General features: G+C 64.0%; 212 protein-coding genes and 1 riboswitch (2 of these 213 running past the window's edge). Of the genes, 101 read left to right on the top strand and 111 right to left on the bottom strand.

Annotation, left to right across the window (positions count from 1 at the left end; genetic code table 11):
* Nucleotides 1-1009, bottom strand: the 5' portion of a protein-coding gene (bioB, locus tag BLV47_RS01600; protein WP_092309187.1) for a biotin synthase BioB. The gene continues 47 nt to the left of window position 1, outside the view; only the first 1009 of its 1056 coding nucleotides appear in the window; it begins with the start codon at nt 1007-1009; its stop codon lies off the left edge, out of view.
* Between the two features lie 91 nt (nt 1010-1100).
* Between bioB and BLV47_RS01595 the strand changes: the two genes are divergently transcribed.
* The 5 genes from BLV47_RS01595 (at nt 1101) to rarD (ending at nt 6913) form a co-directional block, all read left to right on the top strand.
* Complete coding sequence (locus BLV47_RS01595; RefSeq protein ID WP_092309184.1) at nt 1101-1841, top strand: ComF family protein; 741 nt, start codon at nt 1101-1103, stop codon at nt 1839-1841.
* A gap of 64 nt (nt 1842-1905) precedes the next feature.
* On the top strand, nt 1906-2670 hold the full coding sequence (locus tag BLV47_RS01590) for a TOBE domain-containing protein (protein WP_092309181.1): 765 nt from the start codon (nt 1906-1908) through the stop codon (nt 2668-2670).
* An 83-nt stretch (nt 2671-2753) separates the two neighbouring features.
* Nucleotides 2754-4658: a PhoX family protein gene (locus tag BLV47_RS01585; RefSeq protein WP_092309178.1), complete on the top strand. Its 1905-nt coding sequence runs from the start codon at nt 2754-2756 to the stop codon at nt 4656-4658.
* Nucleotides 4659-4799: 141 nt separating this feature from the next.
* Nucleotides 4800-5774 carry a serine/threonine protein kinase gene (locus BLV47_RS01580; RefSeq protein WP_092309175.1) on the top strand — a complete coding sequence of 325 codons (975 nt, stop codon included), beginning with the start codon at nt 4800-4802 and terminating at the stop codon, nt 5772-5774.
* Nucleotides 5775-6025: 251 nt separating this feature from the next.
* Entirely contained in the window at nt 6026-6913 is an 888-nt protein-coding gene (gene rarD / locus BLV47_RS01575; RefSeq protein ID WP_092309172.1) for an EamA family transporter RarD, read from the top strand.
* Between the two features lie 226 nt (nt 6914-7139).
* On the opposite strand, the gene BLV47_RS01570 is transcribed toward rarD, so the two are convergent.
* Nucleotides 7140-7658, bottom strand: coding sequence for a glycine cleavage system transcriptional repressor (locus BLV47_RS01570; RefSeq protein WP_092309169.1), 519 nt, complete (start codon nt 7656-7658; stop codon nt 7140-7142).
* 555 nt (nt 7659-8213) lie between these two features.
* On the opposite strand from BLV47_RS01570, the gene BLV47_RS01565 reads away from it, so the two are divergent.
* Nucleotides 8214-10391 carry a malate synthase G gene (locus tag BLV47_RS01565; protein WP_092309166.1) on the top strand — a complete coding sequence of 726 codons (2178 nt, stop codon included), beginning with the start codon at nt 8214-8216 and terminating at the stop codon, nt 10389-10391.
* A gap of 75 nt (nt 10392-10466) precedes the next feature.
* Here the strand turns inward: BLV47_RS01565 and BLV47_RS01560 are convergent, their stop codons facing one another.
* The gene (locus tag BLV47_RS01560; protein ID WP_092309163.1) at nt 10467-10913 is read right to left on the bottom strand and encodes a response regulator; all 447 of its coding nucleotides are present in this window, start codon (nt 10911-10913) and stop codon (nt 10467-10469) included.
* Nucleotides 10914-11172: 259 nt separating this feature from the next.
* On the opposite strand from BLV47_RS01560, the gene BLV47_RS01555 reads away from it, so the two are divergent.
* From BLV47_RS01555 to BLV47_RS01525, 7 genes are all read left to right on the top strand, one after another.
* Nucleotides 11173-13107: a putative nucleotidyltransferase substrate binding domain-containing protein gene (locus BLV47_RS01555; protein ID WP_092309160.1), complete on the top strand. Its 1935-nt coding sequence runs from the start codon at nt 11173-11175 to the stop codon at nt 13105-13107.
* Nucleotides 13104-13811 carry a 3'-5' exonuclease gene (locus BLV47_RS01550; RefSeq protein WP_092309157.1) on the top strand — a complete coding sequence of 236 codons (708 nt, stop codon included), beginning with the start codon at nt 13104-13106 and terminating at the stop codon, nt 13809-13811. The genes BLV47_RS01555 and BLV47_RS01550 overlap by 4 nt, the downstream gene beginning before the upstream one ends.
* 164 nt (nt 13812-13975) lie before the next feature.
* On the top strand, nt 13976-14494 hold the full coding sequence (locus BLV47_RS01545) for an RNA polymerase sigma factor (protein WP_092309154.1): 519 nt from the start codon (nt 13976-13978) through the stop codon (nt 14492-14494).
* Nucleotides 14491-15468, top strand: a complete 978-nt coding sequence (locus BLV47_RS01540) for a FecR domain-containing protein (RefSeq protein ID WP_092309151.1) — start codon at nt 14491-14493, stop codon at nt 15466-15468. Before BLV47_RS01545 ends, BLV47_RS01540 begins: the two co-directional genes overlap by 4 nt.
* Before the next feature lie 180 nt (nt 15469-15648).
* Nucleotides 15649-18078, top strand: a complete 2430-nt coding sequence (locus tag BLV47_RS01535) for a TonB-dependent siderophore receptor (RefSeq protein WP_092309148.1) — start codon at nt 15649-15651, stop codon at nt 18076-18078.
* Between the two features lie 63 nt (nt 18079-18141).
* Nucleotides 18142-19263 (top strand): PepSY-associated TM helix domain-containing protein, encoded by a 1122-nt coding sequence (locus BLV47_RS01530; RefSeq protein ID WP_092309145.1) that lies wholly within the window; start codon nt 18142-18144, stop codon nt 19261-19263.
* Nucleotides 19260-19448, top strand: coding sequence for a hypothetical protein (locus BLV47_RS01525; protein ID WP_092309142.1), 189 nt, complete (start codon nt 19260-19262; stop codon nt 19446-19448). Before BLV47_RS01530 ends, BLV47_RS01525 begins: the two co-directional genes overlap by 4 nt.
* Here BLV47_RS01525 and BLV47_RS01520 read toward each other — a convergent pair.
* A complete protein-coding gene (locus tag BLV47_RS01520) occupies nt 19395-19847 on the bottom strand; it encodes a hypothetical protein (protein ID WP_092309139.1) in 453 nt (150 codons plus the stop codon). The genes BLV47_RS01525 and BLV47_RS01520 overlap by 54 nt on opposite strands.
* A gap of 100 nt (nt 19848-19947) precedes the next feature.
* Here BLV47_RS01520 and BLV47_RS01515 point away from each other — a divergent pair, with 100 nt between their 5' ends.
* A complete protein-coding gene (locus BLV47_RS01515; RefSeq protein WP_092309136.1) occupies nt 19948-20577 on the top strand; it encodes a glutathione S-transferase in 630 nt (209 codons plus the stop codon).
* Here BLV47_RS01515 and BLV47_RS36060 read toward each other — a convergent pair.
* From BLV47_RS36060 to rloA2, 5 genes are all read right to left on the bottom strand, one after another.
* Nucleotides 20574-20744 carry a hypothetical protein gene (locus tag BLV47_RS36060; protein WP_167365612.1) on the bottom strand — a complete coding sequence of 57 codons (171 nt, stop codon included), beginning with the start codon at nt 20742-20744 and terminating at the stop codon, nt 20574-20576. The genes BLV47_RS01515 and BLV47_RS36060 overlap by 4 nt on opposite strands.
* A complete protein-coding gene (creD, locus tag BLV47_RS01510; protein ID WP_244168833.1) occupies nt 20737-22113 on the bottom strand; it encodes a cell envelope integrity protein CreD in 1377 nt (458 codons plus the stop codon). Before creD ends, BLV47_RS36060 begins: the two co-directional genes overlap by 8 nt.
* A gap of 91 nt (nt 22114-22204) precedes the next feature.
* Entirely contained in the window at nt 22205-23623 is a 1419-nt protein-coding gene (creC, locus tag BLV47_RS01505; protein ID WP_092309130.1) for a two-component system sensor histidine kinase CreC, read from the bottom strand.
* Entirely contained in the window at nt 23623-24303 is a 681-nt protein-coding gene (gene creB / locus BLV47_RS01500; protein ID WP_092317019.1) for a two-component system response regulator CreB, read from the bottom strand. The genes creC and creB overlap by 1 nt, the downstream gene beginning before the upstream one ends.
* A 59-nt stretch (nt 24304-24362) precedes the next feature.
* Nucleotides 24363-24863 (bottom strand): retropepsin-like aspartic peptidase RloA2, encoded by a 501-nt coding sequence (gene rloA2 / locus BLV47_RS01495; RefSeq protein ID WP_092309127.1) that lies wholly within the window; start codon nt 24861-24863, stop codon nt 24363-24365.
* A gap of 226 nt (nt 24864-25089) precedes the next feature.
* Between rloA2 and BLV47_RS01490 the strand changes: the two genes are divergently transcribed.
* Nucleotides 25090-25977 (top strand): acyltransferase, encoded by an 888-nt coding sequence (locus BLV47_RS01490; protein WP_092309124.1) that lies wholly within the window; start codon nt 25090-25092, stop codon nt 25975-25977.
* On the opposite strand, the gene BLV47_RS01485 is transcribed toward BLV47_RS01490, so the two are convergent.
* The 4 genes from BLV47_RS01485 to BLV47_RS01470 all read right to left on the bottom strand — a co-directional run bounded on the left by BLV47_RS01485 (nt 25978) and on the right by BLV47_RS01470 (nt 28999).
* Complete coding sequence (locus tag BLV47_RS01485) at nt 25978-27132, bottom strand: glutathionylspermidine synthase family protein (RefSeq protein WP_092309121.1); 1155 nt, start codon at nt 27130-27132, stop codon at nt 25978-25980. It abuts the gene before it with no gap.
* Entirely contained in the window at nt 27129-27851 is a 723-nt protein-coding gene (locus tag BLV47_RS01480; RefSeq protein ID WP_092309118.1) for a DUF1190 domain-containing protein, read from the bottom strand. Before BLV47_RS01480 ends, BLV47_RS01485 begins: the two co-directional genes overlap by 4 nt.
* Before the next feature lie 10 nt (nt 27852-27861).
* Nucleotides 27862-28290, bottom strand: coding sequence for a DUF350 domain-containing protein (locus BLV47_RS01475; RefSeq protein ID WP_092309115.1), 429 nt, complete (start codon nt 28288-28290; stop codon nt 27862-27864).
* Nucleotides 28291-28435: 145 nt separating this feature from the next.
* Entirely contained in the window at nt 28436-28999 is a 564-nt protein-coding gene (locus BLV47_RS01470; protein ID WP_092309112.1) for a DUF2780 domain-containing protein, read from the bottom strand.
* A gap of 185 nt (nt 29000-29184) precedes the next feature.
* On the opposite strand from BLV47_RS01470, the gene BLV47_RS01465 reads away from it, so the two are divergent.
* From BLV47_RS01465 to BLV47_RS01455, 3 genes are all read left to right on the top strand, one after another.
* Nucleotides 29185-29829, top strand: a complete 645-nt coding sequence (locus tag BLV47_RS01465; protein ID WP_425272140.1) for a sigma-70 family RNA polymerase sigma factor — start codon at nt 29185-29187, stop codon at nt 29827-29829.
* Nucleotides 29826-30500: an anti-sigma factor gene (locus tag BLV47_RS01460; protein WP_092309106.1), complete on the top strand. Its 675-nt coding sequence runs from the start codon at nt 29826-29828 to the stop codon at nt 30498-30500. Before BLV47_RS01465 ends, BLV47_RS01460 begins: the two co-directional genes overlap by 4 nt.
* Before the next feature lie 129 nt (nt 30501-30629).
* On the top strand, nt 30630-31208 hold the full coding sequence (locus BLV47_RS01455) for a hypothetical protein (protein ID WP_092309103.1): 579 nt from the start codon (nt 30630-30632) through the stop codon (nt 31206-31208).
* 62 nt (nt 31209-31270) lie between these two features.
* Here BLV47_RS01455 and BLV47_RS01450 read toward each other — a convergent pair whose 3' ends face one another.
* Both BLV47_RS01450 and BLV47_RS01445 read right to left on the bottom strand, forming a co-directional pair.
* Nucleotides 31271-31585 (bottom strand): type II toxin-antitoxin system YafQ family toxin, encoded by a 315-nt coding sequence (locus BLV47_RS01450; protein ID WP_092309100.1) that lies wholly within the window; start codon nt 31583-31585, stop codon nt 31271-31273.
* On the bottom strand, nt 31551-31841 hold the full coding sequence (locus BLV47_RS01445) for a type II toxin-antitoxin system RelB/DinJ family antitoxin (RefSeq protein ID WP_092309097.1): 291 nt from the start codon (nt 31839-31841) through the stop codon (nt 31551-31553). The genes BLV47_RS01450 and BLV47_RS01445 overlap by 35 nt, the downstream gene beginning before the upstream one ends.
* 294 nt (nt 31842-32135) lie before the next feature.
* On the opposite strand from BLV47_RS01445, the gene BLV47_RS01440 reads away from it, so the two are divergent.
* Nucleotides 32136-32408: a hypothetical protein gene (locus BLV47_RS01440; RefSeq protein ID WP_092309094.1), complete on the top strand. Its 273-nt coding sequence runs from the start codon at nt 32136-32138 to the stop codon at nt 32406-32408.
* Between the two features lie 200 nt (nt 32409-32608).
* Here the strand turns inward: BLV47_RS01440 and fdhA are convergent, their stop codons facing one another.
* The 8 genes from fdhA to BLV47_RS01400 all read right to left on the bottom strand — a co-directional run bounded on the left by fdhA (nt 32609) and on the right by BLV47_RS01400 (nt 42921).
* Entirely contained in the window at nt 32609-33808 is a 1200-nt protein-coding gene (fdhA, locus tag BLV47_RS01435; RefSeq protein WP_031320644.1) for a formaldehyde dehydrogenase, glutathione-independent, read from the bottom strand.
* Nucleotides 33809-33928: 120 nt separating this feature from the next.
* The gene (gene purU, locus BLV47_RS01430; RefSeq protein ID WP_092309091.1) at nt 33929-34786 is read right to left on the bottom strand and encodes a formyltetrahydrofolate deformylase; all 858 of its coding nucleotides are present in this window, start codon (nt 34784-34786) and stop codon (nt 33929-33931) included.
* Between the two features lie 155 nt (nt 34787-34941).
* A complete protein-coding gene (locus BLV47_RS01425; RefSeq protein WP_092309088.1) occupies nt 34942-35574 on the bottom strand; it encodes a sarcosine oxidase subunit gamma in 633 nt (210 codons plus the stop codon).
* Nucleotides 35575-35707: 133 nt separating this feature from the next.
* Complete coding sequence (locus BLV47_RS01420; protein WP_092309085.1) at nt 35708-38725, bottom strand: sarcosine oxidase subunit alpha; 3018 nt, start codon at nt 38723-38725, stop codon at nt 35708-35710.
* Nucleotides 38722-39024: a sarcosine oxidase subunit delta gene (locus BLV47_RS01415; protein ID WP_011063902.1), complete on the bottom strand. Its 303-nt coding sequence runs from the start codon at nt 39022-39024 to the stop codon at nt 38722-38724. Before BLV47_RS01415 ends, BLV47_RS01420 begins: the two co-directional genes overlap by 4 nt.
* Nucleotides 39025-39038: 14 nt before the next feature.
* Nucleotides 39039-40289 (bottom strand): sarcosine oxidase subunit beta family protein, encoded by a 1251-nt coding sequence (locus tag BLV47_RS01410; RefSeq protein WP_060841439.1) that lies wholly within the window; start codon nt 40287-40289, stop codon nt 39039-39041.
* 23 nt (nt 40290-40312) lie between these two features.
* Entirely contained in the window at nt 40313-41566 is a 1254-nt protein-coding gene (locus BLV47_RS01405) for a serine hydroxymethyltransferase (protein WP_092309082.1), read from the bottom strand.
* Between the two features lie 614 nt (nt 41567-42180).
* The gene (locus tag BLV47_RS01400; protein ID WP_092309079.1) at nt 42181-42921 is read right to left on the bottom strand and encodes a TraX family protein; all 741 of its coding nucleotides are present in this window, start codon (nt 42919-42921) and stop codon (nt 42181-42183) included.
* A gap of 100 nt (nt 42922-43021) precedes the next feature.
* Here BLV47_RS01400 and BLV47_RS01395 point away from each other — a divergent pair, with 100 nt between their 5' ends.
* From BLV47_RS01395 to BLV47_RS01385, 3 genes are all read left to right on the top strand, one after another.
* Nucleotides 43022-44062: a threonine aldolase family protein gene (locus BLV47_RS01395; protein ID WP_092309076.1), complete on the top strand. Its 1041-nt coding sequence runs from the start codon at nt 43022-43024 to the stop codon at nt 44060-44062.
* Between the two features lie 456 nt (nt 44063-44518).
* Nucleotides 44519-45964, top strand: coding sequence for a purine-cytosine permease family protein (locus tag BLV47_RS01390; protein ID WP_092309073.1), 1446 nt, complete (start codon nt 44519-44521; stop codon nt 45962-45964).
* Entirely contained in the window at nt 45961-46788 is an 828-nt protein-coding gene (locus tag BLV47_RS01385) for a nitrilase-related carbon-nitrogen hydrolase (protein ID WP_092309070.1), read from the top strand. Before BLV47_RS01390 ends, BLV47_RS01385 begins: the two co-directional genes overlap by 4 nt.
* A gap of 70 nt (nt 46789-46858) precedes the next feature.
* On the opposite strand, the gene gbcB is transcribed toward BLV47_RS01385, so the two are convergent.
* Complete coding sequence (gene gbcB / locus BLV47_RS01380) at nt 46859-47959, bottom strand: glycine-betaine demethylase subunit GbcB (RefSeq protein WP_092309067.1); 1101 nt, start codon at nt 47957-47959, stop codon at nt 46859-46861.
* A gap of 291 nt (nt 47960-48250) precedes the next feature.
* Between gbcB and gbcA the strand changes: the two genes are divergently transcribed.
* A complete protein-coding gene (gene gbcA, locus BLV47_RS01375) occupies nt 48251-49546 on the top strand; it encodes a glycine-betaine demethylase subunit GbcA (RefSeq protein WP_060841446.1) in 1296 nt (431 codons plus the stop codon).
* Between the two features lie 170 nt (nt 49547-49716).
* Here the strand turns inward: gbcA and sorB are convergent, their stop codons facing one another.
* The 11 genes from sorB to BLV47_RS01320 form a co-directional block, all read right to left on the bottom strand.
* Nucleotides 49717-50100, bottom strand: a complete 384-nt coding sequence (gene sorB, locus BLV47_RS01370) for a SorB family sulfite dehydrogenase c-type cytochrome subunit (protein WP_143038229.1) — start codon at nt 50098-50100, stop codon at nt 49717-49719.
* 14 nt (nt 50101-50114) lie between these two features.
* The gene (gene sorA, locus BLV47_RS01365) at nt 50115-51350 is read right to left on the bottom strand and encodes a SorA family sulfite dehydrogenase catalytic subunit (protein WP_092309061.1); all 1236 of its coding nucleotides are present in this window, start codon (nt 51348-51350) and stop codon (nt 50115-50117) included.
* Nucleotides 51351-51793: 443 nt separating this feature from the next.
* The gene (locus BLV47_RS01360; RefSeq protein ID WP_092309058.1) at nt 51794-53050 is read right to left on the bottom strand and encodes a metallophosphoesterase family protein; all 1257 of its coding nucleotides are present in this window, start codon (nt 53048-53050) and stop codon (nt 51794-51796) included.
* 47 nt (nt 53051-53097) lie between these two features.
* Nucleotides 53098-54966 (bottom strand): c-type cytochrome, encoded by a 1869-nt coding sequence (locus BLV47_RS01355; protein ID WP_092309055.1) that lies wholly within the window; start codon nt 54964-54966, stop codon nt 53098-53100.
* A 123-nt stretch (nt 54967-55089) separates the two neighbouring features.
* Nucleotides 55090-58542 carry a GMC oxidoreductase gene (locus BLV47_RS01350; protein WP_092309053.1) on the bottom strand — a complete coding sequence of 1151 codons (3453 nt, stop codon included), beginning with the start codon at nt 58540-58542 and terminating at the stop codon, nt 55090-55092.
* A gap of 1456 nt (nt 58543-59998) precedes the next feature.
* Nucleotides 59999-60769, bottom strand: a complete 771-nt coding sequence (gene etfB / locus BLV47_RS01345; protein WP_092309051.1) for an electron transfer flavoprotein subunit beta — start codon at nt 60767-60769, stop codon at nt 59999-60001.
* Nucleotides 60770-60778: 9 nt separating this feature from the next.
* Complete coding sequence (gene etfA / locus BLV47_RS01340) at nt 60779-61999, bottom strand: electron transfer flavoprotein subunit alpha (protein WP_092309049.1); 1221 nt, start codon at nt 61997-61999, stop codon at nt 60779-60781.
* Nucleotides 61999-63948, bottom strand: coding sequence for a dimethylglycine demethylation protein DgcB (gene dgcB / locus BLV47_RS01335; RefSeq protein ID WP_092309047.1), 1950 nt, complete (start codon nt 63946-63948; stop codon nt 61999-62001). Before dgcB ends, etfA begins: the two co-directional genes overlap by 1 nt.
* Nucleotides 63949-64062: 114 nt before the next feature.
* On the bottom strand, nt 64063-66123 hold the full coding sequence (gene dgcA, locus BLV47_RS01330; protein ID WP_092309045.1) for a dimethylglycine demethylation protein DgcA: 2061 nt from the start codon (nt 66121-66123) through the stop codon (nt 64063-64065).
* A 15-nt stretch (nt 66124-66138) separates the two neighbouring features.
* Nucleotides 66139-66669, bottom strand: coding sequence for a 4-vinyl reductase (locus BLV47_RS01325; RefSeq protein WP_016962810.1), 531 nt, complete (start codon nt 66667-66669; stop codon nt 66139-66141).
* Between the two features lie 79 nt (nt 66670-66748).
* Complete coding sequence (locus BLV47_RS01320) at nt 66749-67726, bottom strand: dipeptidase (RefSeq protein ID WP_092317016.1); 978 nt, start codon at nt 67724-67726, stop codon at nt 66749-66751.
* A 235-nt stretch (nt 67727-67961) separates the two neighbouring features.
* Between BLV47_RS01320 and BLV47_RS01315 the strand changes: the two genes are divergently transcribed.
* Nucleotides 67962-68363, top strand: coding sequence for a lysozyme inhibitor LprI family protein (locus BLV47_RS01315; protein WP_092309043.1), 402 nt, complete (start codon nt 67962-67964; stop codon nt 68361-68363).
* Between the two features lie 40 nt (nt 68364-68403).
* Here the strand turns inward: BLV47_RS01315 and BLV47_RS01310 are convergent, their stop codons facing one another.
* Genes BLV47_RS01310 through BLV47_RS01300 form a run of 3 tightly spaced genes read right to left on the bottom strand, consistent with a single transcriptional unit; the run spans nt 68404 to nt 70656 of the window.
* Complete coding sequence (locus BLV47_RS01310) at nt 68404-68754, bottom strand: hydroxyisourate hydrolase (protein WP_092309041.1); 351 nt, start codon at nt 68752-68754, stop codon at nt 68404-68406.
* Nucleotides 68751-69260 (bottom strand): nucleoside deaminase, encoded by a 510-nt coding sequence (locus tag BLV47_RS01305; protein WP_092309039.1) that lies wholly within the window; start codon nt 69258-69260, stop codon nt 68751-68753. The genes BLV47_RS01310 and BLV47_RS01305 overlap by 4 nt, the downstream gene beginning before the upstream one ends.
* Nucleotides 69261-69318: 58 nt before the next feature.
* Complete coding sequence (locus tag BLV47_RS01300) at nt 69319-70656, bottom strand: nucleobase:cation symporter-2 family protein (protein WP_092309037.1); 1338 nt, start codon at nt 70654-70656, stop codon at nt 69319-69321.
* 181 nt (nt 70657-70837) lie between these two features.
* Here BLV47_RS01300 and BLV47_RS01295 point away from each other — a divergent pair, with 181 nt between their 5' ends.
* From BLV47_RS01295 to BLV47_RS01280, 4 genes are all read left to right on the top strand, one after another.
* Nucleotides 70838-71752: a LysR family transcriptional regulator gene (locus BLV47_RS01295; RefSeq protein WP_092309035.1), complete on the top strand. Its 915-nt coding sequence runs from the start codon at nt 70838-70840 to the stop codon at nt 71750-71752.
* Nucleotides 71753-71851: 99 nt separating this feature from the next.
* Nucleotides 71852-72106 (top strand): type II toxin-antitoxin system RelE family toxin, encoded by a 255-nt coding sequence (locus BLV47_RS01290; RefSeq protein WP_092309033.1) that lies wholly within the window; start codon nt 71852-71854, stop codon nt 72104-72106.
* Complete coding sequence (locus BLV47_RS01285; RefSeq protein ID WP_092309031.1) at nt 72090-72413, top strand: helix-turn-helix domain-containing protein; 324 nt, start codon at nt 72090-72092, stop codon at nt 72411-72413. The genes BLV47_RS01290 and BLV47_RS01285 overlap by 17 nt, the downstream gene beginning before the upstream one ends.
* A gap of 34 nt (nt 72414-72447) precedes the next feature.
* Nucleotides 72448-72864 carry a DUF3010 family protein gene (locus tag BLV47_RS01280; protein ID WP_092309029.1) on the top strand — a complete coding sequence of 139 codons (417 nt, stop codon included), beginning with the start codon at nt 72448-72450 and terminating at the stop codon, nt 72862-72864.
* Between the two features lie 53 nt (nt 72865-72917).
* Here BLV47_RS01280 and BLV47_RS01275 read toward each other — a convergent pair whose 3' ends face one another.
* Entirely contained in the window at nt 72918-73877 is a 960-nt protein-coding gene (locus tag BLV47_RS01275) for a GlxA family transcriptional regulator (protein WP_092309027.1), read from the bottom strand.
* Between the two features lie 194 nt (nt 73878-74071).
* On the opposite strand from BLV47_RS01275, the gene BLV47_RS01270 reads away from it, so the two are divergent.
* The 5 genes from BLV47_RS01270 (at nt 74072) to BLV47_RS01250 (ending at nt 78902) form a co-directional block, all read left to right on the top strand.
* Complete coding sequence (locus BLV47_RS01270) at nt 74072-75016, top strand: choline ABC transporter substrate-binding protein (RefSeq protein ID WP_092309025.1); 945 nt, start codon at nt 74072-74074, stop codon at nt 75014-75016.
* A gap of 88 nt (nt 75017-75104) precedes the next feature.
* On the top strand, nt 75105-75992 hold the full coding sequence (gene cdhC, locus BLV47_RS01265) for a 3-dehydrocarnitine:acetyl-CoA trimethylamine transferase CdhC (RefSeq protein WP_092309023.1): 888 nt from the start codon (nt 75105-75107) through the stop codon (nt 75990-75992).
* Nucleotides 75993-76163: 171 nt separating this feature from the next.
* Nucleotides 76164-77129 (top strand): L-carnitine dehydrogenase, encoded by a 966-nt coding sequence (locus BLV47_RS01260; RefSeq protein ID WP_092309021.1) that lies wholly within the window; start codon nt 76164-76166, stop codon nt 77127-77129.
* Nucleotides 77130-77239: 110 nt separating this feature from the next.
* Nucleotides 77240-77716 (top strand): thioesterase family protein, encoded by a 477-nt coding sequence (locus BLV47_RS01255; protein WP_092309019.1) that lies wholly within the window; start codon nt 77240-77242, stop codon nt 77714-77716.
* A gap of 25 nt (nt 77717-77741) precedes the next feature.
* The gene (locus BLV47_RS01250; protein WP_092309017.1) at nt 77742-78902 is read left to right on the top strand and encodes a gamma-butyrobetaine dioxygenase; all 1161 of its coding nucleotides are present in this window, start codon (nt 77742-77744) and stop codon (nt 78900-78902) included.
* Nucleotides 78903-79152: 250 nt separating this feature from the next.
* Here BLV47_RS01250 and BLV47_RS01245 read toward each other — a convergent pair whose 3' ends face one another.
* The 4 genes from BLV47_RS01245 to BLV47_RS01235 all read right to left on the bottom strand — a co-directional run bounded on the left by BLV47_RS01245 (nt 79153) and on the right by BLV47_RS01235 (nt 81449).
* On the bottom strand, nt 79153-79581 hold the full coding sequence (locus BLV47_RS01245; protein WP_092309015.1) for a DUF4952 domain-containing protein: 429 nt from the start codon (nt 79579-79581) through the stop codon (nt 79153-79155).
* 145 nt (nt 79582-79726) lie between these two features.
* Complete coding sequence (locus BLV47_RS01240; RefSeq protein ID WP_244168832.1) at nt 79727-80158, bottom strand: DUF4952 domain-containing protein; 432 nt, start codon at nt 80156-80158, stop codon at nt 79727-79729.
* 3 nt (nt 80159-80161) lie between these two features.
* Nucleotides 80162-80932 carry a hypothetical protein gene (locus BLV47_RS35210; RefSeq protein WP_143038228.1) on the bottom strand — a complete coding sequence of 257 codons (771 nt, stop codon included), beginning with the start codon at nt 80930-80932 and terminating at the stop codon, nt 80162-80164.
* A 10-nt stretch (nt 80933-80942) separates the two neighbouring features.
* Nucleotides 80943-81449 (bottom strand): PAAR domain-containing protein, encoded by a 507-nt coding sequence (locus BLV47_RS01235; RefSeq protein ID WP_092309014.1) that lies wholly within the window; start codon nt 81447-81449, stop codon nt 80943-80945.
* A gap of 270 nt (nt 81450-81719) precedes the next feature.
* Here BLV47_RS01235 and BLV47_RS01230 point away from each other — a divergent pair, with 270 nt between their 5' ends.
* Together BLV47_RS01230 and aac(6') are read left to right on the top strand one after the other, a co-directional pair.
* Nucleotides 81720-81983: a hypothetical protein gene (locus BLV47_RS01230; protein WP_016962894.1), complete on the top strand. Its 264-nt coding sequence runs from the start codon at nt 81720-81722 to the stop codon at nt 81981-81983.
* 66 nt (nt 81984-82049) lie between these two features.
* Entirely contained in the window at nt 82050-82496 is a 447-nt protein-coding gene (gene aac(6') / locus BLV47_RS01225) for an aminoglycoside 6'-N-acetyltransferase (protein WP_092309012.1), read from the top strand.
* Here the strand turns inward: aac(6') and gbdR are convergent, their stop codons facing one another.
* The gene (gene gbdR / locus BLV47_RS01220; protein ID WP_060841469.1) at nt 82497-83600 is read right to left on the bottom strand and encodes a choline metabolism transcriptional regulator GbdR; all 1104 of its coding nucleotides are present in this window, start codon (nt 83598-83600) and stop codon (nt 82497-82499) included.
* Nucleotides 83601-84046: 446 nt separating this feature from the next.
* Complete coding sequence (locus tag BLV47_RS01215) at nt 84047-85423, bottom strand: L-serine ammonia-lyase (protein WP_092309010.1); 1377 nt, start codon at nt 85421-85423, stop codon at nt 84047-84049.
* 427 nt (nt 85424-85850) lie between these two features.
* On the opposite strand from BLV47_RS01215, the gene BLV47_RS01210 reads away from it, so the two are divergent.
* The 3 genes from BLV47_RS01210 to choV all read left to right on the top strand — a co-directional run bounded on the left by BLV47_RS01210 (nt 85851) and on the right by choV (nt 88881).
* Nucleotides 85851-86795, top strand: coding sequence for a choline ABC transporter substrate-binding protein (locus BLV47_RS01210; RefSeq protein WP_092309007.1), 945 nt, complete (start codon nt 85851-85853; stop codon nt 86793-86795).
* 65 nt (nt 86796-86860) lie between these two features.
* Nucleotides 86861-87706 carry a choline ABC transporter permease subunit gene (gene choW / locus BLV47_RS01205; protein ID WP_060841472.1) on the top strand — a complete coding sequence of 282 codons (846 nt, stop codon included), beginning with the start codon at nt 86861-86863 and terminating at the stop codon, nt 87704-87706.
* Nucleotides 87703-88881 (top strand): choline ABC transporter ATP-binding protein, encoded by a 1179-nt coding sequence (gene choV, locus BLV47_RS01200; RefSeq protein ID WP_092309004.1) that lies wholly within the window; start codon nt 87703-87705, stop codon nt 88879-88881. Before choW ends, choV begins: the two co-directional genes overlap by 4 nt.
* A 187-nt stretch (nt 88882-89068) precedes the next feature.
* On the opposite strand, the gene BLV47_RS01195 is transcribed toward choV, so the two are convergent.
* The gene (locus BLV47_RS01195) at nt 89069-91021 is read right to left on the bottom strand and encodes a BCCT family transporter (protein WP_235437045.1); all 1953 of its coding nucleotides are present in this window, start codon (nt 91019-91021) and stop codon (nt 89069-89071) included.
* A gap of 486 nt (nt 91022-91507) precedes the next feature.
* On the opposite strand from BLV47_RS01195, the gene betI reads away from it, so the two are divergent.
* The 9 genes from betI to yccS all read left to right on the top strand — a co-directional run bounded on the left by betI (nt 91508) and on the right by yccS (nt 105257).
* Nucleotides 91508-92128, top strand: a complete 621-nt coding sequence (gene betI / locus BLV47_RS01190) for a transcriptional regulator BetI (protein WP_092309001.1) — start codon at nt 91508-91510, stop codon at nt 92126-92128.
* An 81-nt stretch (nt 92129-92209) separates the two neighbouring features.
* The gene (gene betB / locus BLV47_RS01185; RefSeq protein WP_092308998.1) at nt 92210-93682 is read left to right on the top strand and encodes a betaine-aldehyde dehydrogenase; all 1473 of its coding nucleotides are present in this window, start codon (nt 92210-92212) and stop codon (nt 93680-93682) included.
* Between the two features lie 142 nt (nt 93683-93824).
* Nucleotides 93825-95528: a choline dehydrogenase gene (gene betA, locus BLV47_RS01180; protein WP_092308995.1), complete on the top strand. Its 1704-nt coding sequence runs from the start codon at nt 93825-93827 to the stop codon at nt 95526-95528.
* 212 nt (nt 95529-95740) lie between these two features.
* On the top strand, nt 95741-97183 hold the full coding sequence (locus BLV47_RS01175; RefSeq protein ID WP_092308992.1) for a TldD/PmbA family protein: 1443 nt from the start codon (nt 95741-95743) through the stop codon (nt 97181-97183).
* The gene (locus BLV47_RS01170) at nt 97183-98520 is read left to right on the top strand and encodes a TldD/PmbA family protein (protein ID WP_092308989.1); all 1338 of its coding nucleotides are present in this window, start codon (nt 97183-97185) and stop codon (nt 98518-98520) included. Before BLV47_RS01175 ends, BLV47_RS01170 begins: the two co-directional genes overlap by 1 nt.
* Before the next feature lie 118 nt (nt 98521-98638).
* On the top strand, nt 98639-100069 hold the full coding sequence (gene mdtD, locus BLV47_RS01165) for a multidrug transporter subunit MdtD (RefSeq protein WP_092308986.1): 1431 nt from the start codon (nt 98639-98641) through the stop codon (nt 100067-100069).
* A 247-nt stretch (nt 100070-100316) separates the two neighbouring features.
* Nucleotides 100317-101654 carry an ATP-dependent RNA helicase DbpA gene (gene dbpA, locus BLV47_RS01160; RefSeq protein ID WP_244168923.1) on the top strand — a complete coding sequence of 446 codons (1338 nt, stop codon included), beginning with the start codon at nt 100317-100319 and terminating at the stop codon, nt 101652-101654.
* A gap of 39 nt (nt 101655-101693) precedes the next feature.
* Nucleotides 101694-102872 (top strand): BaiN/RdsA family NAD(P)/FAD-dependent oxidoreductase, encoded by a 1179-nt coding sequence (locus BLV47_RS01155; protein WP_092308983.1) that lies wholly within the window; start codon nt 101694-101696, stop codon nt 102870-102872.
* A gap of 198 nt (nt 102873-103070) precedes the next feature.
* Complete coding sequence (yccS, locus tag BLV47_RS01150) at nt 103071-105257, top strand: YccS family putative transporter (protein WP_092308980.1); 2187 nt, start codon at nt 103071-103073, stop codon at nt 105255-105257.
* A 98-nt stretch (nt 105258-105355) separates the two neighbouring features.
* Here the strand turns inward: yccS and BLV47_RS01145 are convergent, their stop codons facing one another.
* The gene (locus BLV47_RS01145) at nt 105356-106093 is read right to left on the bottom strand and encodes a substrate-binding periplasmic protein (protein WP_092308977.1); all 738 of its coding nucleotides are present in this window, start codon (nt 106091-106093) and stop codon (nt 105356-105358) included.
* 277 nt (nt 106094-106370) lie between these two features.
* Between BLV47_RS01145 and BLV47_RS01140 the strand changes: the two genes are divergently transcribed.
* Nucleotides 106371-106823, top strand: coding sequence for a GNAT family N-acetyltransferase (locus BLV47_RS01140; RefSeq protein ID WP_092308974.1), 453 nt, complete (start codon nt 106371-106373; stop codon nt 106821-106823).
* A 3-nt stretch (nt 106824-106826) separates the two neighbouring features.
* Here BLV47_RS01140 and BLV47_RS01135 read toward each other — a convergent pair whose 3' ends face one another.
* From BLV47_RS01135 to BLV47_RS01125, 3 genes are read right to left on the bottom strand one after another with little or no spacing between them, the layout of a single operon-like run.
* A complete protein-coding gene (locus tag BLV47_RS01135; RefSeq protein ID WP_011063952.1) occupies nt 106827-107123 on the bottom strand; it encodes a winged helix-turn-helix domain-containing protein in 297 nt (98 codons plus the stop codon).
* Nucleotides 107124-107146: 23 nt separating this feature from the next.
* The gene (locus BLV47_RS01130; protein WP_092308971.1) at nt 107147-107659 is read right to left on the bottom strand and encodes a M48 metallopeptidase family protein; all 513 of its coding nucleotides are present in this window, start codon (nt 107657-107659) and stop codon (nt 107147-107149) included.
* Nucleotides 107660-107701: 42 nt separating this feature from the next.
* Entirely contained in the window at nt 107702-109825 is a 2124-nt protein-coding gene (locus BLV47_RS01125; protein WP_092308968.1) for a putative bifunctional diguanylate cyclase/phosphodiesterase, read from the bottom strand.
* 317 nt (nt 109826-110142) lie between these two features.
* Here BLV47_RS01125 and BLV47_RS01120 point away from each other — a divergent pair, with 317 nt between their 5' ends.
* Nucleotides 110143-110814, top strand: coding sequence for a polysaccharide lyase family 7 protein (locus BLV47_RS01120; protein WP_092308965.1), 672 nt, complete (start codon nt 110143-110145; stop codon nt 110812-110814).
* Between the two features lie 236 nt (nt 110815-111050).
* Here BLV47_RS01120 and fba read toward each other — a convergent pair whose 3' ends face one another.
* From fba to tkt, 6 genes are all read right to left on the bottom strand, one after another.
* Entirely contained in the window at nt 111051-112115 is a 1065-nt protein-coding gene (gene fba, locus BLV47_RS01115; protein WP_003229012.1) for a class II fructose-bisphosphate aldolase, read from the bottom strand.
* Nucleotides 112116-112326: 211 nt separating this feature from the next.
* The gene (locus BLV47_RS01110; protein ID WP_092308962.1) at nt 112327-112656 is read right to left on the bottom strand and encodes an MliC family protein; all 330 of its coding nucleotides are present in this window, start codon (nt 112654-112656) and stop codon (nt 112327-112329) included.
* A 60-nt stretch (nt 112657-112716) separates the two neighbouring features.
* Nucleotides 112717-112938, bottom strand: a complete 222-nt coding sequence (locus BLV47_RS01105) for a hypothetical protein (RefSeq protein WP_092308959.1) — start codon at nt 112936-112938, stop codon at nt 112717-112719.
* 32 nt (nt 112939-112970) lie between these two features.
* Nucleotides 112971-114134: a phosphoglycerate kinase gene (locus BLV47_RS01100; RefSeq protein WP_092308956.1), complete on the bottom strand. Its 1164-nt coding sequence runs from the start codon at nt 114132-114134 to the stop codon at nt 112971-112973.
* A 17-nt stretch (nt 114135-114151) separates the two neighbouring features.
* The gene (gene epd / locus BLV47_RS01095; protein WP_092308953.1) at nt 114152-115231 is read right to left on the bottom strand and encodes an erythrose-4-phosphate dehydrogenase; all 1080 of its coding nucleotides are present in this window, start codon (nt 115229-115231) and stop codon (nt 114152-114154) included.
* A 153-nt stretch (nt 115232-115384) separates the two neighbouring features.
* Nucleotides 115385-117382, bottom strand: a complete 1998-nt coding sequence (gene tkt, locus BLV47_RS01090; RefSeq protein ID WP_092308950.1) for a transketolase — start codon at nt 117380-117382, stop codon at nt 115385-115387.
* Nucleotides 117383-117641: 259 nt separating this feature from the next.
* Here tkt and BLV47_RS01085 point away from each other — a divergent pair, with 259 nt between their 5' ends.
* The 4 genes from BLV47_RS01085 to BLV47_RS01070 all read left to right on the top strand — a co-directional run bounded on the left by BLV47_RS01085 (nt 117642) and on the right by BLV47_RS01070 (nt 122255).
* Nucleotides 117642-118637 (top strand): ArsR/SmtB family transcription factor, encoded by a 996-nt coding sequence (locus BLV47_RS01085; RefSeq protein WP_092308947.1) that lies wholly within the window; start codon nt 117642-117644, stop codon nt 118635-118637.
* A gap of 19 nt (nt 118638-118656) precedes the next feature.
* Nucleotides 118657-119847, top strand: a complete 1191-nt coding sequence (gene metK / locus BLV47_RS01080) for a methionine adenosyltransferase (protein ID WP_092308944.1) — start codon at nt 118657-118659, stop codon at nt 119845-119847.
* Between the two features lie 213 nt (nt 119848-120060).
* Entirely contained in the window at nt 120061-121734 is a 1674-nt protein-coding gene (gene ligB, locus BLV47_RS01075) for an NAD-dependent DNA ligase LigB (RefSeq protein ID WP_092308941.1), read from the top strand.
* Between the two features lie 125 nt (nt 121735-121859).
* Entirely contained in the window at nt 121860-122255 is a 396-nt protein-coding gene (locus BLV47_RS01070) for a DUF1090 domain-containing protein (RefSeq protein ID WP_092308937.1), read from the top strand.
* Nucleotides 122256-122283: 28 nt separating this feature from the next.
* Here the strand turns inward: BLV47_RS01070 and BLV47_RS01065 are convergent, their stop codons facing one another.
* On the bottom strand, nt 122284-122733 hold the full coding sequence (locus BLV47_RS01065; RefSeq protein WP_092308933.1) for a c-type cytochrome: 450 nt from the start codon (nt 122731-122733) through the stop codon (nt 122284-122286).
* A 131-nt stretch (nt 122734-122864) separates the two neighbouring features.
* On the opposite strand from BLV47_RS01065, the gene mltA reads away from it, so the two are divergent.
* Complete coding sequence (mltA, locus tag BLV47_RS01060) at nt 122865-124040, top strand: murein transglycosylase A (RefSeq protein WP_092308930.1); 1176 nt, start codon at nt 122865-122867, stop codon at nt 124038-124040.
* An 80-nt stretch (nt 124041-124120) separates the two neighbouring features.
* Here the strand turns inward: mltA and BLV47_RS01055 are convergent, their stop codons facing one another.
* Nucleotides 124121-124504 carry an MAPEG family protein gene (locus BLV47_RS01055; protein WP_060841497.1) on the bottom strand — a complete coding sequence of 128 codons (384 nt, stop codon included), beginning with the start codon at nt 124502-124504 and terminating at the stop codon, nt 124121-124123.
* 38 nt (nt 124505-124542) lie between these two features.
* Nucleotides 124543-125376, bottom strand: a complete 834-nt coding sequence (locus BLV47_RS01050; RefSeq protein ID WP_092308927.1) for an EamA family transporter — start codon at nt 125374-125376, stop codon at nt 124543-124545.
* A gap of 364 nt (nt 125377-125740) precedes the next feature.
* Between BLV47_RS01050 and BLV47_RS01045 the strand changes: the two genes are divergently transcribed.
* On the top strand, nt 125741-127000 hold the full coding sequence (locus tag BLV47_RS01045) for a cation:proton antiporter (RefSeq protein WP_092308924.1): 1260 nt from the start codon (nt 125741-125743) through the stop codon (nt 126998-127000).
* 65 nt (nt 127001-127065) lie between these two features.
* On the opposite strand, the gene BLV47_RS01040 is transcribed toward BLV47_RS01045, so the two are convergent.
* On the bottom strand, nt 127066-127470 hold the full coding sequence (locus BLV47_RS01040) for an acyl-CoA thioesterase (RefSeq protein WP_092308921.1): 405 nt from the start codon (nt 127468-127470) through the stop codon (nt 127066-127068).
* Nucleotides 127471-127658: 188 nt separating this feature from the next.
* Nucleotides 127659-127765, top strand: a riboswitch (S-adenosyl-L-homocysteine riboswitch).
* 21 nt (nt 127766-127786) lie between these two features.
* On the opposite strand from BLV47_RS01040, the gene ahcY reads away from it, so the two are divergent.
* The 5 genes from ahcY to rhlE2 all read left to right on the top strand — a co-directional run bounded on the left by ahcY (nt 127787) and on the right by rhlE2 (nt 134355).
* The gene (gene ahcY, locus BLV47_RS01035; RefSeq protein WP_060841502.1) at nt 127787-129196 is read left to right on the top strand and encodes an adenosylhomocysteinase; all 1410 of its coding nucleotides are present in this window, start codon (nt 127787-127789) and stop codon (nt 129194-129196) included.
* Between the two features lie 187 nt (nt 129197-129383).
* Entirely contained in the window at nt 129384-130229 is an 846-nt protein-coding gene (metF, locus tag BLV47_RS01030) for a methylenetetrahydrofolate reductase [NAD(P)H] (RefSeq protein ID WP_092308918.1), read from the top strand.
* Nucleotides 130230-130317: 88 nt separating this feature from the next.
* Nucleotides 130318-131400, top strand: a complete 1083-nt coding sequence (locus tag BLV47_RS01025; protein ID WP_092308915.1) for a hypothetical protein — start codon at nt 130318-130320, stop codon at nt 131398-131400.
* A 56-nt stretch (nt 131401-131456) separates the two neighbouring features.
* Entirely contained in the window at nt 131457-132254 is a 798-nt protein-coding gene (locus tag BLV47_RS01020) for a substrate-binding periplasmic protein (RefSeq protein WP_092308912.1), read from the top strand.
* 241 nt (nt 132255-132495) lie between these two features.
* Nucleotides 132496-134355, top strand: a complete 1860-nt coding sequence (rhlE2, locus tag BLV47_RS01015) for an RNA helicase RhlE2 (protein ID WP_092308909.1) — start codon at nt 132496-132498, stop codon at nt 134353-134355.
* Between the two features lie 159 nt (nt 134356-134514).
* Here rhlE2 and BLV47_RS01010 read toward each other — a convergent pair whose 3' ends face one another.
* Both BLV47_RS01010 and BLV47_RS01005 read right to left on the bottom strand, forming a co-directional pair.
* Nucleotides 134515-135111: a YceI family protein gene (locus BLV47_RS01010; RefSeq protein WP_060841506.1), complete on the bottom strand. Its 597-nt coding sequence runs from the start codon at nt 135109-135111 to the stop codon at nt 134515-134517.
* Nucleotides 135112-135143: 32 nt separating this feature from the next.
* A complete protein-coding gene (locus tag BLV47_RS01005; RefSeq protein WP_092308906.1) occupies nt 135144-135695 on the bottom strand; it encodes a cytochrome b in 552 nt (183 codons plus the stop codon).
* Between the two features lie 319 nt (nt 135696-136014).
* Here BLV47_RS01005 and BLV47_RS01000 point away from each other — a divergent pair, with 319 nt between their 5' ends.
* Both BLV47_RS01000 and BLV47_RS00995 read left to right on the top strand, forming a co-directional pair.
* Entirely contained in the window at nt 136015-137421 is a 1407-nt protein-coding gene (locus tag BLV47_RS01000; protein WP_092308903.1) for an adenosylmethionine--8-amino-7-oxononanoate transaminase, read from the top strand.
* A 172-nt stretch (nt 137422-137593) separates the two neighbouring features.
* Nucleotides 137594-138313 carry a 16S rRNA (uracil(1498)-N(3))-methyltransferase gene (locus tag BLV47_RS00995; protein ID WP_092308900.1) on the top strand — a complete coding sequence of 240 codons (720 nt, stop codon included), beginning with the start codon at nt 137594-137596 and terminating at the stop codon, nt 138311-138313.
* A 128-nt stretch (nt 138314-138441) separates the two neighbouring features.
* On the opposite strand, the gene BLV47_RS00990 is transcribed toward BLV47_RS00995, so the two are convergent.
* The 3 genes from BLV47_RS00990 to BLV47_RS00980 are packed head-to-tail and all read right to left on the bottom strand — an operon-like array spanning nt 138442 to nt 140986.
* Nucleotides 138442-139344 carry a transporter substrate-binding domain-containing protein gene (locus tag BLV47_RS00990; RefSeq protein WP_092308897.1) on the bottom strand — a complete coding sequence of 301 codons (903 nt, stop codon included), beginning with the start codon at nt 139342-139344 and terminating at the stop codon, nt 138442-138444.
* Between the two features lie 29 nt (nt 139345-139373).
* Nucleotides 139374-139724, bottom strand: coding sequence for a RidA family protein (locus BLV47_RS00985; RefSeq protein WP_092308894.1), 351 nt, complete (start codon nt 139722-139724; stop codon nt 139374-139376).
* A gap of 20 nt (nt 139725-139744) precedes the next feature.
* Nucleotides 139745-140986 (bottom strand): D-amino acid dehydrogenase, encoded by a 1242-nt coding sequence (locus BLV47_RS00980; protein ID WP_092308892.1) that lies wholly within the window; start codon nt 140984-140986, stop codon nt 139745-139747.
* 107 nt (nt 140987-141093) lie between these two features.
* Here BLV47_RS00980 and BLV47_RS00975 point away from each other — a divergent pair, with 107 nt between their 5' ends.
* Nucleotides 141094-141999 (top strand): LysR family transcriptional regulator, encoded by a 906-nt coding sequence (locus tag BLV47_RS00975; protein WP_092308890.1) that lies wholly within the window; start codon nt 141094-141096, stop codon nt 141997-141999.
* A 153-nt stretch (nt 142000-142152) separates the two neighbouring features.
* Here the strand turns inward: BLV47_RS00975 and BLV47_RS00970 are convergent, their stop codons facing one another.
* The 3 genes from BLV47_RS00970 to trhA all read right to left on the bottom strand — a co-directional run bounded on the left by BLV47_RS00970 (nt 142153) and on the right by trhA (nt 144232).
* Nucleotides 142153-142986: an IS3 family transposase gene (locus BLV47_RS00970; RefSeq protein ID WP_092308887.1), complete on the bottom strand. Its 834-nt coding sequence runs from the start codon at nt 142984-142986 to the stop codon at nt 142153-142155.
* Nucleotides 142983-143279, bottom strand: coding sequence for a transposase (locus BLV47_RS00965; RefSeq protein ID WP_092308884.1), 297 nt, complete (start codon nt 143277-143279; stop codon nt 142983-142985). Before BLV47_RS00965 ends, BLV47_RS00970 begins: the two co-directional genes overlap by 4 nt.
* Nucleotides 143280-143614: 335 nt before the next feature.
* Nucleotides 143615-144232 carry a PAQR family membrane homeostasis protein TrhA gene (gene trhA / locus BLV47_RS00960; RefSeq protein WP_092308877.1) on the bottom strand — a complete coding sequence of 206 codons (618 nt, stop codon included), beginning with the start codon at nt 144230-144232 and terminating at the stop codon, nt 143615-143617.
* 154 nt (nt 144233-144386) lie between these two features.
* Here trhA and BLV47_RS00955 point away from each other — a divergent pair, with 154 nt between their 5' ends.
* A complete protein-coding gene (locus BLV47_RS00955) occupies nt 144387-145304 on the top strand; it encodes a LysR family transcriptional regulator (RefSeq protein WP_092308873.1) in 918 nt (305 codons plus the stop codon).
* Between the two features lie 402 nt (nt 145305-145706).
* On the opposite strand, the gene madM is transcribed toward BLV47_RS00955, so the two are convergent.
* From madM to mdcA, 9 genes are all read right to left on the bottom strand, one after another.
* A complete protein-coding gene (madM, locus tag BLV47_RS00950; protein WP_092308870.1) occupies nt 145707-146474 on the bottom strand; it encodes a malonate transporter subunit MadM in 768 nt (255 codons plus the stop codon).
* Nucleotides 146475-146479: 5 nt separating this feature from the next.
* Nucleotides 146480-146872 (bottom strand): malonate transporter subunit MadL, encoded by a 393-nt coding sequence (gene madL, locus BLV47_RS00945; protein ID WP_092308867.1) that lies wholly within the window; start codon nt 146870-146872, stop codon nt 146480-146482.
* Nucleotides 146873-146939: 67 nt separating this feature from the next.
* Complete coding sequence (gene mdcH, locus BLV47_RS00940) at nt 146940-147875, bottom strand: malonate decarboxylase subunit epsilon (RefSeq protein WP_092308864.1); 936 nt, start codon at nt 147873-147875, stop codon at nt 146940-146942.
* Nucleotides 147872-148498, bottom strand: coding sequence for a malonate decarboxylase holo-ACP synthase (locus BLV47_RS00935; protein ID WP_092317007.1), 627 nt, complete (start codon nt 148496-148498; stop codon nt 147872-147874). The genes mdcH and BLV47_RS00935 overlap by 4 nt, the downstream gene beginning before the upstream one ends.
* Nucleotides 148495-149298 (bottom strand): biotin-independent malonate decarboxylase subunit gamma, encoded by an 804-nt coding sequence (mdcE, locus tag BLV47_RS00930; protein ID WP_092308861.1) that lies wholly within the window; start codon nt 149296-149298, stop codon nt 148495-148497. Before mdcE ends, BLV47_RS00935 begins: the two co-directional genes overlap by 4 nt.
* Nucleotides 149295-150146: a biotin-independent malonate decarboxylase subunit beta gene (locus tag BLV47_RS00925; protein WP_092308858.1), complete on the bottom strand. Its 852-nt coding sequence runs from the start codon at nt 150144-150146 to the stop codon at nt 149295-149297. The genes mdcE and BLV47_RS00925 overlap by 4 nt, the downstream gene beginning before the upstream one ends.
* Nucleotides 150139-150438, bottom strand: a complete 300-nt coding sequence (locus BLV47_RS00920) for a malonate decarboxylase subunit delta (protein WP_016968739.1) — start codon at nt 150436-150438, stop codon at nt 150139-150141. The genes BLV47_RS00925 and BLV47_RS00920 overlap by 8 nt, the downstream gene beginning before the upstream one ends.
* On the bottom strand, nt 150438-151313 hold the full coding sequence (locus BLV47_RS00915) for a triphosphoribosyl-dephospho-CoA synthase (protein ID WP_092308855.1): 876 nt from the start codon (nt 151311-151313) through the stop codon (nt 150438-150440). The genes BLV47_RS00920 and BLV47_RS00915 overlap by 1 nt, the downstream gene beginning before the upstream one ends.
* Nucleotides 151313-152989 (bottom strand): malonate decarboxylase subunit alpha, encoded by a 1677-nt coding sequence (mdcA, locus tag BLV47_RS00910; RefSeq protein WP_092308852.1) that lies wholly within the window; start codon nt 152987-152989, stop codon nt 151313-151315. The genes BLV47_RS00915 and mdcA overlap by 1 nt, the downstream gene beginning before the upstream one ends.
* A 419-nt stretch (nt 152990-153408) precedes the next feature.
* Here mdcA and BLV47_RS00905 point away from each other — a divergent pair, with 419 nt between their 5' ends.
* Nucleotides 153409-153669 carry a hypothetical protein gene (locus tag BLV47_RS00905; RefSeq protein ID WP_092308849.1) on the top strand — a complete coding sequence of 87 codons (261 nt, stop codon included), beginning with the start codon at nt 153409-153411 and terminating at the stop codon, nt 153667-153669.
* Between the two features lie 619 nt (nt 153670-154288).
* Here the strand turns inward: BLV47_RS00905 and BLV47_RS00900 are convergent.
* From BLV47_RS00900 to BLV47_RS35175, 8 genes are all read right to left on the bottom strand, one after another.
* Complete coding sequence (locus tag BLV47_RS00900; protein WP_244168831.1) at nt 154289-155134, bottom strand: tetratricopeptide repeat protein; 846 nt, start codon at nt 155132-155134, stop codon at nt 154289-154291.
* Nucleotides 155127-158063, bottom strand: a complete 2937-nt coding sequence (locus BLV47_RS00895) for a hypothetical protein (protein ID WP_092308846.1) — start codon at nt 158061-158063, stop codon at nt 155127-155129. Before BLV47_RS00895 ends, BLV47_RS00900 begins: the two co-directional genes overlap by 8 nt.
* Nucleotides 158064-158157: 94 nt before the next feature.
* Nucleotides 158158-158991, bottom strand: a complete 834-nt coding sequence (locus tag BLV47_RS00890; RefSeq protein WP_092308843.1) for a DUF4123 domain-containing protein — start codon at nt 158989-158991, stop codon at nt 158158-158160.
* 171 nt (nt 158992-159162) lie between these two features.
* On the bottom strand, nt 159163-159912 hold the full coding sequence (istB, locus tag BLV47_RS00885) for an IS21-like element IS1474 family helper ATPase IstB (protein ID WP_062838242.1): 750 nt from the start codon (nt 159910-159912) through the stop codon (nt 159163-159165).
* The gene (gene istA / locus BLV47_RS00880) at nt 159800-161485 is read right to left on the bottom strand and encodes an IS21 family transposase (protein ID WP_062838241.1); all 1686 of its coding nucleotides are present in this window, start codon (nt 161483-161485) and stop codon (nt 159800-159802) included. The genes istB and istA overlap by 113 nt, the downstream gene beginning before the upstream one ends.
* A gap of 186 nt (nt 161486-161671) precedes the next feature.
* The gene (locus BLV47_RS00875) at nt 161672-163708 is read right to left on the bottom strand and encodes a type VI secretion system Vgr family protein (RefSeq protein WP_092308840.1); all 2037 of its coding nucleotides are present in this window, start codon (nt 163706-163708) and stop codon (nt 161672-161674) included.
* A 96-nt stretch (nt 163709-163804) separates the two neighbouring features.
* The gene (locus tag BLV47_RS00870; protein ID WP_047305413.1) at nt 163805-164323 is read right to left on the bottom strand and encodes an Hcp family type VI secretion system effector; all 519 of its coding nucleotides are present in this window, start codon (nt 164321-164323) and stop codon (nt 163805-163807) included.
* Between the two features lie 88 nt (nt 164324-164411).
* The gene (locus tag BLV47_RS35175) at nt 164412-164717 is read right to left on the bottom strand and encodes a hypothetical protein (RefSeq protein WP_143038225.1); all 306 of its coding nucleotides are present in this window, start codon (nt 164715-164717) and stop codon (nt 164412-164414) included.
* Here BLV47_RS35175 and BLV47_RS00865 point away from each other — a divergent pair.
* Nucleotides 164716-165276 carry an NADAR family protein gene (locus tag BLV47_RS00865; RefSeq protein WP_092308837.1) on the top strand — a complete coding sequence of 187 codons (561 nt, stop codon included), beginning with the start codon at nt 164716-164718 and terminating at the stop codon, nt 165274-165276. The genes BLV47_RS35175 and BLV47_RS00865 overlap by 2 nt on opposite strands.
* A gap of 78 nt (nt 165277-165354) precedes the next feature.
* On the opposite strand, the gene BLV47_RS00860 is transcribed toward BLV47_RS00865, so the two are convergent.
* The 6 genes from BLV47_RS00860 to pilG form a co-directional block, all read right to left on the bottom strand.
* Nucleotides 165355-165813: a chemotaxis protein CheW gene (locus BLV47_RS00860; protein ID WP_092308834.1), complete on the bottom strand. Its 459-nt coding sequence runs from the start codon at nt 165811-165813 to the stop codon at nt 165355-165357.
* Nucleotides 165806-171694 carry an Hpt domain-containing protein gene (locus BLV47_RS00855; RefSeq protein WP_092308831.1) on the bottom strand — a complete coding sequence of 1963 codons (5889 nt, stop codon included), beginning with the start codon at nt 171692-171694 and terminating at the stop codon, nt 165806-165808. Before BLV47_RS00855 ends, BLV47_RS00860 begins: the two co-directional genes overlap by 8 nt.
* A gap of 24 nt (nt 171695-171718) precedes the next feature.
* The gene (locus BLV47_RS00850; protein ID WP_092308827.1) at nt 171719-173782 is read right to left on the bottom strand and encodes a methyl-accepting chemotaxis protein; all 2064 of its coding nucleotides are present in this window, start codon (nt 173780-173782) and stop codon (nt 171719-171721) included.
* Nucleotides 173783-173921: 139 nt separating this feature from the next.
* Nucleotides 173922-174461, bottom strand: coding sequence for a chemotaxis protein CheW (locus tag BLV47_RS00845; RefSeq protein WP_092308824.1), 540 nt, complete (start codon nt 174459-174461; stop codon nt 173922-173924).
* A 10-nt stretch (nt 174462-174471) separates the two neighbouring features.
* Entirely contained in the window at nt 174472-174837 is a 366-nt protein-coding gene (gene pilH, locus BLV47_RS00840; RefSeq protein WP_042941009.1) for a twitching motility response regulator PilH, read from the bottom strand.
* A 57-nt stretch (nt 174838-174894) separates the two neighbouring features.
* The gene (gene pilG / locus BLV47_RS00835; protein WP_016964938.1) at nt 174895-175299 is read right to left on the bottom strand and encodes a twitching motility response regulator PilG; all 405 of its coding nucleotides are present in this window, start codon (nt 175297-175299) and stop codon (nt 174895-174897) included.
* Between the two features lie 236 nt (nt 175300-175535).
* On the opposite strand from pilG, the gene gshB reads away from it, so the two are divergent.
* The 7 genes from gshB to BLV47_RS00800 all read left to right on the top strand — a co-directional run bounded on the left by gshB (nt 175536) and on the right by BLV47_RS00800 (nt 181612).
* Nucleotides 175536-176507, top strand: a complete 972-nt coding sequence (gene gshB, locus BLV47_RS00830) for a glutathione synthase (RefSeq protein WP_092308821.1) — start codon at nt 175536-175538, stop codon at nt 176505-176507.
* A 129-nt stretch (nt 176508-176636) separates the two neighbouring features.
* Nucleotides 176637-177536, top strand: a complete 900-nt coding sequence (locus tag BLV47_RS00825) for an energy transducer TonB (protein ID WP_092308818.1) — start codon at nt 176637-176639, stop codon at nt 177534-177536.
* Nucleotides 177537-177697: 161 nt separating this feature from the next.
* On the top strand, nt 177698-178267 hold the full coding sequence (locus BLV47_RS00820; RefSeq protein ID WP_092308815.1) for a YqgE/AlgH family protein: 570 nt from the start codon (nt 177698-177700) through the stop codon (nt 178265-178267).
* Nucleotides 178267-178704 carry a Holliday junction resolvase RuvX gene (gene ruvX / locus BLV47_RS00815; RefSeq protein ID WP_092308812.1) on the top strand — a complete coding sequence of 146 codons (438 nt, stop codon included), beginning with the start codon at nt 178267-178269 and terminating at the stop codon, nt 178702-178704. Before BLV47_RS00820 ends, ruvX begins: the two co-directional genes overlap by 1 nt.
* A 103-nt stretch (nt 178705-178807) precedes the next feature.
* On the top strand, nt 178808-179314 hold the full coding sequence (gene pyrR / locus BLV47_RS00810; RefSeq protein WP_092308809.1) for a bifunctional pyr operon transcriptional regulator/uracil phosphoribosyltransferase PyrR: 507 nt from the start codon (nt 178808-178810) through the stop codon (nt 179312-179314).
* Between the two features lie 25 nt (nt 179315-179339).
* The gene (locus tag BLV47_RS00805; RefSeq protein WP_092308806.1) at nt 179340-180344 is read left to right on the top strand and encodes an aspartate carbamoyltransferase catalytic subunit; all 1005 of its coding nucleotides are present in this window, start codon (nt 179340-179342) and stop codon (nt 180342-180344) included.
* The gene (locus BLV47_RS00800; RefSeq protein ID WP_092308803.1) at nt 180341-181612 is read left to right on the top strand and encodes a dihydroorotase; all 1272 of its coding nucleotides are present in this window, start codon (nt 180341-180343) and stop codon (nt 181610-181612) included. The genes BLV47_RS00805 and BLV47_RS00800 overlap by 4 nt, the downstream gene beginning before the upstream one ends.
* 59 nt (nt 181613-181671) lie before the next feature.
* Here BLV47_RS00800 and BLV47_RS00795 read toward each other — a convergent pair whose 3' ends face one another.
* A complete protein-coding gene (locus tag BLV47_RS00795; protein ID WP_092308800.1) occupies nt 181672-182091 on the bottom strand; it encodes an NINE protein in 420 nt (139 codons plus the stop codon).
* A gap of 251 nt (nt 182092-182342) precedes the next feature.
* Between BLV47_RS00795 and BLV47_RS00790 the strand changes: the two genes are divergently transcribed.
* On the top strand, nt 182343-182966 hold the full coding sequence (locus BLV47_RS00790) for a C40 family peptidase (protein WP_047289730.1): 624 nt from the start codon (nt 182343-182345) through the stop codon (nt 182964-182966).
* A gap of 78 nt (nt 182967-183044) precedes the next feature.
* On the opposite strand, the gene BLV47_RS00785 is transcribed toward BLV47_RS00790, so the two are convergent.
* On the bottom strand, nt 183045-184079 hold the full coding sequence (locus tag BLV47_RS00785) for a type IV pilus twitching motility protein PilT (protein ID WP_092308797.1): 1035 nt from the start codon (nt 184077-184079) through the stop codon (nt 183045-183047).
* Nucleotides 184080-184269: 190 nt separating this feature from the next.
* On the opposite strand from BLV47_RS00785, the gene BLV47_RS00780 reads away from it, so the two are divergent.
* From BLV47_RS00780 to BLV47_RS00730, 11 genes are all read left to right on the top strand, one after another.
* Entirely contained in the window at nt 184270-184968 is a 699-nt protein-coding gene (locus BLV47_RS00780) for a YggS family pyridoxal phosphate-dependent enzyme (RefSeq protein WP_092308794.1), read from the top strand.
* Nucleotides 184969-185002: 34 nt separating this feature from the next.
* Nucleotides 185003-185821, top strand: a complete 819-nt coding sequence (gene proC / locus BLV47_RS00775; RefSeq protein ID WP_092308791.1) for a pyrroline-5-carboxylate reductase — start codon at nt 185003-185005, stop codon at nt 185819-185821.
* A 10-nt stretch (nt 185822-185831) separates the two neighbouring features.
* Nucleotides 185832-186422: a YggT family protein gene (locus BLV47_RS00770; protein WP_011064014.1), complete on the top strand. Its 591-nt coding sequence runs from the start codon at nt 185832-185834 to the stop codon at nt 186420-186422.
* A gap of 16 nt (nt 186423-186438) precedes the next feature.
* On the top strand, nt 186439-186732 hold the full coding sequence (locus BLV47_RS00765) for a DUF167 domain-containing protein (protein ID WP_092308788.1): 294 nt from the start codon (nt 186439-186441) through the stop codon (nt 186730-186732).
* Between the two features lie 163 nt (nt 186733-186895).
* Complete coding sequence (metX, locus tag BLV47_RS00760; protein ID WP_092308785.1) at nt 186896-188035, top strand: homoserine O-succinyltransferase MetX; 1140 nt, start codon at nt 186896-186898, stop codon at nt 188033-188035.
* Between the two features lie 7 nt (nt 188036-188042).
* The gene (metW, locus tag BLV47_RS00755; RefSeq protein ID WP_092308782.1) at nt 188043-188663 is read left to right on the top strand and encodes a methionine biosynthesis protein MetW; all 621 of its coding nucleotides are present in this window, start codon (nt 188043-188045) and stop codon (nt 188661-188663) included.
* A gap of 26 nt (nt 188664-188689) precedes the next feature.
* The gene (locus BLV47_RS00750) at nt 188690-189124 is read left to right on the top strand and encodes a DUF4426 domain-containing protein (protein ID WP_092308779.1); all 435 of its coding nucleotides are present in this window, start codon (nt 188690-188692) and stop codon (nt 189122-189124) included.
* On the top strand, nt 189121-189717 hold the full coding sequence (gene rdgB / locus BLV47_RS00745; RefSeq protein ID WP_167365682.1) for an RdgB/HAM1 family non-canonical purine NTP pyrophosphatase: 597 nt from the start codon (nt 189121-189123) through the stop codon (nt 189715-189717). The genes BLV47_RS00750 and rdgB overlap by 4 nt, the downstream gene beginning before the upstream one ends.
* Nucleotides 189714-190916, top strand: coding sequence for a radical SAM family heme chaperone HemW (hemW, locus tag BLV47_RS00740; RefSeq protein WP_092308773.1), 1203 nt, complete (start codon nt 189714-189716; stop codon nt 190914-190916). Before rdgB ends, hemW begins: the two co-directional genes overlap by 4 nt.
* 9 nt (nt 190917-190925) lie before the next feature.
* Nucleotides 190926-191249 carry a DUF3392 domain-containing protein gene (locus BLV47_RS00735; protein ID WP_011064021.1) on the top strand — a complete coding sequence of 108 codons (324 nt, stop codon included), beginning with the start codon at nt 190926-190928 and terminating at the stop codon, nt 191247-191249.
* A 104-nt stretch (nt 191250-191353) separates the two neighbouring features.
* Nucleotides 191354-191902 carry an RNA 2'-phosphotransferase gene (locus tag BLV47_RS00730; RefSeq protein WP_092308770.1) on the top strand — a complete coding sequence of 183 codons (549 nt, stop codon included), beginning with the start codon at nt 191354-191356 and terminating at the stop codon, nt 191900-191902.
* A gap of 79 nt (nt 191903-191981) precedes the next feature.
* On the opposite strand, the gene trmB is transcribed toward BLV47_RS00730, so the two are convergent.
* From trmB to BLV47_RS00710, 4 genes are all read right to left on the bottom strand, one after another.
* Entirely contained in the window at nt 191982-192707 is a 726-nt protein-coding gene (gene trmB / locus BLV47_RS00725; RefSeq protein ID WP_092308767.1) for a tRNA (guanosine(46)-N7)-methyltransferase TrmB, read from the bottom strand.
* A gap of 9 nt (nt 192708-192716) precedes the next feature.
* A complete protein-coding gene (locus tag BLV47_RS00720; protein WP_011064024.1) occupies nt 192717-193511 on the bottom strand; it encodes a thiazole synthase in 795 nt (264 codons plus the stop codon).
* A gap of 161 nt (nt 193512-193672) precedes the next feature.
* Entirely contained in the window at nt 193673-193873 is a 201-nt protein-coding gene (gene thiS, locus BLV47_RS00715; protein ID WP_167365616.1) for a sulfur carrier protein ThiS, read from the bottom strand.
* A gap of 71 nt (nt 193874-193944) precedes the next feature.
* Entirely contained in the window at nt 193945-194325 is a 381-nt protein-coding gene (locus BLV47_RS00710; protein ID WP_092308761.1) for a DUF423 domain-containing protein, read from the bottom strand.
* A 74-nt stretch (nt 194326-194399) separates the two neighbouring features.
* Between BLV47_RS00710 and mtgA the strand changes: the two genes are divergently transcribed.
* Nucleotides 194400-195122 (top strand): monofunctional biosynthetic peptidoglycan transglycosylase, encoded by a 723-nt coding sequence (mtgA, locus tag BLV47_RS00705; protein WP_092308758.1) that lies wholly within the window; start codon nt 194400-194402, stop codon nt 195120-195122.
* A gap of 131 nt (nt 195123-195253) precedes the next feature.
* Here mtgA and rpoH read toward each other — a convergent pair whose 3' ends face one another.
* The 4 genes from rpoH to ftsY all read right to left on the bottom strand — a co-directional run bounded on the left by rpoH (nt 195254) and on the right by ftsY (nt 199444).
* Nucleotides 195254-196108, bottom strand: a complete 855-nt coding sequence (gene rpoH, locus BLV47_RS00700; protein ID WP_016967616.1) for an RNA polymerase sigma factor RpoH — start codon at nt 196106-196108, stop codon at nt 195254-195256.
* Between the two features lie 113 nt (nt 196109-196221).
* Nucleotides 196222-197244 (bottom strand): permease-like cell division protein FtsX, encoded by a 1023-nt coding sequence (gene ftsX, locus BLV47_RS00695; protein WP_092308754.1) that lies wholly within the window; start codon nt 197242-197244, stop codon nt 196222-196224.
* Nucleotides 197241-197912 carry a cell division ATP-binding protein FtsE gene (gene ftsE, locus BLV47_RS00690; RefSeq protein ID WP_016967614.1) on the bottom strand — a complete coding sequence of 224 codons (672 nt, stop codon included), beginning with the start codon at nt 197910-197912 and terminating at the stop codon, nt 197241-197243. The genes ftsX and ftsE overlap by 4 nt, the downstream gene beginning before the upstream one ends.
* Nucleotides 197909-199444: a signal recognition particle-docking protein FtsY gene (gene ftsY, locus BLV47_RS00685; protein WP_092308751.1), complete on the bottom strand. Its 1536-nt coding sequence runs from the start codon at nt 199442-199444 to the stop codon at nt 197909-197911. Before ftsY ends, ftsE begins: the two co-directional genes overlap by 4 nt.
* A gap of 355 nt (nt 199445-199799) precedes the next feature.
* On the opposite strand from ftsY, the gene BLV47_RS00680 reads away from it, so the two are divergent.
* From BLV47_RS00680 to BLV47_RS00660, 5 genes are all read left to right on the top strand, one after another.
* Nucleotides 199800-201155: a M16 family metallopeptidase gene (locus BLV47_RS00680; protein WP_092308748.1), complete on the top strand. Its 1356-nt coding sequence runs from the start codon at nt 199800-199802 to the stop codon at nt 201153-201155.
* Nucleotides 201148-202638 (top strand): M16 family metallopeptidase, encoded by a 1491-nt coding sequence (locus tag BLV47_RS00675; protein WP_092308745.1) that lies wholly within the window; start codon nt 201148-201150, stop codon nt 202636-202638. Before BLV47_RS00680 ends, BLV47_RS00675 begins: the two co-directional genes overlap by 8 nt.
* Nucleotides 202638-203258, top strand: a complete 621-nt coding sequence (rsmD, locus tag BLV47_RS00670) for a 16S rRNA (guanine(966)-N(2))-methyltransferase RsmD (protein WP_092308742.1) — start codon at nt 202638-202640, stop codon at nt 203256-203258. Before BLV47_RS00675 ends, rsmD begins: the two co-directional genes overlap by 1 nt.
* A gap of 62 nt (nt 203259-203320) precedes the next feature.
* Nucleotides 203321-204322: a hydrolase gene (locus BLV47_RS00665; protein ID WP_092308739.1), complete on the top strand. Its 1002-nt coding sequence runs from the start codon at nt 203321-203323 to the stop codon at nt 204320-204322.
* A complete protein-coding gene (locus BLV47_RS00660; protein ID WP_092308736.1) occupies nt 204315-205145 on the top strand; it encodes an AraC family transcriptional regulator in 831 nt (276 codons plus the stop codon). Before BLV47_RS00665 ends, BLV47_RS00660 begins: the two co-directional genes overlap by 8 nt.
* Nucleotides 205146-205206: 61 nt before the next feature.
* Here BLV47_RS00660 and BLV47_RS00655 read toward each other — a convergent pair whose 3' ends face one another.
* Nucleotides 205207-206061: a sulfurtransferase gene (locus tag BLV47_RS00655; RefSeq protein ID WP_092308733.1), complete on the bottom strand. Its 855-nt coding sequence runs from the start codon at nt 206059-206061 to the stop codon at nt 205207-205209.
* Between the two features lie 33 nt (nt 206062-206094).
* The gene (locus BLV47_RS00650; protein ID WP_092308730.1) at nt 206095-206766 is read right to left on the bottom strand and encodes a TetR/AcrR family transcriptional regulator; all 672 of its coding nucleotides are present in this window, start codon (nt 206764-206766) and stop codon (nt 206095-206097) included.
* 99 nt (nt 206767-206865) lie between these two features.
* Here BLV47_RS00650 and BLV47_RS00645 point away from each other — a divergent pair, with 99 nt between their 5' ends.
* The 5 genes from BLV47_RS00645 to BLV47_RS00625 all read left to right on the top strand — a co-directional run bounded on the left by BLV47_RS00645 (nt 206866) and on the right by BLV47_RS00625 (nt 211664).
* Entirely contained in the window at nt 206866-208341 is a 1476-nt protein-coding gene (locus tag BLV47_RS00645; protein WP_279626587.1) for a coniferyl aldehyde dehydrogenase, read from the top strand.
* 27 nt (nt 208342-208368) lie between these two features.
* Nucleotides 208369-208914 carry a twin-arginine translocation pathway signal protein gene (locus BLV47_RS00640; RefSeq protein WP_092308724.1) on the top strand — a complete coding sequence of 182 codons (546 nt, stop codon included), beginning with the start codon at nt 208369-208371 and terminating at the stop codon, nt 208912-208914.
* 172 nt (nt 208915-209086) lie between these two features.
* The gene (locus tag BLV47_RS00635; RefSeq protein ID WP_092308721.1) at nt 209087-210682 is read left to right on the top strand and encodes a GMC family oxidoreductase; all 1596 of its coding nucleotides are present in this window, start codon (nt 209087-209089) and stop codon (nt 210680-210682) included.
* Nucleotides 210683-210797: 115 nt separating this feature from the next.
* The gene (gene coaD / locus BLV47_RS00630) at nt 210798-211277 is read left to right on the top strand and encodes a pantetheine-phosphate adenylyltransferase (RefSeq protein ID WP_003176711.1); all 480 of its coding nucleotides are present in this window, start codon (nt 210798-210800) and stop codon (nt 211275-211277) included.
* Between the two features lie 135 nt (nt 211278-211412).
* Complete coding sequence (locus BLV47_RS00625; protein WP_007921257.1) at nt 211413-211664, top strand: YfhL family 4Fe-4S dicluster ferredoxin; 252 nt, start codon at nt 211413-211415, stop codon at nt 211662-211664.
* A 63-nt stretch (nt 211665-211727) separates the two neighbouring features.
* On the opposite strand, the gene mutM is transcribed toward BLV47_RS00625, so the two are convergent.
* Both mutM and BLV47_RS00615 read right to left on the bottom strand, forming a co-directional pair.
* A complete protein-coding gene (gene mutM / locus BLV47_RS00620) occupies nt 211728-212540 on the bottom strand; it encodes a bifunctional DNA-formamidopyrimidine glycosylase/DNA-(apurinic or apyrimidinic site) lyase (RefSeq protein ID WP_092308718.1) in 813 nt (270 codons plus the stop codon).
* A gap of 33 nt (nt 212541-212573) precedes the next feature.
* Nucleotides 212574-213386: an HDOD domain-containing protein gene (locus BLV47_RS00615; RefSeq protein ID WP_167365680.1), complete on the bottom strand. Its 813-nt coding sequence runs from the start codon at nt 213384-213386 to the stop codon at nt 212574-212576.
* A 214-nt stretch (nt 213387-213600) separates the two neighbouring features.
* Here BLV47_RS00615 and BLV47_RS00610 point away from each other — a divergent pair, with 214 nt between their 5' ends.
* Together BLV47_RS00610 and BLV47_RS00605 are read left to right on the top strand one after the other, a co-directional pair.
* A complete protein-coding gene (locus tag BLV47_RS00610; RefSeq protein ID WP_092308713.1) occupies nt 213601-214797 on the top strand; it encodes a class I SAM-dependent rRNA methyltransferase in 1197 nt (398 codons plus the stop codon).
* Nucleotides 214798-214911: 114 nt separating this feature from the next.
* A complete protein-coding gene (locus BLV47_RS00605) occupies nt 214912-216102 on the top strand; it encodes an MFS transporter (RefSeq protein ID WP_092308710.1) in 1191 nt (396 codons plus the stop codon).
* On the opposite strand, the gene BLV47_RS00600 is transcribed toward BLV47_RS00605, so the two are convergent.
* Nucleotides 216084-216638, bottom strand: a complete 555-nt coding sequence (locus BLV47_RS00600; protein ID WP_143038224.1) for a hypothetical protein — start codon at nt 216636-216638, stop codon at nt 216084-216086. The two genes, BLV47_RS00605 and BLV47_RS00600, sit on opposite strands and share 19 nt — an antisense overlap.
* A 324-nt stretch (nt 216639-216962) precedes the next feature.
* Here BLV47_RS00600 and ilvD point away from each other — a divergent pair, with 324 nt between their 5' ends.
* A complete protein-coding gene (gene ilvD / locus BLV47_RS00595) occupies nt 216963-218804 on the top strand; it encodes a dihydroxy-acid dehydratase (protein ID WP_092308704.1) in 1842 nt (613 codons plus the stop codon).
* A gap of 486 nt (nt 218805-219290) precedes the next feature.
* Here the strand turns inward: ilvD and BLV47_RS00590 are convergent, their stop codons facing one another.
* The 4 genes from BLV47_RS00590 to BLV47_RS00575 all read right to left on the bottom strand — a co-directional run bounded on the left by BLV47_RS00590 (nt 219291) and on the right by BLV47_RS00575 (nt 224744).
* Nucleotides 219291-220514, bottom strand: a complete 1224-nt coding sequence (locus BLV47_RS00590; RefSeq protein ID WP_092308701.1) for an SGNH/GDSL hydrolase family protein — start codon at nt 220512-220514, stop codon at nt 219291-219293.
* Between the two features lies 1 nt (nt 220515).
* Nucleotides 220516-221673, bottom strand: coding sequence for an SGNH/GDSL hydrolase family protein (locus BLV47_RS00585; protein ID WP_092308699.1), 1158 nt, complete (start codon nt 221671-221673; stop codon nt 220516-220518).
* Nucleotides 221660-223060 (bottom strand): MBOAT family O-acyltransferase, encoded by a 1401-nt coding sequence (locus BLV47_RS00580; protein WP_244168830.1) that lies wholly within the window; start codon nt 223058-223060, stop codon nt 221660-221662. Before BLV47_RS00580 ends, BLV47_RS00585 begins: the two co-directional genes overlap by 14 nt.
* A gap of 628 nt (nt 223061-223688) precedes the next feature.
* Nucleotides 223689-224744 (bottom strand): HAD family hydrolase, encoded by a 1056-nt coding sequence (locus BLV47_RS00575; protein ID WP_092308693.1) that lies wholly within the window; start codon nt 224742-224744, stop codon nt 223689-223691.
* A gap of 241 nt (nt 224745-224985) precedes the next feature.
* Between BLV47_RS00575 and BLV47_RS00570 the strand changes: the two genes are divergently transcribed.
* On the top strand, nt 224986-226377 hold the full coding sequence (locus BLV47_RS00570; protein WP_092308692.1) for an L-cystine transporter: 1392 nt from the start codon (nt 224986-224988) through the stop codon (nt 226375-226377).
* 85 nt (nt 226378-226462) lie between these two features.
* On the opposite strand, the gene BLV47_RS00565 is transcribed toward BLV47_RS00570, so the two are convergent.
* Nucleotides 226463-226975 (bottom strand): dihydrofolate reductase, encoded by a 513-nt coding sequence (locus BLV47_RS00565; RefSeq protein WP_092308691.1) that lies wholly within the window; start codon nt 226973-226975, stop codon nt 226463-226465.
* Nucleotides 226976-227071: 96 nt separating this feature from the next.
* Between BLV47_RS00565 and BLV47_RS00560 the strand changes: the two genes are divergently transcribed.
* A protein-coding gene (locus BLV47_RS00560) for a DUF2868 domain-containing protein (RefSeq protein WP_092308690.1) crosses the window boundary here: on the top strand, nt 227072-227717 show its start. It continues 734 nt past the right edge of the window; the window shows 646 of its 1380 coding nt (coding positions 1-646); its start codon is at nt 227072-227074; the stop codon falls past the right edge of the window.

The raw sequence follows: 227717 nt of genomic DNA, 5'->3' as shown, positions 1-227717 counted from the left end.
GGGCCTGCTCGATAGCGGCCTGATGCACTTCGTCGGCATGCTCTTCCCGGGCTTCGGGCTGGATGCCCAGACGGGCGAACAACTGCATGTCCTTGTCGGCCTGGGGGTTGGCGGTGGTCAGCAGCTTGTCGCCGTAGAAAATCGAGTTGGCACCGGCGAAGAAGGCCAGGGCCTGCATCTGCTCGTTCATCGCCTCACGACCGGCGGACAGGCGCACATGGGATTGCGGCATGAGGATCCGCGCTACCGCGAGCATGCGGATGAAGTCGAACGGATCCACGTCCTCGGCGTTCTCCAGCGGGGTGCCGGCCACTTTCACCAGCATGTTGATCGGCACCGACTCCGGATGCTCCGGCAGGTTGGCCAGCTGGATCAGCAGACCGGCGCGGTCGTCGAGGGATTCGCCCATGCCGAGGATGCCGCCGGAGCAGATCTTCATCCCCGCGTCGCGCACATAGGCCAGGGTCTGCAGGCGCTCACTGTAGGTGCGGGTGGTGATGATGCTGCCGTAGAACTCCGGCGAGGTATCGAGGTTGTGGTTGTAGTAGTCCAGGCCGGCCTTGGCCAGGGCTTCGGTCTGCTCCTGATCCAGGCGCCCCAGGGTCATGCAGGTTTCCAGGCCCATGGCCTTCACGCCTTTGACCATCTCCAGCACATAGGGCATGTCCTTGGCCGAAGGGTGCTTCCAGGCGGCGCCCATGCAGAAACGCGTGGAACCAATGGCCTTGGCCCGGGCGGCTTCCTCCAGGACCTTCTGCACTTCCAGGAGCTTTTCCTTTTCCAGGCCGGTGTTGTAGTGGCCGGACTGCGGACAATATTTGCAATCTTCCGGGCAGGCGCCGGTCTTGATCGACAGCAACGTGGACACCTGGACCCGATTGGCATCGAAATGCGCGCGGTGCACCGTCTGCGCCTGGAACAGCAAGTCATTGAACGGCTGGACGAACAGGGCTTTGACTTCAGCCAAAGTCCAGTCATGACGCAGGGTAGCGGTGGTGCTGGCGCTCATGGGCGATTCCTTGATTATGCTTGGCAAGCGGCGCTGGACAGGGACGGTCCGCGGCCGCGACACGGATGTCCGGCATATTTAAGGAAGCGCCATGCACTGTCAACCCGAATACAAAGGACCGGTTTACATCTGGTCAAAAAACAAACAGAGCTGTTTGCTGTGCGATGAAGCCAGCGATTCGCTCCTGGCCCTGTGCAGCGCCTGCCAGGATGAGCTGCCCTGGCTCGGCGCCCAATGCTCGGTTTGCGCCCTGCCCCTGCCCGCCGTCGGCCTGACCTGTGGCCAGTGCCTGCAACACCCTCGCGCCTTTCAACGGGTCATCGTGCCCTGGCGCTACGACTTCCCGCTGGACAGCCTGATCAGCCGCTTCAAGCATCAGGAGCAATGGCCTTTTGGCCGCTTGATGGCCGAACTTTTCGCCCAGTTCCTGAACTTTCGCTTTGATGAGGGCCTGCCCAGGCCCGACTGCCTGCTGCCGGTGCCGCTGTCCCGCCGCCGCCTGCGCCAGCGGGGGTTCAATCAGGCTGACATGCTCGCCCGATGGCTGGGACAGCCCCTGCACCTGACAGTGGAGCCTGACCTGCTGCGGCGCGTCCAGGACACTCCGGCACAGCAGGGCCTGAATGCCCAGGCCCGGCGACGCAACCTGAGCCAGGCGTTCGCCCTCACCGCCAGCACCTCCGTGGCCGGCCGGCACCTGGCCCTGGTGGACGACGTCCTCACCACCGGGGCCACCGCCCAGGCCCTGGCACAGTTGCTGATGGGCGCTGGCGCCCGACAGGTGGATGTCTATTGCCTGGCCCGCACCCCAGGGGCCGAACACCGCGACTGACTTGACTCTGATTGCCCAAGTCGCAAACTCCCTGTCCACCGTCAGTGCCCGAAGCCCACCAGCCATGTCCCTGCCCACTCTGTTGACCCAGCACATCGTCCGCCGCCCGCAGCGCATCGCCTTGCTCCAGCACATCGCCGAACAGGGCTCCATCACCCGCGCGGCGAAAAGCGCCGGCCTGAGCTACAAGGCCGCCTGGGACGCCATCGACGAGTTGAACAACCTGGCCGCCAGCCCGCTGGTCGAGCGCAGCATCGGCGGCAAGGGCGGCGGCGGTGCCAGGCTGACGCCCGAAGGCCTGCGCGTGCTGCGCCTCTACCAACGCCTGCAAGCCCTGCAAGCCCAGGTCCTGGAGGCCGCGGAGGAGGCCAGCGACCTCGACCTGCTGGGACGCCTGATGCTGCGCACCAGTGCCCGCAACCAGCTGCACGGCAAGGTCCAGGCCATCGCCCCCCAGGGCTGCAACGACCTGATCAGCCTGAGTCTGGCCGAGGGCCTGATTCTCAAGGCGCAAATCACCCACGACAGCACCCAGCGCCTGGAACTGGCCGCCGGCACCGAAGTGGTGGCGCTGATCAAGGCCGGCTGGCTGGAGCTGCACCCCATCGGCGCCCCGGCAACAACTGGACACAATTGCCTGAGCGGCACCATCGAGCAGATTCTCCAAGCCGAAGCTGGCCCCTGGGAAGTCAGAGTGGTCCTGCCCAATGGCCAGACCCTCTGCGCCCTGGCCGAGCCCCGCCGGCTCAAAGACCTCGGGCTCAGAGAAAACCAGGCCGTCCAGGTGCACTTCTCCCCCGCCCAGGTCCTGCTCGGCACCCCGCTCTAAGCCGGACCCGGCGACTTGCGACTGCAATCTGTTCGTCATGGAGGCTCACTAAGGTGGCTGCAAAAATCTTCAGGGAGCCTGATATGAGCCTGCTATTGGAAGAAGACCAACCCACCGACCTGGAACAGATGGTCGGCCTCAGCCGCCGGGGTTTCATCGGTGCCGGAGCCCTGTGCGGCGCCGCACTGTTTCTCGGCGGCGGACTGCTCGGCCGCAGCGCCCTGGCCGCCGGTGTCAGCGCCGGCAACAGCCAGCTGCTGGGCTTTACCGGCATTGCGGCCGCCACCAGCGACAGCATCACCCTGCCACCGGGCTACAAGTCCTCGGTGCTGATCAGCTGGGGCCAGCCGCTGGCCAAGAACGGACCGGCCTTCGACCCCAGCGGCAACGGCACCGCCCAGGCCCAGGAAGTGCAGTTCGGCGACAACAACGACGGCATGAGCCTGTTCGCCTTCCCGGACGACCGCCACCGCGCGCTCATGGCGATCAACAACGAATACACCAACTACCGCTACCTCTACCCCCACGGCGGCCTGCCGCAGTCCGCCGAAGACGTGCGCAAGGCACAGGCCAGCGAAGGCGTGTCGGTCATCGAGGTGCAGCACAAGAACGGCCAATGGCAGTTCGTCCAGGGCTCGCGCTACAACCGGCGCATCCACGGCAACACGCCGATCCGCCTCAGCGGTCCCGCCGCCGGCCACGACCTGCTCAAGACCGCGGCCGACCCCAAGGGCAAGAAAGTCCTCGGCACCTTCCAGAACTGCGCCAACGGCAAGACGCCCTGGGGCACCTACCTGACCTGCGAAGAAAACTTCACCGACTGTTTCGGCAGCAGCAATGCCGAGCAGAAGTTCGACGCTGCGCAGAAACGCTACGGCGCCGTGGTGGCCAGCAAAGAGATCAACTGGCACCTGCACGACCCGCGCTTCGACCTGGCGAAGAATCCCAACGAACTCAACCGCCACGGCTGGGTAGTGGAGATCGACCCCTTCGATCCGCAATCGACCCCGGTCAAGCGCACCGCCCTGGGCCGCTTCAAGCATGAAAACGCCGCCCTGGCGCAAACCCGCGACGGCCGCGCCGTGGTCTACATGGGCGACGACGAGCGCGGCGAATTCATCTACAAGTTCATCAGCCGCGACCAGATCAACCACCGCAACCCCAAGGCCAACCGCGACCTGCTGGACCACGGCACCTTGTACGTGGCGCGCTTCGATGCCGGTGACGGCAATCCGGACCGGCCCAAGGGCCAGGGCCAGTGGATCGAGTTGACCCACGGCAAGAACGGCATCGACGCCAGCAGCGGCTTCGCCGACCAGGCCCAGGTGCTGATCCAGGCACGCCTGGCCGCCAGCGTGGTCCAGGCCACCCGCATGGACCGCCCGGAATGGATTGTGGTCAGCCCCAAGGACGGCCAGGTCTATTGCACCCTGACCAACAACGTCAAACGCGGCGAAGACGGCCAACCGGTTGGCGGGCCCAACCCGCGGGAGAAGAACGTCTACGGGCAGATCCTGCGCTGGCGCACCGGCAACGACGATCACGACGCCCTGAGTTTCACCTGGGACCTGTTCGTGGTCGCCGGCAACCCCGGCGTACATGCAGGTCAGCCCAAGGGCGGCTCGTCCAACATCACCCCAGAGAACATGTTCAACAGCCCCGACGGCCTGGGCTTCGACCAGGCCGGACGCCTGTGGATCCTCACCGACGGCGACTACAGCAACAGCGGCGATTTCGCCGGCATGGGCAACAACCAAATGCTCTGCGCCGACCCTCAGAGCGGCGAGATCCGCCGTTTCATGGTGGGGCCCGTGGGTTGCGAGGTCACCGGGATCGCCTTCGCCCCGGACCAGAAGACCCTGTTCGTCGGCATCCAGCACCCCGGAGAAAACGGCGGCTCGACCTTCCCCGAGCACCTGCCCAACGGCAAGCCACGCTCCTCGGTAATGGCCATCACCCGGGAAGACGGCGGCATCATCGGCGCCTGATCCTCGCGCTGTGCCCACCGGCTCCTCCCTTCGTAGGAGCCGGCTCGCCGGCGAACCACCGGCAAACCCTCCCCCACTGGCTCCCCGTCTGCGTTACCATGCCTGGCCGGACGCGGCAGCCTGCTGCGAGCAGGAGTAAGCATGTCCCACCCGTTTGAAACACTGACCCCCGACCTGGTCCTGGACGCCGTTGAAAGCATCGGCTTTCTCAGCGACGCCCGCGTATTGGCGCTCAACAGCTACGAAAACCGCGTCTATCAGGTGGGTATCGACGAAAGCGAACCACTGATTGCCAAGTTCTACCGGCCCCAGCGCTGGACCAACCAAGCCATCCTCGAAGAGCACCGTTTCACCTTCGAACTGGCCGAGTGCGAGGTGCCGGTGGTGGCGCCAATCGTCCACGACGGGGCCAGCCTGTTCGAGCACGCGGGCTTTCGCTTCGCCCTGTTTCCCCGCCGCGGCGGCAGGGCCCCGGAACCGGGCAACCTGGACCAGCTCTATCGCCTCGGCCAGTTGCTCGGGCGCCTGCACGCCGTAGGCGCGACCCGCCCCTTCGAGCACCGCGAAGCCCTGGGGGTGCAGAACTTCGGTCAAGACTCCCTGGCCACCCTGCTGCAAGGCGGCTTCATTCCCAAGAGCCTGCTGCCGGCCTACGAGTCCGTAGCCCGGGACCTGCTCAAGCGAGTGGAAGAGGTGTACCAGGCTACCCCGCACCAGACCATCCGCCTGCACGGCGATTGCCACCCGGGCAACATGATGTGCCGCGACGAGATGTTCCATATCGTCGACCTGGATGACTGCCGCATGGGGCCTGCCGTGCAGGACCTGTGGATGATGCTCGCCGGCAATCGCCAGGACTGCCTCGGCCAGCTCTCGGAACTGATGGATGGCTACAGCGAGTTCCACGATTTCGACCCACGGGAGCTAGCCCTTATCGAACCGCTGCGGGCCTTGCGCCTGATGCACTACAGCGCCTGGCTGGCGCGGCGCTGGGACGACCCGGCGTTCCCCCACAGCTTTCCCTGGTTCGGCAGCGAGCGTTACTGGGGCGAACAGGTCCTGGCCCTGCGCGAACAACTGGCGGCCCTCGACGAAGAGCCCCTCAAACTGTTCTGACCTGCCTGTAGGAGCTGGCTTGCCAGCGAAGAGGCCGATGAGGTCGCCTTCGCCGGCAAGCCGGCTCCTACAAGAGTCCACCTCGATACAACGCCAACCGTAGGAGCTGGCTCGCCAGCGAAGAGGCCCGTAAGTTCGCCATTGCCCACAAGCCCTCCCCCCACAGAAACGAGCGGCGCAAAAGTCAGGACATGTCCTAACAATTCTCCTTACAATCGCAGCTTTGTTAGCTGCCTAAGCAAGGACTCTGCATGCAAGCCGCCAACCCGCGTCGCGGGTACATCCTGGGCCTGACCGCCTACATCATCTGGGGTCTGTTTCCGCTCTATTTCAAAGCCATCGCCAGCGTTCCCGCCGTAGAAATCATCATCCACCGGGTGCTCTGGTCGGCGCTGTTCGGCGCTCTGTTGCTGATGGTGTGGAAGCATCCCGGCTGGTGGCGCGAGCTGCGCGACAACCCCAAGCGCCTGGCGATCCTGGCTCTGAGCGGCACCCTGATCGCCGGCAACTGGCTGACCTATGTCTGGGCGGTGAACAACGGACGCATGCTCGAAGCGAGCCTGGGCTACTACATCAACCCCCTGGTCAATGTGCTGCTGGGCATGCTGATTCTCGGCGAACGCCTGCGACGCCTGCAGTGGCTGGCGGTGATCCTGGCGGCGCTGGGAGTGGCCCAGCAAGTCTGGCAGGTGGGCAGCCTGCCCTGGGTGTCGCTGATACTGGCCCTGAGCTTCGGTTTCTATGGGCTGATCCGCAAGCAGGCGCCGGTCAAGGCCCTGCCCGGGCTGGTGGTGGAAACCTGGATGCTGGTACCCATTGCCCTGGGCTGGCTCCTGCTGCACCCCGACGCCAGCAGCGCCCAGGCCGAATTCTGGAGCAGCTCCCAGGCCTGGTGGCTGGTGGCCGCCGGTCCGGTCACGCTGATTCCCCTGGTGTGCTTCAACGCCGCCGCCCGGGACCTGCCCTACACCACCCTGGGCTTCCTCCAGTACCTGGCACCAACCTTGGTATTGCTGCAGGCGGTGCTGCTGTTCGGTGAGCAGTTGTCTGCCAGCACCCTGCTGGCCTTCATGTTTATCTGGGCCGGTCTGGCGGTGTACAGCGTCGATGCCTGGCTCAGCCTGCGCGGCCGCCGCTGATCAAAAAACACCCAACACTCTGCAGGCCATGCCAGTCGTGGCCTGCAGCAGTTCTTCCCAAGGTTATCCACAACCTGATCCCCGCCCTTTGTGCACAAGCCCTTGAAACTGCTGGTTTTTTGATCAGGACACGCAACGCTGCGGCGGTACTGGGCTGGCGCCGGGTTTCTACAGGTTATCCACAGGCGCATGCACGGTTTACTGGGATAACCCCCAAGAGTGGTACTCAGACCTCGCTGCGTAGCACCAACTCCACCATCAGGTCGTCAGCCAGGGTTTCCAGGCGCGACTGCAATACATCCAGAGACAAGGTCAGAGGCACCGCCAGAACTGCCTCCGCGTGAAACAGCGGCTCGCTGCTCATGGGCGCCGGGCGCACCTCGGTCACCAGCCGTTCGAGATTGACCCCCTGTTCCGCCAGCAAGCGCGTGATGTCGCGAACGATCCCCGGGCGATCGTTGCCCACCAGCTCCATGGCGATGGGTTTCCAGGTGCAGGACTGTTCGATGCCACTTTCGGCGATCAACACCCGGATGCCCTGGGCCGACAAGCCCTGCAAGGCATCCACCAGCTCATCGTAGGCCTCGGCCGGCACCCCGACCCGCAAGATGCCGGCAAACTGCCCGGCCATGCGCGACAGGCGACTTTCCAGCCAGTTGCCGCCATGTTCGGCGATGCACTGGGCGATCCGCTCGACCTGTCCGGCCTTGTCCGGGGCGAATACCGTGAGAACGAGATGGTCCATGGCGCAGCCCTCTTTTCATGATGAAAGAGCAATTATAGGCAGCCTCAATCCCCGCGCCTTCCAGCCCATATCGCGGCAGCTTGTGTAGGCGCTGGCTTGCCAGCGAATGCGCCCGCAAGGCCGACGCAAACCCCGAAGGCCCATTCGCCGGCAAGCCGACTCCTACGAGGGCAGCGCAGGGCAAAACACAAATCGTGTACAACTTTTTGTATTTATATGGAACAATCCACCGTCTTTTTGAGAACACCGCGTCCCCCAGCGTGACCGCACTGCATTCTTAAGTCGCGGAACGACGAATTTAGTCTAATTTTCACAACCGCAATTCATCATGTAGTATGCCGCAGCGCGCACTACATAACGTTGGAACGATGTCCGCCAAGGCCTGACTGCAACCCCTGCAACCCCCCATCAGCAAGGCTCTGCCGTTGATTGGAAGCACCCAGCCGCCCGCAATGGCATGTACTGGTGAACAGGGTTGTGCTTTAAATGGCCGCCGGCTTCATTGTTAATTTGAAGAGCTGAAAAGCGAAATAGCTGAGCAGAGTGAGGCAAGCAATGACTGAACACGTTCAAGTCGGTGGCCTGCAGGTCGCCAGAGTCCTGTTCGACTTCGTGAACAACGAAGCCATTCCCGGTACCGGCCTCACCGCCGACGCGTTCTGGGCCGGTGCCGACAAGGTCATTCACGACCTGGCACCGAAGAACAAAGCCCTACTCGCCAAACGCGACGATTTACAGGCGCGGATCGATGCCTGGCACCAGTCCCGTGCCGGCCAGGCCCACGATGCCGTGGCCTACAAAGCCTTCCTGCAAGACATCGGTTACCTGCTGCCAGAAGCGGCGGATTTCCAGGCCACGACGCAAAACGTCGATGAAGAAATCGCCCACATGGCCGGCCCGCAGCTGGTGGTGCCGGTGATGAATGCGCGCTTCGCCCTCAACGCCTCCAACGCCCGCTGGGGCTCGCTGTACGACGCGCTGTACGGCACCGACGCCATCAGCGAAGCCGATGGCGCGGAAAAAGGCAAAGGCTACAACAAGGTTCGCGGCGACAAGGTCATTGCCTTCGCCCGTGCCTTCCTCGATGAGTCGGCGCCGCTGACCGCCGGCTCCCACGTGGATTCGCTGAGCTACAAGATCGTCGGCGGCAAGCTGGTGGTGGGCCTCAAGGGCGGTAGCAACAGCGGCCTGCGCGACGATGCGCAACTGATCGGCTACCAGGGCGATGCCGCAGCCCCTACCGCGATCCTGCTCAAGCACAACGGCCTGCACTTCGAGATCCAGATCGACGCCGCAAGCCCGGTCGGCCAGACCGATGCCGCCGGGGTCAAGGACCTGCTGATGGAAGCGGCCCTGACCACCATCATGGACTGCGAAGACTCGGTCGCCGCCGTCGATGCCGATGACAAGGTGGTGATCTACCGCAACTGGCTCGGCCTGATGAAGGGCGACCTGGCGGAAGAAGTGAGCAAGGGTGGCAAGTCCTTCACCCGCACCATGAACGCCGACCGCGAATACACCGGCGTCAACGGCGAGCCGGTGAAACTGCACGGTCGCTCGCTGCTGTTCGTGCGCAACGTCGGCCACCTGATGACCATCGACGCGATCCTCGACAAGCACGGCAACGAAGTGCCGGAAGGCATCCTCGACGGCCTGGTCACCAGCCTCGCGGCGATCCACAACCTCAACGGCAACACCTCGCGCAAGAACAGCCGCACCGGCTCGGTGTACATCGTCAAGCCGAAGATGCACGGCCCTGAAGAAGCCGCGTTCACCAACGAACTGTTCGGCCGCATCGAAGAGGTGCTGAACCTGCCGCGCAACACCCTGAAAGTCGGAATCATGGACGAGGAGCGCCGCACCACGGTCAACCTCAAGGCCTGCATCAAGGCCGCCAGCGAGCGCGTGGTGTTCATCAACACCGGCTTCCTCGACCGCACCGGCGACGAGATCCACACCTCCATGGAAGCCGGCGCCATGGTGCGCAAGGCCGACATGAAGGCCGAGAAATGGATCGGCGCCTACGAAAACTGGAACGTCGACATCGGCCTGTCCACCGGCCTGCAAGGCCGCGCGCAGATCGGCAAGGGCATGTGGGCCATGCCGGATCTGATGGCCGCCATGCTCGAACAGAAAATCGCCCACCCGCTGGCCGGTGCCAATACCGCCTGGGTGCCGTCGCCAACCGCCGCTGCCCTGCACGTGCTGCACTACCACAAGGTCGACGTGTTCGCCCGTCAGGCCGAACTGGCCAAGCGCCCTCGCGCTTCGGTGGACGACATCCTGACCATCCCCCTGGCCAGCGACACCAACTGGTCGGCCGAGCAGATCAAGAACGAACTGGACAACAACGCCCAGGGCATTCTCGGCTACGTAGTGCGCTGGATCGACCAGGGCGTGGGCTGCTCCAAGGTGCCGGACATCAACGACGTCGGCCTGATGGAAGACCGCGCCACCCTGCGCATCTCCAGCCAGCACATCGCCAACTGGCTGCGCCACGGCGTGGTGACCCAGGAGCAGGTGCTGGAAAGCCTCAAGCGCATGGCCCCGGTGGTTGACCGGCAGAACGCCGGCGACCCGCTGTACCGCCCGCTGGCGCCGGACTTCGACAGCAACATCGCCTTCCAGGCCGCCCTGGAACTGGTGATCGAAGGCACCCAGCAGCCCAACGGCTACACCGAGCCGGTCCTGCACCGTCGCCGTCGCGAGTTCAAGGCCAAGAACGGCCTGTAACAACGCCTGGCAACACCCATTAAAAAGCCCCGGTCCTGTGGACCGGGGCTTTTTTATTGCCAGTGTCAAAGCCTTCTAGCGCACCACTCCCAGCTCATGCTTGACCAGGGCCAGAAGCTTGCCGGTATCGATGGGCTTGAGCAGGAAATCCACCACGCTCAGGTGCATGGCGGCAATCGCATCGCGCACATCGGCGTCACCGGAAATGATGATGATCGGCAGCGCCGCCCGCTCCGATTCACGCACCCGGCGAATCAGATCCAGGCCACTGCAGGGCGCCATGCGCAGATCAGTGATCAGCAGGCCGATGGATTTGTTCGATTCGAGCAGTTCGAGAGCGGCCTTGCCGCTGGCGGCGGTCATGCAGCGAATGCCATCCAGACCCAGAATTTCCGCAAGCAGCTCCCGGGCATCCTTGTCGTCATCGGCAATGAGCACACGCTGAGCGGGCAGGTCCGGCTCAAGCATGGCCTCGCTCAGAGCCTCGCGCTCGGCGTCACTCAAAATATCGTGGTCGGGCATACATTTCTCAACATGAACCAATCAATCCCCTAGCACTGTGGTCAGACATCGCTAAGCAGGCTTCCAATGTGCACTTCGTCGGAAAAATTGCCAAGAGCCCCGATCAGAGCGTTTTCGCATGGATGACCGCAGGCTCAAAGCCAAATGTCCTGGAAAGCGACCGCTACCTAGACTTACGTCCAATGGGCACTCCCGCCCCAGGCGCCGACCATTGCCGTGATCCGACCACAACAACTCCAAAAAGACTGCGGTAATCGTTATGAGTAAAGCGGACGCCTTCACCCAGGCCGGCAAGACCGCGGTGTTGCAGAACATCCAGGGGACCGTGCAGTTCCTGCAACGCTTCCCGCCCTTCAACCAGATGGAAAACCTCCACCTGGCCTACCTGGTAGAGCAATGCCAGCTGCGCTTCTATGGGCCGGGCGACAGCATCATCAAGCCGGCCGACGGTCCGGTCGAGCACTTCTACATCGTCAAGCAGGGCCGGGTCGTGGGCGAACGCACCCACGCCGCCAAGGGCAGCACCGAAACCACTTTCGAAATCACCACCGGCGAGTGCTTTCCCCTCGCCGCCTTGCTCGGCGAACGGGCGACCCGCACCGAACATCGCGCCGCCGAAGACACCTTCTGCCTGCAACTGAACAAGAACGCCTTCATCAAACTGTTCGCCCTGTCCGCGGAGTTCCGCGATTTCGCCCTGCGCGGGGTCAGCAGCCTGCTGGATCAGGTCAACCAGCAGGTCAAGCAGAAGGCCGTGGAAACCCTCGGCACCCAGTATTCGCTGAACACCCGCCTCGGCGAGCTAGCCATGCGTCACCCGGTGGCCTGCAGTCCGCAGACGCCGTTGCGCGAAGCCGTGGCGCTGATGCACGAACAGCAAGTGGGCAGCATCGTGGTGGTGGACGAACACAAGGCGCCCCTGGGGATCTTCACCCTGCGCGACCTGCGCCAGGTGGTGGCCGACGGCAGCCAGGACCTCAACCAGCCCATCGAACACCACATGACCCAGGCGCCGTTCTTTCTCAGCCCGGACCACAGCGCCTTCGACGCCGCCATCGCCATGACCGAGCGCCATATCGCCCACGTCTGCCTGGTCAAGGACCAGCGCCTGTGCGGCGTGGTGTCCGAACGCGACCTGTTCTCCCTGCAACGGGTCGATCTGGTACACCTAGCCCGGACCATCCGCAACGCCCCCCGGGTCGAGCATCTGGTGGCGCTGCGGGGCGAGATCGGCCAGTTGGTGGAACGCATGCTGGCCCACGGCGCCTCCTCGACCCAGATCACCCACATCATCACCCTGCTCAACGATCACACCGTATGCCGGGTAATCGAACTGACCCTGGCCGACAAGGGCGATCCCGGCGTGCCCTTCAGCTGGCTGTGCTTTGGCAGCGAAGGCCGGCGCGAACAGACCCTGCACACCGATCAGGACAACGGCATCCTGTTCGAAGCCCGGGACGCCGCCCACGCCGCGGAAATTCGCGGCAAGCTGCTGCCCATTGCCCAGCAGATCAACCAAAGCCTGGCGCTGTGCGGCTTCACCCTGTGCAAGGGCAACATCATGGCCGGCAACCCCGAGCTGTGCCTGTCCCGCGCCGAATGGTCCCGGCGCTTCGCCGCCTTCATCCGTGAGGCGACCCCGGAAAACCTCCTGGGTTCGAGCATCTATTTCGACCTGCGGGTGGTCTGGGGCGATGAACAGGGCGCCGAACAACTGCGCCGGGGCATCCTCGACCAGGTCGCGGACAACCGCCTGTTCCAGCGCATGATGGCGGAAAACGCCCTGCGCCAGCGCCCGCCCGTGGGGCGTTTTCGCGAGTTCGTGCTGGCCCGCAAGAACGGCGAAAAAGCCACCCTCGACCTCAAGGTCCAGGGCCTCACGCCCTTCGTCGACGGCGCCCGGCTGCTGGCCCTGGCCAACGGCATCGGCGCGATCAATACCCTGGAGCGCCTGCGCCAGCTGGTGTCCAGGCAAGTCATCGAGCCCCTGGACGGCGCGGCCTATGAAGAGGCCTACCACTTCATCCAGCAGACCCGCATGCAACAGCATCAACGCCAGACCCGGGAGAACCAGCCCTATTCCAACCGCGTCGACCCGGACAGCCTGAACCACCTGGACCGGCGCATCCTGCGCGAGTCCCTGCGCCAGGCCCAGCGCCTGCAAAGCAGCCTGGCCCTGCGGTACCAGTTATGAGCCTGTTTGCCTGGTTCCGTCCCGCCGTCAGCGTACTGACCGCCGAGCAGCAACAACGCCGCGACCGCCTGCCCGCCTTCACCGAACTGGGTGAAGGCAGCCTGCGCGAACAGCGCTGGGTAGTGGTGGACCTGGAAACCACCGGCCTCAACCTCAACCGCGACCAGGTGCTGTCGATCGGCGCGGTGGTGATCGAGGACGGTGCCATCGACTTCAGCCAGCAGTTCGAACGCACCCTGCAACGCGAGGGCCACAAACTCAGCCCCAGCGTGCTGATCCATGGCCTGGGCCCCAGCGCCATCGCCGCCGGCTGCGATCCGGTGGAAGCCTTGCTGGATTTCATGGAGTTCGTCGGCGACAGCCCGCTGCTGGCCTTTCATGCGCCCTTCGACCAGCACATGCTTGGCCGGGCCTTGAAGGACAGCCTGGGCTATCGCCTGCAGCACCGCTTCCTCGACGTCGCGGACATGGCGCCCATGCTCTGCCCAGAGGCCCACATCCGCGAAGCCGGGCTGGACGACTGGATCAGTGAGTTCAAGCTGCAAGTGGTGGAGCGCCACCATGCGGCGGCCGACGCCCTGGCCACCGCGGAACTGGCATTGATCCTGTTCAACCGCGCCCGCCAGCAACAGATCCACAGCCCGCTGAACCTGCAACAGCGCCTCAGCCAATGGAAGCGTCGCCAGCAGGCCCCTTCATTCTGATCCACCGCAGCGGCGCAACGGGCTTTCTCTGCAGACCAACCTCTTCAGCAGCAGCCACCTTCAGCAGCAAGGCAACCGACCGACGTCAATTGCGCCACTGTTTCGCCTCTGCGACAATCGCGAATAATTCTCGTTACTTTAACCTTCCCGATTGGTGAGTCCCGTTGTCGTCAGTCCAAAGCCCTCGCAATGAGCTGGTTGGTGCGTTGTATCGCGACCATCGTGGTTGGCTGCTGGCCTGGCTGCGGCGCAACGTGGCCTGCAGCCAGCGGGCCGAGGACCTCAGCCAGGACACCTTCGTGCGCCTGCTGGGCCGTGACGAACTCAAGACGCCCCGGGAGCCCCGGGCATTCCTGGTGGCGATCGCCAAGGGCCTGCTGTTCGATTATTTCCGCCGCGCCGCGCTGGAACAGGCCTACCTCAACGAACTGATGTTGATTCCCGAGGGTGAGCAGCCCTCGCCGGAGCAACAACAGATGATCCTCGAAGACCTCAAGGCCATCGACCGCCTGCTGGGCAAGCTTTCGAGCAAGGCGCGCATGGCCTTCCTCCACAGCCGCCTCGACGGCCTGAGCCACGCCGAGATCGCCGGGCGGCTCGGGGTTTCGGTGCCTCGGGTGCGCCAGTACCTGGCCCAGGGTATTCGCCAGTGCTACATCGCCCTGTACGGGGAGCCGCTATGACCCCCATCAGTTGCAAACCGGTGTCGGCACGGGTGCTGGACGCCGCCATCGCCTGGCAATTGTCGCTGGATGGCGATGCCAGCGCACTGGAGCACGAGGAGTTCGCCAAATGGCACGCCGCCCATGAAGAACATGCCCGGGCCTGGCGCCAACTGGGCATGCTCGACCAACGTGTCAGCGTCGCCTCGGGGCCTGCGCGCAACGCCTTGCTGCAATCGCGCGAAGGCCTGCGGCGGCAGGTGCGCAAGCTGGGGCGTGGAGTCGCCAGCGTGGTGCTGGTGGTCGGGCTGGCGCTGTTTGCCGGGGAGCGTTACCTGCCAGTGGATTACTGGCTGGCCGACCAGCGCACCGCCACCGGTGAGCAGCGCACCCTGCGCCTGACAGACGGTACGGTGATCAACCTCAACACCCACAGTGCGCTGGATGTGCGCTTCGATGACAAGCAGCGCCGGATCGTTCTCCAGGAAGGCGAAATCCTCATCGAAACCGGGCACAACGACAGCCGCCCCTTCATCGTCGAAACCCGCGACGGCCAAATGCGCGCCCTGGGCACGCGGTTCCTGGTCCAGCGTGAAGACCAGGGCACCCGCCTCGGGGTGCTGCAATCGGCGGTGGCGGCGCGACCGCAAGCCGCTCAGGGCGAGCAGGTGTTCAAGCAGGGCCAGCAAGTGCTGATGCGCCGCGCTGGCCTGGAGCCGTTGCCGAGCCTGACCCCGGGGGCCGACGCCTGGACCCGGGGCATGCTGGTGGTGGACAACATCCGCCTCGGCGACCTGATCGCCGAACTGGGTCGTTATCGCCGTGGTCACCTGGGCGTCGCCCCGGAAGTGGCCGACCTGCGCATTACCGGCAGCTTTCCGCTGCAGGACACTGACCTCGCGCTCAATGCCCTGCTGCCGACACTGCCGGTGCAGATCGAGCGGCACACCGACTGGTGGGTAACCGTGACGGCCAAGGCCGACGCCAAACGCTGAGATCGGTGTCGCGACCTTCGCCAGCAAGCTGGCTCCTACACCGATCCCGTAGGAGCTGGCTTGCCAGCGAAGCGCCCACCATCCATCCGAATCGAAATTATTTTCAATCCGCCCTATCACTTTTCCAATCTCGTCCGGCACCTAGGCAATTGCGAAACATTTCCATTCAGGAGCCGCCCCATGTCCCGCTCGCTAGACACCCTGTTACGCCCCAGCCTGCTGGCTGTCGCCATCGCCCTCTGCGCCCCGCTGGCCAGCCAGGGCCTGATGGCCGCCGAGCAAGCGTCCAGCGTGCGCGCCTACGACCTGCCGGCCGCGCCCTTGGCCAGCACCCTGAACCAGATCGCCAGCCAGGCCGGCCTGGCCCTGAGCCTCGATCCGTCCCTGGCGGCGGGCAAGACCTCGGCCCCGGTCAAGGGCCAGTTCGATGCCCCCGGCGCCCTGCGTGAGGCCCTGCGAGGTACCGGTTTGCAGTTGCAACACAGCAGTGCCGGCAGCTACAGCCTGGCGGCAAGCACCGACGGCGTGGTCGCCCTGCCGGAAACCAACATCACCGGCCAGCAGGCTGGCGAAAGTGCCTGGGGCCCGGTCGACGGTTACCTCGCCACGCGTACCGCCGCCGGCACCAAGACCGACACCGCGCTGGTCGAAGCACCGCGCTCGATCTCCGTCGCTACCCGCCAGCAGATGGAAGACCGTAACGTGCAGAATCTCGACGACGCCGTGCGCTACATGCCCGGTATTGTTTCCGCCAGCTACGGCAGCGACACCCGCTATGACTGGATGCGCGTGCGTGGCTTCGAGCCCACCCAGTTCCTCGACGGCCTGCCCCTGCCCCGTGGCGCATATGCCAACCCGAAAGCGGAGACCTGGAACCTCGATCGCCTGGCCCTGCTACGTGGCCCGGCGTCCTCGGTGTATGGCCAGACCCCGCCGGGCGGCCTGCTGGACATGGTCAGCCGCCGCCCCAGCGCGCAAACCAGCCATGCCGTGCAGATTCAGTACGGCAGCGACAACTACCGCCAGATCAACTTCGCCAGCACCGGCAAGATCGACGATCAAGGCCAGTTCCTCTACGGGCTCAGCGGTGTGGTACGCGATGCTGGCACCCAGGTCGATCACATCGACAACAAGCGCTACAACATCGCCCCCAGCCTGACCTGGAACATCGATCCCGACACCAGCCTGACCCTGCTCTCGCAGTTCACCCGCGACGATACCGGCGCCACCAGCCAGTTCATGCCGATCCAGGGCACCAAGATCAAATCGCCCTTGGGCCAAGTCTCCCATCACAAGAACCTGGGCGACCCGGACTACGAGTTCTACGACCGCACCTACTACGCCCTGGGCTACGCCTTCGAGCACCGGTTCAGCGATGTCTGGCAGTTCCGCCAGAACCTGCGCTACACCAAGTCGGAGCTGTCCTTCCAGCAGTTGACCGTGGGCTCCTACGCCTACGCTCCGGCAGATGCGGCGGGCAACATCAGCCGTACCTCGACCAACGTCAACGAGGACATCGGTCAGTTCGCGGTCGACAACAACTTCCAGGCCAACTTCGCCACCGGCGACATCGACCACACGCTGCTCATCGGCCTGGATCACCAGCGCACCAGCACTTCATACCTGTCGATTTACGGCGACGGGGGCAAAACCAATATCTTCAACCCGGTCTATGGCCAGCCGATCGTCCGCCCGGCGCGCGCCAACGCCTATTACGACTACGACCAGAAAACCATCCAGACCGGCCTCTACGTCCAGGACCAAATGGCCCTGAACCAATGGCGCCTGACCCTGGGTGGCCGCGAGGACTGGGTGCACCAGGGCACCACCTACCTCAACAAGAAGGACGTGACCAACACCGATCGCAGCAAGAACTTCAGTGGCAATGCGGCGCTGAGCTATGTGTTCGACTCGGGGGTTGTGCCGTACCTGTCCTACGCCGAATCGTTCCAGCCAGCGAGCAACGCCAGCGCTTCACCGACCGAATCGTATAAACCCACGGAAGGTAAACAGTGGGAGCTGGGCATCAAGTATCAACCGCCGGGTTCGAACACGCTGCTCAGTGCGGCGGTCTACGACCTGACCCAGAAGAATGTCCTGGTAACCAGCATCGGCGCCGGTGGCGAGTCGGTCACCAACCAGACCGGCGAAGTGAAGGTCAAGGGCCTGGAACTGGAAGCGGTGTCCGACGTGACCGACAACCTCAAGGTCATCGCCGCGTACACCCTGGCCAAGTCCGAGGTAAAAAAAGGCATCTACCAAGGCAACCGCCTGCAACTGATGCCCAACCAGCAAGCCTCCCTGTGGACCGACTACACCTGGCACAGCGGGGTGCTCGACGGCTTCGGTATCGGGGCCGGGGCCCGCTACACCGGCAATACCTATGGCGACCAGGCCAACACCTGGCTGGGCAAGGCCAACGCCTACACGGTGTTCGATGCCGCCGTACACTATGACCTCGGCCGCCTGGACAACAGCCTCAAGGGCGCCTCGCTGAAGCTCAACGCCACCAACTTGTTCGACAAGGACTACCTGTCCACCTGCGACGCCTCCTACTGCTATTTCGGCGATCAGCGCAGCGTGGTCGCCAGTGCCACCTATCAATGGTAAGCGGCTGAGTTAACCACCAGGCCGTCCGCCAAGGGCGGCCTTGCTGTGTCTGAAGGCTAAGCAATGAAAAGCACAACCATCCGCCGCTGGTCCTTGATCCACACCTGGTCCAGCCTGATCTGCACCCTGTTCCTGCTGATGCTGGCGCTCACCGGCCTGCCGCTGATCTTCCATCACGAGATCGACCATCTGCTGGGGGATGCCCCCGAGCTGCGGGAGATGCCCGCCGACACCCCCCACCTGGACCTGCAACAGCTGGTCAAGGCTGCCGAGGCCCATCGCCCGGGCGAGGTCATGCAGTATTTCGGCTGGGACGAAGACGAGCCCAATGGCGTGACGGCGATCATGGCCAAGACCGCCGGCACCGAGCCCAACTCGTCCCACACCTTCATGCTCGACGCCCGCACCGGCGAGGCCGTGGCCATGCCCTCGGCCAACGGCGGGTTGATGATGGTCATGCTGCGCCTGCACGTGGACCTGTTTGCCGGGCTGCCGGGCAAACTGCTGCTGGCCTTCATGGGCCTGCTGTTCGTGCTGGCGATCGTCTCCGGCACGGTGCTGTACCTGCCGTTCATGCGCCGCCTGAAGTTCGCCACGGTGCGCCAGGACAAATCCCGCCGCCTGCGCTGGCTCGACCTGCACAACCTGATCGGCGTGGTGACCCTGACCTGGGCCCTGGTGGTGGGCGTCACCGGAGTGATCAGCGCCTGCGCCGACCTGATCATCGCCGCCTGGCGCAACGACAGCCTCAGCGCCATGGTTGCGCCCTACCGCGACGCCCCAGCGCTGACTTCGCTGGCGCCGGCCAGCCGCCTGCTGGAGATCGCCAGGGAAGCGGCCCCGGGCATGCAACCGGATTTCATCGCCTTCCCCGGCACGCGCTTTTCCAGCGAGCATCACTACGCAGTATTCCTCAAGGGCGACAGCCACCTGACCTCGCACCTGCTGACCCCGGTGCTGATCGACGCCAGCAGCCTGCAGGTCACCGCCGTGGGCACGCGCCCCTGGTACATGGACGCCATGGGCATGTCCCAGCCGCTGCATTTCGGTGACTACGGCGGCCTGCCGATGAAGCTGCTGTGGGCGGCGATGGATGTGCTGACCCTCATCGTCCTGGGCAGCGGCCTGTACCTGTGGCTCGTCCGCCGACGGGCCGGCCAGCCGATCCGGGAGGCGCGTCGATGAAGCCGCGGCAAGCGAGTTTCTGGAAGGTCTTCGGCGCGCCGCTGGCGCTTGGCCTGCTCTGCGCCGCCGGGTTGTTCGCCGCGCTGTTGGGCGACGGGCTCTGGGACAGCCTGAGCTGGCTGGGCCTGGGCCTACCGACGCTGATCGCCCTGCACGGCCTGTTGCGGCGCAAGCCGGCGGCCTGAACCCGGCGCCGGGAAGCCGCGCCACAGGTACATCGAAAGCCCGAGACCGATCAGCATCACCGGAATGAACACGCGGTTTTCCTGGAACGCCTCGATGGCCACCAGCACGCTGAACAAGGCCAGCCCCAGCAGCGGCACATAGCAGGCTGCCAGGCTCCAGCGCCACAGCTGGGTCACCGGGTCGGGACCGCGCAGGCGCAACAGGGTGCAGGCCAGTCCCGGCAGGGCCAGCGCCGGCAGCGCCCAGTACCAGGCGATGTAGGCAAACGCCATGATCAGTTCCGGCTCACCCTCGCCCTTGCGGCGAAACTCATACTGCAGGGCCAGATACACCGCCAGCGCGCCCAGCAGGGTCAGGGCCAGGCTGTACAACCCGTGCAAAAGATAGGACCTGCGCATTCATCACTCCTTGTCGCTACTGCCACTCGCCCCTGTGGCCCATGCCACAGGCTGCGCTAAGATCCCCGGGCTGCGAGACTTCCACCCGCGAGGAATATTCATGTCCACCCCAAGCATGACGCTGTTCCACAACCCGGCATCACCTTTCGTACGCAAGGTCATGGTGCTGCTGCATGAAACCGGTCAGTTGAACCGGGTTGCCCTGCACGCCAGCCAGTTGACCCCGGTCAGCCCGGACGCCGCCCTGAACCAGGACAACCCCCTGGGCAAGATTCCCGCCCTGCGCCTGGCCGACGGCCAGGTGCTGTATGACAGCCGGGTGATCCTCGATTACCTGGACCAGCAGCACGTCGGCAACCCGCTGATCCCCCGGGACGGCTCGGCCCGCTGGCGCCGCCTGACCCTCGCGGCCCTGGCCGACGGGATCATGGACGCCTCGGTACTGGTGCGCTACGAACTGGCCCTGCGCGCCCCGGAAAAACACTGGGAACAGTGGCTCGACGGCCAGCGCGACAAGATCCGCCGCGCCCTGGCGTTGCTGGAGGCCGAGGCGATTGCCGAGCTGGCCAGCCACTTCGATGTGGCCGCCATCAGCGTCGCCTGCGCCCTGGGCTACCTGGACTTCCGCCACCCCGATCTGGAATGGCGCCAGGAGCAGCCCAAGCTGGCGGCCTGGTATCTGGAGGTCAGCCAGCGGCCGTCGATGCTGGCGACCCGGCCACCGGTCTAATCGGTCAGGCGCTCCGGCCTGTTCGCCGGCAAGCCGGCTCCTACCGCACGGGGAGCGGCTTGCTGGCGCACCAGCCACCAGGCATCCCGCGGAAACAACTGGCCAATCCGCTGCGTCAGGCGCTCGCGCTGACGCTGGTCCTCACGCAAGCCCAGTGACTTACTCATGGACGGCCTCCAGGTCGAACTGCAGGGGTGCCGGTTGCTTGCGCTGGCCCAGGCCATACCAGTCCAGCTTGCGGGTCAGCACCATGAACACGCCCAGCAGGCCGAACAGCAACAGCGAGCCCATCAGCAGCGCATAGTCCTCGGCGCTAAGCAGGCCATACAGCAAGCCGTACAAGGCCGCCAGCGACAGCGCGAACACCGCGCCATTGCGCCAGCTGTGCAGCACATGGCTGACGTAGAAGCCGATCAAGCCCACGCAAGCCGCCGCCGACACGCCATAGGCCAGCTCGAAACCCAGGTGTTCCGAGAGCGACAGCAGCAACAGGTAGAAGAAGGCCAGCGCCACGCCCACCAGGCCGTACTGGATCGGGTGTACCGACAGGCTCTTGAGCACTTCGAACAGGAAGAAGCCGGCAAAGGTCAGGCCGATGAACAGCAAGGCATATTTGATCGCCCGGTCGCTCTTCAGGTACTGGTCCACCGGGTCGATGAAACTCACGCCAAAGCTGCGACCGTTGAAGTCCTGGCATTGGCTGCTGTAGGCGCAGCGCTCCATGGCCTGTTCCAGGTTGGTGGAGAAGAACGAGGTCTGCCAGATCGCCGAAAAGCCCTGCTCGGTGACTTCACGTTGCACCGGCAGATAGTTGCCGACAAAGCTCGGGTGCGGCCAGTTGGCCGTCAGCAGCACCTTGCTGGTCTTGCCCACCGGCAGCACCTGCAGTTGCCCGGTGCCCTGCAGGCGCAGGTCGAAGGCGAAGTCCAGGCGGGTGCTCTTCTTCAGGTCCAGGGGCGGCAACAATACGTGCACGCCTTCGTCCAGCCAGCTGACAAAGGTGCCCGGCGCAAAGTCCAGGGTCTGGCCGTTGAGCTGCAGTTGCAGGGCGTTCTCGATGCCGCGGATATCGCTGATGCCCACCGCCAGGAACGGCTGGTCGAACTGATAGTCGGCGAAGTCTTCCTTGATGCCGTACTGCTCGGGCACGGCGAAATGGCCGCTGATGTGGTTGTCGGCGTGGAACAGCCGCGCCTCGTAGATCCCCCGGGCGCGCAACTCGGTCTGGGCCTTGCTGTTCAGTTCGAAATGCTCTGGCAGGAAAAACAGCCGCCCCTGTTGCTCGCTGGTTTCCTGGTAGCGCTTCTTGGTCTTGTCGTCGGTTTTCCAGGTGCGCACGGTCTTGCGGTAGTCCACCACCATCACCGGGCCGCTGATCTGCTGCTGGGTGCTGGAGCTGCGGGCGATATCGTCGAGCACGCCGTCGCGCAGGCTCTGGCGCTCGCCTATCAGGCCGCTGATCATCAACAGCGGTATCAGCAACAGCACGATCAACAGGCCAATGGCCCCGAGTTTGAAGGTCAGGTTACGGTTCATGAGGCTCTCCCAGTTGGAATGGGAGAGAGTCTGGGACGCGGGCATGGGGGTTTTATGGGAGCAATGTGGAGACTCTGTGGAGAATCCCCACTCAGGACAGGCGCACGCTCACCTGGACCCCGCCCGGCACGTTCTCGATGTGCATCCGACCGCCATGCAACTGCACCACTTCCTCGACGAAGTTCAGCCCCAGGCCGGTGCTCTTGCGCCCGCTGTCCGGGCGCGGCAGGGAATAGAAGCGCTCGCACAGGCGCGGCAGGGCGTAGTCCGGAATCGGCTCGCCCTGGTTGAACAGCACCAGCTCCACGCCCTCCTCCACCCGCTGCGCCGTGCAACGCAACAGGCCGCCCACGGGGCTGAAATCCAGGGCGTTGGTCAGCAGGTTGCCCAGGGCCTGGCGCAGCAGGAACGGCTCGCCGGACCAGGCCAGTTCCGCCGGCACCCGCAGTTCCACCTGCAGTTGCTTGCCTTCGATACGCCCGTGCTGGCTGTTCAGCAGCTCCTTGCACAAGGGCGCCAAGGGTACGCTGACCCGCTCTTCCAGGCCCTGGCGCTGCTCCACTTGCGCCAGGTTCAGCAGGCGCTCGATCAACTGCTGCATGCGCGCGCTTTCACTGTCGATATTGCCGACGAAGCGCTGGCGCTGCTCCAGGGGCATCTCGCTCTGCAGCAGCTCCGCCGCCCCACGAATCGCCGCCAGCGGGCTCTTCAGTTCGTGGGTCAGGGTGTGTACGTAGCGCTCGACATAGGCCTTGCCTTCGAGCTGGGTACGCATGCGCTCCACCGCCGTCGCCAGTTGTTCCATTTCGCCGCCGCGATAGTGCGGCAGCTCGGCCCGGCGGCCTTCACTGACCGCCAGGGCGTAGGCGGTCATGCGCCGCAACGCCGCGCTCAGCCACCAGGACAGCAAGGCGCCAAACAGCAGGCCCATGGCGATCAGCCCGGCGCCGTACCACAGCAGGCGGCGCTCGGTGCGGTCGACGTAGGGCTGCAGGGAACTGTTGGGCTTGGCCACGGTGACCACACCGATGATCTGGCCGTTGTCGCGGATCGGCGCGCCCACGTGCATCACCGAGGAATTGGGATCGTCGGCCAGCGAGCGCGACGAACGCGCGCCATATTGGCCGCGCAGAGTCAGGTAGACATCGTTCCAGCGCGAATAATCCTGGCCCACCGCCAGGCCGCTGGAGTCCAGGACCACGATGCCCTTGGCGTCGGTGACGTAGATGCGGTGGTTGACCTGATTCTTCGGCAGGCCCCAGATGGTCGCCGCCGGTTGCCGCTCGCCATAGGCCCGCAACAGTTGCGGCCAGCGGTTCTCGCTGAGGGTGCCGGCCTTGAAATCGTCCCGCAGGATTTCCGCCAGCAGGTTGGCGGTGTCCACCAGGGTTTCCTCGGTGGACTGGCGCACGCCGGGGCGGATCTCCTTCATCACCGTGCTCAGCACGAAATAGCCGGTCAGGCTGATGAACAGCAGGTAGACCAGGAAGATGCGGATACCCAGCGTCATCAGGCTTGGCTCGGGCTGTAGCTGTAGCCCAGGCCGCGATGGGTCTGGATCGGCTCGGCCTCGGCCGCCACCAGGCGCAGCTTGGCCCGCAGGCTCTTGATATGACTGTCGATATTGCGCTCGTAGCCGACATCCGCCACCACCCCCAGGGCATCGAGCAACTGCTCGCGACTGAACACCCGCTCGGGCTGCTCCAGCAGGCATTGCAGCAGGCGGAACTCATGTCGGGTCAGGCTCAGGGGTTGGGCCCGATAACTGATCTGCACCCGCTCCGGGTCTATGACAAACAGCGCCGGGGCCGCCTCGGGCGCCGCTCGCGGGGTCATGCGCTTGAGGATCGCCTTGACCCGCGCCGCCACTTCCCGGGGGCTGAAGGGCTTGACCACATAATCGTCGGCGCCGATCTCCAGGCCCACCACCCGATCGATCTCACCGTCTCGGGCGCTGAGGAACATCACCGGCACTTCGCTGAAGCGCCGCAGCTGCTTGCAGGTTTCAAAGCCGCTGATATCCGGCAGGCCGATATCGAGGATGATCAGGTCCGCCGGGGTTACCCGCTGATGCTCCAGGGCCGCATGGCCCAGGCTCAGCCAGGTGGTGGTGAAGCCTTCGCCTTGCAGGGCGAAGATCAGGGTGTCGGCAATGGCCGCTTCGTCTTCGACAATCAGGATATGGGGCATGGCATCCAAGCACGCAAATTCAGTGGGAGAACGGTGCCGGATGCCCGGTATCCCGTCAATCAGCAGTCGGGCTTGTCAGCGGTATAGCGCCGCGCCGGGTTCACCGCCGCGCCGAATTCCCGCAGCGCCTTGGCGCCGATCAGCAACGGATAGTTGAAGCTGCTGCGGTCGGTGAGGTTGACCTCCACCGTGCGCTTGACGTTGCCCAGGCACATCTCCAGCTCCACCACCGGGCGCTTGGCCGACTGCGGTTCTTCGGCCTCGTCGCCCTCCTCGGAACGGCTCTTGATCTTGCTGATGCGCGCCACCTTGTGTTCATAGACCTTGCTCCCGGCATCCTTGGTGGCCAGACGGAAGCGCACCCAGTCCTCGCCATCGCGGGTAAAGGTCTGGATATCCCTGGCCGACAGCGACGCGGTCAGGGCCCCGGTGTCCATCTTGGCCTGCAGGGTTTCACCGATTTCCGGCAGGCGAATGTACTCGTAACGGCCATACAGGGTCGGCTCGGCGGCCATCACCGGCAGCGCCAACAGCGAAACAAGAGCAAGGACAGATTTCACGACAGTGGATTCCTTGAAAAGAGGGGCAGCGGGATTTTAGACCGCGGCCAACCAAATGGTTCGGATGAAGGCAGCTGCAAGCCTCAAGCCTCAAGCCTCAAGCCTCAAGCCTCAAGCTTGGAGCTCGCCGCTTGCAGCTTGCAGCTTGCTACTTGCCGCTTGCCATTTGGCGTACCCGCCGAAGCTGCTTATCATGGCGCGCTCAAAAGATTGCCAAGAGTGCCTTATGCGCCGCCTGCTCACCGGCTGTTTCGTCACCCTGCTCCTGCTGCTCAACACCCTGGTGCTGTTCGGCCCGCTGATGGTGTTTGCCCTGCTCAAGCTGGTCCTGCCCGGGCGCCTGCGCGACTGCGCCTCGGGGGCGGTGATGTGGATCGCCGAAACCTGGGCCGAGATCGACAAGCTGATCTTTGCCTGCTGCATCCCCACCCGCTGGGACATTCGCGGTGGCGATGGCCTGCGGGTCGACACCTCCTACCTGGTGGTGAGCAACCACCAGTCCTGGGTCGACATCCCGGCCCTGATCCAGACCCTCAACCGGCGCACGCCGTTCTTCAAGTTCTTCCTCAAGAAGGAACTGATCTGGGTGCCGTTCCTGGGCCTGGCCTGGTGGGCTCTGGACTACCCCTTCATGAAGCGCTACAGCAAGGCGTTCCTGGCCAAGCACCCGGAGCTGCAAGGCAAGGACCTGGAAATCACCAAAGCCGCCTGCGAGCTGTTCAAGCGCCAGCCGGTGACCGTGGTCAACTACCTGGAAGGCACCCGCTTCACCCCGGCCAAGCGCCAGCAACAAGACTCGCCCTTCCAGCACCTGCTCAAGCCCAAGGCCGGCGGCGTGGCCTTCGTCCTCGCGGCCCTGGGTGAACAGCTGGACGCGATGCTGGACGTGACCGTGGTCTATCCCCAAGAACGCATTCCCGGTTTCTGGGACCTGATCAGCGGCAACGTGCCCAAGGTGATCATCGACATCCGCACCCGCGAACTGGACCCGGCGCTGTGGCAGGGCGATTACGAAAACGACCCGGCGTTCCGCCAAAAGGTGCAGGACTGGGTCAACCAGCTGTGGACCGACAAGGACCAGCGCATCAGCGAACTGCTGAACGAACGCCGCTGATCAATCGCTGATCACGTGGGGCAGGAAGCGGCTGCTGTCCTTGGTGATCGGCGAGTTGTCCTCGCGAATGCCGATCCCCGCCGGCTGGTCGCCAATCACCCAACTGCCAATCACCGTGTGGTTGCCGGCAAATACCGGCAGCGGGTGAAACTGCTGACGGATGCAGGGCCCGCCATAGGGCCCGGCTTCGATCAGGCGCTCACCGCCCGCGGTGCAGATTTCCACATTGGCGCCTTCCCGGGAAAAGAACGGCTTGCGCACCCAACCCGGGCCCAGGCGGGCAGTGGGGTCATCGTCGATAAACGCCGGCAGCAGGTTCGGGTGCCCTGCATGCCGCTCCCATAACAGCGCCATGGCGCCCTTGTTGGAGAGGATCGCCTTCCACGGCGGCTCGACAAATTGCGTGCCGCTGCCGGCAATCGCCGGGCCGTAGGCTTCGTTGAACAGATGCTCCCAGGGATAGAGCTTGAACAGGCTGTCGATGGGCATCTCCAGCAGGTCGACGAAACGCCCACCGGCATTCAGGCCGATGTCCTCGATGGCGATCAGCCGCGTACCCAGGCCAGCCTGACGGGCGATATCGCGCAGGTATTCGACCGTGCCACGATCCTCCAGCGAATCGCGCACCGAGGCAAAGTGCATCGGCGACTTGAAGCCGCCCTGGACGAAGGCCTGCAGCAGCTTGTCCTCGATGCTGTTGAACTGATCGCAGCCGGCCGGCAACTGCCCGCGCTGCAACTGCTGCTCCAGCCAGACGTACTGGAAGAAACTCGCCTCATACAGCGAAGTCGGCGTGTCGTAATTGGTCTCCAGCAACTTGGCCGGGCCTGCGCCGTCGTAGCACAGGTCCATGCGCCCGTAGAGATGGGGCTCGCCCTGCTTCCACGATTGGCGGATCAATTCGTGAAAGGCCGCAGGGATCGCCAGGCGCTGCAGCAGCTCTTCGCTGTCCACCACTTCGGCCACCAGGGCCATGCACAGCTCGTGCAGTTCCTGGGTCGGGTCTTCCAGGTCGTCCTCGATCTGCCGCAGGCTGAAGCGGTAGTAGGCCGACTCGTCCCAGTACGGCTCGCCGTCGAAGGTGTGGAAGGCAAAGCCCAGTTGCTCGGCCGTGGCCTGCCAATCCGCCCGCGGGGTGCTGGGGATGCGCTTCAAGAACCGAAGCCCCAGCTGTGCCCGGAACCGAAACCACCGCGGCTCACCACCTCATGGGCGCCGGCCATGGAGTTGCCGGCTCGGGTGAAGTTCTCCGGGCTGGAAATACCGAAACGGCCACCGTTGTTGGCAAGGCTGAAGGACTTTCCGGCCTCCACCTGCTGGCTGAGGGTACTGAGTTGCGAGCCGCCACGACCGTCGCGCTCCCTGTACAGCGCCTCGCTGAAATAGCGCGGCTCCGGGGTCGAGTCCAGGCCGATCCAGCGCCAGAAGCTGGAACCCGAACCGGAGCTGGAGGCGCCACCACCGCCGGAGCTGAACGAACTGCTACCGCTGGAGCTGCCGGAGCTGCCCTGCTGCTGTTGCTCATCCTCGGGCTTGACCGGCACCGTACGCTCGCTGGTCAGGGCAAAGCCCTCGAACGTCGGTATGTAGGTGCGATTGTAGATGGAGACCTTGCAATTGCCGGGGTAGAAGTCCTCCTCGCAGTCTTGCAGGTCCTGATAACGCGGGGCCACCACGTCACTACGCTCCCAGGCGTCGTCGCGGGCCGACTGGCAGATATCCAGTGGGATCTGCGCCTGCTCGCACTCCTGTGGGCTGGTGAAATGCTGGACCTGACGCACTTCACGCGTCGCCTGAGGCTGGCCATCACAAGCCGCCAAGGCGAACGGCACACTGCCCAGCAGCACCAGGCGCACGCTTTTACTGCGTTTCATGCCGATGCCCTCAGACCGATGGGGTCATGCAGGCCGCATTCAGCAGGCCAACACCGACAGACACCGAAGCCACCAGGATCGCCGCGGAATTTTCCTGGTTGGCAATGCGCTGGGACAGCCCCTTGAGGGTCAGGCTGACGACAAAGAACGCCAGCACCTGCACCACCGAGGCAATGCCGGCCCAAAGCAGGAAATCGATGATCGAAATGGAATGGGAAATCGCGCTGGCCACCGGGATCGCAAAGCCCAGCAAGGCGCCGGACAGGGCGATGGAGGCGGCACTGTTGCCCTGGCGGATCAGGGCGAATTCGTTATAGGGGGTCAGGCGCGTGTAGATGAACGCGTAGAGGGCAAACACCAGGGCTGCGCCCAGCATGTAGAGCATGAAACCGAGCACCGCGTCGGCGGGCAAAGACATCTTCAGTGCATCCATGAACATCGCGTTCAAACTTCCTTGGAAAACGGGGCGCGAGATATAGCACAGGCCGGATTGGGCGAAAACTCCGCAAAGGTAAAGTTTCAGGGCTCGCGGGAAGCTCCGAGAGCGATAGCCCCGACGCCGATCGCGCCGGGGCCGGGAGGCGTTACTGGTTCACGCCCCAGATGCCGCCCAGGCTTTGCAGCAGGGAACCACCAACACCCTGCTGCCCCAGGTACTGCAGGATCAGCGGGGCAAACTGGCCGATCATGCCGCTGTCCATGCCCAGGGCGCCAAAGGCGTTGTTCAGGTCATTGGTGTCCTTGACGTTGCCCAGGGCGCTGCCCAGGCCGGCGCTCTTGCCGGAAGACTGGCCGAGCAGGCCGCTCAAGGCGCCCAGGCTGCCCAGGGCGTTGCCGCCCGAGAGCTGGTCCAGGCCCGGTACGCTCTGGCTCAGTTGCGAATAGTCGGAACCGCTGAGTTGATTCTTCGCCAAGCCGAGCATGGCGCCAGTACCGCCGATGGCCTGCTCAGGGGTGACATTGAGTTGCGCCAGGGTGCCCAGCAGGCCGGCGGTCTGGGAAGTCGGCGCGGCGGCAGCGGCCTTGTCGCCGCCCTGCATGCCGGCAATGGCGTTGGCCGCGTCGCTCAAGCTGAAACCGCCGGCCAACGCCGAGCCGGCTGCCAGGGTCATCAGGGTAGCCAGGGCAAAACCGCGTGGAATATTCATCGAAACAACCTCATGGGGCGGGAAACCGTCCGGACTCGGGCGGCGAGAAAGCACAGATTTGACTGAAACCGACAGCGAATGTTCCGACGCCCGCCCTGCCGTCCGGCGCCTGCATCCAGCTCCGCCGCTGCTGCGTATATCGTCCACAAGCGCCACCCCCGGGCCCCGGCATGAGGCAACAGGACGTGAATGGAACAACCACCCACCCTGGACTAATCTCTGGCTGCGTCAGTCGGCGCCTGTCGCTGGCCCTTGCCCCCGTTCCTGTCAGGAGAATCGCCATTTCGAGCCTCGACACCGATCAGCTGCGGCACCTGCTGGCCCAGTGTTCACTGGGCGACCGCCGAGCCTTCGAAACCCTCTATCACATGGTTGCCCCGCGTCTGCATGGCGTCGCCCTGCGCTTCATGGGCCGTCGCGATCTGGCCGAAGAGGTGCTGCAAGAAAGCTTCGTGCGCATCTGGAACAACGCCGTGCGCTACCAGCCGCACCTGTCCGCGCCCCTGACCTGGATGGTCAACATCACCCGCAACCAGGCCATCGACCAGTTGCGCAAACACCGCGAACGGCCCCTGGGCGAACTCGAGGAACAACAGCTGGAAGATGAAACGCCCTCGGCCCACGACCAGCTGGACAGCGCCCGCGCCGCCCGGGCCCTGAACCGCTGCCTGGAAAGCCTCGACGGCATGCAGCGCCAATCCATCACCGTGGCCTACTTCCAGGGCCTGTCCTGCTCGGAACTGGCCGAACACCTGGCCGCGCCCCTGGGCTCGGTCAAATCCTGGATTCGTCGGGGCATGGAACGCCTGCGCCGGTGCCTTGAATCATGAACTATCGAACCCCTGAACGCCGGCGCGCCCTGGCCGCCGACTACGCCATCGGCCTGATGCAGGGCGCCGCCCGCCGACGCTTCGAAATGCTCTTGCTGGACGACCCGGCGCTGCGCGAAGAACTGGCGCAGTGGCAGGAAAGCCTTACCTGCCTGACCGAAGCCCTGCCTGAAGCGGCGGTGCCGGAACGGGTCTGGGCGAGTATCCAGGCACGCATCGAACCGCAAGTCCTGCACGTACCGCAGAAGAGCCCGCTGTGGATGCGCTGGCGTCTGGCGCTCGCCGCCTGCGCGGTGCTGGCGACCCTGTACATCGGCTTTATCCAGCAGAGCGACCAGGTGCGCTACAGCGCCACCCTGCTCAGCGCCGACCAGCAACCGGCCCTGCGGATCAAGGCCCACGCCCAGTACCTGCAAGTCGAGCCCCTGACCCTGGCCGCCATCGGCCTGGACCGCAGCCTGGAACTCTGGGCGATCCCTGCCGACGGCAAACCGATTTCCCTCGGCGTGGTGCCGGTGGGGGGCAAGGGCAAGATCAACCTGAGCCCGGCCCAGCGTGAACTGCTGGGCACCCCGATCGCCCTGGCGGTAAGCCTTGAGCCCCACGGCGGCTCGCCTACCGGCCAGCCCACCGGCCCCGTGCTGTATCAAGGGCAATTGGCGGCGCTCTGACGGCCGCCTTCGCCGGCAAGCCGGCTCCTACAAGGCCCGAGTTGTGTAGGAGCTGGCTTGTGTAGGAGCTGGCTTGCCAGCGAAGCGGGTCACGCTAAACTCCCTGCCCCACACCTTTCGGCGCCTGCTGTGAAACCATCCCCCATCAGAGTGGCCCTCTACGGCTGCATCGCCCTGGCCCTGAGCATCCCCCTCATCATCTGGACCCTGGGCCGCCCCATCGACAGCAGCCGCTGCTCGGACACGGCCCCAGGCCTCCTGAGCGAGTTCATCAGCCAGTACTTCCAGGAGACAAACGGCGCCCACTGGCAAGAGGAAATCAACTCACTGATCATTCTCGGAATCCCGGAGGCCCAGGCCCTGGCTCGCCAGTCCCCGGCCCACTACTGCGACGCCCTGAACCTGCTGGAAAACCCGCAACGCGCGCCCACGGAAAAATTTCATACCGCGGTGCTGATGCTCTCGCTGCCCATCGACTACTACCTGGACTTCATGGACCGCAGCCACCGGCTGTATCAACGCGGGCTCATTGACCGATCAGTCCTCAGCATGGTGCTGATGCCAAGAGGCACGGCGCTAAACTACTGGTGGCTGCCCCAGTGGCGCTCGCGTTTCCAGCGGGATGCGCCGGGGCTTTTTAGCGATGACCAGATGAGGGAGATCCTGCGGGGAGAACACTGGTTCGACTACCCAGGTAGAGGTTATTGATCGAGTCGGATTCACAGGCAACGAAAAGCCCGCCAATAGGCGGGCTTTTCAGTCGGCATGAACTATCTGAACAATTCGGCATGGCTGCCCAGGTCGACAAAGGTCACAAGACCGGCTCGGGCCACGTCATAAATCAGCAGAAAATCGCCACCGATATGACACTCCCTGAAACCGTCCCACTCCCCCTTCAGCGCATGATCGAGATACTGCGCCGGTAGCGGCTCCCCCAGGAACAGCAGCACCATGACCTTGCGCACTTCGTGCATGTCGCGACGCCCCGCGCGCTGGTAGCGCTCCCAGGACTTTTTAAACTCCGGGGTTTGTGCGCATTGCCTGGGCAGGTCAGCGCGCTTTGGGTTCCTCTCCGGCCTCGCCATCAGCATCCCTCAACATGTCGTCGATCGAATCGTACTGACGGCGAATCTCCCGCGCCTGCGCCATGGCACGAGCGGTTTTCTCCGATGGGACACGCACTTCGAAAGGCAGCCCCTGCACGGCCACAACCTGACGCAGGAAAAGACGCATGGCCTCGCTCAGGCTCAGCCCGCAGGCTTCCAGCACAGCAGTAGCACTCACCTTCAAGTCCTCGTCTATGCGGCAACGCACGTCAGTGGTTTTCAGTAATGCAGCCAAGGTATCACCTCCATTGGTTATTTGTAGCTACATTGTCGCTACGTTTTTTCAATTCTGCGAGCTCGACTCTTTGCGGTCAACCGATTTCAGTGGACCGGACTCATGAACAGGACCTCGTGCACGTTCAGCGACGCCACAGCGGACGAAACCTCCTGCAAGACATCCACCCCCCAGCGCCTTGCTGCCTCACGCACCGGAGGCTTATAGTCCGCCGGTCGCTCAAATAGCGACCGGGTTTGGCGACCCGACGAACTACGGTCAGAAGCATCTCTTACTCATTACGGAGATTTACTTATGGACCGCTACATGCCCATCACCGGGCAAGACTGCAACATCCCCTCCCTACTGATCGACACTCAGGCGCCGCTGGATGTGCTTCATGAAGCCGCCGCCTTCCGTATCCGCGCCGTGACCCAGGTGCTGGAGCAACTGGCCTTGAGCGATGCGCTGGGCAAGGACCCGGTACTGGCCCAGGAGCTGGCCCAGCTCTGCGCCATTCCCCTGCGCGATGGCTGCGACCTGATGGATGTGCTGGGACGGCGCTTGCGCGCCACGCTGATCGCCTGACTGCAACCAGCGACTGTGGCGAGGGAGCTTGCTCCCGCTCGGCCGGCCGGCGCCCCGGCGCGCAGCGGTCGTAAAACCTGAATCCGCGACTCGACTGGCACAGCCGTGTCGCAACCATCGGGAGCAAGCTCCCTCGCTACAGAAGAAAAAACGCCGCCTTCTCGGCTAGAGAAGGCGGCGTTTTTTGTTACTGACGGTCCTCAGGCAGCGCTGAACAGCTTGTGCGGGTCGATGACGAATTTCTTCGGCACGCCGGCATCGAACTCGCCATAGCCACGCGGGGCGTCGTCGAGGCTGATGACCTGCACGCCCACCACTTCGGCGATGTTGATGCGGTCCCACATGATGGCCTGCATCAGTTGGCGGTTGTACTTCATCACCGGGGTCTGGCCGGTGTGGAAGCTGTGGGACTTGGCCCAGCCCAGGCCGAAGCGGATGCTCAGGCTGCCCAGCTTCGCCGCGGCATCCACCGCGCCCGGGTCTTCGGTGACGTACAGGCCGGGAATACCGATCTTGCCCGCCACCCGCACCACGCCCATCAGCGAGTTGAGCACGGTGGCCGGGGCTTCGTGCTGGGCACCGGCATGACCGTGGCCACGGGCTTCGAAGCCCACGGCGTCCACCGCGCAATCCACTTCCGGCTCGCCCAGCAGCGCGGCGATCTGTTCGTGCAGCGGGGTGTCCTTGGACAGGTCGGCAATTTCAAAACCCTGGGCCTTGGCGTGGGCCAGGCGCACCGGGTTGACGTCGCCGACGATCACCACCGCCGCCCCCAGCAGGCGCGCCGAGGCCGCAGCCGCCAGGCCGACCGGGCCGGCGCCGGCCACATAGACGGTGCTGCCCGGACCGACGCCGGCAGTGACGGCGCCGTGATAACCGGTGGGCAGGATGTCGGACAGGCAAGTCAGGTCGCGGATCTTCTCCATGGCCTTGTCGCGATCCGGCAGTTTCAGCAGGTTGAAGTCGGCGTAAGGCACCAGCACGTATTCGGCCTGGCCACCGGTCCAGTCGCCCATGTCGACGTAGCCGTAGGCACCGCCGGCGCGGGCCGGGTTGACGGTCAGGCAGACCCCGGTGTGTTGCTCCTTGCAGGAACGGCAGCGCCCGCAAGCGACGTTGAACGGCACCGACACCAGGTCACCGATCTTCAGGTTCTCGACATCACTGCCCTTCTCGATGACTTCGCCGGTGATTTCATGGCCCAGGACCAGGCCGACCTGGGCGGTGGTACGGCCGCGGACCATGTGTTGGTCCGAACCGCAGATGTTGGTGGAGACTACGCGCAGGATGACGCCGTGCTCGATCTTCCTGCCGCGCGGGTCCTGCATTTTTGGATAGTCGATTTTCTGTACTTCGACCTTGCCGCTGCCGAGATACACGACACCACGATTACCAGACATGTCAGTCACCTCTTTATTTGTTGTTGTGACGAGAGTGAAACAAGCTTCAAGCGGCAAGCTACCAGCCGCAAGAAGTGTGCACGCCGCTTTTTCTCGCGGCTTGGAGCTTGCAGCTTGTCGCTAAAGAACGACCGTTCGGTTGCCGTTAAGGAAGACTCTGCGTTCGATGTGATAACCCACCGCCCGGGCCAGGGTCAGGCCCTCGATATCCCGGCCCTTGGCGATCAGGTCCTCGGGGTAGTAGCTGTGGTCCACCACCTCCACGCCCTGGGCGATGATCGGGCCTTCGTCCAGGTCGTTGTTGATGTAGTGCGCGGTGGCGCCCACCAGTTTCACCCCCTTGTTGTAGGCCTGGTGATAGGGCTTGGCGCCCTTGAAACCCGGCAGCAGCGAGTGGTGGATGTTGATGGCCTTGCCGTCGAGCTTGCGGCACAGCTCCGGCGACAGCACTTGCATGTAGCGGGCAAGGATCACCAGCTCGGCGCCCGAGTCCTCGATCACCTGCCACACCTGGCGCTCCTGGGACGGCTTGTCGTTGGGGTCGAGGGGGAAGTGGTGGTAGGGAATCTGGTGCCAGTCGGCCAGGGGCTTGAGGTCCGGGTGGTTGGACACCACCGCCACCACGTCCATGGGCAACTGGCCGATGCGCTGGCGATAGAGCAGGTCGTTGAGGCAGTGATCGGCCTTGGAGACCATGATCACCACCTTCGGCCGAAAGTTGGGCGCGGTCAGCTCGAAGTTCATCTCGAACGCCTTGGCCCGCTCGGCCAGGCCCTGGCGGAAGCCTTGCTCGTCCAGGCCATCGGGCTGGCGAAACTCCACGCGAATGAAGAAGCGGCCCGAAAGCCGATCATCGAAGGAATGGTGCTCGGTAACGTAGCAGCCCTGCTCGAACAGAAAGCGGGTCACCGCGTCCACCGTGCCGAGCACGCTGGGGCAGTCGGCGGTGAGAATCCAGGTATCGGGGGCGCGGCTCATGGGGAGTAACTCCTGTTCGTTGGGGCAACCGCAGCGCGGTCGATTCTCTGTAGGAGCGAGCTTGCTCGCGAAAAATCCAACGGCGCTGTGGTCTTCCGGGAATCCATTCTTCGCGAGTTCGCGAGCAAGCTCGCTCCTACCGGGCCAAGCGGGGTTCAGGCCTGCACGCTGAGGCCATATTCAGCGGCGGCATCCTGCAGCCACATCCACCAGTAATCGGAGAAGCTGCGGCGCACCAGCAGTTCCCAGGTGTCTTCGCCGGTGCGGCGGATCACCAGTTGCGACTTGGCGAACACCGTGCCCACCGCCTTGCCCACCGGGAAGTTGTTGGGGTGCACGTCATAGCTGGTGGACTTCATCAGCACCTGGCGCACGTTGGGGCCGGAGAGTTCGAGGATCTGCTGGCCGCCGCTGACGTTGACGATCTGGATGTGCAGGTCGCCCAGGGCGGCGCGCAGATTCTGCTCGGCGGCGAACTCTTCGCCGCCGGGCACGATCAGCAGCCACTCGTCCGGGCCCAGCCATTGCAGGCTGCTGTCACCCTTGACCACCACGCTCAGGGCGCCGGGCAATTCGATGCCCAGGGCCTTGTGCACACCGGCGGCAAAGGCCGGGTCGTGGCCGTCGCCACGGATCGTCAGGTGACCGAGGAGTTTTTTCTCGCGCAGGATCACACCGGCGTTCTTGCGGCCCTTGCCCACCAGGCTCGGCAGGTCGGCGTGGTGCAGGGACGACTCGGCCTTGGCCCCGGTGGTGGGGCGCTGTTGGTAAACGTTGACTGCGGTCATGGAGCACCTGTCCTTTATTCTGTTGATAACGCCCTGTAGGAGCCGGCTTGCCGGCGAAGCGGCCCTTGGGCCTTATGGCAGCCTTGAAGCCGCCTTCGCTGGCAAGCCAGCTCCTACATGAGCGTGTTGTGCCTTAGATGTTCTGGCGATCGCCTTTGGGGTCGAAGAACACCGAGGAAACGATTTCCGCCTCGATCACCCGGCCGTCGGCCAGGGGCGCGAAGACTCGCTCGCCCAGGCGCTGAAGGCCGCCCTTGACCACCCCCAGGGCAAAGGAATAACCCAGGGAGTTGTGGGCGTAGCTGGAGGTCACGTGACCGACCATGCTCATCGGAATCGCCTGCTTGGGGTTGAACACCAGTTGCGCGCCTTCCGGCAGCCACTGGGTCGGGTCGATCGGCTTGAGGCCCACCAGTTGCTTGCGCTGCTCGCGCACGCAGTCCTCGCGGTTCATCCCGCGCCAGCCGATCCACGAGAACGGCTTGGTCCGGCCCACGCACCAACCCATGTTCAGGTCGTCCGGGGTCATCGAGCCGTCGGTGTCCTGGCCGACGATGATGAAGCCCTTCTCGGCCCGCAGTACGTGCATGGTTTCGGTGCCATACGGGGTCAGGTTGTACTTCTTGCCGGCCTCGACGATCTGCTCCAGCACGCCCATGGCGTAGTCGGCCTGGACGTTGACCTCGTAGGACAGCTCGCCGGTGAAGGAGATGCGGAATACCCGCGCCGGTACGCCACCCACCAGGCCTTCCTTCCAGGTCATGAACGGGAAGCCGTCCTTGTCCAGGTCGATGTCGGTGACTTCGCTCAGCAGCTTGCGGCTGTTGGGGCCCGACAGGGTCATGGTGGCCCAGTGGTCGGTGACCGAGGTGAAGTACACCTTGAGGTCCGGCCATTCGGTCTGCTGGTAGATCTCCAGCCACTGCAGCACGCGAGCGGCGCCGCCGGTGGTGGTGGTCATCAGGAAGTGGTTGTCGGCCAGACAGGCGGTGACGCCGTCGTCGAAGACCATGCCGTCTTCCTTGCACATCAGGCCGTAGCGGGCCTTGCCCACGTCGAGCTTGGTCCAGGCGTTGGTGTAGATGCGGTTGAGGAATTCCCGGGCATCCGGGCCCTGGATGTCGATCTTGCCCAAGGTCGAGGCGTCCAGCAGGCCGACGCTGTCGCGCACCGCCAGGCATTCACGCTTGACTGCGGCATGCAGGTCTTCGCCGTTTTTCGGGAAGTACCAGGGACGCTTCCATTGGCCGACGTCTTCGAACTCGGCGCCGTTCTTCACGTGCCAGGCGTGCAGCGCGGTGAAACGCACCGGCTCGAAGATGTGCCCACAGTGACGCCCGGCCACCGCGCCGAAGGTGATCGGCGTGTAGTTGGGGCGGAACATGGTGGTGCCCATCTGCGGGATGCTGACGTTCAGCGAACGGGCGGCAATGGCCAGACCGTTGACGTTGCCCAGCTTGCCCTGGTCGGTGCCGAAGCCCAGGGCGGTGTAGCGCTTGACGTGCTCCACCGACTCGAAGCCTTCGCGGGTCGCCAGTTCGATGGCGGCGGCGGTGACGTCGTTCTGCAGGTCGACGAACTGCTTGGGCGCCCGCGCCGTGCCTTTTTCATGGGGCACCTGGAACAGCGCCAGGGTCGGTTCTTCCAGGCGGGTCAGGGCCTTGGGCAACACGCCCTCGACACTCTGGAACCCGGCTTCGCTGGCGGCGCGCACACCGCCTTCGAAACCATCGGCCAGGGTGTCGCCGAGGCTGTAGACGCCGTTGATGCCGCCGACGCACACGCGCTTCTGCGGTGCTTCACCGGGCACGAAACCGAGGATGTCTTCACGCCACACCGGCTTGCCGCCCAGGTGCGAGGCCAGGTGCACCACCGGGCTGTAGCCGCCGGAGCTGGCGATCAGGTCGCAGTCGAGCCACTCGCCGGGGCTGGTGACCTTGTGCGCCTTGACGTCGATGGCCGCCACCCGCGCGCCAGTCACGTGCTTGCTGCCACGGGCCTCGATCACCGCGCTGGAGGTGAGGATGCGAATACCCTTGGCCCGGGCTTCTTCCACCAGGGCGCCGCGGGGGTTGTGCCGCGCATCGGCGATGGCCACCACTTGCAGGCTGGCGTCGAGCCAGTCCAGGGCCACGCGGTAGGCGTGGTCGTTGTTGGTGGACAGCACCAGCTTCTTGCCCGGGGCCACGCCGTAGCGACGCACGTAGGTCGATACCGCGCCGGCCAGCATGTTGCCGGGCACATCGTTGTTGCCATAGACCAGCGGCCGCTCGTGGGCGCCGGTGGCCAGCACCACGCGCTTGGCGCGGACCCGGTGGATACGCTGGCGCACTTGGCCGATGGGCGCGCGGTCGCCGAGGTGATCGGTAAGGCGCTCGTGAATGGTCAGGAAGTTATGGTCGTGGTAGCCGTTGACCGTGGCCCGTGGCAGCAGCAACACGTCCGGCAGCGACTTGAGCTCGGCGATCACGCTGGCCACCCACTCCACCGCCGGCTTGCCATCCAGGCTTTCGCGGCTGTCCAGCAGGCTGCCGCCGAACTCTTCCTGCTCGTCGGCCAGGATCACCCGGGCGCCGCTACGGGCAGCCGCCAAAGCAGCGGCCAGGCCGGCCGGGCCAGCGCCGACGATCAGCACGTCGCAGTGCTGGTTCATGTTGTCGTAGGTGTCCGGATCGTTCTCGGTGGGCGAGCGACCCAGGCCCGCGGCCTTGCGGATGTACTTCTCGTAAGTCATCCAGAACGATTGCGGGTACATGAAAGTCTTGTAGTAGAAGCCCGGAGGCATCAGCTTGCCGCCGACCTTGCCGAGAATCCCCATCATGTCGTTGTTGACGCTGGGCCAGCCGTTGGTGCTGGTGGCCACCAGGCCCTGGTACAGCGCCTGTTGGGTGGCGCGCACGTTGGGGATCTGGGTGGCTTCGGTGGCGCCGATCTGCAGCACCGCGTTGGGCTCTTCGCAGCCGGCGGCGAAGATGCCCCGGGGCCGCGAATACTTGAAGCTGCGGCCGATGATGTCCACGCCGTTGGCCAGCAGGGCCGAGGCCAGGGTGTCGCCTTCAAAGCCTTTGTAGGTCTGGCCGTTGAAGGTGAAGGTGAGGACTTTGTTGCGGTCGATGCGTCCGCCGTTGGACAGGCGATTGCTCTGGCTCATACCTTCTCTCCAGCAGCCTTGGCGGTGAACTGCGGCTTGGTGCCAATCTTGTAGGTTTCAAGGATTTCGTAGGTCACGGTGTCGCGGGTGGCGTTGAAGTACTGGCGGCAACCGGCGGCGTGGATCCACAACTCGTGGTGCAGGCCGCGGGGGTTGTCGCGGAAGAACATGTAGTCGCCCCACTCCTCGTCGGTGCAAGCGTTGGGGTCCAGGGGCCGGGGAATGTGGGCCTGGCCGGACGAATGGAATTCCTCTTCGGAGCGCAGTTCGCCGCAGTGAGGACAGAAGATATGCAACATAGGGAGTTGTCCTTTTAGTGGGCGACCGCAGCAGCGCCGTGTTCGTCGATCAGCGCACCGTTGTGGAAACGGTCGATGGAGAAAGGGGCGGCCAATGGATGCATCTCGCCCTTGGCCAGGCTCGCGGCAAACACGTTGCCCGAGCCCGGGGTGGCCTTGAAGCCGCCGGTGCCCCAACCGCAGTTGAAGAACATGTTCGGCACCGGGGTCTTGGAAATGATCGGGCAGGCGTCCGGGCTGGTGTCGACGATGCCGCCCCACTGGCGGTTCATGCGCACCCGGGAGAGGATCGGGAACATCTCGACGATGGCCTGGATGGTGTGCTCGATCACCGGGTAGGAGCCGCGCTGGCCGTAGCCGACCCAGCCGTCGATACCGGCGCCGATCACCAGGTCGCCCTTGTCCGACTGGCTGATGTAGCCGTGCACCGCGTTGGACATGATCACGCTGTCGATGATCGGCTTGATCGGCTCTGACACCAGTGCTTGCAGCGGGTGGGATTCGATCGGCAGGCGGAAACCGGCGAGCTTGGCCATGTGCCCGGAGTTGCCGGCGGTGACCACGCCGACGCGCTTGGCGCCGATAAAGCCCTTGTTGGTCTCGACGCCGATGCACACGCCGTTTTCCTTGCGAAAGCCGATGACTTCGGTCTGCTGGATCAGGTCCACGCCCAGGGCGTCGGCGGCCCGGGCAAAGCCCCAAGCCACGGCGTCGTGACGGGCCACGCCGCCGCGCCGTTGCACGGTGGCGCCGAGGATCGGATAGCGGGTGTTCTTCGAGCAGTCCAGATAGGGAATCTCGTCCGCCACCTGCTGGGTGTTGAGCAACTCGCCATCGATGCCGTTGAGGCGGTTGGCGCTGACCCGACGCTCGGAATCACGAATGTCCTGCAGGGTGTGGCACAGGTTGTAGACCCCGCGCTGGGAGAACATCACGTTGTAGTTGAGGTCCTGGGACAGGCCTTCCCACAACTTCATGGCGTGCTCATACAGCTGCGCCGACTCGTCCCACAGGTAGTTGGAACGCACGATGGTGGTGTTGCGCGCGGTGTTGCCGCCGCCCAGCCAGCCCTTTTCCACCACCGCGACGTTGGTGATGCCGTGCTCCTTGGCCAGGTAGTAGGCGGTGGCCAGGCCATGCCCGCCACCGCCGACGATGACCACGTCATAGACCTTTTTCGGGGTCGGCGTGCGCCACATGCGCTGCCAGTTTTCATGGTGGCTGAGAGAGTGCTTGAAGAGGCCGAAGCCCGAATAGCGTTGCATAGTCATTGCTCCAGTTGCGGCTCTCAGCGGTAAACCGGGAAATCAGCGCACAGGGCTGCCACCTGGCGAGCGACATTGGCCTCGACATCGGCATCGCCGAGGTGGTCGAGGATGTCGCAGATCCAACCGGCCAGTTCAGTGCACTGGGTGACCTTGAATCCGCGGGTGGTGACCGCCGGGGTGCCGATGCGCAGGCCGGAAGTGACAAACGGCGACTGCGGGTCGTTGGGCACGGCGTTCTTGTTCACGGTGATGTGGGCACGGCCCAGGGCGGCGTCGGCATCCTTGCCGGTCAGGCCCTGACGGATCAGGCTGACCAGGAACAGATGGTTGTCGGTGCCACCGGACACTACATCGTAGCCGCGTTTGATAAATACGCCGGCCATGGCCTGGGCGTTGTCGATCACCTGTTGCTGGTAGGCCTTGAACCCGGGCTCCAGGGCTTCCTTGAAGCACACCGCCTTGGCGGCGATCACGTGCATCAACGGACCGCCCTGGGCGCCGGGGAACACCGCGGCGTTGAGTTTCTTCTCGATCTCTTCGTTGGCCTTGGCCAGGATCAGCCCGCCACGGGGACCGCGCAGGGTCTTGTGGGTGGTGGTGGTGACCACGTCGGCATAAGGCAGCGGGTTGGGGTACAGGCCGGCGGCTACCAGCCCGGCGACGTGGGCCATGTCGACGAACAGCAGCGCCCCGACCTTGTCGGCGATCTGCCGGAAGCGCGGGAAGTCCAGGGTCTTGGAGTAAGCGGAGAAGCCGGCGACGATCATCTTCGGCTTATGTTCCACGGCCAGGCGCTCGACCTCGTCGTAGTCGATCAGCCCGGTCTTGGTGTCGATGCCGTATTGCACCGCGTTGTACAGCTTGCCCGAGGACGACACCTTGGCGCCGTGAGTCAGGTGGCCGCCATGGGCCAGGCTCATGCCCAGAATGGTGTCGCCGGCCTGCAGCAGCGCCAGGTACACCGCACTGTTGGCGGAAGAGCCGGAGTGTGGCTGGACGTTGGCGTAGTCGGCACCGAACAGCTGCTTGGCGCGCTCGATGGCCAGGGCCTCGACCTTGTCCACATGCTCGCAGCCACCGTAGTAGCGCTTGCCCGGGTAGCCTTCGGCGTACTTGTTGGTCAAACCGCTGCCTTGGGCCTGCATCACTCGCTTGCTGGTGTAGTTCTCCGACGCGATCAGCTCGATGTGATCTTCCTGGCGTTGTTCCTCGGCATTGATCGCCGCCAGCAGTGCATCGTCGTAACCCTGGATCTGGTCTTGCTTGCTGAACATCACGTCTCTCCCAGCGGCGGCGCTGCGCCTTTCGTCTCGGTGAGGCCAGCCTTAAAGCTGCGCCCTTTGGATGCGATGGTATGACCGGCAAGGGGAACTCAAATGCCTATGGACGCCACGCAAAGGTGCGTTTACGACATGCCTTGGCGCCCACGGACAAATGCCCGACCGCGCCACCCGCCGACGGCTCTGGCTCGGGCCTGTCCCTCCCCCGCAGGAGCCGCCCTGCCAGCGAAAGGGCCCTCAAGCCAGGCGCAAAGCCAACGGACGCCTTCGCCGGCAAGCCGGCTCCCACACAAAAGCGACGCCCACCTCCCCCTCGTAGGAGCTGGCTTGCCAGCGAACAGGCCCTCAAGCCAGGCGCAAATCCAGCGGACGCCTTCGCCGGCAAGCCGGCTCCTACACAAAAGCGGCGCCCCCTCGCCCTCGTAGGAGCTGGCTTGCCAGCGAACAGGCCCTCAAGCCAGGCGCAAAGCCAACGGACGCCTTCGCCGGCAAGCCGGCTCCTACACAAAAGCGGCGCCCACCTCACCCTCGTAGGAGCTGGCTTGCCAGCGAACAGGCCCTCAAACCAGGCGCAAATCCAGCGGACGCCTTCGCCGGCAAGCCGGCTCCTACAGGGCGGCGCGCAGGGCCAGCAGCAGAAGAAAATGCAGGGGATACAGTCCATATGCCCAACGCCGCATCGCCGGCACCGAGCAACCGCGCAACGCCCGCAGCAGCATCACCCCCAACAGTGGCGCCAACAGACAAGCGGCAATACCGCAGGTCGCCACCCAATTGCCCAGGCGCGCCGCCGGGAACAAGGTCTGCCATTGATTGGCCGCCAGGCACAGCGCTCCAGGCAGCAGGCTGAAATACCAGGGACGACGCAGCACCAGCAGCAGGGCCAGCGGCAGCATCACCCCGAACGCACCGAACATCAGCCACTCACTGCCCCCCAAAGCCAGGACCAAGGCCAACAGGCCGAGCCCCCGATCCAGTCGCCGAGGCCGCTGCCAGCCGCGGGCCACCAGCAAACCCAGGGCCAGGGTCGGCAGCACGTTCAAGGTGTCGGGGTCAGGCACGAACAGGCGATAGGGAATCTCACTGAGCGCGCTGAACAGCAGCAGCCAGCCCAGGTAGCGCCATTGCCCAACCTGATGGCCAGACAGATCAACAACCCGCGTCAGATTCACCGCCATCGCCAGACAGAACCAGGGAAACGCTAGGCGCCCCGGCACGTACAGCCAGTCCAGGCTCAAGCCCACATACCGCAGGTGATCCAGCACCATGCTCAGCAGCGCCAGCCACTTCAGCGCATCCAGCGCCCCATCACGCCGGCGGTTGTCGGTTTTCAGCATTGCATCACGCATAAATCCTTATGGGCCATGCATTAATCCGCCGTAAACAGAGCGTGTGCTGGGCCATTATTCTTGGGTAAAGTGCGCACCATCATCGACCACGGAGCCGGCCATGACCGACAAGAGCCAACAATTCGCCAGCGACAACTACTCCGGCATCTGCCCCGAAGCCTGGGCCGCCATGGAGCAGGCCAACCACGGCCACGAGCGCGCTTACGGCGACGACCAGTGGACCGCTCGCGCCGCCGATTATTTCCGCAAGCTCTTTGAAACCGACTGCGAAGTGTTCTTCGCCTTCAACGGCACCGCCGCCAACTCCCTGGCCCTGTCGTCGCTGTGCCAGAGTTACCACAGCGTGATCTGCTCGGAAACCGCCCACGTCGAAACCGACGAGTGCGGCGCTCCGGAGTTCTTCTCCAACGGTTCCAAGCTGCTGATCGCCGGCACCCAGAACGGCAAGCTGACCCCGGAATCGATCCGCGAGATCGCCCTCAAGCGCCAGGACATCCACTATCCCAAGCCGCGGGTGGTGACCCTGACCCAGGCCACCGAAGTGGGCAGCGTCTACACCCCGGAAGAAGTCCGCGCCATCAGCGCCACCTGCAAGGAACTGGGGCTGAACCTGCACATGGACGGCGCGCGCTTCTCCAACGCCTGCGCCTTCCTCGGCTGCACCCCGGCGGAACTGACCTGGAAGGCCGGCGTCGACGTGCTGTGCTTTGGCGGCACGAAAAACGGCATGGCGGTGGGGGAAGCGATCCTGTTCTTCAACCACAAGCTGGCGGAAGACTTCGACTACCGCTGCAAGCAGGCCGGGCAACTGGCCTCGAAAATGCGTTTTCTCTCGGCGCCCTGGGTCGGCCTGCTGGAAAACGACGCCTGGCTCAAGCACGCCCGCCACGCCAACCACTGCGCACAGTTGCTGGCCCAGCTGGTGGCCGACATCCCTGGCGTGGAGCTGATGTTCCCGGTGCAGGCCAACGGCGTGTTCCTGCAACTCTCGGAACCGGCGATTGCCGCCCTGACCGCCAGGGGCTGGCGCTTCTACACCTTCATCGGCAAGGGCGGCGCGCGCTTCATGTGTTCCTGGGACACCGAAGAAGAGCGCGTGCGCGAACTGGCAGCCGACATCCGCACCGTGATGAGCGCCTGACCCGCTCCCGCCCGTAGGAGCTGGCTCGCCAGCGAACAGGCCCGCAACCCGGGCGCCAGTCTCACAGGCGCCTTCGCCGGCAAGCCGGCTCCTACAATGGCCAGCACACCTCTCGCCCCGTAGGAGCTGGCTTGCCAGCGAACAGGCCCGCAACCCGGGCGCCGCTCTCACGGACGCCTTCGCCGGCAAGCCGGCTCCTACAATAGCCAGCGCACCTCTCGCCCCGTAGGAGCTGGCTTGCCAGCGAACAGGCCCGCAACCCGGGCGCCGCTCTCACGGACGCCTTCGCCGGCAAGCCGGCTCCTACAACGACACGCCCTCCTCCACGGGAACTGGCTGGCCAGCGAAAGCATCAGTTCACAGATTCCTGAACTGATTATTTGCCCCTGCTGATTCAACATCCGCCGCCTTTGTCCGAGACTCCCGGGTCGACCTATAAAAACAAAGGCTCCACCCATGACGACTCAGTCTTGCGTCACCGAAAAGGCCCAGTCTTCCGGCCTGAAGATCGAAACCCGCTCCATCGACTACGTGCCGCGCCATGAGCGCCACGGCAAGGTCTGGCACCAGGGCCCCTTCTGGTTCACCGGCAACTTCGTGCTCACCACCATGGTCACCGGCTTCACCGGCGCGGCCCTGGGCCTGGCCCTGCCCTACGCCATCCTGGCGATCGTCATCGGTGTGTGCCTGGGCACCTTCTGCATGGCCTTCCACGCCAACCAGGGGCCGCGCATGGGCCTGCCGCAGATGATCCAGTCCCGCGCCCAGTTCGGCCTGCGGGGCGCCATCGTGCCCTTCACCGCGGTGGTGTTCGTCTACATCGGCTTCAACGTGTTCAACGTGATCCTCGCCACCGACGCCATCAACACGGTGATTCCCGGGGCCCGGGCGCCCTGGTACACGCTGATGATCGCCATCGCAGTGCTGATTGCGGTGGTCGGCCATGACCTGCTGCACACGGTGCAGCGCTGGCTGACCTACCTGATGATCAGCGTGTTCGCGGTACTCACCGTCAGCGCCCTGCTGACCCTGCAAGCCGACACCGCGGTGGCCGATGCACATTTCTCCTGGTCGGCGTTCTTGATCCAACTGTCGGCCGCCGCCGGTTACCAGATCAGCTATTCGGTGTACGTCTCCGACTATTCGCGCTACCTGCCGCACCAGACGCCGTCGCGCCAGGTGATCTTCTGGACCTACCTGGGCGCCGCCGGCTCGGCCCTGTGGCTGATGTCCCTGGGGGCCTTCCTGGCTTCCGCCCTGCCCTCGCCGGACGCCATCGCCAGCGTGCGCGATGTGGGCAACCAGCTGATTCCCGGCTTCGGCACCTTCACCGTGCTGATTGCGGTGCCGGCGCTGGTGGGCATCATGGCGGTCAACTGCTACGGCGCCATGCTCACCGGCATCAGCGCCATCGACGGCTTCAAGTCGATCCAGCCCACGCTCAAGAGCCGGGTGACCGGCATCCTCCTGGTGGCGGTGGTGATCTTCCTGATCGCCATGAACATCCCCGAAAGCTACCTGGGCAGCTTCAACACCTTTGTCCTGCTGATGCTGTATTTCCTGGTGCCCTGGACCGCGGTCAACCTGGCGGACTTCTACCTGGTGCGCAAAGGCCATTACGCCATCAGCCACATCTTCAATCCCGCGGGCATCTATGGTCGCTGGTCCAGCGCCGGGTTGCTGGCCTACTTCCTCGGCCTGCTGGCGATGGTGCCGTTCATGTCCCTGAGCTTCTACCAGGGACCGCTGTCCCAGGCCCTGGGCGGGGCCGACATCGCCTTCGTGATTGGCCTTGCGGTGGCCGGGCTGGTCTACTGGGCCCTGACCCGCAACCTGGATCTGGAAGCCGAACGCCTGGCTATCCAGGCCAGCGAACAGCAACTGGAAGGAGGCGCGCAATGATTCCTCAGGGCTCTGTGAAAGTGGCCTGCCAGCAACTGGCACCACGGATCGGCGATCTGGACTACAACCGCACCCTCAGCGTCGAGGCCATCCGCCGGGCTGCTGCCCGCGGCGCCCAGGTGGTGGTGCTGCCGGAACTGGTGCAGAGCGGCTACGTGTTCCGTGACCGGAAAGAAGCCCTGGCGCTTTCGGAAACCCTCGACGGACCGACCCTCAGCCTGTGGAAAACCCTGGCCGAGGAGCTGCAGGTGGTGATCGTCGGCGGCTTCTGCGAGCGCCTGGACGATGAGCGGGTGGCCAACAGCGCGGCGCTGATCGAACCCGAAGGAACGTTGACGGTGTACCGCAAGGCGCACCTGTGGGATCAGGAAAACCTGATCTTCACCCCCGGCGACGAACCGCCACCGGTTGTGGCCACGCGCTTCGGGCCGATCGCCATGATGATCTGCTACGACCTGGAATTCCCCGAATGGGTGCGCCTGCCGGCCCTGGCCGGGGCGGCGCTATTGTGCGCGCCGGTGAACTGGCCGGATAGCCCGCGCCCGGCCAGCGAACGCCCGGCGGAGATGATCCGGGTACAGGCCAACGCGGCGGTCAATCGGATGTTCGTCGCCGCCTGCGATCGCTGTGGCGAAGAGCGTGGCGTGCATTGGGTGGGCGGCTCGACCATCGTCGATGCCGATGGCTATCCATTGGCGGGCAAGGATCGGGAGCGTACCGAGCAGTTGCTGCTGGCGGAGCTGGACCTGGCCCAGGCCTGGCACAAGTCCATCAGTGAACATAACCATGTGCACCTGGATCGGCGCCCGGCGTTGTATCAGTAGCCGGACAACCCCAGTTCGCTGGCGAGCCAGCTCCTACAGGCAATGGGTGTAGGAGCTGGCTTGCCGGCGATCAGTATTCCACCCGCACGTCGCCCTTGGGCACGCTGCAGCAGGACAGGATGTAGCCTTCGGCTTCGTCTTCCTCGGTGATCCCGCCGTTGTGCTCCATCGCCACTTCGCCACCCAGCTTGAGCACCTTGCAGGTGCCGCAGATGCCCATGCCGCAAGCCTTGGGGATCATCAGGCCGAGCTTGGCCGCAGCGGCGTGCACGGTTTCCCCCGGGGCCACGCGGATGCTCTTGCCGGAAGCGGTGAACTCCACCTGATGCAGGTCGGCCAGGTCCGGCTCCGGTGCTTCGGCGGCCTGTTCGGCATGCTCCACGGCGTCGGCGCGGGCTTCGGGCGGGGTCGCGCCGAAGGATTCCTCGTGGTAGCGCGCCATGTCGAAACCGGCGGCTTCCAGCAGGCGCTTGACTGCATTCATGTAGGGCGTCGGCCCGCAGCAGAACACTTCCCGTTCGAGGAAGTCCGGGGCCATCAGCTCCAGCATCTTGTGGTTCAGGTAGCCGCGATAGCCGGCCCAGGGCTCGCCCAGGCCGTGTTTCTCGCAGATCAGGTGCAGGCTGAAGTTGTCGATCCGCGACGCCATGTGCTCCAGCTCGCGGTGGTAAATGATGTCCTTGGGTGAACGGGCGCTGTGGATGAACACCATGTCGACATTGCCGTTGGTGTCATAGAACCAGCGCGCCATGGACATCACCGGGGTGATGCCGACGCCGCCGCTGAGGTAGAGGATCTTCGGGCTGGGAAAGTCGATGGCGTTGAACAGCCCCACCGGCCCGTGCACCGCCAGTTCCTGGCCTTCGTGCAGGGTGTCATGCAGCCAGTTGGACACCTTGCCACCCGGCACCCGCTTGATGGTTACCGAAAAGCTGTAGGGCACCGACGGCGAGCTGGAAATGGTGTAGGAACGCATCACCGGCTGGCCTTCGATCTCCAGCTCCAGGGTGACGAACTGCCCCGGTTTGAAGAAGAACATGATCGGCTGGTCGGCCATGAAGCAGAAAGTCCGCACGTCCCAGGTTTCCTGGATGACTTTGACGCAACGGACGATGTGACGGCCATTGGCCCAGGTCTGGGTGGTTACCGGGTTGAGGAAGGTGTTGGACATGCTGTTCTCCACGGCCGACTGTCGGCGTCTTGTCAGCGATTCTGCGTAAGGCTTCTCGCGCCCATTTACCTATCTGCGACATTCACATGCTTATCGCGACCAGCCCCCAGCTGCCGGGGCTGGCGCGTCGGGAACAGATTGGGCCATGTCGCCCATGGATAAGGTTCCTGGCGCCTGCGGACCCACACTCGCCTCAACGACAACAGCCGTTTTTTTCGTGACTTGCGTAGCACCCACCGTAGCCACTATTTAATTCGCCGGCCGCACCGAACGGCCATGAGGACTTGAACGATGGACGTCACCGCAACCCTGAGCTTGGGCGATCCACTGGAACCTGCACGCAAGGCCACTGCACAGATGCTGCAGGAGCGCGAGCGGACCTTCTCCCTGCCGCAGCCCTTCTACTGCGATGAAAGGCTGTTCGATATCGACATGCAGGAGATCTTCCAGAAGGAATGGCTGATCGCTGGCATGACCTGCGAGATCCCCACCAAGGGCAACTACATCACCCTGCAGATCGGCAAGAACCCGATCATCGTCATCCGTGGCGCCGACGGCGTGGTCCACGCCTTCCACAACGTCTGCCGCCACCGCGGCTCGCGGTTGTGCACCAGCGACAAGGGCAAGGTGGCCAAGCTGGTCTGCCACTACCACCAGTGGACCTACGAGCTGGACGGCCGCCTGCTGTTCGCCGGCACCGAGATGGGCGCCGACTTCGACATGAAGCAGTACGGCCTGAAACCGGTGAACGTGAAGACCGCCGGCGGCTACATCTTCATTTCCCTGGCCGAGAATCCGCCGGCCATCGACGACTTCCTGGCGACCCTGGCCCATTACATGGAGCCCTACGACATGGAGAACACCAAGGTGGCGGTGCAGACCACCTTGCATGAAAAGGCCAACTGGAAGCTGGTGCTGGAGAACAACCGCGAGTGCTACCACTGCGGCGGCTCGCACCCGGAATTGCTGAAAACCCTGCTGGAATGGGACGACGTCACCGACCCGCGGGCCGACCAGGCGTTCAAGGACCACGTGGCCGCCTCCGCCGCCGCCTGGGAAGCCGAGAAGATCCCTTACGCCCATGCCAGCTTCGGCCTGCGCAACCGCATCGTGCGCATGCCGCTGCTCAAGGGCACCGTGTCCATGACCATGGACGGCAAGCAGGGCTGCGCCAAACTGATGGGCCGGATCAAGAACCCGGACCTGGGCTCGATGCGCATCCTGCACCTGCCACATTCGTGGAACCACTGCATGGGCGACCACATCATCGTGTTCACCGTGTGGCCGATCAGCGCCCAGGAAACCGTGGTCACCACCAAATGGCTGGTGCACAAGGACGCGGTGGAAGGTGTCGACTACGACGTCGAGCGCATGCGCCAGGTGTGGGACGCCACCAACGACCAGGACCGGCGCCTGGCGGAAGAAAACCAGCGCGGCATCAACTCCACCGCCTACCAGCCGGGTCCGTACTCCAAGACCTACGAATTCGGCGTGGTCAACTTCGTCGACTGGTACAGCGAGCGCATGCTGAGCAACCTCGGCGCGGAACCGGCGCCCTACCTCAAGGGCGTGCCGGTCACCGGCTAAATACCCTGGCAGGGGGTGAGCCAGCTCGCCCCCTGCCTCCCTCGCCCCCTTGATAATGTCTTCTCGCCCTTGGCGATCATGACGCTAGCGCCCGACCAGCGCCCGCTGGCCGGACCGCTGCGTCGACCGGCAATCACACTTCAACCCACCCACCGCTTGCCCATGGGCGCTCATGGCGTCCCGCTGGAAGCCGCCCCCGATGCTTCGGCCGCCTTGGCGCGTGGCTCTGCCGAATAGGTTTGCGCCAGATAAGCGGCAATCACATCCACCTCCTGATCATCGATTGGCGCGCCAAAGGCGTGCTGCATCTTGCTCACCTCGCCGCGCCACTGTGACTGGCTCATGCCAGGGGGTTGCAACTGGATATAGTCCGCGGAATGGCAAATGCTGCATTTGCCGCTGGCAATCGCATACCCCGGCAGCGGGGACGGCTCAAAGCGCGCGGTTTCCGTGGGCAGTTCAATGCTCAGTGGCGCGGCCCCGCTCAACGCTGAGTGCGTCAACAAGACCAACGCAACCAGTGTGAAGAGCGGGACATGACGAAGTCTGTGCATGGCGTGAGGCCCTTTCAAATGATGTGCAATGGCAGCGACTCGATGGAGTGCCGGGCATAGCCACCGGGGTTCCAGATCGGGGTCGTTGGCTGGGTCTGGCCCTGAGCGTTGCGCGCACGCACCTGTAACTGGACGATGCCGCGCTGACGCGGCTTCCAGTCCGCGAGCCATTCGCGAAACGAGTACGGCCCCAGGTTTTCACCCAATCGGGTGGGCTGCCAGGTCAGGCCGTTGTCATCGGAAAACTCCACGCTCTGGATACCGCTACCGGAGCCGTCGAAGGCAATGCCGCGCAGGGCCTGCAACTGCCCCAGCGGCAAGCGCTGTTCATGGCTCAAGCTGGTGACGAATGAACGTACCGGTATCACCGTGATCGGGCGGCTGTCTTTCAGCTCACTCCCCGGCGGCACGGACAGACTGTCGTTGGCGGGCACTCGATAGGCCTTGCTCATGAAAAAACCCTCGAACTCATGATCAATGACTTCGATCTCACTCAAGTGCTTGGTCCAGTAGGTACCGAAGTAACCCGGCACCACCAGGCGAATCGGGTAGCCATTGAGCAAGGGCAGATCCTCACCGTTCATGCTCCAGGCGATCAACGGCTCCGGCGCCAATGCATGGTTGATATCCAGCGCCTTGGTGAACGTCGGCGTCGTCGGCAGGATGGGTTGATCAAGCCCGCGAAAGGTGACCTGAACAGCGTTGTCCTCGACTCCCGCCTGCTCCAGCACCCTGCGCAGCGGCACGCCCGTCCAGCGCGCATTGCCCATCGACCCATGTCCCAGTTGCGCGCCAAACACCCGAGGCTCGAAATAGCCGCGACTGTTGCCGGAGCATTGATTCACCGCCACCCACTCCACCGGTTCGCCCAGCGCCTTGAGCGCTTGCAAGCTCAGGTCCAGCGGCTGGCGGACACGACCCAGGACCTTCAGGCGATAGGTCTGCGGATCGATCCGGGTTGGAATGTTGGCCAGGTGATAACGCACGAAGAAAGCATCATTGGGGGTCAACAGGCCCTGGTTGAACACCTCGAACGGGGTCTCCAGGTGCGGTGGCCGAGTGGTAATGCGCATCAGTGGTCGCTTCTGCGGATAGGCGATCAGCTCACGCTCGCCGTTGGCAAACGGTTGTTGCTCCAGGCTTGCAGCCAAGCCCTGCAAAGGCTGAGTCGCCAGACCAAGGCTGGCGAGGACGCTGGCCTTTAGAAAATGTCGGCGATCCAAACCGCCACGCTTGTCGAAAGGGTTCATCGGGGTTCTCCGGATGGATGACGACGAGTCAGCTCGGAATCGGCGGGCATAAGATCAGTGGCGCCAAGACAAGGCTGGGCAACCGGCATAGACAGAGGCGGGCGAACAGGGGCTGGGGGTCCGGTGCGGAACCTGACGATAAGACCATCCATGGGACGTTTCTCCGGTGAGCGATGCGCAGAAATGGCCTGAACGAAGAATCGCGCTTTCCAGTGCCTGAACAATGGTGAGCGTCTGCGAAGCCAGACCCCACAGCGTAGCCGCAGGCCCGGGAATTTGTGGCCTTTCACCTTAGGTGGTGGAAACACTGAGCTTCGGCCCACTGCTCGCCCTGGGCCGTGAAGTGCCGCTACAGCGGCACTTCGATCTTTTGCGGCATGCCAAGCAATGGCCCACAGCCGTCCTCGAAGGTTACGGGGCCGGCTGCGAATCCATCTCCAGCGTCAACCAAGCGGCCAACTGACGGCACCGTTCTCGCCCATGAACTCTTCCGTCAACGCCTTGCCCTGCAACTTCACCCGGACGTAGCCGTTGCGCACCCGCAGCGGGTAGTTCGGATCATCCGCCGACAGGGTTTCCGACCACAGCACCTGGGGATTGCCCTTCAACTCACTGGTGACGCCATAGGGAATGGCTCCGTGGCCGATGCACCGGCCGTACATACCCTCCCTGGGCGCGTAGCAGATGCCGTTGTGCAGGTGCCCCCAGTACCAGTAGTCCGGCACCCGCCCCAGGGCGGCGACTACCTGTTTGTACAGCACGGTCTGCTGCTGGCCGCTGATGTCCAGCCCCTGGTGATGACTGAGCACGATGATCTTGCGCCCCTGCCCCTTGCTGGCCACCAGGTCCTTGAGCCATTGCTGCTGCAGGGCATTGAGGTTGCCGTCCATGTACAGGTTCATTTCGTCGGCGGCATAGGCGCTGTCCAGGCCGACGATCAGCCAGTGGCTGTTGAACAGGGCAAAGTAGCTGGTGCCCTGCTGCTTGGGAAACAGCGCATTGATCTCAGCAAAGTAGCCATGGGCGCCGCTGTACATTTCGTGGTTGGAGTTGAGGCTGAATGACGCCAGGCTGCCCTGGGGCCAGTCGACCAGGTCGGCGCCCTCCTCGGTACTGGTGCCGGCGTAGTACACGTCCCCCAGATGGATGGTGACATCCGGCTGGTCCTGCCTGATCAGGTCCGCCACGCGCTGCGCCGCCGAATGGTCCTGGAAGTAGCCGGTGCCCCAGTCCCCGGCCATGTCCAGCAATACGTTGTCGGCCATCTCGATCAGCGCCGGAGTGGTGCCGAAGGGCGCGTGCTGGTGCAGGTTCTCGATCCAGTTGAGCAGGGCCTCGCTCCAGCGCAGGTCCAGCAGTTCCCATTGGCGACAGCCCAGCAGGGTGCCGTCCTTCATCACCTGGGTCTGCAGCTCGGCCACCGTTTGCGGCAAGGGCTTGGCGTTGCCCAGGTGCAGCACCGACAGGCCGTGGGCCAGCTCCCAGGGCACCGGCGCCTGACCGGGGGGCAGGTCGCCGTGGATCAGGGCGTACTGCGCCTGGTCATGGGCCCGCTGCAGCAGTTGCACGATCGCCTGCAACTGCGCCGGCTCAAGCTGGCTGGCGAGTTTTTTCCAGGCCAGGTCGAGCCTCGCCAACAACCCCTCGACCCGGGCCTTGGCCTGTTCGTATTCATGTTCCAGATTGCTCACAAATGACATGTCGGCATCCCTCTTGGTGGTCCATCCGCACAAACGCCGCAGCGGCGTCACAGGGTTTTCATGTACTCGATCAGTTGCCACTTCTGCTCCGCGGACAGCTGCGTGCCATACAGGTGGCCGCTGTTGCTGTTGCCCTCCAGGTGCGTGTCGTACTTGAAGTAGCCAGGGCCCTGCAGCGTCGGGCCGCTGGTGATGAAGCCGACCTTCTGCGGGTCATACACATCCGAGCCGGTGAAGAACACCTGGGGCCGCAGCTCCGGCGCCTGCAACAGGTCCCACAGGCTCGGCACCGAGCCGTTGTGCAGGTACGGCGCGCGCAGCCAGATGCCATCGGTGGGGGTGTTGCTGTAGCTCTGGGTCTTGCGGTACGCGCCAAAGTCGAAGGGCGGTTTCTTGAAGCCGTGGAAGGCCTGGACCAGCCCGGTGGTGAAGGAATCCAGGCGATGGGGGTCGGTGCCCAGCGCCTGGATATCGGTCGTGACCTGGCCGGTGTCGGCCTTGCCGAAATCATGGCAACCGGCGCAGTTGGCTTCCCACAGCGGCTTGCCCTGGGCCACCTTGGCCTGATCGAGGGCGAACGGCCAGGCCGGTGGTTTATGCCCCAGCAGCCAGTTGGTGACCCGGTTGAAGCTCTGCGGCAGCACCGATTGCGGGGTCGCGCCCACGGCCATCGCCGCCGCGTAGTTGCGCTCGCGAATCTGGTTGTTGTTGCCGTCCCAGTGCAGGTACATCGACTCCCGGGGCTTCTGGTTCCAGATCTGCGGCAGGTCCACGGTGCCGATGGTGGAGTCGTCGGGGAAGCCGAACACCACCATCTTGGTCGGGTTGAAGGTGTCGGTGCGCCCCGGCCCCTGCTGCGGCCGCAGCTTCTGCCAGGCATAGGCCTGCTTCTGCTTGAGCAGTGCGCCCTTGGCCATGGGGATGATCAGGTAGCGGTTGTACAGGCGCTCGATAAAGCCCAGCTGGAACTTGGCGTTGATCGCGTTCATCACCGCATCCACGGTGAATTTCGGGTCGCTGGCGCAATCGTAGGCGAACCACTGGAAGGCCTGGAGCTGCATCAGGTTGGCCGGTGCGGTGGGCACCACCTGGGACACATCGCTGGCGCTGGCGCGGTAGGCCCCGGTGTGGCACAGGGCGCAGTTGGGCTCCACCGTCGGGTAGCCCAACTGCCGCTTGGCCATGCCCACCGGCAGGTCCCGGCCGTTCTCGTAGAGAAAGCCGAAGACCTCGTAGCCACCGGGGCGCGGGAGCTTTTCCGGGCACATCTGCGGCAGCACGGCAAACAGGTAGTAAGGAATCCGCGCTTCGATGCCCAGGCCGATGGCGGCGTACTTGAAGTGATCCTCGTCGGAGGCTTCCGGCGGCTGGGGCACCTCGCGCAGCATGTTGACCCAGGTCTGGTAGCCAACAAAACCCAGCACCAGCAGCGACACCAGGACGCCGACACGAAAGCCGTGGCGCGCCCAGCAGGCGGCCCAGTGTTCACGCAGGGCCCGCAGCCCGGCACAGAGCAAGGCCCAGGGCCGATTGGCCGGAGCACTGCCCAGGTACAGCAGGATGCCGAGCACCAGGAACATGCCGAGGTCGCCCATGAGCATGGGCACGAACACCTGGGACTGATTGCTGGTGTCGATCAGGTAGATCCAGAACGCCACGGCAATCAGCCGCGACAGCACGCAGAGCCAGGAATGCACCACGAAACGCGGCGCGTTGCAGCCCGAAGGCATGTAGAACAGGCTGATGCCCACCAGCAGCATGCCGGTGTTTTCCAGCCAGGGATCGGACAGCACCGGCGGCAGGCCGACCACCGCGGTCAGCAGCGCCGGGGCAAACAGCGCCGGCAGGGCGAACACCATGTTCATGGCGATGCCCAGCCAGATGAAGCGTTGGAACCAGCGGATATAAGCGTTCATCGCAACCTTCCCTGCATCCATGTGTAGCGGCCGCCGCAGCCCGCACTCAGCGGCGAAGCGTGCTTGCTGCGGCCCCTGTTCCCTGACGTGGCCCGCGGCGACCGCGCCGCGGGCTGGCCGGAGTCAGCCCCGGGCGGTCTTTTCCAGGTGCGCCAGCATCAGCGGGTACACATCCACCACCGCGTTCTTGCCGAAGATGCAGTCGATGTGCCCGTAACCCGGCACCACATGGCGGCTGAACAGCTCGGGGCCGTGCAGCTGGCACAGGCGCTCGTAGGTCTTCTGCGTGCTTTGCGGCAGGTAGCACTGGTTGTCGGCGCCGCTGATGAAGCAGATCGGCAGCTTCAGCCGGTCGAAATGCTGCATGTAGACGTCGCGCCCCTTGAAGTCCACCAGGTGGCCCTTGCGACAGATCAGCGCCAGGTGCTCGAAGGTTTCGATGTTGGAGGCGCCGAACAGCTCGTGCAGGTTGTCGTGCAGGGTCTGGTTGAGGGTGTCGTGGCGGTACAAAGAGGCGTACATGAAGGTGATGCGGTGGCACACCGGGTTGGTGCAATAGCCCTGGGCCTCGATCCGTGCGTAACCGTTGAGCGCCGTATCGTAGAGCCGGTTGAACAGGCTTTCCTTGCTGTCGGCATAGGCTGTCAGCGACCTGATGCCGATGGCGTCGAGCACGCCCGGCAGGTGCAACCCAGCCTTGATCCCGGTGGCGGTGGCCACCACGGTGTCAGCGGCAATCTGCGAGCAGACCACCGAACGCACGTCCTGCAGGCCCGCCAGCAGCGACATGAAGAAGGTCGTGGCGCCATAGCAATGCACCACGCATTGCACGTCGCGGGCCCCGGTCGCCTGCTTGATCTGGCCGATGGCGGCCTTGAAGTCGTAGGCGGCGATCTGGTCGCCATTGCATTCCTGCTTGCTCGCCGGCAGCAGGATGCTGACCCGGAAATCCAGGAGCCAGACGTCATAGTCGTGCTTGCACAGGTACTCCAGCAGGTTGGTCTGGATGGTGTCGGTGGAGAAGATGTTGGAGCCCACGCCCAGCCCGTGCACCAGCATCACCGGGCCTTTGCTGCCGGCCTGATAACGGGTCAGGCGCAGGTGCACATGGTCCTCGGTCTGGAAGAAATGCACAGTCGGCACCGGCGCGTCCAGGGGCCGTTTCAGCCGCGGCGGCGCGTCGGGGTTGAAGTAGATATCCCCGGCGAACACCCCGCCGTAGCTCTCCCAGAGAATCCCGGCGAAAAACTTGCCAAAGCGCGCCAAAGCCTCGATGCGCTCGCGTTCGTTGCGCGCGTTGAGCACCTTCATGGTGGTCATCTGCCGGGCGAAGTCCGCCGGCAGGATGTGCATCACCCCGCTGCCCAGCACTGCACCGCTCTTGTCCCGGCCGCGGTACAGGGTCACGTAGAGGGTGCTGGTGTCGGGCCAGATATTCAGCACGCCGTGGTCTTCGGGCACGGTCTTGAAGGCGCTGAAAAAATATTCATTGCCGTCCTCGGCGGTCAGGCGCATGTCGTAGTTCATGTGGCGCACGCCCACCTGCTGCTGGAACTCCTCGAACAGGTTGAACACCCCGTGGCTGGCCACCAGGGGCTGGGCCGACAGCACCGGGGCATTCAGGGTGCCGACCAGGGTCGCGGCGTGCGCGGGTTCCTTGATCATCCGGTCGAGGTCATCGGCGGTGATGGTCAGGGTGAATTCGATGGGCGAGTGCTGCGCCTCTCCACGCTGGGCCGCCGCCTGGTAGAGCGCCAGATCGGTGCCCTGGGCTTGGGTGAAGTCGGTGGAAAAATAGCCCTTCATGGTTTCGCTGAACTGCACGCCCAGGGTCGGCGCAGGCACCGCCTTGCGAGGGGCCGAGGGCAGGCTGTAGTCGATCTTCCAGCCACGATCCTCGGCCAGCAGGCGCATGTTGCGCTCGCTGACCGCCGAAATGGTCAGCAGCGGATTGACCGCCAGCGAGGTCGGGATTACCGCGCCGTCGGCCACGTACAGCCCGGGGTAAACGTCCGTGCCAGTGGCGCCGCTGAACACCTGGCCCTTGTGGTTGACCACACCCTGCGCAGCATCCTCGCCCATCACGCAGCCCCCCAGGGGGTGCACCGAGACGATGCTGTGCTTGAGCAACTGGGTCCAGATCGGGTTCTCCACCCAGATCCCGCCCAGGGCTTTGGTGCACTGGTACAGGCGCTCGTTGCCAAGGACCACGTTGGGTTGCTCGCCAACGCCCGGCCAGTCGATGCGCAGCTGGTCCTGGTCATCGAGCAGCATGCGCCCGCGGCCGTCGTCGTGGCTCATGATCAGGTAGGTCTGCATGTTGTGCAGGGCGCCGTAGTAAGGCCCGCGCACAAAGCTCTCGGCCTCGCGTGCCTTGTAGCCCAACTGGCCGCTGAGGCTATTGTCGGTGGCCTTGCCCAGGGTCCCGGCGAACAGCGCCATGCTGGGCACCATGGCCCGCCCCAGGGCGCCGGGAATCGAGCCCTCCTCGATCACCATGCGGCTGCGCCAGTCGCCTTCGGTGCGCATGTCGATGACCGAAGTGATGCACGGCCCCACGGGTTTGAGTTCGTTGGCCGCATGCGTGCCGAAGCCGATGCCATTGATGGTCTGCTCGCAGTTATGGCCAAAGCCGAGGATGTCACCGTTGCCGCTCATGTGTTCGCCGAGCTGGGCCGAGGTGGACAGGCCCTTGGCCTTGGAGCGCAGGAGAATTTCCGTGGAGCCCAGGGTGCCTGCACTGAGCACGACGATGTCGGCCTTGACGAACAGGGTCGGCGCCGAAAACGTCTCGCGGCCGCTGTCCAGGTACTGGAAGTGCACGATCCAGCCGTCACCGTCACGCTCCAGATAGCGCACCTGGGCCTGGCAGAAAATCTCGGCGCCATGATTGCTGGCGTCCGGCAGGTAGTTCATCAAGGTGGTGTTCTTGGCCTTGTTGTTACAACCCGAGACGCAGTCGCCACAGTGATTGCAAGGCAGTTGCTCGACCCCGACATGGTTGAGGTTGTTGGCCAGCTTGTTGAAGGTCACGTTGATCGGCGGTTTGTAGAAGTGCGCGCCCTGCTTGAGAAAATCCGCGGATTTGCGATGCGCCACCAGCTTGGGCAAGGTTGGCGCCGCATCCGGATAGGGGTTGGGCTTGAGCATCTCCCGGGCCCGGGCAAAGCCCTCCTTGAGCAGGGTGTCACGGTGTTCACGCACCGCCTGGGGCCAGCGCGGATCGTCGAACACCTCGGGTTCGGGTTCCAGGGCGACGTTGGCGTTGATCAGCGAAGTACCCCCCAGCCCGCAGCCCACCACCACGTTCTGCTGGGCGTTGACGTGCAGGTCGAAAAGCCCGGTACGCGAACCGATATGACCTTCGGGGTCATGCACCTGCAATTCCTCGGTGGCGCTGGCCAGGGTGTTGGGGTACTCGCCGGGCTGAATCTCCCGCCCCCGCTCCAGCAGGCAGACGCGGCGCCCGGCCCGGGACAGTCGGGAGGCGGCAATGCCGCCGCCATAGCCGGAGCCGATGACAATCACGTCGTAGTGTTCCTGGATCTCGCTGATGGGGGTCGCGATCCGAGTCATGGCGGTGTTCCTCTCAGGCAGATGGGGCAACTCGTGGGTCGCCTCTAGTGGGGTGCATCCGTTGACGCGCAGGCAGCCGAACAGGCAGGCCCAGGCGCCTGGAACAACAGCAGTGCAGTCAGTAACGGAACAAAGCGCAGGACAGGGTTAAAGGCGTGCGCGCTGGTTGGCGGCACGGCGACGGGTACGTCGAGGGAGGGGGGCCCCGGTCGGATAAACCTGCGATGAACGACAATCCATTGCCTGCGCTCCCTGAGCCGGATGTGGATAAGTTGCCGCTAAGTCCTTGAAGACTCAGTGAAGACAGGCCCATTGCCAGTGTCAAGAAAGCCCTTAGAACTGTATGAAATTTGACCTATTGCCGGGCAAGCTATGAATAGCAAGGGGTCCAGCCGTTGGCGAACACCTTATCCACACCTTGACCCACAGCAACTGTGGGCAAGTGCACCAGGGGTGGGGATAGTTCGTCGGTCAATGCCAATAAAAACCGTGACTTATGCGAAAGCAGCAGTTATTGGCAACATTGATCAGTTTTTGAACAACGACCTGAAAGCCACGTCATCAGCGGCCTGTAGCGGAAGGCGAACACCTTATCCACAGAACGGCCAACAGACTTTGGGGGCAACTGCGGTGAATGACCCGGCGTACTGTGGAAAACCCCTGAAAGCCGCGAATTATCGGGTTCCTGGCAAGGTAACTGAGAGGAAAAGCTGCATTTGGCTATTTTTTGATCAAAACCACGCAAGGCACGTACTGTAAGGCCTGCAGCGCTAAGCGAACATCTTATCCACAGAAGCGCCAACAGACTTTGGGGGCAAGTGCTGTGCAAAAGTCGCTTTGGCTGTCGCCCTGCCCAGGAAAAAAAGCCATGAAAAACGCCAACTTAGGCTGATCAAATTTCGTACAGACGGCTACAGGGCCTGTTCCGCATGGGCTTGAGCAAGGCGCGAACACCTTATCCACAGGTCCGCACACAGGGATTGTGCGTAACCCTGCCGCACCGCTGGTAGGAGCTGGCTTGCCAGTGAATGGCGAGGCCGAGAATTGTGCACATGCGTGATGGCCCCTTCGCCGGCAAGCCGGCTCCTACGGTGGCTGCAGACGCGATCTCCCTCGTAGGAGCTGGCTTGCCAGCGAACGGCGGCGCCGAGAATTGTGCACATGCATGACGGCCTCTTCGCCGGCAAGCCGGCTCCTACGGTGGCTGCAAACCCTAGCTCCCTTGTAGGAGCTGGCTTGCCAGCGAAAGGCGGCGCCGAGAATTGTGCACATGCGTGATGGCCCCTTCGCCGGCGAGCCGGCTCCTACGGTGGCTGCAAACCCTAGCTCCCTTGTAGGAGCTGGCTTGCCAGCGAATAGCGGCGCCGAGAATTGTGCACGTGCATGACGGCCCCTTCGCCGGCAAGCCGGCTCCTACAGTGGCTGTGCGGCGCGAGGGCTGTGCATAACCTTGAACTCAGCGCACTACGCCTTCTTCGATCAGCAGTTTGAGAATGGCCTCGGCGCCCGCTTCGGGGCTCACGCCCTTGAGTACCTGGCCAGTGCCGCCGCTGGCCTTGGCGGTGGCGGCCTTCATGCGGTCGGCGCCGCTCTTGGCCTTGATCACTTTCAAGCGCTTGGGTCGGGGTTTGGCCGGTTGCAGGCTGGAGGCTGTGAACAATTCGTCCTCCACCACCACGACCTGATCGGCATGCAACAGGCCACGGCGCGCCGGGCCGTAGGCGCTCTGGCGCGGTTTCGGTGCGGCGTTATCCACAGTGGCGAGAAACGGCAGGCGCACTTTGAGCCGGCGCCGCTGGCCACGGGGCAAGGCTTGCAGCACATGAGCCACGCCGTCGCTCAGGGACTCGACCTGCGCCAGCCCCACCACCAGGGGCCAGCCGAGGTTCTCCGCCAGCAGGAACGGCAGCATGCCGGAGCCTTCGCCGGTTTCCGCCTGGCTGCCGGTGAGCACCACCTGGGCGCCCGCGTCGCGCAGGTACTGGGTCAGTACCGGCAGGGCATCGGCACCCGGCGGCTGTTCCAGTACATGCAACTGCTCCAGGCCCATGCCCAGGTAAGCGCGCAGGGCCGGTTCGGCGACGTCGCCGGCATGCAGCACCTGCAACTGCTCACCCGCCAGCTGCAGGCCCAGTTCCACCGCGCGGGCGTCCTGTTCGGCGCGCCGTGGGCGGCCGGAAGTCGGGTGGGCACCAATCGATACCAGGCTGATCACATTGCTGTTCATAACGTCCCCTTAAGCCGCATCGCGCTTGGCGTCGTTGCGGTAGGCCGCTACCGCCGCGATCAAGGCCTTGAGAATTTCCGCGCTGTCGCCAATCACCGACAAGTCGGCGCGTTTGATCATGTCGCAGCCCGGGTCAAGGTTGATCGCCACCACCTTGTCGCAGGCACCAATGCCCTGCAGGTGCTGGATCGCCCCGGAAATCCCCACCGCCACATAGACCCGCGCGGTGACCCAGATACCACTGGCCCCCACTTGCCGGTCGCGGGCCATGAAGCCGTCGTCCACCGCCACCCGCGAGGCGCCCTCGGTAGCCCCAAGGGCTGCGGCGGTCTGGTGAAACAGCGGCCAGTCCTTGACCCCGTTGCCCCCGGAAAAGATGAATTCGGCCTCGGCCATGGGAATCGCCGCCGGGTCCACCGCCACCGCGCCCAGGTCCTCGATCCGCGCCAGGCTGCGGGCCACGCTTGTGGATAACTCCACCGGCAAGGCTTCGTGGCGGGTTTCGCTGACCGGCTCGGCGCATTCGGCCGCCGCCAGGATCAGGCGTGGCGTCGGTCGCGCCAGGTCTTGCAGGCCGGCACCGGCGCGACCGATGCACTGCCCGTCCTTGACCTGCCAGACCCGGGTCGCCGGGCGTTCGCCCAGGGCCGCGGCCAGGCGCCGGCCCAATTCGCCGCCACCGGTGCGGCTGTCGGGCAGCAGCCAGTGACGCGGGCTGAACTGGTTATCCACAGCCCGCAGGCCCTGCACCCGTTGTTCCGGTGTATAACCGTCGAACTCGCAGCCGTGCAGCACCAGCAGGCGGTCGACGCCAGCGGTGGCAAAGGCCGATTCCTTGTGCTCGCCAAACACCACCGCCAGCACCGCGCCGTCCTCGCCCGCCAGTTGCCGGGCCAGGCCCAGCAGGTCGCGGTCGTGGCTGCTCAGGCGGCCGCCGACCATGTCCGGCACCACGCTGATGTAGAACGCCGGCTGCGCCACCTGATGCAGCGGCAATTGCACCTCGGCCGCCGCCGTGCGCTTGGCGCTGCCGCCCTGCTGGGCGCCGCTGCGATCGATGCGTTTGAGACCGTTGGGCCCGATGAAACCGACGCCGTGAGGGTTCTTGCGGATCAGGCCGTTGGGCCCCATCCAACTGTGCTGCGCCGGCTGCATGGCGGCATGCAGCGGGTGCAGGCGGTTGCGGGCGATCCACTCGGCGCGGGGATCGCGGCGGATAATCTCGCTCATCAGTGCACCTCCGCAGGTTCGGGTTTCAGCGCAGCCGGGGCTTTGCCCGGGGCGGCGTCTTCGAGCAAGGCATCGGCCACCAGTTCAGCGATGTCCTTGATCATCGGCCGCGGCTCCACCACCCCTTCGAGCATCGCCGTGCACTGTGGACAACCCACGGCCACCAGTTCGGCACCGGTCTCGCGGATGTCCTGCATGCGCATGTCGGGAATCCGTTGCTTGCCCGGAATGTCGGTGATCGGCGCACCGCCGCCACCGCCGCAGCAACGGGAACGGACGCCCGAACGCTGCATTTCCTTGATCTCGATGCCCAGCGCCCGCAGCACGTCGCGCGGCGCTTGGTACTCGCCGTTGTAGCGCCCCAGGTAGCACGGGTCGTGATAAGTCACGCTGCTGCCCTTGTGCTGGCCCAGATTCAGCGCGCCGGCGTCGATCAGTTCAGCCAGGTAGGTGCTGTGGTGCTGCACCAGATAGTTGCCATTGAAGGCGCCGTACTCGTTTTTCAGCACATGGAAGCTGTGCGGGTCGCAGGTGACGATGCGCTTGAAGCGGTACTTGGCCAGGGTCTGGATATTGCGCTTGGCCAGCAGCTGGAAGGTCGCCTCGTCGCCCAGGCGTCGGGCCACGTCGCCGCTGTCGCGCTCTTCCAGGCCGAGCACGGCGAAGTCCACCTTGGCCGCCTTGAGCACCTTGACGAAGGCCCGCAGGGTGCGCTGGTTGCGCATGTCGAAGGCACCGTCGCCGACCCAGAACAGCACGTCGGTGCTCTGCTTTTCGCTGAGCAGGGACAGGTTCAGGTCCGCCGCCCAGTTCATCCGCCCGCCCGGGTTGAAGCCGCCGGGGTTGTCGGTGGCGATGAGATTTTCCAGGACCTCGGCGCCCTTGTTCGGGGTCGCGCCCTTCTCCAGGGTCAGGTGGCGACGCATGTCGACGATGGCATCGACGTGCTCGATCATCATCGGGCACTCCTCGACGCAGGCCCGGCAGGTGGTGCAGGACCACAGGGTCTCGGCGTCCACCAGGCCGTTGACGATCGGCTGATGCGGATGGCCGCCATGTTCGCCAATGGCTTTGCCAGGGTAGGGGCTGCCGGCGAACTGCGCGTCGGTGCCACCGGCCAGGCCGACCACCATGTCTTGAATCAGCTTCTTCGGGTTCAGCGGCTGGCCGGCGGCGAAGGCCGGGCACGCCGCTTCGCACTTGCCGCACTGCACGCAGGCGTCGAAGCCCAGCAGCTGGTTCCAGGTGAAGTCCTTGGGCTTTTCCACGCCCAGGGGCGCGCTCGGGTCTTCCAGGTCCAACGGTTTGAGGCCGGTGGAGCGACCGCCGCCAAAGCGCTCGGCGCGCCGATGCCAGGCCAGATGCAGGGCACCGGCGAAGGCGTGCTTCATCGGCCCGCCCCAGGTCATGCCGAAGAACAATTCGGACACGCCCCACAGCACGCCGACCGCCAGGATCGCCGCCAGCACCCAGCCACCGAAGTGTTCCGGCAGGATCCCGGCCACCGGCAGGGTCACTACAAAGAAACTCACGGAAAACGCCAGCAGGCTTTTCGGCAGGCGCATCCACGGGCCTTTGGACAGCCGCGCCGGCGGGTTGCGCCGGCGTTTGGCGACAAACAGCGCGCCAACGAACATCAACGTGGTGGCCAGCAGCAGGGCGTAGCCGAGGATGCGGCTGTGCAGGCCGAAGCCATGCACCAGGATCGCCAGCACCGCCGCCAGGACAAAGCCGCCGGCGGTGGCCACGTGGGTGTTGGCCATGTATTTGTCCCGGGCCACCACATGGTGCAGATCCACCATGTAGCGCTTGGGCATGGCCAAGAGGCCGCCGATCAGATCGACCTTGGAAGCCCGCCCCTGGCGCCACAGGGCCACGCGCCGCAGCGCGCCGAGGAGCGCAAGGCCGACGGCGGCGAACAACAGAATGGGAAGAAGGGTGTTCAACATGGTGGAGCTCCCAAAGACCTGGGGCCTTGTAGGAGCTGGCTTGCCAGCGATCAGGCAGCACGCGGTATCTCGCCAGTGCCGATCGCCGGCAAGCCGGCTCCTACAGGAAGTGGCTTAGAAATCCTTGCACAGGCGCAGTGCGTCGTAGATCGCGGCATGGGTGTTGCGCTGGGACACGCAGTCGCCGATGCGGAACAACAGGTAGCCCTCCCCCGTCTCGCTCAGGCACGGCTGCGGCTTGATCGCGAACAGTGCCTCGACGTCGATCTGGCCCTTGTTGCGCGAACCTTCCTTGAGCCCGTAGTAGAGCTCCTCGTCGGGACGCACGCCGTTTTCCACCACCACCTGGTCCACCACCCGCTCCTCGCGGGCGCCGGTGTATTCGTTCTCCAGTACCGCCACCAGCTTGTCGCCCTCGCGGTAGACCTTCTCCAGGGTCAGGTCCCCGGTCATGATCACTTCCTTGGGGTACAGGCTGCGGTAGTAGGTGGGGAACGAGGTGCCGCCCACGGCGATGCCCGGCTTGATGTCGTCGGTGACGATCTCCACTTGCGAGCCCTTGTCGGCAATGAAGTCGGTGACCGACATGCCGGTGAACTCGCAGATGGTGTCGTACACCAGCACGTTCTTGCCCGGTGCCACCTTGCCGTCGAGGATGTCCCAGCTGCTGACCACCAGCCCTTCGGCGGCGCCCCAGTGTTCGTTCTGCTCGATGTACGGATGGCCGCCCACGGCCAGCACCACCACGTCGGGGCGCAGGTCGAGGATGGTCGCGGTGTCCGCCGCGGTGCCCAGGCGCAGGTCGACTTTCAGGCGCGCCAGCTCCAGCTGGTACCAACGGGTGATACCGGCGATCTGATCCCGTTGCGGGGCCTTGGAGGCGGTGGTGATCTGCCCGCCAATGGCGTCCTTCTTCTCGAACAGGGTCACGTCGTGGCCACGTTCAGCGGCGACGCGAGCGGCTTCCATACCGGCAGGACCGGCACCGACCACCACCACCTTGCGCCTGATGCCGGTGGTTTTCTCGATGATGTGCGGCACGCCCATGTACTCACGGGACGTGGCGGCGTTCTGGATGCACAGCACGTCCAGGCCCTGGTACTGGCGGTCGATGCAGTAGTTGGCGCCGACGCACTGCTTGATCTGGTCGATCTGGCCCATCTTGATCTTGGCGATCAGGTGCGGGTCGGCCATGTGCGCGCGGGTCATGCCGACCATGTCGACGTAACCGCCTTCGAGAATCCGCGTGGCCTGGTTCGGGTCCTTGATGTTCTGCGCGTGCAGCACCGGGACCTTGACCACTTCCTTGATGCCCGCCGCCAGGTGCAGGAAGGGCTCCGGCGGGAAGCTCATGTTGGGGATCACGTTGGCCAGGGTGTTGTGGGTGTCGCAGCCCGAGCCGACCACGCCGATGAAGTCCAGCATGCCGGTGTCGTCGTAGTACTTGGCGATTTGCTTCATGTCCTCGTGGGACAGGCCGTCCGGGTGGAATTCGTCGCCGCACAGGCGCATGCCGACGCAGAAATCGTCACCGACTTCAGCGCGCACCGCCTTGAGCACTTCCAGGCCGAAACGCATGCGCTTCTCGAAGGTGCCGCCCCATTCGTCGGTGCGTTTGTTGACCCTCGGGCTCCAGAACTGGTCGATCATGTGCTGGTGCACCGCCGACAGTTCGACGCCGTCCAGGCCGCCGGCCTTGGCCCGGCGCGCGGCCTGGGCGTAGTTGCCGATCACCCGCCAGATCTCTTCCGGCTCGATGGTCTTGCAGGTGGCACGGTGCACCGGCTCGCGCACCCCGGACGGCGACATCAGGGTCGGCCAGTTGAAGCCGTCCCAGCGCGAGCGCCGGCCCATGTGGGTAATCTGGATCATGATCTTGGCGCCATGCTTGTGCATGGCGTCGGCGAGGTTCTGGAAGTGCGGGATGATGCGGTCGGTGGACAGGTTCACCGAGCTCCACCATTCCTGGGGACTGTCGATGGCCACTACCGAGGAGCCGCCGCAGATCGCCAGGCCGATGCCGCCCTTGGCCTTTTCTTCGTAGTACTTCACATACCGTTCAGTGGTCATGCCGCCGTCGGTGGCGTAGACCTCGGCGTGCGCGGTGCTCAGCACGCGGTTGCGGATGGTCAGTTTGCCGATCTGGATCGGCTGGAACATCGCTTCGAAAGCCATTTTTCTTAACTCCGCTTACAACGGTTTGACGACGAACAGGCCATCGTCGTGGCCTTCTTCGGAACCACCGTAAACCTGCTCTGCCACGGTGCGGATCTTGCTGCCACGGGCGGCCAGGATCTGGTCCATGGCGCCGGCGAACCAGCCGGTGAACATGTAGTCGACCTTGCGCCCGACCTTGCCGTACACGTAGACGAACGCCGAGTGTTCGAGCTTGACGCTGGCGGTGCCTTTATCCAGGTCGATGTCCTGGATCTTGAACAGCCCCCAGCCGCGCTGGGACAGGCGCTTCATGTAGTGCTCGAACACCGCGACGCCTTCCAGGCCGTGGCATTCGGCTTCCTTTTCGCACCAGTGCCAGGCGGACTTGTAGCCGGCCTTGTAGAGGATCTCGGCGTAGGCTTCAGCCCCCAGCACTTCCTCGATGCCCATGTGGTTGTTGACGAAGAAATGCCGTGGCACGTAGAGCATCGGCAGGGCGTCGGAGGTCCAGACACCGGTTTCGCTGTCGACTTCGATAGGCAATTGCGGGGCGATCTTGGCCATGGAAACGTGACTCCAGAAATTCAGTGAATGCCCCTGCGCGAACGGCAGGGGGGAAATCGGATAAGGGGGCTGGAGAGGTTTACTCGCCCCAGACGTCCTTGAGGACGCTGACCCAGTTCTCGCCCATGATCTTGCGCACCACGCGCTCGCTGTGGCCGCGCTTGAGCAGGGTTTCGGTGAGGTTGGGGAACTCGCCCACAGTGCGGATGCCCAGGGGGTTGATGATCTTGCCGAAGTTGGTCAGGCGCCGGGCGTAGCCCTTGTCGTGGGTCAGGTATTCGAAGAAGTCCTGACCGTGGCCCTGGGTGAAGTCGGTGCCGATGCCGATGGAATCCTCACCGACGATGTTCATGGTGTATTCGATGGCTTCGGCGTAGTCGTCGATGGTGGAATCGATGCCCTTGGCCAGGAACGGCGCGAACATGGTCACGCCGACGAAACCGCCGTGGTCGGCGATGAATTTCAGCTCCGCATCGGACTTGTTGCGCGGGTGTTCCTTGAGCCCGGACGGCAGGCAGTGGGAGTAGCAGACCGGCTTCTTGGATTCGAGGATCACTTCCTCGCTGGTCTTGGAACCGACGTGGGAAAGGTCGCACATCACCCCGACGCGGTTCATCTCGGCGACGATCTCGCGGCCGAACCCGGAGAGCCCGCCGTCGCGCTCGTAGCAGCCGGTGCCCACCAGGTTCTGGGTGTTGTAGCACATCTGCACGATGCCCACGCCCAGCTGCTTGAACACCTCGACGTAGCCGATCTGGTCTTCGAAGGCATGGGCATTCTGGAAGCCGAAGAGGATGCCGGTCTTGCCCACCTCCTTGGCCTTGCGGATGTCCGCGGTGGTACGCACCGGCATCACCAGGTCGCTGTTTTCGCGGATCAGTTTCTGGCTGGAGGCGATGTTGTTGACCGTGGCCTGAAACCCTTCCCAGACCGACACCGTGCAGTTGGCTGCGGTCAGGCCGCCCTTGCGCATGTCCTCGAACAGCTCACGGTTCCACTTGGCAATGATCAGCCCGTCGATAACGATGCTGTCGGCGTGTAATTCGGCTGGGCTCATCAGGCTGTCCCCTTGTTGGCGATTCATGCGCCGAATCGTCTGCCGGCGCTTTGGGGTCAGCATATGCTTGAGGGCCGGGGCGCCTGGGTGCAAAAACGACAGGGGAATTGCCGAAAGCGTCAAGCACCGACAAAGGGCCTGACAGAGGGCATGGGCCACCTCTGTTCTTTGCCGGGGGCTTGCGCCAGAATTCGCCGCTTCAACGAAAGCTTCACTGGATGAGGACAGCGCTGCAATGAAATCGATCTTCCTGGCCTTGGCACTGATAGCGACCGGCGTACAGGCGGCCGAAGAGGCCGACAACACGCCCTGCGACGGCGTGGAAAACGACGTGCAGACCCTGGAATGCGCGACCTACAACCGCACCACCGCCGAACAGCTGCTGAGTGACAACGTGCAGAGCCTGCTGGAGCGCCTGGGCACCTTGTACGGCAACGACAAGACGCAACTGGCCGACATCAGCGCCAAGGTCAAGAACGCCCAGCAGTTGTGGCAGAAACAGCGCGAAGCCGACTGTGCGATGGAATCCTTCCCGGCCAAGCCCGGGACCAAGGCCTACACCATCGCCACCAACGATTGCCTGGCACGGATGAGCGACGAGCGTTCGGAGTTCATCGAGTCCATCGCCCAGGAATGACCCGCCAGCGATAGGAGCGGGTCAGGGGGCCGCGGCGTGATCAAGCGCCGCCGCGAAAGCACGACACGCCCCAGGCGGTGAGCTTGAACGGCAAGTGGTAGTGCTGGCGCGGGTCATCCAGGCCAAAGCGGTACACCAGCACATCGAGGAAGGGCAGCCCAGGCAGCCCCTGGCCTTGCTCGCGATAGAACGCCGCAACGTCCAGTTCCACCTGGTAGATGCCCTGCCCGAAGCTCGCCGCCTGCTGCTCCAGCTCGTTCAGCAAACCGTTGCCTCCAATCCGCCCTTGGCAAAGCAGTTCCCCGCCCAGGCGCAACACCCGCACCGCCATGCCTTCGGCCACCTTGCCGCTGGCGACATCCACCACGTGGATGGACACCCCACCGTTCATTTCCAGAACCCCAGATGGGCCCGGGCCGCTTCGCGTTCCAGCATTGGCCCGAACACCGGGATCTGCCGTTGCCCGCGGGCAAAGACTTCACGACACGGCAGGGAAAAGGTCGGGTTTTCCGGATGATCGCCGGTCAGCTCCAGCAAGGCGTGTTCGGACAGCGCGTAGACCACCCGGCCAATCCCGGTCCAGTAGATGGCCCCGGCGCACATGCAGCAGGGCTCGGCGCTGGTGTACAGGGTGCACTCGGCCAGGTCCTGGGGGCCCAGCAGCCTGGCCGCCTTGGCTGCGGCAGCCAGTTCGGCGTGCTGGGTCGGGTCGCCTTCGGGGGGCATGGAGTTATTGCCGGCACTGGCGACGATCTTGCCGTGACGATCCGCCACCAGGGCGGCGAACGGGTGGCGGCCACGGGCCTTGGCCTCTTCGGCGAGCTGGATGCTCTGGCGCAGCAGTTGCAGGTCCAGCTCGCTGACGCCGGCTGGGATGGGAGAAAGCATCTGGGTCATGGTGACCTCCTTTTCATGGGCAGAGTCCCGCCGAAAAAGACGGGTTGGAAAGCAACTTTCAGTCATTGACCCCAGCGGCGGCCGACAGCACGTCGGCCGCCGGCTCGCGGGGATTGAGCAGCAGATTGAGGACGATGGCGGTGATGGCGCCGAGAAAAATGCCGCTTTCCAACAGCAGCTTGAGGGGCCCCTGGGCCTGGGCGAACAGCGCTGGAAAGGACATCGGCAGCACGCCGACACTGACCGACACCGCGACGACGATCGCGTTGCGAGTGCCTTCGAACCTTACCCGCGACAGCTCCTGGATGCCGGCCACGGTGGTCATGCCGAACATGACGATGGCGCAGCCGCCGAGCACCGGGGTCGGCACCGCGGCCACCAGGGCGCCGAGCTTGGGAAACAGCCCCATGAGCAGCATGATTGCCCCGGCGGCGGCTACCACGAAGCGGCTCTTGACCTTGGAAAGGGCGATCAGCCCGGTGTTCTGGGTAAAGGCGTTGTAGGGAAAGCTGTTGAACAGGCCACCCAGCATGGTTGACAGGCCGTCGGCGCGAAAGGCATCGCCCAGGGTGCGCTGGGTGGTCGGCTTGCCGGTGAGCGTGCCGATGGCCAGGCAGTTGCCGGTGGTCTCGGCCATGATCACCAGCATCGCCAGGGTCATGATCAGGATCGGCATCAGGGAGAACTGCGGGGTGCCGAAAGCCATGGGCGGGCTCAGTTCGAACCAGGCCGCGTCGCCGACCTGGGCGAAGTGGGTCATGCCGAACGCAGCGGCGATCAGGCTGCCCACCAGCAGGCCGATCAGCACGCTGAGGTTGCCGATGAACCCGGAGAACTTGCCGTAGATCACCAACGTCACCGCCACCGTGGCCAGGCCCAGCAGCAGGTTGGCCGGCGCGCCGAAATCCGCCGCCGTCGGGTTGCCGCCCCCCAGCCAGATGGCCGCCGCCGGCATCAGGGAAATGCCGATGATGGTGATCAGGCTGCCGATCACCACCGGCGGAAAGAACCGCAGCAGGCGGCTGAACAGCGGCGCCAGGGTTATCGTGATCAGACCCGCCGCGATCACCGCGCCGAACACTTCGGTCAAGCCGAACTGCTTGCCGATCATGATCATCGGCGCCAGGGCGATGAAGGAGCAGCCCTGGATCACCGGCAGGCGCGCGCCGAACCGCCAGAAGCCCAGGGTCTGGATCAAGGTGGCTATACCCGAGGTCAGCAGGTTGGCGTTGATCAACAAGACCACCTGGGCCGGGGTCAGGCCCAGGGCATTGCCTAGAATCAAGGGCACCGCCACCGCACCGGCGTACATCACCAGCACGTGCTGCAGGCCGAAGGTGAACAACTGGCGAACGGGCAGGACCTCGTCCACTGGGTGAACCCGGGGAGTGTTCATGTCGCAGATCTCCTGTAAGTGCAGCTCTTGTCGTTGTTCTGGCAGGCATCCGGGGGCAATGCCCCGGCAGGATGTACGAACGTCGGCGCCCATGATCTGTGCTTGAATGCGATGCAACAAATGAGCACCCATCGTTTTTAACGATGGATTGCACCAGCCTGTGCTTGGATCGGGAGACGCGATGCGCTTTTCACTGGAACAACTGCAAATGTTCGTCCAAGCCGCGCAAACCGGCTCGTTTTCGGCCGCTGCACGCAAGCTGGGCAAGACCCAGTCAACGGTCAGCGTGGCCATCGCCAACCTGGAAGCGGACCTGGGGGTGGAACTGTTCGACCGCAGCAGCCGCAGCCCGGTACTGACTGCCAGCGGACGCAAAATGCTGCTGCAGGCCGAGGCGGTGCTGGAGCGCTGCCTGACCCTGCAGGCCAGTGCCGACTGTCTGTCCCAGGCGCTGGAGCCGCAACTGACGCTGGTCATCGAAACCCCTTACGGCCCGCTGATGCCGGTCTTGCGCGAGTTCGAACAGGCCTTTCCCTATGTCGACCTGCTGATCCGGCATCCGCTGTCCGGCGATGCCAGCGAACTGGTGGCCCGGGGCGAGGCCATGCTGGGGATCGCCTTCTCCCAGCCCGGCTACCCCCGGGAACTGGAGTTCCAGCAGTTGGGCAAGCTGATCATGTTGCACGTCTGCCATCCGGACCATCCGCTGGCGCGACTCGACAGCGTGACCTTCGACGACCTGCATGGGCACCGGCGCCTGGCCTTCAGCGCCCACGCCGACAAGCTGCCCAGCAGCGAGTACCTGCGCTGCAGCCAACTGTGGCAGGCGGAAAACTACCTGGCGCTGCTGGAGATGGTCCGCGCCGGCCTGGGCTGGGCCACCCTGCCCCGGCAACTGATCCAGCGCGAACTGGCCCAGGGCGAGCTGGTGGAGCTGCAACTGGGCGCCTACCCCCACACCGACTGGCTGGTGGGCGTGGACCTGCTGTGGGCCCGGCAGCGAGCGATGGGCAAGGCCGAACGCTGGCTCAAGGAACGCCTGCTACGGCAGAAGGTGTACGAGGTGGACCGGCGCGGGCAGTCCACGACCTGGTAACCGCAGCACGGGCAACCAAGGGACAAGGTTCTGGGCTTGGCCGGACAGAAAATATAAGCAAGGATTCGCAATCCTTATAAAAGACTTATATAGTCCGCCATGAACGAAATCCTCTGGAGTAGAAAAGCGGTCAAGCAGCTGCTGCGACTGCACCACGAGCATCAGGTCCAGGTTCGCGATGCGATTTCCCTGCTGGCCGACATGCCCGCCAGCGGCAACGTCAAAGCCCTGTCCGGCCACACCTATGCCTATCGCCTGCGGGTTGGCCAGTACCGCGTGCTGTTTGATTGGGACGGGGTTATCCATATCGTTAGTGTTCAAGAGGTCAAAAAACGTGATGAACGCACCTACTGACATCCAGATCATCCACGGCCCGGACGGCAAGCCGGCGTTCGTTGTGATTCCCTACGCGCAGTACATTGCGCAGCAGAATGAGCCTGATCTGATCCCCCATGGCGTGGTCAGCCGCATGGTCGATGGCGCCACGCCGATCCGGGCCTGGCGCGAGCACCTGCACCTGACCCAGGACGAGGTTGCCAAGCGGCTGGGGATCTCTCAGCCGGCCTTCGCCCAACAAGAGAGCGTGGCTCGACCCCGCAAGAGCACCCGGGAAAAAATTGCCGCCGCCTTCGGTATACGCGCCGACCAGCTGGAGCTGTAAGCTGCGCCCCACTCAACGATTGAAAGGGTTACTCATGAGCATCTGCGGTATCGAGATCAAAGGCAGCGAAGCCATCTTCGCCCTCGCCTCCCTGCAAGACGGCACGCCGCAGCACCAGCCGCTGGCCACCAAGAAGATCGCCCTGGAAGACGACGATGAAGCGGGCAACGTCCGGGCCTTCGCCGCCCAGGTCGGCGCTTTTGTCCGCGAACACGGGATCGCCCGCATCGCCATCAAGAAACGCAGCAAGAAAGGCGAGTTTGCCGGCGGCCCCACCACCTTCAAGATCGAAGGCGTGCTGCAACTGCTGGAACACTGCGAAGTGACCCTGCTGTCGCCGCAGACCATCAATGCCCAGCACAAGAAGCACGACTTCGCCCTGCCGGCGAGCCTCAACAAGTACCAGCACGAAGCCTACAAAGCGGCCTGCGCCGCCCTGCTCAAAAAATAATCGTAGAAACCGGCTTGCCGGCGAACGGGCTCGCCAGCGCTACCGAGCCCGAGTCAAACCAGCTCCCGGCCACCCCCCGACTGACGCCGGTCTTCCCGCGGACAATTCACGAAACGCGCGCGGTAGCTGCGGGTGAAGTAGGACGGTGACTCAAAGCCGCAGGCGATGCTCACCTCCAACACGCTCATGTCGGTCTGGCGCAGCAGTTGCCGGGCTTTCTCCAGGCGCAGGCCGAGGTAGAAGTTGCTCGGGGTGTCGTTCAGGTGCAGGCGGAACAGGCGCTCCAGCTGGCGCCGGGTAACCTTGATCGACTCGGCCAAAGCCAGGGTGCTCAGGGGCGGCTCGCTGTGCTGCTCCATCTCGCCGATCACCTGCACCAGCTTCTTGTTGCTGATGCCGTAGCGGCTGGCGACTTCCATGCGCTGGTGATCCTTGCGCGGACGGATGCGCCCGAGCACGAACTGTTCGCTGACCTGGATCGCCAGTTGCGGGCCGTGGGCCTGGGCGATCAGGTCGAGCATCATGTCGATGGACGCGGTGCCACCGGCACAGGTGATACGCCGACGATCGATCTCGAACAACTCCTGGGTCACGCTCAACTGCGGATAGGACTCCTTGAACGCCTCGATGGCCTCCCAGTGCAGGGTCACCCGGTGCCCCTCCAGCAGCCCGGCCTCGGCGAGGATCACGCTGCCGGTATCGATGCCGCCGAGGGTCACGCCCTCCATGTCCAGGCGTCGCAGCCAGTGCTCCAGGGCTGGCGTCAGGCACTTCAACGGCTCGAAGCCAGCCACCACCCATAGGGTCGCCCCCTTCTTCAGCGGCTCCAGGGCCGCGTCAACATTGACCGACATGCCGTTGCTGGCCAGCACCGCGCCGCCTTCGGCGCTGAGCACATGCCAGCGATACAGCTCGCCACGAAAGCGATTGGCCACCCGCAGCGGCTCGATGGCGGAAATGAAACCGATGGCGGAGAACCCCGGCATCAGCAGGAAGTAGAAGTCCTGGGACATGCAACGCACTCCGGTGACGGCCAGCGTGAGCCCTGTGATACGCCAAATGCCCCAGTGCCACAAGGGCCCAGGTCGCTGCAGTGCAAGAGTCGGTCGCCGCTGTGCGTTTGCCATGCGCGGCGCCTGCGTAACTTGAGCTCACCGACGCACCAAGACGCCGGGACCGACAATAACGACCTGCCGAGGGAACCCTCATGAAACGACTGATCAGCCGCTGTGTGCTTGCGCTTAGTGGTAGCGTTTTTCTGATGTCAGGGGCCATGGCCGCCGACGCCCCCAGTTGCCAGAACGTGCGCCTGGGGGTGGTCAACTGGACCGATGTGATCGCCACCAGCGCCATGACCCAGGTCCTGCTCGATGGCCTCGGCTACAAGACCAAGCAGACCAGCGCTTCGCAGCAGATCATCTTCGCCGGCATCCGCGACCAGCGCCTGGACCTGTTCCTCGGCTACTGGAACCCGCTGATGACCCAGACCATCACCCCGTTCGTCGAGGCCAATCAGGTCAAGGTCATGGCCGAGCCCAGCCTCAAGGACGCCCGCGCCACCCTGGCCGTGCCCGCCTACCTGGCGGACAAGGGCCTGAAGACCTTCGCCGACATCGCCAAGTTCCAGAAGGAGCTGGGGGGCAAGATCTACGGCATCGAACCCGGTTCGGGGGCCAACACCCAGATCAAGGAAATGATCGCCAAGAACCAATTCGGCCTGGGCAAGTTCCAGCTGGTGGAGTCCAGTGAGGCCGGCATGCTGTCGGCAGTGGCCCGGGCGGTGAAGCGCAACGAAGCCATCGTGTTCTTCGGCTGGGCGCCGCACCCGATGAACGTCAACTTCAAGATGACCTACCTCAGTGGCAGCCAGGATGCCCTGGGTCCGAACGAAGGCCAGGCCACGGTGTGGACCGTCACCGCGCCGAGCTATGCCGAGCAATGCCCAAACGTGCACCGGCTGCTGACCAACCTGACCTTCAGCGCCGAGGACGAGAGCCGCATGATGCAGCCGCTGCTGGATCACAAGGACGCCCTGGAGTCCGCCCGCCAGTGGCTCAAGGACCACCCGCAGGACCAGCAGCGCTGGCTTGAGGGAGTCACCACCTTCGATGGCAAGCCGGCCGCCGAACACCTGCAACTGACCAGTAAATAAACCAGCAACGCTTGCGCCCCGCAGCCCGCCCCGGGCTGCGCACGGCCACCTCACGCCCCCAGCAAACCCGCCTGTAAGGAACCGCACCATGAACCACGACGTCATCATCACCTGCGCACTCACCGGTGCTGGCGACACGACCGCCAAGAGCCCCCACGTGCCGGTCACCCCGAAACAGATCGCCGCCGCCGCGGTGGAAGCCGCCAAGGCCGGGGCCACCGTGGTCCACTGCCATGTGCGCGACCCGGCAACCGGCAAGTTCAGCCGGGATGTGGCGCTGTACCGCGAAGTCATGGAGCGGATTCGCGAGGCCGACATCGACATCATCGTCAACCTCACCGCCGGCATGGGCGGCGACCTGGAGATCGGCGCCGGCGAACACCCCATGGAGTTCGGCCCCAACACCGATCTGGTGGGGCCCCTGACCCGCCTGGCCCATGTCGAGGAGTTGCTGCCGGAGATCTGCACCCTGGACTGCGGCACCCTCAACTTCGGCGACGGCGACACCATCTACGTCTCCACCCCGGCCCAACTGCGGGCCGGCGCCAAGCGCATCCAGGAGCTGGGGGTGAAGGCCGAGCTGGAGATTTTCGACACCGGCCACCTGTGGTTCGCCAAGCAGATGATCAAGGAAGGGTTGCTGGACGACCCGCTGTTCCAGCTGTGCCTGGGCATTCCCTGGGGCGCCCCGGCGGACACCACCACCATGAAGGCCATGGTCGACAACCTGCCGGCGGACGCGGTCTGGGCCGGTTTCGGCATCGGCCGCATGCAGATGCCCATGGCCGCGCAGGCGGTGCTGCTGGGGGGCAACGTGCGGGTTGGCCTGGAAGACAACCTGTGGCTGGACCGCGGCGTGCTCGCCACCAACGGCCAGCTGGTGGAACGGGCCACGGAGATTCTCAGCCGCCTCGGCGCCCGTGTCCTGACGCCCGCCGAAGGCCGCCAGAAGATGGGCCTGAAACAGCGCGGCTAACCCACACACCCCTCCCCCCTGTAGGAGCGAGCTTGCTCGCGAAGAGGCCGTCACACCCGGCCACTCACCCCCTGGCACGTAGGAGCCGGCTTGCCGGCGAAAGGCCCCGCAAGGCCACTAGAAGCTTCGCTGGCAAGCCAGCTCCTACGGGTTGTTTATCTGGAGTACGCAATGACCTTTATCACCGAGATCAAGACCTTCGCCGCCCTGGGCAGCGGCGTGATCGGCAGCGGCTGGGTAGCCCGCGCCCTGGCCCACGGCCTGGACGTGGTGGCCTGGGACCCGGCCCCAGGCGCTGAAGCAGCGCTGCGCAAGCGGGTCGCCAATGCCTGGGGCGCCCTGGAAAAACAGGGGCTGGCCCCGGGCGCCTCGCCACAGCGCCTGCGCTTTGTCAGCACCATCGAAGAATGCGTGAAAGACGCCGACTTCATTCAGGAAAGCGCTCCGGAGCGCCTGGAACTCAAGCTGGAGCTGCACAGCAAGATCAGCGCTGCGGCCAAGCCCGATGCCCTGATCGGCTCCAGCACCTCGGGCTTGCTGCCCAGCGAATTCTATGAGGGCTCGACCCACCCGGAACGCTGCGTGGTGGGCCACCCGTTCAACCCGGTGTACCTGCTGCCGCTGGTGGAAGTGGTGGGCGGCCAGCGCACCGCACCCGCAGCGATCCAGGCGGCGATCCAGGTCTATGAATCCTTGGGGATGCGCCCCTTGCACGTGCGCAAGGAAGTACCAGGCTTCATCGCCGACCGCCTGCTCGAAGCGCTGTGGCGCGAAGCCCTGCACCTGGTCAACGACGGCGTGGCGACCACCGGGGAGATCGACGATGCGATCCGCTTTGGCGCCGGCCTGCGCTGGTCGTTCATGGGCACCTTCCTCACCTACACCCTGGCCGGGGGCGACGCCGGCATGCGCCATTTCATGGCCCAGTTCGGCCCGGCGCTGCAACTGCCCTGGACCTACCTGCCGGCCCCGGAGCTGACCGACAAACTGATCGACGACGTGGTCGAAGGCACGGCCGAGCAACTGGGCAGCCACAGTATTTCGGCCCTGGAGCGCTATCGTGATGACTGCCTGCTGGCGGTGCTGGAGGCGGTGAAAACCACCAAGGCCAAGCACGGCATGCACTTTCACGACTAACCCCAACCTCCGTAGGAGCTGGCTTGCCAGCGAACAGGCCGCCAAGCCAGGCGCAACCCCGACGGACGCCTTCGCCGGCAAGCCGGCTCCTACCGTTATCCGGTGACCTTATGCCTGCCCTGACCACCTACAACACCCGCATCGTCAGCGATTGGGTCGACTACAACGGCCATCTGCGCGATGCCTTCTATCTGCTGATCTTCAGCTACGCCACCGACGCCCTGATGGATCGCCTCGGCCTGGACAGCGACAACCGCGAAGCCAGCGGTCACTCGCTGTTCACCCTGGAACTGCACCTGAACTACCTGCACGAAGTGAAGCTGGACACCGAGGTCGAAGTGCGCACCCAGATCATCGGCCACGACCGCAAGCGCCTGCACCTGTATCACAGCCTGCACAGGGCCGGTGATCCCCAGGAGCTGGCCGGCAACGAGCAGATGCTGCTTCACGTCGACCTGGCCGGACCGCGTTCGGCGCCGTTCAGCGAGCCGCTGCTGCAGCGCCTGCAAGCTCTGGCCGCCGAACAGACCGACCTGCCGCGCCCCGCCTACATCGGCCGGGTCATCGGCCTGCCCGCAGCGCAATAGCTACCCGCCCGAAAAGGAGATCACCGTGAACACTGCCGCCTTTGCCGACTATCGCCATTACCCGCTGATCAGCCCGTTGAGCGCCGTCCAGGTACTGCCGGACCGGGTTCAGGTGCGCTGGGCCGATGATCGCCTCAGCCCCTTTCACCATCAGTGGCTGCGGGACAACTGCCCCTGCACGCAATGCGTCTACAGCGTGACCCGCGAACAGGTGCTGGAAATCGTCGATGTGGCCGAGGACCTCGGCTGCCACGGGGCGCACATCGATAGCCAAGGCTGCCTGTGCCTCGACTGGTCGGACGGCCACCAGAGTCGCTTCGACCCCGGCTGGTTGCGGGCCCACGCCTATGACGAGCAATCCCGCGAGGAACGCCGCGCCAACAAGGCGCAGAGCCAGCTGTGGGACAGCCGCCTGGAACTGCCGGTATTCGACTACCAGGCCCTGATGGACGACCCCAAGACGCTGCTGCAATGGTTGCTGGCCCTGCGCGACATCGGTCTGACCCAAGTCCGTGGCGTGCCCACCGAACCCGGCTCCCTGGCCCTGATCGCCCGGCGCATTGCGTTCATCCGCGAGAGCAACTTCGGCGTGCTGTTCAACGTGCAATCCAAGGCCGATGCCGACAGCAACGCCTACACCGCTTTCAACCTGCCGCTGCACAGCGACCTGCCCACCCGCGAACTGCAACCGGGGCTGCAGTTCCTGCATTGCCTGGTCAATGACGCCGAGGGCGGTGAAAGCATCTTCGTCGACGGCTTCGCCATCGCCGATGCCTTGCGCCGTGAAGACCCCGAGGCCTTTCTGACGCTGTGCGAAACACCCGTGGAATTTCGCAACAAGGACCGCCACAGCGACTACCGCTGCCTGGCGCCGATCATTGCCCTAGATGCCCTGGGCGAAGTGGCGGAAATCCGCATGGCCAACTTCCTGCGGGGGCCTTTCGACACCTCGGTGGAGCAGATGCCCCGTCTGTACCACGCCTACCGCCGCTTTATCGCCCTGACCCGCGAAGCAAGATTCCGCGTGATCCGCCGCCTCGATCCGGGCCAGCTGTGGTGCTTCGACAACCGCCGCACCCTGCACGCACGCAACGCCTTCGACCCGGCCAGCGGCGCCCGACACTTCCAGGGCTGCTACATCGACCGCGACGAGCTGCTCTCCAGAATCCTCGTGCTGCAGCGCTGATCCCCATCCCGCCACCCCCGGCTCCGGTAGGAGCCGGCTTGCCGGCGAAACGTGCCGACGAGCCCTCCACAGACGAAAAAAAGCCCCGATCAAGCCGTGACAGGATCGAGGCAGGGACTACTGCTGAGGAGCTGCGGTGAGAAGGTGACCAAACCATCACGACGCCAGCTGGTTGCAGTCTGCCGATTCGGCCCAGACTCCAGTTAGCCGAAAGCGACGTGTTCATAGGTAAAAGGGCCAGCGACGCCCTTCAGACTTCCTCCGTAAACAGCACCACCCTCACATAGAAATAGCCGATCTTGCCCCACTGCTCGCGCCGGCTATAGGGCGTCTCCTCGGACCCCATGCCAAGCTGATAGCGGCGCCCGGTGGTTTGATCCCTGTAGTAGGAGAACCCCGTTGTTTCCCAGCCACAGCAGACAAACTTCAAATAGCTCGCCTCCCCCGACAGACGCTGCAGATAGCGCTCTACTTTATGGGCATACCTGCCTTCGACTCGATAGGTCGCAGTCAGCGGTGCCCCCTGCTCCTGCGGCGCGGATTCACACCCGACAAACTCGAGAACCTGCGGTGGGTCGGCGGCGTCCCGCAGAAAGTCGGCACACTCGGGAGCGGCCCAGGCACCATTGGAAAACATCCACAACACACCGGCCAGGCATCCTTTGAACAGCGCTTTCATCGACTACAGCTCCATGGTTTCCGAGCGGGCGGTCGCCCTGCCGACGATGCTCCGTCGGAGTCGAATTATTCCACTTATTGGAGGGGGCAGGAGAGATACGGATTCAATCAGTTCCATGAACAGTCGATCTTAGACATGAACACCGTCAAAGAGGCTCCCTCAAGTGAACAACCGTTATATAGAAATACCCAATCTTGCTCCACTCTTCCCTTTTATTGTGAATCGTTTCTTCAGATCCCATTCTGATGTGGTACCCGAGCCCGGTTTTTTTATCTTTATAGAAGGTTTCACCTCTCACCTCCCAGACACAGCAGACAAACTTCATACGCTCCGTTACACCCATCTTCTTATCAAGATAGAGTTCTGCGGCTAGTGCATCCTTTCCTTTAACTCTATACAAAGCAGTCAAGGGAGCACCCTGCTTAGTAGGCTCCGACTCACAACCAACGAACTCAATGGTATCCGGCGGACTGGCAATATCCCTCAAAAAATCCCCACAACCAATTGAGGCTGACGCCCAATTAGATGCCGTCATTAGAAAAAAAATAACAAAGACGCCCCTAAAGAAACTTCTCACTTATCACACCTCCACTATCAGCTCACCAATGAATTTGCCAGCAGTACCGGGAACTCGTTTATTTATGAGGTAGTCATAAAGTGGATTCCACTTGAGAAGTTCGTAAAAAGTAACACATCCTTCCGAGACATGTCCGATGTGGAGATATCGAGTGCTATTTACTTTCGTCCCTTCTAATGCAATAGGAAACCAAACATCAGTACACAGAACCTTACCAGGATGGGCGGCTCTGTAAGCTGCGGTACTGATATGGGCATGAGAGTAATCTGGCGCCATGATCTTGTGTTTCCCAGGTGGAATGGGAGTATAAATGCCGTTCCAAACACTGTTGAGCGTTACCTGTGCACTCAGTCCAGCAAAAGTTGCCACCGCCCATTGTTGCCTGAAAAAAAGCCGCCTGATTTTTGACTCGACGTTGTCTTGCAGAGTTGAATACTTAACCCTGACTATCGCGCTACTTTTTTCTGGACCAACATCAGACAGATACAAAGGAACATTAGAGTTACTCAGCGCAATCTCCTTACCCACATATTCTCCATTGCCATCCATCACTTTAAAATCCGTATACTCACTACCAGCCCTCAACATTATTACTTTCGTATATTCACACAAATAAACACGATCATATTTATATGGAAACAGTGGTTTAACACCTAACCAACCACCTTTATCATCTGCACGCCTCACGTATTTGGTAGTCACACCAACACGCTGTCGAGTGTTTGCATCCCTGGTAGTAGCATGCACGTTGTTAGCCAGCACAATCTGGTTCATGAGCTACTCCTTAAACGACATCATCCGGTTCTATACGAAGCAGTTCGCTCGCGTTGGTAAAAACACGTTGCGTCAATCCATTGGAATCCGTTACACCCCGATAGACCTTCCCTCCCGGCGTCACAATCTTGTAGCTAAACCCGGGAACCGGTTCGCCTTCAGCATCCAGCAGTTCAAACTGTTCGTTGTATGACTGTTGAATATTCAGAGGGGCAATAGGGGTGAATTCAGCAACAGTGACCGTAGTCCCGATAATGACCGTTCCCGATCCACCAATGACAACGTTGCCGTGGCTGCCCAGCGAATCGGTAGTGGCAACAGGTCGGCCATTGATCAAGACATTACTGATCAAGTTACCCGTCAGCGCCGCTCCACAAGCCGTCTGATCCCCCTCACGAGCAACAGGCAATCCATCGAAAATGACATCGGGCGATCCACTGACTATAGGGTTCACGCCATGCCCGGGAATCGGGCAGGCAGTGGGATCGGAGACACGAGCGGCGGGCTTCCCTGACATGATGATTGCTCCTTGAAAATGGCGTTCGGCGATAACGCCTGAATCATTGCCGCCTCTCTTATGCCGCCAGGAGCCAGGTCAAACAAGGAAGAAAAATCTGAAATGCAAGTCAGATCCATAGCTGCGCGATGACAGGCTCCGACTACCGAGTTAGCCGAAAACGACCTGTTCATAGGTAAACGGGCCATCGCGACAATCTGCCCTTGCCGCCACCCGGACGCACTACCAGAATCGGTTGACGACCACGCTCCCTGAACAAGGATAAAAGTCATGATGCATGCGGATCTGATTGACCAGGACGACCTGCTGGGGCAACTCCGGGCCCTGGGTTTCGAAATGCCCGCAGGCGCCAGCGCCGAGCAGGCCTGCGAATGTGCGGTAAGGGGCTTGAGCGACGCGCGGGCCAAGGCGCTCAAGGGCATGGTGGAGCAGATGCTCACCGGTAATGCGACCATTCTGCCGGCAGTGCGCCAGGCCATCGACCGTCAGTTGCTGCCAGCCCTGGCCGAATACCTGCAGCACAAGCGCGCGTGAACTTTCCCAACGCCTGAGTCGGTTGCTAGAGTCCGCTCTTCCCAGACCGACACAGGCATTTTCCTCATGATCAGCATTCAACCCGGCGCCGTCAGCGAGCAGGCCGGCTGGCTGCAATTGCGTCTGGAGCTATGGCCCGACTGCCCGCCGCAGGAGCACCTCGCGGAAATCCGCCAGATGCTGGCAGAGCCTCAGCGCTATGGCTGCTGGCTGGCCCATGGGACAGACGGGGTGGCGGTGGGACTGGCCGAGGCGGCGTTGCGCCACGACTACGTCAACGGCACCGATAGCTCGCCGGTGGTGTTCCTCGAAGGGATCTATGTAGCGCCCGAGTACCGGCGCCAGGGCATCGCCCAGCGGCTGATCGAACAGGTCAGCCAATGGGGACGACAGGCGGGGTGTGTGGAAATCGCCTCGGATACCAGCCTGGACAATCTGCCCAGCCAGACCCTGCACCACGCGCTGGGTTTCGAGGAAACCGAGCGCGTGGTGTATTTCAAGAAGCGCCTGTAACTACAGGCGCACGCTGGCGAAGGTCGATTCGTTGCGCGCCTGGCTCAGGGCCGACAGCGGCCCGGACAGCGGCGCCAGGACCATGGCTTGCGGCAGCGGCATCATCGCCACCTGTTGGGTGGTGTTGGAGCCGATGCGCTCGTCCCGGGGCGGAATGCCGAAGTATTCGCGGTAGCACTTGGAGAAGTGCGGCGTGGAGACGAAACCACAGACCGAAGCCACTTCGATGATCGACATCGGCGTCTGCTTGAGCAACTGCCGGGCGCGAATCAGCCGCAGCTTGAGGTAGTAGCGCGACGGCGAACAGTGCAGGTATTTCTGGAACAGCCGCTCCAGCTGGCGCCGGGACACGGCGACGTACACCGCCAGCTCATCCAGGTCGATCGGCTCTTCGAGGTTGGCCTCCATCAGCGCGACGATTTCCTGGAGCTTGGGCTGGTTGGTGCCGAGCATGTGCTTGAGGGGCACGCGCTGGTGATCCTGTTCGTTGCGGATGCGTTCATAGACGAACATTTCCGAGATCGCCGCCGACAACTCACGGCCATGATCGCGGCTGATCAGGTGCAGCATCATGTCCAGCGGCGCGGTGCCGCCGGAGCTGGTGAAGCGGTTGCGGTCGAGGGTGAACAGGCGGGTGCTCATGGCGACCCGGGGAAAGGCTTCCTGCATCGACGCCAGGCACTCCCAGTGCACGCTGCAATCGAAGCCGTCCAGCAGGCCGGCGCAAGCCAGGGCCCAGCTGCCGGTGCACACCGCGCCGAGGCGACGGGACTGGCGCGCCTGGCTTTGCAGCCAGGACACATGTTCGCGGGTCACGGTGCGCTGGATGCCGATGCCACCGCAGACGATCACGGTGTCGAGGCTGGGAGCTTTGTGCATGGAGGCGTCGGGGGTGATCTGCAGACCGTCACTGGCCCAGACCTGACCGCCATCGACGCTGAGGGTGGTCCAGCGATACAGCTCGCGGCCGGACAGTTGGTTGGCCATGCGCAGGGGTTCGACTGCGGAGGCCAGGGAAATCAGCGTGAAATTGTCCAGCAGCAGAAAGCCGATGGATTGAGGCGCACGGTTCTGGGGTTGGGCCCCGGAGTTGAACGACGTCATCGCGATATCTCCTCACACAAAGCGGGTGATGGCCTCAGGCGGAGGCTCTTTTTATGTGCCCTGCGACTCTTCGGAGGCGGGCTTGGTATTCACAGAGCAATTGCCATGCCTAAAGTTGAATGGGCATTCAATAACTCCTGAAAACGACGTCGCGAGCCGTCTATATAGCCCTTGGCAAAGTGCGGATAAGAAGCGCCGAAAGGTGCGGCGCACAGGCGCCGACAAAAGCGGTGAGCAGTTAGGTAGCACTTGGGCCGCCAAGGCGTTGCGCCGAGGCCGGCGAGTGTCACTCAAAGCGCAGCGCGCCGACCAACGGACAGGTCCGCCGGCGCGCCGGACAACTTGTCTATTCGCGACGCGCTAAAAGGTGGCGCGCCGCGGCCCGAGTGAGCCATTTGCGCGCGCCGGCGTCCCTGGTTCGCAGCCGGCCAGCCATCGAGGGCGACTCAGCATTCCACCGCGCTCACCGCCAGGCCACCACGAGAAGTCTCTTTGTACTTGTCGTGCATGTCGGCCCCGGTATCGCGCATGGTGCGGATCACCCGGTCCAGGGAAATGAAGTGCTGGCCGTCACCGCGCAAGGCCATCTGCGCGGCATTGATCGCCTTCACCGCGGCAATCGCGTTGCGCTCGATGCAGGGCACCTGCACCAACCCGCCCACCGGATCGCAGGTCAGGCCGAGGTTGTGCTCCAAACCGATTTCCGCGGCGTTGCACAATTGCTCCGGGGTCGCGCCAAGGATCTCCGCCAGCCCCGCCGCCGCCATGGCGCAGGCCGAACCCACCTCGCCCTGGCAGCCGACTTCGGCCCCGGAGATCGAGGCGTTCTTCTTGCACAGGATGCCGATGGCCGCCGCGCCGAGAAAGAAGTCCACCACGTTGGCGTCGGTCACGTCTTCGCTGAATTTCATGAAGTAGTGCAGCACCGCCGGAATGATCCCCGCCGCGCCGTTGGTGGGTGCGGTGACCATGCGTCCACCGGCGGCGTTCTCCTCGTTCACCGCCAGGGCGAACAGGTTGACCCACTCCATGGCGCTCAAGGTGGAGCCGATCACATTGGGCTTGTTCAACTCCTGCAGGCTGCGATGCAGCTTGGCCGCCCGCCGACGCACATTGAGCCCGCCAGGCAGGATGCCCTCATGCTTGAGCCCCTGTTCCACGCAATCTTGCATGGCACGCCAGAGCGCCATCAGGCCGCTGCGGATTTCCTCCTCCGAACGCCAGACCTTCTCGTTGGCCAGCATCAGCTCGGCGACCCGCAGGTTGTGCTTCTGGCACAGATCGAGCAGTTCCACCGCACTGGAGAAGTCATAAGGCAGCTCGCTGCGATCCAGGTCCGCCACGCCGCTCTCGGCCTGGGCCTGGTCGACGACAAAACCGCCGCCCACTGAATAGAAGGTATCGCGGTACAGCTCCGTGCCTTCAGCCTCGGCCACCAGGGTCATGGCGTTGGGGTGAAAGGGCAGGTTCTCGTCCAGCAGGCGCATGTCCCGAGCCCAGACGAACGGCACTGGCAGGCGCCCATCCAGCAGCAAGGTGTCGGTTTCCCGCAGTTGCTGGATGCGCGGACCGATCAGCGCGGGGTCGATCGCGTCCGGCCACTCCCCCATCAGCCCCATGATCACCGCATTGTCGCTGCCATGGCCGATGCCGGTGGCCGACAGCGAGCCGAACAGCTGCACCTCGACCCGCCGCACCCGCTCCAGCAGGTGCCTTTCCTTCAATGCCTGGACGAACAGCGCCGCCGCGCGCATGGGGCCGACGGTATGGGAACTGGAGGGGCCGATGCCGATCTTGAACAAGTCGAAAACACTGATAGCCATTACTGCGTAACTCCTCGATGAGCACAGTCCAGGCGTCGAAAACGCCCTCTGACGGAGCTGCTACGCTCAAGCTGCAATCCGCCGAGAAGGGCGCATCATCAGGCTTTTACAGCCACTCGCGGCGTCTGACACCGACTCACTCATGCCCACCAACGCCGCCTGGCGCGAGGCTCGGGTTCTGGGCGTTTTTTGCAGTGCAGATGCAGGAAAAAATGCCCGGAAACACTGTAAGCGACCTCACCGACACTGGATGCGACCCTCCCTGTACTGGATACGACGCACCCCGTAGGCGACAGTTTTTCACTGGTACATGATCAGTCTCGACTCGATTGCAAGGCTCGGTGGTAGAGCTGTCCCCGGCACACCAACCGCCACACTTATAAGCGCGGTCCATACGCCGCCAGAAAAACATCCAGGAGTCCCCCCTATGAAAGGTTCCCCGTTGTTGTTGGCCGCCATGCTGAGTCTGCCGCTTCTGGCACACGCTGCAGAACCGGAACAATGCAGTACCGTAAACTTCTCCGATGTCGGCTGGACCGATATCACCGTGACCACCGCCACCACCAGCGTCGTGCTCAACGCCCTGGGCTACAAGACCAAGACCACGATGATTTCCGTGCCGGTGACCTACAAGTCCCTGGCCGATGGCAAGAACATGGACGTGTTCCTCGGCAACTGGATGCCGACCATGGAAAACGACATCAAGGCCTACCGCGAAGCCGGCACCGTGGAAACCGTACGGGCCAACCTGGAAAACGCCAAGTACACCCTGGCCGTTCCCGAGTCGCTGTATGACAAGGGCCTGAAAGACTTCGCCGACATCGTCAAGTTCAAGAAGGAGCTGGACGGCAAGATCTATGGCATCGAGCCGGGCAACGACGGCAACCGCACCATCCAGACGATGATCGACAAGAACGCCTTCGGCCTCAAGGACGCCGGCTTCAAGGTGGTGGAGTCCAGCGAAGCGGGCATGCTGTCCCAGGTCGAGCGCGCTCAGCGACGCGACACCGCGGTGGTGTTCCTGGGCTGGGAGCCGCACCCGATGAACACGCGCTTCAAGATGAAGTACCTGACCGGGGGCGACGAGTACTTCGGCCCCAACTTCGGCCAGGCCACCATCTACACCAACACCCGCAAGGGCTACACCAGCGAGTGCAACAACGTTGGCCAGTTGCTGAAGAACCTGTCGTTCACCCTGAACATGGAAAGCACCCTGATGGGCAACGTGCTGGACGACAAGATGAAGCCTGACGCGGCCGCCAAGGCCTGGCTGAAGAAAAACCCAGAAGTGCTCGATACCTGGCTCGCCGGGGTGACCACCATCGACGGTAAACCAGGACTTGCCGCCGTGAAAGCCAAGCTTGCCGAGTAATCGCTTACGCCGGGCGGGCTTGCCCGCCCGGGCTGTTTTTTCCTTGCATGCGGACGTTCAATACCATGCTCACTGATCAGAAAATCCCCCTGGGCCAGTACATCGCGGCTTTCGTAGAGTGGCTGACGAAACACGGTGCCAGCACCTTCGATGCGATCGCTACCACCCTGGAAACCATGATCCACGGCGTGACGTTCGCGCTGACCTGGTTCAACCCCCTGGCCCTGATCGGCCTGATCGCCCTGCTGGCGCACCTGATCCAGCGCAAATGGGGCCTGACTGTTTTCGTCGTGCTGTCGTTCCTGCTGATCCTCAACCTGGGGTACTGGCAGGAAACCATGGAAACCCTGGCCCAGGTGCTGTTCGCCACCCTGGTCTGCGTGCTGATCGGCGTCCCCCTGGGAATCGTCGCCGCGCACAAGCCACTGTTCTACACCATGATGCGTCCGGTCCTGGACCTGATGCAGACCGTTCCTACATTCGTCTACCTGATCCCGACCCTGACCCTGTTCGGCCTGGGGGTGGTGCCCGGGCTGATTTCCACCGTGGTGTTCGCCATCGCCGCGCCGATTCGCCTGACCTACCTGGGCATTCGCGATGTTCCACAAGAGTTGATGGATGCGGGCAAGGCCTTTGGCTGTTCGCGCCGTCAGTTGTTGTCGCGCATTGAGCTGCCCCACGCCATGCCGAGCATCGCCGCCGGTATTACCCAATGCATCATGCTGTCGCTGTCGATGGTGGTGATCGCCGCCCTGGTCGGCGCCGACGGCCTGGGCAAACCGGTGGTCAACGCACTCAATACCGCCGACATTGCCCTGGGCTTTGAAGCCGGTCTGGCCATCGTGTTGCTGGCGATCATGCTCGACCGAATCTGCAAACAACCTGAAGCCAAAGTAGGGGGTGATGCATGAGCATAATCCGCTTCGATAACGTCGACGTTATCTTCTCCAAGGACCCTCGCGAAGCACTCAAGCTGCTGGACCAGGGCATGACCCGCAACGAGATCCTGAAAAAGACCGGGCAGATCGTCGGTGTGGAAAAAGCCAGCCTGGACATCCAGAAAGGCGAGATCTGCGTACTCATGGGCCTGTCCGGCTCCGGCAAGTCCAGCCTGCTGCGCTGCATCAACGGCCTCAACACCGTGAGTCGCGGCAAGCTGTTCGTCGAGCACGAAGGCAAGCAGATCGACATTGCCTCCTGCACCCCCGCCGAGCTGAAGATGATGCGCACCAAGCGCATTGCCATGGTGTTCCAGAAGTTCGCCCTGATGCCCTGGCTGACGGTGCGCGAGAACATCAGCTTCGGCCTGGAGATGCAGGGCCGTCCCGAGAAGGAACGGCGCAAGCTGGTGGACGAGAAGCTCGAACTGGTGGGCCTGACCCAATGGCGCAACAAGAAGCCCGATGAACTCTCCGGCGGCATGCAGCAGCGTGTGGGCCTGGCCCGCGCCCTGGCCATGGACGCCGACATCCTGCTGATGGACGAACCCTTCTCGGCCCTCGACCCGCTGATCCGCCAGGGGCTGCAGGACGAGCTGCTGGAGCTACAACGCAAGCTGAGCAAGACCATCGTCTTCGTCAGCCATGACCTGGACGAAGCCCTGAAGCTGGGGAGCCGCATCGCCATCATGAAAGACGGGCGGATCATCCAGTACAGCAATCCGGAAGAGATCGTGCTCAATCCGGCGGACGACTATGTGCGCACCTTCGTCGCCCACACCAATCCGCTGAACGTGCTCTGCGGGCGCAGCCTGATGCGCAGCCTGGACAACTGCAAGCGGGTCAACGGCTCGGTGTGCCTGGACCCGGGTGGCGACTCCTGGCTCGACCTGGCGGAAGGCAACACCATCAAGGGCGCGCGGCGCAACGGCTCGCACATGGACCTGCAGAACTGGGCTCCGGGGCAGTCGGTGGAAGAGCTGGGCCGACGTCCGACCCTGGTGGACTCCAACATCGGCATGCGCGACGCGCTGCAGATCCGCTACCAGACCGGCAATAAACTGGTGCTCCACGACAACCAGAAAGTGGTGGGCATCCTTGGCGACAGCGAGCTCTACCACGCGCTGCTCGGCAAGAACCTGGGTTAAGCAGCAGACACAAAAACGCCGCGAGCAATCGCGGCGTTTTGCTTTAACGACACACCCCCTTCTGTAGGAGCTGGCTTGCCAGCGAACAGGCCCTCAAGCCTTGCAGCGCTGTTACCGGCGCCTTCGCCGGCAAGCCGGCTCCTACAGCGGGTGGAGCCGCCCCCTCGGGAGCGGTCCGTTACTTCACTCAGCTATAGACACGGCCGAGGAGCTGCCGATGGCTTTCGAACTGATCGAGCACATCACGGGTGATCTGCTCCTGGGTGAAGCCCATCAGGTCATATTCCTGGCTGCCGTTGTGCAGGTAGACCTCGGCGCGATAGAAACGGCTGCGCACTTCGCTGTCCGCCCCTTCCGGCTGGGCCGATTCGCTCGGCGCCGCCAGGTAGCCGTCCAGGCTCACTTCATAGACGAAGGGATTGCCCTCCTCCATTTCCACCCGCAGGCCCAGCAGGTTCTTGGACTTGCCCAGGTTGGTCTGCACCTCATGGCCCAGGTTGCGCAGTTGCGCGGCGGCTTCCTGCAGGGCCGGACTGATGTGCTTGTCCATGTAGCGCTGCACCACCGACTGGGTCGGTTGCAGGTCCAGCTGGCTCAGGCGTTCGCTGAAGCCGCGACGACCACGCTCGGCCAGTTGCGCTTGTTCCTGCTCGATCTGCACGTCCTGACGCATGGCCTTGTGCAAGCCGAACATAAAGAAGATCAACACCACCGAGAACGGCAGGCCGGCCAGCACCACCATGGTCTGCATGGCTTCGAAGTTGCCGGCGAACAACAGGCCGATGGTCACCAGGGTGATTACCACCGACCAGAAGATCCGCAGCCAGTGCGGGGCGTCTTCGTCGACGTTGCCGCCCTTGCAGGAAAGGTTGGCCATCATCACCGCGCCAGAGTCGGCGGGGGTCAGGAACAGCACGAAGCCGACGAAGATCGAGACACCGATGACGATCTTCGACGCCGGGTAGTGCTCAAGCAGCTGGTAGATGGCCATGGACGGTTGTTCCAGGGCGGTCTTGCCCAGTTCCACCGCGCCCTGGTTGACCACCAGGTCCAGCGCCGAGTTGCCGAAGATCGACAGCCAGGCCAGGGTGAAGCCCAGGGGAATCAGCAGTACGCCGGCCACCAGTTCACGCACCGTGCGGCCACGGGAAATACGCGCAATGAACATGCCTACGAATGGCGCCCAGGAAATCCACCAGGCCCAGTAGAACAGGGTCCACAGGCCCAGCCAGCGGTCGGACTTGGCGTTGTCGCCTTCATACACATAGAGGTCGAAGGTCTTGAGCACCACGCCGTTGAGGTAGTCACCGATGTTCTGCACGAAGCCGTTGAGCAGGTGCAGGGTCGGGCCGAACAGCAGCACGAAGATCAGCAAGCCGCTGAACAGCACGATGTTCAGGTTGGACAGGCGGCGAATGCCGTTTTCCACGCCGGACACCGCAGCGATGGTGGCCACCGTGCTCATGACGATGATCACGATCAGCAGGTTGGTATTGCTGTGCTCCATGCCGAACAGGTTTTCCAGGCCGGAAGACACCTGCATCGAGCCGATCCCCAGGTTGGTTACCAGGCCCAGCAGGGTCACGAACATGCCGAAACCGTCCACCGCGTGACCGGCCGCGCCCTTGACCCAGCGCTCGCCAACCAGCGGGTACAACGCCGAACGCAGCGCCAGCGGCTGGTTATGCCGGTAGGCGAAGTACGCCACCGCCAAACCCACCAGGGCATAGATCGCCCAGCCGTGCAGGCCCCAGTGCAGGAAGGTCAGTTGCAGCGCCTGGCGGGCCGCCAGGTTGCTACCGGGTACGCCTTCCGGCGGATTGAAGTAGTGGTCCAGGGGCTCGGAAGCACCGAAGTACAGCAGCGAGATGCCGATGCCGGAGGAGAACAGCATCCCGGCCCAGGCGCCGTAGCTGAAGTCCGGGGTGTCTTGCTTGGTCCCCAGCTTGAGCTTGCCGTAGGAGGAGAACGCCAGGCCCACTACGAACACCAGGTAAGCGGCGATCACCACCATGTAGTACCAGCCGAAGCTGCGGGACAACCAGGCCTGGGCAATGCCCAGCAATCTGCCGGCCTCTTGCGGGGCGATGATCAGAATGGCGGTCAACAACAGGATCAGCGCGGTGGAGGTGTAGAACACCCAACCGTTGACCCGCACCTTCTCCGGTGGGGTCTTTATAAGAGAGGCAGAACTCATTGCACAGATGCTCCAGGCAGTGCGAGAGAAGGACACAAGGCAACACCGCACCCGACCAATCGGTTAGTTGGCAGCCGATCGTCGGGTGATATAAAGACACCCCGAAAAAGCCCGAAACCGCAAAAGCCGCGTTGCGCACCCGCATCCAAGGTCAGTGACGAACCTGCAGCTCGTCGTCTGTTCCCCGGAGCGTCCTGCCCCTTCAACACGTTCTTACTCTTGCCGGTCCACGCCATGCCACGTGTAAGTTTTGGGCTATTTCGGAGGTCGTTTTCCCGCCGTCCGCGAGTAGGAAAACCTCCCCAGGCAGCGACGATTTGTCGCAGATCTTATTCTTTGTTGATTGAACGTTCAATCAAAACAAAATAGACTGGCTCACAAGTCGACCGGCGTGATTCGCCTGTCGACGGGCCTAAGGAGAGGTATCAGATGCCCAAGGTCGGTATGCAACCCATACGCCGCCAGCAATTGATCGAAGCCACGCTGCAAGCGGTCGATCAGGTCGGAATGGGGGACGCCAGCATTGCGCTGATCGCCCGTTTGGCCGGTGTTTCGAACGGCATCATCAGTCACTACTTTCGGGACAAGAACGGCCTGATCGCAGCGACGATGGGTTACATCATGAGCATGCTCAACGAAGGCGTCAGAGCACGCCGCCAGGCCCTGACGGACGACAGCCCGCGCGCTCACCTGAAAGTGATCATCGAGGGCAACTTCGATGCCAGCCAGGTGAACGGCCCGGCAATGAAAACCTGGTTGGCCTTCTGGGCTTCCAGCATGCACCAGCCCGATTTGCACAGGTTGCAGCGGATCAACGACCACCGCTTGTATTCCAACCTGTGTTGCCAGTTCCGCCGTGCCCTGCCGCTCTACCATGCGCGCAAGGCAGCCCGCGGCCTGGCGGCCTTGATCGACGGTTTGTGGCTGCGTGGTGCCTTGTCGGGTGATGCATTCGACACCGACCAGGCGATACGGATCGCTTACGAATACATGGATCTACAACTGGCTAAGCAGGATCGCCAGAGCACAAAAGAGACGCTCGGCCCCTGAACCGCCACTGATCAGCGCGCCCTGAACTTCGGGGCACGCCCAGTGGTCAAGCCCACTACTTAATGCACTTGCGAGGACACTATGGCCCGTTTCGGACTGCAAAAACTCTACATCGACGGCGGCTACACCGATGCCGGCAGCGACGCTACCTTCGATGCCATCAACCCGGCCAACGGTGAAGTTCTCGCACAAGTGCAACGTGCGACCTTTGATGACGTGGAACGCGCCGTGGTCAGCGCCGAAAAAGGCCAGAAGATCTGGGCCGCCATGACCGCCATGGAGCGCTCGCGCATCCTGCGTCGCGCCGTGGACATCCTCCGCGAGCGCAATGACGAACTGGCCGCTCTGGAAACCCTGGACACCGGCAAGGCCTTCTCCGAAACCAAATACGTGGACATCGTCACCGGCGCCGACGTGCTGGAATACTACGCTGGCCTGGTTCCAGCCATCGAAGGCGAGCAGATCCCGCTGCGCACCACGTCCTTCGTCTACACCCGCCGCGAGCCGCTGGGCGTGGTCGCCGGCATCGGCGCCTGGAACTACCCGATCCAGATCGCCCTGTGGAAATCCGCGCCAGCCCTGGCCGCCGGTAACGCAATGATCTTCAAGCCCAGCGAAGTGACCTCGCTGACCACCCTGAAACTGGCCGAGATCTACACCGAAGCCGGCGTACCGGCCGGCGTGTTCAACGTTCTGACCGGCAGCGGCCGTGAAGTCGGTACCTGGCTGACCGAGCACCCGCGCATCGAGAAAGTCTCCTTCACCGGCGGCACCGACACCGGCAAGAAGGTCATGGCCAGCGCTTCCAGCTCGTCGCTCAAAGACGTGACCATGGAATTGGGCGGCAAGTCGCCGCTGATCATCTTCGACGACGCCGACCTGGATCGCGCCGCCGACACCGCGATGATGGCCAACTTCTACAGCTCCGGTCAGGTCTGCACCAACGGCACTCGGGTGTTCGTACCGAGCCACCTGAAAGCCGCTTTCGAAGCCAAGATCGCCGAGCGCGTGGCGCGCATCCGTATCGGCAACCCGGAAGACGAAAACACCAACTTCGGCCCGCTGGTCAGCTTCCAGCACATGGAAAGCGTGCTGGGCTACATCGCCAAGGGCAAGGCAGAAGGTGCCCGCGTACTGTGCGGCGGCGAGCGCCTGACCGACGGCGAATTCGCCAAGGGTGCCTTCGTGGCACCAACCGTATTCACCGACTGCAGCGACGACATGACCATCGTCCGTGAAGAAATCTTCGGCCCGGTGATGGCGATCCTGACTTACGAAACCGAGGAAGAAGTGATCCGCCGTGCCAACGACACCGACTTCGGCCTGGCCGCCGGTATCGTCACCAAGGATCTGAACCGCGCCCACCGCGTGATTCATCAGCTCGAAGCCGGTATCTGCTGGATCAACGCCTGGGGCGAATCCGACGCCAAGATGCCGGTTGGCGGCTACAAGCAGTCGGGTGTTGGCCGTGAGAACGGCATCAGCTCGCTGAACAACTTCACCCGCATCAAGTCGGTGCAGGTCGAACTCGGCGACTACAGCTCAGTATTCTGAGCAGCGGCAAGTAGCTAGCTATCAGCGGCAAGCCCAGGCAACAGCCCGGCTTGCCGCCTGCTCCCCATTCAATGCCAAGCCCGCTTCGCTGCCGTCCCTGCAGCTTGAAGCTTGAGGCTTGCAGCTCTCCACGGAGGCTCCAATGGCCCAAGAATTCGATTACATCATTGTGGGTGCCGGCTCGGCCGGTAACACCCTGGCGACCCGTCTGACTGAAGACGAAGGCGTCACCGTCCTGCTGCTGGAAGCCGGCGGCCCGGACTACCGTTTCGACTTCCGGACCCAGATGCCGGCGGCACTGGCCTTCCCTCTGCAAGGCCGGCGCTACAACTGGGCCTACGAAACCGACCCGGAGCCACACATGGACGGTCGGCGCATGGAGTGCGGTCGCGGCAAGGGCCTGGGCGGCTCGTCGCTGATCAACGGCATGTGCTACATCCGCGGCAACGCCATGGACTATGACGGCTGGGCCAAACTGCCAGGCCTGGAAGACTGGACCTACCTGGATTGCCTACCGTATTTCCGCAAGGCGGAAACCCGTGACATCGGCCCCAACGACTACCACGGTGGCGAAGGCCCGGTCAGCGTGACCACGCCCAAGGCCGGCAACAACCCGCTGTTCCACGCCATGGTCGAAGCCGGCGTGCAGGCCGGGTACCCGCGTACCGAAGACCTGAACGGCTACCAGCAGGAAGGCTTCGGCCCGATGGACCGTACCGTGACCCCCAAAGGCCGTCGCTCCAGCACTGCCCGTGGCTACCTGGACATCGCCAAGAAGCGTTCGACCCTGACCATCGTCACCCACGCCCTGACCGACAAGATCATCTTCGAGGGCAAGCGCGCCGTGGGCGTGAGCTACCTGCAAGGCAGCACCGAAGAGCGCGTGGAAGCCCGCGCCCGCAAGGAAGTGATCGTCAGCTCCGGCGCCATCGCCTCGCCGCAACTGCTGCAACGCTCCGGCGTCGGCCCGCGGGCCCTGCTGGAAAGCCTGGACATCCCGGTGGTTCACGACCTGCCGGGCGTCGGCGAGAACCTGCAGGACCACCTGGAGCTGTACCTGCAATACGCCTGCACCCAGCCTGTCTCGCTGTACCCATCGCTGCTGTGGTGGAACCAGCCGGCCATCGGTGCCGAGTGGCTGTTCAACGGCACTGGCATCGGCGCCAGCAACCAGTTCGAAGCCGGCGGTTTCATCCGCACCCGTCCGGAATTCGCCTGGCCGAACATCCAGTACCACTTCCTGCCGGTGGCGATTAACTACAACGGCAGCAACGGTGTGAAAGAGCACGGTTTCCAGGCGCACATGGGCTCCATGCGCTCGCCGAGCCGTGGTCGCGTGCAGCTCAAGTCCAAGGACCCGCGCCAGCACCCGAGCATCCTCTTCAACTACATGGCCACCGAGCAGGACTGGCAGGAATTCCGCGACGGCATCCGCCTGACCCGGGAAATCATGCAGCAGCCGGCCCTGGACGCCTTCCGCGGTCGCGAGATCAGCCCGGGTATCGAAGTGCAAACCGATGAGCAACTGGACAAGTTCATCCGCGAGCACGCCGAGACCGCGTTCCACCCATCCTGCTCGTGCAAGATGGGCACCGACGACATGGCGGTAGTCGACGGCCAGGGTCGCGTGCACGGCATGCAGGGCCTGCGCGTGGTGGATGCCTCGATCATGCCGATCATCACCACCGGCAACCTCAACGCGCCGACCATCATGATGGCCGAGAAAATCGCCGACAAGATCCGTGGCCGTCAGCCGCTGCCCCGCAGCAAGGCCGACTACTACGTAGCCGGCGACGCTCCGGTACGTGGCAAGCCACTGCGCGACGTCACAGCGACCGCTCAGTAAGCGACACGGACGCCGACCGCAAGGGTCGGCGTCCTTCTTCACTTCCCCGCCTCCCCCCGAACGACATCCTTGATCGCAGCCTTCGGCAGCGGCTACAGTTCTGCAACTTGCACATCCCCTTCGCCCCAGAGCCCATCAGCCTCTACACCTGTAGAAGCCGGCTTGCTGGCGAAACGCGCCAGCCCGCTCGCGCGCCTCACAAGGAGGTCCCCATGTTCGACTTTCACCCCCAGCTCAAGCAGCGCTTCGCTGCCTTGCGCACGGGCGCCGAATTCTTTTCCCTGCGCTATGTGCGCGAGTCGAACCAGTACCTGTCGGTACGCAAGAACATTGCCGAACCACCGAGCCTGGGCCGTGACGAAGGGGCGATGCTGACCGTGCGGGTACGTGGCGTAGAAGCCTATGCCGCCACCAACGACCTGTCGCCGCGCGGCCTGCAAGCGGCCCTCGACCGCGCCGAGCAACAGGCCCGGGTGATTGCCGCCCATGCCCTGCTGGACCTGCGCGCGCAGCCGGTGTCCAGCCACCGTGCGGACTACCTGTCGCCGAACCTGGAGCAAGCTTTCCCGTCCCTCAGCGATTGCTACCAGTTACTGGGCGACGAGTCGGCCTCGGTGCCCAAGGATGAACGCCTGGTGAACTGGCAGGTGGGCATCGGCGTGACCCAGGTCGAGCAGATCTACCTCAACAGCGCCGGCGCCGAGCTGCGCCAGGCCCAGCGTTTCGTCTACCCGGGCCTGGACGTGACCGCCTACGACGGCAGCGACAGCCAGACCCGCAGCCTGGGACGGGAGAATTTCGGCCAGCAGGGCGCCGGCGATGTGATCAGCCGCTGCGGCCTGCTGGGGGCCGCGCCCCGGGTGGCCGACCAGGCCCTGCAACTGCTGCTGGCGCCGAACACCCCGCAAGGCCAGCGGGACCTGCTGCTGATGCCGGACCAGATGATGCTGCAGATCCACGAATCCATCGGCCACCCCCTGGAGCTGGACCGCATTCTCGGCGACGAACGCAACTACGCCGGCACCAGCTTCGTCAAACAGGAAGACTTCGGCCGCCTGCAATATGGCTCGTCCCTGCTCAACGTGACCTTCGACCCACAGATTCCCGAGGAGCTGGCCAGCTACGGCCATGACGACGACGGCACCGCGGCGAGCAAGCAGTTCCTGATTCGCGAGGGCCTGCTGGTGCGTCCCCTGGGCGGCGCCTTGTCGCAATACCGCAGCGGCCTCGATGGCGTTGCCAACAGCCGCGCCAGCAGTTGGAACCGCGCACCGATCGACCGCATGGCCAACCTCAACGTCGAACCCGGCGACCAGCCACTGGAACGCCTGATCGGCCAGATCGAAAACGGCATCCTGATGTCCACCAACCGCTCCTGGTCCATCGACGATGCGCGCAACAAGTTTCAGTTCGGCTGCGAATGGGGCCAACTGATCGAAAACGGCGAGCTCAAGGGCGTGGTCAAGAACCCCAACTACCGGGGCATTTCCGCGCAGTTCTGGCGCAACCTCAGCGCGGTGGGCGATCGCAGCACCTTCCAGGTCCTGGGCACGCCCAACTGCGGCAAGGGCGAGCCCAACCAGGTGATCCGCGTCGGCCATGCTTCGCCGGCCTGCGTGTTCAGCAAGATTGACGTATTCGGAGGAGACGCCTGATGACCAGGACGATGAATCAGGCCCAGCAGTTCAAGGATCTGGTGCACTGGCTGCAGGAGGCAATCAGGGCGCCGGAGCAGTTCACCCTCAGCTACTCGGCCGAAGCCTCGGAGTTCATCCGCTTCAACCACGCCAAGGTGCGCCAGGCCGGGCAGGTGCAACAGGCCAGCCTGCGTTTCAAGCTGATCGATGATGGCCGTCACGCCGACCTGGACATCACCCTGAGCAATGACCCCGAGGTCGATCGCCAGCGCCTGGCCGAGGGCTTGCAACAGTTGCGGGACACCCTGCCGTTACTACCGGCGGACCCCTACCTGATGCTCAACCACAGCCAGTGGCAATCCCATCACGTACAGGAACACCCGCTGCCCGGCAGCGAACAGGTGGTGGCGCAGATCGGCCGCGCGGCGGCAGGCCTGGATCTGGTGGGCATCTACGCCGCCGGCCCCATCAGCCGCGGCTTCGCCAGCTCCGCCGGGGCTTTCGGCTGGCACCAGGCCAATAGCTTCAATTTCGACTTCAGCCTGTTCCACGCCAACGGCGAAGCGGTGAAGGCCAGCTATGCCGGACACGCCTGGGACAGCGACGCCTTCGCCCAGCGCTTCGATCAGGCCCGCCGGCAGTTGGAGTTCCTCGGCCGCCCGCTGCGTACCCTGGCGCCCGGGCAGTACCGGGCCTACCTGGCTCCGGCGGCCCTGGAGGAAATCATGGGCATGCTGGCCTGGGGCGGCTTCTCGGCCCAATCGATTGCCAGCAAGCACAGCCCCTTGCAGAAACTCTATGCCGGCGACGCCGCCCTGAGCCCGCTGATAGCCCTCGACGAACAGGTCAGCGGCTCCCTGAGCCCGGCGTTTTCCGACGAAGGCTACCCGCGCAGCGACCTGTCGCTGATCGCCCGGGGCGCGGCCAATGAGCGCTTGATCAACTCCCGCAGCGCCGCCGAATACGACCTGAGCAGCAATGGCGCCGGCAGCGGCGAATACCCCAGCGCGCTGAACATGGCGGCGGGCCAATTGCCCCAGCAGGAGATCCTCAAGCAATTGGGCACCGGCCTGTACATCAGCAACCTCTGGTACCTGAACTACTCGGACCTGCCGGCGGCGCGCCTGACCGGCATGACCCGCTTCGCCACCTTCTGGGTGGAAAACGGCGAGATCCAGGCCCCGGTCAGCACCATGCGTTTCGACGACAGCGTCTACAGCCTGCTGGGTTCGCAACTGGAAGCGCTGACCGAACAGCGGGAGCTGCTGCTGTCGGCCAGTACCTACGGCCAGCGTCAGACCGCCTCGATGCACCTGCCCGGAGCACTGGTCAGCCGCCTGACCCTGACCTTGTAGGAACTGCCCTCAAAGCTGTAGGAGCTGGCTTGCCAGCGAACGACGCAACGCCCCGGCCCAAATGCAACGCGCCCTTCGCCGGCAAGCCGGCTCCTACCTGAACTCACATAGAGGTCCCATGCCCGAACGCTCGCCGCTCGATGCCACCACTGCCCGCTGGCTGCCCTGGGTAGTGGCCATCGCCTTCTTCATGCAGTCCCTGGACGGCACCATCCTCAACACCGCGCTGCCGGCCATGGCCCAGGACCTGGCGGAGGACCCGCTGCGCATGCAGGGGGTGATCATCGCCTACATGCTCACCGTGGCCCTGCTGATCCCGGCCTCGGGCTGGATCGCCGACCGCTTCGGCACCAAGAAGATCTTCTTCGGCGCCATCTTGCTGTTCAGCGTCGGTTCGCTGCTGTGCGCCCTGTCCAACACCCTGAGCCAACTGATCGGCGCCCGGGTGATCCAGGGCCTGGGCGGGGCACTGATGCTGCCGGTGGGGCGGCTGGTGGTGCTGCGGGCCTACCCGCGCTCGGAGCTGGTACGGATCATGGGCTTCATTACCATTCCGGGGCTTCTGGGGCCGTTGATCGGCCCGACCATGGGCGGCTGGATGGTGCAGTACCTGACCTGGCACTGGATTTTCCTGATCAACCTGCCGGTGGGCGCCGTGGGCTGCTACGCGGTATGGCGCTTCATTCCCGATCTGCGGGGCAGCGAACGCACGCGCTTCGACGGCCTGGGCTTCGTGCTGTTCGGCGCGGCGATGGTGCTGATCACCATCGCCATGGAAGGCCTGGGTGAACTGCACTTGCCGCACCTGCGGGTGATGTTGTTGCTGTTCGGCGGCCTGGCCTGCCTGGCGGCCTACTGGTTGCGGGCCGGACATGTCGACAATCCGCTGTTCGCCCCGTCGCTGTTCAAGGTCCGAACCTTTGCCGTGGGCATCCTCGGCAACCTGTTCGCGCGCCTGGGCAGCGGCGCCCTGCCGTTCCTGGTGCCGCTGCTGCTGCAGGTGGCCCTGGGCTATTCACCGTCCCAGGCGGGGATGAGCATGCTGCCCCTGGCGGCCGCGGCCATGTTCGCCAAATCCATCGCCCGGCCACTGATCGAGCGCCTGGGCTACCGCATCGTGCTCACCGGCAACACCCTGGCCCTGGGCCTGATGCTGGCGAGCATGGGGCTGGTCAGCGAACAGACGCCCTACCCGCTGCTGCTGGCCATGCTGGCGGTACTGGGAGCGATCAACTCGCTGCAGTTCACGGCCATGAACACCGTGACCCTGATCGACCTCGACGATGCCGCCGCCAGCAGCGGCAACAGCCTGCTGTCGGTGGTGGCGCAACTGTCCCTGAGCCTCGGGGTCGCCTGTGCCGGTGCGCTGCTAGGTGGTTTCACTGCACAAGTGGGCAATGACGGCGTGGACACCGTGCTCGGGGCCTTCCAGCTGACCTTCCTCACCGTGGGCATCATGGCGATGCTGGCGGCGGCGATCTTCCTCCAGCTGTCGCCCAGCGATGGCCGCCGCGCACGCAAGGTCGAGGAACAGCACATCGAGCACTGAGCCCCGCACACCTCCCTCCGTAGGAGCCGGCTTGCCGGCGAAGAGGCCGCCATGCGGGTGCACAATCTTCGGCAGCGCCGTTCGCTGGCAAGCCAGCTCCTACGCAGAACCGCCCCTGCGCGGTTGCTCGTCCAGAATTTGCAGGTTGTGGGAGCGGGACTGATACACTGCGCGACATTTTGTTTTGCAGGCCAGTACCGTGACCACCATCGCCACCGCTTTTAATACTTTGCCCCTGTCTCCCGCCATGCTGGCTAACCTCGACTCCCTCGGTTATGCCCAGATGACGCCGATCCAGGCGCAAAGCTTGCCGGTGATCCTCAAGGGCATGGACCTGATCGCCCAGGCCAAGACCGGCAGCGGCAAGACCGCAGCCTTCGGCATCGGCCTGCTGAACCCGATCAATCCGCGCTACTTCGGCTGCCAGGCCCTGGTGATCTGCCCGACCCGCGAACTGGCCGACCAGGTGGCCAAGGAAATCCGTCGCCTGGCCCGCGCCGAAGACAACATCAAGGTCCTGACCCTGTGCGGCGGCGTGTCCTTCGGCCCGCAGATCGCTTCCCTGGAACACGGCGCCCACATCATCGTCGGCACCCCGGGGCGTATCCAGCAACACCTGCGCAAGGGTTCGCTAGTGCTTGATGGCCTGAACACGCTGATCCTCGACGAAGCCGACCGCATGCTCGACATGGGTTTCTACGACGCCATCGAAGACATCATCGAGCAGACCCCGTCGCGCCGGCAGACCCTGCTGTTCTCCGCCACGTACCCGGTGGGCATCAAGCAACTGGCGTCGAAATTCATGCGTGATCCGCAGACGGTGAAAGCCGAAGCGTTCCACGACGACACGCAGATCGAACAGCGTTTCTACGAGATTTCCCCGGAAGAACGCATGAGCGCAGTGACCAAGGTCCTGCACCACTTCCGTCCGGCTTCCTGCGTCGCTTTCTGCTTCACCAAGCAGCAAGTGCAGGAAACCGTCGATCACCTGACCGCCAAAGGCATCTCCGCCGTCGGCCTGCACGGCGATCTGGAACAGCGTGACCGCGATCAGGTGCTGGCAATGTTCGCCAACCGCAGTACCTCGGTACTGGTCGCCACCGACGTGGCCGCCCGTGGCCTGGACATCGATGCGCTGGACATGGTGATCAACGTCGAGCTGGCCCGCGATTCGGAAATCCACATTCACCGCGTTGGCCGTACCGGTCGCGCTGGCGAAAAAGGTATCGCGGTCAGCCTTGTCGCTCCGTCCGAAGCCCATCGCGCGCAAGCCATCGAACAGCTGCAGAAAACCCCGCTGAACTGGGATCAGATCGACAACCTCAAGTCCCAGGGCGGCGCCCCGCTGCAGCCACCGATGAGCACGCTGTGCATCGCTGGCGGGCGCAAGGACAAAGTGCGTCCGGGCGATATTCTCGGTGCACTGACTGGCGACGCCGGGATCCCTGGCGCCCAGGTCGGCAAGATTGCGATCTTCGACTTCCAGTCGTATGTGGCGGTTGAACGCACCGTGGTCATGCAGGCGCTGCAGCGTTTGAACAACGGCAAGATCAAGGGCCGCTCGCTGCGCGTGCGCGTCCTCTAACCCCACCGCCCCTACACAAATTTGTGCGAGGACACCGTTTTGCGTTCTACCCAAGTCGTGATCATCGGCGCTGGAGCGGCCGGGCTGATGTGCGCCCTGACCGCGGCCGGCCGGGGTCGTGAAGTACTGCTGCTGGACCACGCCAACAAGGCCGGCAAGAAGATCCTGATGTCCGGCGGTGGCCGCTGCAATTTCACCAATATGTACACCGAGCCCGCCAACTTCCTTTCGCAGAACCCGCATTTCTGCAAATCGGCCCTGGCCCGCTACACCCAGTGGGACTTCATCGGCCTGGTGGCCAAGCACGGCGTGCCCTACCACGAGAAGAAGCTCGGCCAGCTGTTCTGCGATAACAAGTCCAGCGACATCCTCGGCATGCTGCTCGACGAATGCGACCAGGTCGGAGTCGAGTTGCGCCTGGACACCTCGATCCAGCAGATCGAGAAGCTTGAGTCCGGCTACCTGCTGCAGACCACCCTGGGCGCGGTGCAGTGCCAGTCCCTGGTGATCGCCACCGGCGGCCTGTCGATCCCGACCCTGGGCGCCACCGGCTTCGGTTATCAAGTGGCCAGGCAGTTCGGCCACGAGCTGCTGCCAACCCGTGCCGGCCTGGTGCCGTTCACCATCACCGACCAGCTCAAGGAGCTGTGCGGCGAGCTGTCGGGGACCTCGGTGGACTGCCTGGTGAGCTGCAACGGGCAGAGCTTCCGCGAGAACATCCTCTTCACTCACCGCGGCCTCAGTGGTCCGGCGATCCTGCAGATTTCGTCCTATTGGCAGCCCGGCGACAGCGTCGAGATCAATCTGCTGCCGGACCACGATGCCCTGGGCTGGTTGCAACAGCAGCAGGCCGAGCGCCCCAACAGCGAACTGAAAACCCTGCTGGGGGAGATCTTCACCAAGAAGATGGCCGGCCTGCTGGCCGAGCACTGGTTCGTCTCCAAGCCGATGAAGCAGTACACCCCGGCGGAGCTGGCGGACGTGGCGCAGAAACTCGGCAACTGGCAACTGGTGCCGGCGGGCACCGAAGGCTACCGCACCGCCGAAGTGACCCTGGGCGGGGTCGACACCCGCGAAGTGTCGTCCAAGACCATGGAATCGCTGAAAAGCCCGGGGCTGTATTTCATCGGTGAAGTGCTGGACGTCACCGGCCACCTGGGCGGCTTCAACTTCCAGTGGGCCTGGGCCTCGGGCTACGCGGCAGCACAATACGTCTGATTCCACCTCCTCCCCTGTAGGAGCGAGCTTGCTCGCGAAAGCGCCGGCATTTCTCGCCGGCACGCCCGTGGGGCATGACAGCGGGCGACGCCTGGCATTCACGGAACAGAATTTGCTGGCAGATGTGACGGCGGCATTGCGCCGTCGTCAATACTGGCTCAATTTAGCTGCATCGCCCCGGAAGGCCTGTCCCACTCCATGTCATCGACCTCTTTTCGTCAGTCTCTGCGCCGCCTCTGGGCGCTGGATAAATTCAGCTACAGCGTGCGGGTGTTCATCGCCCTGACCGGCAGCATGGCGCTGTGCTGGTATCAGGATGAAATGGGCCTGCTGATCCCGCTGTTCCTCGGCATCATCGCCAGCGCCCTGGCGGAAACCGACGACAGCTGGCAAGGCCGGCTCAATGCCCTGGCCGTGACCCTGGTGTGCTTCAGCATTGCCGCGCTGTCGGTGGAGCTGCTGTTCCCCTACCCCTGGGTCTTCGCCATCGCCCTGGCCCTGGCCAGCTTCGGCCTGACCATGCTCGGGGCGCTGGGGGAGCGTTATGGCGCCATTGCCTCGGCGACCCTGATTCTCTCGGTCTACACCATGATCGGCGTCGACCAGCGCGGCGGCGCGGTGATCGATTTCTGGCACGAGCCGGTGCTGCTGGTGGCCGGCGCCGCCTGGTACGGCCTGCTCTCGGTGCTGTGGCAGGCGCTGTTTTCCAACCAGCCGGTGCAACAGAGCCTGGCCCGGCTGTTTCGCGAGCTGGGTTTCTACCTCAAGCTCAAGTCGTCGCTGTTCGAGCCGATCCGCCAGCTGGATGTGGAGGCCCGGCGCCTGGAGCTGGCCCAGCAGAACGGCAAGGTGGTGGCGGCCCTCAACGCGGCCAAGGAGATCATCCTGCACCGGGTCGGCAATGGCCGGCCGGGGTCGAAGGTCAGTCGCTACCTGAAGCTGTACTTCCTCGCCCAGGACATCCACGAACGCGCCAGTTCGTCCCATTACCCGTACAACGCCCTGGCCGATGCGTTCTTCCACAGCGACGTGCTGTTCCGCTGCCAGCGCCTGCTGCGCCAGCAGGGCAAGGCCTGCCGGGCGCTGGCGGAATCCATCCAGCTGCGCCAGCCATTCGTCTATGACGCCAGCTTCGCCGAGGCCCTGAGCGACCTGGACGCGTCCCTGGAGCACCTGCGGATCCAGAGCAACCCGGCCTGGCGCGGGCTGTTGCGCTCGCTGCGGGCCCTGGCGGCGAACCTCGGCACCCTCGATCGCCTGCTCAGCGACGCGAGCAACCCCGACGCCCTGGCCGATGCCACCGACAGCAGCCTGCTGGATCGCTCGCCACGCAACCTCAAGGATGTCTGGACCCGCCTGCGCACCCAGATGACGCCGACTTCGCTGCTGTTTCGCCATGCCCTGCGCCTGCCCCTGGCGCTGAGCATCGGCTACGGCATGGTGCATTTGATCCACCCGTCCCAGGGCTACTGGATCATCCTCACCACGCTGTTCGTCTGCCAGCCCAACTACGGCGCCACCCGGCGCAAGCTGGGCCAGCGGATCGTCGGCACGGCCATCGGCCTGACCATCGCCTGGGCGCTGTTCGACCTGTTCCCCAGCCCCCTGGTGCAGTCGTTGTTCGCCATCGCCGCCGGGGTGGTGTTCTTTACCAACCGCACCACCCGCTACACCCTGGCCACCGCCGCGATCACCCTGATGGTGCTGTTCTGCTTCAACCAGGTGGGCGACGGTTACGGGCTGTTTCTGCCGCGGCTGTTCGATACCCTGCTGGGCAGCCTGATCGCCGGGCTGGCGGTGTTCCTGTTCCTGCCGGACTGGCAGGGCCGGCGCCTGAACAAGGTGCTGGCCAACACCCTGACCTGCAACAGCATCTACCTGCGCCAGATCATGCAGCAGTACGCCGCCGGCAAGAGCGACGACCTGGCCTACCGCCTGGCCCGGCGCAATGCCCACAACGCCGACGCGGCGCTATCCACCACCCTGGCCAACATGCTCATGGAGCCGGGGCATTTCCGTAAGGAGGCCGACGTGGGCTTCCGCTTCCTGGTGCTGTCCCACACCCTGCTCAGCTACCTGTCGGGCCTGGGCGCACACCGGGAAACCCGACTCCCGGACGAGGTTCGCGAACAGCTGATCAATGGCGCGGGCGTCAGCCTGGCGGCGAGCATCGATGAAATCGCCCAGGGCCTGTCCAACAAGACCCCGATCGCCATCCACAGCGATGCCGAGGAAGCGCTGGCCAATGAGCTGGAGCAGATGCCGGATGAGATCGACGAAGGCCAGCGCCTGGTGCAGACCCAACTGGCACTGATCTGCCGCCAACTGGGCCCGTTGCGGACCCTGGCGGCGCACTTGATCAAGGACACCAGCAGCGCCACCTAACCGTAGGAGCCGGCTTGCCGGCGAAGAGGCCCTTGAGTCCTGAATCGCCCTCGGGGACGTGTTCGCTGGCAAGCCAGCTCCTACAGCACCGTGTTCGGTTACATACCGTGCTGGCGCAGCAGGCGATCGTAGCTGCCGTCGGCTTTCATGGCGGCAATCTCCCGGTCGAACCGGGCCACGATCTGCGCATGCTCGGGATTCTTCAGGCTCACCAGGATATGCAGGCTGTTCTCGCTCAACGGCTTGGGCAGGAACTCCACGGCGTTGCGCACCCGCGGTGACTCGCGGGCCAGGTAGTAACGGGCGACGTACTCATCTTCCAGGGTCAGCTTGACCCGGTCCGCCGCCAGCATGCGCACCGCCATGGCGAAGTTGTGCACCGGGACCTTCTGCAGGTCCGGGTCGCTGTCGAACTCCGGGGAATAGGCATAGCCACGCACCACGGCCACCGGGTAATCGTGCAACTGCTTGAGGTTGCTGTATTCCAGCGGGGCGTCCTTGCGCTTGATGAAGCGCACCCGGTTGAGCATGTACTCCGCGGAGAACTGCCCCAGGTGGGTGCGCTCCTCGTTGTACCAGGCATTGACCAGCACGTCGTAGCGACCCTCGCCGATGCCCAGCAGGGCCCGGGCCCAGGGCACCTGCTCGAACTCGCTGGCATAGCCGGCGCGGGACAGAGCGGTACTGACGATGTCGGTGGCCACGCCACCATTGACCAGGGTCGCGTCGGTGAAGGGCGGCCAGGCATCAGCGACCAGTCGCAATTTCTCCGCAGAAGCGCTGTGGCCCAGCAACAGCAATCCGATCAAGGCTAACGCTCGATGCAATCGCAGCATGCTAATAGATCCTTAGCGGGCACTGAGCCCGGCGCGTTCCAGCCCACACTCAAGGGATGCGACCCGCGCTCGACGGCTCGCCCCAGGTCCTAACATTAGCTCATCAAAGCCAATGCGCAGGACTTGAAAACAGATTACACAAAGAAGACAAATGCCGGTTAGCGCAGTAATGGCATTTTGACCTATCTCACAGAAACAACTTCACCGCGTTAACCCACAAGACATCCTCGGGCGATGTGCCTAGTATTTCGCGCAGCACTTTCTAGAGGAGCTGGAAATGACCATCGAATGGGTCTGCAAGCATCACACCGATCTGGGCAAGGAACAGCTGTACGCCATCCTGCAACTGCGCACCGAAGTCTTTGTCGTGGAACAGAAATGCCCCTATCAAGAGGTCGATGGCCGTGACCTGGAAGGCGACACCTGCCACCTGATGGCCTGGGACGGTGACCGGCTAGTGGCTTACCTGCGCCTGCTGGACCCGATCTCCCAGGGCGGTGATGTGGTGATCGGCCGCGTGCTCATTGCTGAACAGGCGCGCGGCCAGGGCCTGGGCCATACCCTGATGGAGCAGGCGCTGAAGCAGGCAGAACGGCATTGGCCCGACACCCCGATCTACCTCTCGGCCCAGGCTCACTTGCAGGCCTACTACAGTCGCTACGGTTTCGTGGTGGCGGGCGAGCAATACCTGGAAGACGGTATTGCGCACATTGGCATGCGCCGGTCCTGAGTCTCAGGGATAGCCCAGCACGGCCTTGATCTGCCGCAGGTTGGGCTCGATCCAGCCCTTGTCGATGGCGCCCCAGTTGTGGATCCGGTAGCGCCCGGCGTGATTGCGGGCGCCATCTTGCTGTTCGAATTCGCAGAGGATGTCCAGGTCCGCCAGGGCGGCGATGGTGTCCTGGGCGGTGCGCCGGGGCATGCCGGTGACTTCGGTGAGCGCCGGTACGCTGCTGGCCAGCCCGCTGTCGATCAGATACGCCACATACAGGCGGCGGTAGAAACTGCTCTTGGTCTTGCTTACATCCATCGCTCACTCCCTATTGCCATGAATTAATCCGCCGCCCCCGCCCTGGCTTGCAAGTCGCGCCAGGTCAGGTAGACCCGCAGGTCGAATTCCAGCTGGTGATAGCCCGGCAGCATGTGCTCGCAGAGCTTGTAGAACGCCTTGTTGTGCTCCGACTCCTTGAAGTGCGCCAACTCGTGCACCACGATCATCCGCAAGAATTCCGGCGCCGCCTCCTTGAACAGCGAGGCAATGCGGATCTCCTTCTTGGCCTTGAGCTTGCCGCCCTGCACCCGGGACACCGTGGTGTGCAGGCCAAGGGCGCGGTGGGTCAGGTCCAGGCGGTTGTCGAACAGCACCTTGTCGATGGCCGGCGCGTTGCGCAGGTATTCCTGCTTCAGCTCCAGGGCGTAGCTGTACAGCGCCTTGTCACTCTGCACCGCATGCTTGTGTGGATAACGCCCACTGAGGTACTCCCCCAGGCGATCTTCGACGATCAGCTGACGCACTTGCTGTTGCAGGGCGACGGGATAGGCCTGGAGGTATTTGAGTGCGGTCATGGAGGGGCAGCGCAAGGTACGAAGGCCGCCAGTGTAGCGAATTCAGGCCGGCAACGCGCTCCAGTCAAAGGGCTGGGCAAACTGGCTGGCGCTGGCGGCGGTCAGCGGCCGGGCCACCAGGAACCCCTGCACGTATTCGCAACCGTTGGCCTTGAGCCATTGGTACTGCTCGTGGGTTTCCACGCCTTCGGCGATCACCAGCAAGCCGAACTGCTTGCACAGGTCGATCACGCTGCGGGCGATGGCGGCGTCCCGCGGCGAGGTCAACAAGCGGGCGATCAGGTGCCGGTCGAGCTTGAGGGTGTCCAGTTGCAGGTCACGCAGATAGGCCAGGCAGCAACTGCCCGAACCGAAGTCGTCCAGGGCCACCCGCACTCCCAGTTGATGCAACTGCTGCAACTGCTTGCGGGTCTCGGCCAGGTTCTGGGTCAACGCCGCCTCGGTGACCTCCACTTCCAGCTGGCGCGGCTGCAAGCCATGGCGCACCAGCACCTGACGCAGTTCATTGGCCAGATTGGGCATGCCGAACTGGGTGGCGCTGAGACTGACCCCCAGCACCAGATCGGGGCTGAACACCTGCTCCCAGTCCTTGCGCTGGGCGGCCCCCTGCTGATAGATCCAACTGCCCAGGCGACTGATCAGCCGCGCCTCTTCCAGCAGCGGCAGGAACAGCCCCGGCGGCACATCGCCGACACTCGGGTGGCGCCAGCGTAACAAGGCTTCGAAGCCGCGCAAACGACCATCGGCGATGGCCACCTGAGGTTGATACACCAGGGTGAATTCCTTGCGCTCCACCGCGCTGCGCACGCTTTCTTCGAGCATCAGTCGGGAGCGTGCACGGCCATTCATCTCGTGATCGTAGTAGCGATATTGCTGGCGGCCCGCACGCTTGGCTTCGTACATCGCGATGTCTGCCGCCCGCAGCAGGCCGTCCAGGTTGGAGCCGCAGTCGGGATAGATGGCGATGCCGATGCTGGCGCCCAGCACCACCTCCAGACCGTCGATCTGCTGGCTGATGGACAGGCGCTCGATCAGCCTCTCGGCGATTTTCGCCGCCTGCTCGGGGAAGCTCAGTTCCAGCAGGGCCGTAAACTCATCACCGCCCATGCGTCCGAGAATGTCGAAGGAATGCAGGCACTCCTTCAACTGCTCGGACACCCAGCGCAGCACCCGGTCGCCGGCATCGTGCCCCAGGGAGTCGTTGACCCGCTTGAAGCCGTCAAGGTCCAGGTAGAGCAGGACCAGGGTCTTGCCCGGACGATCACCGCGCAACAGGATGTTTTCCACCGTCTGGTAGAAACCGCGGCGGTTGAGCAGCCCGGTGAGCGGGTCGGTGACCGCCTGATATTCCAGTTGCTGATGCAGGTGACGTACTTCGGACATGTCCAGCAGGGTCACCACCATGGCCTTCTGCTCACTGGGCAAGGGCGCACAGGACAACGCCACGCTGAGCTGCTGGCCGGGCACGGTACGCAGCAGAGCGTCATGCAGGCGATAGGTCTGCCCGCGTCGATAGCAGGCCAGGAGCTCGGATTCGCTCCAGTCGGGAACATGGGGCTTTTGCAGATAGTCGAGGAACAGCGACCCCTCCAGCTCTTTCACCTGGGCATTGAGCAAGCGCGAAACCGCCGGATTGGCGTAGCGCACCCGTCCGCTCTCATCCACCACCAGGATGCCTTCGGCAGCGTTGTCCAGCACCGAGGCGTTGAACGCCCGCGCCACCTCCAGATCATGACTGAGCTGCTGCAGAGCGCGACGATTGCGCTGGTGCTCCAGCAGCGCCTGGACCTTGGGCTTGAGGATCTGCGGGTCGAACGGCTTGAACAGGTAATCCACCGCGCCACTGGCATAACCCTTGATCACGGCGTCCTGGGACTGTTCGTTGGCGGTGAGGAAGATGATCGGGGTCAAACGCGTGCGCTGGCTGCCGCGCATCAGGCGGGCCACTTCGAAACCATCCATGCCGGGCATCTGCACATCCAGCAGGACCAGATCCACTTCATGCTCGAGCAGCAGGCTCAGGGCCTCAAGACCAGAGGCCGCGGTCATCACCCGCCAGTCCTGGCGCTGCAACAGTGCCCGCATGCTCAGGAGGTTTTCAGGATAGTCATCAACGATCAGAAGAGTGGAGTCGCCTTCGAGGGCCTCCGGTTGCACGCATTCCATGCTGCTTCTCTTGTCTGTAATAAGACTGAACGGGTGAGAAAACCTGACAAATACGAAAGCACTCTAGACCCGGATCCTGAAAAGCAGAAGCTGCCACCCCGCCATCGCTTCACCAATGGCCCCGGCACCCGACTAACGGTCACAGTTATGCCTTATAGAACCCGGGGAAGATGGCATTTAGACATTTTGCTGACGCCATTTATCCGCCATACGGACATTCCAGGCAGCCGCTTCTACGCTATAAAGACGCCCTGAGAAGCGCAGGCTAAAGCCTTCGGCGCCCTGCACTAGACCTTCCCCATTGCGGAGTCTCCAGCATGATCGACCTGGCAACCTGGAACCTCAGCGTTCCCGTCGGCAACCCACCGGCGACCATCGACACCCCGACACTGGTCAAAGGCTTCAAGGACCGGTACTTCCACTCCGACAGTGGCACCCTGTTCTTCTGGTCACCAGTCACCGGCTCGAAGACCGAGAACGCCATCTATCCGCGCACCGAGTTGCGCGAAACCTACGCCGACGGCACTCTGCGCAATTGGACCTACCCCGAAGCCGACAACCTGCTGCACGCCACCCTGGCGGTGAACCAGGTGCCGTCGTCGGGCAAGATCGTCGTGGGCCAGATTCACGCCTACAACAGCACCAAGCCCCTGGTCAAAGTGGAGTACCAGTACAAGACCAGCAAAGGCAGCGGCACTATCGTGGCCAAGGTGCGCATGCGCCCGGACGACGAAGAGGGCCGGGTCATCACCCTGGCCGAAAACGTGCCCCTGAATCGCGATTTTTCCTACCTGATCCATCTGAGCCCAGGCGGCGCCCTGGAACTCAGTGCCGCCGGCCAGCAATGGGATGGGCAGTTGAGCGCGAGCTGGCGCGACAAGCCGCTGTATTTCAAGGCCGGGGTTTATGTACAGGACAACAGCGGCTACACCAGTGAAGGCGGCAAGGTGACCTTCTCCAAGCTGGATATCGACCACAACAAAATCTAGGCCCCTCCTGCCGGCGCAGGCTGCCTTGAGCCCTGCGCATGCCCAGAGGCCTCTTCGCTGGCCAGCCAGCTCCTACACAGCAGCACCTCGATCACCTGTAGGAGCCGGCTTGCCGGCGAGAGCGCCCTATACATGCCCAGAGATCATTTTCGCTGGCCAGCCAACGCCCGCGGAGACAGAAATGCCGGACACAAAAAAGCCCGCATCGCTGCGGGCTTTCCGGATGACCCCAAGGCTTAGTTGACCTTGGCGTTCAGCTCACCTTTGAGGTAACGCTGGAACATCGCTTCCAGGGAGATCGGCTTGATCTTCGAAGCGTTGCCGGCGGTGCCGAAGGCTTCGTAACGAGCGATACACACATCGCGCATGGCGGTCACGGTGGCGCCGAAGAATTTACGCGGGTCGAACTCGCTCGGGTTGGTGGCCATCAGGCGGCGCATGGCACCGGTGGACGCCAGGCGCAGGTCGGTGTCGATGTTGACCTTGCGCACGCCGTACTTGATGCCTTCGACGATTTCCTCAACCGGCACGCCGTAGGTTTCTTTGATGTCGCCGCCGTACTGGTTGATGATCGCCAGCCACTCTTGCGGAACCGAGGACGAACCGTGCATCACCAGGTGGGTGTTGGGGATGCGCTTGTGGATTTCCTTGATGCGGTCGATGGCCAGCACGTCGCCGGTAGGCGGCTTGGTGAACTTGTAGGCGCCGTGGCTGGTGCCGATGGCGATGGCCAGGGCGTCGACCTGGGTCTTCTTGACGAAGTCCGCGGCTTCTTCCGGGTCGGTCAGCATCTGGCTGTGATCCAGCACGCCTTCGGCGCCGATGCCGTCCTCTTCACCGGCCATGCCGGTTTCCAGGGAGCCCAGGCAGCCCAGCTCGCCTTCTACCGACACGCCGCAGGCGTGGGCCATGGCCACGGTCTGCTGGGTGACGCGCACGTTGTACTCGTAGTCGGTCGGGGTCTTGCCGTCTTCGCCGAGGGAGCCGTCCATCATCACCGAGGAAAAGCCCAGCTGGATGGAACGCTGGCAGACGTCAGGGCTGGTGCCGTGGTCCTGGTGCATGCACACCGGGATATGGGGGAATTCTTCGATGGCGGCCAGAATCAGGTGGCGCAGGAACGGCGCACCGGCGTATTTGCGGGCGCCGGCCGAAGCCTGGACGATCACCGGAGAGTCAGTCTTGTCAGCGGCTTCCATGATGGCGCGCATCTGCTCAAGGTTGTTGACGTTGAAGGCTGGAACGCCGTAGCCGAACTCGGCTGCGTGGTCCAGCATCTGGCGCATGCTGATGAGTGCCATTGTGTGTGTCTCTCCCGGTCGAGGGTCGTTAATCGTGCAAGCCTGCCGTAGCGGCGACTGCTGTTCAAGTGATTGCAGATCGGGGGTCGGCCCGCTCTGTTGTATCCGTTAAAACCAATTCTCTACAGCCCTGTAGGAGCCGGCTCGCCGGCGAAAGCGGCCTTGAACCTTGCACAGGTCTGGAAGGCCGCCTTCGCTGGCAAGCCAGCTCCTACATGGCCTTGCAGCCGCGGCCGATCAGGTCGTTGGTGGCGACCCAGTAGACCAGGCCCTCCTCGCCCTTGACGTGAAACGCCAGCATGTCGTCGCTGTACAGCGAGCCCGAACCACTGGGCTCAAGCTTCAGGCGCCGCACCTGGTCGTCGCCCCCCAGGCGCACGTCGACCGTCTTGCGGCTGTCGTCGGTATAGCGCCACAGCACCTGGGCCTGGCTGTCGCAGGTCCAGGTCGTCCAGTTGTCGGTGGCCGGCGACTTGAGCAGGTTCAGGTTGGCGCAACCGGCCAAGGCTCCCAGCATCGCCACGGCGATCAAAGCTTTCATCAATGTTCCTCGGCCGGCAGCCCGGAGGCTCCAGCGCATTGCGTTATCCGATCTGACCGGTCAAGGGCAACCCTGTTCCCTGGTCTTTGACGGTGTCTCGTACTTCTCCAGGCCTTCGGGGCCCAGGCGCTTGTTGATCACCGGCGCAGTCTCGGCCTGCCAGTCGGCCTGATAACAGCCCTGGCCCGGCTCGCCGGCTTCGTCCGCCGGCTTTGCCTGCGGGGCACTGGAGCACCCCGCCAGCAGCGCCACGACCATCAACAGTGGCAAGGTCTTGACCATCAGAACACTCCTTTGCCCGGCCAATCGAGGCTTCAGGCCTTGGCCCGGGCTTCCAGGACTTCAACCGCCGGCAGCACCTTGCCTTCGACGAATTCGAGGAAGGCGCCGCCACCGGTAGAAATGTAGGAGATCTGCTGGGCAACGCCATATTTGTCGATGGCCGCCAGGGTGTCGCCACCACCCGCGATGGAGAACGCTGCGCTGTCGGCGATGGCCTGGGCCAGCACTTGGGTGCCGTTGCCGAACTGGTCGAATTCGAACACGCCTACAGGGCCGTTCCAGAGGATGGTCCTGGAGGACTTCAGCAGCTCGGCGAACTGCGCGGCGGTCTGTGGGCCAATGTCGAGGATCATGTCGTCAGCGGCCACATCGGCGATCAGCTTGACGGTCGCGGCGGCGCTTTCGGCAAACTCCTTGGCCACCACAACATCCACCGGCAGCGGCACGCTGACCTTGGCGGCGATGGCGCGAGCGGTGTCCAACAGATCCGGCTCGTACAGCGACTTGCCCACCGGGTGCCCGGCAGCAGCCAGGAAAGTGTTGGCAATGCCGCCGCCGACGATCAGCTGGTCGCAGATCTGGCTCAGGCTGTTGAGCACGTCCAGCTTGGTGGACACCTTGGAACCGGCAACGATGGCCGCCATCGGCTTGGCCGGGTTGCCCAGGGCCTTGCCCAGCGCTTCCAGCTCAGCGGCCAGCAGCGGGCCTGCGGCGGCCACTTTGGCGAACTTGGCCACGCCGTGGGTCGAACCCTCGGCGCGGTGCGCGGTGCCGAAAGCGTCCATCACGAACACATCGCACAGGGCGGCGTATTGCTGGGCCAGTTCGTCGGCGTTCTTTTTCTCGCCCTTGTTGAAGCGCACGTTCTCGAACAGCACGACGTCGCCGGCCTTGACCTCGACGCCACCCAGGTAGTCGGCCACCAGCGGCACTTCGCGGCCCAGGGCGCGGCTCAGGTAGTCGGCCACTGGCTTGAGACTGTTCTCGGCGGAGAACTCGCCTTCGGTCGGACGGCCCAGGTGCGAGCAGACCATCACTGCCGCGCCCTTTTCCAGGGCCAGCTTGATGGTCGGCAGCGAAGCCAGGATCCGCGCATCGCTGGTGACAGCGCCGTCCTTGACTGGGACGTTGAGGTCTTCGCGGATCAGCACACGCTTACCTTGCAGATCGAGGTCGGTCATCTTCAACACGGTCATGGGTCGCAATTCCTGGGTTACTGTTGTTCAGAAACAGAGAGTTTAGTGGCAGAGCGTGGAGTGGCTGTTTGCAGGTAGTGCCCAGCAACATCCAGCATCCGGTTGGCAAAGCCCCATTCGTTGTCGAACCAGGCCAGGATGTTCACCAGCCGGGGGCCGGAAACACGGGTCTGACTGGCATCGACGATCGCCGAATGGGGGTCATGATTGAAATCACAGCTCGCGTGGGGCAGCTCGGTATAGGCCAGCAGGCCCTTGAGCGGACCGCTGGTGGCGGCCTCGCGCAGAATCCGGTTGACCTCCAGGGCGTCGGTATCGCTCACGGTCTGCATCGTGATGTCGAGGCAGGACACGTTGACCGTCGGCACCCGCACGGCTTTGGCCTGGATTCTTCCGGCAAGTTCCGGCAGCAGGCGCTCGATGCCTCGCGCCAGGCCGGTGGACACCGGAATCACCGACTGGAACGCCGAACGGGTCCGGCGCAGGTCTTCGTGGTGATAGGCATCGATCACCGGCTGGTCGTTCATCGCCGAGTGAATGGTGGTGATCGACACGTACTCCAGGCCAACGGCCTGATCCAGCAGGCGCAACAGCGGCACGCCGCAGTTGGTGGTGCAGGAGGCATTGGACACCAGCAGCTCGGCGCCGGTCAGGCAATCCTGATTGACTCCATAGACGATGGTGGCGTCGACATCCGCCTCGCTGGCCATCGGCTGGGAGAACAGCACCCGCGGCGCGCCGGCGTCGAGGAAACGCTGGCCGTCTTCACGGGTGTGGTAGGCACCGGAGCATTCCAGCACCAGATCGACGTCCAGTGACGCCCAATCGATGCCTTCGGGGGTGGCACTGCGCAGCACTTTCACGCAGTTGCCATTGATATGCAGACAATCGCCGTCGACCTTCACCTCACCGGGAAACCGGCCGTGGGTGGAGTCGAAGCGTGTCAGGTACTCGACGCTGGCCATGTCGGCCAGATCGTTGATGGCGACGATCTCGAACCCGGCCGCGGCCCCTCGCTCGAACAGAGCACGCAAGACGCAACGACCAATCCGGCCGTAGCCGTTGAGTGCAACTTTATAGGGACGCGGTTGAGGCATGGGGTTCTCAATGACCGGTAATGAAACCATCAGCTGCGTGCTGCCTGCGCCATCGTCATCGCGAGCAAGCTCGCTCCCACAAGGACGACATACATCCTTGTAGGAGCGAGCTTGCTCGCGATTGCATCAGTGCAGACAACCCGGCTTCCGGGTTTAGTCTTCCAGCAGCTCTTCGGCCTGGCCCAGGATGTTGTCCAGGGTGAAACCGAACTCTTCGAACAGAGCCGACGCAGGGGCCGATTCGCCGTAGGTGGTCATGCCGATCACCCGACCTTCCAGGCCGACGTACTTGTACCAGAAGTCGGCATGGGCAGCTTCGATGGCAATCCGCGCGCTGACCTGCAGCGGCAACACCGACTGCTTGTAGCCGGCATCCTGGGCGTCGAACACGCTGGTGCACGGCATGGACACCACACGCACCTTGCGGCCCTGCTCGGTCAGCTTGTCGAACGCCTGGACCGCCAGGCCCACTTCCGAACCGCTGGCGATCAGGATCAGCTCAGGCTCGCCTGCGCAGTCTTTCAGCACGTAGCCACCGCGGCTGATGTCGGCGATCTGGCCGGCATCGCGGGTTTGGTGCTGCAGGTTCTGGCGGGAGAAGATCAGCGCCGAAGGACCGTCCTTGCGCTCCAGGGCGTACTTCCAGGACACCGCCGATTCCACGGCATCGGCCGGGCGCCAGGTGTCGAGGTTCGGGGTGCTGCGCAGGCTGGTCAGTTGCTCGATCGGCTGGTGAGTCGGGCCGTCTTCGCCCAGGCCGATGGAGTCGTGGGTGTAGACGTGGATCACCCGCTGCTTCATCAGCGCCGACATGCGCACCGCGTTGCGAGCGTATTCCATGAACATCAGGAAGGTCGCGCCGTAAGGCACCAGGCCGCCGTGCAGGGCGACGCCGTTCATGATGGCGGTCATGCCGAACTCGCGCACGCCGTAGTACATGTAGTTGCCGCTGGCGTCTTCAGCGCTGACGCCCTTGCAGCCTTTCCACAGGGTCAGGTTGGAACCGGCCAGGTCGGCCGAGCCGCCGAGGAACTCGGGCAGCAGCGGACCGAAGGCGTTCAGGGTGTTCTGGCTGGCTTTACGGCTGGCGATGGTTTCGCCCTTGGCCGCCACCTCAGCGATATAAGCGTTGGCCTTCTCGGCGAAGTCCGCTGGCAGATCGCCGGCGAGACGACGCACCAGTTCGTTGGCTTCGGCAGGGAACGCAGCGGAGTAGGCAGCGAAACGCTGATCCCATTCGGCTTCCACGGCGCGACCGGCTTCCTTGGCATCCCACTCGGCGTAGATGTCAGCCGGGATTTCGAACGGGCCATGGTTCCACTTCAGCGCAGCGCGGGTCAGGGCGATTTCCTCGGCACCCAGTGGCGCGCCGTGGCAGTCTTCCTTGCCCTGCTTGTTCGGCGAACCGAAACCGATGGTGGTCTTGCAGCAGATCAGGGTCGGCAGCGGGCTCTTGCGCGCGGTGTCGATGGCGATCTTGATTTCTTCCGGATCGTGGCCGTCGACATTGCGGATCACCTGCCAGTTGTAGGCTTCGAAACGCTTCGGCGTGTCATCGGTGAACCAGCCTTCGACTTCACCATCGATGGAGATGCCGTTGTCATCGTAAAAGGCGATCAGCTTGCCCAGGCCCAGGGTACCGGCCAGGGAGGCCACCTCGTGGGAAATGCCTTCCATCATGCAGCCATCACCCAGGAACACGTAGGTGTGGTGATCGACGATGTTGTGGCCCGGACGGTTGAACTGCGCCGCCAGGACTTTTTCCGCCAGGGCGAAGCCCACGGCATTGGCCAGGCCCTGGCCCAACGGACCAGTGGTGGTTTCCACGCCCGGGGTGTAGCCGAATTCCGGGTGGCCCGGGGTGCGGCTGTGCAGTTGGCGGAAGTTCTTCAGGTCATCGATCGACAGGTCGTAGCCGGTCAGGTGCAGCAGCGAGTAGATCAGCATCGAGCCATGACCGTTGGACAGCACGAAGCGGTCACGGTCGGCGAAGGATGGATTGCTCGGGTTGTGCTTGAGGTAGTCACGCCAAAGTACTTCGGCGATATCCGCCATACCCATGGGGGCACCTGGATGGCCGCTGTTGGCTTTTTGCACGGCATCCATGCTGAGGGCACGAATGGCGTTGGCACGCTCACGACGGCTGGGCATCGCTGATCTCCTGAGGATTGAATAAAACGAAACGGAAAAAAGGCCTGCATTTTCCCTCAGGCGTCTGGCGGGGGCAATGACAGATAGTCACTCAGGCATGTTTTTCCCACGGATAAGCCGGCAATCACCAGGGAAAACCCACTTGTCGCCGGCCGACAGGGCCGGCCAAGGCTCTGGCAGAGGCCTCCCACCAGGCAATATCAAAACTTTTTGATATTGATCTTGCAGGCCTTTGCAGGCACCTCTAGACTGCGCCCCTATGAACCTGAGCGCCCCCTCCATTGAGCATGACGATTGCGACGAGCTGGCCGCCCTGTGCAAGGCCGGCGGCGATCCTTTGCGACTCAATGTATTGCGCGCCCTGAGCAACGACTCGTTCGGCGTACTGGAACTGGCGCAGATCTTTGCCATCGGCCAGTCGGGCATGAGCCACCATTTGAAGGTCCTGGCCCAAGCCAGCCTGGTGGCGACCCGCCGTGAAGGCAACGCGATTTTCTATCGCCGCGCCCTGCCCCACACCGAACTCCTGGGCGGCAAGCTGCACGCCGCCCTGCTGGACGAAGTCGACCAGATGCGACTGCCGGCGGATGTCCAGAATCGGATTGGCCTGGTGCACCGGCAACGGGCCGCAGCCAGCCAGGACTTTTTTTCCCGGGTGGCGGATAAATTCCGCGCCCAGCAGGACCTGATCGCAGGACTGCCCCAGTACCGCGACAGCGTGCTCGCGCTACTGGACAAGCTGAGCTTCAAGGCAATGGCCACGGCCATTGAAGTGGGCCCTGGCGACGGTGGTTTTCTCCCCGACCTGGCCCGACGCTTTGCCCGGGTCACCGCGCTGGACAACAGCCCGGCGATGCTTGAACTGGCCCGTCAGCTGTGTGAACGCGAAACACTGGCTAACGTCAGCCTGCAACTGGCCGATGCACTGGATGGCGTACAACTGACGGCCGACTGCGTGGTGCTGAACATGGTCCTGCACCATTTCGCCGCACCGGCCGAGGCCCTTAAGCAGATGGCCCAATTGCTGCAACCAGGCGGCAGCCTGTTGGTAACAGACTTGTGCAGCCACAACCAGAGCTGGGCCAAAGAGGCTTGCGGCGATCTCTGGCTAGGGTTCGAACAAGATGACTTGGCCCGTTGGGCCACCGCTGCGGGACTGACTCCCGGGGAAAGCCTCTATGTAGGCTTACGTAATGGTTTCCAGATCCAGGTCCGCCATTTTCAGCGACCGGCTGGCGACACTCACCATCGGTAAATTTTAGGAAACCGTCGAGATGAGCGAATACTCCCTTTTCACCTCCGAGTCCGTGTCTGAAGGGCATCCGGATAAAATCGCTGACCAGATCTCCGATGCGGTGCTGGACGCCATCATTGCCCAGGACAAGCACGCTCGCGTAGCCGTGGAAACCCTGGTCAAGACCGGTGTCGCCATCGTCGCCGGGGAAGTCACCACCAGCGCCTGGGTCGACCTGGAGCAGATCGTTCGCGACGTGATCTGCGACATCGGCTACACCAGCTCAGAAGTCGGCTTCGACGGCGCCACCTGCGGCGTGATGAACATCATTGGCAAGCAGTCCCCCGACATCAACCAGGGCGTCGACCGTGCCAAGCCCGAAGATCAGGGCGCCGGCGACCAGGGCCTGATGTTCGGCTACGCCAGCAACGAAACCGCCGCGCTGATGCCAGCGCCGATCGCCTTCTCCCACCAACTGGTCCATCGCCAGGCTGAAGCGCGCAAATCGGGCCTGCTGCCATGGCTGCGCCCGGACGCCAAGTCCCAGGTCACCTGCCGCTATGAAAACGGCATCGTGGTCGGCATTGACGCGGTGGTGCTGTCGACCCAGCACAACCCTGAAGTGTCGTACAACGACCTGCGCGAAGGCGTGATGGAACTGATCGTCAAGCACGTGCTGCCGGCTGAACTGCTGCACAAGGACACCCAGTTCCACATCAACCCGACCGGCCAGTTCATCATCGGCGGCCCGGTGGGCGACTGCGGCCTGACCGGGCGCAAGATCATCGTCGACAGCTACGGCGGCATGGCCCGTCACGGCGGCGGCGCATTCTCCGGCAAGGATCCATCCAAGGTCGACCGCTCCGCGGCCTATGCCGGTCGCTACGTGGCCAAGAACATCGTCGCCGCCGGCCTGGCCGAGCGCTGCGAGATCCAGGTGTCCTACGCCATCGGCGTGGCTCAACCGACCTCGATCTCCCTGAACACCTTCGGCACCGGCAAGATCAGCGACGACAAGATCATCAAGCTGGTCCGCGAGCACTTCGACCTGCGTCCTTACGCGATCACCACCATGCTCGACCTGCTGCACCCGATGTACCAGGAAACCGCGTCCTACGGTCACTTCGGCCGTACTCCGCAGACCAAGACCGTGGGTGACGACACTTTCACCACCTTCACTTGGGAACGCACCGACCGCGCCGACGCCCTGCGCGCTGCTGCCGGCCTCTAAGCCACACCCGGTAACAGACAAAGCCCCGCCGGCATCACCGGCGGGGCTTTTTTGTCGCCAGAGGTTTCTCTCTACAGCGCAGTTGTGCAGGTATCCGCTGGCCGAGCCAGCGCCCCAGACCGCCATGAAACACCCCGCAACCACCCCGCCGAAAAACCGCCCCACGCCCACCTACCCTTCAAGGCATGCCCATTCAGAGCAAGGACGCTCCCCATGCTGCCAAGACTCTTTCTACTGCTCCTGACCCTCACCGGCCTGCCCGCCCTGGCCCAATGCCCCGACTGGCCCAGTGCCCAGGCCGAACGGGAACTCACCGCGCTGCGACAACAGCTAGAGGCCTGGGACACCCGCTATCACCAACACGGCCAATCGCCCGTGGCCGATGAGCTCTATGATCAGTCACGGCAGCGCCTGACCAGCCTGCAGCGATGCTTCCCCCTGCTTCCAGTCGCCGCAGCCCCTTCCCTGCTCGGCGCCCGGGGCCCCGTGCCCCACCCCATCGCCCACACTGGAGTGGAAAAGCTCCCCGACGACAACGCGGTACAGCTCTGGCTGAAAGGCCGTGAAGGCATCTGGGCTCAGCCCAAGGTCGATGGCGTGGCGGTGACCCTGATCTACCGCAAAGGCCGTTTCCACCAGGCACTAAGCCGGGGCGATGGCTTGCACGGCCAGGACTGGAGCGCCCGTGCCCGGCAGATCGCGGCCATCCCCAAACAACTGCCCCAGCCCGTGGACCTGCTCTTGCAGGGAGAGCTCTATCAACGCCTGGAGCAACACATCCAGGCCCGCTCCGGCAGCCTCAACGCCCGCAGCCGGGTCGCCGGATGGCTGGCACGCAAACACCTGTCGGCGGCAGAGGCGGCACAAATCGGCCTGTTCGTCTGGGACTGGCCCCAAGGCCCCGCCACCCTGAGTGAACGCCTGGAACAACTGGCGCTGCTGGGCTTCACCGAAGGTGCCCAATACAGCCGCCCGGTCAGCGGGTTCAGCGAGGCCCGGCACTGGCGGGAACACTGGTACCGTTCGCCCCTGCCCTTTGCCAGTGACGGCATCATCCTGCGCCAGAGCCTGCGCCCCGCCGCCGAACGCTGGCAGGCCAGGGCCCCACATTGGATCGCGGCCTGGAAATACCCCTATGCCCAGGCCCTGGCCAATGTGCGCCAGGTGCGCTTCCGGATCGGCCGCACCGGGCGCATCAGTCCCTTGCTGGACATCGACCCGGTGCTCCTCGATGACCGACAGATCCGTCGCGTCAGCGTCGGCTCGCTGCAACGCTGGCAAGCCCTGGATATCCTGCCCGGCGACCAGGTGGCCATCAGCCTCGCCGGACTGACCCTGCCCCGCCTGGATGGCGTGGTCCTCAGGAGCCAGCAACGCCAGGCGATCCAGGCGCCAGCGCCGGAAGACTTTCATGCCCTGAGCTGCTGGCGACCAACACCCGGATGCGAGGGCCAGTTTGTCGCCCGCCTGACCTGGCTCAGCGGCAAACAGGGGCTGCACCTAGACAATGTCGGCGAACAAACCTGGGCCAGGCTGGTTGCAACAGGCCGTATCAAAGGCCTTTTGGATTGGCTGACCCTGGATCAGGCAGAGCTTGCTACCATTGCCGGCTTCGGCGCACGCAGCAGCCTGCGACTGATCGAGAGTCTGCAACAGGCAAGGCAGCGCCCCTTCGCACGCTGGCTCAAGGCCCTGGGCCTGCCACCCAGTGGCTCGGCCGAACTGAACGGTCCGTGGCAGGTTCTGGCTTCACGCAACAGCCTGGAATGGCAGGACCAAGCCGGTGTCGGCCCCGATCGGGCCGCGCAACTGGTGGCGTTTTTTCGCGACCCCCAGGTGCTGGCCTTGCAGGCAACCCTGAATCAGGCCGGAGTCAACGGCTTTTAGGCCGCTATCCGGGGGCGCAAATTGAACCACCCCGGCAGGAATGCGCTCCAACAGCCCATTCCCGGTATGACAGTCAGTATTTTTTCATTGGTTATTTTTTGATCTTTTTTCACCTGGAGCCTTCCATGAAACTGTTTCCCTCCCTCGCTGCCCTGACCCTGTGCAGCCTGATGAGCGCGCCCCTGCTGGCCGCCGAACAAGCCCAGCCACTGACCGGCTGCGCCGCCAAGCGCCAGGCCATCATGACCCAGATCGAACAGGCCAAGGCCCACGGCAACAGCGATCAGCAGGCCGGCCTGGAGCGCGCCCTGAGCGAAGTCACCGCCCATTGCACCGATGCTTCGCTGAAGAAGGATCGGGAAAACAAGGTGCTGGAAGCCAAGCATGAAGTCAGCCGGCGTCAGGCCGACCTGGAAAAGGCCATGAAGAAAGGCGACTCGGAGAAGATCAACAAGCGCAAGGACAAGCTCGCCGAGTCGCGCAAGGAACTGCAGCAAGCCCTGGACGAACTGGACAAGTAACCGTCGCCCTCCCTGGCAACGCTGTCACTCAATGATTGCGAAACTCTTTGTGGCAGGCACTGCAGACATCCTCGACTTTCTGCACGGCCGGCCCCAGATTGCTGGCCTTGTAGGGCTGGACCTGACTGATGGTCACCAACTCGGCGGTGGCCGCTTCGAGGCTGCGCGCCAGCTCCTGGAAACGCGCCTGCTTGCGCCAGACATCATCGGTGGCGCTGCTGTGGTCCTCTTCCCGGACCTCGGGAAAATGCTTCCAGGGCTCATGGGACAAGGCATCCAGCTTCACTGCGCCTTCGGCAAAACGTGCGCCGTCGAAAGGAATCCGCCCACGCAGCATGCCCCCCAGGTCCTCGCCGGTCTTGAGCATCTGTTTGAAGATCGCCTTGCGCTGGCCCAGGGGGGAGTTGGGGTCGACACCGCCACAGGCGGAAAGCGTCAGGCAGGCCAGCAATACAACGGAAAGTCTTTTTAGCGTCATGGTGGCTTCAGGTCAGGTCACGGAAACGGCGGCCAGTATCCTCGCCTCCCCGGCAAACACCAATAGCCCTATTAACAATAGGGGTTGTCCATCGTCATGCCGCTGATGGATACCCCCCAAGGACACACAGCATGAACCCGAGCTTCCTCCGCTGGCGTCGCCACCTGCTCTGGGCCCTGCCGGCCCTGGCGCTGCTCGCCGGCTGCAACGGCGGCGACACCAGCAAGGTCCAGCAGACCCACGCCCTGGCCACTTACAACAGTGCCCCCTGGGAGTCCCTGCCCAGCGTCGCCGACAACGACCTGCTGGCCGGTTTCGGTGCCTGGCGCAGTGCCTGCACCCGCTTGAAGGCCGATCCGATCTGGGGCGCCACCTGCACGGCAGCGGCCAATGTGCAGCAGACCCCGACAGCCATCCGCAGCTTTCTCAAGGAGCACCTGCAGGTCTACGGCCTGCGCTCGGGCAGCGGCAGCAGCACCGGCCTGATCACTGGCTACTACGAACCGGTGTATCCCGGCAGCCTGACCCAGACGCCGAGCGCTAACGTGCCGGTGTACGGGGTGCCGGACGACATGATCATCGTCGCCCTGGACAGCCTCTACCCGGAACTCAAGGGCAAGCGCCTGCGAGGCCGGCTCGAAGGCCGGGTGCTCAAACCCTATGACGACGCGGCGACCATCGAAACCAAGGGAGTCAAGGCTCCGGTGCTGGCCTGGCTGACCGATCCGATGGACCTGCAGTTTCTGCAGATCCAGGGTTCGGGAAGGATCCAGCTGGACGACGGACGCCAACTGCGGATCGGTTATGCCGACCAGAACGGCCATCCGTACCGCCCCATCGGCCGTTGGCTGGTGGAGCAGGGCGAATTGAACAAAGAAGACGTGACCATGGGCACCATCGCCGCCTGGGCCAAGGCTCATCCGACGCGGATTCCCGAACTGCTGGGCAGCAACCCCAGCTACGTCTTCTTCAACCGCAACCCGGACAGCAACGAAGGCCCCCGTGGCTCATTGAACGTGCCGCTGACTTCCGGCTACAGCGTCGCGGTGGACCGCAAGGTGATTCCCCTGGGCAGCTTGCTGTGGTTATCCACCACCCGCCCGGATGGCAGCAGCCTGGTACGCCCCGTGGCCGCGCAAGACACGGGCGGCGCAATTACCGGCGAAGTCCGTGCCGACCTGTTCTGGGGCACCGGCGAGGCGGCCGGGCAACTGGCCGGCGACATGAAGCAGCAGGGGCAGATCTGGATGCTCTGGCCCAAGGGCGCGGCGCTGCCCAAAGTGCCGGAAGTGCCCGACACCCCGTGACCCGTTGTAGGAGCCGGCTTGCCGGCGAAAGCGTCTTCACGGCCGCCATCGCGGGCGGCCGGCTCCTGCAAGAGGGTGTTTCAGACTGAAACGAAGAAGAAGCTGGCGATCAGGCCCATGCCCACAAACCACACCAGGGAGCGCAGGATCGCCCAGTCCGCCAGGTAGCAGATCATGTACAGCAGGCGGCTGGTGATAAACAGCACCGCCAGCACGTTGATCGTCACCAGCTCAGCGTTGCCCGCCACGTGGGCGATGATCACCGCCGCCGCAAATGCCGGGGTCACCTCGAAACCGTTGAGCTGCGCGTTGTGGGCCCGTTTGGGCAGCCCCTCCAGGGTATTGAGGAACGCCCGCGGATCATGGTTGTAACGAAGCCCGTATTTGCCGGCGCCCTTGGCAATGGCGGTACACAGGTACGGCAGGACAATGGCGATCAACACACACCAGAAAGCGACAGTCATGGAGCACATCCTTTTTTTTTAAGTTTTCAGGGGGGTCTTCAGAACTTCATCACCAACATGCCGATCAGTACCATCCCACAGGCTAAGAGCCGTGGCCGGCCGAAAGGTTCTTTCAGGTAGCGCATGCCGAACAGCACCACCAAAATCACACTGATCTCGCGCAACGCCGCCGCTTCGGCAATCGACCCCAGCTGCATGGCCCACAGCACCAGGGCATAGCTCAACAGCACACAGAATCCGACGCTGAGCCCCAGGCGCCATTGTTCGCGCCAGAACAGGACAAAGGCCGGGCGCTTGCAGACCATGGCCAGCAGCGGAAAGGGCCAGGCACTGAGCAAAGTGACCCAGGTCAGGTAGTCCAGCGGATGGGACCAGCGACGCAAGGCCTGGCCGTCGATGAAGGTGTAGCAACCGATGCACAGGCCGATCAACGCCACCACCGGCAACATGCTCCAGGGCAGGCGCGCCCCGCCGCCGCCCTGCCAGAGCAGGCAGAGCATGCCGAAGGGAATCAGCAGGATGCCGAGGATCTGCCGGATAGTGAGCTCCTCACCGGCAAAGATCAGGGTCAAGGCCAGCACCACCAGTGGCGACAGACCGCGCATCAGTGGATAGACCAGCCCCAGGTCGCCCACCCGATACGCCTGGATCAACAGATAGCGATACAAGAGCTCGAAGGCCGCCGAGGCGATGATCCAGGGCCAGAGCTCCAACGGCGGCCGTTGCAGGAAAAACAGCATACTTGCCACGAACAACAGAGCCACGCTGTCCATGCAGGCCACCACCAACAGGCGCTCGCCGCTGAACTTGATCAGGGTATTCCATGCCGCATGCAGCAGCGCCGCCACTAGAACCAGACTTGTCGCCAGCACCGCACACTCCCTGTTGGCCCGAAAGAGAATCGATTCATCCTGCGTCCCCGGCTGCCTATACTTGCGCCGGCCGCCGAGGGCGAATCCTCGCATGATGCTGGCCTGCCTGCACGGGCCGCTGGCATTTCTGGCAGCGATAGCAGGCACTTCGTCAGCATGGCCCTGCTGCCCAACGCCACCCGCAGCTGGCTGCCGAAACCCGCTTTTTAGGCAAGTGCCTGCAACATCGTGCCACTACTGCGGTCAATGGGGCGGGTAAACCCCGACACGACCCACCTCAGGCCCCTGGCCAGACGCTGCACACTTGCCGCTTGAAGCTCGTCACTTGAAGCTTTTTTCCCTGCGATCATCCAAAGGAGTCCGGATGCTTGAACTTGTCGCCGCCTTTATCTGCCTGACCACCCTGCTCACTTATGTGAATTTCCGTTTTATCGGCCTGCCGCCGACCATCGGCGTGATGGTCACCGCCCTGCTGTTCTCGCTGTTGCTGCAGGGCTTGAGTTACCTGGGCTTCCCAGGCCTTGAGGAACACGTCGAGGAACTGATCGGCAAGATCGACTTCGGCGATCTGCTGATGAACTGGATGCTCTCGTTCCTGCTGTTCGCCGGCGCCCTGCACGTCAACCTCAAAGACCTGCGCAGCTATCGCTGGCCCATCGGCCTGTTGGCCACGGTGGGCGTGCTGATCGCGACCTTCGTCATCGGCAGCCTGGCCTACTGGATCTTCGGCCTGTTCGGCTGGCACGTGAGCTTCCTCTACTGCCTGCTGTTCGGTGCGCTGATCTCCCCCACCGATCCCATTGCGGTGCTGGGCGTACTGCGCACCGCCAACGCGTCAAAACCACTGAAGACCACCATCGTCGGCGAGTCGCTGTTCAACGACGGCACCGCGGTGGTGGTGTTCACCGTGTTACTGGGCATCGCCCAACTGGGTGAAACCCCGACGGTGGCCGCCACCGCCTGGCTGTTCGTGCATGAAGCCATTGGCGGCGTGCTGTTCGGCGGGCTGATCGGCTATCTGGTGTACCTGATGATCAAGAGCATCGAGCAACACCAGATCGAGGTGATGCTGACGCTGGCCCTGGTGATCGGCGGCTCGGCGATGGCCAGCGAGATCCACGTCTCGGCACCGATTGCCATGGTGGTGGCGGGCCTGATCATCGGCAACCTGGGGCGCAACCTGGCGATGAACGACATGACCCGGCGCTACCTGGATGGTTTCTGGGAACTGCTGGACGACATGCTCAACGCCTTGCTGTTCGCCCTGATCGGCCTGGAACTGTTGCTGCTGCCGTTCAACTGGCTGCACCTGGCGGCCGCAAGCCTGCTGGCGGTAGCCATTGTGCTTTCGCGCCTGCTCACCGTGGCCCCGGCGATCCTGCTGCTGCGGCGCTGGCGCAGCGTGCCCCGGGGCACCATCCGCGTGCTGACCTGGGGCGGCCTGCGGGGTGGCGTCTCGGTGGCCCTGGCGCTGGCTTTGCCCCTGGGGCCGGAGCGTGACCTGGTACTGAGCATCACTTACATCGTGGTGCTGTCGTCGATCCTGTTGCAGGGCCTGAGCATCGGCAGGCTGGTACGCCATGTCACCCAGGATGCCCCGGTGGCCAAGGCGCAAGCCCATTGATCATCGCTTGATCAACCATGGATCGGGCGCCGCCGCCCCGGGACCGCGCTTTTCTGCGCCAGGCCTCAGGCGTCGGCGGCGTCATCCTTGAACTGGTCTTTGACGTATTTGATTTCGGTACGCCCATGGGGCGCCGGCAGGCCATCTTCACCAAGGTTGACGAAGACCATCTTCTCCACCGTGAGGATGGATTTGCGGGTGATCTTGTTGCGCACTTCGCACGTCAGGGTGATGGAGGTGCGACCGAACTCGGTGGCGGTGATGCCCAACTCGATGATGTCACCCTGGCGTGAGGCGCTGACGAAGTTGATTTCCGAGATGTACTTGGTGACGACCCGCTGGTTGCCCAGCTGGACAATGGCGTAGATCGCCGCCTCTTCGTCGATCCAGCGCAACAGACTGCCACCGAACAGCGTGCCGTTGGGGTTGAGGTCTTCAGGCTTGACCCACTTGCGGGTGTGGAAATTCATGGGGGACTCCAAGGTGCTTGAACGAGTGCAATTGACGCTCCCAGCTTCAAGTTTCAAGCCACAAGCTGCAAGTAAAAACCGACCTGCTCTTACTTGCTGCTTGTGGCTTGCACCTTGCCGCTTAAAGAAAGCTATAATCGCCACCGTTTCAAAACGGTCATCTGCACTTGATACCGTTTTCCCGCCACCCGTCCGAGGGGCGCTGCAGCAGGCATGACCTGTCAGGCTCGGATGGGGCGTTGTCGGTACGGGCTTCCCTGTATCGACCCTAAACGCACAACGGCGCCCATTCGCACACTACGAATGGAGGCTCTTGATGAGCGCTGTAAACACGCCTGCAGATTTTACCGACTATAAAGTCGCCGATATTTCCCTGGCCGCCTGGGGCCGTCGCGAAACCATCATCGCCGAGTCGGAAATGCCGGCCCTGATGGGTCTGCGCCGCAAATACCTGGCCGAACAGCCGCTCAAGGGCGCGAAGATCCTCGGCTGCATCCACATGACCATCCAGACCGCCGTGCTGATCGAAACCCTGGTTGCCCTGGGTGCCGAAGTTCGCTGGTCGTCCTGCAACATCTTCTCGACCCAGGACCAGGCCGCTGCCTCCATCGCCGCCGCCGGCATTCCGGTGTTCGCCTGGAAAGGTGAAACCGAACAAGAGTACGAGTGGTGCCTGGAGCAGACCATCCTCAAGGATGGCCAGCCTTGGGATGCCAACATGATCCTCGACGACGGCGGCGACCTGACCCAGCTGCTGCACGACAAATACCCACAGGTGCTGGAACGCGTTCACGGCGTGACCGAAGAAACCACCACCGGCGTGCACCGTCTGCTGGACATGCTGGCCAAGGGCGAGCTGAAGATTCCTGCGATCAACGTCAACGACTCGGTGACCAAGAGCAAGAACGACAACAAGTACGGCTGCCGTCACAGCCTGAACGACGCCATCAAGCGCGGCACCGACCACCTGCTGTCCGGCAAGCAAGCGCTGGTCATCGGCTACGGTGACGTGGGCAAGGGCTCGGCCCAGTCCCTGCGTCAGGAAGGCATGATCGTCAAGGTGTCCGAAGTCGACCCGATCTGCGCCATGCAAGCCTGCATGGACGGTTTCGAACTGGTTTCGCCGTTCATCGACGGCATCAACAACGGCACCGAAGCCTGCATCGACAAGGCCCTGCTGGGCAAGATCGACCTGATCGTGACCACCACCGGTAACGTCAATGTCTGCGATGCCAACATGCTCAAGGCCCTGAAGAAGCGCGCCGTGGTCTGCAACATCGGCCACTTCGACAACGAAATCGACACCGCCTTCATGCGCAAGAACTGGGCATGGGAAGAAGTGAAGCCACAGGTGCACAAGATCCACCGCACCGGCCACGGCGACTTCGACCCACAGAACGACGACTACCTGATCCTGCTGGCCGAAGGCCGCCTGGTGAACCTGGGCAACGCCACCGGTCACCCAAGCCGCATCATGGACGGCTCGTTCGCCAACCAGGTACTGGCGCAGATCTTCCTGTTCGGCCAGAAATACGCCGACCTGTCGCCGGCCCAGAAAGCCGAGCGCCTGACCGTTGAAGTACTGCCGAAGAAACTCGACGAAGAAGTGGCCCTGGAAATGGTTCGCGGCTTCGGGGGCGTGGTCACTCAACTGACCAAGCAACAGGCTGACTACATCGGCGTGACCGTCGAAGGCCCATTCAAGCCGGACGCCTACCGTTACTAAGATCAGCTGCAAGCCTTGAGCCGCAAGCGGCAAGCAGGGGCCAAAAGCCCAGCTTGCCGCAACCGGCCCTATGCTTGTCCTAACAGCTACAACAGCTGAAGGCAGCCAGCATCAGGCACAAGAGCCGAGCGCATCCCCGCTGTTCTTGCCGTTTGTCGCTCGCAACTTGCAGCTGGAGACCCCTTCCATGTCCCAAGAACGTCGTTACAGCTTCGAGTTCTTCCCCACCAAGACCGATGCTGGGCATGAAAAGTTGCTCGCCACTGCCCGTCAGCTGGCCGGCTACAACCCCGACTTCTTCTCCTGCACCTACGGTGCCGGCGGCTCGACCCGTGATCGCACGGTCAACACCGTGCTGCAACTGGAGAGCGAAGTAAAAATTCCCGCGGCGCCCCACCTGTCCTGCGTCGGCGACAGCAAGGCCGACCTGCGCGGCCTGCTCCAGCAGTACCAGGCAGCCGGCATCAAGCGCATTGTCGCCCTGCGCGGCGACCTGCCTTCGGGCATGGGCATGGCCAGTGGTGAGCTGCGCCACGCCAATGACCTGGTGAGTTTCATTCGCGAAGAGACTGGCAGCCACTTCCATATCGAAGTCGCCGCTTACCCGGAAATGCACCCACAGGCGCGCAATTTCGAAGACGATCTCCGCAACTTCGTCCGCAAGGCCAATGCCGGCGCCGACAGCGCGATCACCCAATACTTCTTCAACGCCGACAGCTACTTCTACTTCGTCGAGCGCGTGCAGAAGATGGGCGTGAACATTCCGATCGTGCCGGGCATCATGCCCATCACCAACTACAGCAAGCTGGCGCGCTTCTCCGACGCCTGCGGCGCCGAGATCCCGCGCTGGATCCGCAAGCAGCTGGAAGCCTACGGCGACGACAGCGCCAGCATCCAGGCTTTTGGCGAGCAGGTGATCAGCGAAATGTGTGAACGCCTGTTACAAGGCGGTGCTCCGGGCCTGCATTTCTATACCCTTAACCAGGCCGACCCGAGCCTGGCGATCTGGAACAACCTGAAGCTGCCGCGCTGAAATGGCGTAGCACTTGGCAAGGAGGCCCTGGCGAAATCCAGGGCCTTTTTTTCACCCCATTCACTTTCTCCATGGATGATCGCTGTAGATGTCGACAACGCGCCCTGCCACAAACCCTCAGCTGATTTACCTGGTTTACGGTGCCAACACCTATCACCAAGAGGCGGTGTTCAGCATTGCCAGTGCCTTGGCCGGCCTGCGCGAAACACCGGGAGAAGGGTTGGACATTCAGGTCTTTACCGACAACCCGGCGCCTTACCAGCGTTTGCCGGTTCGAGTGCGTGAGCTCGACGAGGACACCCGCAAGACATGGATCGCACCTCATGGCTATCACTTCCGTGCCAAGCACGTAGTGATGCAGCAGGTGCTGCAGGAGTCTGAACGGGCCCTGCTGATCGACACCGATACCTTTTTCCATTGCTCGCCGCTGGAGCTGTTCCGGCGTATCGAGCCCGGAACCTTGCTTTGCAATGCCCTCGGCCTGCAATACGGCAGCAACAAAGAAGCCGGGCTATATCAAACCCTGGCTGGCGTGCTGCGCCAGAGAAACCTGGCGGATGATCAGATGCCACTGCTCAACTCCGGCGTCATCGGACTCGACCGCGCCGATGCAGGCATTCTGCAGCAATCGATCGCCCTGATGGACGAGTTCTACCCTCTGGCACAGGGTGCCTACACGCTAGAAGAGTTCTGTCTGTCGGTAGCCGCCTATCGCACTACCCAGGTACGCGAATGCCCCGACCTGATTCATCACTACTGGAGCCGTAAACAGCTGTTTCGTGCCAAGACCAAGGCCTGGCTCGACAAACATGAGGCCGATCCGACCAGCACCTTTGCCCTGGATGAAACACGCCTGGTGACCGCAACGCTGCCACGACCGCCGGCGGCCCAGCGCATGGCCTATAAACTCGTGACGTTGTTCCTTCCCAAGCAACAGCGCCAGTTCATGCGCGAGATCCTCTACGGGTGCTATCAACACTCCAACCCCTTCGATCAGGCTTGCATGCCCGTCTGGTGGGAAAAAGCCCGCGAGAACGTTGAACGTCGCCTCGATAGCCCCCTTGAAAACCATCAGCTCGAAAACTGGTTCAACCATCCGATCGTGCGCCTGGTGCTGGGTGAGCGGCGCAAGGCGATCTACTTGCATCTGGTGCAGACAAAACCCGACTAGCCCGTGATCTAGAGCACCTCTAGCTATTTAACCGGCGACCGTCGTAATCTCCAGCAATGTCTGTCATTGCCCGGTTGCTGACCATTCTTCTCTGCACTTGCCTGAGCCTCGCGGCCCATGGCGAGAAGTTGCGCATTGTCACTGAACCCTGGGCGCCCTATGTCTACGAAGAAAACGGCAAGGTCATGGGGCTGGACTACGAAACCACGGCGATTGTCTTTCAGCGCCTGGGGATAGACGTGGAATGGCAATTCCTGCCCTGGAAGCGCTGCCTGGCGATGCTGGAAACCGGCCAGGCCGACGGGGCCCTGGACATCTTTCACAGCGACCAGCGCGACAGCACCCTGCTCTACCCCAGCGAGCCCCTGTCGGACGTCGAGTTCGTGATGTTCTACGCCAAGCAGCGTCCTCATCCGTTCAAGCATCTGGATGAGCTCAAAGACCTGACCATCGGCACCTCGCCCGGCTACCTGTACAGCGATGACTTCAGTCAATCGACCCTGTTCAAGCGCGAGCCGGCACCGACCCACGAAGCCAACTTCGGCAAGCTGCTGCTGGGGCGGATTGACCTGCTAATCACCGACAAACGGGTCGGCCAGCACCTGCTGGACAGCTTGGGCATCCGCGACCAGGTCAGCCAGAATTCCACCGTCATCAGCCGCCAGAGCCAATACCTGGCAGTGCGCCGCAATGCCGGGATGGACCTGTTGGTGCAACGCTTCGGCGCCGAACTCAAGCGCTTCAAGCGCGAACCGGCCTACGCGGAGTTGAGCGCCAAGTACGGCGCGGAACCCATTCTGCCCCCTGTCAGGTCTTCATCCACCCGAGAGTCAGAAAAAACCGTTGAGCAGTAGGAAAGCAGCGCATATCGAATGCTCTGTTATACTCCGGCCTCCCGCCAGGCTCACGCCCGGACGCTGGACCCTGTTCAAGGCCTCTCCACCCCGCTACGGCGCAGCCATCCGGCCCGCGCGAGCCACCGGTGGATGAGCCTTCAGGCCAGCAGGACCGGACGGGATTGCGTCCTCTTAAACGCCATTCACGCTCGGCAAGATTATCCCTTTGGGCCAAGCCCTCACTAAAACAGGATTACTCATGTCCTTTGCTTCCCTCGGTCTCTCCGAGGCTTTAGTCGGCGCCATCGAAGCCGCCGGCTATACCCAGCCTACTCCGGTGCAACAGCGGGCCATCCCCGCCGTGTTGCAAGGTCGCGATCTGATGGTCGCGGCACAGACAGGTACTGGTAAAACCGGCGGTTTCGCCCTCCCGATCCTGGAGCGGTTGTTTCCCAACGGTCACCCGGACAAATCCCAGCGTCACGGCCCGCGCCAACCCCGCGTACTGGTCCTGACCCCGACCCGCGAACTGGCCGCGCAAGTGCACGACAGCTTCAAGCTGTACGCCCGCGACCTGAAGTTCGTCAGCGCCTGCATCTTCGGCGGCGTCGGCATGAACCCCCAAGTCCAGGCCATGGCCCGTGGCGTGGACGTGCTGGTGGCGTGCCCCGGCCGTCTGCTGGACCTCGCCGGCCAAGGCAGCGTCGACCTGTCACACGTGGAAATCCTCGTGCTCGACGAAGCCGACCGCATGCTCGACATGGGCTTCGTCCATGACGTGAAGAAAGTCCTCGCACGCCTGCCGGCCAAGCGCCAGAACCTGCTGTTCTCCGCGACCTTCTCCAAGGACATCACGGACCTGGCCGGCAAACTGCTGCACAACCCCGAGCGCATCGAAGTCACCCCGCCGAACACCACGGTGGAGCGCATCGAGCAGCGGGTGTTCCGCCTGCCCGCCAGCCACAAGCGTGCCTTGCTGGCGCATTTGATCACTGCCGGTGCCTGGGAACAGGTGCTGGTGTTCACCCGCACCAAGCACGGCGCCAACCGCCTGGCCGAGTACCTGGACAAGCACGGCCTGAGCGCCGTGGCGATCCACGGCAACAAGAGCCAGAACGCCCGCACCAAGGCCCTGGCCGACTTCAAGGCCGGCGACGTGCGGATCCTGGTGGCCACCGATATCGCCGCCCGCGGCCTGGATATCGACCAACTGCCCCACGTGGTCAACTTCGAGCTGCCCAACGTCGATGAAGACTACGTGCACCGTATCGGCCGTACCGGTCGCGCCGGTCGCTCGGGCGAGGCCATCTCCCTGGTGGCTCCGGACGAAGAGAAACTGCTGAAAAGCATCGAGCGCATGACCAAGCAGAAGATCGCCGATGGCGACCTGATGGGCTTCGATGCCAGCGCCGTGGAAGCCGAGAAGCCGGAAGTGCGCGAGCGTCCGGACGTACGCAACCCGCGCAATCCTCGCGGCCCGCGTGGCGACGGCCCGAACGGCGGTGGTGGTGGACGCAAGGACAAGGGCAAGGACAAGGGCGGCAAAGACAAACCGGCCCGTGGCGAGCGTCCGGCCCGCGAACAGAAGCCTCGCGAAGGCACCCCGGCTCGCGAACAGCGCCAGCCGACGCCCCGTGCCGATCGGGCACCGGACGAGTTCCTCGACGACGACGTGGACAACTTCGGTAACCGCGCCGACTACGTCAGCCCCTACCAGAACAAGAGCAACCAGGGCCGCGGCCGTCGTCCAGGGGCTCCGGCCCAGGGTGCAGGCGCCGGTGCCGGCAATCCGCCTCGCGGCGGTGGCCAGGGCCGCTCCGGCAACCCGCGCAACAGCAACGGCAGCACCACCGGCACCGCGCCCGCCAAGCGCAACGGCGGTCCACGCAACGGCGCCCCGCGTGACAGCCAGGGCCGTCGCGACGAGTCGCGCAATCGCCGGCCGAACCGTGACGATCAGTCCCGCCAGGAACCGGCCGTGCAGAACCCTCGGAGCAACCAGCCGAAGATCATGCACAAAGAGTCCAAGATCGATCGTTTCCCGACGCCTGAGCAACTGGACCAGTTGCCAAGCCGTCCACGGGGCGAGAAGCCGGCGCTGCTGACCCGCAATCGCTGAGTCCCTGCGCTGAAATGAAAAACGCCCCTGGTCGCAAGACCCGGGGCGTTTTTCGTAGGAGCCGGCTTGCCGGCGAACACTGGCTAAAGCTCAGCGCCGCTTTCGCCAGCAAAGCAAAACGCCGACACAAGGTCGGCGTTTCGTGACTAGCTGCGAGATTTACTTCGCTTTCACACCTTCGAAGCTGATGTACAGGTCGACGTTGTTGGACGCCGGGCCCAGGTCCATCATCTTGCCGAAATCCTGGCGATTGATGCTGGTGGTGCCTTCGAAGCCGGCACGGTAGCCGCCCCATGGGTCCTTGCCTTCACCCAGGAAAGTGGCCTTGACCACCACCGGCTTGGTCACGCCGTGCAGGGTCAGGTCGCCCGCCACGTCGGCAGTCAGCTTGCCGTCGGCGTTCTTGCCGGTGGGCTTGACGCTGGTGGAGACGAACTTGGCATCGGCAAACTTGCTGGATTCCAGGAAGTCCTTGCTGGTGATGTGCTTGTCACGCTCGGCGTGGTTGGTGAACACGCTGGCGGTGCGCACGTTGACTTCGATCTTGGCGTCTTCCGGCTTGGCCGCGTCGAAGCTGAACTTGCCGTCCAGGTCCTTGAAGGTACCGGTGATGAAGCTGTAGCCCAGGTGGCTGATCTTGAAGTCGACGAAGGCGTGCTGGCCTTCCTTGTCGATCACGTAGTCCGCTGCCATTACTTGACCGGCCGCCAATACAGCAGAACCGATGGCCAGTGCGGCGAGAGTCTTTTTCAACATGCTTTCTATTCCTTTTGAGTCAAGGTTGAACATCAGGCTTTGCGACCCAGCATACGGGTGAGGGTCGCATCACGATCGATAAAGTGGTGCTTCAAGGCGGCCAGGCCATGGATGCCGGCGAAAATCACCAGCACCCAGGCCAGGTACAGATGCACCACACCTGCTACATCTGCCTGGTCCGGCAGTCCGGAAACCAGGGCAGGAACTTCAAACAAGCCAAACACCGGGATACCCACGCCATCTGCGGTGGAAATCAGGTAGCCGGCAATCATCACCGCGAACAGACCCAAGTACAGGAACCCATGTCCCAACTTGGCCCCCAGGCGGGTCAGACGTCCATGGTTGGCCGGCGCCGGCGGCGGTGGGCTGACAAACCGCCACAACACCCGCAGCAGCATGATCGCCAGCAGCGTCAGGCCAATGCTCTTGTGCAGGTCCGGCGCGTCTTTGCGCCAGGTGCTGTAGTAGTCGAGGCCGACCATCCATAGGCCCAGGGCGAACAGACCGAAGACTGCCAGGGCCACGCCCCAGTGCAGAACAATGCTTACCCAGCCGTAGCGAGAAGAAGAATTACGTAACTGCATCAGTTGCATCCTGTAAGAAACGCTGACCAAGACTAGCGATTTACCTATCGAATTAAAGCGAAAAAATTTGCTTTGAAATATCGAGAAATACGATCAGTACTCTGGGCTCAAGGTATTAAGAAAAGATTAAGGGCATTTTCTGACGTTTTCGAGGCCATCGCCGCCAGTGCCCTGGCAGCGAGCGGCTGCGTCTTTACCCCAGGGCTGCGCCGTCCCCGGTCGCCGCCCTACACAATAGGTTGTCCCGCGGCCATGCATTGCATAGGCTTGCCCGATTGTTCGCCCGCCCCCTCAGCGAGCTGCCTCCAGGAGACTGTACATGGGCCTGAATAACCAGTGGATGCAACGCGATCTTGCGGTGTTGTGGCATCCCTGCACCCAGATGAAAGACCACGAACAACTGCCGTTGATCCCGATCAAGCGCGGTGAAGGCGTCTGGCTGGAAGACTTCGAAGGCAAACGTTACCTGGACGCGGTCAGTTCCTGGTGGGTCAATGTCTTCGGCCACGCCAACCCGCGCATCAACCAGCGCATCAAGGATCAGGTAGACCAGCTGGAACACGTGATCCTCGCCGGTTTCAGCCACCAGCCGGTGATCGAGCTGTCCGAGCGCCTGGTGCAGATCACCCCCGAAGGCCTGACCCGCTGCTTCTACGCCGACAACGGTTCGTCGTGCATCGAAGTGGCGATGAAGATGAGCTTTCACTACTGGCTCAACCGCGGCCAACCGGCCAAGAAACGCTTCGTCACCCTGAGCAACAGCTACCACGGCGAAACCATCGCCGCGATGTCGGTGGGCGACGTGCCGCTGTTCACCGAAACCTACAAGGCCCTGCTGCTGGACACCCTCAAGGTGCCGAGCCCGGACTGCTACCTGCGCCCCGAAGGCATGAGCTGGGAAGAACACTCGCGGAACATGTTCGCCGCCATGGAACAGACCCTGGCCGAGCACCACGATAGCGTCGCCGCGGTGATCGTCGAGCCGCTGATCCAGGGCGCCGGCGGCATGCGCATGTACCACCCGGTCTACCTCAAGCTGCTGCGCGAAGCCTGCGACCGCTACGGCGTGCACCTGATCCACGACGAGATCGCCGTCGGCTTCGGCCGCACCGGCACGCTGTTCGCCTGCGAACAGGCCGGTATCCGCCCGGACTTCCTGTGCCTGTCCAAGGCCCTGACCGGCGGTTACCTGCCCCTGGCCGCGTGCATGACCACCGACGAGGTCTACAGCGCCTTCTACGACGACTACCCGACCCTGCGCGCCTTCCTCCATTCCCACAGCTACACCGGTAACCCGCTGGCCTGTGCCGCTGCCCTGGCGACCCTGGACATCTTCGAGCAGGACAACGTCATCGCCAACAACCGCGCCCTGTCCCAGCGCATGGCCAGCGCCACCGCGCACCTGGTGGATCACCCCCACGTCGCCGAAGTGCGCCAGACCGGCATGGTCCTGGCCATCGAGATGGTCCAGGACAAGGCCGGCAAGACCGCCTACCCCTGGCAGGAGCGGCGTGGCCTGAAGGTGTTCCAGCACGCCCTGGAGCGCGGCGCGCTGCTGCGGCCCCTGGGCAGCGTGGTGTACTTCCTGCCGCCCTACGTGATCACCCCGGAGCAGATCGATTTCCTCGCCGAAGTCGCCAGCGAAGGCATCGACATCGCCACCCGCGACAGCGTCAGCGTGGCCGTGCCCAAGGACTTCCACCCGGGCTTTCGCGATCCGGGCTAGAGCGGGTCACTGATCGTGGCGAGGGAGCTTGCTCCCGCTGGACCGCGCAGCGGTCCCCAAACCCGGTTGTGCGAATGCCCGGCGGATTCAACGACGGCTTCGCCGCCGACCGGGAACAAGCTTCCTCGCCACAGAATGCTGTCCACCGATTCACATTCAACAGAGAACCCAGATGAGATTGTCCCGCTTCTTTATCGACGCCCCCCTGAGCCTCGGCGAGCACGAACTACCAGAAGCCCAGGCCCACTACATCGGGCGCGTGCTGCGCATGGCCGAAGGCGATGCACTGCAAGTGTTCGACGGCTCGGGAACGGAGTTTCGCGGCACCCTGGTGGAAGTGGGCAAGAAGCGCGTGCGCGTGCAGTTGGATGAAAGCTTTGCCGGCCAGGAAGAATCTCCCCTGCGGATTCACCTCGGCCAGGGCCTGTCCCGGGGCGAACGCATGGACTGGGCGATTCAGAAGGCCACGGAGCTGGGGGTCAGCGAGATCACTCCGATCTTCAGCGAGCGCTGCGAAGTGCGGCTCAAGGACGAACGCGCCGACAAGCGCCTGCTGCACTGGCGCCAGGTGGCCATCAGCGCCTGCGAGCAATGCGGGCGCTCACAAGTACCGGTGATTCACCCACCCGTGCTGCTGGCGGACTGGATCAAACAGACCGAGGCCGACCTGAAACTGGTGCTGCACCCGGTGGCCCAGCCCCTGGAAAGCCATGCCAAACCGCAGACCCTGGCCTTCCTGATTGGCCCGGAAGGCGGCCTGTCCGATGCCGAAGTGCAGCAGGCCCACGGCGCTGGCTTCCTGCCCGCCCGCCTCGGCCCTCGCGTGCTGCGCACCGAAACCGCCCCGGTGGTGGCCCTGGCGGTGGCCCAACAACTGTGGGGCGATTTCTAAAACAGTCCCCGTTCAAACACCCACCGTAGGAGCTGGCTTGCCAGCGAAAGCGCCCATCAGTCCCGTACACGTCTCAAGGGCCCCTTCGCCGGCAAGCCGGCTCCTACAGGTGGCGGCGCGACAGCCGGTTATTCCACCGGGTCGCTGGTGGGCCGGGCGATGATCGCTTTCAGCTCCGCAGTCATGGGGAACTCCAGGTTCAGGCCCTTGGGCGGAATCGGCTGCTGGAACCAGCGCTGGTAGATGCCGTTGATTTCCCCGGAGCGATACAGATCCGCCAGCGCACCGTTGACCAGCGCCAGGAACTGCGGATCGTCCTTGCGCACCATGCAGCTGTAGATCTCCCGCGACTGCTCCTCCCCCACCACCACCCAATTGTGCGGATCGCGGGCCTTGGCCCGTTCGCCGTAGAGCAGCGCGTCATCCATGTAGAACGCCGCCGCGCGCCCGCTCTGCAGCATCTGGAACGCCTCGCCGTGGTCCTTGGCGCTGATCACGAACATGTCGATCTTGTGCTCGACGTTGTAGTTCTTGAGAAAACGCTCGTTGGTGGTGCCCGCGGTGGTCACCACGTTCTTGCCCCGCAAGTCGGCGAAGCGCTTGATCCCGCTGTCCTTGGCGGTCAGCAGCTGGCCCTTGACGTAGATGAAGCCGTAGGAGAACGCCACCTGTTTCTGCCGCTCGGCGGTGACCCCGGTGGAGCCGCATTCCAGGTCCACGGTGCCGTTCTGCACCAGGGGAATGCGCGTCTGCGAGGTCACCAGGTTGTATTTCACATTCAGCTTGGGCAGCTGCAACTGCTGCTGGATGCGCTCCACCACCTTGCTCGCCAGTTCCACCGAATAGCCCATGGGCTGGCCGCTGTTGTCGCCCACGTAAGAAAAGGGCACCGAAGCGTCGCGATAACCCAAGGTAATGCTGGTGCTGTTGGCGATCTTGGCCAGGGTGCCCTCCAGGGGCGCTTCGTTGGCCTGGGAAACCGCGCTGAACAACAGCCCCAGGGTGCAGCCGAGCAACGTGATCTTATGCATTGTTATTCTCCGTTGTGGGTAAAGGCGACTCAGCGGCGAACCGCGATGACGCTGATTTCGACGAGGATCTGCGGGCGCGCCAGGGCCGCCTGCAGGGTGGTACGCGCCGGCGCCTGGCCGGGAGACAGCCAGGCCGACCAAACTTCATTCATCCCCGCGAAATCGGCCTGGATGTCCTTGAGGTAGATCGTCGCGCTCAAGAGATGGTCCTTGTCGCTGCCGGCCTCGGCCAGCAAGGTGTCGATCTTCTCCAGCACCTCGCGGGTCTGGCCGCCGATGTCGCTGCTGGCACCCGGCACCTGCCCGGAGAGAAACACCAGTCCGGCAAAGGTCACCGCGCCACTCAGGCGCTCGTTGCTGTGGATACGCTGGATACTCATCTGAAGACTCCTTTGAACGTTCAGGCGACGCGGGGCGTCAGGCCCCGCATGTCGATGCTGGTGGAGCGCTGGCCGATCAGTTCGCCCAGCAACTGTCCGCTGCCACAGGCCAGGGTGAAACCCAACGCGCCGTGGCCGAGGTTGAGCCACAGGTTGCGGTAGGCGGTGGCGCCGATCAGCGGCACGCCGCTGGGGGTGGCCGGACGCATGCCGGCCCATTCGCTGGCGGCCTGGTAGTCGCCGGCGGCGGCGAAGGTCTGCTCGGCCTGCCGGCGCATCAGGGCCAGGCGTCCCGGGTCCGGGGACGGATCGAAACCGACGATGTCGACCATGGCCGCCACCCGCAACTGCTGGCCGATCCGGGCATAGACGATCTTGCGGTTGTAGTCGGTGATGCTGATTTCCGGCGCCTGGTGCTGCGGGCCGATGGGCACGCTGAGGCTGTAGCCCTTGAGCGGATACAGCGGCAGCTTGAGCCCTGGCAGGCGCAACTCGGGGCTGCGATGACCGGCCGCCAGCACCAGATGTTGCACCGGCAATTGGCGCTCGCCCAGATCGATGGCCTGGACCCGGTCGCCCCCACGGTGGATGGCTCGAACTCGCTGGCCGAGGAGGATTTCGCAACGCCCGGAAGCCCGCAGCCACGCCGCCAGTTGCTGGCAGAACGCGTGGCAGTCGGCCACTTCTTCGTCTGGGGTATAGATGCCACCGACGAAGGACGTGTCTCCCAGGGTCGGCTCCAGGACGGTGCATTCGGCAGCCGACAAGACCTGTTGCTGACGGCTGTCCGCCAGGTTGTGCCGGGCATGCTCGAAGCTGCCGGGCTGGCGAAAGGTCACCAGCTTGCCATTGCGCCGCCAATCAAAGCCCTGCAGGCCATCCTCTACGCGCCAACGTTGCAGGGTGCTCTGGCTGAGCAGCGCCAGGCGCAGCAGGTGAGCAGCATTGCGCTGGTTCACCGAGTGCCGGCAAGCACCGAGAAAACCCGCCAGCCAGCGCCACTGCGCCGGGTCCAGGCGCGGGCGCAGCTTGAGCGGCGAGTCGCCCTTGAGCATCCAGCCCAGGGCCTGCCAGGGCACGCCGGCATCGGCCAAGGGCGCCACATAGCGATAGGACAACTGCCCGCCGTTGGCGAAGCTGGTCTGGCTGCCCAGGGATTCCTGAGCCTCCACCAGGGTCACCTCGAAGCCCTGGCGGACCAGGGCGTAGGCACTGGCCAGACCGATCACGCCGCCACCGATGATGCAAACCTGCTGACTCATGACTGCCCCTAGCCCGTTGTTCGATGGCCCAAGGTTAGGGGCAGGTGACAGACGCCGGACAATGAATAAAGATGCACCTCCCATAAAAAAAGGTTATGGACTGCCCCATGCGCCTGCGTCATATCGAAATCTTCCAGGCCATTCGCCAGGCCGGCTCCATCAGCGGTGCCGCGCAGTTGCTGCACGTCTCGCAACCGGCGGTGACCAAGGTCCTGCAGCACGCCGAGCTGCAACTGGGTTTCCCGCTGTTCCTGCGGGTACGGGGCAAGTTGCAGCCGACTCCGGAAGCCCTGGAGCTGGAGCGTGAAGTGGACAAGGTCAGCGAAAGCCTGCAAGGCGTACGGCGCCTGGCCCACAACCTGCGCCGGGCGCCGGGCCACAGCCTGCGCATCGGCGCCACCCCGGCCCTGGCCCTGGCCTTGCTGCCGCCGGCCATCAGTGAATGGACCCGTCTCTACCCGGACAGCCTGTGCGAACTGTCCAGCGCCCACAGCCGGGAACTGGTGCAGAACCTGCTGATGCGGGAAATCGACCTGGCCCTGACCCTGCAACGCCCCGATCACCCCGGGCTCTGTGCGCAGCCCCTGGCCGAGGGCGTGCTGGTGGCCCTGGCACCGCTGGACTACTGGCCGCCCGCCGTGCGCGGCCAGCCACTGGCCCTGATGGAACTGGCGGATGCACCGCTGATCGGCCTGAGCAGCGCCGACCCGCTGTCGGCGCGCCTGGACAGCTACCTCAAGGCGGTGGAGCCGCCGCCGCGGGTGAGCATTGCCGTACAGACCTACTCCCTGGCCCGGGCCATGGTGGAATCCGGCGCCGGATTGGCGCTGATCGATCCCTTCACCGCCCTGGGCGCATCAACCGCCAGCACCGTCATCCGGCCCCTGAGTCCGCCGCTGTCGATTACCCTGTACGCCGTGACCCGCGCCGCCGAACCGCCGCCCCACACCCTGGCCAGCCTGCTGGAGATCTTCGCCCACCAGGCCCAGGCCCAACTCGACCATCCCTTGTAGGCGCTGGCTTGCCAGCGAGGGCGGCCGCAAGCCCGGCGCAAATCCCGAAGGCCCCTTCGCCGGCAAGCCGGCTCCTACACCAATCTGCAGCACCCCACCCCGTAGGAGCTGGCTTGTAGTGGTCCAGTTTTTTTGGACCACCCTGTAGGAGCATTAGGCCGCCAGCCTTTCAAAGGCAGCGGGTGGCAGATCGTTCGAGGCGCTGTGGCAACGCCGATGGTTGTAATGGGCAATGAAATGCATCACATCCTTCTGCGCCTCAAAATGATTCTGGTAGCCATTTTCAGGCGACCAATCGTGTTTCAGTGTCCGGAAATAACGCTCCACCACCGCGTTGTCCCAGCAGTTTGCGCGTCGACTCATGCTCTGCACGATCTGCTTTTCAGCCAGGTATTCGACAAAGCGATCCGCGGTGTATTGGCAGCCCTGGTCCGAGTGGAATACCAGCGCTGAACCAGGCCGACGTATGCCAACAGCCAGCCGTAACGCCTTGAGCGACAGCTCGGCATCGGCGGTCCTGGAAAAGGCCCAGCCGATGATCCGACGTGAAAACAAATCCATCACGATTGCCAGGTACAGCCAGCTTCCACCGACGCGAATGTAAGTGATGTCTCCGGCCCAAAACGTATTGGGTGATGCAGGATTAAAGCGACGATCGAGGAGATTGGCTGCGGTATTGCTGGGCTTTCCGGTCCGACGATAGTGAGCGTAACGGGCTCGTCGCCTGACCAGCCCAAGGTTTTTCATCAGACGGTCCATACGATGGCGCCCAACCGCTACGCCCTGTTTTTTGAGCTCTCTGGCAAATCCCCGGGCGCCCAGGGCACCTCGATGCTCCCGGTGCAGCTGCCGAATGGTCTTTTCCAGTTGCCGCTCGACCCCAGGTTCAGACCGAGCCACGGGCTTGGCGTAATAGCTGCTGCGAGGCACGCCCAGAAGTCGGCAGCAGTGCCGAATGGAGAGCTGTCCTTTCAACCCCTCGATCATTTGATTCGGCTGAACAGCACCTTCAGATGAGAGGGCAATTGCTTTTTTAGGACGCTATTCTCGGCTTCCAGCAAGGCGAGTCTGGCCTGCAGTGAATCAATCAGTTCCTGGTCCTGAGGGCGTGTGGGCAGCAAGGCTCCTTCATGCTCCTTGCGCCATCTGGCGACCCAGCGTCGCAGGGCTGTAGGCCCAACCCCAGTTTGCTCACATGCCTTAGGCACCGAGTAATTCATTTCCACGACCAAGCGAATGGCTTCGGCCTTTTCTTCAGCGCTAACAACCCGAAATCCCATGATGCTTCCTTAGGTTGAAACTCCTACAGAGTGGTCCAGGAATATTGAGCCACAACAGCTTGCCAGCGAAAGCGGCCGCAAGTCCGGTGCAAATCCCGAAGGCCTCTTCGCCGGCAAGCCGGCTCCTACACTAATCTGCAGCACCCCGCCCCGTAGGAGCTGGCTTGCCAGCGAAAGCGGCCGCAAGCCCGGGGCAAATCCCGAAGGCCCCTTCGCCGGCAAGCCGGCTCCTACACCAATCTGCTGCACCCCACCCCGTAGGAGCTGGCTTGCCAGCGAAAGCGGCAGCAAGCCCGGTGCAAATCCCGAAGGACTCTTCGCCGGCAAGCCGGCTCCTACAGGACGTAGAAGAGGATGGCGACGAAATGCAGCAGGCTGCCGGCGATCACGAACAGGTGCCAGATGCCATGGGCATGGCGCAGGCGGCTGTCCAGGGCGAAGAAGATGATGCCCACGGTGTACAGCACCCCACCCGCCGCCAGCCAGGCAAACCCGGCGCTTCCCAGGGCCGCCAGCAGCGGCTTGACCGCCACCAGGACGATCCAGCCCATCACCGCATAGATCACGATGGAGAGGATCCGCGCCTCGGAACGCGGCTTGATCTCCTGGAGGATGCCGATCAGCGCCAGCCCCCAGACAATCCCGAACAGGGTCCAGCCCCAGGGCCCGCGCAGGGTCACCAGGCAGAACGGCGTGTAGCTGCCGGCAATCAGCAGGTAGATCGAAAAGTGATCGACCTTCTGCATGATGTTCTTCGCCCGGCCACGCACGCTGTGATAGACCGTGGACACGCTGTAGAGCACCAGCAAAGTGAAGGCATAGATCGCCACACTGACGATCTTCCACGGACTGCCGTCGATACTGGCCAGTACCACCAGCCAGATGCCGCCGATAAACGCCGCGATCGCTCCCAGCAAGTGGGTCCAGGCGTTGAATCTTTCTCCGTGATACATCGGTCACTCACCCTTGAAACATGAAAAACCACGCAAGGCTCGGGCCTGCAGTTTGAAAGCGCAAGAGGTCTATGGGGGCACGGCGGATAAAAAACCAGCGGCCACTTTCAGACTCATCGGGCATCATCAGCCCCTCATCAGCCGAGACCGGACCATGCTCATCGACGAAGAGTTGACCCTGAAAAAGCTCGAAGTGTTTCTGGCCTTCATGCGCACCGGCAACCTGACCCGCGCCGCCGCCGAGTTGCAGACCAGCAACGTCAGCGTGCACCGGGCCATCCATTCCCTGGAAAACGCCCTGCGCTGCCCGTTGTTCAAGCACGAAGGACGCAACCTGACGCCGCTGGAAAGCGCCTTCGTCCTCGAAGAACGGGCGCAAAAGCTGGTGCAGGACGTGGTCGAGAGCGTGCGCCTGACCCGCGAGGCCGCAGGCTTCTCAGCAGAACGCTTCAAGCTCGGCGCACTTTACTCGCTGACGGTGAAAACCGTGCCGCAGCTGATCATGGGCCTGAAGCTGCGCCGCAGCGAGCTGAACATCGACCTGATTCTGGGCTCCAACATCGACCTGCTGTACAAGCTCAAGAACATGGAAGTGGACGCCATCCTGATTTCCCTGGACGACAGCGTCAACGACCCGGATTGCGAGCAACTGCCGCTGTTTTCCGACGATATCTTCCTCGCCACCCCGGCCGATTCACCCTTTGCCCAACAGCACGAGGTGGACCTGGCCGACGTGCGCGACGCCACCTTCATCACCCTGACCCAAGGGTTCGCCACCCATCAGGACGGGGTGCGGGTGTTCAAGCAGGCGGGGTTCGAACCGAAGGTGGCGATGCAGGTCAACGACATCTTCACCCTGCTGAGCATGGTCAGCTCCGGGGTCGGTTATGCGTTGCTGCCAGGAAGGATCGCCGCGGTGTATGAAAACCGCGTGAAACTGATACCGCTGCAGGCGCGCTACCGCCTGCAGCAACATATCGGCGTGGTGTTTCTCAAGGCCAAGGAGCGCGACCCGAACCTGTTGGCGCTACTGGCCGAATGCCGGATGTACGCCAACCGCCAAACGCCCTAGAAACCGGCCGGCACAACGGCGCAGCGGCCCGGACTTTTGTAGCGGCTGGCTTGCCAGCGAAGGCGTCCGCAAGAGCGGCGTATGCCTCACAGGCCCCTTCGCCGGCAAGCCGGCTCCTACACGAAATCCGCGATGCACTCCCCTCGTAGGAGCTGGCTTGCCAGCGAAAGCGTCCGCAAGAGCAGCGTATGCCTCACAGGCCCCTTCGCCGGCAAGCCGGCTCCTACACCAAATCCGCGATGCACCCGCCTCGTAGGAGCTGGCTTGCCAGCGAAGGCGTCCGCAAGAACGGCGTATGCCTCACAGGCCCTTTCGCCGGCAAGCCGGCTCCTACACGAAATCCGCGATGCACTCGCCTCATAGGAGCTGGCTTGCCAGCGAAAGCGCCCGCAAGCCCGTGACCTACCCGCCCAGCAGGCCGCGCATCAGCAGGAACAGCAACGACGGCCCCAACAGGCAACCCAGGGCGGTGTAGAACGCCGCCGTCAGGCAACCGTAGGGCACCAGTTTCGGATCGGTGGCCGCCAGGCCCCCGGCGACGCCGCTGGAGGTGCCCATCAAGCCGCCGAAGATCACCGCGCTGCGCGGGTTGTTGAGGCCGATCAGCGGCGCCACGAAGGGCGTCATCACCATCACCAGGATCGCCTTGATCAACCCCGCCGCAATCGACAGTGCCATGACTTCGGAGCTGGCGCCAATCGCCGCACCGGTCACCGGCCCAACGATGTAGGTCACCGCTCCGGCGCCGATGGTGGTCAGGCTCACCGCATCGGTATAACCAAAGGCCATGGCCACCCCGACCCCGGCGACAAAGGACGAGCCGACCCCGACAAACAGTGCCAGCACCCCGACGAACCCGGCGCGCTTGAGCTCCTCGACACTGACCCCGAAGGCCGTGGCGACAATCGCAAAATCCCGCAGCATGGCCCCGCCCAGCAGGCCGATGCCCGACAGCAGCGGAATGTCCACCACGCCCTTCTGCCCGCCGGTGAAGGCGCCACCCACGTAGGACAGCACCAGCCCCAAAAGAATGGCGATGGCCGAGCCGTGCAGGCGGCCCTTGGTAAAGGTGTTGGAGATCCAGTATGACACCCACATGGTGATCCCGATCACCGCGAAACCGCTGATCAGCCCGTAGCCGGTAATGACCTTCATCATCGATTCGTACATGGCCCTTACCCCGCTGTTTTCTGAGCAACGGCCGCATCTGGCGCCTTGTTGCCGAGGCGCACCAGCACCGGCACCAGGGCGAAGGCGATCACCACCGCCAGAGTGCCCGCGAGAATCGCCATCGGCCCGCCCTTGAGCGCGCCGTAGACGTTCTGCTGCGCGGCCATGGCCACCACGATGGGGATGTACACCGCGCCCCAGAACTCCACGCCCTGCTCGGACTTGCCGGCGAACAGCCCGCGCTTGTGCAGGTAGCTGCCCAAGCCGATCAACAGCAGCATGGCAATGCCGACCCCGCCGACATTGGCCGGCACGCCGATCAATTTGCCCAGCAGCTCACCGATGAAAATACCCACCAGGGTACAAAAGGCCAGGAAGGCCACACCGTAGATAATCATTGTTGTTGTCCTCAAAGTGCATCGTCGAAGTTGTTGTTCTTGTGCTTCGTCAGCCTGAGTCGGTGCTCTATCGGTCGCGGCTTCCCTCCTCACGCAACAGGGCTTGCAGGGTGTCCAGGCGCGCGCCGTCGAAGGCGATCACCGTCCCTTGGGCAAACACCCGGCGGGCCAGCCCGGTCAGTACCGCACCGGGAGGCAATTCGATCTGCAGGCGCACCCCGCGCTCGTAGGCGCTTTGCACGGTGCCGCGCCAGTCCACCACCCGGCACATGTTGAACGCCAGGTCGTCGCGCAATTGCTCCACGGTGCGCAGCGGTCGTGCCCGGCTGCCACTCAGGTAACCCAGCGTTGGCAGTTGCAGGGGCACCTCGGCAAAGGCCGCAGCCAGGGCCTGGGCCGGTTGTTCCAGCAACGGACAGTGAGACGGCACGCTGACCGCCAGGCGCTTGGCCACGCCGACCCCGCAACCCCGGGCCAACTCGGCCACCGCCTGCATCGCCGCATCGCTGCCGGCGATCACCACCTGGCTGTCGGCGTTGATATTGGCCAGGTACACCGGCGTCCGCGGGCTGTGGACCTGGGCCAGCAGCCCTTCCACCGTCGCCAGATCCAGGCCGATCAGGGCGGTCATGCCATAGCCCCGTGGATACGCCTGCTGCATCAACTCACCCCGCAGGCTCACCAGGCGCAGGGCGTCGGCAAACTCCAGGGCCCCGGCCACCACCGCCGCCGGATAGGCACCGATGGACAGGCCGGCCACGTAATTCACCCGGGTGTCGGGCTGCAACAGGGTCCGCGCCGCCGCCACGCCGGCGATCAGCAGGCACAGCTGCACGGCCCGGGTGCCGGCCAGGGCCTGGGGCGAATCCAGGGTCATCACGTCTTCCCCCAGGACCTCGCTGGCTTCCTGCAGACAGGCGCGGGTTTCCGCGCTTGGCGGCAGACGCTGGAGCAGCCCCGGCTGCTGCGCGCCCTGGCCCGGAAACACCAGCAGGCTGCTCATGCTGCCTGCTCCCGAGAGTTCCAGGGATCGCCGACCAGCCGCGCGCCACTGGCGCTTTTGAGCAGAACCCGGTCGGCCGGGCCGGCCCATTCGCGCAGGGCCACGGCCCCGGCGGGAACCTGCAGTTGCAGGTCCACCGGACACTCGGCGCGCTCCAGCAGGGCCAACAGCTCGCGGGCCTGAGCCCGGGAAAAAGGCTCCGGCGTGCGCAGGATCAGGTCCAGGTCACTGTGCTGATGCAGCGCAGCCACCCCAGAGGCCAGCTCGAAACCGGCACTGCCGCTGACGCCCCAGACCAGGCCCAGGGCATCCAGCTCGCCACGCAGTTGCTGCAACGCCTGCAGCGCCGGCAATGATCGCGTGCCGCTCAACTGGCACAGCGCTTCGGGATACACCCCGCGTTGCACCGACTCCAGCGCCAGCACAGCCGGGTAGCGCTGCTCGCGTGTGCGTCCGCGCAGGCCGACCGCGATCTGTCCGGGGGCCGTCAGCGCCCGCCGCACCACCACCGGCTGCCCCGCCTCCAGCACGGCAAAGGCCCAATCCGGCGCATCGGGGGGCAACTGCGCCGGGGTCATGCCCCACAGCAAGTCGTGGGGCAGCCAGGGGCCGCGGCCGTTCACCATTGTTCCCGCAACAATTGGCGAACCCGGCTCGACGCCGCCCGGTTCGCCGCTCCCAGGCGGCAGCCCAGGTCGACGCCCGTGGCCCGCACATCGGCGATGGCCGCCAGCAAGCACTCCTCGACCCCGAGCAGATCCTCGGCCGTCGGCTGTTCGATCTGCCGCACCGACAGGGTTTGCCAGAGCAGCCCCAGGCCGGCGTAGCTGTCGATGTCATAGGCCATGGGCGGCACGCTGGCGGCCAGGGCTTCCAGCTCCTCGACGCTGCGCAAGGTGACCCGCGCCGCCGAGGCCTTGCCCATGGCATGCACCATCACCCCCGGGTCGCGCAGGGCGATCAGGCGGTTGGCCTGATAACCGTGGGCCAGAAAGGCCCCGGACATGGCCTTTCCCACCAGCAGGGCAATCACCGGGTGCCCGGCCAAACGGGCCCGGGCATAGCTGTCGGCGGCAGCAGCCAGGGCCTGATGAATGCCCAGCGCCTCTTCACGCCGGCCATAGGCCTGGCTCGGCACATCGACGATGGCGATCAGCGCACGCTTGTGGGGCTGGGAGCGGTCGGCCTCAATCAATTCATCCACGGCCTTGGCCAGGCCCCAGCCTTCCAGCAAACCGACTTCACCCTGGCGGGCCCGGAGAAAACGATTCTCCGGGTCGGCCACCACGGCGATAAAACGTACAGACTGCCCCGCCAGTTCAGCATCGGCCACCCGCAACGATGGCGGTAGACCAGCCACCGGCGCGGCGCCGCCACTCAGGGCGTTGAACCAGTTCAGGCCGCGCAAAGAATAAGCACTCATGGACGGTCTCCTTGATACAGATCGCGAACCGTCGCCGCATCGATTTGCGGCGTGGTGTCCAGCCGAGCCAGACATTGCAGGTAGTGTTCGGCCTCGCGGCTGCGCTGCCGCGTGGGCAAGCCGAGGGCCAGCAACTCGCGGACCTGGGCCTGGATCTTTGCCACGTCGTCAGCCACATAACGGTCCACCAGGCCGCTGGCGAAACGCTGCTCGCCGCCGGTCAGGCTCCAGATGAACGGCCGGTCCCGCGAGTCGTATTCCTCAAGCCCGGCCTCCTGCTCGATCACCTGCGGACCATTGAGCCCCAGGCGCGCTTCCTGGGTGACCACGAGATAACTGCACAGCCCGGCGGCAATCGACATGCCGCCAAAGCAGCCGACGCTGCCGGCCACCACGCCGATCACCGGCTGGTATTGGCGCAGGTCGACGATTGCCGCATGAATGTCGGCAATCGCCGCCAGCCCCAGGTTGGCTTCCTGCAAGCGCACGCCACCGGTTTCCAGCAGCAGCACGGCACAAGTTGGGATGCCGTTGCGGTTGTCCTCGGCGGCCAGCTCCAGGGCCCCGGCAATCTTCGCCCCGCCCACTTCCCCCAGGCTGCCGCCCTGGAAGGCGCCTTCGATGGCGGCCAGCACCACCGGCAGGCCATCGATGCTGCCCTTGGCGATCACCACCCCGTCATCGGCCTGGGGCACCACGCCCTGGCGCGCCAGCCAGGGCGACATGACCCGCTGGAACGGGTCCAGCAGCTCGCGAAAACTGCCGGCATCCAGCAAGGCCCGAGCCCGCTGCCGAGCGCCCAGCTCGACGAAGCTGTGCTTGTGCAACAGATGTGCGCTGTCAGTCATGGCCGATCTCCTCGAAGCCCTGTTCCAGGCGCAGGCGCACCACCCCCGGGGTGGCACCGAAATCATGGATATCGATCAGCAGCGCCGGCGGCGTCTGGCCGTCGAACATGCGCTCGAACAGGTGCTGCCAGCGCGCGGCGCTGCCATTGACCGAGGTCTGCACCTGGATGGTCAATTTGCCGGGCTGGCCCGGCTCCAGCAGCACTTCCAAGTCGCCGGAGCCGACACAGCCCACCAGGGCGCGGCCACGACCGGGCTGGCCGGCGGGGAATTCAAAGGACAAGGTTTCCATTACAGCGCTCCCTGGATAAAGGTGTCGGTGGACTCGATCCGGTCCAACAGCAGGCTGGCCGCCAGCAAGTCGGCGGCACCGCCGGGCGAGGCATTCAAGGTCAACAGCTGCAGATCCAGCTCATGCAGGCGACGGCGCCCGGGGAGGCTGGCGCTGCCACCGGCATCGAGCACCGCCTGGGCGCCCTGCTGCATGGCCTGCAAGCCCTGCTCGCCAGCGCGGTACAACACGCAGGTGTCGGCCAGTTGGCTCATGATCGCCAGCAAGGCATCGAGCCGGGCGTTCTGCTCGCCATGGCCCTGGGCGCGGCTGCGCTTGAGCTGGGGCAGACCCCGTTGCAGCACGGCGGGGAAGCCTTGCTGGGCTTCTTCGCGAGCGCCGCGCACGCCGTAACGAATCGTCACCTGGGCGCCATGACTCAGAGGCTGTGGCGCGTAACGATCCTCCAGCAGGGCCAAACGCGCGGCACGCAGCGCGACACTGCCGGCACGGGTGGATCGCGGCTCCAGCGCGGCGGCAGCCACCAGCAAGCCCAGGGCCCAGATCGCCCCGCGATGGGTGTTCACCCCGCCGGTGGTGTTCAGCATGGCCCGCTCGCCTTCGCGACCAATGCGCCCCAGGGCTTCGCGCAGGGGCAGGCCCACTTCGCCGAACGCCAGCGCCGCCTCGGCCATCTCCTTGAAGGCCGGCCACAGGGCCAGGGCCGAAGCGTGCATCAGGCCCAGGTGCAGGTCGCTGTGGGCGCCATTGCCACGGCGGTCCACCAGTGCCGGCTTGGGCGACAGGTCGGCCTCGTCGATCAACGCGTCCACCGCCAAATCCGCCAGGCGCTCGGCCAGGCTCAGGGGTTGCGATTGCAGATTGAGTGCGTGCATTACCAGCTCCTGAACTTGGCGGGCGGGTTGTACAGGCCACCGGACCACTGCACCAGGTCGGCCACGCTCTTGGCCGCCAGCAGCTCGCGGCTGGCGTCGGTGCGGCGGATGCCCAGGTCTTCCGGCAAGGCGATCAGCCCTTCACGGCGCATGCGCGCGGTGTCCTTGGGGTTGTGCCGCAGGCCGATGGCGGTGACCCCGGCCACGGCGGCGATCATTGCCTGGCGCTCTTCCAGGGAACGGGCCTTGTACAGGTAGGCGATGCCTTCCTCGGTCAGCAGGTGGGTGACGTCGTCGCCGTAGATCATGATCGGCGCCAGGGGCATGCCGCTCTTGCGCGCCACGTCCACCGCATCCAGGGTCTCGACAAAGGTCGGTTTGCCGCCTTCCTGGAAGGTTTCCACCATCTGCACCACCAGCTTCTTGCCGCGTTCGAGCATGGCCTGGGGTGCATCGCTTTGATCCTGGCGCATGTCCAGCCAGGCTGGAGTGCCGTGGCGCCGCCCGCGCGGGTCGTGGCCCATGTTTGGCGCACCGCCGAAACCGGCCAGCCGGCCACGGGTCACGGTGGAGGAATGGCCGTCGCCGTCCACCTGCAAAGTGGCGCCGATAAACAGGTCCACCGCGTATTGCCCGGCCAGCTGGCAGAACATTCGGTTGGAACGCAGCGAGCCGTCGCGGCCGGTGAAGAACACGTCCGGGCGCGCGGCGATGTAGTTTTCCATGCCCAGTTCGGTGCCGAAGCAATGCACGCTGTCCACCCAGCCGCTTTCAATGGCCGGGATCAGGGTCGGATGGGGATTGAGGGTCCAGTTGCGGCAGATCTTGCCTTTGAGCCCCAGGGATTCGCCGTAGGTGGGCAGGATTAGCTCGATGGCCGCGGTGTTGAAACCGATGCCGTGGTTGAGCGACTGCACGTTGTGTTTTTCGTAGATGCCGCGAATCGCCATCATCGCCATCAGCACGTGCACCGGCTTGATATGGCGCGGGTCGCGGGTGAACAGCGGCTCGATGTAGAACGGCTTGTCGGCCACCACCACGAAGTCGACCCAGGAGGCGGGAATGTCGACCCGGGGCAGCTCACTGACGTCGTCCACCAACTGGTTGACCTGGACGATCACGATGCCGTCGCTGAAGGCCGCCGGCTCGATCAGCGCCGGGGTGTCCTCGGTGCTGGGGCCGGTGTAGATATTGCCGGCGCGGTCGGCCATGAAGCCGGCGGACAGCACCACATTGGGGATCAGGTCCACCAACAGCCGCGCATAGAGCTCGATGTAGGTATGAATGGCGCCGATTTCCAGCAGCCCGTCTTCCAGCAACTGGCTGATGCGCAGGCTCTGGGTGCCAGCGAAGGAAAAGTCCAGCTTGCGGGCGATGCCGCGCTCGAACAGGTCCAGGTGCTCGGAGCGGCCGACGCTGGGCATGATCATGTGCAGGTCATGCAGCCTGGCCGGGTCGACCTTGGCCAGGGAGCGGGAGAGAAAGTCCGCCTGTTTCTGGTTGTTGCCTTCCAGCACCACCCGGTCGCCGGGCAGGATCAGCGCTTCCAGCGCCGCGACGATCTGGTCGGTCGGCAACACCACGCCATCGGCGATGGCCCGCACCTGTTCGAGGCGCCGCTGCTTTTCGCTGCGCCGCCGCGACCAGCGCGCGTCGGGGGAAATTATTGTTGTCATGCTCACTCCACGGGTTCGCTGTCGTGGCAGCCACCTTAGGAGTGAAAACGGGGGGCATCAATCAAGCGCGGCGTTGGATCGTTACGCTGAGGGTAATGATTGGATGGTGTGTGAGCTGTAGGTAATGGCAACACATTGGCGGTTGTTGCAGCGCCGGGGGGACAGCATAGTGGCCCGGTCGCCGATGCATCGGCGGCCGATCTTAGCCGGTCGAGCCTGTTCACGGACGCACAAGCGCTTGCCTATAATGCCGGCGCTTTTTGCCGCCTGGCATTTTGCTATGGCGGCTGTGCGCGGGACACCTTCGGGTGTGCCGGAGGTTCCGTGAATTCCTCTGGTCGGCTAACCCGCGTGCAGCTGCCACCCTCTTTGTTTAGCCGCAAACGGTAGTAGCTCCTCAAAAAACACGGAGGTGCGCTATGACTGATTTCATCCCGCTACACAGCAATCTCACCCCTACCCCGGTGTTTCACCTCGACCGCAACGCCCCGGCTGCTGAATTGCACGGCGGCGCGGTGCAACGCATCAAAGCCTCGCGCGACCTGCTGCACAGCCTCAACTGCCTGAGCCTCAAAGGCGTCGACGAGCGTGACCTGAACCACTTCGTCAACGCCGCCCACCTGCTGCTGCAAGACGGCTGCGATGCCCTGGACGCCTTGCAATGGCGGCTGGAGGCGTAAAGGCCTCGGTCAAACCTGCCCGGTTGGCCTCTTTAGGGGTCAACCGGCGGCCTGGTCTTTCCCCTCAGCAGGCGTCGACGAAGGGCCCATCCAGGTGCCATACAGCTTCTTGGAGCAGGCCTGAGCGGGGCGCGCACTGTTGTCGACGTTCGTAGACCGTTTGAGCGCCTACTGCCCTGCGCTTTGGCCACCACTTTTGAGGTGTCACCGCGAGCAAGCCGCAACAAGGTTTGCGCCCTATCGCCACTACGCCAATCTTTGCCTTTGAATGGTCTCTTCCAGCTTGAGGATCTCTTCCTCGGCCAACGATAAGGGATTGTGCTTCATGAACAAGGTTCTCAATCATCGGCATTTATACGAGCTGAAACAGTGAGTTAACTTATTGTTGAATACTTATTGATTTTGGCGTTTATTGATGAAAGAAATTCGTAGGACAGGACAATATATTGGCCGCTGATCCGACTCTTTTAAGTAAAAGATCAATATCCGTAGACAGGCACAAAATAAGAAAGTGGAGGGTGTGTCCTCTCCCACTCTTTTGCAAAAGCCACACCTTGTTTTATTTCATCGGGAGTCAATTTTTTGGATATTTCTATAAGAGTAACTTTGGCAAAGTCGGCTACCCCTGCTCCGCCACCCGCCCCCCTCCTTCGAACCTCGATATCAAATAAGTCAATCCGTAACCTTTTATCAAATCTGGAGGGTAATCAAGGTCATTAGGTGTATGAGCCAAATTGCTACCGTAGGTACTTACAGCAGATATATAGCCACCTTCGGCGGACCTTTTCAGCCAATATCCAACCTCTGCTTTATTGCCGTTATTTTCAAATAAATAGTTCGCGTACATGGCCATCCCCAATGGATAGCCGCCCTCTGCCGAGGCCTTAAACCATTTTTTAACCGCCTTATGGCGATTGCCCGGAATGACAAACCAACCCGCGCCATCTTGATAGCGGCCAGCCAGAACTTTCTGCGCATAACTGTCTCCACCTTCGGCGGCCTTTTCCAGCCATCCCAAGCCTTGTTTGGCGATGTACAGCACGATCATGGCTTCGGTGTCACCCCGCTCGGCGCGCTCATGGGCTAGTTTCAAGGCGGTTTTCCGCCACTCTGAACCGGCTTTGCCGGTGCAGGTGCCCATTTGATGGCACAGGTCGCTGCTACTGCTTAGGCGCAGCATGGCGTACAGATCGCCCTGCTCAGCGGCGGCCTCATACCATTTCCTTGCTTCGACAGTGGTGTAGCTGCTGCTAAGGCGAATCGCTTCGGCCAGGTAATACTGCGCGGTGCGATCACCGGCCGCAGCGGCCACTTGCAGCAGGGGTTGGGAGTCGTACCAGTCACTTTGCTGGTACAGCACCAGGCCTTTATCGCGGGCGGCTTGTTGTGGCGCCGTTAATTGGGCCATGGCGCTGGTGGAAAGCAGCAGGGCGCATAGCGCGCCGATAAGAGTCTGCTTAATCAATGTTCGGTCCCTCATAACGAATCTTGATGGCTTGAACCGGCGCAAAGGCCGGCCCCTTATAGACGCGATCAGAGATGCAGTAACCGTCCAGTCGACGCCCTAGGTTGGCAGCACACTCACGGTATTGGTCCCGCATAATGTTGTTCTCATTAAAAAGCACCAAAACTCGCTCAGCCATAAACAAGTCAAGCCGTACCCTATTTTCACAGTAGGTCAGCCCTGCCTGCTCCGGGCGCACCCCGTCGCGGTTCATACAGATAAGCGTATCCTCGAATTGACGTTGCGCGCCGGGCTTGCGCGAGATCCAGATCAGGCATTGGTGAATGGCCTGTTGTTGCAACAACCAAGCTTCGTCCTCGGTGAAACGCACAGCGTCCTTGCCTTCCTCTTTGATGGTAAATGCCTGGGGGGTGCTGATCAGCGCCATCAGCAGCGGGCCGAACGCCTGGGGTGGCAGGTTCAGCACCCAGTCATGCATCACTTTCTGGTTTTTGCCCCGCTTCAAGGTGTAGGCGATCTGCCCGCCGCGGCCGCCGTCGGTCAGGGCCTGATAGAGGGCCTTGATCGTCATGTAACCGCGCAGGTAGAGAAACCCCACGTCAATATTGAGGGCGCCCAGAAAACCCAGTTGCTTGACCAACTGCAAGGCGTCTCTGTCGATCCACTCCAGGTTTTTGTAGTGGTTCCTGGCCATTTCCCGGCACACCAACTCCAGCAGTTGGCCCACGCATTCGTAGCCAATCTCGAACGACATATAGCCTTTGAGGCCCACGCCCCAGATCAGCGAGCGTTGGATGGAGAGGATGAAGCGGCCCTTATGCAGTTGCAGTTTCAGCTCGCCCGAGAGGCCGGCGCCCACACCGGCCGCCACTTCAATGTCGAGCTTGGCCAAGGGCAGCCAGGGGTTGTTCGGGCTGCGGTGGGGGACCGGAGCCGGGGGCAGCACGCTGGCCGGTGGATACCAGTAGAGTTGGCCGCTGAGCTTGCAGCCGGCTTGCGCCCCGACGAACAGATTGAACTTGCCCAGCTCGCCTTTCTTCTCGGCGATGTCCAGCCCGGCGATGCTGGTGTAGCCGGTTGCCTGGTCCAGGGTCAGGTCGCGGGCCAGCAGCAGACTGGCACCGGTAAACCCCCAGGCCTTGGCGCTCAGGCTGAGCGATAGTCGGCCTAAATCCAGGGTTCTACGGCTGCCGTCGTAAGCGATATAGCTGGGCGTCAAGGTTAGGGCGTTGCTGCGTTTGGGCAGCTCGACATCGAACAGGCTGATCTCACCGCGCCAAAGGGCGACATCCAGAGTCAATTGGGCGCTGAGAACCTGCGCGCCCTTGCCCTTTTTCCATTGCGGCCCTTGCACCTTGAATGCGGTCTGCTGCATACGGTCTGCCGGCAGCAGGCAACGTATCAGCTGTGCCTGGGTGCTGTTGTCGAACAACATCATGTTGCGCAGTTGTCGATCCTCGAAAACCATGGCCTTGAGGGTGGCTCCCCAGCGCTGGCGTTTATCCTGCGCTTGCAGGCTTTCAACCTGAAAACCACTGGCCTCCAGGGCGGCAAAGAACTGCTCGGGCACAAACAGGCCATTGTCATCGTACCATGGGCCTTTTTCGTCTAGCACATGCGCGCCCTCCTGCTGCAGCCAGGCGCTGAACACCTGATCATCGTCCGCTTGCTTGGCAATCGACTTCGGCAACACCTTAAGGCCGCCGGACGCTGCGCCGAGTACGTCCATGCCCAGCTTGGCGAAGTTCTTGAGGCTGATGTGATTCAACACATCCAAGGCATCTGCGCTGCTGAATTCGCGCAGAGGAATGTCCATCTTGACCAGGCGCTCGATGGGTTGGGGGCTATAGCTTTGCGGGTCCCAGAGAAACAGGCGCGGCGGCAGCAAATCTCGCACCCGCGCCTCAGCGGCGTCTTTGATCTGTTGCGCCTCTTCGTTCAAGCGACGCCACTGGTCTTGCAGTTCAGTAAAAATCTCCCCGGGCGGCGCGACGTTACCGGCTGTGGCCGACACCCAGTGCGCGTAGCGCTCCTCTATACGCACTTCGAGGGCGCGGCGCTCGGCCAAGAGTTTGCAGTAGGCCTGGAAGTCTTCGCTGCCTTGGTTTTGATCATCCGGGCTGAGGGCAAACTCGGGAACGGCGATGCCGCACTCGGCGAGGTTGACAATGGCATCCAGGTAGCTGCGCATTGGCGCTTCAAGGTTGAGGATATTGACCCGGACACCGCGCAGCGCCCTCTCATCGACCACACCGTTGCTGACGAGTGTTTCGTGCAGCTTCTTGTAGTCTCGCAGGTGCTCCCAGTACGTCGCGATGTTGCGGCTGCCGGGATCGAACAGGGTGAAACCGCGCTCGACCGCCTTGCGTTGTTCGGCGATATAGACATCCACCGCATCGCGGGCCTCCAAGGCGCGCGGGGTGTAGAACACGCCGTTCTCACGTTTGTAACCGAGGGCCTCTGCACGGCGATAGCCAATCTCATCCAGCTCGGCAATGTTCTGCTGGTGCTTTATGACCCGACGCTGGCTATGGAACAGCGCGCGCTCGGCCTGCATGGCTGCCGTGCTGTCTCCCTTGGCCTTGGCGATATCCCAATCGCTACGGTACTGGGCTTGTTTGTCCGATTCTTCGAGGAGCGTGGCTTTGCTGTGCTCATAACGGTGGCGTTCGCCGGTATCGCTTTCGCTGACTTCGAGAAAAGCCTCAGGGCCAGGGGTGATGAAATAGTCCAGCAAGCCGGATTCGGCAATGCTGCTCATGCGCACCGCCCTGTCGGTATCAACGGTCTGTTGGCGCAGCAGCAGGATGTTTTCCTGCAACTGATCCTTGACCCGCTTGGGCAATAACCAGAATCGACGCTGGCCGGTGACATAGATGATGTCATGGTAGTTTTTGCTGCAACCGGGCTGGGTGTCCCGGCAGTTCACCTCAGGGTCTACGGCTGCGCTCGACCCATCAGCCGGGAGCTGTATCGGGAAGTCCGAGTCAGTATTCGCTTGCGCTTCAGACGTGCCTGTCATGTCAGATTTCCAATCGCTGTATTTTCTCGAATGCCGGTAATTCGCTGCGCAGCACCTCCATCAGGCGAGGCTGCTCCTTGAGCGAGCGTTGGCTCAGATGGGGAAGCAAAGGGCCCAGGTGTCGTCCTTCATCAATCCCGTGCTCCACGAGCAGGCGCAGGTTAGCCAGCACTTGCGGCAGTTGTTCGTCGGCCAGGCTGCCTGCTGTTTCGGCTTGATAGGCACGCACCCAATACCACCAGCGGATTTCATCCGCAGCGGGCAGGGTGCTGTCAGGCAAGCGCAGTGGGTAGCCGGCATCATAGGAAACCTCACTGACGACCTCGGTCTGCTCCCAGACGCGCCACATCCGGTCGTCGGGATGCGCCGGTGGGGTGTAGACGCTATCCCAGGGGCCAAAGAGGAATGGGCTGGCGGTCGTTAGCGCCAACGCACTCCAAAATGCCGGATCGTAAAATCGCGCCAGGGCCGCACCGTGAGTCGGGCTATGCATCTGCAGCAAGCGACGGGCGTGCTGCAGTGCCTTGGACGGGTCAGTGCTGGAGGTCAACAGGACGCCGGAGCGGCGGGCCTGGCAGAGCCTCGCGACCTCCGATAGCGCCGGGCTTTGCACGTCTACGTGCAACCAAAGCGGGCTCACCTGATTGAGCTCGGCAAACGCAGTGCCTTGAAAAACCTGTTCGATGTGCGACACGCCGGTCAGTTGATAGAGCTGCTCCAGAACACGAGGTTGTCGCACGTTATCGATGAGGCAATACACCTGGCGCTTACCCGCATGGCTCCAGGGTTCCGCAGTTACCGGTCGTTTAAGGAACTCACTCAGCCACGTAGACATGTGCAATCCTCGCGTTTGCAAACACCGTTGGTTTGCAGGCCGCAGGTCGATATCAATGGCAGCCCCTGTCGGCTTTTGTGCGGATTTCGGTGAACGTGACCGAGCGTTTCGCTAATACGTGACCGGTGCTTCCACCCCGGTTGCGCGGGTTCTGGATTGTAATCGCATCGGTCACGATGCGGCTTGTTCCTCGGCTTTTTTTCGGCGCAGCGACTCGCCTTTCATCGTCAGTCGGTAGGCGTTGTGCACCAGGCGGTCGAGGATGGCATCGGCCAGGGTCGGGTCGTTGATCCAGCCGTGCCAGTGCTCGATGGGCAGTTGGCTCGTCAGGATGGTGGAGCGGCTGCCAGCGCGGTCGTCGATCACCTCCAGCAGGTCATGCCGGGCTCCTTCCTCCAGCGGGGCTAGCGCCCAGTCGTCCAGCACCAGGACGTCGACCTTTGCCAGCTGTTGCAGGGTACGGCCGAAGCTGCCGTCGCCATGAGCGATGCGCAGTTGTTCCAGCAGGCGCGGGGTGCGCAGGTACAGGGTGCTATAGCCCTGGCGGCAGGCCTGGTTGCCCAGGGCGCAGGCCAGCCAGGTTTTGCCGGCACCGGTCGGGCCGGTCAGCAGCAGGTTGTGCTGCTGGCGGATCCAGTCGCCACTGGCCAGGGTGGCGATCAGACGCTCGTCCAGGGCGCGTCCGGTGCGGCGGTCGAGATCTTCCAGGCAGGCGTTGGCGTACTTGAGCTTGGCCTTCTTGCGCAGCCGTACCAGGCGCTGGTTGTCACGCCAGGCCAGTTCGCGGTCGAGCAGTAGGCCGAGGCGTTCATCGAAGCTCAGGCTGTGGCTGGCCGGCAGCGTCCATTGCTCTTCCAGGGCGCGGGCCATGCCGTCCAGGCGTAGCTGGTGCAGTTGATTCAGGGTGTGTTGCGGCATCATCGAACAGCTCCTGTTGCGGGGGTTGGTAGTAGTCGGCGCCACGGACGTTCTCGTGGTCGCCGGGTAAGGTCGTTTCGGCGGCACGCTGGGGCAGCGGCTGTTGATCCAGGCCTTGCTGGAGCAGGTTGCGCACGCTGCGCCCGGTGAAGGCGCGCAGGTGTACGGCACGTTCGGCAGCGGCTTCCAGGCGTGCATTGCCATAGCGCCGGGCCAGCGAGAGCAGGCCGAGGCAGGCGCGGTAGCCCATCTCCGGGTGCGGCTTGTGGGTCAGTTGGTGATCGATCAGTTGGCGCGTGTAGGGGCCGATCCGCGCGCCCCAGTCGAGCAGGCGTTGTGGCGTCCATTCGCGATGCGCCTGGTGCGCCGCGGGCATGTGCTCGCGCTGGGTACTGTAAGCGCCGCGTCGCCCCAGCAGCAGGTGGCTGGCCACCCGCCGGTTGCCATGCAGCACTTCCAGGGTGTGTGCCGTCAGTCGCACGTCCACGTTCTGCCGGGCCAGGGCGGAGGGCACGCTGTAGAAGCTGCCATTGACCTCGATGTGGTAGTCGATGCTGACCTTGCAGCGCTTGAAGGTGGCGACCTCGTAGGGATGCACCGGCAGCGCTCGCAAGGCCGGGCGATCCAGGCGCTCGAACCAGTCGCGCCGGCAGCCATCGAGCCGCTTGAACGGGCGCCGATTCAGATCCTCCAGCAGCTCGGCGATGGCCTGGTTAAGCGCATGCAGGCTGAAGAACTGCCGATGGCGCAGCCGCGCCATGATCCAGCGCTCGACCACCTGCACCGCCACCTCGGCCTTGGCCTTGTCCTGAGGCTTGCGTGGCCGTGCCGGCAGGATCACCGTCTGGTAATGACGCGCGCACTCCAGCGTGGCCCGGTTCAGGCCCGGCTCGTAGCGATCCGGCTGGGCGACCAGGGCGCGCGGATTGTCCGGCACAACCATTTCCGGCACGCCGCCAAAGTAGGTCAGAGCCTGGCCCAGCGAGGTCAGCCAGTCCACCTGGGTTTCGCCTGGCGTCGCGCAGGCATAGGTGTAATTCGAGGCGCCCAGGGCGGCGACGAAGATGTGCGCCCGGCGCACTTCGCCGGTGGCCGGGTCGACCACCGGCAGCGTCGGCCCGGCATAGTCGATGAATAGCTTCTCGCCCGCACGGTGCAGCTGACGCATCGAACGTTTGAGCGTCTGGGCGTAGCGCCGGTAGTGCTCGACGAACTGGGTGTAGCGGTAGGTCGGCTGGCCCGCATGCGCGGCGAGATATTCCTCCCACAGCAGCTGCAAGGTCACGCCCTTGCGTCGCAACTCGCGGTGGATGCTCAGCACATCGGGCAGCACTCGCTCACCGCGCGGCTTGTTCGTCGACGTCGGTGCAAACAAGGCGGCCGCCAGCGCGGCCTCGTCCATGGCCACCAGCGCCGGCCAGTCCAGCCCGGCCACCCGCGCCGCCGCGATGTACTTGCTAACCACGCCCTTGGACAGCTGCAAGGCACGGGCAATCTTCTCGTGGGACAAGCCGGCCTCAAACTTGAGGCGCAGACATTCTTTGATGTTTCGCATGGCTACTCGCGGCGCCGCCATCTTCCTCTCCCGAAATCGGTCGAGGATGGCGGCGCATCAGGTCATGCGCAACGAAGGGGAAGGCTTTCGCTAAGTCGTGACCGGCGATTTCGGTAAGCCGTGACCACCTGTTTCGGAACAGGCGGAAAATCGGTCACGTTGCTACCGAAATGAGCGGTCACGCGTTAGCGAAATGACCGGTCACGATCAACCGAAACGGCCGGTCACGGTGCTCCGAAATCCGCAGCTTTTGCGTAGAAACGGATTGAGCAGCGCAGAGGCCGGCAGACTTCCCGGCTTATCCCCATCCGCCGCCTGCAACGGCCCCGGCAACAACGGCGCCGCGCCACTGCCACTGCCCGGGCTGCCGCCGGAGTTGTTATTGACCAGGGCGCCGCTCAGGGCCACTCCGCTGGCGTCGATCCTGATCCAGCTGCCGCCGCCCTTGAGGGTCAGTTCGCTGCCGGCTTCGAGCACCACTTTCAGGCCGCTGGACAGGTGGATTTCCTGGCCAGCTTCGATGAACAGGCCGTTGCCCAGTTGCAGGTGCTGGCTGCCGGCGATGCTCAGGTGATCACTGACGCGGGCTTCGACTTTGCGGTCGCCATGCACGGTGTGGTGTTCTTCGGCCTTGAATTCGCTGTAGCTGTTGGCTTCTACCCTGTCGTGGCGCTGGTGGCCGACGCGGATTTTCTGGTCGTGCTCGATGTGTTCGTCCCAGTCGCGCTGGGCATGGATGAAGATCTGTTCCGCACCTTTTTTGTCTTCGATGCGCAGTTCGTTGAAGCCGCCGCCACCGGGAGAGCTCAGGGTCTTGAAGGTGCTGCGGGTCTTGTGCGCTGGCAGCGGGTAGGGAACGACGTTTTCCTTGTGGTACAGGCAGCCGGTGATCAGGGGCTGGTCGGGGTCGCCTTCGAGGAAGGTCACCAGCACTTCCATGCCCACCCGAGGGATGGCGATGGCGCCGTACCAGGCACCGGCCCAGGCCGAGGACACCCGTAGCCAGCAGCTGCTCTTGTCATTGCCCTGGCCCTCGCGGTCCCAATGGAACTGCACCTTGACCCGGCCGTGGGCGTCGGTGTGGATTTCCTCGTCCTCGGGGCCGGTGACCTTGGCGCTCTGGCTGCCGAGAATCCGCGGCTTGGGGTGTTCCAGGGGCGGGCGATGGGGCACCTCCCAGGGGGTGGCGATGAAGCGGTTGCGGTAGCCCTGATGAAAGCCTGGTCCGGCCCGGGTGTCGCTGGTGATGGATTCCTCCAGCACCTGCGGCTGTTTGCCTTCGTGGAGCACTTCGGTCAGTAGCCACAGGTCGTTCCAGGCCGGCTGGGGGTGTTCGCTCAAGGGCAGGAAATGCCCGCTGCGCAGGCTCGGCTGGTCGCTGTGGCCGCTGGCCTGGCGGTAGTCGCTGCGGTGCCGCTCCAAGGCGCGCCTGGCCAGATGCTTGCCGCGCTCGCGGTCGGTGAAGCGCCCGGGGTAGGCGTAGTCTTCGAGGTCCGGTTCGGCCTTTGGCTCTTGCGGTTTGGCCGCTCCCTGCATCTGCAGGCGCGGTTTTTCGAAGTCGTAGTCGCGGCGCGTGGTGCGGCTGGGGCGCGCCTCGAAGCGCAGTTCGAAGCGCTTGATCACCGGCTCGCTGGCCACCAGCCCGGAGTCTTGCCGGTAGGCCACCGGGGCCAGTTTGCGGAACACCGTCTGGTCTTCGCCGAACACCAGTCGGTGCCCTTCGCGGCTGTGCTGAAAGTGGTAGTGCAGGCCCTCTTCCTCGCACAGGCGCTGGATGAAGCGCAGGTCCGATTCGTCGTACTGCACGCAGTACTCACGCTCCGGATAGGGGCCGGCGAGGTGGAAGTGGTAGTCGTTGCCGAGGATGCCGTGTTCTTCCAGCACCTGGGCGATGATCTGCGGCACGCTCAGGTGCTGGAAGATCCGTTGGTTGATGCGCAGGCCGAGGTAGGCCAGGCGTGGGCCGAGGGTGATCTGGTAGTGGCTCAGGCGCCGGCCGCGGTCGCCTTGGGCGATGCGCTGGATCTGCCCGTGAATGCCGCTGCCATCGGCCGCCAGTTGCAGGAAGGCCGGGGTATGCAACAGCGCGTCCAGGTCCAGGTTGGAGCGTTCGCTGACCAGCTCCAGGTCGAAGGCAAAGGGCCGGCTGATGCGTTCCCGGCCCTGCAGGCCGAGCACTTGAAAGTCGTGGTGGCGACCCTCCAGGGTCAGGCTGAAATGCGTCTGGTCGGCGGCGGCGAACATTCCCTGTGCCTCGATGCGGGCAGTGCAACTGCTGAGTCAATAAGGGCCCGGGCCAGCGGGGCTGGCCAGGGCGCGGTAAGGGTCGAGCGGCCTTCCTTAGCCGGTGACCGGGGTCCGCCAGTCGTCGGAGCCGGAAGTGCCGGAGACTTCGTGGGTCCAGGTGATCTTGCGGTAGGTGAAGTGCACGTCTTCCAGGTGGGTGAAGTGGGCGTTGCCCGGATCCTGGCAGTTGTGCATGTAGTCCTTGATGTCGACGATGATCGCGTCCTCAAGGGTGGTGGTGTAGTAGTGCTCCTGGGTGCCGGCGGCGGAGGTGCGATACCACTGGATGACGATCTCGGTCAGGCGCTCGCCCGAGGTCAGCGCCGCCAGCAGCAGTGGCGAAGCCTTGTCGAAGACCTTGGTGATGATCACCGGCTTGTGCACGCGCTGGCCGGTGGGCTGGCCGGACTGCGGATCGCGGGGAATGATCACTTCGTGCTGGAAGCCCTGGACCATGACCTGGTCTTCATGACCTTCCTGGTAGGTGTTGCCCACGGAATCGGCGGTAAAGGCCCCGGCGGTGATCAGGCCCTGTTTGGTGCCGGTGACGGACATATACGCTGGCGTTGCCATGCATGCTCTCCTTGCAAATCACTAAAGAAACCCCGGCCAGGCGGCCGTGGGGTGCAGAAGTGAGTACAAGGTCTGTGCCAGCCGCTGATTAGTTGTTTTGAATCAGCAAGTTATCGAGTTTTCCACCGTGGTTGGCGGCGTTTTTCGAGGAAATACCGGGAAAACTGCGCAACATGTTGCGCAGTGCTGCGCAAGATCTTGCGCACCTTGAAGCAGGCCATGCAGCAACGCCATTACCGAGACCTATGCACAGGCTTATCCACAGATAGCTGCGCAACATGTTGCGCAGTTGCGGGGTTATCCACAGGATTGGCATCCGGCCGCCTTCTGGGTCCACAATGCGCGCCGGACCGGCCAGCCAATGGCCTGAACAGACAATGATGAGAGTCAGCATGGACACACCGATTCGCTCGAACCAGGCACTGCTGGAACAGATCAAGCACGGCCTTGCGCCCGACTACCTGATGTTCTGGGGCCACCAGCCGACCCGGGACGGACGCCTCTCCCCGAGCTGCTTCAGCCAGTGGTTCGCCAAGGGGTTCGAGCTGGAAGGCATTCACTACCCCAGCGCCGAGCATTTCATGATGGCTGGCAAGGCCCTGCTGTTCGATGACCGGGAAACCCACGAACGGATCCTCAAGGCGACCACCCCGGCGGACGTCAAACAGTTGGGCCGCGAAGTGCGCGGCTTCGATGACGCCCGTTGGTCCGAGGCACGTTTCGAGATCGTGGTGCAAGGCAACCTGGCCAAGTTCAGCCAGCACCCGGCCCTGGGGCAATACCTGCTATCCACCCGCGATCAGGTGCTGGTGGAAGCCAGCCCGGTGGACCGGATCTGGGGCATTGGCCTGGCGGCGGACGATGCCAGGGCCAGCCGGCCGGAGCAATGGCGCGGCCTGAACCTGCTGGGGTATGCCTTGATGGAAGTGCGCGACAGGTTGCGCGGTGCCTGAGGCGCAGCTTTCGCCGGCACGCCAGCCTCTACCAACGCGCGCGTATTGCACGCAACCGGCTCGCCGGCGAAAAAACGCCTAGGACAACAGCCCCGCCTCCACCAGCAACTCCTCCAGCGCCAACAGATCCGGCACCTTGGCTACTTGCTCGGCCACCTGCACCGCGGCCTTCTCCAGGGGCGCCAACGGCACATCGACATAACTCAACTGGCTGTCGAGCTTGCAGGAACGGGGAATGCCCTGCACCAGCAGGGCCATGAACTTCAGCTCCGGGCGCCCGCCCAGGGCGTTGAGCACGACAATCCGCGCCCGCTCGCCGATCACCGTCTTGCCGCCACAGGCCGACTCGAAGCTGATCAGCGCAATCCACCGCTCGCGCCACAGCACCCGGCCCAGGTACCAGGGCGGCGAATCCAGGTCGAAGCTGCCCTGCTGATAGTCGATCAACTCGGCCACCGCCACGTTGGGCAGGATCAGGGTGCGGTCCGCCAGGGGCAGCAACAGGCCGGTCAGGGTGCTGGCGCGGTGCTCAAGCATGGGGCTTGCTCCACAGGGCGATGCTTTCCAGCAGCACCGATTCTTGATAGGGCTTGCCGAGGTAATCGTTGACCCCGATGGCCATGGCCCGGTCGCGGTGTTTCTGCCCGGTACGGGAGGTGATCATGATGATCGGCAAGTGCTGCAGGCGCGGGTCGTTGCGTACCTGGATCGCCACTTCGAAGCCGTCCATGCGCGGCATCTCGATGTCCAGCAGCATCAGGTCCGGGGTGTGCTCGGCCAACAGCGTCATGGCGTCGACCCCATCCTTGGCGGTGAGCACGTTCATGCCATGACGCTCCAGCAGACGGCTGGTGACCTTGCGCACGGTGACCGAGTCGTCCACCACCAGCACCAGCATCGGCCGGGGCAACTGGACTTCGGCGGCCGCGGCCTCACCGCTCGGCCCCGGACGCGGTGCCTGGAGCTGCAACGCGCGGATGTGCGCCAGCAGATCAAGAATCAGCACCACCCGGCCGTCGCCGAGAATGGTCGCCCCCGACAGCCCCTGCACCGCCGCGAACTGCGGCCCCAGGCTCTTGACCACGATTTCCCGGGTGCCGGCCGTGACATCCACCTGCACGGCAATGCGCTGTTCGTTGCAGTGCACCAGCAGCACCGGCAGCGGCAGCACCTGGCCCAGCAGTTTCGGGCGCGGCACGGTGTGCAGCAACTCCCCCAGGTAGCACAGGTCATACACCTGCCCCGCGTATTCATAGCGCGGCGGGTCGAGCTGGTAATAGCCGTCCAGTTCCCCGGGCAGGACTCGGACGATGCCTTCGACGGTGTTCAGCGGAATCGCGTATTGCTCATCGGCGCACTGCACCATCAACGCCCGGTTGACCGAGACGGTGAAGGGCAGGCGAATGCGAAAATGCACGCCCTGGCCGGCAATCGAGTCGATGCTCATGCTGCCGCCCAGCTGCCGCACCTCTTCATGGACCACGTCCATGCCCACCCCGCGTCCGGAAATCTGGGTGATTTTCTCGGCGGTGGAAAACCCCGGCTGCATGATGAATTGCAGCACTTCGCGGTCGCTGATCTGCGCCTGGGGATCCAGCAGGCCGCGCTTGATGGCCTTGGCGCGCACGGCTTCCAGGGGCACCCCGGCGCCGTCGTCGCGCATGTCGAAGATGATGTCGCCGCCTTCCCGGGACAGGTCGAGGCTGATCCGCCCCCGGGGCGGCTTGCCCGCGGCGCGGCGCACGTCGGCGGCCTCCAGGCCGTGATCCACGGCATTGCGCAACATGTGCTCCAGGGGCGCGACCATGCGTTCGAGAACGTTGCGGTCCATTTCCCCTTCGGCGTTGCCCACCACGAACTCCACGTCCTTGCCCAGCTCTTCGGCCACCTGGCGCACGATGCGCTTGAGCCTGGGCACCATGCGCTCGAAAGGCACCATGCGCGTGCGCATCAGGCCTTCTTGCAACTCGGTGTTGATCCGTCCCTGCTGCTGCAACAGGTTCTCGGCGTCGTGGTTGCGCCGGTCGAGGGTTTCCTTGAGGTCCAGCAGGTCCGAGGCCGACTCGAACAGGGCCCGGGACAACTGCTGCAACTGCGAATGCCGGTCCATTTCCAGCGGGTCGAACTCCTCGTAGCCCAGGCGCTCGGCCTCCACTTGCTGGCGACTGAGGATGCGCCCCTGGGTTTCGGTGTCCAGGCGCCGCAGTTGGTCACGCATGCGTTCGATGGTGGTTTCCATTTCGCCGAGGGCCACCCGGGCATCGTTGACCTGCTGCTCGATGCGCCCCCGGAAGATCGAAGTCTCCCCGGCCAGGTTCACCAGATCGTCCAGCAGTTCCGCCGACACCTTGACCATGTCGCCCGCCACCGCGGCCTCCGCGGCGGCCGCCGGTTCCGGCTTGCCCGCCGGCAACGGCGCTGGCACCCCAGGGCCGGTCGGCACGCGCGGGTGGCTCAGGTCGTGGATCGCTTCGAGCAGCTTCTGTGCCGGCTCGATGGGTTGCCCGGCGCGGGCCGCATCGAGCATCTGCGCCAGGCGGTCGTGGCTTTTCTGCAGCAGGGTGAACAACGCCGGGCTGGGTTGCAGCAGCCCGGCGGACAAGCCTTCGAAGAGAAACTCCAGCTCATGGGCCAGGTCACCGATGGGGGCGATTTCCACCATCCGCGCCCCACCCTTGAGGGTGTGCAGGTCGCGCAGCAGGGTTTCCACTTCCTGGCGCGCCTGGGGGTCGGCCTGCCAGCGGGCCAGGGCCGCGGCGGAACTGTCGATGATGTCGAAGCCTTCTTCGAGGAAGATCTCCAGCAGCTCCGGATCCTGGGCCGAGCTGTCCTGGGAGGGCGCGCTCTCGGCCGTGTCGGCGGGGCTGGCCGCCTGCTGCCGGTAGGCGCGCACGGCTTCGACCTGAGCCCGGGAATCGTCCAGGGGCCGTGCGCTCTGCAGTTGATGCAGCAGCAACGCCAGTTGTTCATGACTGCCGCGCAACAGCAGGCCCAGGTGCTGGCTGTAGCTGTAGCGCCGGTCCACCAGGCCCTCGTACAGCGACTCCAGCTCCTGGGCCAGCTCCGCCACTGGCGTCACTTCGGCCATCCGCGCCCCTCCCTTGAGGGTGTGCAGGTCCCGTTGCAGGGAGGACAGCGGCGCGCCGTTTTCCGGGTCCGCCAACCACCGTTGCAGGGCCTGATCGGCGCTTTCCAGGAGGTCCACCGCCTCTTCGAGGAAGATGTCGACAATCTCCGTGTCTGCGTCCGTCTGCGCCAGGCGCGCGGTGGCCGCTCCCAGTTCACTGATGCTCAAGGCTCGACTGCCATCGCTCTTGATCAGGCCGGTGGCACCCGGATCCAGGCCTTCGTGCAGCAAATCGCGCAGGGCCTGAACGCGCTCCGCACAGGGGCTGACTTCCTGGCCTGCGGCCAGTTCGTCGAGCATGTTGAGTAACGCCTCGTGGGCGCTTTCCGCCTCGTGGAAGAAGCGCTCGCTGACCGCCAGGCTACTCTCCTCCACCGCGCCGTAGAGGTCGAGCAGGGCTTCGCAGAGTTCATCCACCGGGTGCAGGTCGGCCAGGTGCGCGCCTTCACCGAGGGTGGTCAGTTCGTCCAGCAAGGCACTGAGTTCCTGGCGCTCGCCGGGGTGCTGCTGCCAGCGCCGCAGCAGGCTGTCGGCGTCCAGCAGGATGTCCATGCCCTGGGCCAGGAAGTTGCTGATCAACTGAGGATCGCGCTTGGCCCGGGGCGCCGCGTCCGGGGCGTTGAGCAGGCTGTCCAGGCGTTCGCCGAGCAGTGCCAGGGCGCGCCCCACCAGCGAGCGGGCACCGTCGATGGGCGCCAGCGGATCGCTGTCCAGTTGCCGCAACCCACGACGCAGCAGGCCTTCGGCTTCCAGCAGCAGCTCGACTTCGTCCAGGTCCAGGGGAATCAGGTGGGCCCGGTATTCCCGGGCCAGTTGATCGAAGGGCCCGGCCAGCTCGGCCATCGGCAGCACCCCGGCCATGGAGGCGCTGCCCTTGAGGGTATGCAAGGCCCGCTGCAGTTCATCGCTGGCCTGCAGCGGCAGGTGCTCGGCGGCCCGTTCGAGAAAGAGCTGGATGCTGTCCAGGTGGGTCTGGGCTTCGGCGCGGAAGATCTCCAGCAACTGCGGGTCCAGGGCCTGGCCTTCAGGAGCGGCGCCGACCTCGGCACCTTTGGCCAGGGCATGGGCGCGGGCGGCCAGGCGGTCGACATCATCGCGCTGGCGCTGGGCCCGGGCAGCGAATTCGCCGATCAGCTCCGGCAGCAGTTGCAGGGTGTCGGCCACCAGTTGGCGGACTTCGGCGCTGGGGGCAAGGCTGTGCTCCAGCACCCGGTTGAGCAGGTTTTCCACGGCCCAGGCCAGCTCCCCCAGAACCAGGGCACGCACCATGCGCCCGCTGCCCTTGAGGGTGTGAAAGGCCCGACGCAGCTCGCTCAGGGCGGCCTGGCCCTGGGGCTCAGCCGTCCAGCGCGGCAGGTATTCGCGGAGCACGTCGAGCACTTCCTCGGTTTCTTCGAGGAAGACTTCCCGCAGCTCATCGTCGACCGGCTCTTCGTCCACCGGCGGTGGCAGCAGGCTGCCGGGGGTGATCAGGGCCGGCGGGTTGAGGGCCGACACCGGGGCTGCCAGCGCATCGGCCAGAGACTGGGCCGGCCGGGGCTCGTCCGCCGCCTGGGACACCGGCAGCGCCTCGCCAGCGCTCGGAGGCCGCTCCGGCAATGGCGCTTGCGCCACGGGGGCATGTCCCAGGGCCGTCAGGCCCTGTTCCGCCAGGTCGAGAAACTTCTCCCCCGGCGCCTGGTGATCCTCCTTCAAGCGCTCCAGGTAGTACTCCAGGCTGGTGATCACATCCGCCAGGTGATCCAGCTGCCGCCAGTCCGGCCGGGGCAAATCCAGCAGCAGCTGTTGCGTGATGAAGCGATTGCAAGCCTCCATCAGGCTCGCGGCACGGGGCAGCGGGATCATCGCCAGCGCGCCGCGCACTTGGGTCAGCAGCTCGGGCACCGACACCAGTTGCTCGCGTTCCCAGTCGGCCTCGATGCACTCGCCGATCAGGTCCTTGGCCTGACGCAGGCAGACCAGGGCTTCCTGAATCACCAACTGATGGATCTGGGTCAGGTCGGTGGTGGGCAGGCGGCTGTCCTCGGGACTTTCCGGCTCCACGGTGCCGACCATCCCGGCCAGGGTCGCCTCGACATACAACAAGGCCCCGGCCACATCCATCAACACCGCGTCGTCCGGCGCGCGCTGGCCCTGGACCAGGCTCTGGACCACCGCCAACTGGTCGATGATCACCTTGCGTGGCTGGCCGAAACCCAGCACCGCCAGGGTGTCGGCGATCTGCCGCAAGGGCGACAACAGGCTGTCCAGGTCACCGGTATGCTGGCGGTCGCTGCGCACGAACAGGTCGAGGCGCTCCTTGACCCGCACCAGGCCGTCGCACACCGCGGTCAGCACCGAGCGCATGGCATCGCGGTCGGGCCCGGCCAGGCGGGCCCGTTCCTCGTCCACCACCGCGCTGTCGGGCAGCGCGTCGTCCAGTCCGTAACGTTCTTTCATGGTCAGCATCAATGGGGTGGGATGGCGCGCCTTGGCGATGTAGAACAGCAGGCTCTTGAGCAACTCATCGGGCGCGGCCTGGTTGATCCCGGGCATGCCCTGTTCCAGCAGGCGCTTGAGTTCCTTGTCGGCGTCCTTGAGCAGGCTGCGCACCGCCGGGCTGTTGGCGATCACACCCTGGCGCATGCCTTCCACCAGGGCCGAGGCGATGTGCCACAAGGGCGCTAGCGGCGCGTCCTGGCACAGCGCCTCCAGGCGTTCGAAGACCTTGGCCATGTGGCCCAGGCAGTGTTCGGCGTCCTGCTCGCGCAGCAGGTCCACCAGCGCGGTTTGCAGCAGGTGCCGCAACTTGCGCATCTGGGTGGGAAACTCCAGCGGCTCCAGAGCCGCCAGGGCCTTGTCGGACAGGGGCGGCAGGCTGGGCAGTTGCGGGCTGAACAGGCTGGTTTCCGAGAGCAGGCCTTCGCCCCGGGCACTGCGTAGATCGTTGAGCAGCGGCAGCACCACCAGGGGCAGGTCGCGGCGGGCACTCTGCACCCGGTCCAGGTACTGGGGCAGTTGGCCGATGGCCTGGCGCAGCAGGCGCAGGGCTTCGTCGCGCTGGGCCACGCGGTTCTGCTGCAGGGCCTGGGCGAGCTTTTCCATTTCCTCGGCCAGCAGCGCGGCACCGTAGAACTCCACCATCTGCAGGCTGCCATGGACCTGGTGGATCCCCGCCTGGCACTGGCCGAGGGCATCCGGGTCCTGGGGGTCATCCGCCAGGTGTTCCAACGCCTGATGCGCCTGCTTCAAGGTTTCGGCAATTTCGCCCTTGACCCATTCCAGGGCCACATAGTCATGCCGGTCCACCATCACCACTCCCGTCAAAGCCTTGCGTCAGCGATTGTCATTCGGGGCCGGGGCCCGGGTAGCCGGCAAGGTGAAGCCGGATACCGAGCGGCGCAGCTGGCTGGCCATTTTCGCCAGGTTGCCGATGCTCTCGGCGGTCGCGGTGGAGCCGGACGAGGTTTGCGAGGTGATCTGCTGGATCACGTTCATAGTCAGGGAGATCTGCCCGGCCGACGTGGTCTGCTGCTGGGCCGCGTTGGAGATGCTCTGGATCAGCGCCGCCAGGGTCTTGGACACGCCTTCGATCTCTTCCAGGGCCACCCCCGCGTCCTGGGCCAGGCGCGCGCCGCGCACCACTTCGGTGGTGGTCTGCTCCATGGAGATCACCGCTTCGTTGGTGTCGGTCTGGATCGCCCGTACCAGAGTCTCGATCTGCCGCGTGGCCGCCGAGGAGCGCTCCGCCAGCCGCTGCACTTCGTCGGCCACCACGGCGAAACCGCGTCCGGCATCGCCGGCCATGGAGGCCTGGATCGCCGCGTTGAGGGCGAGGATGTTGGTCTGGTCGGCGATGTCGTCGATCAGGCTGACAATGTCGCCGATTTCCTGAGAGGACTCGCCCAGGCGCTTGATGCGCTTGGCGGTGTCCTGGATCTGCTCGCGGATGTTGTCCATGCCGTGAATGGTGTTGTGCACCACCTCGTTGCCCTTGTTGGCGATCTCCACCGAGCGCTCGGCCACCGCCGACGACTCGGCGGCGTTGGCCGACACCTGATCGATGGACTGGGCCATCTCGTTGATCGCCGTGGAGGCTTCGGAAATCTGCTGGGCCTGGTGCTCGGAGGCTTCGGCCAGTTGCATGGCGGTGGCCTGGGTTTCCTGCACCGCGCCGGCCACCTGGCCCGCCGTGAGGTTGATGGTGGCCACCAGGTCGCGCAGCTGGTCGACGGAATAGTTGATGGAGTCGGCGATGGTCCCGGTGAAGTCCTCGGTGACCGAGGCGGTCACCGTCAGGTCGCCGTCGGCCAGGTCTTCGATCTCGTCCAGCAGGCGCATGATCGCGTTCTGGTTGCGCTCGTTCTTCTCGGCGGTTTCCCGCAGCTGGCGGTTGGTTTCGCGGACCATCACCAGGCCGATGAGGATGATCGAAGCCAGGGCCAGCAGGCCCAGGACATAACCGCCGATGGTGTCCAGCTTGCGGCTGCCGGCCAGGTTCTCGAAGCCGGTGGCCAGCAGCGAGGCTTCGTCCAGCAAGGTCTGGGACAGGCTGAAGATGTTGCTCGCCGATTCTCGGACCTGGAACAGCTCGGGGGAAGTTTCGAGGATCTCATCCACGGAACCGGAGACGAACTCGAACAACTCGGAAATCTCCGACAGCCGGGCCCGGGCGTCCGGGTCTTCGACCTGGCTGATCTTCAAGCCTGGGTTGCCCTGCAGCATGCCGTTGAGGACCTGGCCAAAGCGCGCGGCATCCCGGCCAAAGGCGTCGGCGGCCTGGACCGCATTTTCGTCGCCGGCCAGCACCGTGTTGACCGCCCCGAGAATCCGCTCGGCCAGCAGCGACTGGCGCTGGGCCATGGCCACCTGGGCGGCCGGCGCGCCGCGCTGCAGCAGGATCTCCACCACCTTCTCGTATTCCACCTGCAACTGGGGCACGGTTTCCGCCAGGGTCGCCGCCACTTGATGCAGGGACAGCACCGTCTGCTCGCTGCCGAGGATGACATCGGCGTTCTTCAGCAGTTTCTCCCAGTCCAGCTGCACGGCGCGCATTTCCTGGCGCAGCACCACCGGCGCCCCGGGCAGGCCGGTAGCCGGGTCGCCCTTCTTCAGGTAGCTCCAGCGCTGGGCAAAGTCGTTGCGCGCATCCCCCAGCAGCTTGAACGCTGCGGCCTTGCCGGCCGCCGCTTCGGTGGCATTCTTGGCGATGCGCTGGGACAGCACTCGCAACTCGCCGGCGTGGCCGATGTACTGCTTGTCGTAGGTGGCCTGGGTGTTCAGGTAAGCGAAGTTGGCGAACAGCAGCATGATGAACACGATCAGTGCGATGAACAGCACGATGATCTGCGAGCGACTGCGGGAGCCTTCCAGGGGCTTGCCGGTTTTGGCTTTGGTCATCGATCAGGCCTGTGACGAGCGGGCGATCCCGCTTTCAGGAGCCCGGGGCGCGCGCAACGCTCGGGCAGCATGGATGGAACCAGGGCAGCAGGGCTGGCCGGGGTACAGCGAACGCTGGGCAAGCGGGACCGGGCGAAGCTCACGCCGCCACCTCCAGGAACGCCGGCGAGCGGGCCAGGGCGAAGGGGCTGAAGACCTGCCAGAGCTGGTCGCTGCGAAACTGCCCCTGCAGGTAGGGGCTGATCGCCGCAATGGCAAAGTCGCCGGGGCCGGGCTCCAGACTGTCCTGGGCGAAATGCTTGAGGCCCGCCACTTCATCCACCAGCAGGCCGGCGAACAGCTCCTTGTACTCCACCACCAGCACCCGCCGCTGCTTGCGCAGGGGCGACAGCTCATGACCGAAGAAGGCGCACAGGTCCATGATCGGCAGCAGCCGCCCGCGCAGGTTGGCCACGCCCCTGACCCAGGGCTTGACCCCGGGCAGCAGGGTGTAGCGCGGCTCGTGCAGCACTTCGCTGATTTCGCCCATGGCGGCCACGTACCAGTGCTCCCCGAGGCGAAAGCCGATACCGCTCCAGCCGTGCTGGCGGGTTTCCTGGGACGGCAGGTCGGCGGCCAGCAGGCGACAGCGCTGGTCGATTTCCAGCAGCAGCTCGAAGGCGGTCTGGGTTTCGCTCATGGCCGGGCGATCAGCCGGCCAGGACGCTGTTCAGGGTCTTGATCAGGGTTTCTTCGTCCACCGGCTTGGTCAGGTAGTCCTTGGCGCCCTGGCGAGTGCCCCAGACCTTGTCGGTTTCCTGATCCTTGGTGGTGATGATGATTACCGGGATATGGCTGGTCTCGGCGTCCTTGGTCAACTGGCGGGTGGCCTGGAAGCCGTTGAGGCCGGGCATGACGATGTCCATCAGCACCGCGTCGGGTTTTTCTTCCCGGGCCAGGGCCACGCCATCGGCGCCGTTCTCGGCCTTGAGCACTTCATGGCCGTGCTTTTCCAGCATGCCGGTGAGTTTGTACATTTCAGTCGGCGAGTCATCGACGATCAGAATACGAGCCATGGTCTTCCCCATACGGTATGGGCGTCCGGCCCGCGGGCCGGACGCCATTGTGCGTGTCTACTGTGGCGCAAGCGCGACAAAGTCCGGAACGTGGGCCTTGATTGCGCTCAGCAGTTCTTCCTTGCTGAAAGGTTTGGTCAAAAACTGGTCGGAGCCGACGATGCGCCCCTTGGCCTTGTCGAACAGGCCATCCTTGGAGGACAGCATGATCACTGGAATGGACTTGAACGCGCTGTGGTTCTTCACCAGCGCACAGGTCTGATAGCCGTCGAGCCGCGGCATCATGATGTCGACGAAGATGATGCCGGGATGATGATCGACGATCTTGGCCAGGGCCTCGAAACCGTCCACGGCGGTAATGACCTCGCAGCCGACGTTCTTCAACAGCATTTCGGCCGTGCGGCGAATCGTCTTCGAATCGTCGATCACCATCACCTTCAAGGCGTTGGAATGCTGTTCCATATCTGCTCTGCCATCGCCCCAGCGAATGATTTGATCCGGTACCGCTGGCCTAGGCTCGAAACCCTTGAACTTCAAGGCCTCGGCCCGGCATGCGAGCCTTTTTAGCACACTCTCCCCCCTGCAATCTATGGACCACGCCAGGCAGTGGTTTTTCCTTGACCCAGGCCCTTGTCAGCGCCACTCTGACGCCACTTTTTTTGCCTTGCTCCCACTCATTTTCTTAAAGGAATCCACCCATGAGCGTTCGCCTCGGGATTGTCATGGACCCTATCGCCAGCATCTCCTACAAGAAGGACAGCTCGCTGGCCATGCTGCTGGCCGCCCAGGAGCGCGGCTGGACCCTCTTCTATATGGAGCAGCGCGACCTGTATCAGGGCGCCGGCGTGGCGCGGGCACGCATGCGCCCGCTGCAGGTGTTCGCCAACCCGGAGAAATGGTTCGAGCTGGACGCCGAGATCGACTGCCCGCTGAGCGATCTGGACGTGATCCTGATGCGCAAGGACCCGCCGTTCGACATGGAGTTCGTCTACTCCACCTACCTGCTGGAACAAGCCGAAAGCGCCGGCGTGCTGGTGGTCAACAAGCCCCAGAGCCTGCGCGACTGCAATGAAAAGCTGTTCGCCACCCTGTTCCCGCAATGCACCCCGCCGACCGTGGTCAGCCGCCGCGCCGATGTATTGCGCGAGTTCGCCGCCGAGCATGGCGACGTGATCCTCAAGCCGCTGGACGGCATGGGCGGCACCTCGATCTTCCGCCACCGCGCCGGCGACCCGAACCTGTCGGTGATCCTGGAAACCCTGACCGTGCTCGGCAGCCAGCAGATCATGGCCCAGGCCTACCTGCCTGCGATCAAGGACGGTGACAAGCGCATCCTGATGATCGATGGCGAACCAGTGGATTACTGCCTGGCGCGCATCCCCGCCGCCGGTGAAACCCGTGGCAACCTGGCCGCCGGCGGTCGTGGCGAAGCCCGTCCACTGAGCGACAAGGACCGCTGGATTGCCGCCCAGGTCGGCCCGACCCTGCGGGCCAAGGGCCTGCTGTTCGTCGGCCTCGATGTGATTGGCGAGCACCTGACGGAAATCAACGTCACCAGCCCCACCTGCATCCGTGAGATCGATAACGCCTTCGGCACCCAGATCGGCGCGCAGTTGATGGATGCCATCGAGCGCAAGCTGCAAGCCGCCGGCAACAAGCCACAAGCTTGATCTGCGTCACCTGCAGCCTGTCGCATGATGCTTGGCACTCAAGGCTTGCAACCAACATTGCGTTATCATGCGCCGCCTGTGAAAACCTGATGTTGGTTGTGTGATGCCTGCCGTGATGTCGAACCGCCGATGAGCCTGTCGTCCGATCTGCCCCCAGAACTTGCCCATGGCGGCGTGCGCGCAGCCGATCGCCTGGGATTTACCCTGTTCCTGGCGGCGCTGCTGCACCTGGCCCTGATCCTCGGCCTGGGCTTTTCCTTCGCCGAACCCAAGGCCATCAGCAAGACCCTGGAAATCACCCTGGCCACCTTCAAGAGCGAAACCAAGCCGAAGAAGGCCGACTTTCTCGCCCAGGAGCATCAGGAAGGCAGCGGCACCCTGGACAAGAAGGCCATTCCGAAAACCACCGAAGTGGCACCATTCCAGGACAACTCGGTGAAAAAGGTGGTGCCCCCGCCGTCGGTCAAGCCCGAGGTCAAGGAAGCCGCGCCCAAGGCCGCCGTGGCCACCACCGCGCCAAAGCCGAAAAAGACCGTGACCCAGCGCGAAGAGGTCAGGAAAGACCCGACGCCCAAGGCCGACACCCCGACCTTCGACAGCTCCCAGCTGTCCAGCGAGATTTCCAGCCTGGAAGCGGAACTGGCCAACGAACAGCAGCTGTACGCCAAGCGCCCGCGCATCCACCGCCTGAGCGCGGCCTCCACCATGCGCGACAAGGGCGCCTGGTATAAGGACGAATGGCGCAAGAAGGTCGAGCGCATCGGCAACCTCAACTACCCCGAGGAAGCGCGACGCAAGCAGATCTACGGCAACTTGCGGCTGATGGTTTCGATCAACCGCGACGGCTCGCTGTATGAAGTGCTGGTGCTGGAATCCTCCGGCCAGCCGCTGCTGGACCAGGCCGCCCAGCGCATCGTGCGCCTGGCCGCGCCGTTCGCGCCCTTCACCGGCGACCTGTCGGACATCGACCGCCTGGAAATCATCCGCACCTGGCGCTTCGCCCGGGGCGACAAGCTGTCGAGCAACTGATCCGCCCCCGCCAGGCAGGCATAAACAGCAACGCCCGGGCAGGAGCCGACTTGCCGGCGAAAAGGCCCGCGCGACGCAAACCCCATCGACGCCTTCGCGATAAGCCAGCCCCCACCGGGTGACGCTTGTCAGCCGGGCCCGCCACCGCCACACTAGCGCTCATGAAAAATGTCAGCCCAAGCTATCTCAAGCATCACTTCCTGATCGCCATGCCCCATATGGCCGACCCGAACTTTGCGCAGACCTTGACCTACATCGTCGAGCACAACGCCAGTGGCGCCATGGGCCTGGTGATCAACCGGCCCCAGGACCTGAACCTGGCGGATATCCTCGAACAACTGCGCCCCGACGAAGAGCCGTCGCTGCTGTGCCAGCACGTGCCGATCTTCAGCGGCGGCCCGGTACAGACCGATCGCGGCTTTGTCCTGCACCCCAGCGGCCCGGTCTACCAGGCCACGGTGGAGCTCGAAGGGCTGTCACTGTCCACCTCTCAAGATGTGCTGTTTGCCATCGCCGACGGCGTCGGCCCGAGCAAGAGCCTGATCGCCTTGGGCTACGCCGGCTGGGAAGCCGGGCAACTGGAAGCCGAGCTGGCGGACAATGCCTGGCTGACCTGCCCCTTCGACGCCGACATCCTGTTCAACACCAGCAGCGAACTGCGCCTGGAAGCCGCCGCCCGGCACCTGGGGGTCAACCTCAGCCTGCTCACCAGCCAGGCGGGCCACGCCTGATGGCCTTGCGACTGATCCTCGGCTTCGACTACGGCACCAAGCAGATCGGCGTCGCCGTCGGCCAGGCCATCACCGGCCAGGCCCGCGAACTGTGCACCTTGAAGGCGCAGAACGGCGTGCCGGACTGGAATCAGGTGGAGGCGCTGATCAAGGAGTGGAAACCCGACGCCGTGGTGGTGGGCCTGCCCCTGAACATGGACGGCACGCCCAGTGACATGTGCGTACGTGCCGAGAAGTTCGCCCGGCGCCTGAACGGCCGCTTCAATGTGCCCTTCTATACCCACGATGAACGCCTGACCACCTTCGAGGCCAAGGGCGAACGCCTGGCCCGGGGCGGACAGAAAGGCAGTTACCGCGACAACCCGGTGGACGCCATCGCCGCGGCCCTGCTGCTGCAGGGCTGGCTCGATGAAAACGCCGACCTGTTGAACACCTGAAACCAATCCCGAAGATGCGCGGCCCCTGGCTGCGCGCCTCCTGGCCCGACAGCCGCAAGTCCCCGCGCCCAGCTGCCCGGCGCGAGCCCACGAAGGAGCCACCATGAGCCTGCCCAATCCCGCCGCCCTGATCAGCCAGATGGCCACTGATCTCAACGCCCACCTGGCCCAGCGCGCTATCAGCGAGCCACGTTTCATCGGTATCCGTACCGGCGGCGTCTGGGTGGCCCAGGCCCTGCTGGAAGCCCTGGGCAGCGACGCGCCCCTGGGTACCCTGGACGTGTCCTTCTACCGCGACGACTTCAGCCAGAACGGCCTGCACCCGCAAGTGCGTCCCTCGGAGCTGCCGTTCGAGATCGAAGGCCAGCACCTGGTGCTGATCGACGACGTGCTGATGAGCGGCCGCACCGTGCGCGCGGCCCTCAACGAACTGTTCGACTACGGCCGCCCGGCCAGCGTGACCCTGGTCTGCCTGCTGGACCTGAACGCCGCCGAGCTGCCGATCCGGCCGAATGTGGTGGGCGCGACCCTGTCGCTGGCCGCCCACGAGCGGGTAAAATTGTCCGGTCCTGCGCCGCTTCAACTCGAGCTCCAAGACCTCGCCCTCTAACTCGCCCTTTTAAGAGTCCATTGCGATGACGCCTCTAGACGCCAAGCGCCCGCTGCAGCTCAACGATCAGGGCCAGCTGCGCCATTTCCTGTCCCTCGACGGCCTGAACCGCGAGCTGCTGACAGAAATCCTCGACACCGCCGACTCGTTCCTCGAAGTCGGCGCCCGGGCGGTGAAGAAAGTCCCGCTGCTGCGCGGCAAGACCGTATGCAACGTGTTCTTCGAGAACTCCACCCGGACCCGCACCACCTTCGAACTGGCGGCCCAACGGCTGTCGGCGGACGTGATCACCCTGAATGTCTCGACCTCCTCGGCGAGCAAGGGTGAAACCTTGCTGGACACCCTGCGCAACCTGGAAGCCATGGCCGCCGACATGTTCGTGGTGCGCCACGCCGACTCCGGCGCCGCGCACTTCATCGCCGAACACGTGTGCCCGCAGGTGGCGATCATCAACGGCGGCGACGGCCGTCACGCCCACCCGACCCAGGGCATGCTCGACATGCTGACCATCCGCCGGCACAAGGGCGGCTTCGAGAACCTCTCGGTGGCCATCGTCGGCGACATCCTGCACTCGCGGGTAGCGCGTTCGAACATGCTGGCGCTCAAAGCCCTCGGTTGCCCGGACATCCGCGTGATCGCGCCGAAGACCTTGCTGCCCATCGGCATCGAGCAGTACGGGGTCAAGGTCTACACCGACATGACCGAAGGCCTTAAAGATGTCGACGTGGTGATCATGCTGCGCCTGCAACGCGAGCGCATGCAGGGCGGCCTGCTGCCCAGCGAAGGCGAGTTCTACCGCCTGTTCGGCCTGACCACCGCGCGCCTGGCCGGGGCCAAGCCCGACGCCATCGTCATGCACCCGGGCCCGATCAACCGTGGCGTGGAGATCGAATCGGCGGTGGCCGACGGTCCGCACTCGGTGATCCTCAATCAGGTGACCTACGGCATTGCAGTGCGCATGGCCGTGCTGTCCATGGCCATGAGCGGGCAGACCGCCCAGCGACAATTCGAGCAGGAGAACGCCCAGTGAAGCTCAGCATTCTCGGCGCCCGCGTCATCGATCCAAGCAGCGGCCTGGATCAAACCACTGATCTGCACCTGGAAGCCGGCAAGATCGTCGCCATCGGCGCCGCCCCCAATGGTTTCAATGCCGTCACCACTATCGACGCCAAGGGCCTGGTGGCCGCGCCCGGCCTGGTGGACCTGAGCGTGGCCCTGCGCGAGCCGGGCTACAGCCGCAAGGGCAGCATCGCCAGCGAAACCCGCGCCGCCGCAGCCGGTGGCGTCACCAGCCTGTGCTGCCCACCGCGCACCAAGCCGGTGCTGGATACCTCGGCCGTGGCCGAACTGATCCTCGACCGCGCCCGCGAAGCCGGCAACAGCAAGGTGTTCCCCATCGGCGCCTTGAGCAAGGGCCTGGAGGGCGAGCAACTGGCAGAGCTGATCGCCTTGCGTGACGCCGGTTGCGTGGCTTTTGGCAACGGCCTGGAGGGTTTTCGCAGCACCCGCACCCTGTGCCGCGCCCTGGAATACGCCGCCACCTTCGACCTGACGGTGATCTTCCACTCCCAGGACCGCGACCTGGCCGAAGGCGGCCTGGCCCATGAAGGCGCCACCGCGAGCTTCCTCGGTTTGCCGGGCATCCCGGAAAGCGCGGAAACCGTGGCCCTGGCCCGGGACCTGCTGCTGGTGGAACAGAGCGGCGTGCGCGCCCACTTCAGCCAGCTGACCAGCGCCCGCGGCGTGGAACTGATTGCCCAGGCCCAGGCCCGCGGCCTGCCAGTGACCGCCGATGTTGCCTTGTACCAGCTGATCCTCACCGACGAGGCGCTGATCGACTTCTCCAGCCTGTATCACGTGCAGCCGCCGCTGCGCTCGCGGGCCGACCGTGATGCCCTGCGCGAAGCGGTGAAATCAGGGGTGGTGCAGGCCATCTCCAGCCATCACCAGCCCCATGAGCGCGATGCCAAGCTGGCGCCGTTCGGTGCCACCGAGCCAGGCATCAGCAGCGTCGAACTGTTGCTGCCGCTGGCCCTGACCCTGGTACAGGACGGCCTGCTGGAGCTGCCGACCCTGCTGGCGCGCCTCAGCGCCGGCCCGGCCGCCGCCTTGCGCCTGCCAGCGGGCAAGCTGGTGGAAGGTGGCCCGGCGGACCTGGTGCTGTTCGACCCGGCCAGCTCCACCGTGGCCGGCGAGCGCTGGCTGTCCAAGGGCGAGAACTGCCCGTTCCTCGGCCACAGCCTGCCGGGCGCGGTGCGCTACACCCTGGTGGATGGACACATCAGCTATCAGGGCTGAGGTCCACGGCGCCGGCCTTTGCCGGCGAGCCGGCTCCCACATGGAGCCGGCTCGATCCGTCAGCGGCGCTTGGCGTTTTCCAGGGACACCTGATCGTTCAGGGTCCAGAAGTCATACAGCACCCCAATGAAGAACAGGCCACCGGTGAACAGGTAGAGCACCCCGCTCAGCCATTTGCCCTGGTACATGCGGTGCACGCCGAACACCCCGAGAAAAGTCAGCAGAATCCAGGCCACGCTGTATTCCAGCGGACCTGCGGTGAACCTGAAGTCCGCTTCCCGGTCCATGGACGGGATCAGGAACAGGTCGATCAGCCAGCCAATGCCCAACAGACCGAAGGTGAAGAACCAAATGGTCCCGGTCACCGGCTTGCCGTAATAGAAGCGGTGAGCGCCGGTAAAACCGAAAATCCACAGCAGATAACCGATCACCTTGCTGTGGGTGTCGTGGGGGAATGCATCCTGACGATAGGTGTTCATTAAGTGCCTCTTTGCAGGTGATAGATAAATATTCTTGAAAACTTTGTGACTTTTTTACGGGCATTCGACATGCGGCCAATGTTACCTTCTGCTCCGTCGAGGCCTTGTACCGCCTGACTTCCGACGTTTTTCTGCGTCAAGTTGCCACCTCTTTGCCGAAGTTGACCCCAAGGTTGAATCGACAAACGGCCACGGAAGTGACCTGAAAGCTGTTATAAAGTTGCGCGCTAACCAAATATGAGCCTTGCCTAATGCGACCATTTTTCAAGACATGGCTAACCATTTGCCTATTAATGCCCCTGGCCGCCCACGCCACCAACCGTGAGCAACGACTTCCCAACGTTAATGGCTACACCCCGAAACCTCATGTTTCGACGGTCACCGCCAAGAACAAGACTTCGATCAAGCACCCTACCCGCCTGAGCAAGGCCGACAGCAAGCTGGTAGCCAACAACGCCGGCCGGCCGAGCACCACGGTCCTCAGCCGCGCGGTCAACGTCCTCGGTACTCCTTATCGTTGGGGCGGCAGCAGCCCAAGTAAAGGCTTCGATTGCAGCGGCCTGGTACGTTACGCCTTCAACGACGTAGCCGCCGTGGACCTGCCACGCACCTCCAACGCCATGGCCAGCGGCCACGGGCAGAAGGTGGAGCGCAAGGACCTGAAACCCGGCGACCTGCTGTTTTTCAACATCAAGAGCCGCAAGGTCAACCACGTCGCCATCTACCTGGGCGAAGACCGCTTTATCCACGCCCCACGGCGCGGCAAGGCGGTGACCATCGACACCCTGAAGAAGCCCTACTGGCAGAGCCACTATGTGGTTGCCAAGCGGGTCCTGCCCAAGGAGCACGCGCCCCTGCGGGTCGTGCAGCGCTGATACACCGATTCGCCGGCAAGCCGGCTCCTACCCCCAACCGTAGGAGCCGGCTTGCCGGCGAATGCATTTCCAGCCCGGTCAAAAACTCTCCGGCACCCGTGCCTGCTCACGCGCCTGTTCACGACTGATCAACCCCTGCCCAAGCAACACCTTGAGGCTCATGTCCAGCGTGCGCATGCCCTGGCCGCCACCGGTCTGGATCGCCGAATACATCTGCGCCACCTTGTCCTCGCGGATCAGGTTGCGGATCGCCGGGCTGCCCAGCATGATCTCGTGCGCCGCCACCCGGCCACCGCCCACCTTCTTCAGCAGCACCTGAGCGATCACCGCCTGCAGCGACTCGGCCAGCATCGAGCGCACCAGGGCCTTCTCCTCCCCCGGGAACACGTCCACCAGCCGGTCGATGCTCTTGGCCGCGGATGCCGTGTGCAGGGTGGCGAACACCAGGTGCCCGGTTTCGGCAGCGGTCAGGGCCAGGCGGATGCTTTCCAGGTCCCGCAGTTCTCCCAGCAGGATCACATCCGGATCCTCGCGCAACGCCGCGCGCAAGGCGGTGGCGAAACTCTGGGTATCGCGTTGCACCTCGCGCTGATGCACCAGGCAGCTTTTCTGCGGATGCACGAACTCGATGGGGTCCTCGATGGTGAGAATGTGCTGCTGCCGATGTTGGTTCAGATGATCGATCATCGTCGCCAGCGTGGTGGATTTGCCGCTGCCGGTAGGCCCGGTGACCAGCACCAGCCCGCGGGGCAACTCGGCAATCTGCCGAAACACTGGCCCCAGCCCCAATGCCTCCAGGCTCTGTACCTGTGGCGGGATCAGCCGCAGCACCGCACCGGCGCCACGGGCATGCTGGAAAGCATTGACCCGGAACCGCGCCACGCCCGGCAGGTCGTAGGCGAAGTCCAGATCCTGGGTGGCGGCGAATGCCTGGCGCTGTGCTTCGCTCATCAGGCCATGAATCAGGGCCAGCACCTGGCGCGCATCCCGGGCCGGCCCCTGCATCGGGGCAATATCGCCATCGATGCGCAGCAACGGTGCCAGGCCAGCCGAAAGATGCAGGTCCGAAGCGCCCCGGGAAACGCTCAAGGTCAGGAGTTCGGTGATGTCCATAGAGCCCCCCAATTCCAGTAGAATGCCGCGAGCTTCAGACCCGCTCGCGCCCGGCAGCTTCGATTGCCCGGCGGCGGACAGTGTCCGGCACGGCCCTTGAGCGCTGCTCGGGCCGGTCGGCAAGCGAGGTCTGGTGGATTCACGCGGCGGCCGCTGGTCAGGGCCGCCGGTACTTTTGAGACGAAATCGAATGTCCACGATAGCAGACAACATTGCCCAGGTAGCCGAGCGCATCCGCAACGCCTGCCAGGCCACACAACGTGACCCGCACGGTGTCCAACTGCTGGCGGTGAGCAAGACCAAACCCGCCGCCGCCCTGCGCGAGGCCTATGCAGCCGGCCTGCGGGATTTCGGCGAGAACTACCTGCAGGAAGCCCTGGGCAAACAACAGGAACTGGCCGACCTGCCCTTGAGTTGGCACTTCATCGGCCCCATTCAGTCGAACAAGACCCGTGCCATCGCCGAGCACTTCGCCTGGGTGCACTCCGTGGATCGCCTGAAAATCGCCCAACGCCTGTCCGAGCAACGCCCGGCCGACCTGCCGCCGCTGAACATCTGCATCCAGGTGAACGTCAGTGGCGAAGCCAGCAAGTCCGGCTGCAGCCCGGCCGACCTGCCAGACCTGGCCAGCGCCATCAGCGCCTTGCCGCGCCTGCAACTGCGTGGACTGATGGCGATTCCCGAGCCCACCGAGGATCGGGCCGCCCAGGAGGCCGCCTTCGCGGCGGTACAGGCCTTGAACAATCAACTGCGGGACAGCCTCAAGCTGCCCCTGGACACCCTTTCCATGGGCATGAGCCACGACCTCGAAGCGGCCATCGCCCAAGGCGCCACCTGGGTGCGGATCGGCACCGCGCTGTTTGGCGCCCGCGACTACAGTCAGTCCTGATGCGACTGACCCTGACCTCTCATAAGGACCTGTCATGAACACGACTCGTATCGCTTTTATCGGTGCCGGCAACATGGCGGCCAGCCTCATCGGTGGCCTGCGGGCCAAAGGCCTGGAGGCGGCGCAGATCCGCGCCAGCGACCCCGGCGCCGAAACCCGCGCCAAGGTGGCGGCCGAGCATGGCATCCAGGTCTTCGCCGATAACGCCGAGGCCATCGATGGCGTCGACGTGATCGTCCTGGCGGTCAAGCCCCAGGCCATGAAAGCCGTGTGCGAGGCCCTGCGTCCGAGCCTGCAGCCGCAGCAACTGGTGGTGTCCATCGCCGCCGGCATCACCTGCGCCAGCATGAACAACTGGCTTGGCGAACAACCCATAGTGCGCTGCATGCCCAACACTCCGGCGCTGCTGCGCCAGGGCGTCAGCGGTCTGTATGCCAATGCCCGGGTCAGCGCCGAACAGCGCCATCAGGCCGAAGAGCTGCTGTCCGCCGTGGGCATCGCCCTGTGGCTGGAGCAGGAGCAGCAACTGGACGCGGTGACCGCCGTATCCGGCAGCGGCCCGGCGTATTTCTTCCTGCTGATCGAAGCCATGACCGCCGCCGGCGAGAAACTCGGCCTGCCCCGGGAAACCGCCGCCCAACTGACCCTGCAAACCGCCCTGGGAGCGGCCCACATGGCCGTTTCCAGCGATGTCGATGCCGCCGAGCTGCGCCGCCGCGTGACCTCGCCGGCCGGCACCACGGAAGCGGCGATCAAGTCGTTCCAGGCTGGAGGCTTCGAAGCCCTGGTGGAAAAAGCATTGGGTGCCGCCGCGCACCGCTCGGCCGAAATGGCCGAACAACTGGGCCAATAAGGAGCCAATGATGATTGGATTGAACACCGCCGCGGTGTACGTGCTGCAAACCCTGGGCAGCCTGTACCTGCTGATCGTGCTGATGCGTTTCGTCCTGCAACTGGTGCGCGCCAACTTCTACAACCCGCTGTGCCAGTTCATCGTGCGGGCCACCCAGCCACTGCTCAAGCCGATGCGCCGGGTCATCCCGAGCATCGGCGGCCTGGACATGTCTTCACTGCTGCTGGCGATCCTGGTGCAGCTGGCGCTGATGGCCCTGACCCTGCTGCTGACCTACGGCACCACCGGCAACCCGCTGCAACTGCTGATCTGGTCGATCATCGGCGTGACCGCGCTGTTCCTGAAGATCTTCTTCTTCGCCCTGATCATCAGCGTGATCCTGTCCTGGGTCGCACCTGGCAGCCACAACCCCGGCGCCGAGCTGGTGAACCAGATCTGCGAGCCGGCCCTGGCGCCGTTCCGCCGCATCCTGCCGAGCATGGGCGGCCTGGATATCTCGCCGATCCTGGCCTTCATGGTGCTCAAGCTGCTGGACATGCTGGTGATCAACAACCTGGCGGCCATGACCATGATGCCGGACATCCTACGCCTGCTGATCTGACCGGCGGACTGTCTGCGTGAGCTATTTCCGCTGGGACGGTGAGGATCTGATCCTCGATTGCCACCTGCAACCCAAGGCCAGCAGCGACGAGTTCGCTGGCCTGCATGGGGAGCGCCTGAAAATCCGCCTCACCGCGCCGCCCGTGGAAGGCAAGGCCAATGCGCACCTGATGGCGTTCCTGGCCAAGGCTTTCGGTATCCCCAAGAGCCATGTGAGCCTGGTCAGCGGCGAGTTGAACCGGCAGAAACGGGTGCGCCTGCAAGCGCCAAAAAAACTGCCGGACCTGCCCGGACTGGCCCGCCCCTCCTGATTCGCCGGCAAGCCGGCTCCTACGCCCCATGTCCGCCGTAGGAGCGGGCTTGCCAACCAAGCTCCCCCGCCATTTCCCCCGACGAAACACAGCCCCGGGCTTTGCTTGCCGCTGGAGACAGCGGTCTTTAGACTTACGCCTCATTTGAACGAGAGCAGGATCGATGCCAACTGCCTTTCCCCCCGATTCTGTTGGTCTGGTCACACCGCAACTGGCCCACTTCAGCGAACCCCTGGCCCTGGCCTGCGGGCGCTCGCTGCCAGCCTACGACCTGATCTATGAAACCTATGGACAGCTCAACGCCAGCGCCAGCAACGCGGTGCTGATCTGCCACGCCCTGTCCGGCCATCATCACGCTGCCGGCTACCACAGCGTTGATGACCGCAAGCCCGGCTGGTGGGACAGCTGCATCGGCCCGGGCAAGCCGATCGACACCAACAAGTTCTTCGTGGTCAGCCTCAACAACCTCGGCGGCTGCAACGGCTCTACCGGCCCCAGCAGCATCAATCCGGACACCGGCAAGCCGTTCGGCGCCGACTTCCCGGTCTTGACCGTGGAAGACTGGGTGCACAGCCAGGCACGCCTGGCGGACCGCCTGGGCATCGGCCAGTGGGCGGCGGTGATCGGCGGCAGCCTGGGTGGCATGCAGGCCCTGCAATGGACCATCACCTACCCGGACCGGGTACGGCACTGCCTGGCCATCGCCTCGGCGCCCAAGCTCTCGGCGCAGAACATCGCCTTCAACGAAGTGGCGCGCCAGGCGATCCTCACCGACCCGGAATTCCACGGCGGCTCGTTCCAGGAACAGGGCGTGATCCCCAAGCGCGGCCTGATGCTGGCGCGGATGGTGGGGCACATCACCTACCTGTCCGACGACTCCATGGGCGAGAAATTCGGCCGCGGCCTCAAGAGCGAGAAGCTCAACTACGACTTCCACAGCGTCGAGTTCCAGGTGGAAAGCTACCTGCGCTATCAGGGCGAGGAATTCTCCGGGCGGTTCGACGCCAACACCTACCTGCTGATGACCAAGGCCCTGGACTATTTCGACCCGGCGGCGAACTTCGACGACGACCTGGCCAAGACCTTCGCCAACGCCAGCGCCAAGTTCTGCGTGATGTCCTTCACCACCGACTGGCGCTTCTCCCCGGCCCGCTCCCGGGAGCTGGTTGACGCGCTGATGGCCGCACGCAAGGACGTCTGCTACCTGGAGATCGACGCACCCCAGGGGCACGACGCCTTCCTGATCCCGATCCCGCGCTACTTGCAGGCCTTTAGTCACTACATGAACCGCATAACGCTGTGAGGACACGATGAGAGCCGATCTGGAAATCATCCAGGAATGGATCCCCGCCGGCAGCCGCGTCCTCGACCTGGGCTGCGGTAACGGCGAGCTGCTGAGCTGGCTGCAGGAACACAAGCAAGTCACCGGCTACGGCCTGGAAAACGACCCGGACAACATTGCCCAGTGCGTGGCCAAGGGCATCAACGTGATCGAACAGGACCTGGACAAGGGCCTGGGCAACTTCGCCAGCAACAGCTTCGACATCGTGGTCATGACCCAGGCCCTGCAAGCCGTGCACTACCCGGACAAGATTCTCGACGAGATGCTTCGGGTCGGTCGCCAATGCATCATCACCTTCCCCAACTTCGGTCACTGGCGCTGCCGCTGGTACCTGGCCAGCAAGGGCCGGATGCCGGTCTCGGAGTTCCTGCCGTACACCTGGTACAACACGCCGAACATCCACTTCTGCACCTTCGAGGACTTCGAGGAGCTGTGCCGCGAGCGCCAGGCCCGGGTGATCAACCGCCTTGCCGTCGATCAACAACACCGCCACGGGTGGGCCAGTAAGCTATGGCCTAATCTGTTGGGAGAGATCGGCATCTACCGCGTCAGCAGTCCCGGCCTGCAAGAGCACAAAGTCGCGGTATAAACCACGTTGCATCGAGGAGAACCATCATGGGACGTCTGGTGACATTTCTATTGGCTGCCTGCCTGAGCGTAAGCGCCCTGGCGGCGGACACGATCAAGGGTGAACGCAAGGAAGTGTTCGGTGACATCACCGTGCACTACAACACCTTCAACTCCACCTACCTGCAGCCAGACATCGCCAGGGCGGCGGAGCTGGTTCGCAGCAAGAACCAGGGCGTGATCAACGTTTCGCTGATCAAGGATGGCAAGCCGCTGGTCGGCCAGGTCAGCGGCACGGTCAAGGACCTGACCAGCAAGAGCATCCCGCTGAAGTTCCGCCAGATTACCGAGCAAGGCGCGATCTACTACATCGCCCAGTTCCCGGTGGAGCAGCAGGAAACCCGTACCTTCAGCATCACCGTGCAAACGGGTGGTGACACCAACAGCTTCAGCTTCAACCAAGAGCTATTCCCGGGCGAATAATGAACCTTACGCAACTCGTACTGGCCAGCCACAACGCCGGCAAACTCAAAGAACTCCAGGCCATGCTCGGCGCCTCGGTGCAACTGCGCTCGATCGGCGAGTTCAGCAGCGTCGAGCCCGAGGAAACCGGCCTGTCGTTCGTCGAAAACGCCATCCTCAAGGCACGCAACGCCGCGCGCATTTCCGGCCTGCCGGCACTGGCCGACGACTCCGGCCTGGCGGTGGACTTCCTTGGCGGCGCGCCGGGCATCTACTCGGCGCGCTATGCCGACGGCCAGGGCGACGCGGCGAACAATGCCAAGTTGCTGGAAGCCCTGAAAGACGTCCCTGAAGCTCAGCGCGGCGCGCAGTTCGTCTGCGTTCTGGCCCTGGTGCGGCACGCCGACGATCCGTTGCCGATCCTCTGCGAAGGCCTGTGGCACGGGCGCATCCTCACGGCTGCCAGCGGCGAGCACGGCTTCGGCTACGACCCGCTGTTCTGGGTGCCGGAACGTGACTGCTCCAGCGCCGAGCTGGGCCCGGTGGAGAAAAACCAGCTCAGCCACCGCGCTCGCGCCATGGCCATTCTGCGGCAACGCCTGGGCCTGCAATGAGTCATGACCCTTCTGCGTCGCCGCTGATTCTCGGCGGCGCGCCAACGCCTCGGGCGGCGCTGCCCCAGTTGCCGCCCCTGGCGCTGTACATCCACATCCCGTGGTGTGTACGCAAATGCCCTTATTGCGATTTCAACTCCCACGCTGCCAGCCCGACGTTGCCGGAAGAAGAGTACGTCGACGCCCTGCTGGCCGACCTCGACCTGGAGCTGCACGCGGTCTATGGCCGACAGCTGAGTTCGATCTTCTTCGGTGGCGGTACCCCGAGCCTGTTCAGCGCCCAGGCCCTGGGCCGGCTGCTTGAGGGCGTGGAACAGCGCATCCCCTTCGCCAGCGACATCGAGATCACCCTGGAAGCCAATCCCGGGACCTTCGAGCAGGAGAAGTTCACCGCCTACCGCGCCCTGGGGATCAACCGCCTGTCCATCGGCATCCAGAGCTTCCAGGAACAGAAACTCAAGGCCCTGGGTCGCATCCACAACGGTGACGAAGCGGTACGCGCCGCCGGCATGGCGCGCCAGGCCGGGTTCGACAACTTCAACCTGGACCTGATGCACGGCTTGCCGGACCAGTCCCTGGACGATGCCCTGAGCGACCTGCGCCAGGCCATTGCGATGAAGCCGACCCACCTATCCTGGTATCAGCTGACCCTGGAACCCAATACGGTGTTCTGGAACCAGCCGCCGGTGCTGCCGGAAGACGACACCCTGTGGGATATCCAGGAAGCCGGCCAGGCCCTGCTGGCCGAGCATGGCTACGCCCAGTACGAAGTCTCGGCCTACGCCCAGCCCGGCCGCGCGGCGCGGCACAACCTGAACTACTGGAGCTTCGGCGACTTCATCGGCATCGGCGCCGGTGCCCACGGCAAGCTCAGCCACCCGGACGGGCGCATCCAGCGCACCTGGAAGACCCGCCTGCCCAAGGACTACCTGAACCCGGCCAAGCCATTCAAGGCCGGGGAAAAGACCCTGGGCAACGACGAGCTGCCGTTCGAGTTTCTGATGAACGCCCTGCGCCTCACCGACGGCGTCGACGCCGCGCTGTTCGCCGAGCGCACCGGCCTGGACCTGGCCAGCCTTGCCGAAGGTCGGCGCCAGGCCGAACAAAGCGGCTTGCTGCAGGTCGAACCGTCACGCCTGGCGGCCACGGCCCGTGGGCAACTCTTCCTCAATGACCTGCTGCAATACTTTCTGATCTAAGGAAATCACATGGATCTGGTACTCGACCTGCTTGCCACCGTGTCCCGCTGGAGTCGCAGCAACCTCTCGGAAATTGCCCTGGCGCTGGTGGGCTGCCTGCTGGTGCTGTTCGGCGCGGACATCAAGGGCTGGGTCGAGCAGCGTCTGGGCGGCATCGCCGGCGCCCTGCGCGTGCCGCTGATGGCCCTGCTGTGCATGGTCGGCAGCGGCCTGGCGCTGATCTATGCCACGCCGTGGATCGTCCGTGGCCTGAGCCAGTTCAACAACTACAGCCTGGCGCCGGTGCTGCTGGTGGTGCTGGTGCTGATTGGCGTGGTCGCCGACCGCCGCTGACCTCTATAGCCCCTTCGCCGGCAAGCCGGCTCCTGCCACCACCCGTAGGAGCCGGCTTGCCGGCGAACGCTAACTGACGGCCGCCCCCGTTATCAAGGAAGAACATGAGCAAGAAAATCATCGAGGACACCAGCAAGTTCCTCAGCTACGTGCTGCGCCACGAACCTCAGGCCATCGGTCTTGAGCTGGACAGCGAAGGCTGGGGCGATATCGACGCGCTGGTCAGCGGCGCCGCCAAGGGCGGCCGAAAACTGAGTCGGGAACTGATCGAGCAGGTCGTGGAAGGCAACGACAAGAAACGCTTTGCCCTCTCGGCCGACGGCCAGCGCATCCGCGCCGTCCAGGGGCATTCCAACAAGGCCGTGCACTTGCAGCTGGAGGCGCAGCAACCGCCCGCCATCCTCTACCACGGCACCGCCACGCGCTTCATGGACTCGATCAATGAGAAGGGACTGATCCCGGGTTCACGGCACCACGTGCACCTGTCCCGGGAAATCGACACCGCCCGGGCCGTGGGCCAGCGTTACGGCCAGGTGGTGATCCTGCAGATCGACGCCCAGGCCATGCAGGCCCAGGGCTTCAAGTTCTATCAGGCAGAGAATGGGGTGTGGCTGACCGACCAGGTGCCGGTCGATTTCATCCAAGCCCTGTAGGAGCCAGCTGGCTGGCGAAGGCCTACTTACCGGCCTCTTCGCTGGCAAGCCAGCTCCTACGGCAGCGGGTCCGCGGGACTCAGTTGAGCTTTTCGAACTTCAGATCCCACACGCCGTGGCCCAGGCGCTCGCCGCGACGCTCGAACTTGGTGATCGGGCGTTCGGCCGGGCGCGGCACGCATTTGCCGTCCTCGGCCAGGTTGCGATAACCCGGGGCCACGTTCATCACTTCCAGCATGTATTCGGCATAGGGCTCCCAGTCGGTGGCCATGTGCAGAATGCCGCCGACCTTGAGCTTGCTGCGCACCAGCTCGGCGAACGAGGCCTGGACGATACGACGCTTGTGGTGACGGCTCTTGTGCCATGGATCGGGGAAGAACAGCATCAGCCGGTCCAGGCTGTTGTCGGCGATGCAGCGGTTGAGCACTTCAATCGCGTCGCAATCGTAGACCCGCAGGTTGGTCAGGCCCTGGGTCAGCACGCCATTGAGCAGCGCGCCGACACCCGGACGGTGAACCTCCACGCCGATGAAGTCCTGCTCCGGGGCCGCCGCGGCCATTTCCAGCAGCGAATGGCCCATGCCGAAGCCGATCTCCAGGGAGCGCGGCGCCGAGCGGCCGAATACCTGGTCGTAGTCCACCGGGGCGTCAGCCAGGGGCAGCACGTACAGCGGCGCGCCCTGCTCCAGGCCGCGCTGCTGGCCTTCGGTCATGCGCCCGGCGCGCATCACGAAACTCTTGATGCGGCGGTGTTGGCGCTCGTCGCCGGTTTCCGGCTGGATTGGCGTGTCGTTTGATTCAGTCATCAATGGCTCTTACTTGATCAGACCATCCAGCGGCGAAGAGGCGCTGGCATAGAGTTTCTTCGGCATGCGACCGGCGAGGTACGCCAGGCGGCCCGCGACAATCGCGTGTTTCATGGCTTCGGCCATCATCACCGGCTGCTGCGCATGGGCGATGGCGGAGTTCATCAGTACCGCTTCACAGCCCAGCTCCATGGCGATGGTGGCATCGGAAGCGGTGCCGACACCGGCATCCACCAGCACCGGAACCTTGGCTTCTTCAAGGATGATCTGCAGGTTGTACGGGTTGCAGATCCCCAGCCCGGTGCCGATCAAGCCAGCCAGCGGCATGACCGCGATGCAACCCATTTCCGCCAGCTGACGGGCGATGATCGGGTCGTCGCTGGTGTAGACCATGACGTCGAACCCTTCCTTGACCAGCACTTCGGCGGCCTTGAGGGTTTCCAGCACGTTGGGGAACAGGGTCTTCTGGTCGGCCAGGACTTCCAGCTTCACCAGGTTGTGGCCATCGAGCAGCTCACGGGCCAGGCGGCAGGTGCGCACGGCTTCCACCGCGTCGTAGCAACCGGCGGTGTTGGGCAGGATGGTGTAGCGATCCGGCGGCAGGATATCCAGCAGGTTCGGTTCGCCCGGGTTCTGGCCGATATTGGTCCGGCGCACGGCGACGGTGACGATCTCGGCACCCGAGGCCTCGATGGCCAGGCGGGTTTCTTCCATGTCGCGGTACTTGCCGGTGCCTACCAGCAAACGCGACTGGTACGTCCGACCGGCCAGGACGAAAGGCTTGTCACTACGAACGTTGCTCATCGGAAATCCTCTGTTGGGGTGAGGTTCTTGCAGAATTCTCTATCAGGCCCGAGGCCCTGGAGCCCTCGTTCCGGGGCCGCTGAAGACGTCTTCCATGGAGCGGGCCAACAGCCGGGCCCGGGCGCTGCGCGGACAAGTGGCAGCGCGGTTGATGCCGGCGACTAGCCGCCGCCGATGGCGTGGACCACTTCCACCTGATCGCCCTCATTGAGGGCGGTTTCGGCGTGCTGGCTGCGTGGAACGATATCCAGATTGAGTTCCACCGCGATCCGCCGTCCGTTCAGCTCCAGACGGGTCAGCAGGGCCGCAACGGTCGAGCCGTCGGGCAGTTCAAAGGATTCACCGTTCAACTGAATGCGCATGCTCAAGGCCGCCATCATTTTTAGGGGCCAGCATTCTAGCCCGATCGTGACCCAAAGGTCAGCTACAAGCGTCAGCCGGCCCCTTGCAGGCGCCAGGCGGCGAGGCCCAGCAGGAACCAGCCAACCAGAAAGGCCAGGCCACCGAAGGGGGTGATGATGCCCAGCTTGCTGATGCCGCTCAGGGTCAGCAGATACAGGCTGCCGGAGAACAGCAGGATGCCCAGGGTGAATGCCGCGCCGGCCCAGGTCACCAGCCGCCCGGGAACATGGGCCGCCAGCAGGGCCACGCCGAACAGCGCCAGGGTATGAACCAGTTGATAGGTCACGCCGGTATGAAAAATAGCCAGGTATTCCGTGCTCAGGCGGTTTTTCAGGCCGTGGGCGGCGAAGGCACCGAGGGCAACCCCGGTGAAACCGAAGAAGGCGGCCAGCATCAGGAAGCCACGCAGCATGAGGAACTCCAGTCAGATTCAGCGCAAAGGGTCTGTATAATGGCGCGCTCAACGGGTTCGGCCAAGCCATCTCTATGCTGCGTTATCTGTTTCGTCGCCTTGTAAAAGCCTTGATGTGGTTCGTGGTCGGCAGCGTGCTGCTGGTGCTGCTGTTCCGTTTCGTGCCACCACCGGGCACCGCCCTGATGGTGGAGCGCAAGATCGAATCCTGGGTCGACAACGACCCCATCGACCTGCAGCGCACCTGGAAACCCTGGGACGAAATCTCCGACAACCTCAAGGTGGCGGTGATCGCCAGCGAGGATCAGAAATTCCCCGAGCACTGGGGCTTCGATCTCGACGCAATCCAGGCGGCCCTGGCCCACAACGAACGTGGCGGTTCGATCCGCGGGGCCAGTACCCTGAGCCAGCAAGTGTCGAAGAACCTGTTCCTGTGGTCCGGCCGCAGCTACCTGCGCAAGGGCCTGGAAGCCTGGTTCACCGCCCTGATCGAGGTGCTGTGGCCCAAGCAGCGGATTCTTGAGGTCTACCTCAACAGCGCCGAGTGGGATGAAGGGGTGTTCGGCGCAGAAGCCGCCGCGCGCCATCACTTCGGCGTCAGCGCGGCCGATCTGTCACGCCAGCAGGCCAGCCTGCTGGCTGCTGTGCTGCCCAATCCAAGGGTGTGGAGCGCGGCACGACCCAGCACTTATGTCATGCAGCGGGCTGGTTGGGTTCGACGGCAGATGAGCCTGTTGGGCGAGGCTGATTATCTGAAGCGGTTGTACGAAACCCGCAAGGCGCCTTGGGCGGAGTAAAGCGGGCGGTTCTTGAACATGTTCGAGAGGGGCCTGGACCAGGGTTTCGCCGGCAAGCCGGCTCCTACGATAGCCGCACAAACAAAAACGCCCCGAGATGATCGGGGCGTTTTGCGTGGTGCCTGGCAACCTTAAGCGGCGATGGACAGCTTCAGCTTGTTCATCGCGCTCTTTTCCAGCTGGCGGATACGCTCGGCGGAAACGTTGTACTTCTGCGCCAGGTCGTGCAGCGTGGCTTTCTCCTCGGCCAGCCAGCGCTGGTAGAGAATGTCGCGGCTGCGCTCGTCCAGCACTTCCAGCGCTTCGTGCAGGTTGTGGGTGGAGTTGTCGCTCCAATCGGCATCTTCCAGTTGCAGCGCCGGATCGTAGCGATGGTCTTCCAGGTAGTTGGCCGGCGATTGGAAGGCGCTGTCGTCATCCGCTTCAGCGGCTGGATCGAAGGCCATGTCCTGGCCGGTCAGACGGCTTTCCATCTCGCGCACTTCACGAGGCTCGACGCCCAGGCTTTCCGCCACACGATGCACTTCTTCATTGTTCAGCCAGGCCAGACGCTTCTTCTGGCTGCGCAGGTTGAAGAACAGCTTGCGCTGAGCCTTGGTGGTGGCGACTTTGACAATCCGCCAGTTACGCAGGATGAACTCGTGAATCTCCGCCTTGATCCAGTGCACGGCAAAGGACACCAGGCGCACACCCATTTCCGGGTTGAAGCGCTTCACGGCTTTCATCAGGCCAACGTTGCCTTCCTGGATCAGGTCGGCCTGGGCCAGCCCGTAGCCGGAATAGCTACGGGCGATATGTACGACAAAACGCAGGTGGGCGAGCACCATCTGCCGAGCCGCCTCAAGATCCTGCTCATAGTAGAGACTCTCGGCCAGTTCACGCTCCTGCTCGGGCGTCAGCAATGGAATGCTGTTCACCGTGTGCACATAGGCCTCCAGGTTTGCGCCTGGAACCAATGCGTAAGCAGGTTGCAAAGAAGTGGTCATACGAAAAAACCTCCGACTCACATAACTCGTGCAGTTCAGCACTGCGAAAATTGACCGGAAACCGCGAAACAAGTTCCCAAATATTCAGAAAGGTCAATACAAGCAAAAAGACATTACTTCGGTGCCAGCTCCCTCAGGTGGCGGGCCACCGCAATCCACGCACCGATATAACCCAACAGCACCGCCCCAAGCAAGAGCGACAGACCATCGGCAACCGGTACTCCTGCAAGGGCAAAATCACTGCCATACAGGCCGGCCAGACCGACCACCGCGTCGTTCAACCAGTCCAGGCCGAACGCCAGCACTCCCCAGGACAGAATCCCCGCACCGAAGCCATACAACGCCCCCATATAAAGGAAGGGACGTCGCACATAGCTGTCCGTACCGCCGACGAGTTTAATCACTTCTATCTCGGTGCGGCGGTTTTCAATATGAAGACGAATGGTATTGCCTATCACCAAAAGTAATGCGGAAACCAGCAGCACCGTCAGACCGAAGACAAAACGGTCCCCCAGCTTGAGGATGGCCGCCAGCCGCTCGACCCACACCAGGTCCAGCTGTGCCAGTTGCACCTTGGGCATGTCCGCCAACCGCTGGCGCAAGGCTTCAAGCGTAGCCTTGTCCACCTCGTTCGGCGTCACCAGCACTACGCCCGGCAGCGGGTTGTGCGGCAACTCGCGCAAAGCCTCACCCAGACCGGATTGCTGCTGGAACTCCTCCAGAGCCTTTTCCTTGCTGATGAACTCGGCATCCGCCACCCCGGGCAGGCCCTTGATCTCTTCGCTGAGCTTCTCGCCCTCGCTGGCCGAGGCCCCCAGTTCCAGGTACAGCGAAATCTGCGCTGCCCGCTGCCAGGAACCGCCCAGGCGCTCAACGTTGTTGAGCAGCAGCGACAGGCCCATGGGCAGGCTCAGGGCCACGGCCATCACCAGGCAGGTAAAGAAGCTGCCGATGGGCTGCTTGCCCAGGCGCCGCAGGCTGTCCAGCAGGCTGGCGCGGTGGCTTTCGATCCAGGCGTGCAGCAGGGTGGCGAAATCCGGACCGTCGTCCTCGTCGCGTTTTTTCTTCGGCGGCGGTGCTTCGGACGCCTTGGGCGCTACGCGCTCCGCCACTTTAGGGGTACGTGTTGCACTCATACGCCGGCCTCCCCATCACCGATCAATCGGCCACGCTGCAGGGTCAACATGCGGTGACGCATGCGCGCGATCAGCGCCAGGTCGTGACTGGCGATCAGGACGCTGGTGCCCAGGCGGTTGATATCTTCGAACACGCCCATGATTTCCGCCGCAAGACGCGGGTCAAGGTTACCGGTGGGCTCGTCCGCCAGCAGCAGAGCCGGACGATGGACGATGGCCCGGGCGATACCCACACGCTGTTGCTGACCGGTGGACAGATCCCCCGGGTACAGATCGGTCTTATCCGACAGGGCCACGCGCTCCAGGGCCGAATCCACCCGCTTGGCGATTTCCGCCTTGGACAGACCGAGGATCTGCAGCGGCAGCGCGACGTTATTGAACACCGTGCGATCGAACAACAGCTGGTGGTTCTGGAACACCACACCGATCTGCCGCCGCAGGAACGGGATCTGCGCATTGCTGATCTGCCCCAGGTCCTGCCCGGCCAGCAGCAGCTTGCCCGACGTCGGACGCTCCATGGCCAGCAGCAGGCGCAGCAAGGTGCTCTTACCGGCGCCGGAGTGGCCGGTGACAAACAGGAATTCGCCGCGACGGACGCGAAAGCTCAGCTCATGCAGGCCAACGTGGCCGTTGGGATAGCGCTTACCGACCTGTTCGAAACGAATCATGAACGCTCCCGCTCGGCAAACAGTGCCTGGACAAAGGGTTCGGCTTCAAAGGTACGCAGATCATCGATGCCTTCACCGACCCCGATGTAACGGATCGGCAAGCCGAATTGCTTGGCCAGGGCGAAGATCACCCCACCCTTGGCGGTGCCATCGAGCTTGGTCAGGGCCAGGCCGGTCAGTTCCACGGTCTGGTTGAATTGCTTGGCCTGGTTGATGGCGTTCTGGCCAGTACCGGCGTCCAGCACCAGCAGCACCTCGTGGGGCGCGTCGGCGTCTAGCTTGCCAATCACCCGACGGACCTTCTTCAGTTCTTCCATCAGGTTGTCTTTGGTGTGCAGGCGCCCTGCCGTGTCGGCGATCAGCACATCGATACCGCGAGCCTTGGCCGCCTGCACCGCATCGAAGATCACCGAGGCCGAATCGGCGCCGGTGTGCTGGGCAATTACCGGGATCTTGTTGCGCTCACCCCAGACCTGCAGTTGCTCCACCGCCGCGGCGCGGAAGGTGTCGCCGGCGGCCAGCATGACTTTCTTGCCTTCCAGCTGCAGCTTTTTCGCCAGCTTGCCGATGGTGGTGGTCTTGCCGGCGCCGTTGACGCCCACCACCAGGATCACGAAGGGCTTGTTCTGGGCCGCGACTTTCAGCGGCTGCTCCACCGGTTTGAGCATGCTGGTGAGCTCGGCCTGCAACGAGGCATAGAGCGCGTCGGAATCGGTGAGCTGCTTGCGCGCCACCTTCTGGGTCAGGTTCTGGATGATCACCGAAGTGGCTTCGACCCCGACGTCGGCGGTCAGCAGGCGGGTTTCCAGGTCGTCCAACAGTTCGTCATCAATGGCCTTCTTGCCCAGGAACAGGCTGGCCATGCCTTCGCCGATACTGGCGCTGGTCTTGGACAGGCCCTGCTTCAAACGGGCGAAGAAACCGACCTTGTTCTCTTCAGCAGCACGGGCCGGCTCGACCACGGGCTCCACCACCTGGGCGACCGGCTCGGCAACAGGAGCAGGAGCAGGAGCAGGAGCAGGAGCAGGAGCAGGAGCAGGAGCAGGAGCAGGAGCAACAGGCTCGGAGGCGACCGGGACCGGCGCCAGCGCAGCCTGCACCTCGATCACCGGGACCGGGGCGACAACCGCCGCCTCGACAACCGGCTCGGGCGCCGCGCTCAAGGCCGGGATCGGCGGCGTGACATGTTCCGCCTGAGTGTCTTCCACCAGGGCCACCGGCTCTTCCGCTACCGGCAGCGTCGGCCAAGGCTTGTGCTCCGGGCTCGAAGCCAGGGGCAGTTCGGGGGCGACGGCCGCTACCGGCTCAACCTCGACCCGGGGTTGCAGCACCGGCTCGCCGCTCGACAGCACCACCGGCTCGGCCGGGGCTACGCTGGTAGCGGTTTCAATGACCGGAGCCGGTACGGGCTCGACAGGCACTTGCGGCTGTTCGACGACGGGTTCCTGCGGCTTTTTGCGCAGCCATCCGAACAGGCCTTTCTTCTCGCCAGCCGCGGCTGGGGTCTTTTTGTCGTCGTTGGAACCAAACATGGAGACGGCTATCTCAAGGTAGCGATGCGCCAGTGGGCGCTTCGGTAAATAAATATTCGATGCAGAACAGACTGTGTTTATTCCAGCTTGTTCACGCGCAACATGTTGTCGAAATGCCCAAAGGCACTTCAAAGATCGATTTTACTAAAGGACTGGAACGGCAAAATCGGCGAAACGTCGCAGTTTAGCTGACAATTCAAGGCTTATTGCCGGTAACTCATACAACCTGCTCAAGTACCTGCTGATCCGCGAAGACCTGATAGGCGTGGCCGCCAGTAAAACGGATCAGTATCCTAGCACCTCCTCGCCCGCTGACGCTAAGAACACACGGGCAGCCCAACAGGTTTAAAAACGAATGAATGCTCTAGCCCGCCGCGCCGCAGGCCTGCTGCTCAGCACAGTTTGTCTGCCCCTTGCAGCCCTGGCTGCCGACCCGCAACCCACCCACGAATTCACCCTCGACAACGGCCTCAAGGTCGTGGTCCGCGAAGATCATCGCGCACCGGTGGTGGTGTCCCAGGTCTGGTACAAGGTCGGCTCCAGCTACGAAACCCCGGGCCAGACCGGTTTGTCCCACGCCCTGGAACACATGATGTTCAAGGGCAGCGAGAAGGTCGGCCCCGGCGAAGCCTCGTTGATCCTGCGGGACCTGGGCGCCGAAGAGAACGCCTTCACCAGTGACGATTTCACCGCCTATTACCAGGTCCTGGCCCGCGACCGCCTGGGCGTGGCCCTGGAACTGGAAGCCGACCGCATGGCCAACCTGCGCCTGCCGGCCGACGAGTTCGCCCGCGAGATCGAGGTGATCAAGGAAGAACGCCGCCTGCGCACCGACGACAAGCCGCTGTCCAAGGCCTACGAGCGCTTCAAGGCCATGGCCTACCCGGCCAGCGGCTACCACACCCCGACCATCGGCTGGATGGCCGACCTGAACCGGATGAAGGTCGAGGAACTGCGCCACTGGTACCAGGCCTGGTACGTGCCGAACAACGCCACCCTGGTGGTGGTCGGCGATGTCACCCCGGATGAGGTCAAGACCCTGGCCCAGCGCTATTTCGGCGCCATCCCCAAGCGTGACGTGCCACCGGCGAAGATCCCCCTGGAACTGGCCGAACCCGGCGAGCGCCTGATCACCCTGCACGTGAAGACCCAACTACCAAGCCTGATGCTGGCCTTCAACGTACCCAGCATCGCCACCGCTGAAGACAAACGCGCCGTCAACGCCCTGCGCCTGGCCGCGGCCCTGCTGGACGGCGGCTATAGCGCACGGATCCCGACCCTGCTGGAGCGCGGCGAAGAGTTGCTGTCCAACGGCTCCACCAGCTACGACGCCTATACCCGGGGCGACAGCCTGTTCATACTCTCGGCCACCCCCAACAGCCAGAAGAAGAAAACCATCGCCCAGGCCGAAGCCGGGCTGTGGCGCCTGCTGGAGCAGTTGAAGACCACCCCACCATCCGCCGAGGAACTGGAGCGGGTCCGGGCCCAAGTGATTGCCGGCCTGGTCTACGAGCGTGACTCGATCACCAGCCAGGCCAGCGCCATTGGCCAGCTGGAAACCGTCGGCCTGTCGTGGAAGCTGATGGACACCGAGCTGGCGGAACTGCAAAGCGTGACCCCGGAAGACATCCAGAAGGCCGCCCGCACCTATTTCACCCGGGAGCGTATGAGCGTGGCCCATGTACTGCCTGAGGAGTCCGCTCATGAGTAAGCGCAAGAATGCTTCACCGGTCCTGCTGGGCCTGGCCCTGGTCGCCCTGCTCACCGCCGGCGGCCTGTACCTGTCGCGTTCCGGCGAATCCAACGCCAGCCAGGCTCTGGACAAGGCCAAGAGCAGCCAGAAGTTGCAATCCCTGGCCGAACTGGACGGCAAGGCCCCCAGCCACCGCAACCTCAACGTGCAGACCTGGAACACCGCCGAAGGAGCCAAGGTGCTGTTCGTCGAAGCCCGCGAACTGCCGATGTTCGACATGCGCCTGATCTTCGCCGCCGGCAGCAGCCAGGACGGCAACACATCCGGCCTGGCCCTGCTGACCAACGCCATGCTCAACGAAGGCGTACCCGGCAAGGATGTGGGCGCCATCGCCCGGGGCTTCGAGAGCCTGGGGGCGGATATCGGCAACGGCGCCTACAAGGACATGGCCGTAGTCTCGCTGCGCAGCCTGAGCGCTGTGGATAAACGCGAACCGGCGCTGAAACTGTTCGCCGAAGTGGTGGGCAAGCCGACCTTCCCCGCCGACTCCCTGGCGCGGATCAAGAACCAGTTGCTCGCCGGTTTCGAATACCAGAAGCAGAACCCCGGCAAGTTGGCCAGCCTGGAACTGATGCAGCGCCTGTACGGCAGCCATCCCTACGCGCATGCCAGCGAAGGCAATGCCAAGAGCGTCCCGGGCATCAGCCTGGCGCAGCTGCAGGCCTTCCACGCCAAGGCCTATGCCGCCGGCAACGTGGTGATCGCGCTGGTGGGCGATCTGTCGCGCAGCGACGCCGAGGCGATCGCCGCGCAAGTTTCCGCCGCCCTGCCCAAAGGCCCGGCCCTGGCCAAGGTCGAGCAACCCACCGAACCCAAGGCCAGCATCGGCCATATCGAATTCCCGTCGAGCCAGACCAGCCTGCTGCTGGCGCAACTGGGCATCGACCGCGACGATCCGGACTACGCCGCCGTATCCCTGGGCAACCAGATCCTCGGTGGTGGCGGTTTCGGCACCCGGCTGATGAGCGAAGTGCGCGAGAAGCGCGGCCTGACCTACGGCGTCTACTCGGGCTTCACCCCGATGCAGGCCCGCGGCCCGTTCATGATCAACCTGCAGACCCGCGCGGAAATGAGCGAAGGCACCCTGAAGCTGGTGCAGGACGTGTTCGCCGACTACCTGAAGAACGGCCCGACCCAGAAGGAACTGGACGACGCCAAGCGCGAACTGGCCGGCAGCTTCCCGCTGTCCACCGCCAGCAACGCCGATATCGTCGGCCAGCTCGGCGCCATGGGCTTCTACAATCTGCCGTTGAGCTACCTGGAAGACTACATGCGGCAAACCCAGGAACTGACGGTGGAACAGGTCAAGGCCGCCATGAACAAGCACCTGAGTGTCGACAAGATGGTCATCGTCAGCGCCGGCCCCAGCGTCGCGCAAAAGCCGTTGCCGCCCCCCACTGACAAACCCGCCGAGCAACCGCTCGGGGTTCCGGAGCACTGATGGCCCGTCCAGCCCGTCCCAGCAAGAAACCCGTCCACAACCAGCACAACGGCGTGGGCCAGCTGCGCATCATTGGCGGCGAATGGCGCAGCCGCAAGCTGAGCTTCCCCGACCTGCCGGGCCTGCGCCCGACCCCGGACCGGGTGCGCGAAACCCTGTTCAACTGGCTGGCGCCCTATGTCGCCGGAGCCAAGGTCATCGACCTGTTCGCCGGCAGCGGCGCGGTGTTCCTCGAAGCCCTGTCCCGTGGCGCCGCCACGGGCCTGGCCCTGGACAGCAGCAGCGTAGCCATCTCCAGCCTGCGCGAGCACCTGGGCACCCTGCGCTGCACCGTGGGCCAGGCGCAGACCGCCGATGCCCTGCGCTACCTGGAAACCCAGCCGGCGACACGGTTCGACCTGGCCTTCCTCGACCCACCGTTCAACCAGAACCTGCTGCCCGCCGCCTGCGCCCTGCTGGAGGAACGCGGTTGGCTGGCGGACGACGCCTGGATCTACACCGAAAGCGAAACCGCGCCATCGACCCTGGGCCTGCCTGGGAGCTGGCGTCTGCACCGTGAACAAAAATCCGGGCAAGTGTATTACTCGTTGTGGCAACGTATGGCAGACAACGCTGCCTGAGGCAGCCGGAACAAGGCGCGCAGCCCGCCCGGGCCGCGCGCCGCTGCATCGAGATCCTCCCCGTGCCCGACTCGCCTGATCGTTTCATCCCCGCCTTCGGCCTGGGCAACCCGCACCTGCAGACCCTGTGGGGCCCGCTATGGCGCCCGGCCACTCAGCTGGAGCGCCAGCGCGAGCGCTTGTGGCTGGATGACGGCGACTTTCTCGATCTGGACTGGCACGGCCCCCATAGCGCCGAAGCCCCTCTGGTGCTGGTGCTGCATGGCCTGACCGGCTCGTCCAACTCGCCTTATGTGACCGGCCTGCAACAGGCCCTGGCCACTCGCGGCTGGGCCAGCGCGGCGCTGAACTGGCGCGGCTGCTCCGGCGAACCCAACCTGCTGCCGCGCAGCTACCACTCCGGCGCCAGCGAAGACCTGGCCGCGGCCATCGCCCACCTGCGAGCCAAGCGCCCCCAGGCGCCGCTGTATGCGGTGGGCTATTCGCTGGGGGGCAATGTGCTGCTCAAGTACCTGGGGGAAAGCGGCAGCGCCAGCCCGCTGCAGGGCGCCAGCGCGGTGTCGGTGCCGTTTCGCCTGGACCAGTGCGCCGACCGCATCGGCCAAGGGTTTTCCAAGGTCTATCAGGCGCACTTCATGCGCGAAATGCTGGCCTACATCAAGGACAAGCAGCGCCAGTTCCAGCACGACGGGCGCCACGAAGGCCTGGCCACCCTGGCCCGACTGGGCCCTCTGGAAAAGATGCGCACCTTCTGGGACTTCGACGGCCGGGTCACCGCGCCGCTGCATGGTTTTACCGATGCCCAGGACTATTACCGCCGCGCTTCCAGCCGCTATTTCCTGGGCGAAATCCGCACCCCGACCCTGATCATCCAGGCCGCGGACGACCCTTTCGTGTTCCGCCACAGCCTGCCCGAGGCCGGCGAGCTGTCTGCCAGCACCCAGTTCGAACTGCAGGCCAAAGGCGGCCACGTGGGTTTTGTCGGCGGCAGCCTGAAACATCCGCGCTATTACCTGGAACAGCGCATTCCGCAATGGCTGATGGACCTGGGCCGCCATGGCTAAGTCCAGCCGAGAGTCGATCCGTTTCTGGCAGACCGAGCCCCTGGCCGGGGTCGAGTTGCTGGCGGCGCGCTATATCGAACAGCGTTTCGTGCCTCACGTGCACGAGGGCTATGTGATCGGCATGATCATGGCCGGCGCCCAGCGCTACCGCTATCGCGGTGCCGAGCACCTGGCGGGCAGCGGCACCCTGGTGCTGATCAACCCGGACGAATTGCACACCGGGGCCAAGGGCGTCGAGGACGGTTGGCTGTACCGGGCCTTCTACCCGGACAACCGGCAGATACTCGGCCTGCTCGATGAACTGGAACTGCCCAGCGGCAGCCTGCCGGCCTTTGCCGCGACCCTGTACCGCGACCCGGACCTGGTGCAGGGTTTTGCCCGCCTGCACCACCTGCTGGAAAGCCCGGCCACGGCCCTGCAGCAACAGACCCAATGGCGGGAAATGCTGCTCTTGCTGTTGCAGCGGCACGCCGGGGTTCGGGCACTGGGCGAGCCCGGGCAAGAACATCGGGCGATTGTCCAGGCCAAGGAACTGCTGCGCTCGCAACTGGCCGCGCCACCGTCACTGGAAGAGCTGGCGGCGGCGGTGAACCTGTCGCCGTTTCACTTCGCCCGGGTGTTTCGCCGGGCCACGGGAATTCCACCTCACACCTGGCTGATGCAGCAGCGCATCGCCAAGGCCCGGGCCCTGTTGCGCGATGGCTGCCTGCCGCTGGAAGTGGCCACGCAATTGGGGTTTGCCGACCAGAGTCACCTCAGTCGGCAGTTCAAGCAGGTGTATGGGGTGGCGCCGGCGGCTTATCGCAGCGCCGTTTTGCAGTAGGGCGGTGTTGCTTTCGCGAGCAAGCTCGCTCCTACGGCGAAGAGGCCGACTGGGCAACTCGTCAATCGCCAGTGGCGACAGGCCGCTGGGCATCGGTGATCCATTCGCTCCACGAACCGGCATACAGCCGCGCCAGGGGATAGCCGGCCAGGCACAGGGCGAACAGGTTGTGGCAGGCGGTGACCCCGGAGCCGCAGTAAGCCACCAGCTGCTCCGGAGAACGTCCGGCGAGTTTTTCGGCAAAACGCTGCTTGAGCTGCTGCGCCGGCAAAAAGCGTCCGTCGCTGTCCAGGTTGTCGGTGAACGCCGCGCACTGGGCCCCGGGAATATGCCCGGCCACCGGATCGATCGGCTCCACGTCACCACGAAAACGTGGCAAGGCGCGGGCGTCCAGCAAGGTCAGGTCCGGCTGGCCCAGGCGCTGCTTCAGGTGCTCGGCATCCAGCAGCAAAGCGTGATCAGGCTGACCGCTGAAGTGCCCGATTCCACTGTCGGGGGCATCCAGGCTCAGGGGCAGGCCGGCGGCGTGCCAGGCTTTCAGGCCGCCGTCGAGCATGAACACGCCATCGCGCTTGCCCAGCCAGGCCAGCAACCACCAGGCGCGGGCGGCATAGGCACCGGGGCCGTCGTCATAGAGCACGACCTGGCTATCGTTATCGATGCCCCAGGCCTGCAGACGCGCCATCAGTTGCGCGGGCTCCGGCAACGGATGCCGGCCGGTCACGCCCTTGATCACCGGTGCGCTCAGATCCCGGTTCAGATCGGCGAAATGCGCCCCGGCGATATGCCCTTGGGCATAGCTACGCTGGCCGTAGTCCGGGTCTTCCAGGGCAAAGCGACAATCCAGAATCACCAGACCGGGCTGCTGTTTCTTCTGGTCCAGGGCAAGCGGGCTGATCAACTGCGCAAGGGGCATGGCGGGCTCCTGTGAATAAGTCGGAGGTTGATCCTACTGCACTTCTTCCAGGGCTTGGGCCAGGGGCACGTAAAACTCCTCGAACAGCGCATTGACCGCTTCCCGGGCCTGATCGGTGACAAAGCCGGTTTCCAGCACCAGCACCTGATACACCCCGCGCTTGATGGCTTCTTCGCTCAGGTGGGTGGAGCTTTCCCGGGTGGTACACAGAAAACGCACCCAGGAGGTGAGGATGATCCAGGCATTGAGGGTCAGGGATTCGATCTGCACCTTGTCCATGGCAAGGATTCCGGCGTCGACGAAGCGCCCGTAGATGGCCATGCCCTGGATCAGGCAGCGCTGGGAGAAACGCCGGTAGCGCGCGGCCAGTTCCGGGTCGCTGTCCAGCAGGTGCTCCAGGTCGCGATGCAGGAAACGGTAGCGCCACATGGCCGCCAGCAGTGCCTGCAAGTAATAGCGCTTGTCCTGCACCGTGACTGCGCGCCCGGGCGGCGGGCGCAGGAAGCTGTCCACCAGGTTTTCGTACTCGGCAAACAGCACGGCGATGATCGCCTGCTTGTTGGGGAAGTGGTAGTACAGGTTGCCTGGGGAAATCTCCATGTGCGCCGCAATATGGTTGGTGCTGACGTTGCGTTCGCCCTGCTGGTTGAAGAGTTCGAGGCTGAACTGGACGATGCGTTCGCGGGTTTTTATCCGTGGGGCCATGGGTGTGGGCTTTAATCAGAAGGCTGGGGTGCATCTTACGTTCTATCCCACTGGGGATAAATCGCGACCGGCACCGGATGGTATTTGACAATTTAGAGCATAAGCTCTAAAAAACTAGCCACCGCCAAAAACCGGAGCCCGTCCATGTCTGCCGAAATCGCCTACCTGCAGGATTCCCTTCAGCAACAGGACGCGCTGCATGAGCTGTTCGAGGCCCAGCGCCGGGCCTTTGCCGCCAACCCCATGCCGCCTGCCGCGCAGCGCCAGCAATGGCTCAAGTCGCTGCACGATCTGCTCGACAACGAGCGCCAGGCGCTGATCGACGCCATCAGCCAGGACTTCAGCAACCGCAGCGCCGATGAAACCCTGCTAGCCGAGCTGATGCCCAGCCTGCACGGCATCCACTACGCTCGCAAACACCTGAAAAAATGGATGAAGCCATCCCGCCGCGCCGTGGGCCTGGCCTTCCAGCCGGCCTCGGCCAAGGTGGTGTACCAGCCCCTGGGCGTGGTCGGGGTCATAGTGCCGTGGAACTACCCGCTGTACCTGTGCATGGGCCCGCTGGTCGGAGCCCTGGCCGCTGGCAACCGGGTGATGCTCAAACTCAGTGAGTCCACCCCGGCCACCGGTCAGTTGCTCAAGCAACTGCTGGCGCGGGTATTCCCCGAGGATCTGGTGTGCGTAGTGCTGGGCGAGGCCGAAGTGGGCATGGCGTTTTCCAAGCTGCGTTTCGATCACTTGCTGTTCACCGGCGCCACCAGCATCGGCAAGCACGTGATGCGCGCCGCCGCGGAAAACCTGACCCCGGTGACCCTGGAATTGGGCGGCAAGTCCCCGGCCATCGTCTCCAGCAGCGTGCCACTCAAGGACGCCGCCGAACGCATCGCCTTCGGCAAGACCCTGAACGCCGGGCAGACCTGCGTCGCCCCGGACTACGTGCTGGTGCCGGAAGAACGCATCGGTGCCTTTGTCGAAGCCTATCGCCAGGTGGTGCGCGGCTTCTTCCCGACCCTGGCGGACAACCCCGACTACACCGCGATCATCAACCAGCGCCAGTTGAACCGGCTCAACGGCTACCTGAGCGACGCAACCAGCAAGGGCGCGCTGCTGGTGCCGCTGTTCGAGCAAAGCCAGGAGCGCCGCCTGGGCCACAGCCTGCTGCTCAATGTCACGGACGACATGACCGTGATGCAGGACGAGATCTTCGGCCCGATCCTGCCCATCGTGCCCTACAAGACCCTGGACCAGGCCTTCGCCTACATCACCCAGCGCCCGCGCCCCCTGGCCCTGTACTACTTTGGCTACGACAAGGCCGAGCAGCAGCGGGTGCTCAACGAAACCCACTCCGGTGGCGTGTGCCTCAACGACACCCTGCTGCACGTGGCCCAGGACGACCTGCCGTTCGGCGGCATCGGCCCTTCCGGCATGGGCCACTACCACGGCCATGAAGGCTTCCTGACCTTCAGCAAGGCCAAGGGAGTGTTCATCAAGCAGCGCTTCAATGCCGCACGCCTGATCTACCCGCCGTATGGCAAATCGATCCAGAAACTCATCCAGAAGCTGTTCATTCGTTAACCAGTACAACGCCGGGTAATAACAACAATGACCCCTAGCCTGTCTGCAACACCCGCGCTGTCACGGCGCGGCCTGCTGAAAGTCGGCCTCTGCGCCAGTGCCTTCCTGGCCACCGCCGGGCTCGGCGCAAGCCTCAGCGGTTGTTCCGCCAGTACCCCTGCCAGTGGTTTCAGCATGCTGCGCAGCAACGACCTGCCATTCCTGCGGGCGCTGATTCCGGTGATGCTCGAAGGCGCGGTGGCGGCGGACAAGATGCCCGCTGCCGTCGAGGGCACCCTGGCCAACCTGGACAATGCCCTGAACCACCTTTCGCCGGAGATGTTCAAGCTCACCCAGCAACTGTTCGATGTGCTGGGCATGGCGGTGACCCGCGGCCCGTTGACGGGGATCTGGGGCAGTTGGGAGAACGCCGGCGCGGACGACATCCGACACTTCCTCAGCCGCTGGGAAAACAGCTTCCTGGCCCTGCTGCGCATGGGTCACGCCTCGTTGCTGCAGCTGGTGATGATGGCCTGGTACACCCGCCCCGAATCCTGGGCCCACTGCGGTTACCCCGGGCCACCCAAGGTCTGATCGGCCCGTGTAGACGCTGCCACTGGCTGCGCGAGCGCTAGGTTCGCGGGGCGATGGGGGAGCGCCTGGAGATCGTCAAGCAAGGCCCGGTGGGCCTTTTCGCAGCTTCGCAGGCTCAGCCGCGACAACAGTGGCGCTGCATCGAGCCTTCAATAATAAGAGAGCATCCGATATGCCTGTACCTGATCTGTTCCGCGAAGGCCTGAACCGTGGCTGGAAAACCTACAACGGCTCGCAGCTGGAGCAGGACCTGACCCTGGAAGCCGATGTCGCCATCATCGGCAGCGGCGCCGGTGGCGGCACCACCGCCGAAATCCTCAGCGCCGCCGGCTACAAGGTGCTGCTGATCGAGGAAGGCCCGCTCAAGACCAGCGACGACTTCAAGATGCTCGAAGACCAGGCCTACACCAGCCTCTATCAGGAAGGCATCGGGCGCATGAGCAAGGACGGCGCCATAACCATCCTCCAGGGCCGCGCCGTGGGCGGCACAACCCTGATCAACTGGACATCGAGCTTTCGCACCCCGGACCCGACCCTGGAACACTGGGCCCGGGAACACGGAGTGGTGGGCCACAGCTCGGCCGAAATGGCGCCCTGGTTCGAGAAGATGGAGCAGCGCCTGGGCGTCGCGCCCTGGGTCATGCCGCCCAACGCCAACAACGACGTAATCCGCAAGGGCTGCGAAGCCCTGGGCTACAGCTGGCACGTGATTCCGCGCAACGTCCGTGGTTGCTGGAACCTGGGCTATTGCGGCCTGGGCTGCCCGACCAACGCCAAGCAGTCGATGCTGGTGACCACCATTCCGGCGACCCTGGAGAAAGGCGGCGAACTGCTGTACCTGGCCCGGGCCGAACGCCTGCTGATCAAGGACGACAAGGTCAGCGGCCTGCAGTGCCAGGCCATGGACGCCCGCTGCGTCGCCCCCACCGGGCGTACCGTCACGGTCAAGGCCCGGCACTACGTACTGGCCGGCGGCGGCATCAACAGCCCGGCCCTGCTGCTACGCTCCGATGCCCCGGACCCGCATTCGCGGCTGGGCAAGCGCACCTTCCTGCATCTGGTGAACTTCTCCGCCGGGCAGTTCGACGAAGTGATCAACCCCTTCTACGGCGCGCCGCAATCGATCTACTCCGACCATTTCCAGTGGCAAGACGGCACCACCGGCAAGATGTCCTACAAACTTGAAGTGCCACCCCTGCAACCGGCCCTGGCCAGCACCCTACTGGGCGGTTTCGGGCCGCAGAGCGGGCTGTCCATGGAGCAACTGCCCCACACCCACGCGATGCTGGCCCTGCTGCGGGATGGCTTCCACCCCGACAGCACCGGCGGCAACGTCGAACTGCGCGGCGACGGCACCCCGGTGCTCGACTATCAAGTCTCGCCCTACGCCTGGGACGGCCTGCGCCGGGCCTTCCACAGCATGGCGGAGATCCAGTTCGCCGGTGGCGCCAAGGCGGTCAAGCCGCTGCACAGCGATGCCCGCTTCGCCAAGAGCCTGAATGAGGTGCGTGCGCAGATCGACGGCCTGGACCTGGCCCTGTACCGCACCCGCCTGGGCAGCGCCCACGTGATGGGCGGCTGCGCCATGGGCGAAGACCCGAAAATCGCCGTGGCCGACAGCCTCGGGCGCCACCATCAACTGCACAACCTGTCGATCCATGACGGCTCGCTGTTCCCCACCAGCATCGGCGCCAACCCGCAGCTGTCGGTGTACGGCCTGACCGCGCAGCTGGCCACGGCCCTGGCGCAGCGCTTGAAAACGGCGTGAAACAGCCGGGAAATTTCGGCGTCCATAGGACTTTCTTCTCCAAAAGGCGACTTGGCCGACCGGGAAGGCTGCGATACCATCCGACTCCCCAACGGATTCCCGCCAGGACGACGCGATGAACCGAGTGTTGTACCCAGGTACCTTCGACCCTATTACCAAGGGCCACGGCGATCTGGTCGAGCGCGCCTCGCGGCTGTTCGACCACGTGATCATCGCCGTTGCCGCCAGCCCCAAGAAAAACCCGCTGTTCCCCCTGGAGCAGCGCGTGGAACTGGCGCGCGAGGTGACCAAGCACCTGCCCAACGTTGAAGTCGTCGGCTTCTCCACGTTGCTGGCGCATTTTGCCAAGGAGCAGAACGCCAATGTGTTCCTGCGCGGCCTGCGGGCGGTTTCGGACTTCGAATACGAGTTCCAGCTGGCCAACATGAACCGCCAATTGGCACCGGACGTGGAAAGCCTGTTCCTCACCCCGTCGGAGCGCTACTCGTTCATTTCCTCGACGCTGGTCCGTGAAATTGCTGCCTTGGGCGGTGATATCACCAAGTTCGTCCACCCTGCCGTCGCCGACGCGCTGACCCTGCGCTTCAAGAAGTAAGCCCCCTTGGCCCCGCTTCGGGGCCATTGCCCGACGCCAGCCATCACGCCTGCGTGCACTGCGGGCGTCAATACGGCACAATTGCGCGCATTCGTTTTTACATGCCCGGGCCTGCCGCCCAGGCCGGAGTCCCCCATGTCCCTGATCATCACCGACGATTGCATCAACTGCGACGTCTGCGAACCCGAGTGCCCCAACGCGGCGATCTCCCAAGGCGAAGAGATCTACGTCATCGATCCGAACCTGTGCACCCAGTGCGTCGGCCACTACGACGAGCCACAGTGCCAGCAAGTGTGCCCGGTGGATTGCATTCCGCTGGACGAAGCGCACCCGGAAACCGAAGAAGAGTTGATGGCCAAGTACCGGAAGATCACCGGCAAGGCTTGAGTGATGGAACGCCCTTTCGGCTCCCACAACCCCCTGTAGGAGCCGGCTTGCCGGCGAAGCTTCTCAGCTCTGGCAACGCGGGCAATAGACGCTGGCCCGCTGGCCCAGCTTGATTTCCCGCAGCCCCGTGCCACAGACCTTGCAGTGCTCCGCGCCGCGCCCGTAGACGAACAGCTCCTGCTGGAAGTAGCCCGGCTGGCCGTCACCGCCAATAAAGTCGCGCAAGGTGGTGCCGCCACGCTCGATGGCCGCGGCCAGGATGCGCTTGATCTCGATCGCCAGCTTCACATAGCGGGCTCGGGAGATGCCCTTGGCTTCACGACGCGGATCGATCCCCGCAGCGAACAGCGCCTCAGTCGCGTAGATGTTGCCCACCCCGACCACCACCGCGTTGTCCATGATGAACGGCTTGACCGCCATGGAGCGGCCCCGGGACAGCTGGAACAGGCGCTCACCGTCGAACAGATCGGTCAGCGGCTCCGGCCCCAGGCGCGCCAGCAGCTCGTGGTTCAGCGGGTCCAGGCTCCAGAGCATGGCGCCAAACCGACGCGGGTCGGTGTAGCGCAGGGCCAGGCCCGACTCCAGTTCGATATCCACGTGTTCGTGTTTGGCCGCCGGCAGGCCGATCTGCACCAGGCGCAGATTGCCGGACATGCCCAGATGACTGATGAGAGTGCCGACTTCGGCATTGATCAGCAGGTACTTGGCCCGGCGATCCACCTGGACGATGCGCTGCCCGGACAGGCGCACGTCCAGATCCTCGGGAATCGGCCAGCGCAAGCGCCGGTCACGGACAATCACCCGACTGACCTTCTGGCCTTCCAGGTGCGGCGCGATCCCGCGCCGGGTGGTTTCGACTTCCGGTAATTCAGGCATCTTCGCCTCAGGTACTCATTGCGATATGAACAGTCAGTGCGCGCCCAGCTCGCGCACGGTTTCCTTGAGGTTCTCGAAGTCGTAGTCCGACAGGCCGACGTAATCGAGAATCAGGTGGCCGATGCTGTTCCACTCCAGATCCTGGGCCTGGTTGCCCAGCACCCGGTAGGAGGCGCAGATGTGCTCGGCCATCTTCAGGATCGCCAGCAGGTTCTTCAGCTGGCTGTTGCGCGACGACTCGTCGCTGAAGATCGCCAGGGCATTGTGGTGATTGGCGATGGCGTTGGTCACGTGTTCCGGCAGGCGCCAGGACTTGGCGGTGTAGTAGCCGACCACCGCGTGATTGGTGTTGAAGGCACGGTTTTCCGTGTCCACCACGCGCTGCTCAGGTCCGGCGCTGCCGTAGGCCTCTTCCAGCACCGCCATGTAGTCGGGGAAGCGCTTGAGCATCAGCGGCACGCCGCAATCATGGAACAGGCCCAGGGCGTAGGCCTCGTCCACCGCTTGCGAGCCGGTGCGCTTGGCCAGGGTCAGGCAGGTCATGGCCACATCCTGGGCGGTGTCCCAGAAGCGGTTGAGGGTGACGATGGTTTCATCGCTCATCTCGCCCTTGATCGACTGCGCATTGATCAGGTTGATGATCGAGCGGCTGCCCAAGAGATTCACCGCGCGCTGGATCGAGGCAATCTTGTTGCTCAGCCCGTAATACGGCGAATTGACGATCTTCAGCAACGCACCGGACAGGCCCGGGTCCTGGGAGATCAGCTTGGCGATCACCTCCAGGTCGGGATCGGGCATGTACTGCTCCATCTGCAAATCCACCATGATTTGCGGCTGGGGCGGCACGCTGATGCCTTGCAGGGCCTGCTGGATCTGTTCGGCTGATAGCTCTTGGGACATAAGTACACACTCTGGCTGAGGCGGCGATTCTAACCCCTAACGGGCCAATGTTGGGCGAACGGACAGGAACTTTACCCTGGGCCTTTAGCCGCAGGTCCATTGGCCGTCGCTGAAGTTGCGCGGCAAGGTATAATCGCGCCCTTTTTTCCGGAGCGACGTCATGTCCCTGCCAAGCCTGCGCCTCAAAGCCAACGCCGATCGCCGCCTGCGCGCCGGCCACCTGTGGATCTACAGCAACGAAATCGATGTGGCCGCCACCCCTCTGCACGGCTTCAAGGCAGGCGACCAGGCAGTGCTGGAAGCCGCCGGCGGCAAGCCCCTGGGTGTGGTGGCCATGAGCCCGAACAACCTGATCTGCGCTCGCCTGCTGTCGCGCGATGCCAAGCTGGCCCTGGACAAGTCGCTGCTGGTGCATCGCCTGAACGTGGCCCTGTCCCTGCGCGAGCGCCTGTTCGACAAGCCGTTCTACCGCCTGGTCTACGGTGATTCCGACCTGCTGCCGGGCCTGGTGGTGGATCGGTTCGGCGACATCCTGGTGGTCCAGCTGGCCTCGGCCACCATGGAACAGCACAAGGACGACGTGATCGCTGCCTTGGTCCAGGTGCTCAAGCCCAGCGGCATCCTGTTCAAGAACGACTCCGCCGCCCGTGACGCCGAAGGCCTGGGCCGCTACGTCGAAACCGTGTTCGGCCTGGTGCCGGAGTGGGTCGCCCTGGAAGAGAACGGCGTGAAGTTCGAGGCCCCGGTGATGGAAGGCCAGAAGACCGGCTGGTTCTACGACCACCGGATGAACCGCGCGCGCCTGGCGCCTTACGCCAAGGGCAAACGGGTGCTGGACCTGTTCAGCTACATCGGCGGCTGGGGCGTGCAGGCCGGCGTGTTCGGCGCCAGCGAAGTGTTCTGCGTCGATGCCTCGGGCTTTGCCCTCGATGGCGTGGAACGCAACGCCGCGCTCAATGGCATTGCCGAGAAAGTCACCTGTGTCGAAGGCGACGTGTTCGAAGCCCTGAAAGAGCTGAAGGCCGCCGAAGAACGCTTTGACGTGATCGTTGCCGACCCGCCCGCCTTCATCAAACGCAAGAAAGACCTGAAGAACGGCGAAGGCGCCTACCGCCGCCTCAACGAACAGGCCATGCGCCTCCTGAGCAAGGACGGCATCCTGGTCAGCGCTTCGTGCTCGATGCACCTGCCGGAGGACGACCTGCAGAACATCCTCCTGACCAGCGCCCGCCACCTGGACCGCAATATCCAGCTGCTGGAACGCGGCGGCCAGGGCCCGGATCACCCGGTGCACCCGGCCATCCCGGAAACCCGCTACATCAAGAGCATCACCTGCCGCCTGCTGCCCAACAGCTGAGCCCGGGCCGATGGCCGTTCCCGCCCGGCGCGGGAATGGCCAGCGCCATCGATTGACTTTAAGCGGCCACGACTCGATTCTCGGCACCTTCTCAAGGACCGAGAGCGCGGCACCATGGACCACTCCCCCACCACCCCGAAAAACACCTCGGCCGTCATCCTGCTGCTGACCATGACCCTGCTCGGGGTCTTCCCGCTGGACGTGATCCTCCCCTCGTTTCCCGCCCTGGCCGAACGCTTCAATACCTCCAGCGCCGATATCGCGCTGTCCGTTAGCCTGTTCGCCATTGGCTTGTCGTTTTCCCTGATGGTGATCGGGCCGCTGTCAGACTCCCTGGGGCGCAAGAAGCTGCTAATGGCAGGCATGGCCGTGGCCATCGCCGGGGCGCTGGGCTGCATGGCCGCCACCGAGTATGCGTGGTTCCTGCTGTTTCGCGTGGTCCAGGCCGTGGGTTGTGGCTGCTTCGCGCTGTCCCAGGCGCTGGTACAGGACCTGTTCGTCGGCCGGCAGCAGGAGCGCCTGCGCATCGCCCTGGTCACCGCCAGCGGCATCTTCATTTCCCTGTCACCGCTGCTGGGCACCTGGTTGCAGGCCCACCTGGGCTGGCAGGGCAGCTTCGAGGTGTTCGTCGTCCTCGGCCTGCTGGTCTTGTTCAAGGCCTGGCTCCTGCTGGAAAACACACCAGGCACGGCGGCAGGCCAGAGGCATATCTTCGCGGCCTATCGACGGGTGTTTGCCGACCTGTCGTTCCTCGGCTACTGGCTGATCTCGGCGCTGGCCTTCGCCTGCCATTTTTCGTTCATCGTCATTTCACCGCTCATTTTCATGGAGCAGTTGCAGCTCTCGCCCTACCAGTACGCCCTGACGCTGCTGCTGTATGGGGCGGCCTATGTGCTGGGCGGAATCGGCGCCGGGGTGATGAACCGCTACCTGCAGGCCAGCACCCAGATCGTCACCGGACTGGGGCTGATCGCCCTGTCCGGCCTGCTGATGCTGCTGTTGCAGCAGTTCGAGCTGTCCGTCGCCACGGTCCTGGTGCCGATGATCGTCTGCACCGCCGGCACCACCATCACCCGCCCGGTGGCGACCTCGCGGGCCATGGGCATTTTTCCGCACAACGCCGGGACCTCTGCTTCGGCGGGCAACATGCTGATCTTTATCGCTGGCGGCCTGATCAGCGGCTTCATCAACCTGAGCGCAAGCAATCTGGTGATGGCGCTGGGGCTGTGTTTCCTGGGGCTGAGTGCAATCGCCCTGGGCCTGAACAGCCTAGTCAATCGTCGCTATCAGGGCGCCTGCGTCTGAAGATCGCGCAAGCGGCACACATCCCGCAGGTACAGGACGAAGGAGAATGCCAGGGGTGGCCCGCTGAAGTAGCACAGGGACAGGAACCCGCTCTTGAAGGGATCCAGATGCCGCTCGTGGATCCAGAAACCGAACAGCGCCTGGGCCAGCCAGGCAGCGCCAAGGGCCACCAGCATCCAGCTGCCGTCACCCAGCAGCCGTTGCTTGAAGCCATCACGCCCCGGCAGCCAAGTGGCGCTGAGCAGGGTCATCAGCAGCAGGAGCACCACTACGCTGTAGATCACCCCAAGCGTGGAAGGCAACTCGCTGCAGGCCTGCACCACTATCGCCGCGGCGCAGGCCAGCAGCAGCGCGGCCTTCCAGGTTCGCCACTGGCGCCGCTGCCCGGCCAGCAACTGCACGAAGCCGCCGCCCGCAAGCAGGGCCGCACCCACCACGGCCATGGCACTGCCGGGCCAGTCGCTCTGGAGCACCAGCCACATCAGCAGCAGCCCCTGCAGCAGGCCAATGCCCAGGTAGAACCTCAGGGATCGCATGTTCGCGGACATTCCAGCTCCATTGGATGATGTTCGAGGGGCGGCGAGTCTAAACCAGGAGCCGCCGTGCTGGCAGCGCTCAGTGATCTCCAGGCAATCGCACGCCGCAGAGCGGCCACGGCATTCCTTCCTGACGCCAGCGGTGTAGAATCGGCGAATTCATCGCCAGTCATCCCCCGGCGGGTTTATGAGCTCAGGCTGAGGCGCGCGGCGATCCCGCGGCGTCATCGGCAGCTTTCGGACACACGGCCATTTCTGAGTGCTCCCAAGGTCAATAGAAGCTCACTCCCCATTTGTTCCCTGATTAGCCGCCCGGAGTGCTCCATGCCTGATTACCGCTCGAAAACATCCACCCACGGCCGCAACATGGCCGGCGCCCGCGCCCTGTGGCGCGCCACGGGGATGAAAGATGCCGACTTCAAGAAGCCGATCATCGCCATTGCCAACTCCTTCACCCAGTTCGTCCCGGGGCACGTGCACCTGAAGGACCTGGGCCAGCTGGTGGCCCGCGAGATCGAACGCGCCGGTGGCGTGGCCAAGGAATTCAACACCATCGCCGTGGACGACGGCATCGCCATGGGCCATGACGGCATGCTGTATTCCCTGCCGAGCCGCGAGATCATCGCCGACTCCGTGGAGTACATGGTCAACGCCCACTGCGCCGACGCCATCGTCTGCATCTCCAACTGCGACAAGATCACCCCCGGCATGCTGATGGCCGCCCTGCGCCTGAACATCCCGGTGATCTTCGTTTCCGGCGGCCCGATGGAAGCCGGCAAGACCAAGCTCGCCGCCCACGGCCTGGACCTGGTGGACGCCATGGTCATCGCCGCCGACTCCAGCGCTTCTGACGAGAAGGTTGCCGAGTACGAGCGCAGCGCCTGCCCGACCTGCGGTTCGTGCTCCGGCATGTTCACCGCCAACTCCATGAACTGCCTGACCGAAGCCCTGGGCCTGGCCCTGCCGGGCAACGGTTCGACCCTGGCCACCCACAGCGACCGCGAAGAGCTGTTCCTGCGGGCCGGGCGCACCATCGTCGAGCTGTGCCAGCGCTACTACGGCGACAACGACGAGTCGGTCCTGCCGCGCAACATCGCCAACTTCAAGGCGTTCGAGAACGCCATGACCCTGGACATCGCCATGGGCGGTTCCACCAACACCATCCTCCACCTGCTGGCCGCCGCCCAGGAAGCCGAGATCGACTTCGACCTGCGGGACATCGATCGTCTGTCGCGCAATGTGCCGCAGCTGTGCAAGGTGGCGCCGAACATCCAGAAGTACCACATGGAAGACGTGCACCGCGCCGGGGGCATTTTCAGCATCCTCGGCGAGCTGGCCCGTGGCGGCCTGCTGCACACCGACCTGCCCACCGTGCACAGCAAGACCCTGGCCGAGGGCATCGCCCAGTGGGACATCACCCAGACCAGCGACGAAGCCGTGCACCACTTCTTCAAGGCCGGCCCGGCGGGCATCCCGACCCAGACCGCGTTCAGCCAGTCGACCCGTTGGGACAGCCTCGACGACGACCGTGAGAACGGCTGCATCCGCAGCGTCGAGCATGCCTACTCCAAGGAGGGCGGCCTGGCCGTGCTCTACGGCAACATCGCCCTGGACGGCTGCGTGGTGAAGACCGCCGGCGTCGACGAGTCGATCCACGTCTTCGAAGGCAACGCCAAGATCTTCGAAAGCCAGGACAGCGCCGTGCGCGGCATCCTCGCCGACGAAGTGAAGGAAGGCGACATCGTGATCATCCGTTACGAAGGTCCGAAAGGCGGCCCGGGCATGCAGGAAATGCTCTACCCGACGTCTTATCTGAAGTCCAAGGGCCTGGGCAAAGCCTGCGCCCTGCTCACCGACGGCCGCTTCTCCGGCGGCACCTCGGGCCTGTCCATCGGCCACGCCTCGCCTGAAGCGGCGGCCGGGGGCGCCATCGGCCTGGTACAGGACGGTGACAAGGTACTGATCGACATTCCCAACCGCTCGATCAACCTGCTGGTCAGCGACGAGGAGCTGGCGGCGCGCCGCGTCGAACAGGACAAGAAAGGCTGGAAGCCGGTGGAGGCGCGGCCACGCAAAGTGACCACCGCCCTGAAGGCCTACGCCCTGCTGGCCACAAGCGCCGACAAGGGCGCGGTACGCAACAAGGCCATGCTCGACGGCCTGTGATCGCATCGCCCTGAAATGAAAATGCCCCGCCAAGTGCGGGGCATTTTTTTGACCTTGCATCGCCCTCTCGGGCGCCTTCGCTGGCAAGCCAGCTCCTACAAAAGCAATTAGAGTGTTGGCACCACCACCGTAGGAGCCGGCTTGCCGGCGAATGGGCCTTGGAACCTTGCATCGCCCTCACGGGCGCCTTCGCTGGCAAGCCAGCTCCTACAGCAGCATTCGAGGTGGTGGCGCCGCCACCGTGGGAGCCGGCTTGCCGGCGAATGGGCCTTGGAACCTTGCATCGCCCTTGCGGACGCCTTCGCTGGCAAGCCAGCTCCTACAGCAGCATTCGGGGTGTTGGCACCACCACCGTAGGAGCCGGCTTGCCGGCGAATGGGCCTTGGAGCCTTGCATCGCCCTTGAGAACGCCTTCGCTGGCAAGCCAGCTCCTACAAAAGCAATTAGGGTGTTGGCACCACCACCGTAGGTGCCGGTTCCGGGCTGTCAGGGCATGCGTTCGCCCAACTGCCCGCGCAGGAAGCGGTACAGGCCGTCGGCGCTCTTGCGGTAGCCGTCGGCGGTCAGGTGCACCAGGTCGTTGCGCGCCAGGTCACTGCCCTGCCATTTGCTGATGGAGCAGTCGCCCCCCATGAAGGCCTGCCAGTCCCAGAACAGGGTGCGGCTGGTCTTCGCCACATCCTTCTGGATCTGCACGATCTGCCGCAGCGGTTGCGGCTGGGAAGCCGCGCAGCTGCCGGCATTGCGGCGTTTGATGGAGTCCGGCGGCCCTACTAGCAGGATCACGCTCTTGGGCAGGTTCTTGCGCAGCAGCGCGACTTTCTCCTGCAACTGGCTGCGGTAGAGCTGCAGGTCCAGGTCGTCATCAAAGGCTTCGTTGGTGCCGTAGGCCAGCACCACCATGTCCGGACGCAAAGCCTTGAGGGTTTCCAGCCAACCGGGCTGCCACTTGTCCAGCACGTCCAGACGCGCGCCATTGATGCCCAGGGCGGAATAGATCACCCCGGCGCTCTTCTGCCCGAGGATGTTCCAGCCGCCCAGGGCCAGGCCCTGGTTGTTGGCCACGTTCAGGTCCAGGGGCAGGGTCAGGTTGTTGAACGGCGGACTGAAGCGCCACTGTCCACCGGTGGCGGCCAGCATGCGGCTGCTTTTATTGAGGTTGTCCCGGGCGGTCAGGGTGTTGTTGCTGGACGCCTGGTACAGCGCGGAAATCCGGTACTGCTGGTTGCTCGGCTGGCGCTCGGCGATGTGCACCCGGGCTCCCGGAGTCATCGGCAGCGACAGGTAGCCGCCCAGGGGAAACTGGTTGCTCTGCTGGTTGCGCGCCGACACCAGGGACCACTGGCGCTTGGCCGCACCCAGGATCACTCGCTCATAGCGGGTGCCGGGCACCGGCGTGGCCGCCACGAAACCGATGCCGCCATCGCCGTACTGCGCTTGCAGCAGGCGCCGCATCTCGCCGCTGAACAGGTCGGCGGCGGTGTGGGAGTCACCCAGTTGCACGATGTTGATGGGCGTGCGGTCGGAGGTACTGAACTTGCGCGCCAGCAGTGCCAGGTTCGGGTCGGTGCCGGTGGTCACGACTTTCTTGGTGCCGCTCCCGGACCGCGCCAGGGCCGAGGCCGGAGTGGCCTGGACCTCGGTGGTCGGGCTGCAACTGCTCAGCAAGGTGATGCCCAGCAACAGCGCAATGCCTTGCAGTCGCCCCATATCAGTGCTCCGTCAATTGTTGGCTGGGGAAGTTGATCAGCGAGATCACACGCTCAGCGATCAGCTTCTGCCCAGTGGTGGTGAAATGGATACCGTCATCGACCCGGGTCTTGACCTTCTTGCCGTCGCCGGTGGTGCGGTAATAGGAAAACTCGTCGTTCTGGTAACCGAGAATCTCGTTGGCCGAGACGAAATGCTGCTGATAGCGCTCGATCTGGCTCTTGTACAGGTCGCTCAGATAAGCCATTGCCGTAGACAGCTTGGGCTTCTCCATGTTCGGCGGGCCGACCCAGATCACTTGCACATTGTGGGCCTGGGCGGTGTCGAGGATCGAATCGATGCGCTGGCGATAGGCCTCTTCCCAGTCCGGGGTCTTGAAACGCAGGAACGGTTTGCCCTTGGCCACCGGCATGTCCCACGGGTCGTTGGGACCGAGGAAGATCACCATCAGACGGATATTCGGGTTGCTGGCCAGGGTGCTCTCAACGGTCTTGGGCCAGTTGAAAAAGCTCGGATAGGCAAGGCCGGTGCTCTGTTTGCTGAGGTTCAGGCTCTTGACGTTGTAGCGCTTGCGCAGGGTGTTGGCCATGTGCGGCGCCACGCCCTGCATCAGCGAGTCACCGACAAAGAACACCTCGTCGCCAGTGGCCAGGCTGGCCATCAGCGGCGCCACGCCTGCCTGCTGGGCCTTGGGCCCATGGCTAAGCGGCGCAGCCACGGCCACCGGCTGCGAGGCAACCGGGGTCGGGGCCTGGGGAGCCGCATGGGCGGGCGCGGCATGAGCGGGGGCAGAATGGGCGGCGCTCAGCGGCGGATGCTCCGGCACCGGCGCGGCGGCGACCTTGGGCAACGGCTGCGGCTCGTCGTCCGTCGCCGCTTCGGCCTGGGCCACCGTCAGGTCGGCCGTGGCGGCAAAGCTGCCGACAAAGGCCACCCGGGCATTCTCCAGTGCCTGGTTGAGCTGGGCGCCAAAGCGCCACTGCGGGTTCTGCGACAGCCCCGGGATCTCGCAGTCATCGTGATACTTCTGCTGGCAGTAGAGGCGGATCGACTGCTGGTTGAACCACACCAGCAACAGGCTGGTCACCACCAGGGCGTAAAACACCTTGGCTGCACTGCCGAGGCTGACCGACAAGGGCGAACGCTTAGAAGCTGGCATAAATGAACCCCGGCACGCCCGACGGTGAGGCGAAGATGACCACGCAGATGAACAGCCCCAACGGCACTGGATAGAACAGCCACGGCAAGCTGGTGGCGGCCGTGAACAGGCGCTGCAGCAGCGCCACGATCCGTGGGTAGAACGCAACGAACAGCAGGCAGCCCAGCAGGCTCAGGGCGCTGCCGGCCAACCCGCTGAAGGACAGGCCGCCCAGGCCGCTGAGCATGTCCATGGCATCGGACAAGGTCGCGCAGCGGAAGAAGATCCAGGCCAGTGCCACGTAGTGGAAGGTCAGCAGGCGGGCCGCCAGGTCCGAACCGATCCAGCGCGGGCCCCGGGCCAGCAGCGGGCTGCAGAACTTGTACAGCGCCAGGCCCACGCCATGCAGCGCGCCCCAGATGATGAAGTTGGCGCTGGCGCCGTGCCACAAGCCGGAGATCAGCATGGCCAGCAGCATGTTCAGGTTGCCGCGCCACACCGGGCCGCGGTTGCCCCCCAGGGGGATGTACACGTAGTCACGGATAAAGGTCGACAGGCTGATGTGCCAGCGCCCCCAGAACTCCTTGAGATTGCGCGCCGCATAGGGGTAGTTGAAGTTCAGCGGCAGGCGGAAGCCCAGCAACAGGGCGATGCCGGTCACCAGGTCGGTGTAGCCGCTGAAGTTGAAGTAGATCAGGAACGAATAGCCGTAGACCGCCCGCAGGATCTGCTCGGCCGAGAACGCCACCGGGCTGTCGAACACCGGGTCGACCCACTCGTTGGCCAGCCAGGAACTGAGGAAGAACAGCTTGACCACCGCCACCGCGATCAGGCCTAGGGCCCGTTGCGGCTCCAGCACCTGGCGCAGCTGCGGCGGGTTGATCTGCTCCAGCATCGGGATCGCCCGGTTCACCGGGCCGGCGATCAGGCTGGGGAAGAACGCCAGGTACAGCGCCAGGTCGAAGGGCGAGCCCGGGGTCAACTCCCGGCGATTGATCGATACCAGGTAGCTGACCGAGTGGAAGGCATAGAACGACAGCCCCACCGGTAGGAGCACCTCCAGCAGCGGCAGCGACACCTCCACGCCAAACTGGGCGAAGGCGTTCTGCACCGCGCTGGTGAAGAAGTCCTGGTACTTGAACAGGTAGAAGGCCCCCAGCACCAGCAACAGCATCAGGCCATTGACCCAGCCCCTGCCGGGGTAACGCTGGCTCAACAGGCCGAGCAGGTACACCAGGGCCGTGTAGCCCAGCAGGATGTAGAGGAAGTTCAGGCTGAAGCTAGCGAGGATCGCGTAGCTGGCGACCAGCAACAGGGCATTCTGCAAACGCAGGCTGAAGCCCAGGCCCCAATACAGAATGAAGAACAGGATGAAACAGAGGCCGAATTCGATCGAGAGATAGCTCACAACGTAGTCCATTACGTGCAGACGGGGATAAACCCGGCACAAGGGAGAGCAGGCGGGGACAGGAAACGGGCGCGATTATGGCAGAGGGGGTTTGGCGGTCACAAGTTGAAACATTCGCCGCCCATTGCGCTAGTTCCTGGACGTAGGAGCTGGCTTGCCAGCGAAGACGCCAGCAAGAGCGCCACACGGCACTACGGCCTGTTCGCCGGCGAGCCGGCTCCTACAAATAATGGCGGTTGCGTCCGTAGGAGCTGGCTTGCCAGCGAAGGCGCCCGCAAGAGCGCCACACGGCCCTACGGCCTGTTCGCCGGCAAGCCGGCTCCTACAAATAATGGCGGTTGCGTCCGTAGGAGCTGGCTTGCCAGCGAAGGCGCCCACAAGAGCGCCACCCGACCCGACGGCCTGTTCGCCGGCGAGCCGGCTCCTACAAATAATGGCGGTTGCGTCCGTAGGAGCTGGCTTGCCAGCGAAGGCGCCCGCAAGAGCGCCACACGGCCCTACGGCCTGTTCGCCGGCAAGCCGGCTCCTACAAATAATGGCGGTTGCGTCCGTAGGAGCTGGCTTGCCAGCGAAGACGCCCACAAGAGCGCCACACGGCCCTACGGCCTGTTCGCCGGTGAGCCGGCTCCTACTGGATGTCTTCGGGCTTGACGATCACCCAGTTCTTGTCGGCCGTCACCGGCAGGCCTTCCTTGGCCTGGGCCGCGGCATGCTTGGCCATCATGCCGTTGAGCTGGGTCATGTACTTGTCCTTGCGGTTGATCCACAGGTGGATGCCGCCCTTGGCCACGTCCACGCCATGAAACAGCATGTAGCCGTCGCTGGTCGGGGTGTCGCCGCCCACCAGTACCGGTTTCTTCCACTCGTCGATGTAGGTCAGGATCGCCGCGTGCTTGCCCGCCATCCAGGTAGCCGGGGTCCACAGGTACGGCGTCAGTTCCAGGCCGAGGTTGGCCTGCTCGTCATACTTGCCGTCGGTGATCTGTTTGCGCGCGGTGGTCAGGGCGCCGGTCTTGCGGTCCTTGAGCAGGGTGGTCACGCCGATGACGTTCTGCGGCTTGACGTTGTAGCCGTACTTGGGGTCGGCGGCGACCATGCGCACCAGTTCTTCGGAAGCGGCGGTCATCACGTAGACCTCGATGCCGTTCTCCATCAGCTTGTTGTAAAGCTCGGCCTGGCCGGTGAAGACCTTGGGCGGGTTGACCTCGATGGTCTTGACCACATCGCCGTCGTAATAAGTGCTCGGCACCGGCTTGCCGGAGGCCATCAGCTCATCGACGTAGCCCTTGAGCTCCTTGAGAGTGAAGCCGGAGAACACCTGCGCCACCCAGGGGTAGCAGACCATGTCGTCGATTTCACACAGGCGGTAGTAGTAGCTGAACAGGCTTTCCTTGTACTCGGCGGTGTCCTTGAACGGGATCAGCTTGAGCGACGGGTCGAGGGTGTCGCGGGTGATCAGCCCCTTGTTTTCCATGAAGGGCAGCAGGGACTCTTCCAGGTCGTAGCGGTAGCTGGTGTTGTCCATGTCGAACACCGCGAAGTTGCCCTTGTGGGCGTTGGCCGCGATCATCGCGTCCAGCTGCTTGGCCTGCTCAGCGGGCCAATGCTTCAACTCGGTGGCCAGGGCCTGGCCGGCGAGGCCCAGGCAGAGTGCAACGGCGAGCAATTTCGGAGCAAGTTTCATCGACGGTTTTCTCCCTGAGTGAAAGCCTTCGACGCTAACAAATCCCTGTGACAGTTCTCGTCTCCACGCGACCGCTTGCGTCCCGAGAGCGCCAGCCACATGCGCCTGAGCGTCAGCGGCTTATTCCAAAAACGACAGTTGCCATGCGATATCGTTATTAATTCATTAGATTTCAAGCTGTTAGGCTTGCCGGTTCGCAATCGCCAGAGCCGCGATTGGCACAAGTCTTATCGGAGTCCCAATGAATCTGCCGCTGATCCTCAACCTGCTGGTGTTCCTGGCCCTGCTGCTGGGCCTGGCACAAACCCGCCACACGACTTGGAGCCTGGCCAAGAAGGTCCTGCTGGCCCTGGTGCTGGGCGTGGTCTTCGGCATTGCCCTGCACAGCCTCTACGGCGCCGGCCACCCGGTGCTCAAGGCCTCCATCGGCTGGTTCGACCTGGTGGGCAATGGCTACGTGCAGTTGCTGCAGATGATCGTGATTCCCCTGGTGTTCGCCTCGATCCTCAGCGCCGTGGCCCGCCTGCACAACGCCTCGTCCCTGGGCAAGATCAGCTTCCTGACCATCGGCACCCTGCTGTTCACCACCGCCATCGCCGCGCTGGTGGGCATCGGCCTGACCAACCTGTTCGGCCTGAGCGCCGAAGGGCTGGTGGCCGGCACCCAGGAGATGGCCCGCCTGCAAGTGATCCAGAGCGATTACGCGGGCAAGGTCGCCGACCTCAACGTGCCGCAGCTGCTGCTGTCGTTCATCCCGCAGAACCCTTTCGCCGACCTGGCCCGGGCCAAGCCGACCTCGATCATCAGCGTGGTGATCTTCGCCGCCTTCCTCGGCATGGCCGCGCTGCAGCTGTTCAAGGATGACGCCGACAAAGGCCAGAAAGTGCTCAACGCCATCGACACCCTGCAAGCCTGGGTGATGCGCCTGGTGCGCCTGGTGATGAAACTGACCCCCTATGGCGTGCTGGCGCTGATGACCAAGGTAGTGGCCGGCTCCAACCTGCAGGACATCATCAAGCTCGGCAGTTTCGTGGTGGTGTCCTACATCGGCCTGGGCCTGATGTTCGTGGTCCACGGCCTGCTGGTCGCCCTGGCCGGGATCAACCCGCTGCGCTTCTTTCGCAAGGTCTGGCCGGTACTGACCTTCGCCTTCACCAGTCGCTCCAGCGCCGCCAGCATTCCCCTGAGCATCGAAGCCCAGACCCGGCGCCTGGGCATTCCCCAGTCCATCGCCAGCTTTGCCGCCTCGTTCGGCGCCACCATTGGCCAGAATGGCTGCGCCGGCCTGTACCCGGCGATGCTCGCGGTGATGGTCGCCCCAACCGTGGGCATCAACCCGCTGGACCCGCTGTGGATCGCCACCCTGGTGGCCATCGTCACTTTGAGTTCCGCCGGCGTGGCGGGCGTGGGCGGTGGCGCAACCTTCGCCGCGCTGATCGTGCTACCGGCCATGGGCTTGCCGGTGTCGCTGGTGGCGCTGCTGATTTCCGTGGAACCGCTGATCGACATGGGCCGCACGGCGCTGAACGTCAGCGGTTCGATGACCGCCGGCGCCATCACCAGCCAGGTGATGCAGCAGACCGACAAGGCGCTGCTGGACGCCGATGAACATTCGGAGCTGGAGCACGCGTAAAAGCAGCTACAAGCTACAAGCTACGAGCCGCAAGCAAGAGCCAGTCGGCTTTTACTTGTAGCTTGTAGCTGGCAACTTGCAGCTGTCATCGTCTCTCCCATACCTCGAAGCTGTACGCCGGTTTGTCTCCTTCCGGCGGATTCGGCACCTCTGATACCCGCTTCCATTGCTGTTCATCGAACTGCGGAAACCAGGCGTCGCCTGCCGGGTTCAAGGCAACCCGCGTCAGATACAGGCGATCGGCCTGCTCCAGCCCTTGGGCATAAAGCTGCGCGCCGCCGATCAGCATCAGCTCGCTGGCGCCCTGCTCCAGGGCCCATTCCTCGGCCCGTTCCACCGCGGCCTGCAAAGACGGATAAACCTCGGCACCTTCGAGCACCAGGCCGGTCTGACGACTGACCACGATGTTCAAGCGCCCCGGCAAGGGCCGGCCCAGGGAATCCCAGGTCTTGCGCCCCATGATGATCGGCTTGCCCAGGGTGGTGGCCTTGAAGAATTTGAAATCCCCCGGCAAATGCCAGGGCATGCTGTTATCGACGCCGATCACGCGGTTTTGTGCGAGTGCCGCGATCAGGCTGAGAGGGAGAGTTTTTTTCATGCCGGCGAGGATACCAGAGGCCCCAGGCCTGGCAACTTCACCCGACCGCCGCTGCAGCAGTTATGCTCAGCGCACTTTTAAGCGATGGAATGACGCGTGACTGCACTGACTCCCCTGCAACGCCTGTGGCTGACCGAAACCGTGCGCCTGCGCGAGGAGCACGCCGGCCCGCTGGAGGATCAGGAAGCCAATCGCCTGGCCCGCAACCAGGGCGGCGATCTGGCCACCCGTATCCAGAACCGCGCCCTGTGGCTGGCCCAGCGCGACGGCTTGCACGATGCCCTGCTGCACTGGCACCAGGGCGCGCGCCTGGCGCTGTTGCTGCTCGCGCTAATGGCAGTCCTCAGTGGCGCCGGACTGGCCTTCAGCGCCCTGGGCAACACCCAGCAACCAGTCAACGTGTTCTGGGCCCTGGGCAGCCTGCTGGGCATCAACCTGATCCTGCTGCTGAGCTGGCTGGCCGGCCTGCTGTTTGCCGGGGAGCACGGGGCGGGCCTGGGCCGCCTGTGGCTGTGGCTCAGCGAAAAATTCTCCCGCGATGCCAAGGTCGCGCAGTTGCCGCCGGCGCTGCTGCTGTTGCTGCAACGGCGCAAGCTCAACCGCTGGGCCCTGGGCAGCCTGATCAACGGCCTGTGGTGCCTGGCCCTGTTCAGCGCCGTGGTCATGCTGCTGGTGCTGCTGACCACCCACCGCTACAGCTTTGTCTGGGAAAGCACCCTGCTGGGCAGCGATGCCTTCGTGG

The sequence above is a fragment of the Pseudomonas saponiphila genome (assembly GCF_900105185.1).
Taxonomy (GTDB): Bacteria; Pseudomonadota; Gammaproteobacteria; order Pseudomonadales; family Pseudomonadaceae; genus Aquipseudomonas; species Aquipseudomonas saponiphila.
The sequence above is the reverse complement of the archived record's forward strand: the minus strand, read 5'-3'. Positions and strand labels throughout refer to the sequence as shown.

Excerpts from the sequence above, each read along its gene's own strand:
- fba (WP_003229012.1), bottom strand. The coding sequence starts at position 112,115 with ATGGCACTCATCAGCATGCGCCAGATGCTGGACCACGCAGCCGAGTTC.
- mutM (WP_092308718.1), bottom strand. The coding sequence starts at position 212,540 with ATGCCTGAATTACCGGAAGTCGAAACCACCCGGCGCGGGATCGCGCCG.
- BLV47_RS00750 (WP_092308779.1), top strand. The coding sequence starts at position 188,690 with ATGGGACGTCTGGTGACATTTCTATTGGCTGCCTGCCTGAGCGTAAGC.
- BLV47_RS01550 (WP_092309157.1), top strand. The coding sequence starts at position 13,104 with ATGAGCCTGTTTGCCTGGTTCCGTCCCGCCGTCAGCGTACTGACCGCC.
- pilG (WP_016964938.1), bottom strand. The coding sequence starts at position 175,299 with ATGGAACAGCATTCCAACGCCTTGAAGGTGATGGTGATCGACGATTCG.
- proC (WP_092308791.1), top strand. The coding sequence starts at position 185,003 with ATGAACACGACTCGTATCGCTTTTATCGGTGCCGGCAACATGGCGGCC.
- BLV47_RS01385 (WP_092309070.1), top strand. The coding sequence starts at position 45,961 with ATGATTCCTCAGGGCTCTGTGAAAGTGGCCTGCCAGCAACTGGCACCA.
- BLV47_RS01425 (WP_092309088.1), bottom strand. The coding sequence starts at position 35,574 with ATGACCGCAGTCAACGTTTACCAACAGCGCCCCACCACCGGGGCCAAG.
- BLV47_RS00785 (WP_092308797.1), bottom strand. The coding sequence starts at position 184,079 with ATGGACATCACCGAACTCCTGACCTTGAGCGTTTCCCGGGGCGCTTCG.
- BLV47_RS01245 (WP_092309015.1), bottom strand. The coding sequence starts at position 79,581 with ATGAAAGCGCTGTTCAAAGGATGCCTGGCCGGTGTGTTGTGGATGTTT.
- BLV47_RS01415 (WP_011063902.1), bottom strand. The coding sequence starts at position 39,024 with ATGTTGCATATCTTCTGTCCTCACTGCGGCGAACTGCGCTCCGAAGAG.
- BLV47_RS01290 (WP_092309033.1), top strand. The coding sequence starts at position 71,852 with ATGAACGAAATCCTCTGGAGTAGAAAAGCGGTCAAGCAGCTGCTGCGA.
- BLV47_RS01565 (WP_092309166.1), top strand. The coding sequence starts at position 8,214 with ATGACTGAACACGTTCAAGTCGGTGGCCTGCAGGTCGCCAGAGTCCTG.
- BLV47_RS00565 (WP_092308691.1), bottom strand. The coding sequence starts at position 226,975 with ATGAAAAAAACTCTCCCTCTCAGCCTGATCGCGGCACTCGCACAAAAC.
- sorB (WP_143038229.1), bottom strand. The coding sequence starts at position 50,100 with ATGCACAGACTTCGTCATGTCCCGCTCTTCACACTGGTTGCGTTGGTC.
- BLV47_RS01055 (WP_060841497.1), bottom strand. The coding sequence starts at position 124,504 with ATGACTGTCGCTTTCTGGTGTGTGTTGATCGCCATTGTCCTGCCGTAC.
- madM (WP_092308870.1), bottom strand. The coding sequence starts at position 146,474 with ATGTACGAATCGATGATGAAGGTCATTACCGGCTACGGGCTGATCAGC.
- BLV47_RS01460 (WP_092309106.1), top strand. The coding sequence starts at position 29,826 with ATGAACTATCGAACCCCTGAACGCCGGCGCGCCCTGGCCGCCGACTAC.
- BLV47_RS01470 (WP_092309112.1), bottom strand. The coding sequence starts at position 28,999 with ATGAATATTCCACGCGGTTTTGCCCTGGCTACCCTGATGACCCTGGCA.
- BLV47_RS01100 (WP_092308956.1), bottom strand. The coding sequence starts at position 114,134 with ATGACCGTGTTGAAGATGACCGACCTCGATCTGCAAGGTAAGCGTGTG.
- yccS (WP_092308980.1), top strand. The coding sequence starts at position 103,071 with ATGTCATCGACCTCTTTTCGTCAGTCTCTGCGCCGCCTCTGGGCGCTG.
- BLV47_RS00845 (WP_092308824.1), bottom strand. The coding sequence starts at position 174,461 with ATGAGCGAAACCCAGACCGCCTTCGAGCTGCTGCTGGAAATCGACCAG.
- BLV47_RS01270 (WP_092309025.1), top strand. The coding sequence starts at position 74,072 with ATGAAACGACTGATCAGCCGCTGTGTGCTTGCGCTTAGTGGTAGCGTT.
- BLV47_RS00975 (WP_092308890.1), top strand. The coding sequence starts at position 141,094 with ATGCGCCTGCGTCATATCGAAATCTTCCAGGCCATTCGCCAGGCCGGC.
- istB (WP_062838242.1), bottom strand. The coding sequence starts at position 159,912 with ATGATGCCGCAACACACCCTGAATCAACTGCACCAGCTACGCCTGGAC.
- BLV47_RS01105 (WP_092308959.1), bottom strand. The coding sequence starts at position 112,938 with ATGGTCAAGACCTTGCCACTGTTGATGGTCGTGGCGCTGCTGGCGGGG.
- BLV47_RS00970 (WP_092308887.1), bottom strand. The coding sequence starts at position 142,986 with ATGATCGAGGGGTTGAAAGGACAGCTCTCCATTCGGCACTGCTGCCGA.
- BLV47_RS01040 (WP_092308921.1), bottom strand. The coding sequence starts at position 127,470 with ATGAATTTCCACACCCGCAAGTGGGTCAAGCCTGAAGACCTCAACCCC.
- metX (WP_092308785.1), top strand. The coding sequence starts at position 186,896 with ATGCCAACTGCCTTTCCCCCCGATTCTGTTGGTCTGGTCACACCGCAA.
- mdtD (WP_092308986.1), top strand. The coding sequence starts at position 98,639 with ATGCCCGAACGCTCGCCGCTCGATGCCACCACTGCCCGCTGGCTGCCC.
- BLV47_RS00660 (WP_092308736.1), top strand. The coding sequence starts at position 204,315 with ATGGCTAAGTCCAGCCGAGAGTCGATCCGTTTCTGGCAGACCGAGCCC.
- BLV47_RS01360 (WP_092309058.1), bottom strand. The coding sequence starts at position 53,050 with ATGTCATTTGTGAGCAATCTGGAACATGAATACGAACAGGCCAAGGCC.
- betI (WP_092309001.1), top strand. The coding sequence starts at position 91,508 with ATGCCCAAGGTCGGTATGCAACCCATACGCCGCCAGCAATTGATCGAA.
- BLV47_RS01125 (WP_092308968.1), bottom strand. The coding sequence starts at position 109,825 with ATGGAATGCGTGCAACCGGAGGCCCTCGAAGGCGACTCCACTCTTCTG.
- BLV47_RS36060 (WP_167365612.1), bottom strand. The coding sequence starts at position 20,744 with ATGAGTAAGTCACTGGGCTTGCGTGAGGACCAGCGTCAGCGCGAGCGC.
- BLV47_RS01255 (WP_092309019.1), top strand. The coding sequence starts at position 77,240 with ATGCCTGCCCTGACCACCTACAACACCCGCATCGTCAGCGATTGGGTC.
- metF (WP_092308918.1), top strand. The coding sequence starts at position 129,384 with ATGTCCCAAGAACGTCGTTACAGCTTCGAGTTCTTCCCCACCAAGACC.
- cdhC (WP_092309023.1), top strand. The coding sequence starts at position 75,105 with ATGAACCACGACGTCATCATCACCTGCGCACTCACCGGTGCTGGCGAC.
- BLV47_RS01390 (WP_092309073.1), top strand. The coding sequence starts at position 44,519 with ATGACGACTCAGTCTTGCGTCACCGAAAAGGCCCAGTCTTCCGGCCTG.
- mdcA (WP_092308852.1), bottom strand. The coding sequence starts at position 152,989 with ATGACAACAATAATTTCCCCCGACGCGCGCTGGTCGCGGCGGCGCAGC.
- etfB (WP_092309051.1), bottom strand. The coding sequence starts at position 60,769 with ATGAACAGCAATGTGATCAGCCTGGTATCGATTGGTGCCCACCCGACT.
- BLV47_RS01130 (WP_092308971.1), bottom strand. The coding sequence starts at position 107,659 with ATGACCGCACTCAAATACCTCCAGGCCTATCCCGTCGCCCTGCAACAG.
- BLV47_RS00575 (WP_092308693.1), bottom strand. The coding sequence starts at position 224,744 with ATGAAACTTGCTCCGAAATTGCTCGCCGTTGCACTCTGCCTGGGCCTC.
- rarD (WP_092309172.1), top strand. The coding sequence starts at position 6,026 with ATGCAAGCCGCCAACCCGCGTCGCGGGTACATCCTGGGCCTGACCGCC.
- BLV47_RS00780 (WP_092308794.1), top strand. The coding sequence starts at position 184,270 with ATGTCCACGATAGCAGACAACATTGCCCAGGTAGCCGAGCGCATCCGC.
- BLV47_RS01260 (WP_092309021.1), top strand. The coding sequence starts at position 76,164 with ATGACCTTTATCACCGAGATCAAGACCTTCGCCGCCCTGGGCAGCGGC.
- BLV47_RS00870 (WP_047305413.1), bottom strand. The coding sequence starts at position 164,323 with ATGGCAACGCCAGCGTATATGTCCGTCACCGGCACCAAACAGGGCCTG.
- BLV47_RS00965 (WP_092308884.1), bottom strand. The coding sequence starts at position 143,279 with ATGGGATTTCGGGTTGTTAGCGCTGAAGAAAAGGCCGAAGCCATTCGC.
- BLV47_RS00610 (WP_092308713.1), top strand. The coding sequence starts at position 213,601 with ATGTCCCTGCCAAGCCTGCGCCTCAAAGCCAACGCCGATCGCCGCCTG.
- BLV47_RS35175 (WP_143038225.1), bottom strand. The coding sequence starts at position 164,717 with ATGCTGACTCTCATCATTGTCTGTTCAGGCCATTGGCTGGCCGGTCCG.
- BLV47_RS00825 (WP_092308818.1), top strand. The coding sequence starts at position 176,637 with ATGAGCCTGTCGTCCGATCTGCCCCCAGAACTTGCCCATGGCGGCGTG.
- fdhA (WP_031320644.1), bottom strand. The coding sequence starts at position 33,808 with ATGTCTGGTAATCGTGGTGTCGTGTATCTCGGCAGCGGCAAGGTCGAA.
- betB (WP_092308998.1), top strand. The coding sequence starts at position 92,210 with ATGGCCCGTTTCGGACTGCAAAAACTCTACATCGACGGCGGCTACACC.
- BLV47_RS00850 (WP_092308827.1), bottom strand. The coding sequence starts at position 173,782 with ATGACCAAAGCCAAAACCGGCAAGCCCCTGGAAGGCTCCCGCAGTCGC.
- pilH (WP_042941009.1), bottom strand. The coding sequence starts at position 174,837 with ATGGCTCGTATTCTGATCGTCGATGACTCGCCGACTGAAATGTACAAA.
- BLV47_RS01120 (WP_092308965.1), top strand. The coding sequence starts at position 110,143 with ATGATCGACCTGGCAACCTGGAACCTCAGCGTTCCCGTCGGCAACCCA.
- BLV47_RS00915 (WP_092308855.1), bottom strand. The coding sequence starts at position 151,313 with ATGCACGCACTCAATCTGCAATCGCAACCCCTGAGCCTGGCCGAGCGC.
- betA (WP_092308995.1), top strand. The coding sequence starts at position 93,825 with ATGGCCCAAGAATTCGATTACATCATTGTGGGTGCCGGCTCGGCCGGT.
- BLV47_RS00735 (WP_011064021.1), top strand. The coding sequence starts at position 190,926 with ATGGATCTGGTACTCGACCTGCTTGCCACCGTGTCCCGCTGGAGTCGC.
- BLV47_RS01000 (WP_092308903.1), top strand. The coding sequence starts at position 136,015 with ATGGGCCTGAATAACCAGTGGATGCAACGCGATCTTGCGGTGTTGTGG.
- BLV47_RS01490 (WP_092309124.1), top strand. The coding sequence starts at position 25,090 with ATGCGCCGCCTGCTCACCGGCTGTTTCGTCACCCTGCTCCTGCTGCTC.
- metW (WP_092308782.1), top strand. The coding sequence starts at position 188,043 with ATGAGAGCCGATCTGGAAATCATCCAGGAATGGATCCCCGCCGGCAGC.
- BLV47_RS01400 (WP_092309079.1), bottom strand. The coding sequence starts at position 42,921 with ATGCGTGATGCAATGCTGAAAACCGACAACCGCCGGCGTGATGGGGCG.
- etfA (WP_092309049.1), bottom strand. The coding sequence starts at position 61,999 with ATGAGCGAGATTATCCGCCGCGATCCCCGCGCCGAGTGGATCGCCCGC.
- BLV47_RS00920 (WP_016968739.1), bottom strand. The coding sequence starts at position 150,438 with ATGGAAACCTTGTCCTTTGAATTCCCCGCCGGCCAGCCCGGTCGTGGC.
- creB (WP_092317019.1), bottom strand. The coding sequence starts at position 24,303 with ATGCCCCATATCCTGATTGTCGAAGACGAAGCGGCCATTGCCGACACC.
- BLV47_RS00860 (WP_092308834.1), bottom strand. The coding sequence starts at position 165,813 with ATGCTTGAGCACCGCGCCAGCACCCTGACCGGCCTGTTGCTGCCCCTG.
- tkt (WP_092308950.1), bottom strand. The coding sequence starts at position 117,382 with ATGCCCAGCCGTCGTGAGCGTGCCAACGCCATTCGTGCCCTCAGCATG.
- thiS (WP_167365616.1), bottom strand. The coding sequence starts at position 193,873 with ATGCGCATTCAGTTGAACGGTGAATCCTTTGAACTGCCCGACGGCTCG.
- BLV47_RS00600 (WP_143038224.1), bottom strand. The coding sequence starts at position 216,638 with ATGCGATCCCTGAGGTTCTACCTGGGCATTGGCCTGCTGCAGGGGCTG.
- istA (WP_062838241.1), bottom strand. The coding sequence starts at position 161,485 with ATGGCGGCGCCGCGAGTAGCCATGCGAAACATCAAAGAATGTCTGCGC.
- gbcA (WP_060841446.1), top strand. The coding sequence starts at position 48,251 with ATGGACGTCACCGCAACCCTGAGCTTGGGCGATCCACTGGAACCTGCA.
- creC (WP_092309130.1), bottom strand. The coding sequence starts at position 23,623 with ATGACGCTGGGTATCCGCATCTTCCTGGTCTACCTGCTGTTCATCAGC.
- BLV47_RS01515 (WP_092309136.1), top strand. The coding sequence starts at position 19,948 with ATGTCCACCCCAAGCATGACGCTGTTCCACAACCCGGCATCACCTTTC.
- BLV47_RS01560 (WP_092309163.1), bottom strand. The coding sequence starts at position 10,913 with ATGCCCGACCACGATATTTTGAGTGACGCCGAGCGCGAGGCTCTGAGC.
- BLV47_RS01570 (WP_092309169.1), bottom strand. The coding sequence starts at position 7,658 with ATGGACCATCTCGTTCTCACGGTATTCGCCCCGGACAAGGCCGGACAG.
- trhA (WP_092308877.1), bottom strand. The coding sequence starts at position 144,232 with ATGTATCACGGAGAAAGATTCAACGCCTGGACCCACTTGCTGGGAGCG.
- BLV47_RS01135 (WP_011063952.1), bottom strand. The coding sequence starts at position 107,123 with ATGGATGTAAGCAAGACCAAGAGCAGTTTCTACCGCCGCCTGTATGTG.
- BLV47_RS00905 (WP_092308849.1), top strand. The coding sequence starts at position 153,409 with ATGACTGATTTCATCCCGCTACACAGCAATCTCACCCCTACCCCGGTG.
- BLV47_RS01540 (WP_092309151.1), top strand. The coding sequence starts at position 14,491 with ATGACCCCCATCAGTTGCAAACCGGTGTCGGCACGGGTGCTGGACGCC.
- BLV47_RS01300 (WP_092309037.1), bottom strand. The coding sequence starts at position 70,656 with ATGAACACTCCCCGGGTTCACCCAGTGGACGAGGTCCTGCCCGTTCGC.
- BLV47_RS01410 (WP_060841439.1), bottom strand. The coding sequence starts at position 40,289 with ATGCAACGCTATTCGGGCTTCGGCCTCTTCAAGCACTCTCTCAGCCAC.
- BLV47_RS01010 (WP_060841506.1), bottom strand. The coding sequence starts at position 135,111 with ATGTTGAAAAAGACTCTCGCCGCACTGGCCATCGGTTCTGCTGTATTG.
- BLV47_RS01555 (WP_092309160.1), top strand. The coding sequence starts at position 11,173 with ATGAGTAAAGCGGACGCCTTCACCCAGGCCGGCAAGACCGCGGTGTTG.
- epd (WP_092308953.1), bottom strand. The coding sequence starts at position 115,231 with ATGCCTCAACCGCGTCCCTATAAAGTTGCACTCAACGGCTACGGCCGG.
- BLV47_RS00720 (WP_011064024.1), bottom strand. The coding sequence starts at position 193,511 with ATGAGCAACGTTCGTAGTGACAAGCCTTTCGTCCTGGCCGGTCGGACG.
- BLV47_RS01145 (WP_092308977.1), bottom strand. The coding sequence starts at position 106,093 with ATGCTGCGATTGCATCGAGCGTTAGCCTTGATCGGATTGCTGTTGCTG.
- BLV47_RS00605 (WP_092308710.1), top strand. The coding sequence starts at position 214,912 with ATGGACCACTCCCCCACCACCCCGAAAAACACCTCGGCCGTCATCCTG.
- BLV47_RS00770 (WP_011064014.1), top strand. The coding sequence starts at position 185,832 with ATGATTGGATTGAACACCGCCGCGGTGTACGTGCTGCAAACCCTGGGC.
- metK (WP_092308944.1), top strand. The coding sequence starts at position 118,657 with ATGAGCGAATACTCCCTTTTCACCTCCGAGTCCGTGTCTGAAGGGCAT.
- BLV47_RS00655 (WP_092308733.1), bottom strand. The coding sequence starts at position 206,061 with ATGCCCCTTGCGCAGTTGATCAGCCCGCTTGCCCTGGACCAGAAGAAA.
- BLV47_RS00680 (WP_092308748.1), top strand. The coding sequence starts at position 199,800 with ATGAATGCTCTAGCCCGCCGCGCCGCAGGCCTGCTGCTCAGCACAGTT.
- BLV47_RS00805 (WP_092308806.1), top strand. The coding sequence starts at position 179,340 with ATGACGCCTCTAGACGCCAAGCGCCCGCTGCAGCTCAACGATCAGGGC.
- BLV47_RS00865 (WP_092308837.1), top strand. The coding sequence starts at position 164,716 with ATGGACACACCGATTCGCTCGAACCAGGCACTGCTGGAACAGATCAAG.
- BLV47_RS01230 (WP_016962894.1), top strand. The coding sequence starts at position 81,720 with ATGATGCATGCGGATCTGATTGACCAGGACGACCTGCTGGGGCAACTC.
- creD (WP_244168833.1), bottom strand. The coding sequence starts at position 22,113 with ATGAACCGTAACCTGACCTTCAAACTCGGGGCCATTGGCCTGTTGATC.
- BLV47_RS00790 (WP_047289730.1), top strand. The coding sequence starts at position 182,343 with ATGCGACCATTTTTCAAGACATGGCTAACCATTTGCCTATTAATGCCC.
- hemW (WP_092308773.1), top strand. The coding sequence starts at position 189,714 with ATGAGTCATGACCCTTCTGCGTCGCCGCTGATTCTCGGCGGCGCGCCA.
- BLV47_RS01020 (WP_092308912.1), top strand. The coding sequence starts at position 131,457 with ATGTCTGTCATTGCCCGGTTGCTGACCATTCTTCTCTGCACTTGCCTG.
- BLV47_RS01395 (WP_092309076.1), top strand. The coding sequence starts at position 43,022 with ATGACCGACAAGAGCCAACAATTCGCCAGCGACAACTACTCCGGCATC.
- choW (WP_060841472.1), top strand. The coding sequence starts at position 86,861 with ATGCTCACTGATCAGAAAATCCCCCTGGGCCAGTACATCGCGGCTTTC.
- BLV47_RS01480 (WP_092309118.1), bottom strand. The coding sequence starts at position 27,851 with ATGAAACGCAGTAAAAGCGTGCGCCTGGTGCTGCTGGGCAGTGTGCCG.
- BLV47_RS00675 (WP_092308745.1), top strand. The coding sequence starts at position 201,148 with ATGAGTAAGCGCAAGAATGCTTCACCGGTCCTGCTGGGCCTGGCCCTG.
- BLV47_RS00795 (WP_092308800.1), bottom strand. The coding sequence starts at position 182,091 with ATGAACACCTATCGTCAGGATGCATTCCCCCACGACACCCACAGCAAG.
- dgcA (WP_092309045.1), bottom strand. The coding sequence starts at position 66,123 with ATGGCTTTCGAAGCGATGTTCCAGCCGATCCAGATCGGCAAACTGACC.
- mdcE (WP_092308861.1), bottom strand. The coding sequence starts at position 149,298 with ATGAGTGCTTATTCTTTGCGCGGCCTGAACTGGTTCAACGCCCTGAGT.
- rpoH (WP_016967616.1), bottom strand. The coding sequence starts at position 196,108 with ATGACCACTTCTTTGCAACCTGCTTACGCATTGGTTCCAGGCGCAAAC.
- BLV47_RS00635 (WP_092308721.1), top strand. The coding sequence starts at position 209,087 with ATGCCTGTACCTGATCTGTTCCGCGAAGGCCTGAACCGTGGCTGGAAA.
- BLV47_RS00820 (WP_092308815.1), top strand. The coding sequence starts at position 177,698 with ATGAAAAATGTCAGCCCAAGCTATCTCAAGCATCACTTCCTGATCGCC.
- BLV47_RS00890 (WP_092308843.1), bottom strand. The coding sequence starts at position 158,991 with ATGTCTACGTGGCTGAGTGAGTTCCTTAAACGACCGGTAACTGCGGAA.
- rsmD (WP_092308742.1), top strand. The coding sequence starts at position 202,638 with ATGGCCCGTCCAGCCCGTCCCAGCAAGAAACCCGTCCACAACCAGCAC.
- dbpA (WP_244168923.1), top strand. The coding sequence starts at position 100,317 with ATGCTGGCTAACCTCGACTCCCTCGGTTATGCCCAGATGACGCCGATC.
- gbdR (WP_060841469.1), bottom strand. The coding sequence starts at position 83,600 with ATGACGTCGTTCAACTCCGGGGCCCAACCCCAGAACCGTGCGCCTCAA.
- BLV47_RS01475 (WP_092309115.1), bottom strand. The coding sequence starts at position 28,290 with ATGTTCATGGATGCACTGAAGATGTCTTTGCCCGCCGACGCGGTGCTC.
- choV (WP_092309004.1), top strand. The coding sequence starts at position 87,703 with ATGAGCATAATCCGCTTCGATAACGTCGACGTTATCTTCTCCAAGGAC.
- BLV47_RS01275 (WP_092309027.1), bottom strand. The coding sequence starts at position 73,877 with ATGTCCCAGGACTTCTACTTCCTGCTGATGCCGGGGTTCTCCGCCATC.
- BLV47_RS01210 (WP_092309007.1), top strand. The coding sequence starts at position 85,851 with ATGAAAGGTTCCCCGTTGTTGTTGGCCGCCATGCTGAGTCTGCCGCTT.
- dgcB (WP_092309047.1), bottom strand. The coding sequence starts at position 63,948 with ATGTTGAACACCCTTCTTCCCATTCTGTTGTTCGCCGCCGTCGGCCTT.
- BLV47_RS00995 (WP_092308900.1), top strand. The coding sequence starts at position 137,594 with ATGAGATTGTCCCGCTTCTTTATCGACGCCCCCCTGAGCCTCGGCGAG.
- BLV47_RS00855 (WP_092308831.1), bottom strand. The coding sequence starts at position 171,694 with ATGGTGGACCGGCATGACTATGTGGCCCTGGAATGGGTCAAGGGCGAA.
- ilvD (WP_092308704.1), top strand. The coding sequence starts at position 216,963 with ATGCCTGATTACCGCTCGAAAACATCCACCCACGGCCGCAACATGGCC.
- ftsE (WP_016967614.1), bottom strand. The coding sequence starts at position 197,912 with ATGATTCGTTTCGAACAGGTCGGTAAGCGCTATCCCAACGGCCACGTT.
- BLV47_RS01175 (WP_092308992.1), top strand. The coding sequence starts at position 95,741 with ATGTTCGACTTTCACCCCCAGCTCAAGCAGCGCTTCGCTGCCTTGCGC.
- BLV47_RS00585 (WP_092308699.1), bottom strand. The coding sequence starts at position 221,673 with ATGCCAGCTTCTAAGCGTTCGCCCTTGTCGGTCAGCCTCGGCAGTGCA.
- rhlE2 (WP_092308909.1), top strand. The coding sequence starts at position 132,496 with ATGTCCTTTGCTTCCCTCGGTCTCTCCGAGGCTTTAGTCGGCGCCATC.
- BLV47_RS01070 (WP_092308937.1), top strand. The coding sequence starts at position 121,860 with ATGAAACTGTTTCCCTCCCTCGCTGCCCTGACCCTGTGCAGCCTGATG.
- BLV47_RS01215 (WP_092309010.1), bottom strand. The coding sequence starts at position 85,423 with ATGGCTATCAGTGTTTTCGACTTGTTCAAGATCGGCATCGGCCCCTCC.
- BLV47_RS01315 (WP_092309043.1), top strand. The coding sequence starts at position 67,962 with ATGAAATCGATCTTCCTGGCCTTGGCACTGATAGCGACCGGCGTACAG.
- ftsY (WP_092308751.1), bottom strand. The coding sequence starts at position 199,444 with ATGTTTGGTTCCAACGACGACAAAAAGACCCCAGCCGCGGCTGGCGAG.
- gshB (WP_092308821.1), top strand. The coding sequence starts at position 175,536 with ATGAGCGTTCGCCTCGGGATTGTCATGGACCCTATCGCCAGCATCTCC.
- BLV47_RS01285 (WP_092309031.1), top strand. The coding sequence starts at position 72,090 with ATGAACGCACCTACTGACATCCAGATCATCCACGGCCCGGACGGCAAG.
- pyrR (WP_092308809.1), top strand. The coding sequence starts at position 178,808 with ATGAGCCTGCCCAATCCCGCCGCCCTGATCAGCCAGATGGCCACTGAT.
- BLV47_RS01535 (WP_092309148.1), top strand. The coding sequence starts at position 15,649 with ATGTCCCGCTCGCTAGACACCCTGTTACGCCCCAGCCTGCTGGCTGTC.
- BLV47_RS00625 (WP_007921257.1), top strand. The coding sequence starts at position 211,413 with ATGTCCCTGATCATCACCGACGATTGCATCAACTGCGACGTCTGCGAA.
- BLV47_RS00640 (WP_092308724.1), top strand. The coding sequence starts at position 208,369 with ATGACCCCTAGCCTGTCTGCAACACCCGCGCTGTCACGGCGCGGCCTG.
- BLV47_RS01595 (WP_092309184.1), top strand. The coding sequence starts at position 1,101 with ATGCACTGTCAACCCGAATACAAAGGACCGGTTTACATCTGGTCAAAA.
- BLV47_RS00925 (WP_092308858.1), bottom strand. The coding sequence starts at position 150,146 with ATGACTGACAGCGCACATCTGTTGCACAAGCACAGCTTCGTCGAGCTG.
- ftsX (WP_092308754.1), bottom strand. The coding sequence starts at position 197,244 with ATGAGTGCAACACGTACCCCTAAAGTGGCGGAGCGCGTAGCGCCCAAG.
- mdcH (WP_092308864.1), bottom strand. The coding sequence starts at position 147,875 with ATGAGCAGCCTGCTGGTGTTTCCGGGCCAGGGCGCGCAGCAGCCGGGG.
- BLV47_RS01350 (WP_092309053.1), bottom strand. The coding sequence starts at position 58,542 with ATGACTCGGATCGCGACCCCCATCAGCGAGATCCAGGAACACTACGAC.
- BLV47_RS00990 (WP_092308897.1), bottom strand. The coding sequence starts at position 139,344 with ATGCATAAGATCACGTTGCTCGGCTGCACCCTGGGGCTGTTGTTCAGC.
- BLV47_RS01280 (WP_092309029.1), top strand. The coding sequence starts at position 72,448 with ATGAGCATCTGCGGTATCGAGATCAAAGGCAGCGAAGCCATCTTCGCC.
- mtgA (WP_092308758.1), top strand. The coding sequence starts at position 194,400 with ATGCTGCGTTATCTGTTTCGTCGCCTTGTAAAAGCCTTGATGTGGTTC.
- BLV47_RS35210 (WP_143038228.1), bottom strand. The coding sequence starts at position 80,932 with ATGAACCAGATTGTGCTGGCTAACAACGTGCATGCTACTACCAGGGAT.
- BLV47_RS01450 (WP_092309100.1), bottom strand. The coding sequence starts at position 31,585 with ATGGCGAGGCCGGAGAGGAACCCAAAGCGCGCTGACCTGCCCAGGCAA.
- BLV47_RS01355 (WP_092309055.1), bottom strand. The coding sequence starts at position 54,966 with ATGAACGCTTATATCCGCTGGTTCCAACGCTTCATCTGGCTGGGCATC.
- BLV47_RS01305 (WP_092309039.1), bottom strand. The coding sequence starts at position 69,260 with ATGACCCAGATGCTTTCTCCCATCCCAGCCGGCGTCAGCGAGCTGGAC.
- purU (WP_092309091.1), bottom strand. The coding sequence starts at position 34,786 with ATGAGCCGCGCCCCCGATACCTGGATTCTCACCGCCGACTGCCCCAGC.
- BLV47_RS00875 (WP_092308840.1), bottom strand. The coding sequence starts at position 163,708 with ATGTTCGCCGCCGCCGACCAGACGCATTTCAGCCTGACCCTGGAGGGT.
- BLV47_RS01085 (WP_092308947.1), top strand. The coding sequence starts at position 117,642 with ATGAACCTGAGCGCCCCCTCCATTGAGCATGACGATTGCGACGAGCTG.
- BLV47_RS01420 (WP_092309085.1), bottom strand. The coding sequence starts at position 38,725 with ATGAGCCAGAGCAATCGCCTGTCCAACGGCGGACGCATCGACCGCAAC.
- BLV47_RS01325 (WP_016962810.1), bottom strand. The coding sequence starts at position 66,669 with ATGGCCAAGATCGCCCCGCAATTGCCTATCGAAGTCGACAGCGAAACC.
- BLV47_RS00570 (WP_092308692.1), top strand. The coding sequence starts at position 224,986 with ATGAATCTGCCGCTGATCCTCAACCTGCTGGTGTTCCTGGCCCTGCTG.
- BLV47_RS01005 (WP_092308906.1), bottom strand. The coding sequence starts at position 135,695 with ATGCAGTTACGTAATTCTTCTTCTCGCTACGGCTGGGTAAGCATTGTT.
- BLV47_RS01320 (WP_092317016.1), bottom strand. The coding sequence starts at position 67,726 with ATGAGCCCAGCCGAATTACACGCCGACAGCATCGTTATCGACGGGCTG.
- BLV47_RS01310 (WP_092309041.1), bottom strand. The coding sequence starts at position 68,754 with ATGAACGGTGGGGTGTCCATCCACGTGGTGGATGTCGCCAGCGGCAAG.
- ligB (WP_092308941.1), top strand. The coding sequence starts at position 120,061 with ATGCTGCCAAGACTCTTTCTACTGCTCCTGACCCTCACCGGCCTGCCC.
- BLV47_RS00955 (WP_092308873.1), top strand. The coding sequence starts at position 144,387 with ATGCTCATCGACGAAGAGTTGACCCTGAAAAAGCTCGAAGTGTTTCTG.
- BLV47_RS01140 (WP_092308974.1), top strand. The coding sequence starts at position 106,371 with ATGACCATCGAATGGGTCTGCAAGCATCACACCGATCTGGGCAAGGAA.
- ahcY (WP_060841502.1), top strand. The coding sequence starts at position 127,787 with ATGAGCGCTGTAAACACGCCTGCAGATTTTACCGACTATAAAGTCGCC.
- BLV47_RS00985 (WP_092308894.1), bottom strand. The coding sequence starts at position 139,724 with ATGAGTATCCAGCGTATCCACAGCAACGAGCGCCTGAGTGGCGCGGTG.
- BLV47_RS01585 (WP_092309178.1), top strand. The coding sequence starts at position 2,754 with ATGAGCCTGCTATTGGAAGAAGACCAACCCACCGACCTGGAACAGATG.
- BLV47_RS01170 (WP_092308989.1), top strand. The coding sequence starts at position 97,183 with ATGACCAGGACGATGAATCAGGCCCAGCAGTTCAAGGATCTGGTGCAC.
- BLV47_RS01065 (WP_092308933.1), bottom strand. The coding sequence starts at position 122,733 with ATGACGCTAAAAAGACTTTCCGTTGTATTGCTGGCCTGCCTGACGCTT.
- BLV47_RS01405 (WP_092309082.1), bottom strand. The coding sequence starts at position 41,566 with ATGTTCAGCAAGCAAGACCAGATCCAGGGTTACGACGATGCACTGCTG.
- ruvX (WP_092308812.1), top strand. The coding sequence starts at position 178,267 with ATGGCCTTGCGACTGATCCTCGGCTTCGACTACGGCACCAAGCAGATC.
- BLV47_RS00710 (WP_092308761.1), bottom strand. The coding sequence starts at position 194,325 with ATGCTGCGTGGCTTCCTGATGCTGGCCGCCTTCTTCGGTTTCACCGGG.
- BLV47_RS00590 (WP_092308701.1), bottom strand. The coding sequence starts at position 220,514 with ATGGGGCGACTGCAAGGCATTGCGCTGTTGCTGGGCATCACCTTGCTG.
- trmB (WP_092308767.1), bottom strand. The coding sequence starts at position 192,707 with ATGACTGAATCAAACGACACGCCAATCCAGCCGGAAACCGGCGACGAG.
- BLV47_RS01045 (WP_092308924.1), top strand. The coding sequence starts at position 125,741 with ATGCTTGAACTTGTCGCCGCCTTTATCTGCCTGACCACCCTGCTCACT.
- BLV47_RS01235 (WP_092309014.1), bottom strand. The coding sequence starts at position 81,449 with ATGTCAGGGAAGCCCGCCGCTCGTGTCTCCGATCCCACTGCCTGCCCG.
- madL (WP_092308867.1), bottom strand. The coding sequence starts at position 146,872 with ATGATTATCTACGGTGTGGCCTTCCTGGCCTTTTGTACCCTGGTGGGT.
- BLV47_RS00650 (WP_092308730.1), bottom strand. The coding sequence starts at position 206,766 with ATGGCCCCACGGATAAAAACCCGCGAACGCATCGTCCAGTTCAGCCTC.
- BLV47_RS01580 (WP_092309175.1), top strand. The coding sequence starts at position 4,800 with ATGTCCCACCCGTTTGAAACACTGACCCCCGACCTGGTCCTGGACGCC.
- gbcB (WP_092309067.1), bottom strand. The coding sequence starts at position 47,959 with ATGTCCAACACCTTCCTCAACCCGGTAACCACCCAGACCTGGGCCAAT.
- BLV47_RS01025 (WP_092308915.1), top strand. The coding sequence starts at position 130,318 with ATGTCGACAACGCGCCCTGCCACAAACCCTCAGCTGATTTACCTGGTT.
- coaD (WP_003176711.1), top strand. The coding sequence starts at position 210,798 with ATGAACCGAGTGTTGTACCCAGGTACCTTCGACCCTATTACCAAGGGC.
- BLV47_RS01440 (WP_092309094.1), top strand. The coding sequence starts at position 32,136 with ATGGACCGCTACATGCCCATCACCGGGCAAGACTGCAACATCCCCTCC.
- BLV47_RS00980 (WP_092308892.1), bottom strand. The coding sequence starts at position 140,986 with ATGAGTCAGCAGGTTTGCATCATCGGTGGCGGCGTGATCGGTCTGGCC.
- BLV47_RS01590 (WP_092309181.1), top strand. The coding sequence starts at position 1,906 with ATGTCCCTGCCCACTCTGTTGACCCAGCACATCGTCCGCCGCCCGCAG.
- BLV47_RS01530 (WP_092309145.1), top strand. The coding sequence starts at position 18,142 with ATGAAAAGCACAACCATCCGCCGCTGGTCCTTGATCCACACCTGGTCC.
- sorA (WP_092309061.1), bottom strand. The coding sequence starts at position 51,350 with ATGAACCCTTTCGACAAGCGTGGCGGTTTGGATCGCCGACATTTTCTA.
- BLV47_RS01525 (WP_092309142.1), top strand. The coding sequence starts at position 19,260 with ATGAAGCCGCGGCAAGCGAGTTTCTGGAAGGTCTTCGGCGCGCCGCTG.
- BLV47_RS01295 (WP_092309035.1), top strand. The coding sequence starts at position 70,838 with ATGCGCTTTTCACTGGAACAACTGCAAATGTTCGTCCAAGCCGCGCAA.
- BLV47_RS01520 (WP_092309139.1), bottom strand. The coding sequence starts at position 19,847 with ATGCGCAGGTCCTATCTTTTGCACGGGTTGTACAGCCTGGCCCTGACC.
- BLV47_RS01110 (WP_092308962.1), bottom strand. The coding sequence starts at position 112,656 with ATGAAAGCTTTGATCGCCGTGGCGATGCTGGGAGCCTTGGCCGGTTGC.
- BLV47_RS00730 (WP_092308770.1), top strand. The coding sequence starts at position 191,354 with ATGAGCAAGAAAATCATCGAGGACACCAGCAAGTTCCTCAGCTACGTG.
- mltA (WP_092308930.1), top strand. The coding sequence starts at position 122,865 with ATGAACCCGAGCTTCCTCCGCTGGCGTCGCCACCTGCTCTGGGCCCTG.